Annotated in this window: 201 protein-coding genes, 2 tRNA genes and 5 pseudogenes (2 of these 208 only partly in view); 126 read left to right on the plus strand and 82 right to left on the minus strand. The window is 69.2% G+C overall.

Going from position 1 to position 230686, the window contains the following annotated elements:
• The 3 genes in view from JDV09_RS00240 to JDV09_RS00250 are tightly spaced (at most 7 nt apart) and all read right to left on the minus strand, a layout consistent with a single transcriptional unit that may run on beyond the window.
• A protein-coding gene (locus JDV09_RS00240; RefSeq protein WP_221367100.1) for a putative bifunctional diguanylate cyclase/phosphodiesterase crosses the window boundary here: on the minus strand, positions 1–1348 show its 5' portion. It extends 515 nt beyond the left edge of the window; 1348 of the gene's 1863 nt are visible here — the first part of the coding sequence; the start codon lies at positions 1346–1348; its stop codon lies off the left edge, out of view.
• Positions 1349–1355: 7 nt separating this feature from the next.
• Complete coding sequence (locus JDV09_RS00245) at positions 1356–3530, minus strand: Rv1355c family protein (protein WP_221367101.1); 2175 nt, start codon at positions 3528–3530, stop codon at positions 1356–1358.
• Positions 3527–4276, minus strand: coding sequence for a hypothetical protein (locus JDV09_RS00250; protein ID WP_221367102.1), 750 nt, complete (start codon positions 4274–4276; stop codon positions 3527–3529). The genes JDV09_RS00245 and JDV09_RS00250 overlap by 4 nt, the downstream gene beginning before the upstream one ends.
• Before the next feature lie 578 nt (positions 4277–4854).
• On the opposite strand from JDV09_RS00250, the gene JDV09_RS00255 reads away from it, so the two are divergent.
• The 3 genes from JDV09_RS00255 (at position 4855) to JDV09_RS00265 (ending at position 7646) form a co-directional block, all read left to right on the plus strand.
• Positions 4855–5307 (plus strand): MaoC family dehydratase, encoded by a 453-nt coding sequence (locus JDV09_RS00255; RefSeq protein ID WP_221367103.1) that lies wholly within the window; start codon positions 4855–4857, stop codon positions 5305–5307.
• Positions 5308–5412: 105 nt separating this feature from the next.
• Complete coding sequence (locus JDV09_RS00260; protein ID WP_221367104.1) at positions 5413–6753, plus strand: flavin-containing monooxygenase; 1341 nt, start codon at positions 5413–5415, stop codon at positions 6751–6753.
• Positions 6750–7646, plus strand: coding sequence for an alpha/beta hydrolase (locus tag JDV09_RS00265; protein WP_221367105.1), 897 nt, complete (start codon positions 6750–6752; stop codon positions 7644–7646). Before JDV09_RS00260 ends, JDV09_RS00265 begins: the two co-directional genes overlap by 4 nt.
• On the opposite strand, the gene JDV09_RS00270 is transcribed toward JDV09_RS00265, so the two are convergent.
• Positions 7640–8461, minus strand: coding sequence for a mycofactocin-coupled SDR family oxidoreductase (locus JDV09_RS00270; RefSeq protein ID WP_221367106.1), 822 nt, complete (start codon positions 8459–8461; stop codon positions 7640–7642). The two genes, JDV09_RS00265 and JDV09_RS00270, sit on opposite strands and share 7 nt — an antisense overlap.
• Positions 8462–8489: 28 nt before the next feature.
• Positions 8490–9668: an acyl-CoA dehydrogenase family protein gene (locus JDV09_RS00275; protein WP_221367107.1), complete on the minus strand. Its 1179-nt coding sequence runs from the start codon at positions 9666–9668 to the stop codon at positions 8490–8492.
• Positions 9669–9764: 96 nt separating this feature from the next.
• Here JDV09_RS00275 and fabG point away from each other — a divergent pair, with 96 nt between their 5' ends.
• The 5 genes from fabG to JDV09_RS00300 all read left to right on the plus strand — a co-directional run bounded on the left by fabG (position 9765) and on the right by JDV09_RS00300 (position 14851).
• On the plus strand, positions 9765–10505 hold the full coding sequence (gene fabG / locus JDV09_RS00280; RefSeq protein ID WP_308123958.1) for a 3-oxoacyl-ACP reductase FabG: 741 nt from the start codon (positions 9765–9767) through the stop codon (positions 10503–10505).
• Positions 10502–11734 carry an acetyl-CoA C-acetyltransferase gene (locus tag JDV09_RS00285; RefSeq protein WP_221367109.1) on the plus strand — a complete coding sequence of 411 codons (1233 nt, stop codon included), beginning with the start codon at positions 10502–10504 and terminating at the stop codon, positions 11732–11734. Before fabG ends, JDV09_RS00285 begins: the two co-directional genes overlap by 4 nt.
• Complete coding sequence (locus JDV09_RS00290; RefSeq protein WP_221367110.1) at positions 11731–12927, plus strand: acyl-CoA dehydrogenase family protein; 1197 nt, start codon at positions 11731–11733, stop codon at positions 12925–12927. The genes JDV09_RS00285 and JDV09_RS00290 overlap by 4 nt, the downstream gene beginning before the upstream one ends.
• 4 nt (positions 12928–12931) lie before the next feature.
• Entirely contained in the window at positions 12932–13600 is a 669-nt protein-coding gene (locus JDV09_RS00295; protein WP_221367111.1) for a GntR family transcriptional regulator, read from the plus strand.
• A 66-nt stretch (positions 13601–13666) separates the two neighbouring features.
• Positions 13667–14851, plus strand: a complete 1185-nt coding sequence (locus JDV09_RS00300; protein ID WP_221367112.1) for a CaiB/BaiF CoA transferase family protein — start codon at positions 13667–13669, stop codon at positions 14849–14851.
• A gap of 3 nt (positions 14852–14854) precedes the next feature.
• Here the strand turns inward: JDV09_RS00300 and JDV09_RS00305 are convergent, their stop codons facing one another.
• From JDV09_RS00305 to JDV09_RS00330, 6 genes are read right to left on the minus strand one after another with little or no spacing between them, the layout of a single operon-like run.
• On the minus strand, positions 14855–16357 hold the full coding sequence (locus tag JDV09_RS00305; RefSeq protein ID WP_221367113.1) for a class I adenylate-forming enzyme family protein: 1503 nt from the start codon (positions 16355–16357) through the stop codon (positions 14855–14857).
• The gene (locus JDV09_RS00310) at positions 16350–17918 is read right to left on the minus strand and encodes a class I adenylate-forming enzyme family protein (protein ID WP_221367114.1); all 1569 of its coding nucleotides are present in this window, start codon (positions 17916–17918) and stop codon (positions 16350–16352) included. Before JDV09_RS00310 ends, JDV09_RS00305 begins: the two co-directional genes overlap by 8 nt.
• Positions 17915–19354 (minus strand): class I adenylate-forming enzyme family protein, encoded by a 1440-nt coding sequence (locus tag JDV09_RS00315; RefSeq protein ID WP_221367115.1) that lies wholly within the window; start codon positions 19352–19354, stop codon positions 17915–17917. Before JDV09_RS00315 ends, JDV09_RS00310 begins: the two co-directional genes overlap by 4 nt.
• Positions 19354–20139: an enoyl-CoA hydratase/isomerase family protein gene (locus JDV09_RS00320; RefSeq protein ID WP_221367116.1), complete on the minus strand. Its 786-nt coding sequence runs from the start codon at positions 20137–20139 to the stop codon at positions 19354–19356. Before JDV09_RS00320 ends, JDV09_RS00315 begins: the two co-directional genes overlap by 1 nt.
• Positions 20136–20951: an enoyl-CoA hydratase/isomerase family protein gene (locus JDV09_RS00325; protein ID WP_221367117.1), complete on the minus strand. Its 816-nt coding sequence runs from the start codon at positions 20949–20951 to the stop codon at positions 20136–20138. The genes JDV09_RS00320 and JDV09_RS00325 overlap by 4 nt, the downstream gene beginning before the upstream one ends.
• Before the next feature lie 14 nt (positions 20952–20965).
• Positions 20966–21781: an enoyl-CoA hydratase/isomerase family protein gene (locus tag JDV09_RS00330; RefSeq protein WP_308123959.1), complete on the minus strand. Its 816-nt coding sequence runs from the start codon at positions 21779–21781 to the stop codon at positions 20966–20968.
• Positions 21782–21888: 107 nt separating this feature from the next.
• On the opposite strand from JDV09_RS00330, the gene JDV09_RS00335 reads away from it, so the two are divergent.
• The 3 genes from JDV09_RS00335 (at position 21889) to JDV09_RS00345 (ending at position 24805) form a co-directional block, all read left to right on the plus strand.
• Entirely contained in the window at positions 21889–22656 is a 768-nt protein-coding gene (locus JDV09_RS00335; protein ID WP_221367118.1) for a FadR/GntR family transcriptional regulator, read from the plus strand.
• 12 nt (positions 22657–22668) lie between these two features.
• Entirely contained in the window at positions 22669–23550 is an 882-nt protein-coding gene (locus JDV09_RS00340; RefSeq protein ID WP_221367119.1) for an enoyl-CoA hydratase/isomerase family protein, read from the plus strand.
• A gap of 79 nt (positions 23551–23629) precedes the next feature.
• The gene (locus JDV09_RS00345) at positions 23630–24805 is read left to right on the plus strand and encodes a thiolase family protein (RefSeq protein WP_221367120.1); all 1176 of its coding nucleotides are present in this window, start codon (positions 23630–23632) and stop codon (positions 24803–24805) included.
• Positions 24806–24927: 122 nt separating this feature from the next.
• Here JDV09_RS00345 and JDV09_RS00350 read toward each other — a convergent pair whose 3' ends face one another.
• Positions 24928–25692, minus strand: coding sequence for a TetR/AcrR family transcriptional regulator (locus tag JDV09_RS00350; protein WP_221367121.1), 765 nt, complete (start codon positions 25690–25692; stop codon positions 24928–24930).
• A 267-nt stretch (positions 25693–25959) separates the two neighbouring features.
• On the opposite strand from JDV09_RS00350, the gene JDV09_RS00355 reads away from it, so the two are divergent.
• From JDV09_RS00355 to JDV09_RS00395, 9 genes are all read left to right on the plus strand, one after another.
• Positions 25960–26721, plus strand: a complete 762-nt coding sequence (locus tag JDV09_RS00355; protein ID WP_221367122.1) for a crotonase/enoyl-CoA hydratase family protein — start codon at positions 25960–25962, stop codon at positions 26719–26721.
• Positions 26722–26739: 18 nt separating this feature from the next.
• Positions 26740–27537: an SDR family NAD(P)-dependent oxidoreductase gene (locus JDV09_RS00360; RefSeq protein ID WP_221367123.1), complete on the plus strand. Its 798-nt coding sequence runs from the start codon at positions 26740–26742 to the stop codon at positions 27535–27537.
• Positions 27538–27564: 27 nt separating this feature from the next.
• The gene (locus JDV09_RS00365) at positions 27565–28572 is read left to right on the plus strand and encodes a dihydrodipicolinate synthase family protein (protein WP_221367124.1); all 1008 of its coding nucleotides are present in this window, start codon (positions 27565–27567) and stop codon (positions 28570–28572) included.
• Positions 28573–28649: 77 nt separating this feature from the next.
• Positions 28650–29555, plus strand: coding sequence for an enoyl-CoA hydratase (locus JDV09_RS00370; RefSeq protein WP_308123960.1), 906 nt, complete (start codon positions 28650–28652; stop codon positions 29553–29555).
• On the plus strand, positions 29552–30772 hold the full coding sequence (locus JDV09_RS00375) for an amidohydrolase family protein (RefSeq protein WP_221367126.1): 1221 nt from the start codon (positions 29552–29554) through the stop codon (positions 30770–30772). The genes JDV09_RS00370 and JDV09_RS00375 overlap by 4 nt, the downstream gene beginning before the upstream one ends.
• Positions 30773–30788: 16 nt before the next feature.
• Positions 30789–32417 carry an acyl-CoA synthetase gene (locus JDV09_RS00380; protein WP_221367127.1) on the plus strand — a complete coding sequence of 543 codons (1629 nt, stop codon included), beginning with the start codon at positions 30789–30791 and terminating at the stop codon, positions 32415–32417.
• Positions 32414–33277, plus strand: coding sequence for an amidohydrolase family protein (locus JDV09_RS00385; protein WP_221367128.1), 864 nt, complete (start codon positions 32414–32416; stop codon positions 33275–33277). Before JDV09_RS00380 ends, JDV09_RS00385 begins: the two co-directional genes overlap by 4 nt.
• The gene (locus JDV09_RS00390) at positions 33277–34320 is read left to right on the plus strand and encodes an acyl-CoA dehydrogenase family protein (protein ID WP_221367129.1); all 1044 of its coding nucleotides are present in this window, start codon (positions 33277–33279) and stop codon (positions 34318–34320) included. Before JDV09_RS00385 ends, JDV09_RS00390 begins: the two co-directional genes overlap by 1 nt.
• 3 nt (positions 34321–34323) lie before the next feature.
• On the plus strand, positions 34324–35508 hold the full coding sequence (locus JDV09_RS00395; protein WP_221367130.1) for an acyl-CoA dehydrogenase family protein: 1185 nt from the start codon (positions 34324–34326) through the stop codon (positions 35506–35508).
• Positions 35509–35559: 51 nt separating this feature from the next.
• On the opposite strand, the gene JDV09_RS00400 is transcribed toward JDV09_RS00395, so the two are convergent.
• The 5 genes from JDV09_RS00400 to JDV09_RS00420 form a co-directional block, all read right to left on the minus strand.
• A complete protein-coding gene (locus JDV09_RS00400) occupies positions 35560–36705 on the minus strand; it encodes a thiolase family protein (RefSeq protein WP_221367131.1) in 1146 nt (381 codons plus the stop codon).
• Positions 36706–36772: 67 nt separating this feature from the next.
• A complete protein-coding gene (locus JDV09_RS00405; protein ID WP_221367132.1) occupies positions 36773–37237 on the minus strand; it encodes a type II toxin-antitoxin system VapC family toxin in 465 nt (154 codons plus the stop codon).
• Positions 37234–37530, minus strand: coding sequence for an Arc family DNA-binding protein (locus JDV09_RS00410; RefSeq protein WP_221367133.1), 297 nt, complete (start codon positions 37528–37530; stop codon positions 37234–37236). The genes JDV09_RS00405 and JDV09_RS00410 overlap by 4 nt, the downstream gene beginning before the upstream one ends.
• A 236-nt stretch (positions 37531–37766) precedes the next feature.
• On the minus strand, positions 37767–39071 hold the full coding sequence (locus tag JDV09_RS00415) for an acyltransferase family protein (RefSeq protein WP_221367134.1): 1305 nt from the start codon (positions 39069–39071) through the stop codon (positions 37767–37769).
• A 9-nt stretch (positions 39072–39080) separates the two neighbouring features.
• Positions 39081–39914 (minus strand): thioesterase family protein, encoded by an 834-nt coding sequence (locus JDV09_RS00420; RefSeq protein WP_221367135.1) that lies wholly within the window; start codon positions 39912–39914, stop codon positions 39081–39083.
• 71 nt (positions 39915–39985) lie between these two features.
• Between JDV09_RS00420 and JDV09_RS00425 the strand changes: the two genes are divergently transcribed.
• Positions 39986–41218 carry a cytochrome P450 gene (locus JDV09_RS00425; RefSeq protein ID WP_221367136.1) on the plus strand — a complete coding sequence of 411 codons (1233 nt, stop codon included), beginning with the start codon at positions 39986–39988 and terminating at the stop codon, positions 41216–41218.
• 3 nt (positions 41219–41221) lie between these two features.
• On the opposite strand, the gene JDV09_RS00430 is transcribed toward JDV09_RS00425, so the two are convergent.
• A complete protein-coding gene (locus tag JDV09_RS00430) occupies positions 41222–41596 on the minus strand; it encodes an NYN domain-containing protein (protein WP_221367450.1) in 375 nt (124 codons plus the stop codon).
• A 46-nt stretch (positions 41597–41642) separates the two neighbouring features.
• On the opposite strand from JDV09_RS00430, the gene JDV09_RS00435 reads away from it, so the two are divergent.
• Positions 41643–43856, plus strand: a complete 2214-nt coding sequence (locus JDV09_RS00435; RefSeq protein ID WP_221367137.1) for a molybdopterin-containing oxidoreductase family protein — start codon at positions 41643–41645, stop codon at positions 43854–43856.
• 70 nt (positions 43857–43926) lie between these two features.
• On the opposite strand, the gene JDV09_RS00440 is transcribed toward JDV09_RS00435, so the two are convergent.
• Positions 43927–45135 carry a CaiB/BaiF CoA transferase family protein gene (locus tag JDV09_RS00440; protein WP_221367451.1) on the minus strand — a complete coding sequence of 403 codons (1209 nt, stop codon included), beginning with the start codon at positions 45133–45135 and terminating at the stop codon, positions 43927–43929.
• A 227-nt stretch (positions 45136–45362) separates the two neighbouring features.
• Between JDV09_RS00440 and JDV09_RS00445 the strand changes: the two genes are divergently transcribed.
• Positions 45363–46826, plus strand: coding sequence for an aldehyde dehydrogenase family protein (locus JDV09_RS00445; RefSeq protein ID WP_221367452.1), 1464 nt, complete (start codon positions 45363–45365; stop codon positions 46824–46826).
• Between the two features lie 61 nt (positions 46827–46887).
• On the opposite strand, the gene JDV09_RS00450 is transcribed toward JDV09_RS00445, so the two are convergent.
• Positions 46888–48096 (minus strand): cytochrome P450, encoded by a 1209-nt coding sequence (locus tag JDV09_RS00450; protein ID WP_221367138.1) that lies wholly within the window; start codon positions 48094–48096, stop codon positions 46888–46890.
• 133 nt (positions 48097–48229) lie between these two features.
• On the opposite strand from JDV09_RS00450, the gene JDV09_RS00455 reads away from it, so the two are divergent.
• Complete coding sequence (locus tag JDV09_RS00455; RefSeq protein ID WP_255604619.1) at positions 48230–49711, plus strand: coniferyl aldehyde dehydrogenase; 1482 nt, start codon at positions 48230–48232, stop codon at positions 49709–49711.
• A 90-nt stretch (positions 49712–49801) separates the two neighbouring features.
• Here JDV09_RS00455 and JDV09_RS00460 read toward each other — a convergent pair whose 3' ends face one another.
• The 3 genes from JDV09_RS00460 to JDV09_RS00470 form a co-directional block, all read right to left on the minus strand.
• Positions 49802–51454 (minus strand): medium-chain acyl-CoA ligase Mig, encoded by a 1653-nt coding sequence (locus tag JDV09_RS00460; protein WP_221367139.1) that lies wholly within the window; start codon positions 51452–51454, stop codon positions 49802–49804.
• A gap of 82 nt (positions 51455–51536) precedes the next feature.
• A complete protein-coding gene (locus JDV09_RS00465; protein ID WP_221367140.1) occupies positions 51537–52157 on the minus strand; it encodes a cysteine hydrolase family protein in 621 nt (206 codons plus the stop codon).
• A complete protein-coding gene (locus tag JDV09_RS00470; protein WP_221367141.1) occupies positions 52154–53203 on the minus strand; it encodes an aromatic ring-hydroxylating oxygenase subunit alpha in 1050 nt (349 codons plus the stop codon). The genes JDV09_RS00465 and JDV09_RS00470 overlap by 4 nt, the downstream gene beginning before the upstream one ends.
• Positions 53204–53416: 213 nt before the next feature.
• Between JDV09_RS00470 and JDV09_RS00475 the strand changes: the two genes are divergently transcribed.
• From JDV09_RS00475 to JDV09_RS00495, 5 genes are read left to right on the plus strand one after another with little or no spacing between them, the layout of a single operon-like run.
• Positions 53417–55054 carry a flavin-containing monooxygenase gene (locus tag JDV09_RS00475; protein ID WP_221367142.1) on the plus strand — a complete coding sequence of 546 codons (1638 nt, stop codon included), beginning with the start codon at positions 53417–53419 and terminating at the stop codon, positions 55052–55054.
• Positions 55051–56172 carry an alpha/beta hydrolase gene (locus JDV09_RS00480; RefSeq protein ID WP_221367143.1) on the plus strand — a complete coding sequence of 374 codons (1122 nt, stop codon included), beginning with the start codon at positions 55051–55053 and terminating at the stop codon, positions 56170–56172. The genes JDV09_RS00475 and JDV09_RS00480 overlap by 4 nt, the downstream gene beginning before the upstream one ends.
• Positions 56169–57260 (plus strand): phosphotransferase, encoded by a 1092-nt coding sequence (locus JDV09_RS00485; protein ID WP_221367144.1) that lies wholly within the window; start codon positions 56169–56171, stop codon positions 57258–57260. Before JDV09_RS00480 ends, JDV09_RS00485 begins: the two co-directional genes overlap by 4 nt.
• The gene (locus tag JDV09_RS00490; RefSeq protein WP_221367145.1) at positions 57257–57631 is read left to right on the plus strand and encodes a nuclear transport factor 2 family protein; all 375 of its coding nucleotides are present in this window, start codon (positions 57257–57259) and stop codon (positions 57629–57631) included. Before JDV09_RS00485 ends, JDV09_RS00490 begins: the two co-directional genes overlap by 4 nt.
• Positions 57628–58674: a TIGR03857 family LLM class F420-dependent oxidoreductase gene (locus JDV09_RS00495; protein WP_221367146.1), complete on the plus strand. Its 1047-nt coding sequence runs from the start codon at positions 57628–57630 to the stop codon at positions 58672–58674. Before JDV09_RS00490 ends, JDV09_RS00495 begins: the two co-directional genes overlap by 4 nt.
• Before the next feature lie 56 nt (positions 58675–58730).
• Here the strand turns inward: JDV09_RS00495 and JDV09_RS00500 are convergent, their stop codons facing one another.
• Positions 58731–60227 (minus strand): acyl-CoA carboxylase subunit beta, encoded by a 1497-nt coding sequence (locus JDV09_RS00500; protein ID WP_221367147.1) that lies wholly within the window; start codon positions 60225–60227, stop codon positions 58731–58733.
• A 71-nt stretch (positions 60228–60298) separates the two neighbouring features.
• On the opposite strand from JDV09_RS00500, the gene JDV09_RS00505 reads away from it, so the two are divergent.
• Positions 60299–61330, plus strand: a complete 1032-nt coding sequence (locus JDV09_RS00505; protein WP_221367148.1) for an LLM class F420-dependent oxidoreductase — start codon at positions 60299–60301, stop codon at positions 61328–61330.
• A gap of 16 nt (positions 61331–61346) precedes the next feature.
• Positions 61347–62585 carry a cytochrome P450 gene (locus JDV09_RS00510; protein WP_221367149.1) on the plus strand — a complete coding sequence of 413 codons (1239 nt, stop codon included), beginning with the start codon at positions 61347–61349 and terminating at the stop codon, positions 62583–62585.
• Here the strand turns inward: JDV09_RS00510 and JDV09_RS00515 are convergent.
• The 4 genes from JDV09_RS00515 to JDV09_RS00530 all read right to left on the minus strand — a co-directional run bounded on the left by JDV09_RS00515 (position 62582) and on the right by JDV09_RS00530 (position 68601).
• Positions 62582–63868, minus strand: coding sequence for an amidohydrolase family protein (locus tag JDV09_RS00515; protein WP_221367150.1), 1287 nt, complete (start codon positions 63866–63868; stop codon positions 62582–62584). The genes JDV09_RS00510 and JDV09_RS00515 overlap by 4 nt on opposite strands.
• 114 nt (positions 63869–63982) lie before the next feature.
• Positions 63983–65374, minus strand: coding sequence for an MFS transporter (locus JDV09_RS00520; protein ID WP_221367151.1), 1392 nt, complete (start codon positions 65372–65374; stop codon positions 63983–63985).
• A gap of 85 nt (positions 65375–65459) precedes the next feature.
• Positions 65460–67010: an ATP-dependent DNA ligase gene (locus tag JDV09_RS00525; RefSeq protein ID WP_221367152.1), complete on the minus strand. Its 1551-nt coding sequence runs from the start codon at positions 67008–67010 to the stop codon at positions 65460–65462.
• A gap of 37 nt (positions 67011–67047) precedes the next feature.
• The gene (locus JDV09_RS00530) at positions 67048–68601 is read right to left on the minus strand and encodes a molybdopterin-dependent oxidoreductase (RefSeq protein WP_221367153.1); all 1554 of its coding nucleotides are present in this window, start codon (positions 68599–68601) and stop codon (positions 67048–67050) included.
• Between the two features lie 109 nt (positions 68602–68710).
• On the opposite strand from JDV09_RS00530, the gene JDV09_RS00535 reads away from it, so the two are divergent.
• Complete coding sequence (locus tag JDV09_RS00535) at positions 68711–69478, plus strand: SDR family NAD(P)-dependent oxidoreductase (protein ID WP_221367454.1); 768 nt, start codon at positions 68711–68713, stop codon at positions 69476–69478.
• A 71-nt stretch (positions 69479–69549) separates the two neighbouring features.
• Positions 69550–70602: a phosphotransferase family protein gene (locus JDV09_RS00540; RefSeq protein ID WP_221367154.1), complete on the plus strand. Its 1053-nt coding sequence runs from the start codon at positions 69550–69552 to the stop codon at positions 70600–70602.
• Positions 70603–70617: 15 nt separating this feature from the next.
• On the opposite strand, the gene JDV09_RS00545 is transcribed toward JDV09_RS00540, so the two are convergent.
• The gene (locus JDV09_RS00545) at positions 70618–71406 is read right to left on the minus strand and encodes a sulfite exporter TauE/SafE family protein (protein WP_221367155.1); all 789 of its coding nucleotides are present in this window, start codon (positions 71404–71406) and stop codon (positions 70618–70620) included.
• A 178-nt stretch (positions 71407–71584) separates the two neighbouring features.
• Between JDV09_RS00545 and JDV09_RS00550 the strand changes: the two genes are divergently transcribed.
• Entirely contained in the window at positions 71585–72082 is a 498-nt protein-coding gene (locus JDV09_RS00550) for a 2-isopropylmalate synthase (RefSeq protein ID WP_221367156.1), read from the plus strand.
• Positions 72083–72193: 111 nt separating this feature from the next.
• Here JDV09_RS00550 and JDV09_RS00555 read toward each other — a convergent pair whose 3' ends face one another.
• Positions 72194–73675: a cytochrome P450 gene (locus JDV09_RS00555; RefSeq protein WP_221367157.1), complete on the minus strand. Its 1482-nt coding sequence runs from the start codon at positions 73673–73675 to the stop codon at positions 72194–72196.
• A 116-nt stretch (positions 73676–73791) separates the two neighbouring features.
• Here JDV09_RS00555 and JDV09_RS00560 point away from each other — a divergent pair, with 116 nt between their 5' ends.
• A complete protein-coding gene (locus JDV09_RS00560; RefSeq protein ID WP_221367158.1) occupies positions 73792–74418 on the plus strand; it encodes a TetR/AcrR family transcriptional regulator in 627 nt (208 codons plus the stop codon).
• A 76-nt stretch (positions 74419–74494) separates the two neighbouring features.
• Positions 74495–75361: an SDR family oxidoreductase gene (locus tag JDV09_RS00565; protein WP_221367455.1), complete on the plus strand. Its 867-nt coding sequence runs from the start codon at positions 74495–74497 to the stop codon at positions 75359–75361.
• A 3-nt stretch (positions 75362–75364) separates the two neighbouring features.
• Here the strand turns inward: JDV09_RS00565 and JDV09_RS00570 are convergent, their stop codons facing one another.
• From JDV09_RS00570 to JDV09_RS00580, 3 genes are read right to left on the minus strand one after another with little or no spacing between them, the layout of a single operon-like run.
• On the minus strand, positions 75365–76531 hold the full coding sequence (locus JDV09_RS00570; RefSeq protein WP_221367159.1) for an AAA family ATPase: 1167 nt from the start codon (positions 76529–76531) through the stop codon (positions 75365–75367).
• A gap of 10 nt (positions 76532–76541) precedes the next feature.
• Positions 76542–77618, minus strand: a complete 1077-nt coding sequence (locus JDV09_RS00575; RefSeq protein ID WP_221367160.1) for a DNA polymerase IV — start codon at positions 77616–77618, stop codon at positions 76542–76544.
• The gene (locus JDV09_RS00580) at positions 77615–78223 is read right to left on the minus strand and encodes a TetR/AcrR family transcriptional regulator (protein ID WP_221367161.1); all 609 of its coding nucleotides are present in this window, start codon (positions 78221–78223) and stop codon (positions 77615–77617) included. Before JDV09_RS00580 ends, JDV09_RS00575 begins: the two co-directional genes overlap by 4 nt.
• An 89-nt stretch (positions 78224–78312) precedes the next feature.
• Between JDV09_RS00580 and JDV09_RS00585 the strand changes: the two genes are divergently transcribed.
• From JDV09_RS00585 to nrdE, 6 genes and pseudogenes are all read left to right on the plus strand, one after another.
• A complete protein-coding gene (locus JDV09_RS00585; protein WP_221367162.1) occupies positions 78313–78864 on the plus strand; it encodes an NAD(P)H-dependent oxidoreductase in 552 nt (183 codons plus the stop codon).
• Between the two features lie 540 nt (positions 78865–79404).
• Positions 79405–79659, plus strand: a complete 255-nt coding sequence (gene nrdH, locus JDV09_RS00590) for a glutaredoxin-like protein NrdH (RefSeq protein WP_221367163.1) — start codon at positions 79405–79407, stop codon at positions 79657–79659.
• Positions 79660–79712: 53 nt separating this feature from the next.
• A complete protein-coding gene (gene nrdI, locus JDV09_RS00595) occupies positions 79713–80165 on the plus strand; it encodes a class Ib ribonucleoside-diphosphate reductase assembly flavoprotein NrdI (RefSeq protein ID WP_221367164.1) in 453 nt (150 codons plus the stop codon).
• A pseudogene (locus tag JDV09_RS27365) lies at positions 80132–80692 on the plus strand (ribonucleotide reductase N-terminal alpha domain-containing protein); the annotation flags it as partial. The gene nrdI and the pseudogene JDV09_RS27365, both read left to right, overlap by 34 nt.
• Positions 80681–81889, plus strand: a pseudogene (locus tag JDV09_RS27370) (LAGLIDADG family homing endonuclease); the annotation flags it as partial. The pseudogenes JDV09_RS27365 and JDV09_RS27370, both read left to right, overlap by 12 nt.
• Before the next feature lie 24 nt (positions 81890–81913).
• A pseudogene (gene nrdE, locus JDV09_RS27375) lies at positions 81914–83530 on the plus strand (class 1b ribonucleoside-diphosphate reductase subunit alpha); the annotation flags it as partial.
• Between the two features lie 81 nt (positions 83531–83611).
• Here nrdE and JDV09_RS00605 read toward each other — a convergent pair.
• Positions 83612–83998, minus strand: a complete 387-nt coding sequence (locus tag JDV09_RS00605) for a DUF5997 family protein (RefSeq protein WP_221367166.1) — start codon at positions 83996–83998, stop codon at positions 83612–83614.
• 41 nt (positions 83999–84039) lie between these two features.
• On the opposite strand from JDV09_RS00605, the gene JDV09_RS00610 reads away from it, so the two are divergent.
• Positions 84040–84753, plus strand: coding sequence for a LysR family substrate-binding domain-containing protein (locus JDV09_RS00610; RefSeq protein ID WP_221367167.1), 714 nt, complete (start codon positions 84040–84042; stop codon positions 84751–84753).
• Positions 84754–84799: 46 nt separating this feature from the next.
• On the opposite strand, the gene JDV09_RS00615 is transcribed toward JDV09_RS00610, so the two are convergent.
• Together JDV09_RS00615 and JDV09_RS00620 are read right to left on the minus strand one after the other, a co-directional pair.
• Entirely contained in the window at positions 84800–85216 is a 417-nt protein-coding gene (locus JDV09_RS00615) for a VOC family protein (RefSeq protein WP_221367168.1), read from the minus strand.
• Positions 85217–85372: 156 nt separating this feature from the next.
• Positions 85373–86554 carry a geranylgeranyl reductase family protein gene (locus JDV09_RS00620; protein ID WP_221367169.1) on the minus strand — a complete coding sequence of 394 codons (1182 nt, stop codon included), beginning with the start codon at positions 86552–86554 and terminating at the stop codon, positions 85373–85375.
• A gap of 154 nt (positions 86555–86708) precedes the next feature.
• On the opposite strand from JDV09_RS00620, the gene JDV09_RS00625 reads away from it, so the two are divergent.
• From JDV09_RS00625 to JDV09_RS00645, 5 genes are all read left to right on the plus strand, one after another.
• On the plus strand, positions 86709–87452 hold the full coding sequence (locus JDV09_RS00625; protein WP_221367170.1) for a TetR/AcrR family transcriptional regulator: 744 nt from the start codon (positions 86709–86711) through the stop codon (positions 87450–87452).
• A gap of 60 nt (positions 87453–87512) precedes the next feature.
• Positions 87513–88259, plus strand: a complete 747-nt coding sequence (locus JDV09_RS00630; RefSeq protein WP_221367171.1) for a hypothetical protein — start codon at positions 87513–87515, stop codon at positions 88257–88259.
• Positions 88260–88291: 32 nt separating this feature from the next.
• The gene (locus JDV09_RS00635) at positions 88292–89857 is read left to right on the plus strand and encodes an HD domain-containing phosphohydrolase (RefSeq protein ID WP_221367456.1); all 1566 of its coding nucleotides are present in this window, start codon (positions 88292–88294) and stop codon (positions 89855–89857) included.
• A 231-nt stretch (positions 89858–90088) separates the two neighbouring features.
• Positions 90089–91051 carry a class 1b ribonucleoside-diphosphate reductase subunit beta gene (gene nrdF / locus JDV09_RS00640; protein ID WP_255604652.1) on the plus strand — a complete coding sequence of 321 codons (963 nt, stop codon included), beginning with the start codon at positions 90089–90091 and terminating at the stop codon, positions 91049–91051.
• A 245-nt stretch (positions 91052–91296) separates the two neighbouring features.
• On the plus strand, positions 91297–91689 hold the full coding sequence (locus tag JDV09_RS00645) for a nuclear transport factor 2 family protein (protein ID WP_221367173.1): 393 nt from the start codon (positions 91297–91299) through the stop codon (positions 91687–91689).
• Between the two features lie 25 nt (positions 91690–91714).
• Here the strand turns inward: JDV09_RS00645 and JDV09_RS00650 are convergent, their stop codons facing one another.
• A complete protein-coding gene (locus JDV09_RS00650; protein WP_221367174.1) occupies positions 91715–93433 on the minus strand; it encodes a thiamine pyrophosphate-binding protein in 1719 nt (572 codons plus the stop codon).
• 191 nt (positions 93434–93624) lie between these two features.
• Here JDV09_RS00650 and JDV09_RS00655 point away from each other — a divergent pair, with 191 nt between their 5' ends.
• From JDV09_RS00655 to JDV09_RS00665, 3 genes are all read left to right on the plus strand, one after another.
• Positions 93625–93873, plus strand: a complete 249-nt coding sequence (locus tag JDV09_RS00655; protein WP_221367175.1) for a hypothetical protein — start codon at positions 93625–93627, stop codon at positions 93871–93873.
• A gap of 134 nt (positions 93874–94007) precedes the next feature.
• Positions 94008–94487 (plus strand): MPT63 family protein, encoded by a 480-nt coding sequence (locus JDV09_RS00660; protein ID WP_221367176.1) that lies wholly within the window; start codon positions 94008–94010, stop codon positions 94485–94487.
• A 598-nt stretch (positions 94488–95085) separates the two neighbouring features.
• Positions 95086–98682 carry a hydantoinase B/oxoprolinase family protein gene (locus JDV09_RS00665; protein WP_221367177.1) on the plus strand — a complete coding sequence of 1199 codons (3597 nt, stop codon included), beginning with the start codon at positions 95086–95088 and terminating at the stop codon, positions 98680–98682.
• A 38-nt stretch (positions 98683–98720) separates the two neighbouring features.
• On the opposite strand, the pseudogene JDV09_RS26505 reads toward JDV09_RS00665, so the two are convergent.
• Together JDV09_RS26505 and JDV09_RS00670 are read right to left on the minus strand one after the other, a co-directional pair.
• Positions 98721–98828, minus strand: a pseudogene (locus tag JDV09_RS26505) (type II toxin-antitoxin system VapC family toxin); the annotation flags it as partial.
• Between the two features lie 123 nt (positions 98829–98951).
• Positions 98952–99182: a DUF167 domain-containing protein gene (locus tag JDV09_RS00670; RefSeq protein WP_221367178.1), complete on the minus strand. Its 231-nt coding sequence runs from the start codon at positions 99180–99182 to the stop codon at positions 98952–98954.
• Positions 99183–99636: 454 nt separating this feature from the next.
• Here JDV09_RS00670 and JDV09_RS00675 point away from each other — a divergent pair, with 454 nt between their 5' ends.
• Positions 99637–100803, plus strand: coding sequence for a hypothetical protein (locus JDV09_RS00675; RefSeq protein WP_221367179.1), 1167 nt, complete (start codon positions 99637–99639; stop codon positions 100801–100803).
• A 9-nt stretch (positions 100804–100812) separates the two neighbouring features.
• Here JDV09_RS00675 and JDV09_RS00680 read toward each other — a convergent pair whose 3' ends face one another.
• The 4 genes from JDV09_RS00680 to JDV09_RS00695 form a co-directional block, all read right to left on the minus strand.
• Complete coding sequence (locus JDV09_RS00680; protein WP_255604621.1) at positions 100813–101259, minus strand: tail fiber domain-containing protein; 447 nt, start codon at positions 101257–101259, stop codon at positions 100813–100815.
• A 91-nt stretch (positions 101260–101350) separates the two neighbouring features.
• Complete coding sequence (locus JDV09_RS00685; RefSeq protein WP_221367180.1) at positions 101351–101551, minus strand: hypothetical protein; 201 nt, start codon at positions 101549–101551, stop codon at positions 101351–101353.
• Between the two features lie 137 nt (positions 101552–101688).
• Complete coding sequence (locus JDV09_RS00690) at positions 101689–104481, minus strand: AAA family ATPase (protein ID WP_221367181.1); 2793 nt, start codon at positions 104479–104481, stop codon at positions 101689–101691.
• Positions 104482–104595: 114 nt separating this feature from the next.
• Positions 104596–105852, minus strand: coding sequence for a hypothetical protein (locus tag JDV09_RS00695; RefSeq protein WP_221367182.1), 1257 nt, complete (start codon positions 105850–105852; stop codon positions 104596–104598).
• 316 nt (positions 105853–106168) lie between these two features.
• On the opposite strand from JDV09_RS00695, the gene JDV09_RS00700 reads away from it, so the two are divergent.
• Positions 106169–107125 carry a DUF1214 domain-containing protein gene (locus tag JDV09_RS00700; protein WP_221367183.1) on the plus strand — a complete coding sequence of 319 codons (957 nt, stop codon included), beginning with the start codon at positions 106169–106171 and terminating at the stop codon, positions 107123–107125.
• A 199-nt stretch (positions 107126–107324) separates the two neighbouring features.
• Here the strand turns inward: JDV09_RS00700 and JDV09_RS00705 are convergent, their stop codons facing one another.
• Together JDV09_RS00705 and JDV09_RS00710 are read right to left on the minus strand one after the other, a co-directional pair.
• On the minus strand, positions 107325–108371 hold the full coding sequence (locus tag JDV09_RS00705) for an NAD(P)-dependent alcohol dehydrogenase (protein ID WP_221367184.1): 1047 nt from the start codon (positions 108369–108371) through the stop codon (positions 107325–107327).
• 192 nt (positions 108372–108563) lie between these two features.
• Complete coding sequence (locus tag JDV09_RS00710) at positions 108564–109706, minus strand: iron-siderophore ABC transporter substrate-binding protein (RefSeq protein WP_221367185.1); 1143 nt, start codon at positions 109704–109706, stop codon at positions 108564–108566.
• Between the two features lie 206 nt (positions 109707–109912).
• Here JDV09_RS00710 and ctaD point away from each other — a divergent pair, with 206 nt between their 5' ends.
• Together ctaD and serB are read left to right on the plus strand one after the other, a co-directional pair.
• On the plus strand, positions 109913–111628 hold the full coding sequence (ctaD, locus tag JDV09_RS00715) for an aa3-type cytochrome oxidase subunit I (protein ID WP_221367458.1): 1716 nt from the start codon (positions 109913–109915) through the stop codon (positions 111626–111628).
• Positions 111629–111678: 50 nt separating this feature from the next.
• Positions 111679–112926 (plus strand): phosphoserine phosphatase SerB, encoded by a 1248-nt coding sequence (gene serB / locus JDV09_RS00720; RefSeq protein WP_255604655.1) that lies wholly within the window; start codon positions 111679–111681, stop codon positions 112924–112926.
• A gap of 94 nt (positions 112927–113020) precedes the next feature.
• On the opposite strand, the pseudogene JDV09_RS00725 reads toward serB, so the two are convergent.
• Positions 113021–113910 (minus strand): annotated as a pseudogene (locus tag JDV09_RS00725) (aminotransferase class I/II-fold pyridoxal phosphate-dependent enzyme); the annotation flags it as partial.
• Positions 113911–113973: 63 nt separating this feature from the next.
• On the opposite strand from JDV09_RS00725, the gene JDV09_RS00730 reads away from it, so the two are divergent.
• The 7 genes from JDV09_RS00730 (at position 113974) to JDV09_RS00760 (ending at position 119665) form a co-directional block, all read left to right on the plus strand.
• Complete coding sequence (locus JDV09_RS00730; RefSeq protein WP_221367187.1) at positions 113974–114126, plus strand: hypothetical protein; 153 nt, start codon at positions 113974–113976, stop codon at positions 114124–114126.
• A gap of 205 nt (positions 114127–114331) precedes the next feature.
• Positions 114332–115198, plus strand: a complete 867-nt coding sequence (locus JDV09_RS00735) for an ABC transporter ATP-binding protein (RefSeq protein WP_308123961.1) — start codon at positions 114332–114334, stop codon at positions 115196–115198.
• The gene (locus JDV09_RS00740) at positions 115195–116025 is read left to right on the plus strand and encodes an NUDIX hydrolase (RefSeq protein WP_221367188.1); all 831 of its coding nucleotides are present in this window, start codon (positions 115195–115197) and stop codon (positions 116023–116025) included. Before JDV09_RS00735 ends, JDV09_RS00740 begins: the two co-directional genes overlap by 4 nt.
• On the plus strand, positions 116022–116723 hold the full coding sequence (locus tag JDV09_RS00745) for an enoyl-CoA hydratase (protein WP_221367189.1): 702 nt from the start codon (positions 116022–116024) through the stop codon (positions 116721–116723). Before JDV09_RS00740 ends, JDV09_RS00745 begins: the two co-directional genes overlap by 4 nt.
• 10 nt (positions 116724–116733) lie before the next feature.
• Positions 116734–117732: a class I SAM-dependent methyltransferase gene (locus JDV09_RS00750; RefSeq protein ID WP_221367190.1), complete on the plus strand. Its 999-nt coding sequence runs from the start codon at positions 116734–116736 to the stop codon at positions 117730–117732.
• On the plus strand, positions 117690–118904 hold the full coding sequence (locus JDV09_RS00755) for a THUMP-like domain-containing protein (protein WP_255604657.1): 1215 nt from the start codon (positions 117690–117692) through the stop codon (positions 118902–118904). Before JDV09_RS00750 ends, JDV09_RS00755 begins: the two co-directional genes overlap by 43 nt.
• 68 nt (positions 118905–118972) lie before the next feature.
• Entirely contained in the window at positions 118973–119665 is a 693-nt protein-coding gene (locus JDV09_RS00760; RefSeq protein ID WP_221367192.1) for an esterase, read from the plus strand.
• 10 nt (positions 119666–119675) lie between these two features.
• Here the strand turns inward: JDV09_RS00760 and JDV09_RS00765 are convergent, their stop codons facing one another.
• Positions 119676–121223, minus strand: a complete 1548-nt coding sequence (locus tag JDV09_RS00765; protein ID WP_221367193.1) for an alanine/glycine:cation symporter family protein — start codon at positions 121221–121223, stop codon at positions 119676–119678.
• A gap of 148 nt (positions 121224–121371) precedes the next feature.
• Complete coding sequence (locus JDV09_RS00770) at positions 121372–122661, minus strand: BamB-related PQQ repeat family beta-propellar protein (RefSeq protein WP_221367194.1); 1290 nt, start codon at positions 122659–122661, stop codon at positions 121372–121374.
• A gap of 164 nt (positions 122662–122825) precedes the next feature.
• Here JDV09_RS00770 and JDV09_RS00775 point away from each other — a divergent pair, with 164 nt between their 5' ends.
• Together JDV09_RS00775 and zwf are read left to right on the plus strand one after the other, a co-directional pair.
• The gene (locus tag JDV09_RS00775; protein ID WP_221367195.1) at positions 122826–123563 is read left to right on the plus strand and encodes an acyltransferase; all 738 of its coding nucleotides are present in this window, start codon (positions 122826–122828) and stop codon (positions 123561–123563) included.
• 37 nt (positions 123564–123600) lie between these two features.
• Positions 123601–125103 carry a glucose-6-phosphate dehydrogenase gene (gene zwf, locus JDV09_RS00780; RefSeq protein ID WP_221367196.1) on the plus strand — a complete coding sequence of 501 codons (1503 nt, stop codon included), beginning with the start codon at positions 123601–123603 and terminating at the stop codon, positions 125101–125103.
• A gap of 9 nt (positions 125104–125112) precedes the next feature.
• Here zwf and JDV09_RS00785 read toward each other — a convergent pair whose 3' ends face one another.
• From JDV09_RS00785 to JDV09_RS00795, 3 genes are read right to left on the minus strand one after another with little or no spacing between them, the layout of a single operon-like run.
• A complete protein-coding gene (locus JDV09_RS00785; protein ID WP_221367460.1) occupies positions 125113–126339 on the minus strand; it encodes a glycosyltransferase family 4 protein in 1227 nt (408 codons plus the stop codon).
• Positions 126340–126373: 34 nt separating this feature from the next.
• A complete protein-coding gene (locus tag JDV09_RS00790) occupies positions 126374–127948 on the minus strand; it encodes a 1,4-alpha-glucan branching protein domain-containing protein (RefSeq protein WP_221367197.1) in 1575 nt (524 codons plus the stop codon).
• The gene (locus JDV09_RS00795; protein WP_221367198.1) at positions 127945–128739 is read right to left on the minus strand and encodes a class I SAM-dependent methyltransferase; all 795 of its coding nucleotides are present in this window, start codon (positions 128737–128739) and stop codon (positions 127945–127947) included. Before JDV09_RS00795 ends, JDV09_RS00790 begins: the two co-directional genes overlap by 4 nt.
• Before the next feature lie 208 nt (positions 128740–128947).
• On the opposite strand from JDV09_RS00795, the gene JDV09_RS00800 reads away from it, so the two are divergent.
• From JDV09_RS00800 to mnmA, 6 genes are all read left to right on the plus strand, one after another.
• Positions 128948–129739, plus strand: coding sequence for an electron transfer flavoprotein subunit beta/FixA family protein (locus JDV09_RS00800; protein ID WP_221367199.1), 792 nt, complete (start codon positions 128948–128950; stop codon positions 129737–129739).
• Positions 129740–129796: 57 nt separating this feature from the next.
• On the plus strand, positions 129797–130753 hold the full coding sequence (locus JDV09_RS00805) for an electron transfer flavoprotein subunit alpha/FixB family protein (RefSeq protein ID WP_221367200.1): 957 nt from the start codon (positions 129797–129799) through the stop codon (positions 130751–130753).
• A gap of 209 nt (positions 130754–130962) precedes the next feature.
• The gene (locus tag JDV09_RS00810; protein WP_221367201.1) at positions 130963–131811 is read left to right on the plus strand and encodes a GNAT family N-acetyltransferase; all 849 of its coding nucleotides are present in this window, start codon (positions 130963–130965) and stop codon (positions 131809–131811) included.
• A complete protein-coding gene (locus JDV09_RS00815) occupies positions 131805–132662 on the plus strand; it encodes a lysophospholipid acyltransferase family protein (protein WP_221367461.1) in 858 nt (285 codons plus the stop codon). The genes JDV09_RS00810 and JDV09_RS00815 overlap by 7 nt, the downstream gene beginning before the upstream one ends.
• Positions 132663–132713: 51 nt before the next feature.
• The gene (locus tag JDV09_RS00820) at positions 132714–133910 is read left to right on the plus strand and encodes a cysteine desulfurase family protein (RefSeq protein ID WP_372452819.1); all 1197 of its coding nucleotides are present in this window, start codon (positions 132714–132716) and stop codon (positions 133908–133910) included.
• 1 nt (position 133911) lies between these two features.
• Complete coding sequence (mnmA, locus tag JDV09_RS00825; protein ID WP_221367203.1) at positions 133912–134985, plus strand: tRNA 2-thiouridine(34) synthase MnmA; 1074 nt, start codon at positions 133912–133914, stop codon at positions 134983–134985.
• Here the strand turns inward: mnmA and JDV09_RS00830 are convergent.
• Positions 134982–135620 carry a sensor domain-containing protein gene (locus tag JDV09_RS00830; protein WP_221367204.1) on the minus strand — a complete coding sequence of 213 codons (639 nt, stop codon included), beginning with the start codon at positions 135618–135620 and terminating at the stop codon, positions 134982–134984. The two genes, mnmA and JDV09_RS00830, sit on opposite strands and share 4 nt — an antisense overlap.
• Positions 135621–135656: 36 nt before the next feature.
• On the opposite strand from JDV09_RS00830, the gene JDV09_RS00835 reads away from it, so the two are divergent.
• Positions 135657–136667 (plus strand): uroporphyrinogen decarboxylase/cobalamine-independent methonine synthase family protein, encoded by a 1011-nt coding sequence (locus JDV09_RS00835; RefSeq protein ID WP_221367205.1) that lies wholly within the window; start codon positions 135657–135659, stop codon positions 136665–136667.
• 209 nt (positions 136668–136876) lie between these two features.
• Here JDV09_RS00835 and JDV09_RS00840 read toward each other — a convergent pair whose 3' ends face one another.
• Entirely contained in the window at positions 136877–137278 is a 402-nt protein-coding gene (locus tag JDV09_RS00840) for an MmcQ/YjbR family DNA-binding protein (RefSeq protein WP_221367206.1), read from the minus strand.
• 86 nt (positions 137279–137364) lie between these two features.
• On the opposite strand from JDV09_RS00840, the gene ligA reads away from it, so the two are divergent.
• Positions 137365–139431, plus strand: coding sequence for an NAD-dependent DNA ligase LigA (gene ligA, locus JDV09_RS00845; RefSeq protein WP_221367462.1), 2067 nt, complete (start codon positions 137365–137367; stop codon positions 139429–139431).
• Positions 139432–139438: 7 nt separating this feature from the next.
• On the opposite strand, the gene JDV09_RS00850 is transcribed toward ligA, so the two are convergent.
• A complete protein-coding gene (locus JDV09_RS00850; protein WP_255604622.1) occupies positions 139439–140104 on the minus strand; it encodes an ACT domain-containing protein in 666 nt (221 codons plus the stop codon).
• Positions 140105–140204: 100 nt separating this feature from the next.
• Between JDV09_RS00850 and gatC the strand changes: the two genes are divergently transcribed.
• The 3 genes from gatC (at position 140205) to JDV09_RS00865 (ending at position 143116) form a co-directional block, all read left to right on the plus strand.
• Positions 140205–140504, plus strand: a complete 300-nt coding sequence (gatC, locus tag JDV09_RS00855) for an Asp-tRNA(Asn)/Glu-tRNA(Gln) amidotransferase subunit GatC (protein WP_221367208.1) — start codon at positions 140205–140207, stop codon at positions 140502–140504.
• Positions 140501–141985, plus strand: coding sequence for an Asp-tRNA(Asn)/Glu-tRNA(Gln) amidotransferase subunit GatA (gene gatA / locus JDV09_RS00860; protein WP_221367209.1), 1485 nt, complete (start codon positions 140501–140503; stop codon positions 141983–141985). Before gatC ends, gatA begins: the two co-directional genes overlap by 4 nt.
• 99 nt (positions 141986–142084) lie before the next feature.
• Positions 142085–143116, plus strand: coding sequence for an ATP-dependent 6-phosphofructokinase (locus JDV09_RS00865; RefSeq protein ID WP_221367210.1), 1032 nt, complete (start codon positions 142085–142087; stop codon positions 143114–143116).
• Positions 143117–143192: 76 nt separating this feature from the next.
• Here JDV09_RS00865 and JDV09_RS00870 read toward each other — a convergent pair whose 3' ends face one another.
• Positions 143193–144629: a multicopper oxidase family protein gene (locus JDV09_RS00870; protein ID WP_221367211.1), complete on the minus strand. Its 1437-nt coding sequence runs from the start codon at positions 144627–144629 to the stop codon at positions 143193–143195.
• A gap of 19 nt (positions 144630–144648) precedes the next feature.
• On the opposite strand from JDV09_RS00870, the gene gatB reads away from it, so the two are divergent.
• Complete coding sequence (gene gatB, locus JDV09_RS00875) at positions 144649–146154, plus strand: Asp-tRNA(Asn)/Glu-tRNA(Gln) amidotransferase subunit GatB (RefSeq protein WP_221367212.1); 1506 nt, start codon at positions 144649–144651, stop codon at positions 146152–146154.
• An 11-nt stretch (positions 146155–146165) separates the two neighbouring features.
• Positions 146166–147545 (plus strand): sensor histidine kinase, encoded by a 1380-nt coding sequence (locus JDV09_RS00880; protein WP_221367213.1) that lies wholly within the window; start codon positions 146166–146168, stop codon positions 147543–147545.
• A 9-nt stretch (positions 147546–147554) separates the two neighbouring features.
• Here JDV09_RS00880 and JDV09_RS00885 read toward each other — a convergent pair whose 3' ends face one another.
• Positions 147555–148688: a PQQ-dependent sugar dehydrogenase gene (locus JDV09_RS00885; RefSeq protein WP_221367214.1), complete on the minus strand. Its 1134-nt coding sequence runs from the start codon at positions 148686–148688 to the stop codon at positions 147555–147557.
• Positions 148689–148815: 127 nt separating this feature from the next.
• On the opposite strand from JDV09_RS00885, the gene JDV09_RS00890 reads away from it, so the two are divergent.
• Complete coding sequence (locus tag JDV09_RS00890) at positions 148816–149652, plus strand: DoxX family protein (RefSeq protein WP_221367215.1); 837 nt, start codon at positions 148816–148818, stop codon at positions 149650–149652.
• Between the two features lie 82 nt (positions 149653–149734).
• On the opposite strand, the gene JDV09_RS00895 is transcribed toward JDV09_RS00890, so the two are convergent.
• Positions 149735–150130, minus strand: coding sequence for a PH domain-containing protein (locus JDV09_RS00895; protein ID WP_221367216.1), 396 nt, complete (start codon positions 150128–150130; stop codon positions 149735–149737).
• A 304-nt stretch (positions 150131–150434) separates the two neighbouring features.
• Here JDV09_RS00895 and JDV09_RS00900 point away from each other — a divergent pair, with 304 nt between their 5' ends.
• The 4 genes from JDV09_RS00900 (at position 150435) to JDV09_RS00915 (ending at position 154650) form a co-directional block, all read left to right on the plus strand.
• Positions 150435–152330, plus strand: coding sequence for an acetolactate synthase large subunit (locus JDV09_RS00900; protein WP_221367217.1), 1896 nt, complete (start codon positions 150435–150437; stop codon positions 152328–152330).
• Positions 152327–152839, plus strand: coding sequence for an acetolactate synthase small subunit (gene ilvN / locus JDV09_RS00905; RefSeq protein WP_221367218.1), 513 nt, complete (start codon positions 152327–152329; stop codon positions 152837–152839). Before JDV09_RS00900 ends, ilvN begins: the two co-directional genes overlap by 4 nt.
• 69 nt (positions 152840–152908) lie before the next feature.
• On the plus strand, positions 152909–153910 hold the full coding sequence (gene ilvC, locus JDV09_RS00910) for a ketol-acid reductoisomerase (RefSeq protein ID WP_221367463.1): 1002 nt from the start codon (positions 152909–152911) through the stop codon (positions 153908–153910).
• A gap of 104 nt (positions 153911–154014) precedes the next feature.
• Positions 154015–154650: a DUF3159 domain-containing protein gene (locus tag JDV09_RS00915; protein WP_221367219.1), complete on the plus strand. Its 636-nt coding sequence runs from the start codon at positions 154015–154017 to the stop codon at positions 154648–154650.
• Between the two features lies 1 nt (position 154651).
• Here JDV09_RS00915 and wrbA read toward each other — a convergent pair whose 3' ends face one another.
• Complete coding sequence (gene wrbA, locus JDV09_RS00920; RefSeq protein ID WP_221367220.1) at positions 154652–155248, minus strand: NAD(P)H:quinone oxidoreductase; 597 nt, start codon at positions 155246–155248, stop codon at positions 154652–154654.
• 13 nt (positions 155249–155261) lie between these two features.
• Entirely contained in the window at positions 155262–156698 is a 1437-nt protein-coding gene (locus tag JDV09_RS00925) for a phytoene desaturase family protein (RefSeq protein WP_221367221.1), read from the minus strand.
• Positions 156699–156781: 83 nt separating this feature from the next.
• Between JDV09_RS00925 and serA the strand changes: the two genes are divergently transcribed.
• Together serA and JDV09_RS00935 are read left to right on the plus strand one after the other, a co-directional pair.
• A complete protein-coding gene (serA, locus tag JDV09_RS00930; RefSeq protein WP_221367222.1) occupies positions 156782–158377 on the plus strand; it encodes a phosphoglycerate dehydrogenase in 1596 nt (531 codons plus the stop codon).
• A gap of 8 nt (positions 158378–158385) precedes the next feature.
• On the plus strand, positions 158386–159396 hold the full coding sequence (locus JDV09_RS00935; RefSeq protein WP_221367464.1) for a 3-isopropylmalate dehydrogenase: 1011 nt from the start codon (positions 158386–158388) through the stop codon (positions 159394–159396).
• A gap of 385 nt (positions 159397–159781) precedes the next feature.
• On the opposite strand, the gene JDV09_RS00940 is transcribed toward JDV09_RS00935, so the two are convergent.
• Positions 159782–160954 carry an MFS transporter gene (locus tag JDV09_RS00940; RefSeq protein WP_255604668.1) on the minus strand — a complete coding sequence of 391 codons (1173 nt, stop codon included), beginning with the start codon at positions 160952–160954 and terminating at the stop codon, positions 159782–159784.
• Between the two features lie 156 nt (positions 160955–161110).
• Between JDV09_RS00940 and JDV09_RS00945 the strand changes: the two genes are divergently transcribed.
• The 5 genes from JDV09_RS00945 to JDV09_RS00965 all read left to right on the plus strand — a co-directional run bounded on the left by JDV09_RS00945 (position 161111) and on the right by JDV09_RS00965 (position 165846).
• Entirely contained in the window at positions 161111–161899 is a 789-nt protein-coding gene (locus JDV09_RS00945) for a fumarylacetoacetate hydrolase family protein (RefSeq protein WP_221367224.1), read from the plus strand.
• A 25-nt stretch (positions 161900–161924) separates the two neighbouring features.
• A complete protein-coding gene (gene gltX, locus JDV09_RS00950; RefSeq protein ID WP_221367225.1) occupies positions 161925–163412 on the plus strand; it encodes a glutamate--tRNA ligase in 1488 nt (495 codons plus the stop codon).
• Between the two features lie 118 nt (positions 163413–163530).
• Positions 163531–163605: transfer RNA gene (locus tag JDV09_RS00955), tRNA-Gln, on the plus strand.
• A 61-nt stretch (positions 163606–163666) separates the two neighbouring features.
• Positions 163667–163742, plus strand: a tRNA-Glu gene (locus JDV09_RS00960).
• 478 nt (positions 163743–164220) lie between these two features.
• Positions 164221–165846, plus strand: coding sequence for a PE-PPE domain-containing protein (locus tag JDV09_RS00965; RefSeq protein ID WP_221367226.1), 1626 nt, complete (start codon positions 164221–164223; stop codon positions 165844–165846).
• 51 nt (positions 165847–165897) lie between these two features.
• Here the strand turns inward: JDV09_RS00965 and JDV09_RS00970 are convergent, their stop codons facing one another.
• Positions 165898–166599 carry an IclR family transcriptional regulator gene (locus tag JDV09_RS00970; RefSeq protein ID WP_221367227.1) on the minus strand — a complete coding sequence of 234 codons (702 nt, stop codon included), beginning with the start codon at positions 166597–166599 and terminating at the stop codon, positions 165898–165900.
• Positions 166600–166637: 38 nt separating this feature from the next.
• Between JDV09_RS00970 and leuC the strand changes: the two genes are divergently transcribed.
• The 3 genes from leuC to JDV09_RS00985 all read left to right on the plus strand — a co-directional run bounded on the left by leuC (position 166638) and on the right by JDV09_RS00985 (position 169567).
• Positions 166638–168083 (plus strand): 3-isopropylmalate dehydratase large subunit, encoded by a 1446-nt coding sequence (leuC, locus tag JDV09_RS00975; RefSeq protein ID WP_221367228.1) that lies wholly within the window; start codon positions 166638–166640, stop codon positions 168081–168083.
• Between the two features lie 21 nt (positions 168084–168104).
• The gene (gene leuD / locus JDV09_RS00980; RefSeq protein ID WP_221367229.1) at positions 168105–168698 is read left to right on the plus strand and encodes a 3-isopropylmalate dehydratase small subunit; all 594 of its coding nucleotides are present in this window, start codon (positions 168105–168107) and stop codon (positions 168696–168698) included.
• A 200-nt stretch (positions 168699–168898) separates the two neighbouring features.
• Positions 168899–169567: an HU family DNA-binding protein gene (locus JDV09_RS00985; RefSeq protein WP_221367230.1), complete on the plus strand. Its 669-nt coding sequence runs from the start codon at positions 168899–168901 to the stop codon at positions 169565–169567.
• A gap of 100 nt (positions 169568–169667) precedes the next feature.
• On the opposite strand, the gene mutT1 is transcribed toward JDV09_RS00985, so the two are convergent.
• Genes mutT1 through cofC form a run of 3 tightly spaced genes read right to left on the minus strand, consistent with a single transcriptional unit; the run spans position 169668 to position 173550 of the window.
• Complete coding sequence (gene mutT1 / locus JDV09_RS00990) at positions 169668–170597, minus strand: 8-oxo-(d)GTP phosphatase MutT1 (protein ID WP_221367231.1); 930 nt, start codon at positions 170595–170597, stop codon at positions 169668–169670.
• Positions 170598–170639: 42 nt separating this feature from the next.
• The gene (locus JDV09_RS00995) at positions 170640–172823 is read right to left on the minus strand and encodes an RNA degradosome polyphosphate kinase (RefSeq protein ID WP_221367232.1); all 2184 of its coding nucleotides are present in this window, start codon (positions 172821–172823) and stop codon (positions 170640–170642) included.
• A gap of 34 nt (positions 172824–172857) precedes the next feature.
• The gene (cofC, locus tag JDV09_RS01000) at positions 172858–173550 is read right to left on the minus strand and encodes a 2-phospho-L-lactate guanylyltransferase (protein ID WP_255604671.1); all 693 of its coding nucleotides are present in this window, start codon (positions 173548–173550) and stop codon (positions 172858–172860) included.
• 53 nt (positions 173551–173603) lie between these two features.
• On the opposite strand from cofC, the gene JDV09_RS01005 reads away from it, so the two are divergent.
• From JDV09_RS01005 to JDV09_RS01015, 3 genes are all read left to right on the plus strand, one after another.
• On the plus strand, positions 173604–174599 hold the full coding sequence (locus JDV09_RS01005) for an NAD(P)H-dependent glycerol-3-phosphate dehydrogenase (protein WP_308123963.1): 996 nt from the start codon (positions 173604–173606) through the stop codon (positions 174597–174599).
• A 2-nt stretch (positions 174600–174601) separates the two neighbouring features.
• Positions 174602–175711, plus strand: coding sequence for a cystathionine gamma-lyase (locus tag JDV09_RS01010; protein WP_221367234.1), 1110 nt, complete (start codon positions 174602–174604; stop codon positions 175709–175711).
• A 64-nt stretch (positions 175712–175775) separates the two neighbouring features.
• Positions 175776–176879, plus strand: a complete 1104-nt coding sequence (locus JDV09_RS01015) for a D-alanine--D-alanine ligase family protein (protein WP_221367235.1) — start codon at positions 175776–175778, stop codon at positions 176877–176879.
• Positions 176880–177030: 151 nt separating this feature from the next.
• Here JDV09_RS01015 and JDV09_RS01020 read toward each other — a convergent pair whose 3' ends face one another.
• Together JDV09_RS01020 and JDV09_RS01025 are read right to left on the minus strand one after the other, a co-directional pair.
• Complete coding sequence (locus tag JDV09_RS01020; protein WP_221367236.1) at positions 177031–177642, minus strand: DUF3515 domain-containing protein; 612 nt, start codon at positions 177640–177642, stop codon at positions 177031–177033.
• Between the two features lie 10 nt (positions 177643–177652).
• A complete protein-coding gene (locus JDV09_RS01025) occupies positions 177653–177895 on the minus strand; it encodes an Lrp/AsnC ligand binding domain-containing protein (protein WP_221367237.1) in 243 nt (80 codons plus the stop codon).
• Between the two features lie 104 nt (positions 177896–177999).
• Between JDV09_RS01025 and JDV09_RS01030 the strand changes: the two genes are divergently transcribed.
• Together JDV09_RS01030 and JDV09_RS01035 are read left to right on the plus strand one after the other, a co-directional pair.
• Positions 178000–178959, plus strand: coding sequence for a thiamine-phosphate kinase (locus JDV09_RS01030; protein WP_221367238.1), 960 nt, complete (start codon positions 178000–178002; stop codon positions 178957–178959).
• A 26-nt stretch (positions 178960–178985) separates the two neighbouring features.
• A complete protein-coding gene (locus JDV09_RS01035) occupies positions 178986–179663 on the plus strand; it encodes a uracil-DNA glycosylase (RefSeq protein ID WP_221367239.1) in 678 nt (225 codons plus the stop codon).
• A 41-nt stretch (positions 179664–179704) separates the two neighbouring features.
• On the opposite strand, the gene rpmB is transcribed toward JDV09_RS01035, so the two are convergent.
• Positions 179705–179899, minus strand: coding sequence for a 50S ribosomal protein L28 (gene rpmB / locus JDV09_RS01040; RefSeq protein ID WP_221367240.1), 195 nt, complete (start codon positions 179897–179899; stop codon positions 179705–179707).
• A 210-nt stretch (positions 179900–180109) separates the two neighbouring features.
• On the opposite strand from rpmB, the gene JDV09_RS01045 reads away from it, so the two are divergent.
• The 3 genes from JDV09_RS01045 to JDV09_RS01055 are packed head-to-tail and all read left to right on the plus strand — an operon-like array spanning position 180110 to position 184720.
• Positions 180110–181759 carry a fatty acid kinase ATP-binding subunit FakA gene (locus JDV09_RS01045; protein WP_221367241.1) on the plus strand — a complete coding sequence of 550 codons (1650 nt, stop codon included), beginning with the start codon at positions 180110–180112 and terminating at the stop codon, positions 181757–181759.
• A 1-nt stretch (position 181760) separates the two neighbouring features.
• Complete coding sequence (recG, locus tag JDV09_RS01050) at positions 181761–184016, plus strand: ATP-dependent DNA helicase RecG (protein WP_221367242.1); 2256 nt, start codon at positions 181761–181763, stop codon at positions 184014–184016.
• Complete coding sequence (locus JDV09_RS01055) at positions 184013–184720, plus strand: HNH endonuclease family protein (RefSeq protein WP_221367243.1); 708 nt, start codon at positions 184013–184015, stop codon at positions 184718–184720. Before recG ends, JDV09_RS01055 begins: the two co-directional genes overlap by 4 nt.
• Positions 184721–184729: 9 nt before the next feature.
• On the opposite strand, the gene JDV09_RS01060 is transcribed toward JDV09_RS01055, so the two are convergent.
• Together JDV09_RS01060 and JDV09_RS01065 are read right to left on the minus strand one after the other, a co-directional pair.
• Positions 184730–186076, minus strand: a complete 1347-nt coding sequence (locus tag JDV09_RS01060) for an MBL fold metallo-hydrolase (RefSeq protein WP_221367244.1) — start codon at positions 186074–186076, stop codon at positions 184730–184732.
• A gap of 108 nt (positions 186077–186184) precedes the next feature.
• Positions 186185–186814, minus strand: coding sequence for a TetR/AcrR family transcriptional regulator (locus JDV09_RS01065; RefSeq protein WP_221367245.1), 630 nt, complete (start codon positions 186812–186814; stop codon positions 186185–186187).
• A 135-nt stretch (positions 186815–186949) separates the two neighbouring features.
• Between JDV09_RS01065 and JDV09_RS01070 the strand changes: the two genes are divergently transcribed.
• Together JDV09_RS01070 and JDV09_RS01075 are read left to right on the plus strand one after the other, a co-directional pair.
• Entirely contained in the window at positions 186950–187609 is a 660-nt protein-coding gene (locus tag JDV09_RS01070; RefSeq protein ID WP_221367246.1) for a class I SAM-dependent methyltransferase, read from the plus strand.
• 52 nt (positions 187610–187661) lie between these two features.
• Positions 187662–188372 carry an NAD(P)-dependent oxidoreductase gene (locus JDV09_RS01075; protein WP_221367247.1) on the plus strand — a complete coding sequence of 237 codons (711 nt, stop codon included), beginning with the start codon at positions 187662–187664 and terminating at the stop codon, positions 188370–188372.
• A gap of 37 nt (positions 188373–188409) precedes the next feature.
• Here JDV09_RS01075 and JDV09_RS01080 read toward each other — a convergent pair whose 3' ends face one another.
• Complete coding sequence (locus tag JDV09_RS01080; RefSeq protein ID WP_221367248.1) at positions 188410–188964, minus strand: cyclophilin-like fold protein; 555 nt, start codon at positions 188962–188964, stop codon at positions 188410–188412.
• 357 nt (positions 188965–189321) lie between these two features.
• Between JDV09_RS01080 and JDV09_RS01085 the strand changes: the two genes are divergently transcribed.
• Entirely contained in the window at positions 189322–190182 is an 861-nt protein-coding gene (locus tag JDV09_RS01085; RefSeq protein ID WP_308123964.1) for an aldo/keto reductase, read from the plus strand.
• Between the two features lie 19 nt (positions 190183–190201).
• On the opposite strand, the gene catC is transcribed toward JDV09_RS01085, so the two are convergent.
• The 4 genes from catC to JDV09_RS01105 are packed head-to-tail and all read right to left on the minus strand — an operon-like array spanning position 190202 to position 193425.
• A complete protein-coding gene (gene catC, locus JDV09_RS01090) occupies positions 190202–190483 on the minus strand; it encodes a muconolactone Delta-isomerase (protein WP_221367250.1) in 282 nt (93 codons plus the stop codon).
• A 7-nt stretch (positions 190484–190490) separates the two neighbouring features.
• Positions 190491–191357, minus strand: coding sequence for a catechol 1,2-dioxygenase (gene catA, locus JDV09_RS01095; RefSeq protein WP_221367251.1), 867 nt, complete (start codon positions 191355–191357; stop codon positions 190491–190493).
• 56 nt (positions 191358–191413) lie between these two features.
• Entirely contained in the window at positions 191414–192517 is a 1104-nt protein-coding gene (locus JDV09_RS01100) for a mandelate racemase/muconate lactonizing enzyme family protein (RefSeq protein WP_221367252.1), read from the minus strand.
• The gene (locus JDV09_RS01105; RefSeq protein WP_221367253.1) at positions 192514–193425 is read right to left on the minus strand and encodes a LysR family transcriptional regulator; all 912 of its coding nucleotides are present in this window, start codon (positions 193423–193425) and stop codon (positions 192514–192516) included. The genes JDV09_RS01100 and JDV09_RS01105 overlap by 4 nt, the downstream gene beginning before the upstream one ends.
• Before the next feature lie 252 nt (positions 193426–193677).
• Between JDV09_RS01105 and benA the strand changes: the two genes are divergently transcribed.
• The 5 genes from benA to JDV09_RS01130 all read left to right on the plus strand — a co-directional run bounded on the left by benA (position 193678) and on the right by JDV09_RS01130 (position 202363).
• On the plus strand, positions 193678–195045 hold the full coding sequence (gene benA, locus JDV09_RS01110; protein WP_221367254.1) for a benzoate 1,2-dioxygenase large subunit: 1368 nt from the start codon (positions 193678–193680) through the stop codon (positions 195043–195045).
• A 2-nt stretch (positions 195046–195047) separates the two neighbouring features.
• Positions 195048–195572: a benzoate 1,2-dioxygenase small subunit gene (benB, locus tag JDV09_RS01115; RefSeq protein ID WP_221367255.1), complete on the plus strand. Its 525-nt coding sequence runs from the start codon at positions 195048–195050 to the stop codon at positions 195570–195572.
• Complete coding sequence (gene benC / locus JDV09_RS01120) at positions 195556–198306, plus strand: benzoate 1,2-dioxygenase electron transfer component BenC (RefSeq protein WP_221367256.1); 2751 nt, start codon at positions 195556–195558, stop codon at positions 198304–198306. The genes benB and benC overlap by 17 nt, the downstream gene beginning before the upstream one ends.
• A gap of 69 nt (positions 198307–198375) precedes the next feature.
• Complete coding sequence (locus JDV09_RS01125) at positions 198376–199671, plus strand: MFS transporter (protein ID WP_221367257.1); 1296 nt, start codon at positions 198376–198378, stop codon at positions 199669–199671.
• Positions 199672–199735: 64 nt separating this feature from the next.
• The gene (locus JDV09_RS01130) at positions 199736–202363 is read left to right on the plus strand and encodes a helix-turn-helix transcriptional regulator (protein WP_221367466.1); all 2628 of its coding nucleotides are present in this window, start codon (positions 199736–199738) and stop codon (positions 202361–202363) included.
• A 62-nt stretch (positions 202364–202425) separates the two neighbouring features.
• Here the strand turns inward: JDV09_RS01130 and JDV09_RS01135 are convergent, their stop codons facing one another.
• The 7 genes from JDV09_RS01135 to JDV09_RS01165 form a co-directional block, all read right to left on the minus strand.
• The gene (locus JDV09_RS01135) at positions 202426–203316 is read right to left on the minus strand and encodes a helix-turn-helix transcriptional regulator (protein ID WP_221367258.1); all 891 of its coding nucleotides are present in this window, start codon (positions 203314–203316) and stop codon (positions 202426–202428) included.
• Between the two features lie 183 nt (positions 203317–203499).
• A complete protein-coding gene (locus JDV09_RS01140; RefSeq protein ID WP_221367259.1) occupies positions 203500–204201 on the minus strand; it encodes a carboxylesterase family protein in 702 nt (233 codons plus the stop codon).
• Positions 204174–205130: a carboxylesterase/lipase family protein gene (locus tag JDV09_RS01145; protein ID WP_221367260.1), complete on the minus strand. Its 957-nt coding sequence runs from the start codon at positions 205128–205130 to the stop codon at positions 204174–204176. The genes JDV09_RS01140 and JDV09_RS01145 overlap by 28 nt, the downstream gene beginning before the upstream one ends.
• Positions 205131–205239: 109 nt before the next feature.
• Positions 205240–205560 (minus strand): DUF2255 family protein, encoded by a 321-nt coding sequence (locus tag JDV09_RS01150; RefSeq protein ID WP_221367467.1) that lies wholly within the window; start codon positions 205558–205560, stop codon positions 205240–205242.
• 206 nt (positions 205561–205766) lie between these two features.
• Positions 205767–206561, minus strand: a complete 795-nt coding sequence (locus JDV09_RS01155) for a carboxymuconolactone decarboxylase family protein (protein ID WP_255604623.1) — start codon at positions 206559–206561, stop codon at positions 205767–205769.
• A 45-nt stretch (positions 206562–206606) separates the two neighbouring features.
• Positions 206607–207101 carry a (R)-mandelonitrile lyase gene (locus tag JDV09_RS01160; protein WP_221367261.1) on the minus strand — a complete coding sequence of 165 codons (495 nt, stop codon included), beginning with the start codon at positions 207099–207101 and terminating at the stop codon, positions 206607–206609.
• Between the two features lie 293 nt (positions 207102–207394).
• Positions 207395–208234 (minus strand): aldo/keto reductase, encoded by an 840-nt coding sequence (locus JDV09_RS01165; protein WP_221367262.1) that lies wholly within the window; start codon positions 208232–208234, stop codon positions 207395–207397.
• A 119-nt stretch (positions 208235–208353) separates the two neighbouring features.
• Between JDV09_RS01165 and JDV09_RS01170 the strand changes: the two genes are divergently transcribed.
• The 13 genes from JDV09_RS01170 (at position 208354) to smc (ending at position 223087) form a co-directional block, all read left to right on the plus strand.
• Positions 208354–209514: an alpha/beta hydrolase gene (locus JDV09_RS01170; RefSeq protein WP_255604624.1), complete on the plus strand. Its 1161-nt coding sequence runs from the start codon at positions 208354–208356 to the stop codon at positions 209512–209514.
• 31 nt (positions 209515–209545) lie between these two features.
• Positions 209546–210313, plus strand: a complete 768-nt coding sequence (locus JDV09_RS01175) for a DsbA family protein (RefSeq protein ID WP_221367263.1) — start codon at positions 209546–209548, stop codon at positions 210311–210313.
• Positions 210310–210945, plus strand: a complete 636-nt coding sequence (locus JDV09_RS01180) for a vitamin K epoxide reductase family protein (RefSeq protein ID WP_221367264.1) — start codon at positions 210310–210312, stop codon at positions 210943–210945. The genes JDV09_RS01175 and JDV09_RS01180 overlap by 4 nt, the downstream gene beginning before the upstream one ends.
• Positions 210946–210973: 28 nt before the next feature.
• Positions 210974–214384 carry a pyruvate carboxylase gene (locus JDV09_RS01185; protein ID WP_308123965.1) on the plus strand — a complete coding sequence of 1137 codons (3411 nt, stop codon included), beginning with the start codon at positions 210974–210976 and terminating at the stop codon, positions 214382–214384.
• A complete protein-coding gene (gene rsmD / locus JDV09_RS01190; protein ID WP_221367471.1) occupies positions 214381–214950 on the plus strand; it encodes a 16S rRNA (guanine(966)-N(2))-methyltransferase RsmD in 570 nt (189 codons plus the stop codon). The genes JDV09_RS01185 and rsmD overlap by 4 nt, the downstream gene beginning before the upstream one ends.
• A 195-nt stretch (positions 214951–215145) precedes the next feature.
• Entirely contained in the window at positions 215146–215628 is a 483-nt protein-coding gene (gene coaD / locus JDV09_RS01195) for a pantetheine-phosphate adenylyltransferase (protein WP_221367265.1), read from the plus strand.
• 151 nt (positions 215629–215779) lie between these two features.
• Complete coding sequence (gene sepIVA / locus JDV09_RS01200) at positions 215780–216517, plus strand: cell division protein SepIVA (RefSeq protein WP_221367266.1); 738 nt, start codon at positions 215780–215782, stop codon at positions 216515–216517.
• A 64-nt stretch (positions 216518–216581) separates the two neighbouring features.
• Positions 216582–217160, plus strand: coding sequence for a YceD family protein (locus tag JDV09_RS01205; RefSeq protein ID WP_221367267.1), 579 nt, complete (start codon positions 216582–216584; stop codon positions 217158–217160).
• Positions 217157–217852: a ribonuclease III gene (rnc, locus tag JDV09_RS01210; RefSeq protein ID WP_221367268.1), complete on the plus strand. Its 696-nt coding sequence runs from the start codon at positions 217157–217159 to the stop codon at positions 217850–217852. The genes JDV09_RS01205 and rnc overlap by 4 nt, the downstream gene beginning before the upstream one ends.
• Entirely contained in the window at positions 217845–218702 is an 858-nt protein-coding gene (gene mutM, locus JDV09_RS01215; protein ID WP_221367269.1) for a bifunctional DNA-formamidopyrimidine glycosylase/DNA-(apurinic or apyrimidinic site) lyase, read from the plus strand. Before rnc ends, mutM begins: the two co-directional genes overlap by 8 nt.
• 86 nt (positions 218703–218788) lie before the next feature.
• Positions 218789–219205: an OsmC family protein gene (locus JDV09_RS01220; protein ID WP_221367270.1), complete on the plus strand. Its 417-nt coding sequence runs from the start codon at positions 218789–218791 to the stop codon at positions 219203–219205.
• Positions 219189–219473, plus strand: a complete 285-nt coding sequence (locus JDV09_RS01225; RefSeq protein WP_221367271.1) for an acylphosphatase — start codon at positions 219189–219191, stop codon at positions 219471–219473. The genes JDV09_RS01220 and JDV09_RS01225 overlap by 17 nt, the downstream gene beginning before the upstream one ends.
• Before the next feature lie 26 nt (positions 219474–219499).
• Positions 219500–223087 (plus strand): chromosome segregation protein SMC, encoded by a 3588-nt coding sequence (gene smc, locus JDV09_RS01230; protein ID WP_221367272.1) that lies wholly within the window; start codon positions 219500–219502, stop codon positions 223085–223087.
• A gap of 14 nt (positions 223088–223101) precedes the next feature.
• Here smc and fni read toward each other — a convergent pair whose 3' ends face one another.
• The gene (fni, locus tag JDV09_RS01235) at positions 223102–224151 is read right to left on the minus strand and encodes a type 2 isopentenyl-diphosphate Delta-isomerase (RefSeq protein WP_221367273.1); all 1050 of its coding nucleotides are present in this window, start codon (positions 224149–224151) and stop codon (positions 223102–223104) included.
• A gap of 39 nt (positions 224152–224190) precedes the next feature.
• Here fni and ftsY point away from each other — a divergent pair, with 39 nt between their 5' ends.
• From ftsY to ffh, 5 genes are all read left to right on the plus strand, one after another.
• Positions 224191–225690 carry a signal recognition particle-docking protein FtsY gene (gene ftsY / locus JDV09_RS01240; protein WP_221367274.1) on the plus strand — a complete coding sequence of 500 codons (1500 nt, stop codon included), beginning with the start codon at positions 224191–224193 and terminating at the stop codon, positions 225688–225690.
• A 228-nt stretch (positions 225691–225918) separates the two neighbouring features.
• Positions 225919–227286, plus strand: coding sequence for an ammonium transporter (locus JDV09_RS01245; protein WP_221367275.1), 1368 nt, complete (start codon positions 225919–225921; stop codon positions 227284–227286).
• Positions 227287–227319: 33 nt separating this feature from the next.
• Positions 227320–227658: a P-II family nitrogen regulator gene (locus JDV09_RS01250; RefSeq protein WP_099025406.1), complete on the plus strand. Its 339-nt coding sequence runs from the start codon at positions 227320–227322 to the stop codon at positions 227656–227658.
• An 85-nt stretch (positions 227659–227743) separates the two neighbouring features.
• Positions 227744–230215 (plus strand): [protein-PII] uridylyltransferase, encoded by a 2472-nt coding sequence (locus JDV09_RS01255; protein ID WP_221367276.1) that lies wholly within the window; start codon positions 227744–227746, stop codon positions 230213–230215.
• A 49-nt stretch (positions 230216–230264) separates the two neighbouring features.
• Positions 230265–230686 carry the 5' portion of a signal recognition particle protein gene (gene ffh, locus JDV09_RS01260; RefSeq protein WP_221367277.1) on the plus strand. 1144 nt of this gene lie beyond the right edge of the window, so the window shows 422 of its 1566 coding nt (coding positions 1–422); the start codon lies at positions 230265–230267; its stop codon lies off the right edge, out of view.

Below are 230686 nucleotides of genomic sequence, written 5' to 3' on the forward strand. Positions count from 1 at the left end.
CGTTGATGCGCAACACGATGTTGTTGCCGAGTGCGTGCGAGCGCCAGTCGGCGAACTCGGAGCAGGCGGTCCGCAGCACCCACCGCCCCAACTCGCCCGCCAGGTTGATCGACTCGGCCACGCCGATGAACGCGTCGGGCGCCAGCAGCCCGCGGGTCGGGTGCTGCCAGCGCACCAGGGCCTCGGCGGCCAGGATCTCGCCGGTCCGCATGTCCACCTCGGGCAGGTAGTGCAGCAGCAGCGCGCCGTTCTCGATCACGCTTTGTAGATGAAGCTCGATATCGTTGCGCAAGTCGCTCTTCATCGACATGTCGTCGGTGAACATCGCGACCTTGTTTCCGCCGGAGTTCTTCGCGGTAAGCACCGCCTGGTCGGCCCGGCGCAGCAGATCCGACGTGGTGTCCACCCCGGGTATCCCGAGTGCCACACCGATGCTCACGGTCCGGGTCAGCATCTCCCCGTCGATGGACACCCGCTCGCGCAGGTCCGACTGCAGGTGATGGGCCAACACCTCGGCGGCGTCGGCCTGCATCGGTTCTTCCGGCACCACCACGAACTCGTCACCGCCCAGTCGCGCGATCAGGGGGGACCCCTCGGCGCCGCGGCGGAGACGTTCGGCCAGGACCCGGATGAACGAGTCGCCCGCGGTGTGGCCGAGATAGTCGTTGATCGCCTTGAGTCGGTCGAGGTCGAAGAACAGCGCCGACACCGGACCCGGCTGACCGTCGGCCAGTCGCTCATCGAGATGCGCGAGCAGGGCGCGCCGGTTGGACAATCCGGTGAGGTCGTCGTGTTCGGCCAGGTAGCGCAGTTGCTCCTCGGCTGCGACGCGGGCCTGTACCTGCGCGAACAACGACGCGATCGCCTCGAGCGCGTTGAGCTCCTCCGGAGTCCATTCCCGGTCGCCGAACTTGATGAAACCCAGCGCGCCGGTGGTCACGTCGCCGGAGATCAACGGCGTGGCCGCCATCGAGGTCGCGGGCACGGCGCGGCTCTGCTCGATGCGCTTCTGGTAGTCGCCGGTGGCCGGCTCCGGGCGCAGCAGCACCGGCTTCTTCGCGTGTTCGGAGACGGCGAACACCGGGTCGGCATCGGCGAAGTACACCAACGCGAGCGGATCCGGGTCGGGGATGTTCGGTCGGACCGGCCATTCGGCGATCAGCCTCGAGGCGTGGATGGAGTGGTCGTTGTAGCGCAGGAAGCTCACGTCGACGCCGAGGTAGGAGACCAGGTCGGCCAGCACGTGTTGGCTGACCTGCACCGAGGTGGTCGCGGTCGCCGCCATCAGCTGCGTGGCCACCGACTTGACCATCTGGTCGAGGGTGCGCGGAACGGGGTTGTTCGACATCGTGGAGTCAGAATAAGGCCGGGCCGGCGTCGTCGAGCGGACGCCGGCGGCTGCGGACCGAAGCGGGTGGGGCGGAGGTGAGCCGTAGCGTCAGGATCTGCGACTCGCCGCTTCTCGTCGCCGTCAGGTGACGAAACCGTTGCTGTAGCTCGGTAAGCGACTGTGCGAATGCCGTTGAGAGTTGCCGCATTTCGGCCGCGTCGTGGCCGTAGAGGAAGACCGGCGAGATGGGCTGAACGGCAAGCCCGTGCCGTTGTGCCGTCAGCCACACGGCCTCGGCGGCCGCACCGCCGCGCGCATACCCGGTGAGCGAGGGGTCCGTTCCCACGACAACCGCGAGCGCCGAGCTGGTGGATATCCGCGTGCCGGTGTCGATGCCCAGCCCCGCGCCTGCGTTCCAGGATGCCAGCAAGGACATGACCTCGGTGCGCTTGAGGATGTCGAGGATGACGATCTCGCTCTGGCTCAACTCGAGGCTGCGTACGTCGATGCCGGTGTCGGGGCAGTCGTCACCGGGCCACCGCAGCTCTGAGGTCATCTCCGCGTGTAGCCGTTCCGTCAGGTATCTGATCCGGTCGGAGTCGGCGAGTACGGCGCCGGCCCGGTCGAGGGTTGAGCGGTCGGTGATCAGCTGGAGTCGGGCCCCCTCACGGCGGGCTGCGGCATGCAGCGCGGCCGCGGTGTCGGCCGGCACCGCGGTCGGGGCGCCGCGGCGCCGGTTGGTCTCCCGCGCAGCCAGTTCCGGCTGCAGCCGGGCCAGTTCGGCATCGCCGCCCGGCGCGGTCAGATCGACGGTGGCGGTGAGCGGTGAAGCACCACCGTCCTGCACGATCTCGACGGCGGCGTCGATGCCCTGCGCGGCGGCCGCCACCCGCGCATTGAAGACCGCGGCACCCACCGCGACGGCGCTGCCGCGGAACTCGACGTCCATCAGCGACGTGCGCTCCGGTGCCAGCCGGATCACGACCGCGTTCGGGGTCTGCTCGATGTGCCATGGCTGGGAATTGCCCCCGGATGGGGCCCGATTGGCGGCAAGGGCGACCGCCCGCACCGCGGTGGGTGGCGACGTCGCGGGTGAATCGGCGGGCGCCACCGGTTCGGTTCGTGGCGCCTCTGCGAAGCCGGCGGTCGGATCGGCCAGCCTGTTCAGCACGGCCGACATGTCGGTGCGGATCCGCCCGGACGGAAGGGGCTCGCCCAGACCGATTCGGCGTACCGCCTCGGCTACCGCGGAGGCTCCGATCAGAACGTCTCCGATCACCTGGGGCCAGGTCGCCAGCGTGTGGCCGACTTCGACCAGAGATGCTGCGGCGCGGGGGGACAGGCTTGCGCCCTCGAGGATCCTCAGAACATGCGGAACCTTGTCCTTGTTGTCCAGGCCGGCCAGTGCGGCAGCGTCCAGTCCGCCCAGCAGGCCGTGGAACACGGGCCGGTCGGGTTCCAGGTCGAACCGTTCCACGTCGACGAGGCCGCGGTCGCTGGTTGCCATCAGGACCGGTTGTCCGCGCCGGCGGGCCGCCTCGCGCACCAGTGCCTTGACGTCGAGAGAGTCGCATTCCTCGATGACGATGTCGAGGCCGTCGAGGAAGCCGTCGATTGTCCCGGCGGTCAGGGCGGAATCGTGCACCAGCACAGGGAGATACGGATCGATCTCGGCGATCCTGCGGGCCGCTGCGGTGGCCTTGTTCACCCCGATGTCGAAAACCGTTGCCGGAACCCGGTTGAGGTTCGACAGCTCGAGTTCGTCGAAATCGGCCAACTGCAGCTCACCGCACAGAGCCTGCATCGCGAGTGTGTGGGCGATCGCGTGACCGACGCTGAGCCCGATGATGCCCACGCGGAGCGACGCGAGCTTCTGGTGTTCCTCGGTCGTGATCAGATGGCGGTTGCGGTCGGTGCGCACCCGTGCGTAGGCGCGTGGACCGAGGATTCCGACGAGGGCGCGTCGCCACGGGTAATACGCCCAGCGGCGGGGCTCTTCGGTGAACTCGGGTCCGGGCGCGGGAAGCAGACCGGCGAGGGTGGCCGCCTGCTCGGCGGTCCGGTCGAGGACCGTGACGGCGGGGTCGCCGCGTAACGCCTCGACGGCGTGCGCGCCGTCCGGCGTGCTGGGATCGAGCACGATGGCGGCCGCGGCATCCCCGGTGCCGGTCGCATACCTATCAACTTGCTCCGACGTCACAGGGCGTTGTTGCGAAGCAAATCGGCCTCGTCGGAGTCGGGCCGGGCCCGGTCGATCACCAGGAGCTCGGTGAAGATCTTCGACACCTGGTCGGGTTCGGCGTGGCGGATGAAGGCTCGACGGTCCCACCACATCATCTTGGTGCGGTAGCGGGGGTCGGGATACGGCGTTGCCGGAATCGGTGCGACCACGCCGCCGGAGGAGCGCCACTTGTCGAGCACATGAACCGCGGAGGTGGCCATGCAGAACTGCAGGTCCAATGCCGCCATCGCGTGAAACGCAGTACGTGCCAGTACTCGGGTGAGCCCCTTGCTGCGATCGGCATCGTCGGTGACGAACCCGGTCTTCATCTCCAGCACGCCGAACGGCACCCGGTCGTCGATCATCTTCCGCACCGCCGCCAGGCCCGGCCGGCCGTCCCATTCGACGACGGCATGGGAATTGTCGGCGCAACGCAGCGGCCCCTTGGCGCGAACCCCACCGATCACCAGGCCGGATGTGTCGAGGATGGCCCAGAAGATCGCGGTGTCGTGACCGTCGCGGATGGCATCGATGTCGAGCGCCCGCTGCACCCCGTGCTTGCGGTAGCTGCGATCAGCGCCCCGCAGGTAGTCCAGCCACAGGTCGCGATCCAGCGCCGGCCGCGACATCACCAAAGTGCACTCGGCGTCGGCGTCCCACCAGCTGTGTCGGCGCGTGAGTCGGAAATCGCGGCGTTCCGCGAATTCCAGCGTTGCAGCGGACATCGTTTTCCCATCGTTTCGACCGCCGTACCTGGGCGGCCGAACTGTCTGTACCCGGCATTGTTTGAACGCGACATGATCAGTATGTCGCGTGATGGCGTCAATTCCAGCTAGCCGGCGAAAATTTTCCTGGGCACGCATTGCTCTTTGTCGTGTGTAGTAGCCGGATGGCGACTGTTCGCGCCACAAGGCAATCTCGAATTTCCGGCAACGTACTGCCTCAGGCCAGTATATCGGGGCATGGCGAACGTTGAAACTGGAGTCGTTTGCCCTTTTATCTGGGTGATCTGCATTTCACTGTGAGATCCCGCTAACTTACGTCAACCTACCGGCGGCTTGTGGATCGGGGCGCAGCGCGGGGCCGGTGCGATACGGTCGCTTCGCCGGCAGGTCTTTGCTGACCTTGCCGAACGGCTTCGCTGTGCGGCGATGCGCAACCGCCGCATCCACGCAATCGTGGCGGGGCTGCCGAGTTCACGGGTGGTCGACCATGCTGTGATCGGCGACACGACCCTGTGGCAACGTGGACCGGCATGGTCAAATCGGTGCCGGAGAACCGCCCGACGTCAAAGGAGACAACTGTGAAGAAGTTCGACGGCCTGGCCGAATTCGTCGCCGCCGAAGGCACCGAACTCGGTCCCACCGAATGGCTGGAAATCACCCAGGAACGGGTCAATCTGTTCGCTGACGCCACCGATGATCACCAGTGGATTCACGTCGACCCCGAGCGTGCGGCCAGTGGCCCGTTCGGCGGAACCATCGCCCACGGATTGCTGACGTTGTCGCTGCTGCCGCACTTCACCCACCAGCTCTACACCGTCGACAACGTCGCGATGGCGATCAACTACGGCTACAACAAGGTCCGCTTCATCACCCCGGTCCGCGTCGGGGCCATGTTGCGGGCACGCGCGCGGATCGCGTCGGTCGCCCAGCTCGACAACGCGGTGCAGGCGACGCTGGCCACCACGGTCGAGATCGAGGGCACCGAGAAGCCGGCCGCCATCGCCGAGTCGATCGTGCGCTTCATCGGCTGACGCGGCGGCCGCCGGCCCGCCCACCCCGGCTCGCTTCACGGGTGTCAGGAACCGTTGACGTACGTCAAAAACGTTCGTAGATTGCGTGACGGCGGGAGGAGCGACGTGGACCACAGACACCCGCAGGTTGCGGTGATCGGCGCCGGCATCAGCGGCCTGACGGCCGGCAAGATGCTCAAGGACTACGGCGTCGACTACACCACCTTCGAGAGTTCGGACCGCATCGGCGGCAACTGGGCGTTCGCCAATCCCAACGGGCACAGCAGCGCCTACCGCTCGTTGCACATCGACACCTCGAAGGATCGGCTGTCCTTCAAGGACTATCCGATGCCCGAACATTTCCCGTCGTTCCCGCACCACAGCCAGATCAAGTCCTATCTCGACGACTACGCGGCGGCATTCGGGCTCCTGGAACACATCGAGTTCGGCAACGCCGTGATGCAGGCGGGGCGGGAGGATGCCGGCGGCTGGCGCATCCTCGATCAGTCGGGAGCCGAGCGGCGCTTCGACCTGTTGGTGGTGGCCAACGGCCACCACTGGGATCCCCGGCTGCCGGACTTTCCCGGATCGTTCTCCGGGGAGTCGATCCACTCCCACGCCTACATCGATCCACAGACCCCGCTGGAGCTGACCGGCAAGCGCATCCTCGTCGTCGGCATCGGGAACAGCGCCGCCGACATCACCGTCGAGCTGTCGTCGAAGGCGTTGCGCAATCAGGTCACGTTGTCGACGCGGTCCAGCGCGTGGATCGTGCCGAAGTACATCGCGGGACGTCCCGGCGACACCCTGTTCCGGACCTCGCCCCACCTCCCACTGTCGTGGCAACGCAAGGCCGTTCAGCTGATCGCACCGATGCTGGGCACCGACCCGACGATGTACGGCCTGCCGCCCGCCGACCACAAGTTGTTCGAGGCGCACCCCACCCAGTCGGTCGAGCTTCCGCTGCGGCTCGGATCCGGGGACGTGGTCCCGAAGCCGAACGTCGCCCGCCTCGACGGGGACACCGTGCATTTCGTCGACGGGACCAGTGACGGGTTCGACGTCATCGTCTACGCCACCGGGTACAACATCACCTTTCCGTTCTTCGATCCGGGATTCCTCAGCGCCCCGGACAACCAGTTGCGGCTCTACAAGCGGATGTTCAAACCGGGCATCGACGACCTGGTCTTCATCGGCTTCGCCCAGTCGGTGCCGACGCTGTTCCCGTTCGTGGAATGCCAGTCCCGGTTGCTGGCCGCCTACGCCATCGGGCGCTATGCGCTTCCGCCGGTCGAGGAGATGGAACGGGTGATCGACGCCGATCAGCAGCTGCACGCCGGGCATTGCACCGACCGGCCACGCCACACCCAGCAGGTCGACTACTTCGTCTACGAACACGACCTGCGCAAACGCGAACTGCCGGCGGGTGCCCGACGCGCCGGGCGCGCTCCGGGGGTGCCGCGATGACGCCCGCCGAGGTCACCTTCCGCGTCGATGGCGTCGCTTGCAGAGCCTGGCATTTCGTGGGAGAGGACGCCGGCCGCGAGCGCCCGGTGGTGGTGATGGCACACGGTTTCGGCGGCACCAAGGACTCCGGGCTCGAACCGTTCGCCAAGCGGCTCGGCGCAGCGGGCGTGGATGTGCTGGCGTTCGACTACCGCTGCTTCGGTGCATCCGAAGGCGAACCACGGCAATCGCTTTCGGTGCGCCGGCAGATCGAGGACTACCACGGCGCGGTCGCGGCGGCCAAGCGGCTGGACGGCGTCGACCCGGCCGGCATCGTGCTGTGGGGGGTGTCGTTCTCCGGCGGTCACGTGCTGCGGGTCGGCGGCGAACGCGACGACATCGCCGCGGTGATCTCGCTGACCCCACTCACCAGTGGAGCGGCGGTCGGCCGGGCCGCGATGGCCTCGCGCGAGACGCTGACCGCGCTGCGCTGGTCGCTGGCCGGTGTCAAGAGCAGGCTCGCGGTGGCACGCGGCCGGGCGCCCACGCTGATGCCGCTGGTCTCACCGGTCGGCGAGCCGGGTGCGCTGGCCCTCGACGGCGCCTACGAGAGCTATCTGTCGCTGGCCGGACCGACCTGGCGCAACGAGATCGACTGTTCGGTCGGCCTGGAGGTCCTCGGTGTGCGGACCGCCCCGGCGGTCAAGCGGCTGGGCTGCCCGCTGCTGGTCCAGATCGCCGACTTCGACCAGTACGTCCCCGCCGACGCGGTGGCCGCGACGGCGGCCAAGGGCCGGGCCCAGGTGCACCACTATCCCTGCGACCACTTCGACGTTTGGCCGGGCCACGACTGGTTCGACAAGACCGTCGCCGACCAGATCGCGTTCCTGGGCCGGGTGTTCGGCGCTCAGTAGACGCTGGAGCCCTGGTCGACGGGCAGCGCGCACGCGGTTACGTACTTCGACTCGTCGCCGGCCAGCCAGCAGACCGCGTCGGCGATGTCCTCGGCCTGCACGGCCCAGGTCGGCAGGAACGGCGTCATCATGTGCGACAGCGCGGGGTTGGTCTCCATCGCCTTGCCCAGTTGGGTGACCATGTCGCCGGTGCCCATGTCGGTCAGCACCGGCCCGGGGTGGACGCTGTTCACCCGGATCGAGTGCCTGCCCAACTCGGCGGCGAACGCCCGGGCCATGCCGGTGACCGCGTGCTTGCTGGCGGTGTAGTGGATCATGAACGGCTGCAGCTTGATTCCGGCAGCCGAGCTGATCAGGATGATCGAGCCGCCGCGTCCACCGTCGATGATCGCCGGTGCCCCGGCCATCACGGTGTTCCAGGTCCCGGTGACGTTGATGTCCATCACGTCGCGAAAGTCTTCGGGACGGATCTGGTCCCACACCTGCGGCGCGGACACCCCGGCATTGGCGACGATGACGTCGAGGCGGCCGAATTCGGACACCCCCGTGTCGACGGCGGCGCGGAGACCTTCGATGTCGCGGGTGTCGACCACCGAGGCCCGGATCCGCCGGCCGGTCTTCTCCACCAGCCGGACGGTCTCGGCAAGGTCCTCGGGTGTGGCGGGCTGGTAGGGCACACACGGCGGCAGGGGCCCGGCGATGTCGACGGCGATGATGTCGGCGCCTTCGCCGGCCATCCGGACCGCATGTGCGCGACCCTGCCCGCGAGCCGCCCCGGTGATGAACGCGACCCGCCCGGTCAGCTTGCCGCTCATACGTGCCCTCTGCTCTTCGCGTAAGCGCTCATCGGTTGGCGGCCTTCTTGGCGGACCTCACCAACCCGCCGCCGATGATCAACCGCTGGATCTCGCTGGTGCCCTCGTAGAGGCGCAGCAGCCGCACATCCCGGTAGATCCGTTCCACCGGGACCTCGCGCATGTATCCGCTGCCGCCGTGGATCTGCACCGCGAGATCGGCCACCCGGCCGGCCATCTCGGTGCAGAACAGCTTGGCCGCCGATGGTGCGATCCGGCGGTCCTGCCCGGTGACCCACTGCTGTGCGGTCTCCCGGACCAGGGCGCGGCCGGCCAGTACGCCGGTCTGCTGGTCGGCGATCATCGCCTGCACCAGCTGGAAGTCGCCGATCGGCGTGCCGCCCTGGGTCGCGGTGGCGGCGTAGTCCACCGACTCGTCGAGCGCGCGCTGGGCGGTGCCGACCGCGAGCGCCGCGATGTGCACCCGGCCGCGGGCCAGCGACGTCATCGCCGCCCGGTATCCGATGTCCTCGTTGCCGCCGACCAGTGCGCCGTCGGGGACCGTGACGTCGGTGAAGCTCACGTCGGCCGTCCAGGCGCCTTCCTGGCCCATCTTCTTGTCCTTGGCCCCGACCTCGACGCCGGGGGTGTCCGCGGGCACCAGGAAGACGGCGATGCCGGCGCCCTCGTCGTCGGCGGGTCGGCTCCTGGCGAAGGTCACGAACAGATCGGCGGTCGGCGCGTTGGTGATGAAGCGCTTCTGGCCGTTGATGATCCAGTTCCCGGCGGCGTCGCGCACAGCCTTGGTGCGCAGGCCGGACGGGTTGGAACCGGCACCGGGCTCGGTCAGGGCGAAGGACGCGACCACGTCGCCGGACGCGATTCGCTCGAGCCACGTCGCCTTCTGTTCGTCGGTGCCGTACCCGACCAGCACCTGACCGGCGATGCCGTTGTTGGTGCCGAACATGGAACGGAGCGCCAGCGACGTGTAGCCCAGCTCCATCGCGAGCTCGACGTCCTGCGCGAGGTCGAGACCGAGTCCGCCCCACTCCTGCGGGATCGCATAGCCGAACAGGCCCATCTTCTTGGCCTGATCGCGCAGGTCGTCGGGAACCCGGTCGTCGGCGAGGATCTCCTGTTCGCGGGGCACGACCGCGGTTCGGACGAAGTGGCGCGTCTGCGTCAGGATCTCCCGGAAATCGTCGTCGCTGACGTCGGTTGTGCCCATCGGTGCGCTCCTCCGAGTTATGCTTTTCAAATATCCTATATGAAATACGATAGGCCCCGAAGGAGTGCCTACACGACACGAGGATGGGTGGAACGGGTGTCACTGCTGACAGGTCAGACCGCCGTGGTCACCGGGGGAGCCCAGGGGCTGGGGCTGGCGATCGCGCAACGGTTCGTCGACGAAGGAGCGCGGGTGGTGCTCGGCGACCTCAACGCCGAGGCGACCGAGGCGGCCGCGGAGAAACTCGGTGGCCCCGAGGTGGCCCGCGCGGTGCGCTGCGACGTCACCAGCGCCGCCGACGTCGAGGCGCTGGTCGCCGCCGCGGTGGACGGTTTCGGCGGGCTGGACATCATGGTCAACAATGCGGGGATCACGCGCGACGCCACGATGCGCAAGATGAGCGAGGACGATTTCGACACGGTGATCGCGGTCCACCTCAGGGGCACCTGGAACGGGTTGCGGGCCGCCGCTGCGGTGATGCGGGAGAACAAGCGCGGAGCCATCGTCAACATGTCCTCGATCTCCGGCAAGGTCGGCATGATCGGGCAGACCAACTACTCGGCCGCCAAGGCCGGCATCGTCGGGATGACGAAAGCCGCCGCCAAGGAACTCGCCTACCTGGGGGTGCGGGTCAACGCCATCCAACCCGGGCTGATCCGTTCGGCGATGACCGAGGCCATGCCACAACGCATCTGGGACTCGAAGGTGGCCGAGGTGCCGATGGGCCGCGCCGGTGAGCCGGACGAGGTGGCCAAGGTGGCGCTGTTCCTGGCCTCCGACCTGTCGTCCTACATGACGGGAACCATCCTCGAGGTCACCGGGGGACGGCACCTGTGACGCGCGACGTCGTCGTCTGCGAGCCGGTGCGCACGCCGATCGGGCGCTACAACGGCATGTTCAAGTCGCTGACGGCCGTCGATCTCGGGGTCGCGGCGCTCACCGGACTGCTGCAGCGCACCGGCGTGGCGCCCGACGCCGTGGAAGACGTGATCGTCGGCCACTGCTATCCCAGCATGGAGGCGCCGGCGATCGGGCGGGTGATCGCGCTGGACGCCGGTCTGCCGGTCACCGTGCCGGGGATGCAGATCGACCGGCGGTGCGGATCGGGGCTGCAGGCCGTGATCCAGGCGTGCATGCAGGTCGCCGCTGGTGCCAACGATCTCGTGGTGGCCGGCGGCGCCGAGTCGATGAGCAACGTCGTGTTCCACTCGACCGACATGCGCTGGGGCGGGGCCCGAGGTGGCATCACGGTGCACGATGCGCTGACGCGCGGACGGACCACGGCCGGGGGCAAGAACCACCCGGTCCCCGGCGGCATGCTCGAGACCGCCGAGAACCTGCGCAGGCAGTACGGCATTGGCCGGGAAGAGCAGGACGAACTGGCGGTGCTGTCGCATCAGCGGGCCGTCGCGGCCCGCAAGGACGGCCTGCTGGCCGAGACGATCATCCCGGTGACCGTGCGCACCCGCACCGGCGACGACGTGATCGACACCGACGAGCATCCCCGCGCCGACACCTCGATGGAATCGCTGGCCAAGCTCAAACCCGTTCTCGGCAAGGACGATCCGGATGCGACCGTGACCGCGGGCAACTCCAGCGGCCAGAACGACGCCGCATCGATGTGCGTGGTGACCACGGCCGAGAAGGCCGCCGAGCTCGGATTGACCCCGCTGGTCCGGATGGTGTCGTGGGCGGTGGCCGGGGTGGCCCCCAACGTGATGGGCATCGGGCCGGTGCCGGCCACCGGGGCCGCGCTCGGCAGGGCCGGGCTTTCGCTGGCCGACATGGACCTCATCGAGCTCAACGAGGCCTTCGCCGCCCAGGCCCTGGCCTGTATGCGCGAGTGGGGTTTCTCGGCAACGGATCTGGACCGCACCAACGTGCACGGATCCGGTATCTCGATCGGGCATCCGGTCGGCGCGACCGGTGGCCGCATGCTGGCCACCCTGGCGCGCGAACTGCACCGCCGCGGCGGCCGATACGGCCTGGAGACCATGTGCATCGGCGGCGGCCAAGGGTTGGCCGCGGTCTTCGAAAACGTCTCGGGGAAAGGCAACGCCGCGTGACCAGACTCGCCCAGACCCTCGGGCTCACCGAGTTCCAGACCGAGATCGTCGCGACGGTGCGGCAATTCGTCGACAAGGAGATCATTCCCAGCGCCCAGGAGCTCGAACACGCCGACACCTATCCGCAGGCCATCGTCGACGCGATGCGGGAGATGGGCCTGTTCGGGTTGATGATCCCCGAGGAATACGGCGGGTTGGGCGAGTCGCTGCTGACCTACGCGCTGTGCGTCGAGGAACTGGCCCGCGGTTGGATGAGCGTGTCCGGGGTGATCAACACCCATTTCATCGTCGCCTACATGATCCGCCAGCACGGCACCGACGATCAGAAGCGCTACTACCTGCCGAAGATGGCCACCGGGGAGACCAGGGGCGCGTTCTCGATGTCCGAACCCGAGCTCGGCTCCGATGTCGCGGCCATCCGCACCCGGGCCGTCAAACAGCCCGGCAGCGGTGACTATGTGATCGACGGTCAGAAGATGTGGCTGACCAACGGCGGCAGTTCCACCCTGGTCGCGGCCCTGGTCCGCACCGACGAGGGCGCCGACAGGCCGCACCGCAACCTCACCGCGTTCCTGATCGAGAAGCCCTCGGGTTTCGGCGAGGTGTTGCCCGGCCTGACCATCCCGGGCAAGCTCGACAAGCTCGGGTACAAGGGCATCGACACCACCGAGCTGATCTTCGACGGGTATCGGGCCGAGGCGACCGACATCCTCGGTGCGGCGCCCGGGCAGGGCTTCTTCCAGATGATGGACGGTGTCGAGGTCGGGCGGGTCAACGTGTCCGCGCGGGCCTGCGGTGTGGGTGTCCGCGCGTTCGAGTTGGCGGTGCGCTATTCCCAGCAGCGCAGCACGTTCGGCAAGCCGATCGCCGAGCATCAGGCGATTGCGTTCCAGTTGGCCGAGATGGCCACCAAGGTGGAGGCCGCGCATCTGATGATGGTCAACGCGGCGCGGCTGAAGGACTCCGGCGAGCGCAACGACGTCGCCGCAGGCATGGCGAAGTACTTCGCCAGCGAGGTGTGTGCCGAGGTCACCCAGCAGAGCTTCCGGATCCACGGCGGGTACGGGTATTCCAAGGAGTACGAGATCGAACGCCTGATGCGGGATGCGCCTTTCCTGCTGATCGGTGAGGGCACCAGCGAGATCCAGAAGAACATCATCAGCAAGCGGCTGCTCGCGGACTACCGGGTGTAGCGCCGTGAGCGTTCCCGGCTTCGCCGCGCGGCCCCAGCTCGCCGAGGATGTCGCGCGGTTCGTGCGCGGGCGGATCTTCGACGGAACCTATTCTGCGGGAACGTATGTGCGTCTCGACCAGCTGGCCGTCGAGCTGGGTGTCAGCGTGACCCCGGTTCGGGAGGCGCTGTTCGAGCTCAAGGCCGAGGGGCTGCTCGACCAGCAGCCGAGGCGCGGGTTCGTGGTGCGGCCGGTGACGCTGCGCGACGTCACCGATGTCTCGGACGTCCAGGCCTACATCGGTGGGGAGTTGACGGCCAGGGCCGCGGCCGCCATCAGCGATGCCCAGCTGCGCGAGCTGGAGCGGATCCAGGCCGAGCTCGAGCAGGCCTACGGCACCGGCGACGGGGAGCGCGCGGCCCGGCTCAACCACGAGTTCCACCGGGCCATCAACGTCGCCGCTGACTCCCCGAAGCTGGCGCAGCTGATGTCGCAGATCACCAGGTACGCCCCGGAGTCGGTGTTTCCGACCATCGACGGATGGCCGGGCGAGTCCAACGCGCACCACCGGCGCATCCTGGACGCGCTGCAGCGCCGCGACCGGGATGCGGCGCGAACGGCGATGTCCGAGCACCTCGCCGCGGGGGCGGCCCCGCTGATCGACCACCTCACCCGCCGCGGCGTCATCGAGTGATTCCGGTGCCCGCCGTCGCGCTGGGCGTGACCAACTACACCCAAATCGCAGAGGGATAGGGGGGACATGGGCGTCCTCGACGGCATCCGCGTGCTCGACTACGGCCGGTTCATCGCCGCGCCCTGGTGCTCGGCGCTGCTGGCGGACATGGGCGCCGACGTGATCCGGGTGGAGAAGCGCGAAGGCGGCGAGGACCGGTGGGTGCAGTCGGTCACCGACACCGGGGAGGGCGCAACCTTTCTTCAGTGCAACCGCAACAAGCGGTCGCTGACCCTGGACACCACCACCGACGAGGGCAGGGCGATCAGCCGGCGGCTGGTCGAGCGTTCCGACATCGTGGTGGCCAACATGCCGGCCACGGGCATGCGGGCCAGCGGCCTGGACTACCCGACGCTTCGGGCGATCAGGGCCGACATCATCCTGGCCAGTGCGACCGCCTACGGCGAGGGCGGGCCGTACAGCGACCGGATCGGCTTCGACGGTGCCGGCCAGGTGATGTCGGGCGCGGTCTACCGCCAGGGACTGCCCGATCAGCCGATCCGAACCGTGGTGCCCTATGCCGACTTCGGCACCGCGCTGACGCTGACCATCGGCGTCATGATGGCGCTGTTCCACCGCGACCGCACCGGTGCGGGCCAGCATGTGGAGGGTGCGCTGCTGCCCACGGCGATGATGCTGTCCAACGCGTTCCTGATCGAGCGTGACCTGCTGGGCACCGACAAGCCGCGGATGGGCAACCGGGGCACATCGGTGGCGCCGTGCGATCTGTATCGCACCGCAGAAGGGGGCTGGGTCCTGCTGCAGATCGCCGGGCAGCCGATGTTCCGGCGCTGGTGCCGGCTGGTGGGCCGACCCGACCTGATCGACGATCCGCGTTTCGCCGACGACGACCTGCGCTGGCAGAACGGGGACCTGCTCAACGACATCATGGCGAGCTGGTGTGCCGAGCGGACCAAGGCGGACGTACTCGGGTTGCTGGAGGATGCGAAACTCCCTGCCGCACCGATGCATTCGACCCAGGATGTGCTCGACGACCCGCAGGTTGCCGCGATGGGGTACCTGCGGCGCGTCGCGTTCCCCGGAGCAGCGCACGATGTGCCGATCATCGAGACGCCGTTCCGGCTGTCGGCCACGCCGGGCGAGATCCGCCGGCGCGCGCCGCTGCTCGGCGAGCACACCGATGAGATCCTCGACGAGATCGGCTTCACCGCTTCCGAGATCGTCGACCTGCGCCGGCGCGACGTGGTCTGAGGCTCATCCGCGTTCGAGTAGCGCCCGCAACGCGACCTTGTCGATCTTGCCGGTCGCCCCGCGCGGAACCGCATCTGCATCGTCGAGCAGCGCCCACACCGTGGGCACCTTGAAGCCGCTGAGCACGCCCCTGGCCGCGGCCCGTAGTCGCTCGCGGGTGGTGGCCGGGGTGCAGACCACCGCGGCGCCCACCCGATCGTGCTCGCCGTCGGGGACATTCGTCACGAACGCCGCAGTCACGCCGGGCAGGCTGCACAACGCCCGCTCGACCTCGGTGGGGTAGACGGAGGCCCCGCTGATCTTGAACATGTCGTCGGAGCGGCCGTGGTAGAACAGGAAGCCGTCGGCGTCGAGCCTGCCGAGGTCGCCGGTGGGGTAGTGGCCATCGGCGGTGAAGACGTCCTCCCGGCTGCGCCCGCAGATTCCACGCAGGGTGTGCGGTCCGCGGATGTGGATCATTCCGACCTCGCCGGTGGTCACCGGTTCGCCGGAGTCGGGGTCGACCACCCGGACCGTCATCCCGTCGAACGGGCGCCCACAGCTACCCCAGGCCGATTCCGGCATGTCGGTGTCCGCCGGGAAACCGCAGTAGGGACCGAAGGATTCGGTCATTCCGAACAGCCGCGCCCGCGCGCCGGGCCGGGAGCGCAGTTGTGCGGGCAGCAACGCCTCCAGGCTGCCCGGCCGCAGCGCCGACAGGTCGGCCCCGACCTCGTCCACATGCCGGGCCAGGGCTTCGGCCTGATCCGGCCAGCCGCGGAACAGCGTGACCCGCTCCTGTGCGAGCAGCCGAAGCGTGGACTCCGGGTGCGGCACCGCCTCGGTGACCAGTGTCGCACCGGCCACCAGGGCCGACATCAGGCCGCCGCCGAATCCGCCCACCCAGAAGAACGGCATCGGCAGATACAACCGGGTGTCGGCGTCGATGCAGCGCGCGGCCAGACCCGACCGCACCGCACCGATGGCGTTGCCGTGAGAGTGCCTGACGCCCTTGGGCGCACCGCTGCTGCCGGAGGTGAACATGATCGCCAGCGGATCGGCCGGGCGCACTCCCCGGCAGATGGCGTCGACGACCGGGCGTGCGGGCGCTCCGCCGGTGGGCGGGCTGCGCAGCACCGACCGCAGTGCGGGCAGCACCCCGGATGGCGGCGCTGGATCCGGGTAACGCCTGCCCCGGAACTCAGGCACGGCGATCAGGTGCTGCACGGCCGCGGTACGCAGCTGTGCGGTCAGCTCCGCCGGAGCGAGCAGCGTGCTGAGCGGGACGAGCACCGCGCCGATCCTGGTCAGTGCGAGCGCGGTTCGGGCCCATTGCACCGAGTTGGGCCAGAGCAGGCCGACCCGGGAGCCCTTGTCGATCCCGGCTTCCAGAAAGGCCGCGCCCAGCTCCCGGGTGGCGGAATCGAGCTCGGCGTAGGTGATCCGCTCGTCGCGGTCGATCACCGCGGGCTTGTCGGGGTGGCGGGCGGCCTGTTCGCGGAGCAGGGCGTCGACGGTGTCAACCATCGAACAGCTTCCGCAGCGCCGGGAAGTCGACCTTGCCGCTGGAGAGCACCGGGACCTGCGCGTGGCGCACCGTGACGAACCGGCGGGGGATCTTGTAGCTCGACAGCGTGGAGCGCAGCGCGGTGACGAGCGCCGACGGGTCCGGTGCCGGGACGGCGTCGGTGGCGATGACCGCGCCGACGATCTGGCCGCGGTCCGGGTCGGGCAGCCCGACGACGTGGGCGGCGGCGCCGGCGTCGATCGACTGCAGCGCGGCGGTCAGGGCCTTCTGCACCTCGGCCGGCGACACATTGGCACCCGCGGTCTTGATCATCGACCCGGCCCGGCCGACGAAATAGAAGAACCCGTCGGCGTCGCGGTGGACCAGGTCGCCGGTGTGGAACCAACCGTCGGCGTCGAAACACTCCTCGCGGCTGCGGCCGTAATAGCCCTGCATGACGTGCGGCCCGCGGATCAGCAGTTCCCCGATCGAACGTCCCGCATCGGTCCCGTCATCGGGATCGATCACCCGGGCCTGGAATCCCGGGGCCAACCGGCCGTACGAGCCGCGCCGGGCCTCGGGCTGATCGGTCTCGTCGCCGCTGATCAGCAGGACGCTTCCGGCCTCGGTCATGCCGAGCATGTTGTGCCGCAGTTCGGGGTCGGCGGGCCGTGCATCGGGGGCCATGATCGGGTACAGGTTGCCGTGGCGCATCGATGACAGGTCGCGGTGACCGAAGCTCGGGTGGCGGGTCAGGTGTGCGATGCCCGCGATGAAACCGTTGGTGAGCGTGGGCTTCTCGGCTTCGAGCAGGTCGAGTGTCTCAGCCGCGTCGGTGGCGTTCGAGCAGATCAGGGTCGCGCCGGCGAGCAGGGTCGCCAGCAGGCCGAACGCAAACCCGCCGATCCAGAAGAACGGCGAGTTGCAGAACAGCCGGTCGTCGGCACTCAGCCCGCGAATCTCGTTGAGTCCGAGTTGGTGTGCCAACAGCCCCGCATGGGTGTGCACGACGCCCTTGGGAGCGCTGGTCGAACCGGAGGTGTAGATGATCGCCAGGATGTCGGATCCATCGACGTCGTCCTCCCACGCCGACAGTCGCCCGTCACCGTCACCGTCGGGGGGTGGCGCGCCGTCGTCGAACACGATGCGGCGCAGCACCGGTGCGGCGGGGCTGAAGATCCGCCGGGGCGCGGCGACCGACGTGCCCAGCGCCTGGCCGAGGTCCGAGACGTAGTCGTGAGAGCGGTAGCCGCGGGCCGACACCAACACCTCGACGTCGGCGTCGACGAGTTGGTCGCGCAGTTCGGGGGGTGTGCTGAAGGTCGAGAACGGCACCAGCACGGCCCCGATGCGTGCGACTGCGAGCATCACGACGACGAACTGCGCACCGTTGGGGAACAGCAGGCCCACGTGGGTGCCCTTCCCGGCACCGGCGTCGATCAGCCGTCGCGCCCATGCCGCCGAGCATGCGAACGCCTCTGCGTAGCCGAGTCGTTCGCCGTCGCAGACCAGCAGGGCCTTGTCGCCCAGGCTCTGCCGGTCCTGCAGCACCGCGGCGACGGTCAGCTCCTCGGTGGTCATGCCGGGGCGAAGTGGGACCGCACCGCGGTCAGGTCGGGTTTACCCGAGGCGGTTCGCGGTATCGCCTCGGTGATCGCGATCTCGGTCGGGATCTCGTAGCGGGCCAGCCGGGACCGCAGGAAGGTGACGAGTTCGGCCTCGTCGGCCGAGGTGCCCGGCCGCAGTTCGACCAGGGCGACGGGCGTTTCGCCCAGGCGCGGGTCGGGCCGGGCGACGACCGCGGCGCCCTGCACCGCCGGGTGGTTCTCCAGGGCCGCGCGTACGTCGTCGGGCATCACCTTGAAACCGCCGCGGATGATGGCCTGGTCGGCCCGCCCGAGGATCCACACGAATCCGTCCGAATCGATTCGGGCCAGGTCGGTGGTGCGCAACCACTCCGAGGACCCGGCCAGCTGTGCCGGGATGACCTCGAGCAGGCCCTGCTGTCCGGGTGGCTGCGGGATGCCGTTGTGGTCGACGACGCGCAGTTGCGCCCCGGGGTTGGCCCGGCCGACGCTGCCGCGCTTGTCCTTCCAGTGCTTCCGGTGGTCGGTCAGCGTCCAGCCGGCCACCCCGCCGCCGAATTCCGTTGCCGCGTAGGAGGTCAGCACCGGGATGCCGAACTTCTCGGTGAATGCGTCGGCGTCGTCGGCCGACAGTGGGGCGGTTCCGGAGGTCACCACGCGGATACCGGCGAGGTCCTCGCGGGTGAGATCGGAGTGCAGCACCGTCCGCAGCGCGGCGGGGACGAGTGACACCGCGCCCGGCCGGTGTCTGCGCACCGCCGCGGCCCACAACTGCAGATCGAATTTCGGCAGCAGCACGAACGGACGGGCCTCGGCGACACACAGCAGCACCCGGAACACGCCGCCGACGTGCACCAGCGGCGAGTTCACGATGGCCACGCCGGGCCGGATCTCGGTGGGCGGCGTGTGTGGCTCCTGGCCGAGCACGCTGCGCGCCAGCATGTCGTAGGTGAGGTCGACGCGCTTGGGCGGTCCGGTGGTGCCGCTGGTGAGCATCCGCACCGCGACACCGGGGCGCCCGGGGTCGGCGGGCGGGTGGCCCGCGGTGACCACCGGCGGGGTGTCGAGATCGCCGATCGCCACCGTGGTGGCGTCGGTGCTCGGCGCCAGCGCGGCGAGGTCGGCCGGCAGACCCACGATCACTGGTAGCTTCAGTGCCGCGACGTCGGCGCGGGTGCGCTCGTCGCCACGGGACGGATTGATCACGACGACGGTGCCGCCGGCGGCCAGCACCCCGAGCAGCGCGGCCACATGCACCGGCTGATTGCGCAGCATGATGCCGACCCGGCCGGTGCCGGCCAGCGTGCCGATCCGCCGCGCCGCCGCCGCGAGCCGGCCCCAGCTGCACCACTGTCCGTCGTACTCGATCGCGCCGGCCGACGGATCCAGGTCCAGGACGTGGTCGATGCGCTGGGAAAGCGGGTGCGCCATCAGCGGATCCGCGGCGGCGTCTTCGGCACCGCCCGGGCCGCGAGTTCGGCCTTGGCGAGCGGATTGCCCAACCGGGTGTAGATCAGGCCCTGATCCATCGCGGCCCGGTACGGCTTGTCCAGCGACTCCCAGATGGCCTTCACGGTGCCCTGCGTCGCCGTCGGCGGTTTGGCGGCGATCGTCGCCGCGATCTGGTGCGCGCGGGACCACAGGTCCTCCTCGGCGACCACCTCGGTCACCAGACCGATCCGCAGTGCGGTCTGCGCGCAGACCCGTTCGTCGTTGCCCATCAGCGCCATCCGCAGCGTTTCGCCGAGACCGATCCGGCGCATCAGGCCCACGGGTTCCAGCGCCGACACCAGCCCGGCGCTGACGTGCGAATCGAAGAACGTGGCACCTTGCGCGCAGATCACCACGTCGGCCTCGTTGACGAAGTACAGCGCGCCCGCGGTGCACATGCCCTGCACGGCGCAGACCAACGGCTTCCACATCTTCTGCCATTTCGGGCTGAGCAGCTCACCGGGATCTTCGTGGTTCCAGACGATTTCGGGTTGTCCATAGCTGGATTTGACGTCCAGTCCGGCGGAGAAGGCGCGCTCGCCGGCGGCCCGCAGCACCACGGCGTTGATGTCCTCGTCGGCTTTGACGAGGTGCCAGACCTGTCTCATCTCCTCGCACATCGTGCGGTTGAACGCGTTGAGAGCCTCCGGCCGGTTCAGCGTCACGGTGGCGACGCGCGCCTCGTGGTCCAGATCCAGCAGGACGGTGTCGAACCGGGTCGTCATCGGCACTGCCAGTTCGGGGTGCGCTTCTCGACGAACGCCAGCGGCCCCTCCTGGGCGTCCTCGGTGCGCACCACGCGCTCGCGGAACGTCTCGGCCAGGATCTCGCCCTCGAGCAGGGGCAGGTCCAGCGTCTTGTGGATGGCCAGCCGGGTACCCCGTACGGCCAGTGGGGCGTTGGAGTTGACGATCCCGGCGATCTCGTGGGCCCGTTCGAGGAGTCGCTCGTGCTCGACGACCTCGGTGACCATGCCCAGCTCGTAGGCCCGCTGGGCGGACATCCGCTCGTACTTGCCCATCAGGGCCATCCGCAGCGCGACCGTGCGGGGCAGGACGCGCGCCAGCCGCACCATCTCCCGCGCGGCGACCAGGCCGATGCTGACGTGCGGATCGAAGAACGTGGCTTTGTCCGAGGCGATGACGATGTCGCCGGTGGTCACCCAGTCCAGGCCGGCGCCGCAACAGATCCCGTTGATCGCGGCCAGCACGGGTTTGGCCATCCGGCGGAACGGGGGAGTGCCCTCCTGCGGGGCCTCCCACTGGTCGTATGTCGACAGGTAGGGCCGTTCGTAGATGACCTTCCCGTCCTCCGGTATCGCCTTGACGTCGGCGCCGGTGCAGAACGCCCGGCCGGTGCCGGTCACGATGATCAGCCAGATCTGATCGTCGGCCTCGGCTTGATCATAGGCGGCTCGCAACTCGGTGATCATGTGCGGGGACAGCGCGTTGAGCGCCTCCGGCCGGTTCAGCGTGATGGTCGCGGTGTGCCCGTCGACGTCGTAGCCGATGGTGTCGTAGCTGCTGGGGGTTCCCACATGTGTCCCTTCGTCTATCTGCCCTGGAAGTCCGGGGTGCGCCGGTCCCGGAAGGCGGCCAGCCCCTCTTTGAAATCCGCTGTCCGGCAGGAGAGCTCGAGGCCGGCGAGCTCGTGGGCCATCGACTGCTGCAGCGAGGCGTGCAGGCCGTAGCCGATGGCCTGCTTGGCCAGGCCGATGGCGACGGTCGGGCCCGACGCCAGCCGGGTCAGCAGCGCATCGGTGCTTGCGGTGAGGTCCTCGGACCGGACGGCCTGATGGATCATTCCCCACTGTTCGGCGTCGGTGCCGGAGACCTTCTCGCCGAGCAGCAGCATGCGCCTGGCCCGCGCCACCCCGGCCAGCCGGGGGAGCAGCCAGGTCGCCCCGGAATCCGGGCTGAAGCCGCGGTCGATGAACGGCTGCCAGAGCGTCGCGTCGTCGGCGGCCACGGTGAAGTCGGCTGCCAGCGCCAGGTTGCAGCCCAGCCCCACCGCCCAGCCCGACACGCTGCACACCACGGGCAGCTGGATCGACGCGATCAGCTCGACCAGCCGGTTGGCGGTGTGCGGGATGCGCCGGGTGAGGTCGCCGGTCCGCGGTCTGCGACCCTCGCTGTTGGTGGCCACCCAATCGGCGCCCGAGCAGAAGTCACCGCCGCCGCCGGTCAGATGGATCGCGCGCAGTGAATCATCGGTGGCCGCGTCGGTGAAGATCTGTACGAGTTCACCGATCATGCTGTGACTCAGTGAGTTACGTCGATCGGGACGATCCATCGTGATGTGCAGGACGGCGTCGCCCCTGATCTGCCGCACCGCGCCGGCGTCCGTATCGTCGCGGTCCTCGTGCACCGGCCCCGTCCTCTCCGGCAGGCCTCGGGACTTTACAGATAGCCATACCGTTGGTAATACCGTTACTATCCTATACAACTTAGCAAGGAAAGGCCGTCCGGGGAACAGTGTCAGCACAGCGCATTCGCCAGCCGCGGGTCGCAGAGCTCGTGGCCTCCCGGCTGCGCGAGGACATCCTGACCGGGCGCCTCAAGGAGGGTGACGTCCTTCCGTCGCAGGAGAGCCTGTTCGCCGAGTTCGGGGTCAGCCCGCCCGCGGTGCGCGAGGCGATTCACATCCTGGAGGCCGACGGCCTGATCTCGGTTCGGCGCGGCAACGTCGGCGGGGCCGTCGTGCACCTGCCGTCGGCCGAGCGCACCGCGCAGATGATCGGCATGGTTCTGCAGACCCGCGCCGCCACCCCCGCAGACGTCAGTGAGGCGCTGCTGCACCTGGAACCCATCTGTGCGGGGATGTGTGCCGCGCGCGCCGACCGGATGACCGAGGTGGTGCCGCATCTGCGCGCGGCGATCGATGCCCAGGCCGAGCAGTTCGACACCCCGGCCTCCTACGTGCCCAATGCCCGCAGGTTCCACGAGGCGATCGTGTCGCGATGCGGCAACGAGTCGATGATCCTGCTGATCGGCGCGTTGGAGGTGATCTGGTCGGCACACGAATCCGCGGTGTGGAGCGACGAGCGCCACCCCGGCGACTCGATGGAGCCCAAGACGATGCGGGCCGCCCTTCGTGATCATCACCGGCTGCTGGAAGCCATCGTCGACGGAAACCAGGCGCGTGCGGTGCGGCTGGCCGCCGATCACCTGGGCGCCGCGCGACGCAACACCCTCGCCGCCGGCACGGACAAGACCATCGACGCCAAGCTGATCTCGAGTTGAACAGGAACCGACATGACCACGACCGCCGACGACCGGGTGCTGTTCGAGGTGGACCGCGACAAGCGGATCGCGACCATCACGCTGAACAATCCCGCCCAACGCAACTCCTATGACGCCGCGATGCGCGATCTGCTCGCGCGCTACCTCGACGAGGTGGCCGAGGACGACGACCTGACCGTGGTGCTGTTGCGCGGGGCCGGTGGCGTGTTCAGTACGGGCGCCGACATGAACAACGCCTACGGCTGGTATGGCGAGAGGGGCGCCACCGGGAAGCCGGCCAAGAGCCGGCCGAGCCAGCGCCGCCGGCTCACGGTGGACCGGCGGACGTTCGGCTTCTATCACAACCTGATGGGGTTTCCGAAGGTCACCGTCGGCGAGATCAACGGCTACGCGCTCGGCGGCGGGTTCGAGATGGCGCTGATGACCGACATCTCGGTGATCGGGCGGGCCACCCGGATCGGGATGCCGGCCACCCGCTTCCTCGGGCCCGCGCTGGGCAGCCTGCACATGTTCTTCCACCGGCTCGGTCCGGTGCTGGCGCGACGGCTGCTGCTGACCGGCGACATCATCGAGGCCGGCACGATCGAACACCTGGGCGTCTTCACCGACACCTGCGCCGACGAGTCGGTGCAGGCGCGGGCCCGCTACTGGGCCGAGAAGGCCGCGAAGATGCCCGCCGACGGGGTCGTCATCGCCAAGGAGGCGTTCCGGCTGGTCGAACAGAGTCAGGCCTACCAGGGCGAGGAGGTGGCCAGCTACATGTTCCACGCCTACGGGACGAACCTGCAGTTCGCGCCCGGCGAGTTCAACTTCGTCAAGACCCGCGCGCAGCACGGCACCAAGGAGGCCTTCCGGCTGCGCGACGAGCATTTCCACGTGTCGGAACCGGAGTGACCCGGCTCACCCTACTGCCGGCGCAACACTATCTGCTACTTTTGTAATGTTCGTTCACGCTGAAACCGAGGTCGAGATCATGCCAACACCCGTCATCGTCGGTGCCGCCAGGACGGCCATCGGCCGGTCGTTCAAGGGAACTCTGGTCAACACGACACCGGAGACCCTGATCACCAGCATCCTGCCCGAGGTGATCCGCCGCTCCGGTGTCGACCCGGCCGATATCGACGACATCATCTTCGCCGAATCCCATTACGGGGGTGGCGATCTGGCCCGGTACGCCGCCGACGCCACCGGTCTGAAGCACGTCCCGGGTCAGTCGGTCAACCGGCACTGCGCGGGCAGCCTGACCGCGATCGGCAACGCGTCCGCGCAGATCGGCTCCGGCATGGAGCGGGTACTCATCGCCGGCGGTGTGCAGTCGCTGTCGATGACCCCGCTGGTCAGCTGGCGCATCCCCGGTCCCGAACTGAAGTTCGAGGAGAAGTGGATGCCGCCGACGCACGTCGAGACACCGGACGCGCCGGGCCGCGACATGTCGATCACCGTCGGCTGGAACACCGCGCAGGCGTACGGCATCACCCGTGAGGAGATGGACGCCTGGGCGGCCCGCTCGCACCAGCGTGCGATCGCCGCGATGGACGCGGGCAAGTTCGTCGACGAGATCCTGCCGCTGAAGATCACCCAGTTCGACGGATCGGTCGTCGACTTCAGCGTCGACGAGCATCCGCGCCGCGACACCACGGCCGAGAAGCTGGCCGGGCTGAAGGTGCTGCATCCCGAGATCGAGGGATTCTCGATCACCGCGGGCAACGCCAGCGGCACCAACGACGCCTGCGCCGGTGTGGCGGTGGTGGAGGGCGATTACGCCGCGGCCAACGGGCTCAACGTGATGGCGACCGTCAAGGCCTGGGGCGCCGCGGGGGTGCCGCCGCGCGACACCGGTCTGGGTGCGGTGAAGGTCATCGGCAAGGTGCTCGACCGGGCCGGGCTCAAGCCGTCCGACATCGCGCTGTGGGAGATCAACGAGGCGTTCGCGTCGGTGCCGATCGCGGCCTGCAAGGAGTTCGGCCTCGACGAGGAACTGGTGAACTTCTCCGGAAGCGGTTGCAGCCTCGGGCACCCGATCGCGGCCTCCGGCGCGCGGATGGTCACCACGCTGGTTTACGAGTTGCAGCGTCGCGGTGGCGGCATCGGTATGGCGGCCATGTGTGCGGGTGGCGGCCAGGGCGGCGCCGTCATCGTCGAGGTCTGACTCGGTCGCTCGTCCCGCCGAGCCCGCCGACCTCGCCGATCTCCCCGGCCGAAATGGCATTCCGGCAGCGAAAGTGCGAGAGCGGGCCTGCTGGAATGCGAGTTCGGCGGGGGGTGGCGCGGTTAGCGCGCGGCGGCCCTGCTGCGCGGGCGCGTCGCAGTCTTGGCGGCAGCCTTGCGGGCGGGCGTGCCGTCGGCGATGAGCCGCTCGGCGTGGTCGAGGATGCACTGCAGGCCGAACTCGAAGTTGCGATCGTCGGGTGCGCTGATGTGATGGCCCTGATGGACGATGGTCGCCAGCAGCGGGGTGCTGTCCGGGTCGACCGACATGGAGTCGTCGATGTCGCCGTGGCCGTCCTCGCCGGCCAGGTTCTTCTCCCGCAGCCGTTGCAGGACGACCGATCCGCGCACGTGCACCGACATCGCCGAGTAGGTATCGAAGGCCGCCTCCGGAGACAGCCCCGCCTCGACGAGGCTGTTGATCGCCTTCTCCACCTCCTGCACCCCGAGTTTGGCCGCCCGCGGGCTCAGCGCCGATCGGATCAGGATCAAATCGCACAGGATCGGGTTGCCCATGAACGTCTCCCGCATCGACCGGGCATGGTTGGCCAGCGTCTCGCGCCAGTCCTTGGCTTCCACATACGGGGTGGCGAACGCGTACTGACGCAGCGCGCGGTCGGTCATCGCGTTGAGTAGATCGTCCTTCTTGCGGAAGTACCAATAGATGCTGGTGACGCCGACACCCAAGTGCTTGCCCAGCAGCGGCATGCTCAAGTTGTCGATGCCGACGTCCTCGGCGAGTTCGAACGCGCCCTTGATGATGTCGTCGGGATTGATGGAACCGCGTTCGCGCCGTTGACGCTTCTCCGCGGTCGCCTGCTTCGCCACTCAGGGCACCTCCGTCATGTCGATGCTGCGCGGGCAGCTCCCGTGAGCGGGATGGTGGTCGTGAATGTACCGGGCAGCGAGTAGTCTGAACTGCGCCTTTGCGTCCGTGTCGCTGCGTGGGCGTGTGCGCGACCTTACCGCCCCAGGCCGGTTCGGTAGCGCCCAACGTTCTTCCACTCTTTTACTGTAAGTCCTATAGTAAGCTTTTCCAGCGTTAGCCGACGACATCCACCCGAATGGTCTTGGGCGGCAGGTGAAAGGGGCGCAGTGTCAGACGAGGTTCTCCGGGAACGGCAGGGGCGGGCCCTGATCATCACGATCAACCGACCCGAAGCGCGCAACGCGTTCAATTTCGCGGTCGCGCAGGGACTCGCCGACGCGATGGACGAACTCGACGACTCGCCGGAGTTGTCGGTCGCGATCATCACGGGCGCGGGCGGAAACTTCTGCGCAGGCATGGACCTCAAGGCGTTCATGGCCGGTGAGGTTCCGGCCATCGAGGGGCGTGGCATCGGGTTCACCGAGCGCCCGCCGCGTAAGCCCGTCATCGCGGCCGTCGAAGGCTACGCGCTGGCCGGCGGAACCGAGATCGTGCTCGCCACCGATCTGATCGTGGCGGCCAAGAACGCGAAGTTCGGCATCCCCGAGGTCAAACGCGGCCTGGTCGCGGCCGGCGGCGGCCTGCTGCGGCTGCAGAAGCGGATCCCGTACCAGAAGGCGCTGGAGTTGGCACTGACCGGCGACAGCTTCACCGCCGAGGAAGCCTCGGCGTGGGGTTTCGTCAACGTGCTGACCGAACCCGGCGAGGCGCTGGCCGGCGCGCTGGCCCTGGCCGAGCGCATCACCGCCAACGGGCCGCTGGCCGTCGCGGCGACCAAGGAGGTCATGACCAAGTCCGCCGACTGGACCGAAGCCGAGATGTGGAAGAAGCAGGGCGAACTGGTGATGCCCGTCTTCACATCCAAGGATGCGATGGAGGGCGCGACCGCCTTCGCCGAGAAGCGCAAGCCGAACTGGACGGGGACCTGACGGTCCGGGCGTACTCGGATGGACCTGGGCTTCGCCGATGCGACCGCCGTCGTCGTCGGCGGCGGCCGCGGCATGGGACTGGCCACAGCACGCTGCCTGGCCCAGGACGGGGCGCGGGTGGCGATCGTCGGGCGGTCCCGGGATGTGCTGGAGGAATCGGCCATCGCGCTGACCGAGTGCGGCAGTCCCGAGGCCGTCGCGCTGGTCGCCGACACCGGTGACCCGGCGCAGGTGGACGAGTTGTTCGCCGGGGTAGCCGAACGCTGGGACGGCAAGCTCAACGTGTTGATCAACACCGTCGGCCCCGGCGCCGCAGGCACGTTCGAGCAACTCACCGACGACCAGTGGCTGGCGGCGGTCGACGACGGCGCGATGGGCATGGTGCGTTGCGTGCGCGCGGCACTGCCCTTGCTGCGCAACGCGGATTGGGCCCGCATCGTGAACTTCTCGGCGCATTCGACCCAGCGGCAGAGTGTCATGCTGCCCGCCTACACGGCGGCCAAGTCGATGGTCAACAGCATCTCGAAGAACCTCTCCCTTTTGCTGGCCCCCGACGAGATCATGGTGAACGTGGTCTCTCCCGGCAGCATCGCCTCCGAGGCGCTGATCGGTTGGGCCGAGTCCGTCGGCGTCGACGGCACCGATCCGTATGCGCTGATGTCGGCCATCGACGAACACTTCGGGCACCCCGCGCACCTGCCGCGAGCCGGCCTGCCCGACGAGATCGGACCGGTGGCGGCGTTCCTGGCCTCGCGGCGCAACTCGTACATGACGGGTGCGAACGTCAACGTCGACGGCGGTAGCGACTTCACCTGACATCCCTCCGATACGAAGGAGTGCGTGATGACGGCAGCGGCGGACGCCCGGGAATGGGCGCGAGAAGCCCTGCGCGGCATCGGAGATTCCCTCTACACCCCGTTCTGCGGGCGCGACGGCGACGACATCGACTGGGACGCCTACCGGGCGCTGGTGCGTCACTGCGTGGCCGAGCTGCACCATCCGATGCTGTGGTGCACCAGCGGTGTCGGCGAGTTCTGGTCGCTGACCCTCGACGAGCGAAAGCGGTTGCTGGAGGTCGCCATCGAGGAGGGCCGGGCAGCCAATCCGGACCTGGTGGTGCAGGCCTGCACCGCGGCGATGTCGGCCAGGGACTGCCTGGAGCTCACCCGGCACGCGCAGCAGGCGGGTGCGGACATCGTCTACATCCAGACGCCGATGATGGAGGCCCACGGCGGGGAGGGGGTGCTGCGGTTCTTCCGCTACATCGCCGACCGCACCGACATCGCGCTGGGCATGTTCAACTCGCCGTCGTCGGGATACGTGCTGACCCCGGCCGAGGGGGCGCGCATCTATGCCGAGATCGACGCGGTGTGCGCGACCAAGGAGGGTGCTTTCCGGCCGTCCGCGAGCCGCCGACTGCACGAGCTGGCCCCCGGCCTGACCATCTGGGAGTGCGACAAGACCGTCTACCGGGCCGGCTGGCTGCGCGACGGCATCGTGTGTCCCGCCCAACTGGGGACCGTCGGCTATCTCTACGAAACCCCCGAGCGCCCAATACTTTCCGAGTACTGGCAGCTGATCGCCACCGACCGGCTGATCGAGGCGATGGACTACGCGCGGGAGTGCGGGATGGATCGCTTCGAGCTCGAGTTGGGTTCGTGGTTCACCTGCTATCCCGCACGGGCCGACTACTTCACCCACTGGGGTGGAGCGTTCAAGTTCGCGGCCTCGGTGCTGGGCCTGCCGATCGGCGCTTTTCCGCACTCCAGACCGCCTCAGGCGGTACTGCCCGAACCGGCCGAAACGCAGATCCGGGCGGCTTACAAGAACCTCGGCCTGGTCGACGGCTAGGGGTCCGCCGGCATTGCGGAAGGCGCTACCGATAGGTGTACAGTATGAGCATCTATCGAGCTTGGGAGGTCCGCAGGGTGAGCGCTGTGGAACGCGCCGCGGAACCTGTCGCCGCCGGGGCTGACAGCGCGGTTCTGTACCGGAAGCACGACAGCGGCGTCGCGGTGCTGACGCTGAACCGGCCCGACCGGATGAACGCCTGGGGCGGTGGGCTCGCGGGTGCGTTCTACCGGTGCATCGACCGGGCCGAGGCCGACCCGGACGTCCGCGTCATCCTGCTCACCGGCACCGGCCGGGCGTTCTGCGCCGGCGCGGACATGGGTGACCTGGACACGATCGGCGGGGCCGTCGAGTCGGCCGGCGGCGGGCAGGAGCGAAGCGACCGGGGAAGAGGTCTTTCAGACACCGATGTCACACAGCTCGTCGGGGAACGTCACCCGCACTTCGTCACCCGGCTGCGCAAGCCGGTCATCGCCGCGATCAACGGCGCGTGCGCCGGGATCGGCCTGACCCAGGCCCTGATGTGCGACGTGCGGTTCGCCGCCGCCGGCGCCAAGTTCACCACCGCCTTCGCCCGGCGGGGTCTGATCGCCGAGTACGGAATCTCGTGGATTCTGCCGCGGGTGGTGGGCTGGGGCGCCGCGCTGGACCTGCTGCTGAGTGGGCGGACCTTCTATGCCGAAGAGGCCCACGAACTCGGTCTGGTGAAGGAGGTCGTCGCGCCGGAGCAGCTGATCGAGCGGGCGCTGGCCTACGCCGAGGACATCGCGCGCAACTGCGCTCCCAGCGCGCTGGCGGTGATCAAGAGGCAGGTTTACGACCAGGACGGCCAGACTCCGCGAAACCTGGCGGACACCAGCGCGCAGGCAGAGAAACTGATGCACGAGTCGATGCTGCGGCCCGACTTCATCGAGGGCATCACCGCCTTCTTCGAGAAGCGGCAACCCAGCTTTCCGCCCATGAAACCGGAGGACATGCCATGACCGAAGTCCAGCCGCTGGACTACCGGGCCGTCGATGTCGACAACCACTACTACGAGCCGCTGGATTCGTTCACCCGGCATCTGCCCAAGCAGTTCAAACGCCGCGGCGTCCAGATGGTCCAGGACGGCAAGCGCACCCTGGCCGTGATGGGGGAGACGGTCAACCACTTCATCCCCAATCCCACGTTCGACCCGATCATCGAGCCGGGCTGTCTGGATCTGCTGTTCCGCGGCGAGATTCCCGAGGGCGTGGATCCGGCGTCGCTGATGAAGGTGGACCGGCTCGCCGACCACCCCGAGTACCAGAACCGCGACGCCCGGGTGAAGATCCTCGACACGCAGAACCTCGAGACCGTGTTCATGTTGCCGACGTTCGCCTGCGGCGTCGAGGAGGCGCTCAAGCACGACGTCGAGGCGACCATGGCCTCGGTGCACGCCTTCAACCTGTGGCTGGACGAGGATTGGGGCTTCGACCGCCCGGACCACCGGATCCTGTCGGCGCCGATCGTCTCGCTCGCCGACCCCGACAAGGCGGTCGAGGAGGTCGAGTTCGTGCTCGGCCGCGGCGCCAAGATCGTGTGTGTGCGCCCGGCGCCGGTGCCGGGTGTGGTCAAACCGCGGTCCCTGGGCGACCCCGTGCACGATCCGGTGTGGGCGCGACTGGCCGAAGCCGGTGTCCCGGTGGTCTTCCATCTCTCCGACAGCGGCTACCTTGCGATCGCCGCACTGTGGGGCGGCAAGGCGACGTTCGAGGGGTTCGGCAAGAAGGACCCGCTCGACCAGGTGCTGCTCGACGACCGGGCCATCCACGACGCGATGGCCTCGATGATCGTCCACCAGGTGTTCACCCGTCATCCCACGCTGAAGGTGGCCAGCATCGAGAACGGTTCCTACTTCGTCTACCGCCTGATCAAGCGGTTGAAGAAATCCGCCAACACCGCGCCGTATCACTACAGGGCCGACCCCGTCGAGCAGCTGAGGAACAACGTCTGGATCGCGCCGTACTACGAGGACGACGTCAAGCTGCTCGCCGAGACCATCGGCGTGGACAAGATCCTGTTCGGCTCGGACTGGCCGCACGGCGAGGGCCTGGCCGATCCGATGACGTTCACCGCCGACATCCCGCAGTTCCCGGAGTTCAGCGCCGAGGACACCCGAAAGGTCATGCGTGACAACGCACTGCACCTGCTCGGGGTGGACTCCCTGGTCACCGCGTAGCGCCGGGAGGACACCTATGCCGGAGTGGACCATCGGCGACGTCGTCGACGCCATCGCCGACGCGGTCGGAGATCGCACGATGACGGTGTGCGGTGATCGCCGCACCACCTACGCGGAGATGGCGCAGCGCACCCGCCGGTTCGCCAACTTCCTGGCCGACCGTGGCTTCGGCGTGCACCGGGAACGCGACGAGCTGCAGAACTGGGAGTGCGGGCAGGACCGCATCGCCCTGATCATGTACAACGACCGCTACCCGGAGCTGGTGCTGGGCTGCCTGAAGGCACGCACCGTCCCGGTCAACGTCAACCACCACTACACGCCGCACGAAGTCGCCGACCTGCTCGACTACGTCAAACCGCGCGCGGTCGTCTACCACCGCGCACTCGGTGCGAAGTTCGCCGACGTGTTGCCGCCCGAGGGCGCGGAGCTGCTCATCGCGGTCGACGACGGCAGCGGCGCCGCCCCGCTGCCGGGATCGGTGGATCTGGATGACGCAGTGGCACAAGGCGATCCCGAGCGGCGGATCGTCGGATCGCCGGACGACCTGATCATGTACTGCACCGGCGGCACCACCGGCCGCCCCAAGGGCGTGCTGTGGCGGCAAAGCGACACCTACGTCTCGTCGATGGTGGGCGCCGACCACGACTCGGCCGCCGACATCCATGACAAGGTGGCCCGCAACCAGGGTGCGCCGTGGTTCGCGGTGTCGCCGCTGATGCACGCCGCCGGGCTGTGGACGGTGTTCTCCGGGGCGCTGGCGGGCCTGCCGGTGGTGCTCTACGACGACCGGGGCCGGCTCGATCCGCAGCTCGTGTGGCAGACCGCCGAGCGGGAGAAGGTCGGCCTGATGACGATGGTCGGCGACGCCTACGCCGCCCCGCTGATCGAGGAGCTGCACCGTGCGGACTACGACCTGTCCTCGCTGTATGCGATCGGAACGGGCGGCGCGGCAACCAATCCCAAACACGTCGGCGCGCTGTTGGAGAAGTTGCCGCAGCTGACGATCATCAACGGCTACGGGTCCTCGGAGACCGGGAACATGGGTTTCGGACACAACCAGCGCGGGTCGCACCGCGACACCTTCGACCTGCGCGAAGGTGGAACCGTGTTGTCCGCGGACATGACGAGGTTCGTCACGCCCGGCGAGCCCGAGGTCGGCTGGGTGGTGCGCCGGGGCCGGATCCCGTTGGGTTACTTCGACGATGCCGAGGCCACCCGCACCACCTTCCCGGTCATCGACGGTGAGCGGGTGGTGGTCTCCGGGGACCGGGCCGCACTCGAGGCCGACGGCACGTTGCGGCTGTTCGGGCGGGACTCGCTGGTGGTCAACACCGGTGGTGAGAAGGTGTTCGTGGAGGAGGTCGAGGCCGTGCTGCGTGCGTACCCCGGTGTCGCCGACGCGCTGGTCGTCGGGCGCGACAGCGACCGGTGGGGCCAGGAACTGGTGGCGCTGGTCGAACTGCAGCACGGTGCGGAGGTGACGGCCGACGCCCTGCACGCCGCGTGTACCGAGGAGCTGGCGCGGTTCAAGGCGCCCAAGGAGTTCATCGTCGTCGACAAGGTCCGCCGGCTCGGCAACGGCAAGGCCGACTACCGCTGGGCGAAGACCCGGGCGACGCGGAGCCCGGCGGAGAGCCGGTCATGACCGCGACCCAGCGCCCCGGGGTGATTGATTGTCTGGTCAACGTCCATTTCGGCGAGACCGCCAAGCAGCCCGAGTTCATGCTCAAGGTGCGCGACGACTACTTCAAGGGTCCGCGGTCGCTCTACGACCCGGTCGAACTGCCCGCCCTGCTCGACGAGATGGACGAACACGGGGTGGCGCGCGCGATCCTGATGGACAACCTGGCCAAGCCGTCGGTCACCGCGCGCAAGTTCGTCGCCGCGCGGCCGGACCGGTTCTCGCTGGCGATGGGCGGGATCAACCTGCTGCGGCCGGTGCCGGCGCTGCGCGAGCTGGCCGCGCTGAGCGTCGACCTGCCCGTCACGTATGCCGTTGTCGGACCGAGCTTCTGGGGTGACGGTATGTACCCGCCCAGCGACGCCGTGTACTACCCGCTGTACGCCAAGTGCGCCGAACTGGAACTGCCGCTGTGCGTCAACACCGGCCTGCCCGGCCCGCCGATACCCGGCGAGGTGCAGAACCCGATCCACCTCGACCGGGTGTGCGTGCGGTTCCCCGAGCTCAAGCTGTGCATGATCCACGGCGCCGACCCGTGGTGGGACGTCGCGATCCGGCTGATGATCAAGTACGCCAACCTGCGGCTGATGACGTCGGCGTGGTCACCCAAGCGACTGCCCGAGAGCCTGCTGCACTACATGCGCACCCGCGGCAAGAACAAGATCATCTTCGCGTCTGACTGGCCGGTGCTACGGCAGAGCCGGGTCGTTCCCGAGGCGCAGGCCCTGGATCTGCCCGTCGACATGCTGGACAACTACCTCTACAACAACGCGGACGAGTTCTTCTTCGGCGGCGGCCGGCAGCAGAAAGGATCAGCCCTCTGATGGACCGGTATGAACTACGCAGGCTCGACTACAGCCTGTCCGAGGACCACCAGGCCCTGCAGGCGGCCTGCCGGGACTTCTTCTCGACCCACTGTTCGATCGAGACGGTGCGGGCCGCCGAGGAGTCCGGGTTCGACAAGAACCTGTGGGAACGCCTGTGCGCGATGGGCGCCACCACGATGGCTCTGCCGGAGTCGGCCGGCGGCGACGGCGCGACGCTGGTCGATCTCACGCTGGTGGCCGAGGAGATCGGCCGGTCCCTGGCTCCCGTTCCGTGGATCGACCATGTGTGCGCCGCGCGACTGCTAGCCCGCCTCGGTGGAATCGAGCCGGATGTGGTCAACGGGACCAAGGTCGTCGCGCTCGATCCGCAACAGGGCATGGCGTCGTCGGGCGCACGGCTCATCCCCGCCGGATCCATCGCAGACCAGGTGATCGTCCGCGACGGCGACCAGGTGGTCGAGCTGACGTTCGCCACCAGGCCCGCGCGGGTGGACAACATCGGCAAGCTCCCGATGGCGTGGGTCGACCCGGCCGGCGCCGACACCCGTACCGTGCTGGCCGAGGGTCCGGGTGCGCTCGCCGAATACCAACGGGCACTGGATGAATGGCGATTGCTCACCGGCGCGGCCCTGGTCGGCCTCGTCGAGGAGACGATGACCATCGCGGCCGAGTTCGCCAAGACGCGTTATACCCTCGGCGTGCCGATCTCCACGCTCCAGGCCATCTCGCACCCGCTGGCCAACATCGCGATCACCGTGCAGGGCGGGCGAAACCTGGCCCGGCGGGCGGCGTGGTTCCTGGACAACGAACCCGACGAGCGGCCCGAGCTGGCGCCGTCGGTGTTCGTGTTCATGGCCGAGGAGGCGGCGCGGGCGGCGACCATGGCCGTGCACGTGCAGGGCGGGCTGGGTGTATCTGCAGAGGCCGCCGCCACCGCCTACCTGGTGCGCGCGCGGGGGTGGGCGATCGCCGGCGGTGACCCGGGGGCGACCGCCACACACATCGCCGAACTCGTCGCCGCGCGGGAAGGACGGAGCTGAGCCATGGACTTCTCCCGGGTCGAACTGTCCGACGACGACCAGAAGTTCCTCGACGAGGTGCGTGGCTTCCTCGGCGAGTTGGTGACCGACGAGGTGATTCAACGTGACCGGGAGACCGGTGACAACTTCGACGAGGGCGTGCATCTCGCGCTGGGCGCGGCCGGATACCTCGAGCGCGAGTGGAGGCCCGGCTCCGCACAGGCGTTCACCCGGGTGCAGCGCCGGATCTGGGAGCTGGAAAAACGCCGCGCCCACGTGCCGTGGGTGACGTCGGGAACCACGGCGATGATCGCCCGGTCGGTGGAGAAGTTCGCCAGCCCGGAGCTGCGCGACGAGGTGCTGCCGGGGGTGTACAGCGGCCACGTCCGGTTGTGCCTGGGCTACACCGAGCCCGAGGGCGGCTCCGACGTCGCCACCTGCAAGACCCGCGCGGTGCGGGACGGCGACGGCTGGGTGATCAATGGCTCGAAGATGTTCACCACCGGCGCGCACAACTGCCAGTACGTCTTCCTGATCACCAACACCGATCCGACCGCCCGGAAACACAAGAGCCTGACCATGTTCCTGGTCCCGCTCGATTCGCCGGGCGTGGAGATCCAGGGCATTCGCACGGTGGACGGTGACCGCACCAACATCGTGTACTACAGCGACGTGCGGGTCGACGACCGATACCGGTTGGGCGAGGTCAACGACGGATGGACGGTGGTGCGCGAACCCCTCAACGCCGAACACGGAGCGGTCGACTCCGCCGACGACGGTCTGCAGGACGTGGCGATCATGATGCACCAGGCCGGCTTCATGGCGACCGCGGTGGACAAGGCCGCGGAACGGTCGACGATCCCGGATCCCAACGGGCGCAGGCTCATCGATGACGGTTCGGTCGCCTACCGGCTGGGTCGCAGCGTCGCACGGCTGGAGGCGTCGCTGTCGGCGCCGAACATCTTCGGCCGGGTCGCGATCGCGCAGACCATGCGTGACATCTCTCCGGACCTGATGGACCTGCTCGGCGCCGCGTCCGCGCTGCCGGTGGGCGCCGACGGAGCCGCCGACGACGGGGCCACGGAGTACGTCTACCGATTCGCTCCGCTGGTCGGCATCTACGGCGGAACCCTGGAGGTGTTCCGCAACATGATCGCCCAGTACGTGCTCGGTCTGGGCAAGCCCAGCTACTCACCCGCCAAGAGGTAGCGATTTCGGTGTAGTTCGTCACGCGGAAGGTGACGAACTACACCGAAATCGCTAGGTGGTGAGGACCGTGGCGCCCGCGGTCCCCGGCGCACCGTAGAGCTGGGCGAAGCCCACCTTCGGCTCGCCGGGGATCTGCCGATCGCCGGCCTGACCACGCAGTTGCCGGACGATCTCGTGGACCTGCCGCAGCCCGGAGGCGCCGATCGGTTCGCCGTTGGCCAGCAGCCCGCCGTCGGTGTTGACCGGCATCGACCCGCCGATCTCGGTGGCTCCGTCGGCGATCAGCTTCTCCTGGTCGCCGTCGGCGCAGAAGCCGGCCTCGGCCATGTGGATGATCTCGGCGCCGGCGTCGGTGTCCTGCAGCTGGATCACATCGACGTCCGACGGCTCGACACCGGCCTTCTCGAACGCCGCCCGCGACGCGTAGACGGTGGGAGAGACGTCCTCATCGACCGGTGCGAACGTCGTGTTGACCTCGTAGGCACCGTATCTGCGGGTGCGCACCTCCACCGCGCGCACGAACACGGGCTTGTCGGTGTAACGGTGGGCCAGGTCGGCGCGGCACATCACCACCGCCGCGGCGCCCTCGTCCGGCGAGCAGAACATGTACTGCGTCAACGGGTAGTTCAGCATCGGCGAGTCGAGAACGGCCTCCTCGCTCATCGGCTTGCGCCGGAACGCATTCGGGTTCAATGCACCGTTGCGCAGGTTCTTCGTCACCACCCTGGCCAGGGTCTGGTGGCTGATGCCGTGCTCGTGCAGGTACCGGTTGGCCTTCATGCCGAAGAACTGGGTGGTCAGGTACTGGCCGTTCTCGGCGTACCAACTCGGCATCCCGACCAGACCGGGATCCTCGGTGAACGCCCCGCGGGGATGCTTGTCCATGCCGACGGCGATGCCGATGTCGTAGTCACCCAACCGGATTCCGTCCGCACACGCCTTGGTGGCGCTGGCCGCGGTGGCGCACGCGTTGAACACGTTGGTGAACGGGATGCCGGACAGGCCGACCATGCCGACGATGGCGTCCGGGTTGGCGACCGTCCAGCTGCCGCCGACGCCGAACTGGATGTCGGTCCAACTCACCCCGGCATCGGCGACGGCGGCGGTGATGGCGTCCACGCCCATCTGCATCGCCGTCTTGCCCTCGAACCTGCCGAACGGGTGCAGGCCCACACCGATGATCGCGACGTCGTGCATGGTGGAAGGTCCTTTCGGGTCACACCGCCGTCCGGTCCGATCACCGACGACGAACCAACCGTAAATCTTACGGTAAAGGCTGCGGTGGGGGAATCTGCGGGGCGGTCAATCCTTCCGCTGCGGCGGCGGTGTTGAGCGCACGGTCGAACGCGAGGAATTGGACACCGTCAGGCACCGCGTCGGCGACTGCCAGCGCACTCGCGAGCTGAACTGCATCGAATGCTCGAAGCCCGTGAACACCCACCAGGTGGGCGGCAGCATCGATGAGCCCGGCAGTGACCGCGATGACAGAGAATCGTGGCGGTGTTCCGATGTCGCCGAAGTAGTCCGCTTCGAATTCGGCAACGAGGATCGCGACGTGTGATGCGGCGATTTCATCGGCGCGATGCTTGCGCCACAGCGCCGCGGGCACCTCGACTCGGGCCAGCTGACTTACCAGCAGAGGCGACAGCGTTCTGACACCGTCCGCATCCTGCTCGTCGGCGTAGAGCTTGACCAGCGCGGAAGAGTCGGCAAAAACGCCGGCGCTCAACCTCTTTCACGTACGACGAGGTCGGACAACGGGGTGCCCTGCCCGGCGGCTTTCCGCGCACGTGCCACGGCAGCGCGATCCGGCCGGGAGCGCCGGCGCCCGGGTTCGGCCAGCAGCCCGGCCAGCGCGAGGCGCTCACGGAGCCGGTCGACATCATCCCCGGCGAATGCGGGGTCCGTCGCAGCCTGAGCCAATCGGGTGAGGTACTCGTTCACGCTGCAGCCATGTCGTGATGCCACCTGGCGTATCCGCTCGACAAGCTCGTCGGGAGCACGCCATGTCACCTGAGTCATGCATGCATGCTAGCAGGCATGCTACGAGACGAGCCGCACGGTCGGCCGCCGCACAGAGGGGCCTTGCACGGCCGCGAGCGTCGGCATCTCCCAGAAGGTTCCACCGGGATTGTGTGTTCACGGTCGACGACGTTGGCGCCGGCCCCGGTCGGTGGCCGGGGTCGAGCGCCCCGATCCGCAGGGCACAAGGTCCGCGTGCCGGCCGGGGGCCTGACATACCCGAAGACGGCAGCGGGTCAGTCAGTGGCGGCCGGAAGGCGCGGGCGGACGGTCACCAGGACCGCGCCGACGCCGAACAGCACGGCCGCGGTCACCGGGAACCGTCCGCCCGGGGCGAATCCGTTGGCCGAGACCAGCCCGAGCGCCAGCGCGCAGGACGCCGTTCCGACGTACAGCAGCGTCTCGGCAAGAACCGGCGGCACCGGCACGGTGAACGTCGGCAGCGGAGCGGCGAACACCCGGCGCTGCCAGAACAGCAGGCTCAACAATGCCGCGGCCACCACCATCAGCACCACTTCCCACTCCAGGCGGGCCAGCCACCACGCTCCCGACCCCATCGAGGGCTGCGGCAACAACCCGGTCGGATACCCGACCAGCGTCACGACGATGACGGGCAGCATGTGCCACAGGTACAGCGCCATCACGTTGTCGTTGGCCACCGAGACCACCCGCGGCCACACCCCGCGCGCGAGCACCCGGTTCACCGCGGGCACGATCGCGAACAGCACCCCGATCTGTACCAGCGCCAGCGCGAGCAGAGCCACCGACGGCGGAGCGCTGTTCTCCACCTGGACACCGGGAACCCCGATCATCGCGACCGGATAGGGGCCCCAGGTCACCAGCACGGGCAGCGCCGCGGCGCCGACGGCGGCCATCGTCAGCAGCAGCCGCCTGCCCAGCAGCCCGCCGTGCCAGGCGATCCCGAGTTGGTAGATCGCCGCCCAACAGAACAGGTAGTTGAGCATCCGGATCTCGGCGAACCCAGTGGCGATGCCCACCACGTCCACCACGACGACGCCCGCCCCCAGTACCGCGGGCACCGCGAGCCCGAAGCGCCGGTGCGCGGCCAGTGCGATCGGTGTCAGCGCGACCACCATCAGGTAGACGCCCAGGAACCACAGGTGCATCGCGACCGCCCAGCCGCCCAGCTCCAACACCTGCCCCTCGATGCCGGCCAGCACCAGCACGCCCAAAACGGTGAGTACGAACACCGCATACACCGCGGTCGGTCCCAGCGTGCGCGTCACCCGGTGCCGGATCCGGTCCTGGCGTGAGGACCGGCCCTCGGCGTCGCGGCGGGTCCAGGACACTGCGCCGGCATAGCCGGCCACCGCGAAGAACACCGGGACCACCTGGAAGAACCAGGTGATCCACTGTGTCCACGGCATCAGCACCAGGGGGTTGTCCCGGCCGAACGCGCCGTCGCGGTAGGTCATAACCGACAGCAGCCAGTGCCCGATGACGACGATCACCACCGCCGCAGACCGGTAGAGGTCCAGCGCGCGTTCGCGCTGCGGTGCCGGGGCCGGCCTGTCGTTCATGTCGTTGCCTCAGTCCGGTCGGGGCCCGGTCGGACGCGGCGCGCGCCGGACCAGCTGGGCCTGTTGGATCGCCGCGACCGGGCCGTGCTCGTCGAACAGCGTCCCGGTCGAGACGCCGACTCCGTCACGGCCGTAGTGGTTTTGGGCGCGCACCCCGATCCAGTCACCGTCGGGTGGCCGGTGGATGTGCACCGCGAGGTCGGTGTTGAGGAACGTCCACCCGGCCGGGTCGAGTCGGCTGCCCATGCCGTTGGCGATGTCGGCGACGGCGAACAGGCGCTGGACCGGTGTCATCGGCTCTCCGGCGACCAGGTCGACCAGCGGGCGGGCCCAGCACTCGGCCTGCACGCTGTGGAGGATGTCGTTGAGCCAGCGCCAGTCCAGGCTCTGGATATAGGTCTGTTCGGCCGATTCGTCGGGCAGTCGCCGCCGGCCGTCGCGCACCGGGCGCATCGGGGCGGTCGGGGTGTCGGGCAGCTCGTCGGCGTCGATGCGGCGGAACCGCCAGGCCGTCGCGGTGGCGACCGGACGTGGTGTGCCGTCGGGGCCGGGGGCGAGCATCTCGGCACCGACCAACTCGATCTGCGTTCCCGGGCGAGCGACACGGGCGCGCACCCACAGTCGATCGGAAACCGGTACCGGCCCGAGCAGGTCGACGATCACCCGGCTGATCCGGGTGTCGTCGCGTGCGGCGCAGCGTTCGGCCGCGCGCACCAGCAGCGCCGATACCGGCGCGGCGTTCTGCATCGCCGAGCCCCAGGTGCTGATCACGTGGCTGGAGGCGGCGAACCGTTCGCCGAGGGGATCGTCGGGGTCGACGAGTTCGTAGTAGGCGTCGGTCACTCCGGGTCCTCGCTTGTGCTCGGCGGCGGTGGGTCGCAGGATATGGTGGGACTTATCGAAAGTACAACCGGATGGCTTTCAGGAGGCAAGTCGTGGCCGTCGTCGACGACGAGATCGTCTTCGATCCGTTCTCTGCGGAGTTCTACGACGATCCGCACGCGATCTACCCACGGCTGCGTGCGCACGCTCCCGTCTACTACAGCACCGAACACGATTTCTACGCGCTGAGCCGGCATGCCGACGTCGCCGCCGGGCTGAAGGACTTCGCCACCTACTCGTCGGCCTACGGGGTCGATCTGGCGATGGTGCGAACCGGGCAGAAGGCGCCGGCCAAGATGATCATCTCGATCGACCCGCCGGAGCACCGGGTGATGCGCAGCCTGGTCAACAAGGTGTTCACTCCGCGCGCGATCGGCGCGCTGCGCGGGATGGTCGCCGACACCGTCGAGCAGTTCCTGACCGCTGTCGGCGACGACGAGTTCGACGTCGTGCACGACTTCTCAGTGTATTTCCCGGTGGACGTGATCAGCCGGATGCTCGGCGTGCCACCCGACATGCGTCAGCAGGTGCGGCTGTGGATCGACGAGTCGCTGCATCGCGAACCCGGTCAGATCGAGATGTCCGAACCGGGTATGCAGGCGATGACCGAGATGTGGCTGATGTACTACCAGCTCATCCAGGAGCGCCGAAACCAACCGCGCGACGACATGATCAGTGCGCTGATCGCCGCGGAGGTGCCGCGCGAGGACGGATCCACCGAGCGGTTGCGGGATTCCGAAATCGCCGGATTCGCGACGCTTCTCGGTGGTGCGGGCGCCGAGACGGTCACCAAGCTGGTGGGCGGCGCGGTGGTGACGTTCGCACGTCACCCCGAACAGTGGCAGCAGCTGCTCGACGATCGCACGATGATCCCCGCCGCGATCGAGGAGCTGCTGCGCTATGACGCGCCGGTGCAGTACAACGTGCGGCGGTCGAACCGCGAGGTGACCCTGCACGGCGTGACGATCCCGGCGGGTGCGCCGGTGTTCCTGCTCGGTGCGTCGGCCAACCGCGATCCGGACGCCTGGACCGCGCCCGACGTGTTCGACATCAACCGCGACCGTGCCGAGGCGCAGAACCTCGGCTTCGGCTACGGCATCCACAGTTGCCTCGGCGCCGCACTGGCCCGGATGGAGAGCGCCATCGCACTGGAGAAGCTGCTCGAGATGATGCCGCGCTACGAGGTCCGGTGGGACGGCTGCCGCCGGGTGAGCATGCAGAACGTGGCCGGCTGGTCCCATGTGCCGGTGCGGATCGCGCGATGAGCATCAGCGCGGGTCGATGAGGTCGCGCAGCCGTTCGGCCGGGAACACCGTCGCGTGCGCCGATCGCACCCGCTCGGACAGGGCACGGTCGGAGGTGGCCACCCGGATCTGCCCGGGGTGGGGATCGGCGGTGATCATCCGGACGATCTCGTCGTCCGCGGAGTTCGGCGCCGCTGCGGGTGCATGCGCGACGGTGACGACGGTCGAGGTGATCGGCGGCGACGGCGGGCGCTCGAAGACCACCGTCACGTGCGCGTCCTCGCGCAGCGCCCACTGCTCGAGACGCTCGACCAGGGTGGCCATCGCGCGGTGGCGATCGTGCCACCACCCGTCGGGGCGCGAGCCGATCACGTTCATCCCATCGACAATCCAGCGCACCGGATTCACACTATCTCGGTAGGGGATCGGGGAAAGGGTGGGTTTCATGGCCGAAGCTTCAGCGCAGAGCCCGGGGACCACGAACGGCGCCGAGCAGAAGAAGACGTTCTGCCGGATCTGCGAGCCGTTGTGCGGCATGGTCGCCACCGTCGAGGACGGCCGGCTGGTCGCGCTGCGGCCGGACAAGGACCACCCGCTGTCGGCGGGCTTCGCCTGTCAGAAGGGCATCGCGTTCACCGAGGTGATCAACGATCCCGATCGGGTGACCACCCCGTTGCGCCGCACCGCGGCCGGATTCGAACCGGTGACGTGGGATGAGGCGATGTCCGACATCGCCGCCCGGCTGTCGTCGATTCTGCGCAACCACGGATCGGACGCGCTGGGCTGGTATTTCGGCAACCCCGGGGCGTTCAGCTACTCGCACGTGCTGTCGGTGCTCGCGTTCGTCAAGGGTGTCGGACGGCGCGCGCACCTGTTCACCGCGTCGTCGCAGGACACCAACAGCCGGCTGATGGCCAGCCAATTGCTGTACGGGACACCTACATCGGTGCCGATCCCGGATCTCAACCGCACCGATCTGCTGGTGGTGATCGGCGCCAACCCGGTCGTGTCACACGGCAGCTTCCTGACCGCGCCGCGGATCAGGGACCGCATGCACGACATCGTCAAACGCGGCGGGCGGGTGCTGGTCATCGACCCGCGCAGGACCGAGACGGCCGCCCAGTTCGAGTGGTGCGGCGTCGTCCCGGACACCGACGCCTACCTGCTGTTGTCGCTGCTGCAGGTGCTGTTCGCCGAGGGACTGGCCGACGAGGCCGCCGTCGCCGCACATGCCGACGGGCTGGACTGGCTGCGTGCGCAGGTGGCGCCGTTCACCCCGGAGGCCACCGAGGCGCACACCGGGGTGGACCCCGACGTCGTGCGCGGCCTGGCCCGCGACCTGGCCACCACCCCGCGCGCGGCGGTCTACGGCCGGCTGGGCACCTGCGTGGGCCGCCACGGAACCCTGACGTCCTACCTGATCGACGTGGTCAACCTGGCCGCGGGCAACCTCGACGTTCCGGGCGGATCGGTGTTCAACAGCCTGGGCTTGCCGGGTGAGCACTGGGTGAACGTCGCCGTGGGCGCGCTGCTGCGACGCACCTACCGGCGCAGGCGATCCCGGATCGGCGGGTTCCGCTCGACCATCGGCTCCGAGCCGGCCGCGCTGATGGCCAAGGAGATCCTCACCCCGGGCCGGCGCCAGATCCGGGCGCTGTTCGTCAGCGCGGGCAACCCGGTGCTGTCGGTACCCAACGGAGACGAGCTGGAGTCGGCGCTGGACTCGCTGGAACTGTCGGTGGCGCTGGACTTCTACGTCACCGAGACGACGTCGCACTGCGACTACATCCTGCCCGTCACCACGATGTACGAGCGCGAAGACTTCCCGCTGACCTTCCAGCCGTTCCAGGCCACCCCGTTCCGGCAGGCCACCGAGGCGGTCGTCGCCCCGGTCGGGCAGGCCCGCCCGGAGTGGCAGATCGTCGGGGAGCTGATGCGCCGGCTGTCGGGCCGCTCACCGGTGTTCTCGGTGCTGAGCGGCGCGAACCGGCTGCTCGGGCGGGTGGGCGTGCACTTCACGCCGCGGATGCTGGCCGACGGGATCATCCGGATGTGCGCCGGCGGTGACCGGTTCGGGCTGCGCCGTCGCGGTCTGACGTTCGACCGGCTCACCGGCGAGCATCCGCACGGAACGGTGATCGACCCGCACGTCCCCACCGGCGTGCTGCGCGACGCGATCGGCTACCGGCAGCGCCGAATCCGGTTGCGCCACGACGACATCGCCGACGAGATCAAAACGCTGTCGCGCCGCGAACACCCCGCGGACTATCCGTTGCGGATGGTCGGGATGCGCGAGACGCGCTCGGAGAACTCGTGGATGCACAACGCTCCGCTGTTGATGCGCGGCGAGTGTATCCATAAGGGGCTGATGAACGCCGACGACGCCGCCGAGCTGGACATCAGCGACGGCGGCCAGGTGCGGGTGAGTTCGCCCTACGGACAGATCACCGTGCCGGTCGGGGTCACCAAGGACATCGTGCCCGGCGTCATCGCGCTGCCGCACGGCTGGGGGCACAAAGGCACCGGCGGCTGGCGGGTGGCCAATCGGGCCGGCGGCGCCAACGTCAACCAGCTGACCTCGAGCGATCCCGCCGACGTGGAGGGGCTGTCCGGGATGGCCTGGCTGACCGGGGTGCCGGTGCGGGTCGACAAGGCCTGATCTCTGCCGAAATGGCATTCCGGCAGGGCTCTACTCGACATTTCGCTGCCGGAATGCCATTTCGGCGAAGTCAGGCGATGGCGCCGCTGTCCTTGAGCTCTTCGATGCGGTCCCAGTCCAGGCCGATCTCCATCAGCACCAGCTCGGTGTGCTCGGAGGCCTGCGGCGCGCGGGTGGTCTCCAGCGGCTCGTGGTTGAACTGCACCGGACCGCGGACCACCTTGAACGGCTTGCCGTCGGATCCCTCCACCTCGACGATCATGTCGTTGGCGATGGCCTGCTCGTCGGTCGTGAGGTCGACGAGGCTCTGGAACGGCGCCCACTGGCCCCTCATCGTCTTGAGGTGCTGGCGCCAGTACTCGAACGGCTTGCCGGCGATCGCCGCGGCGATGAGTTCCACACCGGCTTCGGCATTCTGGATCAACGGCATGACCTCGCTGAACCGCGGGTCGTCGGCCAGTTCGGGCAGCCCGAGGTGCTCGAATGTGTCCCGGATGTAGCCGGTCGGGCTGACGATGCACAGGTTGATGGTGCCGCCGTCGGAGGTCTGGTAGTTGGCCATGAACGGGTTGACCGACGTGGTGGTGCCGGGCATCAGTGAACGCATGGTCTCGCCGGTCTCCATGCCCTGTGTCACGCTGGCGCCGGCCGCCCACCACGCGGTGCTCAGCAGCGACACGTCGAGCTCGACGGCCTCGCCGGTGCGCTCCCGGTGGAACAGCGCCGCGGAGATGCCGCCCGCGATGTTCATGCCACCGATCGAGTCGCCGAACGCCGGAATGCCCTGCGGCAGAGCCCCCCCGATCTCCTCGGGGGTCAGTGCGTGGCCGACGCCGCTGCGCGTCCAGAACGCGGTCCCGTCGAAGCCGCCGACAAGGCGCTCGGGACCCTTGTCGCCGTAGGCGCTGCCCCGGGCGTAGATGATGTCTGGGTTGACCGCGCGGATGTGCTCGATGTCGAACTTGTTCTTCTGCCGCACCTGGGGCATGTAGTTGGTCAGGAAGACGTCGGCGGTCTTGGCGATCTCGTAGAGCACCTCCTGACCCTCGGGGGTGGAGACGTCGATGCCGACGCTGCGCTTGCCGCGGTTGGGGTGCTCCATCAGCGGGTGCCGGTTCGGGTCGAGCTGGAAGCCGCCCATGTTGATGAAGCCGCGCTGGGTGTCCCCGCGCACGGGGTGCTCGACCTTGATGACGTCGGCTCCCCAGTCGGCGAGGATCGCGCCCGCAGCGGGCACGAACGTGAACTGAGCCACCTCGAGGACGCGCACGCCCTCCATCACCTTGATCACGTCAACAACACCTTCCGACGACGTCCAACGACAGATTCGCGGGGAAGTCTACCGGAGTTGCACTACTGTAATGTTTACCGTTGACCGTCCGAGAATCCGATCGCGATTTCCTCGTCAGGGGGTGCCAGGTGAGCGACGTCACCGCCGAAGCGGATCGGCGCACCGAGACCAGCGTCGATCTGGGCCGGCGCGCTGCGCAGGGTGCCGAGCGGCGGATGCTGATCGACGGTGAACTCGTCGAGGCCCGGTCGGGTGCGGAGTTCGACAACCTCAGCCCGGCCACCGGTGCCGTGCTCGGGGTGACCGCGGCCGCGGACGCACACGACATGGAGCGGGCCGTCGCCGCGGCGCGACGCGCATTCGACGGCAGCGACTGGTCGACGAACCGGGCGCTGCGCAAACGCTGTCTGGAACAGTTGCAGGACGCGCTGGAGGACGAGAAGGACGAACTGCGAACCGAACTCGTCGCCGAAGTGGGTTGTCCGGTGATGACCACCGATTCGGCACAGCTGGACTGGCCGCTGGCCGAATCGCTGAACTACCCGGCACAGCTGATCGACACCTTCGAGTGGGAGCGCGTGCTCGAGGGTGGCGGCCTGTTCGGCGAGCGCAACGTGCGGATGGTGGTCAAGGAGCCGGTCGGTGTCGCCGCGGCGGTGACCCCGTCGAACTTCCCGATCGAGGTCGTGCTCAACAAGCTCGGGCCGGCGCTGGCGGCCGGAAACACCGTGGTGCTCAAGCCGGACCCGCACACGCCGTGGAACGCCACCCGGATCGGGCGGCTGGTCGCCGAACGCACGGACTTCCCACCTGGTGTGCTCAACGTGATCACCACGCCGTCCAACGAGGTCGCTGCCCTGCTGGGGACCGACCCACGGGTGGACCTGGTGTCGTTCACCGGCTCGACCGCGGTGGGCAAGTCGTTGATGCGCAGTGGTGCCGAGACGATGAAGCGGATGTTCCTCGAGCTGGGCGGGAAGTCCGCGGCGATCGTGCTCGACGATGCCAATCCTGCGGTCATCGTGCCGACCGCGGTCGGGGTCTGCGTGCACGCCGGTCAGGCCTGCGCGGCGACCAGCCGGATGCTCGTCCACCGCTCGCTCTACGATCAGGCGGTCGCCGACATCACCATGGCGTATCAGGCTGTGCCGGTGGGTGATCCGGCCGACCCGGGCACCTTCGTGGGCCCGGTCATCAGCGCTGCCCAGCAGCGGCGGGTGCTCGACGCGATCGCCGGGGCACGCCACGACGGTGCCGAGATCACCGCCGGGGGAGGCCCGGTGGAGAACCTGCCCGACCATCTGCGCGGCGGGCACTTCATCGCGCCCACCGTCGTCATCGGGGTCGACAACAGAGCGGCTATCGCCCAACAGGAAGTGTTCGGCCCCGTGCTGGTGCTGCTGCCGTTCGACGACGATGACGAGGCCGTCGCCATCGCCAACGACAGCCCGTTCGGCCTTGCCGGGGCGGTGATGTCGAGATCGGCGGAGCGCGGCATGGACATCGCGCGGCGGGTGCGCACCGGGTCGTTCGGTGTCAACGGCGGGATGTTCTACGGTGCCGACGCCCCGTTCGGAGGCTACAAGAGCAGCGGCGTGGGCCGGCAGTGCGGCCTGGAAGGGTTCGCACAGTATCTGGAGACCAAGACCATCGCCCGCCGGGAGCGCCGCACGCACTGAAGCGGTCTGTCGCCAGGGCGAAGCCAGGGCTGTGATTCCGCCGTGTCAACGGCCGGGAATGTTATTCCGCCGAAGGGGCGAACGTCACCGGCAGCACGGTCGGCGATCGGAACGGCTGGCCGTGGATGTGCGGGTCGTCATCGGTGTGCAGCCGGATGTCGGTGAGCCGGTCGAGCAGGCACTCGGTGGCCACGCGGGTCTCCATCCGGGCCAGGTGCAGCCCCATGCAGGTGTGCTCGCCGGCGGCGAACGAGATGTGCGGCACCCGCTTTCGGAAGATGTCGAACTGCTCGGAGCGTTCCCAGCGGTGCTCGTCGCGGTTGGCCGAGCCGATGCACACGTCGATCACCGATCCCGCCGGGATCGGCACCCCTTCGACCTCGGTGTCCTCGCTCGCGTAGCGCTGCACCGTGGTCAGTGGCGTCTCGTAGCGCAGGCCCTCCTCGATCGCCGGGCCGATCAGCTCACGGTCAGCCACCACCGCGTCGAACTGATCGCGGTGGGTGAGGAGCAGGTAGAGCAGATTGCCCGAGGATCGGTAGGTGGTCTCCAGCCCGGCCGGTAGCAGCAGTCGCAGGAACGAGTAGATCGCCTCGTCGGTGAGCCTCTCCCCGTCGACCTCGGCGGATACCAGATCCCCGATGATGTCCTCGGTTGGCGCCGAGCGCCGCTGCTCGATCTGGGTCAGGAAGTATTCCTTCAGCGCGGCGGACGCCTCGAATGCGCGCTTGTAGTTCACCGCATAGCTGATCAGCTCCACCGCGCGCCTGCGGAACCACGGCAGGTCCTCCTCGGGGAGCCCGAGCAGGCGGGTTATGACGCGGGTGGGGAACTCGAAGGTGAAGTCGCGCACCAGATCCGCTTCGCCGCGGTCGACGAACTCGTCGATCAGGCCGGTCACCACCGGGCGGACGATCTCGGGCTCCCACCGGGCCAGCGAGCGGGACTTGAACGCCGCGGACACCAGGTTGCGGTGCTGCCAGTGGGGTTTGCCCTCCATCGCCAGGATGGTCGGACCGATGAACAGACCGATGGTGGAGTCGTAGATGTGCGAGTTGAATGCGTTGCCGTCCCGGAACACCCGGTTCACCGCATCGAACGACACCGCCGCGTAGAGGTTCTCGGGACGCAGTGAATCCGGGGTTCTGCTCCAGTCCATCACCGACCCGCGGAACACCCCACCCTCGGCGCGGCGCCGCGCGAACATGGGGTAGGGGTCGCGCAGGTCGATGGGTTCGTCCATCGCGACGTCCTGTACCGGCGTCTCCACGTGTGGCCTCCCGTCGGTATCGGGCGGACGGCCCGCCCCAGGGAGTTACTGTAACTCTTACAGTAAACCGTGTACAGGCCTGGTTGGTGTTACCGTTAGCCTTACCGGAGGGTTGCCCAGGTGGAGGATTCAGATGGCAGTGCTGCCCGACAGCGCGATCGACCGTCAGCAGGAACCGATGTCGGCCATTCTCGAGCGGCAACGGGCCGCCTACGCCGCCGACGGGCCGCCGACGGCGGCGCTGCGCCGCAACCGCATCGACCGGCTGCTGGCGCTCGTGCTCGACAACGCCGACGCCTTCGTCGACGCGATGGCCGCCGACTTCGGCACCAGGCCGCGGGCGGGCTCGTTGTTCACCGAGATCATGGGCATGATCTCGGTGATCGAGCACACCAGATCCCATGTGCCGCAGTGGATGCGCTCGGCCAAACTGATGCGTGGGGCGCGGATGTTCGGTCTGCGCGCCGAGGTCGAGCCGTCGCCGCTCGGTATGGTCGGCATCATCGGGCCGTGGAACTTCCCGCTCAACCTGGTGGTGCTGCCGGCGGCCGCGGCGTTCGCGGCCGGCAACCGGGTGATGATCAAGATGTCCGAGATCACCCCGCGGACCGCCGCGCTGATGGCCGGCCTGGCGCCCGACCACTTCGACCCGGCCGAACTGCACGTGGTGACCGGTGATGCCGAGGTCGCCGCGGAGTTCGCCGCATTGCCGTTCGACCACCTGTTCTTCACCGGTTCGCCCGCCGTCGGCGCGCTGGTCCAGCGGGCGGCAGCCGCCAACCTGGTGCCGGTGACCCTGGAACTCGGTGGGAAGAACCCGGTGGTGGTCGCCCCGGGGGCAGACGTCGCCCGAGCCGCGGAGCGAATCGCGCAGGGCCGCATGATCAATGGCGGGCAGGTCTGCGTCTGCCCGGACTACGTCTTCGTGCCGTCCGATCGGGCCGAGGTGTTCGCGGACGCCGCCCGCCGCACCTGGACTTCGATGTTTCCGTCGATCGTGGCCAACGACGACTACTGCTCGTCGGTGAACCGGGCGAACTTCGACCGGGTCGTCGGCCTGATCGAGGACGCGCGGAGCAAGGGGGCGGCGGTCGAGCCGGTGGCACCGCCGGGTGAGGTACTGCCCGACCCGGTCAGCCGTAAGATCGCGCCCACGCTGGTGCGCGGCGTGGACGACACCATGGCCCTGGCATCGGAGGAGACCTTCGGACCCGTGTTGACGGTGCGCCCGTATGAAAGCCTCGACGACGTCGTGGAGTACGTCAACGCGCGCCCGGCGCCGCTGGTGGCGTACTGGTTCGGGCCCGACGACGCGGATTTCCGATCCTTCGTGCGGCGCACCCGCAGCGGCGGGGTGGCGCGAAACGACTTCGCCGCCCAGATGATTCCGTCGGCGGCGCCGTTCGGCGGGGTCGGCCGCAGTGGGATGGGCGCCTACCACGGCAAGGCCGGCTTCGACGCGTTCAGTCACTACCGCACCGTGGTGGGCAGCGACCTTCCGTTCACGATCACCGGACGCGCGGCGCCGCCGTTCACCCGGTCGACGCGGGCCACCACGGCGCTGACCCTGCGGATGGCGCGTTACCGCACCCGCCGCCGGCTCCGTAGCGGTTGATTCGCCCTCCGGCTCGGTGCGGTGGATTCGTCTGCGGCTCGCTGCCGGTTGATTCGCCTCCGGCTCAGTGCCGGTTGATTCGCCTCCGGCTCAGACGTCCGCGATGGCCTGCTCGCGCGCCCACCGGTAGTCGGCCTTGCCGGCCGGGCTGCGCTCGATGACCGGCCGGAACACCACGGCCTTGGGCAGCTTGTAGCGCGCGATCGACTTCGACGCATGGTCGATGAGCTCGGCGTCGGTGGCGTGCGCACGGTCGGCCAGTGCGACGACGGCCACCACCTCCTGGCCCCATCGTTCGCTGGGCCGCCCCGCCACCACGACGTCGGCGACGGAGGGATGCGACGCGATCGCCGACTCGACCTCCTCGGCGAAGATCTTCTCGCCGCCGGAGTTGATCGTCACCGAGTCGCGGCCCAGCAGTTCGATCGAGCCGTCGGCGAGGTGGCGGGCCCGGTCGCCGGGCACCGAGTAGCGCACGCCGTCGATGACCGGGAACGTGGCCGCGGTCTTGGCCGCATCGCCCTTGTAGCCCAGCGGCACATAGCCACGCTGAGCCAGCCAGCCGATTCCCTCATGCCCGTGCGACAGGATCGAGTCGAGGTCCTCGGCGGCGACGAAGGTGTCCGGGCCCGCGGTGAACCGGCCCGTCGACACCGCGCCGGGCGCCGACATGTGCGTCATCTGCGCGCCGGTCTCCGACGACCCGACGCCGTCGACGACCATCAGGTTCTCCTTGGCGTCGATGAGACATTGCTTGGCGCTCGGGGTGAGCTGTGCTCCGCCGTTGGCGACCACCGCCAGCGAGGACAGATCCGCCGTGCTGCGCTCGAACGCGTGGGCCAGCGGGCGGGCCATCGCGTCGCCGACGACGGTGACCGCGAGGATCTTCTCCCGTTCGATGCTGGCGACCACGTCGTCGACGTCGAGGTGGCTGGTGAACGGTGAGAACACCACGGACTGGCCGGTGTTCATCGCGGTGAACACCGCCCACTGCGCCGCGCCGTGCATCAGCGGCGGCAACACCATCAGCTTGGTGCCGGGTGCCTGGGCGCACCGGTCGGCGATGTCGGCATAGGACGTCGCCAGCTCGCCGGTGTAGAGGCTGCGGCCGCCGAAGGAGGCGACGAAGATGTCGTGTTGGCGCCACAGCACGCCCTTGGGCATGCCCGTCGTGCCGCCGGTGTAGAGCACGTAGAGGTCGTCGGGCGACGGTTCGACCGGCGGGGCGACGGCCGGGCCGTCGGCGACGATCGACTCGTAGTCGACCGCGCCAGGCAGCAGGTCGTTGCCCGAGTCGTCGGCGATCTGGATGAGCACCCGCAGCTCGGGCAGGTCGGGCAGCACCTCGGCCAGCCGGGGGGCGAACGCCGCGTGGTAGAGCAGCGCGGTGGCCCCGGAGTCGGAGAGCAGGTACTGCAGTTCGCTCTTGACGTAGCGGTAGTTGACGTTGAACGGGGCGACCCTGGCCCGCCACGCGCCCAGCATGCCCTCGACGTACTCCGGACCGTTGTGGGCGTAGATGCCCAGCAGGTCCTGGCCGACCTCATGGCCGGGCAGATCCGCGCGTTCGGTGTGGCAGCCCAGCCCGTTGGCGTGCAGGAACGCGGCAAACCGGGTGGACCGCTCGACGATCTGGGCGTAGGTGTACCGGCGATCACCCTGGATGATGAACTCGCGGTCGCCGATGACCGCGGCGACGGCGTCGGCGGCGGCCGGGACGGTGAACTGGATCGAGGATGACATGCTGCCTCTCATCGCTGGTGGGGGAGCAGGTGGATCATCGGGGCTTCCGCCCATCGCCGGACTCTATCCGGCTGCAGGTCGGTCACCGGGGCCGCCACGCGTCGATCAGGTCGTCGGTGGTGGTGATCGTCGCCAGCAGCGACAGCGTGTTGTCGATGACGGCATCGGCGTAGGCCGTCGGGATGCCCGCGACCGCGTCCCGCGGGACGACCACGTGATAGGCCGCGTTGACCGCGTCCATCACCAGGTTGGTGATCGCGACGTTGACCGACACCCCGACTGCGACGATGGTGCGCACCCCCAGGTTGCGCAGCACCGCGTCCAGATCGGTTCCGCCCATCGGGCCGATGCCGTGCCAGCGGTGCAGCACCAGATCACTTGGTTGCACGTCGAGTTCGGGCACCAGCTCGGTGCCGGGGCTACCGGGCGTGATGTCCACCCCGGTAGCGCCGACGGCGAACAGCCGGGCATTGTGGTTGGCGCCCCGGCCGTCCTGGCGGCGCTGCACCACGCAGTGCACCACCGCGGTGCCCGCGGCGCGCGCCGCGGGCAGCAGCCGGGCGATGCCGGGCAGCGCGACCCGGCGGGCCTCGGCCGCGAGCACCCCCAGGCCGGCGTTCGGTCCGACGATCGCGCCCTGACACTCCTGGGTGACCACCGCGGTGTGCGCCGGCGCGACCAGCTCGGCGAGGTCGGGTCTCATGCGCTCGTCACGGGCGCGTCGGCGGTCGGGTTGGCGGGAACTTCGGCGGGCGGGGTGGCGGGAACGTCGTAGAACCGTTGCGCCCACTTCCGCATCGCCATATAGGGTTTCGCGTCCACCTTCGCCAGCGGCGGATGCTCGACGTAGCGCTGGTAGCGCCAGATCTCGCAGTCCTCCCACACGGTCTTGAGGTACTGCCGCTCGACCTTCTCGATCACCGACGGCGGCGGTACGTCGGACGTCTCGCCGGGTAGTTTCGGCCACCAGATCGAATAGAACATGTCGGACACCTCGTCGTCGACGGGTGTGCACGCGAAGATCAGCCGGTGGTTTGACGACCCCTCGAACGCGCTCATCGCGAAGCCCAGTCCGGAGAAATGGCTGTGGATCTTCAAGGCCATCTTGTCCGGGTCGTCGCTTCGGGTGTCCGGCCATCCGGTCAGGAATCGCCACTCCTCGTCGACGTGTTCCCAGTGCAGGCACACCGGTGTCACGGTCGCACCGTGCACGTAGCGGAAGTGGGAGCTGTCGGGGCCGTTCTCGGCAACGATCTGCGGATGCACCGGGATGGCGTCGGCGCGGCTGGAGAACTCGGGATACGGCCGGTAGTAGGCGTTCGCATCGGTCTCGAACTGCGGGAACTTGTGGAAGATGTCCGGCAGCTCCCACTGCGGTTCCCCGCCCTGGGGTTGGTACCACATGAAAATGCATCCGTACTGCTCCCGGACCGGATAGGAGCGCAGCCGCAGGCCCCGGTTGGGCCGGTCCGGTTGGTAGGGGATGTAGGTGTTGGAGCCGTCCGGTCCCCACCGCCAGCCGTGGAACGGGCACTCGACGCAGTCGCCGACGACCTTGCCGCCGTGGCCGATGTGCGCCCCGAGGTGCTTGCAGTGGGCTTCCAGGACATGCAGTGCGCCCGATTCGTCGCGGTAGGCGGCCAGATCCTCGCCGAAGTACTTCACCGCCTTCACGTCGCCGACGGCGAACTCGGCCGACCAGCCGATCATGAACCAGCCGGTGACCTTCCAGGTGAACGGGACTTTCACGACGCCTCCCTCGATGGCCCTACCGAGTTATGGAGCAGCTTACAGTAGTGCTTTCGACACCAACTGTGCGGTGATCGGACATTCCGGGGTGAACCTCATCGGTGCGACTCTCGGGTCGCGATCGCGGTGACGGCCGTCGCCGAAAGCGCGACAGGGCGGTGCTACTACTGTAGTAGTTACAGTAACGATTCCCCATGACCTCCGCGAGGACCTGTGACAGCTCCTGCGACCACCCCGGCCGCCACCGACACATTCGACGTGATCGTCATCGGCGCCGGGTTCTCCGGTCTCTACGCCCTGCACCGGCTGCGGGAACTGGGCTTCCGGGTGCGCGTGCTGGAGAAGGCCGACGAGGTCGGCGGCACCTGGCTGTTCAACCGCTATCCCGGCGCGCGGTGCGACATCGAGAGCATCGAGTACTCGTATTCGTTCTCCGAGCAGATCCAGCAGGAGTGGGTGTGGACCGAGACGATGCCGGCCCAACCCGAGATCGAGGCCTATCTCAACTTCGTCGCCGACCGGCTGGACCTGCGACGCGACATCAGCTTCGGCGCCGAGGTGGTCGCGATGCGATTCGTCGAGGCCGACGCGCGGTGGACCGTCGAGCTGGCCTCGGGTGAGACGCTGCATGCCGGCCACGTGGTGGCCGCCACCGGCATCCTGTCGGTGCCGCTGGAGCCCACCATCCAAGGCATGGACAGCTTCGAAGGCGCCTCGCTGTTGACCAGCCGGTGGCCCGACGGTGTCGACCTGAGTGGGCGGCGGGTCGGGGTGATCGGGACCGGATCCACCGGAGTCCAGCTCATCCCGGTGGTGGCCCGGCAAGCCGCTCACCTCACCGTCTTCCAGCGCTCACCCGCCTACACGCTGCCGTGGCAGGTCCGGGCGTTCGAACCGGGTGAGCTCGACGAGCTGAAGGCGCGCTATCCCGAGATCCGCGCCGCCCAGCGCGAACACCCGGTGGGTGCGGCGCGGCTGAGCGCGTTCTCGGTGTTGCTGGACATGCTGGTCAAGCCGCCGCTGAAGTCCGCCTCGCGCGAAGAGCAATGTCGCGCAATCGAGGAGCACGGCGTGCTGGGTGCGCTGAACTGGGGTGACATCTTCTTCGACATGGAGGCCAACCAGATGGCCGCCCGGCTCTACGGCGAGGCGGTGGCGCGCCTCGTCACCGATCCGGACACCGCGGCGGCGTTGATTCCCAGCCACCCGTTCGGCTGCAAACGCCCGATCATCGACCAGGGCTACTACGAGACGTTCAACCGCGACAACGTCACCCTGGTCGACCTTCGTGCCGATCCGATCGTCACGGTGTGTCCGGAGGGCATCCGCACCGAACGCGGCGTGCACGAGCTCGACGTGATCATCTATGCGACCGGGTTCGACGCCATGACGGGCGCGATGAGCCGCATCGACGTCCGTGGCCGCGGCGGGTTGTCGCTGCGCGACTTCTGGGCCGATGAGGGACCCTTGACCTACCTCGGCCTGGCGGTCGCCGGATTCCCGAACCTGTTCATCGTGCAGGCTCCGGGAAGCCCCTCGGCGGCCTCCAATTTCGTCACCGCGCTGGAGCAGCACGTGGAGTGGATCGGCGACTGCCTGGTCTACCTGCGCGATCACGGATACCGCACGATCGAGGCGCAGCCGCAGGCGCAACGCGAATGGATCGACCACGCCACGTCCCTGGTCGAACCGACCGTGGTGGCGCACCCGTCGTGCAGTTCCTGGTACAACGGCGGCAACGTGCCCGGCAAGAAGAGGATGTACATGGGTTACAACGCGGGCATTCCCGAGTACCGGCGGCGCTGCGACGAGGTCGCCGATGCCGGCTATCAGGGCTTCAGCCTCGGATGAGGGCATCCGAGCGGCTGTGGCGGATCGGCAGCGACTTCGCCGGTGTCCTGCCGCGTACGCACCGTGCGGTCTCGGAATCGAAGGACTGGAATCCGCTCTCGCTGAAAGGTATTCGTGAGTTCGGCGAGGTCGCCCTCGACGAGTTGGCGTTGACCAGCATGACCTTGACCGCGCCCCCGCCCAAGCTCGAGCGTACGGTTGAGTCCTGTGCGGCCACCGGGGCGCAGCTGTCGGCGCTCGGCGTCGCAGGAGCTCATGCCGAGCCGGAACCATTGCAGGTCAAGGATGTTCGTCGGCTTCGAATGGGTCCGCAGACCTACGAGCGGTTGACCTTCGAGCACGAGCCCGCGCTGCCCGACACGCTGATGGTGGAGGGCCTCGGCGGCCCGGCGACCGCCGTCGTGCACCTGTGTCGCGCCGGTTCGGAACCGCGGCCGTGGCTGGTATGGGTGCACGGTGCGGGCCAGGGCCAGCCGATCGACCTGATGGTCGCGCGGGCGCGATGGTTGCAGCAAGTGCTGGGTTACAACATCGCACTGCCGGTCCAGCCGGGCTGCGGGGTGCGTCGCGACCGCTGGCCGCAGTACCCGACCATGGACCCGCTGGCCAACGTCGCGGGCATGATGCGCGCCGTGTCGGAGGTGCGTGCGCTGGTGCGTTGGTTGCGGCCGCAGGCGGGCACGGTCGCGGTGGCCGGGGTGTCGATGGGAAGCCCGGTGGCGGGGCTGGTGTCGCACCTCGAGCCGGTCGATGCGGTCGCGGTGTACACGCCGATCGCGGGCCTGAACGCGATGATCGCCGCTCACCTGGGCCGCTGGGGCCCGTCCGTGCACGACACCATCGAGCTGCTGGGCTCGGATGCCGCGGCGCAGGTGATGGCGGCGGTGGACTACCAGTCCGTCGAGCCCACCGCGCCGGAGCGCAACCGGCTGATCGTCGGGGCGTGGCATGACCAGATGGCGGGCCGCGACACCGCGCTCGAACTGCACGGGCGCTGGGGTGGGCAACTGCATTGGCATCGGGGCAGCCACGTGGGTCATGTGTTCGCCGGCGGCGTGCACGGGGTCACCGAGCGGTTCCTCAGGCCGATCGGGCGCCGGGACCGGAGCGGTCGGTGACATCGGCGGGATCGCTCGGCGACACGACCGCCGCGGTGCCGCGCACCATCGACGACGTCACACGCGAATGGTTGGCCGCGGTGTTGCGCGCCGACGACACGTTGCCCGACGACGCCGTCGTCGGCAACGTGCGGGCCGAACAGATCGCGTTGGACAGCGGGTTCTCGTCGCGGCTCTACCGTGTGCAGCTGTCCGGGAACGGAATCCCGCCGAGCGTGATCGTCAAGCTGCCAGCCGAATCCGAGGCCGGTGCGGCGATGCGGATGCTGGGTGGATACGCCCGCGAGGTGGCGTTCTACCGCGACGTCGCCGGTTCGGCGCCGCTGGGCACCCCACACGTGTTCGCCGCCCGGATGGCCGGTGACCAGGGTGATTTCGTTCTCGTGCTGGAGGACCTGCAGGGCTGGCACAACGTGGACCACCTCGCCGGGTTGTCGGTCGAGCAGGCGCGCAGCTGCATCGACCGGCTCGCCGGGCTGCACGCCTGGTCCACCCGGCACGCCGACAAGCTCGGCGGGTTCGAATCGTTCGACTCGCCGTTCAGTCGCGAGTTGCTGCCCGCCGCGTTCCCGGCGGCCTGGCAGGTCTACCGGGACCTGGTCCCGATAACGATCCCGCCCGAGGTGGACGCCTACGCCGAGCGGTTCACCGAGCTGGCCCCGACGGCGGTGGCCGCACTGGGCGAACGGTCGATGCTGATCCACGGCGACATCCGGGCCGACAACATGTTCTTCGCCGGCGGTGAGCTCAAGGTGGTGGACTTCCAGCTGGCCGCCAAGGGCTGCGGCGCAACCGACATCGGCTACCTGGTCAGTCAGGGGCTGCCCACCGAGGCGCGCTCGGGTCGCGACGAGGAGTTCGTCCGCGACTACGTCTGCCGGTTGGCCGAGCACGGGGTCGCCGACTACCCGTTCGACGAGGCGTGGCGGCACTACCGGTTCGCGGTGGCCTACTACATCGTGCTGCCCGCGCTGCCGCTGCTGGGCTGGGATGCCCTGCCGGAGCGGTCCCGGCAGCTGTGCCTGCGCCTGCTGGAGCGGGCCGCGGCGGCCATCGACGAGATCGGCGCCTTGGAGGTGTTCGGATGACCCGATCGGCCCGCGAAGTGGTCGAACTGTACAACCTCGTGGTGTGGAACGAGCGGGACTTCGCGCTCGCCGAGGAGTTGATGGGCGACACGGTGATCCGCCACGAGGTCGGCGAGGCGATCACCCTGACCCACGAGCAGGCGGTCGCCCGCATCGTCGACCACTGGGCGATGTTCGAGACGATCCGGTTCGATCTCAACCTGGTCGTCGCGGGTGACGACGGTGAACACGTGGCGATCGTCTACCAGTCGCCGATGACGGGGAAGGACGGCGCGTCGATCACGATCGGCAGCATGGAGATCTTCCGGGTGGTGGACGGCAGGATCGTCGAGGTGTGGAACTGCGGCTACAAGCAAGGAGAGTGGGCATGACGACCGACCGGGTGCTCGACGAGTTGGGCTACTACCTGCTGGCCGGGGCCGGGGGTGAGGGGCCCGCGTCGCTGATGGACGAGGCGCGCCGCGGCGAGGAACTCGGCTTCGGCACCGGGTTCATCTCCGAGCGCTGGAACGTCAAGGAGGCCTCGTCGTTGACCGGCGCGGCGCTGGCGGTGACCACGCGGATGCAGATCGCCACGGCCGCAACCAATCACAACACCCGTCACCCGTTGATCACCAGTTCGTGGGCCACCACGATGCACCGGCTCTCGGGTGGCCGCTTCACCCTCGGCCTGGGCCGCGGGATCGCGGCCATCTACCGGGCGTTCGGGGTGCCGGCCGTGACCACCGCACAGATGGAGGACTTCGCGCAGGTGATGCGCAAGCTCTGGCACGGCGGGCTGATCTTCAACCACGACGGGCCCATCGGCAAGTACCCGGTGCTGTTCCTGGACCCGGATTTCGACGAGGACATCCGGCTGGCGATCGTGGCGTTCGGGCCGCAGACCCTGGCGCTGGGCGGGCGCGAGTTCGACGACGTCATCCTGCACACCTACTTCACGCCGGAGACCCTGCAACGCGCGGTCAAGACCGTCAAGGACGCCGCCGAGCAGGCCGGTCGCGACCCGGCCTCAGTGCGGGTGTGGTCGTGCTTCGCCACCGTCGGCGACCATCTGCCCGAGGAACTGCGGCTGAAGAAGACCGTGGCCCGGCTGGCCACCTACCTGCAGGGCTACGGTGATCTGCTGGTCAGCACGAACGGCTGGGATCCCGCCGTGCTGACGAGGTTTCGCGACGATCCGGTCGTGCAGTCGATACCCGGCGGCATCGACCACAAGGCCAGCGCCGAGCAGATCGAACACATCGCCACGCTGATTCCCGACGAGTGGCTCGAGCCGGCGGCGACCGGTTCGGCGCAGCAGTGCGTGGACCGGGTGCGCAAGGAGTTCGACTACGGCGCCGATGCGGTCATCATGCACGGCGCGACTCCCGACGAGCTCGAACCGATCGTCGCCGCCTACCGCGCCTCCGGGTGATTTCGGTGTAGTTTGTCGCCTTCGGCGTGACAAACTACACCGAAATCCCAAGGGGGTCAGGGGGTGATCGCCGTGCGGCTGACGGGTTCGGCGGCCGCCTGGCGCCGGTGCAGGCCGCGTTCGAGCGCGTCCAGCAGCGCGTCGCGGGTCTCCTCGGGATGGATGAGGTCGTCGAAGCCGAGGTGGCCCGCCGAGCGGAACGACGCGTCCACCTCGGCCTGGCGCAGCCGGGCCTCGAGATCCTCGGTGGCGTGCGATGCGCGGCTCAGCGCGGCGGCGCTCATCGCGCCCATGGTCGCGCCCGGATAGGCGAAGGTCGCGCTCTGGTTGTCGAATCCGAGCAACGACATCACCATGGACCCGAACCCGTAGGCCTTGCGCAGCGTCACGTGCAGCTTGAGGGTGGTCGCGGCGGTCTGGGCGGCGAACATCCGGGCGCCGCTGCGCAGCACGCCCTGGCGTTCGGACCGGCTGCCCGGCAGCATCCCGGGATTGTCGGCCAGGAACACGATCGGCAGGTGGAACGAGTCGGCCACGGTGATGAAATGCGCGGCCTTGTCCGCGGCGTCGGCGTCGATCGAGCCTGCCAGTACCCGGGGTTGGTTGGCCACCACCGCGACCGGATGGCCACCGAGATGCGCGAGGGCGCAAAGGATCGCGGGCCCGAACTTCGGCTGCACCTCGAACCAGTCCGGGCCGTCGAACACCACGTCGAGCACCGCGCGCATGTCGTAGATCTGGCGGTTGCCCCGCGGGACGATGTCGACCAGTTCGGGAGTGGGCCGGCGCCCGGTCGACTCGTCCTTGGTAAGCGACGCGGGATAGGACCACGCGCTGGACGGGAAATAGGACAGGTAACGGCGGATGTCGTCGAGCACGGCGGCGTCGTCGGCGCCGAGGTTGTGGATCACCCCGCTGGCCAGCGCCACCCCCGGGCCACCCAGGTCTTCCTTCGAGATCTCCTCTCCGGTGGACTCTTTGACCACCGGCGGGCCGGCGGTGAAGATCGCGCCCTGGCTGGTCATGATGGTCCAGTCGCAGACCGGCGCGACCAGCGCGCCGTGGCCGGCGGACGGGCCGAACAACCCGCCGACGGTCGGCACCTTGCCCGAGCATGCGGCCTGAGCCAGCAGATCGGTGGGGGTCCGGCCGTAGTGCTCCCCGCTGGGCCGAAAGCCCGCGCCCTCCAGCAGCATCACCAGCGGGACCCGGTCACCCAGCGCGATCTCGGCCAGCCGGTAGCGCTTCGCGTTCCCGCCGGGGCCGATGCTGCCCGCCAGCGTGGTGAAGTCCTCGGCGCCGATCATCACCGGCCTGCCGTCGATCAGGCCGCTGCCCGCGACGATCCCGTCCGCGGCGATATCGCCGCCGACCAGCGTGCCGAACTCGCGGAACGACCCCTTGTCCAGCAGGTGGTCGATGCGGCCGCGGGCGTCGAGCTTGCCCTTGCCGTGGTGTTTGTCCAGCCGATCCGGTCCGCCCATCGCGCGCGAGTGATCCCGTCGGCGGGCGAGTTCGTCGAGGGTGTCCTTCCAGTCCTCGGCCCTGGCCATGGCATCTCCCGTTCTACGCGGCGGCGTGCAACGTTGACCTTACTGAATTGCTTACTGTAGCGTCGTTCGCCATGGGTGCTGGAGGCGGCCTCAGGGTAGACGCGGCCGTCGTCAGTCAGCTGGCCACGATGCCCGACGGCGCCCGGACGCTGGAGCGCCGGGGCTATGACGGCTGCTGGACCGCCGAGATCAACCACGACCCGTTCCTGCCGCTGACCCTGGCCGCCGAGCACACCGAGCGCATCGAGCTGGGTACCAGCATCGCGGTCGCGTTCGCCCGCACCCCGATGACCGTCGCCCAGATCGGCTGGGACCTCCAGGACTACTCGCACGGGCGGCTCATCATCGGGCTGGGCAGCCAGATCAAGCCGCACATCGAGAAGCGCTTCAGCATGCCGTGGAGCAGGCCGGTGGACCGGATGCGCGAGTTCGTGCTGGCGATGCGGGCCATCTGGTCCTGCTGGCGTGGTGAGCAGCCCCTCGAGTTTGACGGCGAGTTCTACACCCACAAGCTCATGACACCGATGTTCGTCCCGCCCATGCACGACTACGGCGACCCCCGGGTGTTCGTCGCCGCCGTGGGGGACCGGATGACCGAGATGGTCGGCGAGGTCGCCGACGGCCTGCTCGCACATGGGTTCTCGACCGCGCGCTACATGCGGGAGGTGACGATTCCGACGCTGTCGCGCGGGCTGGCGCGGGCCGGCCGCACCCGTGCCGACGTCCAGGTGTCCAGCCCGCTGTTCGTCGTGACGGGGCGCGATGAGGCTGAGATCGCCGAGACTGCGGCCCGTGCCCGCAAGCAGATCGCGTTCTACGCATCCACCCCGGCGTACCGCAACGTGCTCGAGTTGCACGGCTGGGGCGAGCTGCAGACCGAACTGCACCGGCTGTCCCGAGAGGGCGGCTGGGACACCATGGGCACGCTGATCGACGACACCATGTTGGACACGTTCGCCGTGGTGGCCCCGATCGAGGACGTGGTGAAGAAGATCCGGGCCCGGTGCGAGGGCCTGATCGACCGGGTGCTTATCGGATTTCCACCCGGCGTCGACGAGGCCACCGTGATCGACCTGGTATCCGAGTTGCGCAGCGGCGCATGACCGAAGAGGAGACCTGATGAGCGTTCCCGTCGTCGACGACGCGGCCAGGGTGTTCGCCGATCCGTCGGCCTACGCCGACGAGGCGCGACTGCATGCGGCGTTGCGCCATCTGCGGGCCAACGCGCCGGTGTGCTGGGTGGACGTGGAGGGCTACCGCCCGTTCTGGGCGATCACCAGGCACGCCGACATCATGGCGGTCGAGCGCGACAACGCGGTGTTCACCAACTCGCCACGACCGGTGCTGACCACCGCCGCGGGCGACGCCCAGCAGGAGGCGATGGGCGTGCGCACGCTGATCCATCTGGACGACCCGCAGCACCGCAAGGTCAGGGCCATCGGGGCGGACTGGTTCCGCCCGAAGGCGATGCGCGCGTTGAAGGTCCGCGTCGACGAGCTGGCGAAGTCGTTCGTCGACCAGATGCAGGAGCGGGGAGGGGAGTGCGACTTCGTCAGCGAGGTCGCGGTCAACTTCCCGCTGTACGTGATCATGTCGCTGCTCGGGATCCCCGAGTCCGACTTCCCCCGGATGCTGACCTACACCCAGGAGTTGTTCGGCAGCGACGACGAGGAATTGCAGCGGGGCGCGACCCTCGAGGAACGCGGCATGGCGCTGTTCGAGATGTTCACCTACTTCAACGAGATCACCGCATCGCGGCGGGCACACCCCACCGAGGATCTCGCCTCGGCGATCGCCAACGCGCACATCGACGGCGAACCGCTGTCCGATATCGACACGGTGTCCTACTACCTCATCGTCGCGACCGCCGGACACGACACCACCAGCGCGACCATCTCGGGCGGCCTGCAGGCCCTGGCCGAGAACCAGGATCAGTTGCGGCGCCTGCAGAACCACCCCGAGTTGCTGCCGCTGGCGACCGAGGAGATGATCCGGTGGGTCACGCCGGTCAAGGAGTTCATGCGAACCGCGCAGCAGGACACCGAGATTCGGGGAGTGCCGATCGCCGCGGGGGACTCGCTGCTGCTGTCCTATCCGTCCGGCAACCGCGACGAAGAGGTGTTCACCGACCCGTTCACGTTCGACGTCGGGCGCGATCCCAACAAGCACGTGGCGTTCGGCTACGGCGTGCACTTCTGCCTGGGCGCGGCGCTGGCCCGGATGGAGATCAACAGCTTCTACTCCGAACTGCTGCCCAGGCTGAAGTCCGTCGAACTGGCGGGCGCGCCGAAGCACACCGCGACGGTGTTCGTGGGCGGGCTCAAGCACCTGCCCATCCGCTACACGCTGTCGGGCTAGCTGCTGCCGGAGTTCGCCCGCGCCGCGGCGTGCAGGGCTTCGCCGCGGGTGCCCTTCTCATGGTGGGAGAGGGCCTGGATCGACACGTCGTGACCCTCGGCAGCCTTACGCAACGCGCCGACGGTGGCCTGCTCCTTGGGGATCTGGCTGAACGGATCCCAGTGATACCAGCGCATCGCGTTCTCGTAGGTCATCTTGTTGATCTCGTCGTCGGGCACGCTGTTGGCCTTGAGCACCTTGTCCAGCTCTTCGGGGGCCTCGGGCCACATCGAGTCGCTGTGCGGGTAGTCGGCTTCCCAGCAGATGTTGTCGATGCCGATCTCGTTTCGCAGCGCCACCCCGATCGGATCGGCGATGAAACAGGTCAGGAAGTGCTCCCGGAACACCTCGCTGGGCAGTTTGCCCTTGAAGTCCTGCCCGGTCCACGTGGAGTGCATCTCGTAGGTGCGGTCGGCGCGCTCCAGGAAGTAGGGGATCCAGCCGGTGCCGCCCTCGGACAGCGCGATCTTGAGGTCCTTGTACTTCTTGATCGGCGCCGACCACAGCAGGTCGGCGGCGGCCTGCACGATGTTCATCGGCTGCAGTGTGATCATCACGTCCATCGGCGCGTCCGGGGCGGTGATGGCCAGCTTCCCCGAGGAACCGATGTGGACGTTCATCACGGTGTCGGTGTCCACCAGCGCCTTCCACACCGGATCCCAGTACTCGTCGTGGAAACTCGGATAGCCCATCGCGGCCGGGTTCTCGCTGAACGTCAGCGCATGCACCCCGCGCGCGGCGTTGCGCCGGATCTCGGCCGCGCACGCCTCGGCGTCCCAGATCACCGGCAGGGTCATCGGGATGAACCGGGCCGGATAGGCTCCGCACCATTCCTCGACGTGCCAGTCGTTGTAGGCCTGCAGCAGCGCCAGGGAGAACTCCGGATCCTCGGTGGCGAACAGGCGGCCCGCGAAGCCGGGGAACGACGGGAAGCACACCGAACCCAGGATGCCGCCGGCGTTCATGTCCTTGACCCGTTCGTCGACCTGCCAGCAGCCCGGCCGGATCTCGTCGAGCCCCTGCGGCTCCAGGCCGTACTCCTCCTTGGGCCGGCCCGCGACGGCATTCAACGCCACGTTCGGGATCACCACGTCACGGAACTGCCAGGTGTCGCTGCCGTCCTCGTTGTGCACCAGCCGCGGCGCCTCGTCCAGGTACTTCTTGGCCAGGTGGTTCTTGAACATGTCCGGCGGTTCCACCACATGGTCGTCAACGCTGATCAGGATCATGTCGTTCTGGTGCATCGCCGTCCCGTTCTATGGGTGCTTACCGTATGGACGACAGTTTAGCGTGGCCGTCGGTCCGCCTCAATGACGCCTTCGGGCCGGCCGGCCGACGAGCGCCGGCCCGGGGCGGGGTCACAGCTCCGGCGGCGGGAGTTCCGCGGAGTCCAGCGAGGTGTCCCTGGTCTCGTGCATGATCAGGATCGCGATGAAGGTCAGGGTGGCCGCGATGAACAGATACAGGCCGACCCAGGCCACCCCGTAGCTGGTGGCCAGCCAGGTGGCGATGAACGGTGCCACCGCGGCGCCGAGGATGCTGGACACGTTGTAGGAGATGCCCGATCCGGTGTAGCGCACGTTGGTCGGGAACAACTCCGGCAGCACCGCGCTCATCGGCGCAAAGGTGAAGCCCATCAAGGTCATTCCGATGATCAGGAAGACCAGCGTCATCCCCGACGAGGTGGTGCCCGAGCCGAGGATCGGGGCGAACAGCGCCCCGTAGACCATGATCGCGGCCGTCACGACCAGCAGCGTGCGTCGCCGGCCGTAGCGGTCTGCCAGCAGGCCCGATACCGGCAACGTCGCCGCGAAGAACAGCACGGCGATCAGCTGCATCTGCAGGAAGTCCACATACGGGAAGCCGAGCCCCTTGCCGTCCGGGGGCTTCTTCGAGGTGCCGAAGCTGAGCGCCCACGTTGTCACGATGTAGAACAGCGTGTAGGTCGCCAACATGACGAACGTGCCGATGATCAACTGGCGCCAGCTGGTTCGGAACACCTCGGTCAGTGGCGCCTTGACCTTCTCGCCGCGGGCCACGGCGCGGGTGAACACCGGGGTCTCGAGAATCCGCAGGCGTACGTACAGCCCGATCGCGACCATCACCGCACTGAACAGGAACGGCAACCGCCAGCCCCAGGTCAGGAATGCGCCGTCGGGATCGGGGGTGGCGTTGCTGTGACCGAGCAGCAGGATCAGCACGATGAACAGGCCGTTGGCGAGCAGGAAGCCCAGCGGTGCGCCCAACTGCGGCCACATCGCCGCCCAGCCGCGTTTGCCGGGCCGGGCGGTCTCGGTGGCCAGCAGCGCCGCGCCGCTCCATTCCCCGCCCAACGCCAGTCCCTGGGAGAACCGCATGACCGCCAGCAGCGCGGGGGCGATGAGACCGACCTGGGAGTAGGTCGGCAACAGCCCGATCGCGAAGGTCGCGATGCCCATCAGCAGCAGGGAGGCCACCAGCGTGGTCTTGCGGCCCGCGCGGTCGCCGAAGTGGCCGAACAGGACCGAGCCGACCGGTCGGGCGACGAACGCGAGGCCGAAGGTGGCCAGTGACGCCAGCAACGCGGTCGTCGAATCGCCCTTGGGGAAGAACAGGAACGGGAACACCGACACCGCCGCGGTGGCGTAGATGTAGAAGTCGTAGAACTCGATGGTGGTGCCGATCATCGACGCCAGCACTATGCGCCGACGGGGCACCCCGTCGACGGCGTCGTCCGTACCGTCGATCTCGTCCGCAACGTCGCTGCTCATCCACACCTCCGTGCCCGGGCCTGGCAGAACATCATGCCAGCGCGCGCGCCGTGGAGAACGGCGTATGCAGAGATGGCCGAGCGGCTCAGCCGGTGTGCTCGTACAGCCGCCGCACCGTGTCGATCGTGTCGGCCTCGGCGGCGGTCTTGTCGTCGCGGTAGCGCAGCACCCGGGCGAATCGCAGCGCCATTCCGCCGGGGTAGCGCGACGACGTCTGGATGCCGTCGAACGCGATCTCGACCACCTGCTCGGGCCGTAGCGGGACCACGTACGAATCGGTCTCGCCGTCGGCCAGCGCAAAGAATCGTTGCGTCTGCCAGGCCAGCATCTCGTCGGTCATACCCTTGAATGTCTTGCCCAGCATCACGTATTCGCCCGTTGCGGGGTCACGGGCGCCCAGGTGAATGTTGGACAGCTTGCCGGTGCGGCGCCCGGAGCCCCACTCGACGGCGAGGACGACCAGGTCGAGGGTGTGCACGGGTTTGACCTTCAGCCAGCCCGCCCCGCGCCTGCCCGCCTCGTACGGGGCGGCCGGCGATTTCGCCATGATCCCCTCGTGGCCGGCGGCCAGGGTGGCGGCCAGGAACTCCCCGGCGGCATCGGCATCGGCCGTCAGCAGGCGGTCGACCCGCTGCTGCGCGGGCGTGACCGCGTCCAGCGTGGCGATCCGTTCGGTGGCGGGACGGTCCAGCAGATCGGTGCCGTCGGCGTGCAGCACGTCGAAGAAGAACACGGACAGGTGCGGGACATCGGAGCCGGTCCCGTCCGGCCGGCCGCGCCTCCCGAAACGTGACGCGGTGATCTGGAAGCGGTGCGGGCGACCGTCGGGTCTCAGCGCGATCGCCTCCGCGTCGGCGATCAGCTCGGTGACCGGCAGGGCGAGCGCGGCGTCCACGACCTCGGGCAGGCGCGCGGTCACGTCGTCGAGGCTGCGGGTGAAGATCGAGACCGCATCGCCGCTGCGGTGGATCTGCACCCGGGCACCGTCCAGCTTGGCTTCGAACAGCGCGGGCCCGCCCAGCCGGTCGAGGGCATCGGCGACGCCGGTCGCGGTCTGCGCGAGCATCGGGCCCACGGGTGTGCCGACCCGCAGGGTGATCCGGTCCAGCGCGGCGGCGCCGCCCGTCATCGCCGCGGCAGCCACCGCAGGCAGGTCGCCGCTGAGCATCGCCGCCCGGCGCACCGCGGGCGCCGACGCGTCGAAGGCCCTGCCGACGGCATCGGCCATCACGCCGACCAGCGCGCCCTGGCGCAGCTCACCGGTGAGCAGCCGGCTGAGGAAGGTCTGCTCCGGTTCGGTCGCCGCGCCGAACAACTCGCCCACCAGCCGGGCCCGGTGCGCCCGCGATCCCTTGCCCGTCGTGGCGCCGATCGCGGTGAACGCGTCGTCCACGCCGAGCACCGTCAGGCCCGGCTGCGCCGCCGGCCGGGGCAGGGCACGCAACGCCGCCCAACCGACGCCGATCTGACGCTGGGTGAGCTCGCCGGACAACCAGGACACCACGACCGCCACCTCTCGCGGGTCTCCGGCGGCCGCGGCGAGCCGCAGCAGGTCGGCGAGGCGCGCGATCTTGGCCAGCCGCGCCGATGACGCCGCGACCACAGCGGACGCGTCCGCGACCTCTACCAGCAGCACCTCACCAGCCTGGCACGGGGCACCGACAGGGCGGCCGTCACGTCACCGCGAACGTGACCGAGTGCCAGCCGGTGGCGCCGTCGGGTGCAGGATCGGCCCGTTCCTCGGTCTGGGTGTAGCCGCTGTTGTCGGTGGCGCGCACGGTGATGGTGTGCAGCCCGGTGGTCTCGGCGGTCCAGTCCAGGCTCCACAGCCGCCAGGTGTCGTTGGAATGGTGGTCGCCCAATGTGGCCTTCTGCCAACGGCCGTCGCCGCCCGGGCCGTCGATACGCACCTCGACGTCGCGCACGCCGCGGTTCTGGGCCCAGGCCACACCGCCGAACGTCACCGGGCCGACGGGTACGTCCTGGCCGCTGCGCGGGACGTCGACGCGCGACTCGGTCTTGATCGGGCCCCGCGCCGACCAGCCCAGCCGCGTCCAGTAGGCCTCGGCCCGGTCGAAGCGGGTCAGCTCGAGGTCGACCACCCATTTGGTGGCCGACACGTAGCCGTAGAGGCCGGGCACGACGAGGCGGGCCGGATAACCGTGCTCGACGGGCAACGGTTCGCCGTTCATCCCCACCGCCAGCATTGCATCGCCCTCGGTGAGCGCCTCGACGGGGGTGCCCGCGGTCCAGCCGTCGATCGACATGGACAGCACCATGTCGGCATCGGGCCGCACGCCGGCGTCGGCGAGCAGGTCGCGGACCCGGTAGCCGGTCCACACTGCGTTCGAAATCAGTTCGCCACCAACGGGATTGGACACACAGGTCAGCGTCACCGCCTGCTCCACCACCTCGAAGCGATCCAGATCCTCCCAACGGTAGGTGATCTCGCGGTCCACCATTCCGTGGATGCGCAACTCCCACTCCGTCCGGCTGAGCTGCGGGACCACCAACGCGGTGTCGATCCGGTAGAAGTCGGCGTTGGCGGTCACGAACGACGGCAGATCAACACCGTTGGGCTGCACCGACTCCGCGATCGGCGGAGCGGCGATGTCGACCTCCGGCAGCGCGAAGCCCCGGCGTTCTCCGGCCACCGATGACGTCAGCCTGGTGATCACCACGCCGGCCACGCCGCTGGCCACGCCCGCGGCGAGCAGGCCCAGCGTGATCAGGGAGCGGCGCCTGCCACGGTCGGTGCCGTCACCTGAGTCGGTGGAGTCGCCGGTCGGCTCCGTAGGCTCGTCGAGGCGATCCGGCACCAGCCGGCGCAGCACGGCGACCCCGCACCCGGCGCCCACGATCGTGGGCACGATGTCGAGCAGCGACGTCTCGGCCCGGGCCAGCACCGCGGCGCAGCCCAGGGCGCCGGCGGCGACGATCATGGCGCTGCCGACCGGCCTGCGCCGGGTCTCGGCGATTCCCGCGACCGCCGCCAACACCGCGATCACCACCAGCACGAGCAGCGTGAGCACCATTTTGTCGGCCGTGCCGAACAGCTGGATCGCCCACTCCTTGACCGGTCCGGGCGTCAGATCGATGACCGCGGAGCCGACCGCCGTGCGGACGTCGGCCTGCGGTCCGAACGCCGCGCCGACCAGCTGCGCCACCCCGACGGCGACCGCGGCCGCCGCGACGCCCGCCATCGCCCGCATGCCCGTCGAGGTCATGATCACAAATTACCGCCGGAGTGAACCCGAAACCCTTACCGAAATATGTCATCGGCTAGGTTGCTTTACAGATCGACCACTCTTTGCAACGTTGTCGGAAGGGAGCCAGATGGAGATCGAGGGCAAGAAGGCGATAGTCGTCGGCGGAGCGTCCGGGTTCGGGCGCGCGACGGCCGAGGCGCTGGCCAAGCGCGGCGCGAGCGTCGCGGTGCTGGACCGTCCGCAGTCCAACGGCAAGGAGGTGGCCGATCAGATCGGCGGCACCTTCTACGAGGTCGACGTCACCGACTTCGACGGCACCGAGGCCGTGCTCAACAAGGTGGTCGAGGACCTGGGCGGTCTGCACATCGCCGTGACCACCGCCGGCGGCGGCATCGCAGAGCGCACCGTGAAGAAGGACGGCCCGCACAGCCTGGAGTCCTTCCGCAAGAGCATCGATCTCAACCTGATCGGGACGTTCAACATCAGCCGGCTGGCCGCCTGGCACATGTCCAAGAACGAGCCCGTCGACGACGACGCCGAGGAACGCGGTGTCATTATCAACACCGCCTCGATCGCGGCGTTCGAGGGCCAGATCGGGCAGGTGGCCTACACCGCATCCAAGGCCGCGATCGCCGGCATGTGCCTGACGATGGCGCGTGACCTGGGCAGCCTGGGCATCCGGACCCTGGCGATCGCCCCGAGCCTGTTCGCCACCGGCCTGACGCAGGGCATCCCCGACGAGTACGCCGCCGTGCTCACCAAGGACGCCGCGTTTCCCAAGCGGCTCGGCAAGCCCGAGGAGTACGCCAAGCTCGCGGTGGCGATCGTGGAGAACCCGATGCTCAACGGGCAGTGCCTGCGGCTGGACGCCGGCCAGCGTTTCGCCCCCAAGTAGCCGGTGATTCGGATGTAGTTGGTCATCCTCAGCGTGACCAACTACACCGAAATCACTGGCAGGATGGCCGCATGCTAGTCGACGTGATGCTCAGCGACGCCGACCGGGACGCAGTGCAGGGCTGGGTCCGGCGCACCGGCATCGGGTCGACGGTGACCGACGTGCAACCCCTGACCGGCGGGACGCAGAACATCGTCGTGCGGCTGTGTGTCGACGGCCGCCCGATGGTGCTGCGCCGCCCGCCCGAGCATCCCCGGCCGACCAGCGACAACACGATGCGCCGAGAGATCGCGGTGCTGCAGACGCTGGCCGGCACCGACGTGCCGCACCCCGAGCTGATCGCCGGATGTGCGGACCTCGACGTGCTCGGGGTGGTGTTCTACCTGATGCAGGCCGTCGACGGGTTCAACCCCGGCAACGAGATCGACGAGGCCTATGTGGCAGACGCCGGCATGCGCCACCGCGTCGGGTTGTCGTATGCCGCCAGCCTGGCCCGGCTGGGGTGGGTGCCCTGGCGGGGCAGCGCGCTGGCCGACCTGAAACGGCCGGGATCCTTTCTGGCGCGCCAGGTTCCGCAGTTCATGCGGCTTCTGGAGAGCTATCGGCATGAGCACTATGCTCCGGAGTCCTTCCCGTCGGTGCGGCCGTTGGCCGAGTGGCTGGAATCCCAGCGGCCGCCCGACGGCGAACCCGGCATCATGCACGGCGACGCGCACCTGAACAACGTGCTGCTGCGCCGGGACGTCCCGGAGCTGGCCGCGTTCATCGACTGGGAGATGTGCACCGTCGGCGACCCGCTGCTGGACCTCGGCTGGATTCTGATCTGCTGGCCGGACGGGCCCAACCCGATCAACGCGGGCGCGGAGCTGGCCGCGCTGGGTGGGCTGGCCACCCGCGCCGAGCTGCTCGAGGCCTACCGCGATGCCGGGGGACGGCCGACCGACCGGCTGTACTGGTACCTGGCGATGGCCTGCTTCAAGCTCGCGATCGTCATCGAGGGCACCTGGTCGCGTTTCCTGGCCGGGCAGGCCTCCTCGGAGGCGGGGGAGCGGCTGCACGCGTCGGCGTTGAACCTCGTCGAACTGGGCTCCCGGGTGACCCGCGGTGACAACCCGTTCATGTGACCGCCGTCGGTCGGATCAGCGATACGCGTCGGCGCCCAGCTTGACCGCAAGTGCCAGGCCGGCGACGCCGATCGCCAGCCGCAGCGGACGCGCGGGTGCGTGCCGGACCACCACGGGCCCCAGTCGGGCGCCGAGCAGACAGCCCGCGCCCAGCACGGCGGCCGCCGGCCACTGCACCGGCGCGACGATCGCGAAGATCACCGCCGCCACACCGTTGGCGGCCCCGAGGATGACGTTCTTTCCCGCGTTGGCGTGCGCGAGCGTCGCGCCCCCGGCCCGCAGCAGCAGCGCGAGCAGCAGTACACCGGCCGCGGCGCCGAAATAGCCGCCATAGACACAGATCGCGAAGATGGCTGCGCCCTCGAGGACCAGCCGGGTGGTGTGGCGGCGATGGCTGGCCACCCGCGCCGCGCGGGCCGGGCGGGTGGGCAGCAGGATGGCCAACGAGGCGAACCCGAGCAGCAGCGGCACGATCTTCTCGAAGCCCTCCGCCGGTGTGGACAACAGCAGCACCGCGCCGAGGATGCCGCCCAGCACGGCGAACGGCAGGATCCGCCGCAGCCAGGCGCCCTGTCCGGCCAACTCGGGCCGGGATCCCCACACCGAGCCGATGCCGTTGAAGACCAGCGCCACGGTGTTGGTGACGTTGGCGGTCACCGGTGGCAGCCCGACCACCAGCAGGGCGGGGTAGGTGGCCACCGAGGCCAGCCCGGCAATGCTGCCGGTCAGCCCGCCGAGCACGCCCGCCGCGAACAGCAGCGCCACGTGCGACCAACCCACCGGCACATTGTGCCAACGGGTCATCGCCGGCCCGGTGACCGCGATATGTGTTTGCGCTCATCGAGCGACCGGGTCTAGAGTCGCCCTCGTGCCGAGGCGATTCGTAGTAGCAGCCCGCAGCGGGGTCTGATCCTGACCGACCCCTCGCTGTGGGTCGTCGCTACTCGTCGGTCGCTTCCTCGAAGTTCTGAAGGCCCGGCACATGAACCCCTCTTTCGCCTCCCCCCACGGCGCGTCGCTGATGCCGTTCGCCGCCCATGTGGACGCCCCGATGCCGCGCGCACTGCGCGAGCACGCCGACACCAAGTCGTTCGAGGAGTTCGTCGACGAGTTCGCCACCGCGGGGCCGTTGCGGCTGGGCCACTGGTCGTGCACCGACTCCGAGCGTCCGTCCGGCCGGCTGGGCCCGCAGGCCCGTAACTACCAGGCGACGCTGGCGCTCGGCGACACCATCAGCACATCGAATGCGGCGGCGTGTGGCCCGGTCGCCGCGCTGACCGCGATGCTCCATGACCGTGGGATCGCCGTCGAGATGACCGCCTTTCACCAGCTGCCGGCCGGCGAGCACACCGCCACCTTCGTCCGCGGCTGCGCCGGCACCAACACCGAGTGGGCGATGGGGTGGTCCGACGACCCGACCCATTCGGCGCTGCGGGCCGTGATCGCCTGCGCCAACCGGCTGCTCGCGCCGCCGAACTGATACTGGCCTGGCGCCGCCGAACTCGCACTGGCCTGGCGCCGCCGAACTGGCATTCCGGCAGGGAAGTGCGAGAACTTCCCGGCCGGAATGCCAGTTCGGCGGAACGGGGGATCAGCGCAGCGGGCGGAGCATGATCGGCATGCCGTCCAGCGGCACGGGCATCCCGCCGTAGTCGTAGCGCGGTGTGTAGCCCGGCCGCGGCAGTTCCAGCCGGTAGTTGCGCAGCAGCCGGTGCATCACGGTCTTGATCTCCAGCTGACCGAACACCATGCCGATGCATTTGTGCGCGCCGCCGCCGAACGGGGCGAAAGCGTAGCGGTGCCCCTTGTGTTCGTTGCGCGGCTCGGCGAAGCGCTCGGGGTCGAACTTGTCCGGATCGGTCCACAGCTCGGGCAACCGGTGGTTGATCGACGGCCAGGTCACCACGTTGGTGCCCGCCGGGATGTAGTAACCCAGCAGGTCGGTGTCGCGGATGGCCTGGCGGAAGTTGAACGGTAGCGGCGTCTGCATTCGCAGCGACTCGTTGACCACCAGGTCGTAGGTCTCCAGCTTGTCCAGCGCCTCGATGTCCAGCGGGGCGTCGCCGATGCGCTCGGACTCCTCGCGCAGCCGGTCCTGCCATTCGGGGTTCGCCGCCAGGTGGTAGGCCATCGTCGTCATCGTCGAGGTCGACGTGTCGTGGGCGGCCATCATCAGGAAGATCATGTGGCTGACGATCTGGTCGTCGGTGAAGCTCTGGCCGTCCTCGTCGGCGGTGTGGCACAGCACGCTGAACATGTCGGTGCTCTCCGAGCGGCGCTTCTCGCCGATCCGGCTGGAGAAGTAGTCCTCGAGCGTCTTGCGCGCCTTGATGCCGCGCCACCAGGTCAGTGGCGGCACCGGCTTGCGGACGATCGCGTTGCCGGCGCGGGTGGTCGTGGTGAACGCGTGGTTGATCGTGGTGACCAGTTCGCGGTCGGTGCCCGCCGGGTGCCCCATGAACACCTCGGAGGCGATGTCGAGGGTGAGTTCCTTGATGGCGGGGTGGAACAGGAACCGCGGGTCGTCGGCGACCCAGTCGTGGGCCAGCACGCGGGTGGCGACCGAGTCGATGTGGGAGACGTAGCCGGCCAGTCGGCCGCGGGTGAAGGCCTCCTGCATGATCCGCCGGTGGAACAGGTGCTCGTCGAAGTCCAGCAGCATCAGGCCGCCCTCGAAGAACGGTCCGATCACCGGGTCCCAGGCGCGCTGGGAGAAGTCCTTGTTGCGGTTGGAGAACACCGCCTGGGTGGCGTCGGGACCCAGCGCCATCACCGACGACAGCGCCGGCGACTCGGCGAAGTACACCGGTCCGTGCTTGCGGTAGAGCTCGAGGACGAAGTCCGGGCCGCCGCGGAAGATCTCGATCATGTGGCCGATGATCGGCAGCCCGGCGTCGCCCCGGACGGCCTTCAGGTCGCTGCCGGCGGGCGGCTCGGCGAGCACGAACTGATCCCATTCCCGTTCCTTGAGGCGTTTCTCCACCGCGCCCATCCCCGGAATCGTCACCGGTGTCGGCTTGAGGTGCCGTTTGGCCTGGTCAAGCCAGTAGTCAGTAGTGCTGATCGTCGCCATCGAACGCTCCTGAGAGGACAAGCTGTGGTGGATGTCACCCGGCAACCATCCTTGCGGGGCAACTTGACGCATGTCAAGTTTGGAGGGAGGCGAGTCCTGGTGCGATGGTCTAGGCCATGACTGCCGAACTCAACGAAACCCGTCGCAGCCGCGGTGACCGGCAGCGGGAGGCGATCGTCACGGCGGTTCGTGAGCTGCTCGAGGAGTGCTCGTTCGCCGAGATGTCGGTGAGCACCATCAGCGAGCGTGCCGGGGTCGCGCGGTCGGGCTTCTACTTCTACTTCGAGTCGAAGTACGCCGTGCTCGCGGTCATCGTCGGCGAGATGATGGCCGAACTCGACAAGCTCACCCACGACTTCGCCCCACGGGAGGCGGGGGAGTCACCGCTGGAGTTCGCCAGGCGGATGGTCGGGTACGCGGCAGCGCTGTTCGCGTCCAACGATCCGGTCATGGCCGCGTGCAACCTGGCCCGCACCAGCGACACGCAGATCCGCGAGATCATGGACGACTTCCAGGACACCGTGATCGACAAGATCGTCGGGCTGGTCGAGCAGGATGCCGGCGCCCGGCCGGTCACCGATGATCTCCGTTCGCTGGTGCGCACGCTGACCGCGATCACCTCGATGACGCTGGCGCACGACAGTGCCTTCGTGGGACGCGGCCAGGACCCCGCGACCGCGATCGAGGTCGTCGAACAGCTGTGGGTGCACGGGTTATGGCGGGGCGGCGACCCGGCGGCGTGATCCCGCTCGACCGCCCACCGGGCGAGCCGTGCCTGACGGTGCGGGGGCGCCGGTAGGGTCGGCTCCCATGGTCCAGATGAGCCGCCTCGACGACGGGTTCGCCGGGAAGCGTTGCCTTCTCACCGGTGCTGCCAGCGGTATCGGACGCGCGACCGCGCTGCGGTTGGCCACGCACGGCGCGGAACTGTATCTGATGGACTGCGACGCCGACGGCCTGGCCGCGACGGTGGCCGACGCGCGCGCGCTGGGCGGCGTGGTGGCCGCGCACCGGGCGCTCGACATCGCCGACTACGACGCGGTCGCGGCGTTCGCCGCCGACATCCACACCCGCCACCAGGCGATGGACGTCGTGATGAACATCGCCGGGGTGTCGGCATGGGGCACCGTCGACCAGCTCACCCACCAGCACTGGAAGTCGATGATCGACGTCAACCTGATGGGGCCCATCCATGTCATCGAGACCTTCCTGCCCCCGATGGTCGCCGCGGGCCGCGGCGGGCAGCTGGTCAACGTCTCCTCTGCCGCCGGGCTGGTCGCGCTGCCCTGGCATGCCGCCTACTCGGCGAGCAAGTACGGGCTGCGCGGGCTGTCGGAGGTGTTGCGTTTCGACCTGGCCCGGCACCGGATCGGGGTGTCGGTGGTGGTGCCCGGTGCGGTGAAAACCCCTCTGGTGCACTCGGCTCAGATCGTCGGGGTGGACCGCGAGGATCCCCGGGTGCAGTGGTGGATACGCCGCTTCGGCGGTCACGCGGTGGCTCCGGAGTCCGCGGCGAAGAAGATCCTGCGCGGCGTCGCAGGTAACCGCTTCCTGATCTACACCTCGCCCGACATCCGTGCGCTGTACCTGTTCAAGCGCACGATGTGGTGGCCCTACAGCAAGGTGATGGAGCGGGTGAACGTGGTGTTCACCCGGATGCTGCGACCGAATCCGCGGCGGGGCTGAGCCTCACCGGGTGCCCCAGTCCCACGCCGGGGTGGTCAGCAGATCCTGATCGACGACCTTGGTCTCGCCCCAGTCCTTGTACAGCTCGACCTCCCAGACGTCACCGTCGGCGCCGATCGGCTCGGCGCCCAGGCGCTCGCGCAGCGTCGGCGAGTGCGTCACGACGACGACCTGGGTGCGGGTGGCGGCCGCGGCGATCAGTTCGGCGAGCGGTCCGACCAGGTCGGGGTGCAGCGAGGTCTCGGGTTCGTTGAGCACCATCAGCGACGGCGGCCGCGGGCTCAGCAGCGCCGCCGCCCACAACAGGAAGCGCAAGGTGCCGTCGGAGATTTCGGCACTTCGCAGCGGCCGCAGCATGCCCCGCTGGTGCAGGTGCAGGTCGAAGAGCCCGTCGGTGACCGCGACCGACACAGATGCTCCGTCGAAGGCGGCGTCGACCGCGCGGGCCAGGTCCCCGGTTCCCGTCTCGATGATGGTCTGCACGGCGGCGGCCAGGTCGGCGCCGTCGTCGGCGAGCACCGGGGTGCGGGTGCCGACCTGCGGCCGGCGCGCCGGAGCGTGGCCGTCCACCCGGAAACCGTCGTAGAACCGCCAGTCCCGCAGCCGCTCCCGGACCATCGCCAGCTCGGGCACCGCACCCGCCCAGTCGGCCAGCACGCTGTGGTGCGCGGGCAGGTTGCGCGCGAGTTCGTCGAACCCGCGGCCGGTGTCGTCGGCGACCTCGACGAACCCGCGCACCCGTCGCACCAGCGTCGTCGTGGGCCGGGCCACCGGGCCGGCGAAGACCAGTTCGCGCTTGACCTCGGGATCGCGCGCGAAGGCCGTCTGTGAGTCCTGGGGTAGGCCGAGATCGATGAGGTAGCCGAAATCGTCAGAGGCATAGCCCATTTCGATGGACACCGTGCGGGTGCGGGGGCCACCCTGGGCGGTACCGGTGCGGCGCGCACCGGCGAGGTGTTCCGGGCCGGCCCACAGTGCCGACTCGACGCCACCCTCGCGGGCGAAGGAGCCGACGACCTCGCCGCGGCCGCAGTCGGCCAGCAGCCGCAGTGCCCGGTACAGCGACGACTTGCCGGTTCCGTTCGCGCCGGTGACCAGGGTGAGCCGGCGCAGGGGCAGCACGACCTCGCGCAGCGAGCGGTAGCCGCGGATCGCGACGGTCGACAGCACGGTCCCGACGTTAGCCGCCGACGGTGACAGCGGGCGCCGGCTGCTCGGGCATCGCCAACTCCAGGCGCACGCCGAGCAGACGGACCGGCCGGTCCAGCGGGAAGAGTCCGAGCAGTTCCTGCGCCGTCGCGACGACGAGGTCGGCGTCGGTGGTCGGCGACGGCAGGGTGCGGATCTTGGTGCGGGTGAAGAACGCGGCGGTGCGCACGGTCACCGCGACCCTGGTGACGATGCGCTGTTGGTCGGTCACCTCGGTCAGCGTGCGTCGCGCCAGTTCGTCGACCGCCGAGTCCATGGCGACCCGGTCGGTGAGGTCCTGCGGGAACGTCACCACGTGGCTGCGGGAGCGCGGGATCCACGGCTGGGCGCTGACGGTCTCGTCACCGCCGCCCTTGGCCAGCAGCAGGATCCACAGGCCGGTGGCCGGACCGAATGTCGCCGTCAGAACGGCGGCGTCGGTGCCCGCCAGGTCGGCGACGGTGCGGATGCCCGCCAGCTTTTTCGCGGTCTTGGGCCCCACGCCCCACAGGGCGTCGACGGGCCGGTCGCCCATCGTGGTCATCCAGTTCTCGTCGGTGAGGACGTGGATTCCGGCGGGCTTGCCGAACCCGGTGGCCACCTTGGCGCGCTGCTTGTTGTCGCTGATCCCGACCGAGCAGGACAGCCCGGTCTCGGCTGCGACGATCTGCTGGATCCGGCGGGCCAGGTCGACGGCCTCGCCGAGGCCGGCGACCCGGGCACCGAGATAGGCCTCGTCCCAGCCCCACACCTCGACGGGATGGCCGAGATCGCGCAGCAGTCCCATCACCCGGTCGGACGCCTCGTCGTAGGCGGCGGGGTCCGACGGCAGGAAGGTGGCGTCCGGGCAGCGCCGCGCCGCCACCCGCAGCGGCATGCCGGCATGCACTCCGAACGCCCGCGCCTCGTAGGACGCGCAGGTCACCACCTTGCGCGGCTCGGTCGGGTCACCGCTGCCGCCGACGATCACCGGCCGGCCGACCAGCTCCGGCCGGCGTCGCAGCTCGACCGAGGCCAGGAACTGATCCAGGTCGATGTGCAGGATCCAGGGTTTCCCGGGACCGGTCATGTCCCGCAGATCTTGCGGGCCACCGCCTCCCATGCGTCGCCCAGCTCGTCGAGCGTGCGGTGACGTTCGGTGACCTGGTGGTGCACATAGTCGGCGTCCAGCAGCGCCAACAACGCAGCCGCCTGGGTGTCCAGGTCCCCGGTGGTGCCCGCGGCATCGAGGAGCAGGCGGACGTGGCTGTGGTGCAGCGTCATCGGTGCGTTGAACCGCATCTGCGGGTCCCGGCCGACGTCGGAGAGCAGGGCATGGTGGGTGTCGACGAACTTCAGCCGCTCCCGCCCGTAGGCCAGCAGCCGGTCCAGCGGCGGGGCGCCGGGTCCCAGCGGCGGCGGCCCGAACAGGAAGGCCTGCTGCTGGGCCTTCTCGTCCTCGTCGAGGAGCACGATCATCAGGCCGGCGCGGCTGCCGAACCTGCGGAACAGGGTGCCTTTACCGACACCGGCCGCCGCGGCGATGTCGTCGGTGGTGACCGCATCGGCACCGCGCTCGTCGACCAGGCGACGAGCAGCCTCCAGCAGCAGGGCGCGGTTGCGTGCGGCGTCGCCGCGCTCGGTCGGCCCGGAATCGCTCACCGGCAGGGCGGAAGCCCGGTCAGACACGGTCACCTCGCAACTCTAACCCAAGCCGGAATAACTCGGACTGCAGTCCGGTTAGTCCCCTGCGTAGGCAGGTTCAGCCATGGAGGAGAAACAGAATGTCGGACGGTCTCAACAGCACGGTGCTGGTTCTGGTGGGCAGCCTGCGGGCGGCGTCGATCAACCGCCAACTCGCCGAACTGGCGGTGGAGTCGGCCCCGTTGGGCGTGACGCTGCAGCTCTTCGACCGGCTGGGTGAGCTGCCGTTCTACAACGAGGACATCGACAACGATTCGGCGCCCGAGCCCGTCGTCGCGCTGCGGGACGCCGCTGCGGCCGCCGATGCGGTGCTGGTCGTCACCCCCGAGTACAACGGCAGCATCCCGGGTGTGCTCAAGAACGCGATCGACTGGGTGTCGCGCCCCTACGGGTCCGGTGCGCTGAAGGGCACGCCGCTGGCGGTGATCGGGACGTCGCTCGGGCAGTACGGCGGGGTGTGGGCGCACGACGAGACCCGCAAGTCCTTCGGCGTCGCCGGCGCCCGGGTCGTCGACGACCTGGAGCTGGCATTGCCCAGCAAGGTGTTCGACGGCAGGCATCCGCGGGAGAACGCCGAGGTCGCGGCCCGTCTGCGCGACGCCGTCGGCAAGCTCGCCGCCGAGATCGGCTGAGTCCGGGCTCACAGCGCGCCGGGAACCGGGTTGAGCCCGGGTTCCCGGCGCGCTTTGCCGTGATGGCCCAGGCGGTGGGCGCGTCCGAGGTCGGGGCACTGCGGAAGCCGCCGGCTGCGGACGTTGAGAGTTTGCTGGCGCCTGTAGGGGCCGCCGCCGTGGCGCCCCGGTCTGTCGGTGGCCGCTGGTAGACCTGTCCGGTGGGGTGCGACATGCCCCGATGTGACACGCGACACGCCGGAGGAAAACCTGTGCAGATGCTTACGACCTGGGAATTTCAAAAATGTTATTCAGAACATCTTGTATCTCTTCTGATTGTCGGACACTAGGTGTAGTGTTTCGAACACCGACGGACCCCCAAGATGTAGAGGTCGGCCGGAGCCGCCAGACCCGGAGACGTCGGTTTTTCCGACGGACCGGAACGCGGTCCCGGTGGCCCGGAATTCTGGAGACCCGCGGGCCGCTGAAACTCAGCGGGAAGCACCGTCCGACCAGTTGCCAGTGCCAGCTTTTCGACCTCGCAGAGGAGCCGTACCGCAGATGACTCAGCCCGCACCCGTCACCGTGTACACCAAGCCTGCTTGCGTTCAGTGCAACGCCACCTACAAAGCCCTCGACAAGCAGGGCATCGCCTACGACGTGGTCGACATCAGCCTCGACAGCGACGCCCGCGATTACGTGATGGCCCTGGGGTACCTGCAGGCGCCCGTCGTGGTGGCGGGTGGCGATCACTGGTCCGGTTTCCGGCCCGACCGGATCAAGGCGCTGGCGGGCGCGGTCGCGGCATCTGCCTGAGCACCTGCCGAGGCAGCGGACCACCAACGACCGAGGGGACACAGGGGCATCAGATGGGCAATCTCGTCTACTTCTCCAGCGTGTCCGAGAACACCCACCGCTTCGTCGAGAAGTTGGGGTTGCCCGAGGGCCGTGTCATCCGCATTCCGCTGCACGGGCGCATCGAGGTCGATGAGCCCTACGTGCTGGTGCTGCCCACCTACGGCGGTGGCAAGGCCACACCCGACATCAACAGCGGGGGCTATGTCCCCAAGCAGGTCATCGCCTTCCTCAACGACGAGCACAACCGGTCGTTGATCCGCGGCGTCATCGCCGGGGGGAACAACAACTTCGGCGAGGAATTCGCCTACGCGGGCAATGTCATCTCCCGCAAGTGCAACGTGCCGTATCTCTACCGATTCGAACTCATGGGTACTCCCGACGACGTGGAAGCCGTCCGTGCGGGGCTGGAAGAATTCTGGAAGGAACAGACGTGCCACCAACCGTCACAGCTGCAGAGCCTGTAACCACCGGCGCGCACGCGCTGCCCGGGGAGACGGATTACCACGCGCTCAACGCGATGCTGAATCTGTACGACGCCGACGGCAAGATTCAGTTCGACAAGGACGTGCTTGCCGCGCGTGAGTACTTCCTGCAGCACGTCAACCAGAACACGGTGTTCTTCCACAACCAGGACGAGAAGCTCGACTACCTGATCCAGAAGAACTACTACGAGCGCGAGGTGCTCGACCAGTACTCCCGCAACTTCGTCAAGACGCTGCTGGATCGCGCCTACGCCAAGAAGTTCCGCTTCCCGACGTTCCTCGGCGCATTCAAGTACTACACGTCCTACACGCTGAAGACCTTCGACGGGAAGCGCTACCTCGAGCGCTTCGAGGACCGCGTGGTCATGGTGTCGCTGACGCTGGCCGCCGGGGACACCTCGCTGGCCGAGAAGCTGGTCGACGAGATCATCGACGGGCGGTTCCAGCCGGCGACGCCGACCTTCCTCAACTCCGGCAAGAAGCAGCGCGGCGAGCCGGTGAGCTGTTTCCCGGCTGGAACTCCGATCGACACCCCCGAAGGGCCCAGGGCAATCGATGCGCTGCAGCCGGGTGATCGTGTGCTGTCGCACGACGGGTCCTTCGCGCTGGTGGAATCGGTCATCGAAAATACCAATGATCAAGCACTGGTGTCGATCTCGCACTTCGGCCACAAAGAGCCGATGCTGTGCACGCCGGAGCATCCGGTCCTGGTGTGGACCACGCGCGATGTGAAGACGCTGATCGACGGTGACGGGGCCGATCCGTTCAATGGGTTCGTGTGGCTGGCCGCCAAGGACGTTCACGCGTCGGATTTCATCGTCACCACGGCACCGCTGGAGCGGCGTGGGCGGCGGATTCACGACTTAATGGAACACGTCGGCTCAGGGACCTACGAGGAGGTCGATGGGCTGATTCGTAAGGTCAATTGCGACCTGAAGCATCGCAACAAGCAGCGCCACAGCATGACGTTCGTGTCGGTGAATCGCTACGTCGAGGAGTCGTACGATCTTGGGTTGATTCTAGGTTGGTATGTCGCCGAAGGGCACGTCTCCAAGCGTTTGGGGCCAGACGGCCGGAAGTTGCCGAATGGTATCCACTTCACGGTCGGTTCACACGAACTCGAGTATCAGCAGGAGTTGGCGGCCGCATTCAAGCGGGTGTTCGCGGCTGATCTGTCGGTCAACCAAAGTGTGTCGGACCATTCGGTGCGCATGATCTGCAACAGCAAGGTCATCGCTGAGCTGTTCCTGTCGATGGTCGGCACGGGGTACCACCACAAGCGGTTGTCCCATGACGTCCTCACAGCCGACGAGGAGTTCCAGCGCGGTCTGCTCGCCGGGCTTTTCCGCGGCGACGGCTGCAGCGCCACCGGCGGGATGGTGCTCGACCTGGTGAACCCGGAGCTCATTGACCAGGTCCAGCTCCTCCTGCGCCGAATCGGGATCATGTCCCGGGTCCGGCAGTACGTCAATCAAGCTGGCAACCTGACCGGTCAGGTGTTCGTGCCCGGACTTCCGGGCGCCAACGAGGACTTCATCTTCGATATCGGCAAGAACCTGCACAACTACGTCGGCCAGAAGGGGACGTCACGTGCGACCTACCAGGTCGTTCATGGCCGCCACGTGTACGGGGTGCGTGAACTGAAGCGCACCCAGGACGTGCCGAAGAAGGTGTACAACCTGCACGTCGAGGGCACACACACCTACACGATTCGTGGCACGGTCGTGCACAACTGCTTCCTGCTGCGCATCGAGGACAACATGGAGTCCATCGGACGCTCCATCAACTCCGCGCTGCAGCTGTCCAAACGCGGCGGCGGAGTTGCGTTGCTGCTGAGCAACATCCGCGAGCACGGCGCACCGATCAAGAACATCGAGAACCAGAGCTCGGGCGTCATCCCGATCATGAAGCTGCTCGAGGATTCGTTCTCCTACGCCAACCAGCTCGGCGCCCGGCAGGGCGCCGGTGCGGTGTACCTGCACGCGCACCACCCCGACATCTACCGGTTCCTGGACACCAAGCGGGAGAACGCCGACGAGAAGATCCGGATCAAGACGCTGAGTCTCGGCGTGGTGATCCCGGACATCACCTTCGAGCTGGCCAAGAGGAACGAGGACATGTACCTGTTCTCGCCCTACGACGTCGAGCGGGTCTACGGCCTTCCGTTCGCCGACATCTCGGTGACCGAGAAGTACTACGAGATGGTCGACGACAGCCGGATCCGCAAGACCAAGATCAAGGCCCGCGAGTTCTTCCAGACGCTGGCCGAGCTGCAGTTCGAGTCGGGCTACCCGTACATCATGTACGAGGACACCGTGAACCGGGCCAATCCCATCGACGGCAAGATCACCCACTCCAACCTGTGCTCGGAGATCCTGCAGGTGTCCACGCCCTCGCTGTTCAACGAGGATCTGTCGTACGCCAAGGTGGGCAAGGACATCTCGTGCAACCTCGGGTCGCTCAACATCGCCAAGGCGATGGACTCGCCGGACTTCGCGCAGACCATCGAGGTGGCCATCCGGGCGCTGACCGCGGTTTCGGACCAGACCCACATCTGGTCGGTGCCGTCGATCGAGCAGGGCAACAACGAATCGCACGCCATCGGCCTGGGGCAGATGAACCTGCACGGCTACCTGGCCCGCGAGCGGATCTTCTACGGCTCCGAAGAGGGTGTCGATTTCACCAACATCTACTTCTACTGCGTGCTCTACCATGCGCTGCGGGCCTCGAATCGCATTGCGATCGAACGAGGTACGGCATTCGGCGGGTTCGAGAAGTCGAAGTACGCCTCAGGTGAGTTCTTCGACAAGTACACCGAGCAGGTGTGGGAACCCAAGACCGACAAGGTGCGTAACCTGTTCGTCGACGCCGGCATCCGGATCCCGAACCAGGACGATTGGTGCCGGCTCAAGGAGTCGGTGCAGGCGCACGGCATCTACAACCAGAACCTGCAGGCGGTGCCCCCGACCGGCTCGATCAGCTACATCAACCACTCGACCAGCTCGATCCACCCGATCGCCAGCAAGGTGGAGATCCGCAAGGAAGGCAAGATCGGGCGGGTCTACTACCCGGCGCCGTACATGACCAACGACAACCTGGACTACTTCCAGGACGCCTACGAGATCGGCTACGAGAAGGTCATCGACACCTACGCCGCGGCCACCCAGCACGTCGACCAGGGGCTGAGCCTGACGCTGTTCTTCAAGGACACCGCCACCACGCGGGATGTGAACAAGGCGCAGATCTACGCCTGGCGCCAGGGCATCAAGACGCTGTACTACATCCGGCTGCGGCAGATGGCGCTGGCAGGCACTGAGGTGGAAAATTGCGTCAGCTGCATGTTGTGACCGCCGCCGTTCTCGCGGGCGTGCATCCACGGTAGTCGCGAGACTGTCCTCACCACCGTCAGGGCACGTTCGCGGTGAGGCTCAGTCCTCGCGGGCCCGTTCCACCCGCAGCGCCTTGAGGCGTCGCTGCTCGCTCAGCACCGTCTGGTAGCTCTCGCGTTCTGCGATCAGCCATTCGGGTTTCTCCTCGAGCAGCGCGTCGATCTGCTCGGTGGTCAGCGCTTCGGTGACGCCGCCGCGCGCGAGACCGGCGATGGAGACGCCCAGCCTGGCGGCCACCAAGTTCTTGGGGTGCGGCCCGTCCTTGCGGAGGTCCTTGAGCCACTGCGGCGGGTCGGCCTGCAGGGCGGCGAGGTCGCTGCGGGTGATCGGGTTCTGCTGGAACTCCGCAGGGGTGGCGGGCAAGTACACGTCCAGCTTTTTGGCCGCCGTGGCCGGTTTCATGGACTGCGCGTTCGGCCTGCTCATGGTGTCAGCCTATCGATGGGGCACAACGGTAGCCTGATGCGGTGACCCGGTCCTCGCTCACGCTCGGATACGTCCCCGGAGCGACGCCGGCGAAGTGGGCGCGGATCTGGGCGGAGCGCCACCCGGATGTGCCGCTGCAGTTGCGCACCGTCACGGCGGCGGGCGCGGTCACCGAACTGCGGACCGGCGCCGTCGACGTCGCTATCCTGCGGCCGCCCGCCGACACGGCGGGGATTGCGGTCATCCCTCTCTACGACGAGACGACGGTGGTCGTGGTGCCCACCGATCACGTTTTCAGCGCCGTCGACGAGATCGCCGCCGCGGACCTCGACGGCGAGCCGATCCTGCTCCCACTCGACGATGTCGTCGCCTGGGCAGACGCCCACGGCGTCCTGGTCGATCACCGGCCCGAGACCACCGCGGACGCAACAGAACTCGTCGCAGCGGGGATGGGCGCGCTGATCGTCCCGCAGTCGCTGGCGCGACTGCATCACCGTAAGGACCTCACGTATCGTCCCATCGCCGACGCCCCGACCTGTCCGGTGGCGCTCGCCGTCCCGAAGGGTGAGCAGCCGGTATTGGTCGAGGAGTTCATCGGGATCGTGCGGGGCCGCAAGGCCGGTTCGTCGCGGGGACAGGCCGAGTCGGCGCCGAAGCGCACCGCACGGGAGAAAGCCCTCGCACGGCAGGCCGCCCGCGCCGCTGCGGGCAAGGTGGCCCGCACGCCTGGCACGGCCAAGCGCGGTCGGCGCTGACGCCAACTGCGCAGCACGACGAAATGGGGGGCCACGTCTGATGCGCTCAGATGGTCAGCGTCCCGTCGTCGTTGATCGTCCACGCCGGGTTCAGTGCGACCTCCCACACGTGGCCGTCGAGGTCGGCGAAATACCCGGAATAGCCGCCCCAGAAAACCTTCTCGGCGGGTTTGAGGATGGTTGCGCCCGCGGCCGCCGCCTGGATGAGCACGGCGTCCACATCGGCTTCGCTGCGCTGGTTGATCGCGATGGTGATGCCGCTGAACCGGCCGTCGACGGGATGGCGGGCGTCTTCGGCGAGGTCGGCGCGACCGAACAGGGCCAGCGCGATGCCGGGCAGTTGATAGAACGCGACCCCGTCCGGTGCGTCCCGGGGCTCCCAGCCCAGGCCCTGCTCGTAGAAGCGACGGGCCCGGGACAGATCGTCGACGCCTAGCGTGATCAGGCTGATGCGTTGCTCCATGATCGCGACGGTACGCCCGGACGCTGACACGCGGATTCGGGGCGCCGCCGCACCGTGGGCCAAGCTGCTCGGTGACGGCTCGTTCCGCGAGCAGACACAAGAGCGCCCGAAACTGGCCCGAAGTGGGCGACTTTGTGTCTGCTCGCGGTCGATCGGTCAGTAGGTGTGCTGGGGGCCCTGAGCCTTCTTGTACAGGGCCTTGAGCATCCGGTCCCGGAACGCGGCGTTGTCGATCAGCTTGACCCCGGCGGCGGCCAGCCTGGGCTGACCGATGAGCTTGTGCATGTAGCGCCCGCGGCGGTACTCCCGGCCCCAGGCGGCCTCCATCCGCTGCGCGTAGTTGGTGAAGTCGTCCGGACCACCGTTGACCAGCGCCGCGATCGCGCACTCGCCGGCGGCCAGGCCGGATTCGAGCGCCTTGGAGATGCCCGCGCCCGAGGCCGGCTTGCCCGCGCCCAGCGAATCCCCGGTGAACAGCACGCCCGGACGCCACGGCGGCCACGCGGTGAAGCCCATCGGCAACCGCCAGGCCCGCACGCTCTTGTTCTTCTTGAGCTCCTCGATCGGCGGCAGCTCCCACTCGCGCGGCAGCGAGCGCAGGAAATCGCCTAGGAACTGGGTGGCGTTGATCGACTGCCAGTTCTTGTAGCTGTTCACATAGCCCAGCCCGATGTTGAACATCCCGTTGCCCATCGGGAACACCCAGCCGTAGCCCGGCAGCTGGTCGCCCTCGAACACGAGCTTCAGGTAGATGTCCAGGCTGTCGGAGTCCGCGCGGTTGGCCGGCATCTCCGAGCGGATCGCGATCGCCGAGTAGCCGTTGTAGTCCGAGTCGATCTTCAGCGCACGCTTGATGGGGGAGTAGGCGCCGTCGGCGGCGATCACCGCGTCGCCGTACACCTTCTCGCCGCCCTTGAGCACCACACCGATCACCCGGCCGTTGCTGTCGAACTCCGGGCCGGTGACCTCGGCGCCCTGGCGGACCTCGGCACCCGCGGACTCGGCGTGCTTCAGCAGCACCGTATCCAGATGGGTGCGGCTGACGGTGTGACCGTGATCGGGCATGCCGGGCCGCTTCGGGAACGACAGCTCCCACCGGCTCGGGCTGAACACGGTGACCCGGTTCACCCGGTGGAAGGTCGCGACCTCCTCGGCCAGACCCATCTTCTGCAGGTAGCTGACCGCGCGCGCGGTCAGGCCGTCCCCACACGGCTTGTCGCGCGGGAACTGCGCCTTGTCCAGCACCACCACGTTCGCGCCGGTCTGTGCGGCCTGCCACGCGGCGGCCGACCCCGACGGCCCCCCGCCTGCGATGACAAGGTCGTATCGCTGAGTCATAAATCTCGTCTCGTTGAGCGGCTGTCGCTGCAGATAGTACCCAAACTTGCTGGGTACAACGCAGCGGGTGAATTTGCCTGCCAGTCCCGTGCGGGGCGGCGAGGCGGCCCGGTCTGGGCAGGTCAGCGGCATCCCAACGGGTACAGTGATGCGCGTGCGACGAGGGTCGAGGCCGCGTTCGGCCGACGAATCGACGGGCGTCAAGGTGGACGCCCGCAGCGAGCGTTGGCGCGAGCACCGCAAGAAGGTCCGCTCCGAGATCGTCGACGCCGCGTTCCGGGCCATCGACGCACAGGGGCCCGAGGTGTCGCTGCGGGAGATCGCCGAGGAGGCCGGCACCGCCAAGCCGAAGATCTACCGGCATTTCACCGACAAGTCCGACCTCTTCCAGGCCATCGCGCAGCGCATGCGCGACATGCTGTGGGGCGCGATCTTCCCGACGATCAACATCTCCACCGACCCGGCCCGCGCGGTCATCTTCCGGGCCGTCGAGCAGTACGTCCGGCTGGTCGACGAACACCCCAACGTGGTGCGCTTCCTGATGCAGGGCCGGTTCGCCGAGCAGACCGAGTCCACGATGCGAGCGCTCAACGAGGGTCGCGACATCACGCTGGCGATGGCCGACATGTTCAGCAACGAGCTGCACGAGATGGAACTCGACAGCGCCGCGTTCGAGCTGGCCGCATTCGCCACGTTCGGTGCGGCCGCATCGGCGACCGACTGGTGGCTGGGGTCCGACGACGCCACCCCGCGCCGGCTGCCGCGGGAGAAGTTCGTCGACTACCTGACCACGATCATGATGGGCTCGATCAACGGCACCTGCGAGATCCTCGGCGTCCGGATCGACCCGGACCTCCCGTTGCACGAGGGCGTGCAGCGCAGCGAACACGTGGCCTGACTGCAGAAATGGGGCAGATGCCCCATGTTTTGCCCGTGCGCCGCGCGGACGATCAAACGCATGAACACCACACTCACCCCCCGTGACGCCGCCGCGGCGGTCACCGCCAATCCCGTCCTGCCCGCCGGAGACGACGAACGATTCGTCGGTTTCGGGATCATGGGCCTTCCGTTCGCAAACGGCCACTACCTGGCACTGCGCCAGTTCCCGGCCACCACCTTCGCGCCCGCGTACGCGTCGGTGTGGCACCGCGACCCCTCCTGCACGTGGACGTTCTACGCCACGACGCCGGGGCAGCAGAGCTGCGCCCGGTACTTCAGCTCCGCCACCCCGAACGACCCGATCCAGTGCGACATCGAGGTCGGCTGGACCTCGCCGTGGTCGGTGGACGTCGAAATCCCTGGACTGCTGCAGTGGTCGGTGCACATGCAGAGCACCCCGGCCACCCGGTTGATGACCTCGATCGGCCGACGGCTGCCCGGTGCTGCGTGGACCAACCCGACGGCCCTGTCGGTGATCAGCCGGGCGGCCGGTGCCACCCTCGGCGTCGGCGACATCCGGCTGACCGGCACCGCCGCCAACGGTCAGCGATACATGGTGGCGCCGAAGACGATCTGGGCGGTCACCGGCTCCCGGGCGATGCTCGGCGGTCAGAACCTCGGCCCGATCGGGCCGCTGCTGCGCCAGGCCCGGATCGGTGACTTCCGGCTGCCGCAGCGCGGCATCGGGCTGATCGGATCCGGCCACTTCGAGGCCTTCGACGCCGATCGGCATGTAGCGGCCGAGCGCACCTTGGCGTTGACATGACCAACGCCGTCCTGGCCAGGCAGAATCGTGGGATGGCGCCGTCGGCCGGTCACCCGGCCCGATCACCCAGCAGGGCCGAACTGCTGGCGGCGCTGTCCATCGCCATCGACCTCGGGCTGGGCCAGCCGGCCGAACACATGCTGCGCTCGGCGGTCATCGCGACAAGGATCGCCGACCGGCTGGGGCTGGACCGTCCGCAGCGCGACTGCTGTTACTACACCGCGTTGATCATGTGGATCGGGTGCCACGCCGATTCCCACGAGTACGCGCGCTGGTTCGGCGACGACATCGCGGTTCGCCGCGACTCCTATCTGGTCGACTGGTCGGGCCTGCCGTACCTGCGCTTCCTGCTGAGCAATGCCGGGCGGGGAGAACCCCTGCTGCACCGGCTGAGCCTGATCGCCACCCTGATGGCCGACGCGCGGGGCAACATCTCCCAGCTGATCCATTCGCACTGCTCCTCGGCGAGCATGCTGGCCCACCGGCTCGGGCTGAGCGACGACGTGCAGACGGCGCTGGGGTTCACCTTCGAGCGCTACGACGGCGGCGGGCTGCCCAGCGGGGTCGGCGGGGAGCAGATCCCGCTGCCGATGCGGGTGGCACAACTGGCCGACATGCTCGAGGTGCACCACCGGACCTACGGTGTCGCCGGCGCGGTCGCGATGGCGCGTAGCCGCCGGGGCGGTCAGTTCGATCCGGTGGTCGTCGACGCGTTCGTCGCCGGTGCCGACGTGGTGCTGGCCACGCCGGCGACGGGTGACGTGTGGGCGGTCGCGCTGGCCGAGGCGCCCGACGACCGTCGCCCGCTCTCCGCCGCGGAGCTCGACCCGCTGCTGGTGGCCCTCGGCGACTTCGTGGACCTGAAATGTCCCTTCACGCTGGGGCATTCGCGGGCCGTCGCCGAGCTGGCGGCCGGAGCCGCCACCGTGCTGGGCATGGACGCCGACACCGTCACGGTGGTGCGGCGCGCCGGGCACCTGCACGATCTCGGCCGCATCGGTGTGTCCAATCAGGTCTGGTCGAAGCCCGGGGCGCTGACCGGGGCGGAGTTCGAGCGGGTGCGGCTGCATCCGTACCTGACCGTGCGCATACTCAGTCAGGTCGGCGGGCTGGCGGAGGTGGCCCAGGTGGCGGGCAACCACCACGAGCACCTGGACGGGTCGGGTTATCCGCGCGGCCTGTCCGCGGCGGCGTTGAGCCTGCCGGACCGGGTGCTGGCCGCGGCCGTGGCCTACCGGTCGGCCTGCGAGCCGCGTCCCTACCGGCGTGAGCTGTCGGCGTCGGCCGCGGCGGCCCGGCTGCGGGAACGGGTGCGCGCCGGGCAGCTGGACGCGGTGGCCGTCGACGCGGTGCTGCACGCCGCCGGGCACCGCGCGCAGGGGCCGCGTCCCCGGCCCGGCGGGCTGACGCCACGCGAGGTCGAGGTGCTGTGCCTGGTGGCCCGCGGCGCGTCGAACAAGGAGATCGCCGCCGCGTTGGGGATCTCGGGGAAGACGGCGCGCAACCACGTCGAGCGCACCTACGCCAAGATCGGCGCGACCAACCGGATCGGGGCCAGCCTGTATGCGATCCAGCACGGCCTGGTCAGCGCCGGGTAGCGGCCGCGCAGCTGCGCCGACATTGCACCTACGCAGACAAAGTGCGAGAGCGGGCCTGCCGGAATGCGAGTTCGGCCGAAACATCCGCGACACGCCGGACACAAGATGTTGCGGCGTCACACGTTTTGGGCCCCAACAAGTTGTAGTGTCGGTAGCAGCCTGTAGAACTGCTCACACCACTGAAAAGGCCAGTGGACAATCCGGCGAAATGGGGTCCTGGTGTCCGAGGGAATGAAGCTGATCGACCGCGTCTCTGCGATCAACTGGAACCGCCTGCAGGACGACAAGGACGCCGAGGTCTGGGATCGGTTGACCGGAAACTTCTGGCTGCCGGAGAAGGTCCCGGTGTCCAACGACATCCCGTCGTGGAACACCCTGACCGCCAACGAGAAGCAGCTCACCATGCGGGTGTTCACCGGGCTGACGCTGCTGGACACCATCCAGGGCACCGTCGGCGCGGTCAGCCTGATCCCGGATGCGCTGACCCCGCACGAGGAGGCGGTGTACACCAACATCGCGTTCATGGAGTCGGTGCACGCCCGCAGCTACAGCAACATCTTCTCCACGCTGTGCTCCACCGCCGAGATCGACGACGCGTTCCGCTGGTCGGAGGAGAACCCGAACCTGCAGCGCAAGGCCGAGATCGTCATGCAGTACTACAAGGGCGACGAGCCGCTCAAGCGCAAGGTGGCCTCCACGCTGCTGGAGAGCTTCCTGTTCTACTCCGGGTTCTACCTGCCGATGTACTGGAGCAGCCGGGCCAAGCTGACCAACACCGCCGACATGATCCGGCTGATCATCCGCGACGAGGCCGTGCACGGCTACTACATCGGCTACAAGTTCCAGCGCGGCCTGGCGATGAGCGACGAGGTGACCCGCGCCGAGCTCAAGGACTACACCTACGAGCTGCTCTTCGAGCTCTACGACAACGAGGTCGAGTACACCCAGGATCTCTACGACGGGGTGGGCCTGACCGAGGACGTCAAGAAGTTCCTGCGCTACAACGCCAACAAGGCGCTGATGAACCTCGGCTATGAGGCGCTGTTCCCGCGCGACGAGACCGACGTCAACCCTGCGATCCTGTCGGCGCTGAGCCCCAACGCCGACGAGAATCACGACTTCTTCTCGGGATCGGGATCCAGCTACGTGATCGGCAAGGCGGTCAACACGGAGGATGAGGACTGGGACTTCTGAAGCCGGCAGTTTCAGGGGTGGGGCGCGAGTGCGGTCACCCCGATGGCGCTCGACCGGATTGCAGGTCGTCGATGTCGACGGATCGGTCGCTGCCGGAGTTGGGGCGCCCGTCGTCAGCGGTCAATACCGAAGTCAGAACGGAACACCGTCAACGGATTCTCAGAGCCCCGCACACGGTGGCGGCGGAGCCGCAATGACCCGCCACGAGCGCCCAGTTGTGGTGTGATCGACGATCGGTTGCCAAAATGGGGCTGACACCACCGGTTATCCAACGTTGGGTCGACGTCGTCGAGAACCACTCCGGTCAGGGGCTGGGCGAGTTGCTCGCCGAGGACGCGGTCTTTCATCCACCCGCTCGCTTCGCCCCGCAAGAGGGCCGCGATAAGGCGGCCGCCTGTCTCAGCGCAGCTGGAAAACTCTTCGGCGGCAATGACTTCCGCTACGTCGGGCAGTGGTACGCCGAACGGTCCGCGGTGCTGGAGTTCACCGTGTCTCTCGACGGTATCCACATCAACGGCATCGACATGATCGAGTGGAACGACGCCGGTCAGATCACCTCGGTCAAGGTGATGCTGCGGCCGGTCAAGGCGCTGCAGGCGGTCATGCCGAAGATGGCGGAACTACTGCAGTCCCGATGAAGCTGCCGGTCTCCCACGCCAGCGCCTAGAAAGCGGTCGGTTTCGCCGGCCCGGAATACACCTCGAAGAACCGGGCCGTCATCTCGGCGGGGATGGCCAGGTTGGCGGCGTGATCGCTGCGCACACAGACCAGGCTGGGACCCTTGTGGTCGCGGGCGCCGCGCAGCGCCTCGTCGAGGTCCTCGATGCGGTCCACGTACGCACCATGACAGCCGAGACCCTGTGCGACGGTGTCCCAACGGATCTCGCCCTGGGCGGTGCCGAAGGTGGTGCCGTACAACTGCAGCTCATTGAGCTCCTCCATCGTCCAGGACCCCTCGGCGAACACCACCACGGTGATGTCGACGCCCTCGCGCGCCGCGGTCTGCAACTCCATCACGTTGAAGCCCGCGGCTCCGTCGCCGGTGACGCAGACCACGTCGCGATCCGGGGCGCCGAGCTTGGCGCCGATCGCCGACGGGATGCCGGTACCGAGCATGCCGAGCTCGAGTATCGAGTGGTAGGAGTGCGGACGGGTGGGCGGCAGCATGTTGTAGGCCCACAGCGTGGTGTTGCCGCCGTCGACGGTGTACACCGCGTCCCCACCGAACACCGCACCCACGGCGCCGAGGGCATGCGCGGGATGGATTCCCGGGCCCTGCCACTGCAGGATCGGTGTCGCCAGCTCGGTCCGCACCTGCTCGTCGAGCTTGCGGTAGCGCGCCAGGTCCGCGCCGTCCCGGGCGCCCAGGTCCGTCGCGCGCAGCCGCGCGGCGATGCCGTCGAGCGCGGCCTTGGCGTCGGCCACCACCCCCAGGTGCAACGGCCGGGTGACGCCGAAGTTCCGCGGGTCGACGTCGATCTGGACGAGCCGCTTGCCTTCCGGATCGCCCCAGTAGACGTCGTAGGGAACGTCGAGGTTGCCCATTCGCGAGCCGGCGACCAGCAGCACGTCGGCCTCGCTGCGCGCGAGATCGCCGGCGGGACCGAAACCGAAGACGAAGTTGGGGTGATCAGCCGGCACGCTGGCGCGGCCGGCCATCGAGGTGATCGCCGGGCAGCCCAGCAGCTCGACGATTTCCAGCACGGCATCCTGCGCGCCGGCCCGGTCCACCCCGGCTCCCGCGATCACCACCGGGCGCTGCGCGCCGACGAGCAGCGCGGCGGCCTCGTCGAGCTGGCGGTCGGATGGCTGCGGTGCACCGGCACGCGACGCCGCCGGTGGCCACACTGGGGCGGTGTCGGGGTCGCCGGTCTCGTACAGGACCGGGGCGGGCAGTTCGACGTGCACGGGGCCGGGACGGCCGTTGTGCATTTCCCGGAACGCCAACCGCAACACCTCGGGGATCCGTGACCATTCGAAGATCGGGCCGCCCCATTTGACCGCGGGGCGGAACAGTTCGAGTTGATCCTGACCCTGGAACGTCGACGGCGGCGACGGGTAGACGATGCCCAGCCGGTGCTGCGACGTGATGACCAGCACCGGCACCCCCTCGTGGAGCGCCGTGACCGCGCCTGGCACCAGGTTCGCCGAGCCGGGGCCGGGATTGCCCAGCACGGCGGCAACCTTGCCGGTCGTCTTGTAGAGACCTTCGGCCATGTGCACCCCGGCCGCCTCATGGCGAACAGGTACCAGTCGAATGCCGTGCGCATCGAGCTGCGCGAGCAGCGGGTCGACCTCGGGGGACGGCAGACCGAACAAGAACTGGATCCCCTCGGCCTGAAGCGCGCGGGCGAAGAGTTCGCCGCCCGTGATCTCTGTCATCGCTGAACCTCCACCACCAGTCGGGTTCCGTGGTGCAACTATGGATCGCAGGCGATGCCGCAGTCTTGGTATTCGGGCAGATCTTCGGGGCAGTTCAGTTCCGGCCGGGTGCAGCTATACCAATCCCGTTGACCATCGCCCCCGGGAATACTCAGCGGAAACCAGAACATCAGCGGAGAGGAATCCCAGCGATGGTCACGACTCGTGCCGAAGCGGTGCAGTACCTCAAGGACGCCGGCGGTTTGAAGCTCGTCGTTTTCGGAGCAGATGGACGCGAGATCGCGGCGATGTTCGTGCAGGGATCGGTCACCTACGACGCGGAACAAGCCACCTTCATCGCGGTCGCCGACGACGGCCACTCGGTCGGGGAAATGTTCGTGGATGAGACGGTCGGTTACGACCCGAACACAGACTCGTTCGTCGTGCGAACCTCGTACTAGCCACCTGCCCGGCCAGCCCTTTCGATGGACTAAAGTCACAGAAAATGGGGGCTTAGGTGACTTACGACGCCACACTGACAAAGGTATGCACGGGTAGATACAGCAGGTGCGTTCCAAAGATCAGGAGGGGACCAGTGAAGCTCACCGCAACCATACGGACGGCAATAGCGACAGTGCTCATGCTGAGCCTTGCCATCGCCAGTGCATCGATGGCGTCAGCCACCTATCCCGTCGTCGGCAAACTCGGTAGCGAACTGACGATGACCGACAGCGTTGGCCATGTCGTTCTCGGCTGGCAGGTCAGCGACCTCAGACCCAGCGCTGACGTGATGCCCGGCTACCCCGTGGCAGGGGAACTCTGGGAAGCCACCGTCACGGTCAGCGCCATCCGGGGCAGCGTCACCCCGGCCATTTCGCAATTCAATGCAGTCGCCCCCAACGAAGCCGCTTACCGGGTGCTATGGCAAGTCGCCAGCCCGGCCAACATCAGTGGCGCGACCATCCCCGAAGGCGCGCAGTCGACCGGCAAAATCCACTTTGACGTCACCGGCCCACCGCCGACCACCGTCACGATGAACAATGGCATGGAAGACCTGATGATCTGGACGCCGTAGCCGAACACCGTAGTCCAACGTCCTCCAGATCCGACTGACTGGTCGGGTTGGTGACGGCGTGGATGCCCTCAGGGCTCAGCGCACAGACCTCGCTCGGTCGCAGTGCTCGCCCGCCCCGTTCGGCCAGGCCCTGTCTGTCGCGGGTATGGAAGGTGTTGTCCTCACCGCCGGAGTAGAGTGCCGCGACCATGTCGAGAACCGTTTCACTGTCCGGGATTCGGGACAGCAGGACGAGCAGGCCGTAGACCCTTTCCTTGTAGGCGCCTACCCCAGTGACGCTCAGATACGGCGCGGAACTTCACTCGTCATCATCGAGCACCGAGAACGCATCATGCCCGTCCCACGTCCACCACCCAGCGAGTGCCTCTGAGCGTCGTCGGCGGTCCCCTGCTCCCACTGGTCTTCTCTCTTGTTCCATGACCAACCGGGTAATTCTTGTAGCCGGTGTTCACGGTCGGCCTCAAGAGTGCCGTCTTTGCGGAAGCTGCGTTGAGCGGCGCGCGGGGATGTTGATGGCCGAACCGTGGTGAACAGATCGGCGCCTGGGCGCTTTGCCTGCTCGCCGATAGGGTTTGGTGCACGACGAAAGGGAATCCTCGTGACGGATACGAGGTGGCAGTTCTGGGTTGACCGGGGCGGTACGTTCACCGACATCGTGGCACGCCGGCCGGATGGGCGTCTGTCGATGCACAAGCTGCTGTCGGAGAACCCTGCGCAATATCGCGACGCCGCGGTTGCCGGGATCCGCACCCTGCTCGGGACCACCGACGACGCGCCCATGCCGGTCGCGCAAGTAGAGGCGGTGCGGATGGGCACCACCGTGGCGACGAATGCGCTGCTGGAACGCACGGGGGAACGCACACTGCTGGTGATCACCCGCGGCTTCGGGGACGCGCTGCGTATCGGCTACCAGAATCGTCCTCGCATTTTCGATCGACACATCGTGCTGCCGGAACTGCTTTACGAGCGCGTCGTCGAGGTCGACGAGCGGATCACGGCCGAGGGCACGGTGCTGCGCGCACCGGATCTCGAACTGCTCGGCGAACAGCTGCGGCAGGCGCACGCCGACGGGATCCGCGCGGTCGCGGTGGTGTGCATGCACAGTTACCTGTACCCGGCGCACGAGCGGGAGATCGGCAACTTGGCCGAGCAGCACGGCTTCGCTCAAATCTCGCTGTCGTCCGAGGTCAGCCCGCTGATGAAGCTGGTCCCGCGAGGAGATACCACCGTGGTCGACGCCTACTTGTCCCCGGTGCTGCGCCGCTATGTGAACCGTGTGTCAGACCAGATGCCCGACGTGCGGCTGATGTTCATGCAGTCCAACGGTGGGCTGGCCGAGGCAGGGCATTTCCGTGGCAAGGACGCGATCTTGTCGGGTCCGGCCGGGGGCATCGTGGGGATGGTGCGGATGTCGGCGTTGGCCGGGTTCGACCACGTCATCGGTTTCGACATGGGCGGTACCTCCACGGACGTATCGCACTACGCCGGTGAGTACGAGCGGGTGTTCAACACCCAGGTGGCCGGGGTCCGGTTGCGGGCACCGATGCTGGACATCAACACGGTGGCGGCCGGCGGTGGTTCGATCCTGCATTTCGACGGGACCCGTTATCGGGTGGGCCCGGACTCAGCCGGGGCCGCCCCGGGCCCGGCCTGCTATCGCGGCGGCGGTCCGCTCACCGTCACCGACGCAAACGTGATGCTCGGCCGCATCCAGCCCGCGCACTTCCCGGCCGTGTTCGGTCCCGCCGGCGATCAGCCGCTGGATGCCGAGATCGTGCGCCGCCGCTTCACGGAGCTGGCCGCCGCCATCCAGACGTCGACCGGCGATGACCGGTCGCCCGAGCAGGTCGCCGAGGGATTCCTGCGGATCGCAGTGGCGAACATGGCCAACGCGGTCAAGAAGATCTCGGTCCAAAAGGGACACGACGTGACCCGTTACGTGCTGACGACTTTCGGCGGCGCCGGCGGACAGCACGCGTGTGCGGTCGCGGATGCACTCGGTATCCGCACCGTGCTCGTCCCGCCGATGGCGGGCGTGCTCTCCGCGCTTGGGATCGGCCTGGCCGACACCACCGCGATGCGGCAGCAGTCGGTCGAGATCCGACTCGAGACCGCCGCCTTGGCGCGGTTGGCCACCGTCGCGGAGTCCCTCGAGCAGTCCGCGCGCGCCGAACTGCTCGACGAGGGCATCCCGGCCGAACGCATCCGGGTGGTTCGCCGGGTGCATCTTCGCTACGACGGAACCGATACCGCGGTTCCGGTTGAGCTTGCCGGGCTCGAGGCCATGACCGCGGCGTTTGAAGCCACTCACCGCGCGATGTACTCGTTCTTGATGGACCGTGCCCTGATCGCGGGAGCGATCTCGGTGGAGGCGACCGGGCTCACCGTGCAGCCCGATCTGTCCCATCTGAGTGATCAGGCCGCCGACCGTGCCGGCGCGCCGGAAACCATCCAGGTGTACTCGGGCGGATCGTGGCGCGAAGCCCCGTTGTGGCACCGCGAGTGCATGCGGCCGGGGGAGACGGCCACCGGTCCGGCGATCATCGCCGAGGCCAACGCCACCACCGTCGTCGACGAGGGCTGGCAGTCGACGCTGACCCGGTCAGGACATCTGCTCACCGAGCGGGTGGTGGCACCCGCACAGCCCGATGCGGGTACCGAGGCCGATCCGGTGCTCCTGGAGATCTTCAACAACCTGTTCATGTCGATCGCCGAGCAGATGGGCTTCCGGCTGGAGGCGACCGCGCAGTCGGTGAATATCCGTGAACGGCTGGACTTCTCGTGTGCGCTGTTCGATCCGCGCGGCGACCTGGTCGCCAATGCACCGCACATCCCGGTGCATCTGGGCTCGATGGGCACCACCGTCAAGGAAGTGATCCGCCGCAGGGGCGACGCGATGAGGCCGGGTGACGTGTACGCGGTCAACGACCCTTACCACGGCGGTACCCACCTGCCGGATATCACCGTGGTGACCCCGGTGTTCGATGATGCGGGCGAAAACATCCTGTTCTTCGTCGCGTCACGTGGGCACCACGCCGAAATCGGCGGCATCGCCCCCGGATCCATGCCGGCGAACAGCCGCCGTATCGACCAAGAAGGCGTGCTGTTCGACAACTGGCTACTGACCGAGAACGGACGGTTCCGCGAAACCGAAACCCGACGCCTACTCACCGAATCGCCTTTCCCGTCGCGCAATCCCGACACCAACCTCGCCGACCTACGCGCCCAGATCGCCGCCAACCAGAAGGGCGTCGACGAGGTCGGCAAGATGATCGACCACTTCGGCCTCGATGTCGTCCAGGCCTATATGCGCCATGTCCAGGACAATGCCGAGGAATCGGTCCGCCGCGTCATCGACCGGCTCGACGACGGCGAATACCGCTACACGATGGATTCCGGCGCGACGATCGCCGTGCGTATCATCGTCGACCGCGCCGGTCGCAGCGCGACCATCGACTTCACCGGAACCTCACCGCAACTGGACACGAACTTCAACGCGCCATCATCGGTGGTGACCGCCGCGGTGCTCTACGTGTTCCGCACCCTGGTCACCGATGAGATTCCCCTCAACGATGGCTGCCTGCGCCCACTGCACATCGTCATACCGGAAGGAACGATGCTCGCACCGACCTACCCGGTCGCGGTCGTCGCCGGCAACGTCGAAACCTCGCAGGCCATCACCGGCGCGCTGTTCGCCGCGCTGCGCGTGCAGGCCGAGGGCGCCGGAACGATGAACAACGTCACCTTCGGCAACGAGCGGCATCAGTACTACGAAACCCTCGGGTCCGGGTCCGGGGCCGGTGACGGGTTCGACGGGGCGTCCGTGGTGCAGACGCATATGACGAACTCACGGCTCACCGATCCCGAAGTCCTCGAATGGCGTTTCCCGGTGCTGCTGAAGGAATTCGCGATCCGGCGCGGCAGCGGTGGTGCCGGACGATGGCGCGGCGGTGACGGCGGCGTCCGTCGGATCCAGTTCACCGAGCCCATGATTGTCAGCACGTTGTCCGGGCATCGACGAGTGGCGCCCTACGGTCTGGCCGGTGGGTCACCTGGGGCGCTGGGGCGCAACTACGTGGAACGCGCCGACGGTGACACCGTCGAACTCGCAGGATGCGACTCGACCGAAGTCCAACCCGGCGACACACTGGTGATCGAAACCCCCGGCGGCGGCGGATACGGCACACCCCCATAGGTTCGCGTCTCGGTGGCCGAGCCGAAGCGCTGCGATGTTTATGCGACAAGCGCGATATGTGGATCATGGCCATGAGATCGGGTGAGTCGCCCGTCGCGGGTGACAAGCGGTACGCCGAAACCCTCGGCGAGGGCGACGTACACTCCGGGCCATCGGCCGGCGTTTCGGCCAGGAAGGCATAAAGGTGATGCCAGCCGATGTCCTTGCCGAACCACTGGACAAAGGCGCTCAACAGTGAGACGCGGACTGGGACTTCCAAGGCCGGCGGGTCAGAAGCTGACGCGGAAACGTTTGAGCCGCGACGTCGCTCCGGACACCAATTCCACTCGGCTGGTGGGCAACTGAAGGTGAGCTGCGAGCAGCCGGGTGGCTGCCTTGTCGGCTTTGCCGTCGAGCGCCGGCTCGCGCACGTAGATCGTCAGCTCACCGTCGGGGCCGACCTCGACAAGCGGCCCCTTGCGGCTGCCGGGTTTGACCCTGATGACGACGGGATCGGCCATGCCCGGTAACGCTAGCGTGCCGGTGAGTAATCGGGCGACGGTCGCCGAGTATGCATCCAGCCCGAGAAAACGACGCGCGCTCGTAGGTGTCGTTGATTCGTTCCGGCCCGATGAACTCGATTTCGGTGGCCACCTCGTGCTCGGCGCAGAAGTCGCGCATCTCCTGGGCCCCGCCGTTGTCATCGATCAGCAACCCCCGTGATGCTGTGACGCCCGAAGATCAGCGCGCCCCACGGGAACGCCCATCGGATCGGCGCCGCACACTCCGACGCCGAGCCGCGGCCCGGCGTCAATCTTCTCCAGCGACTGAGTCGCCCAGCTGCGTCTGGATCGATCAACCGGGCCGGTCTTCGCCGTCGATCCAGGGAAACCCCTGTTTCGATCGTTACGCCGCGCTCCTAGCGTGAACCGCAGAACCTGCTGGTGGTGGCGTCGACAATGAGGAGTTCGCAAAGTGGTCAGGCTCGATCCGCAGGCTCAGTGGCGACTGAGCAAGCGTGGACTTCTGTTGGCCGGACGGCATGGGGACGTGGTGCTGCTCGAGCACCCCCGGGCGGCTCGTCTGCCCGCGCTGCTCAGCGACGACCCGGACCCCGCCGAGTTGGAGCGCAGGCTCGGCCCGCCGGGCCAGGCCGGCCTGGTCGAGGAGCTTATCGCGCAGGGCGTGTTCACCGACGTGGTCTGCCCCGACGATGTGGCCGGGCAGGCCCCGGCGGTCAAACCGCCGCGGTGCCGGCTGACGCGATCGGGCCTGATGATCTCCGGTGTCGAGCATCCCGCGCGCTGGATCGAAACCCATGTGATGCCGTTCTTCGCCCATCCGGCCGGCCGGCTTCTCACGCTGATACTGGTGGCCGCGGGTGGTGTGGCGCTGCTGTATGGCCGGCCGGATGTGCCGACGGTCAGCAGCACACCGGCGCTGGAGGTGGTGCTGATGGTGGTCATCGGGACCGCTGCGACGGCGTTGCACGAACTCGCTCACGCGGTCGCGATGGTGCACTACGGGCGCACCCCGCGGCTGGCCGGGTTTGGATTCTATTGGGGCGCCGTCTCGTTCTTCGTCGACTCGACACCGGCGCTCACTCTGCCCAGACGCGCCCGGGTGATCCAGGCGCTGGCCGGGCTGGCGGTCGACGTCGTGACCACGGCGGGCTTCGCGATCGCCGCCCACCTCGTCTCGGATACGTTGTGGGCCATAGTGTTCTGGCGGTTGGCCGTGCTGGCCTGCGTGGACATCCTGATCAACCTGGCCCCGGTCCTGCAGGTGGACGGCCACTGGGCGCTGGCGGACTGGCTCGACGAGCCCGACCTGGCCCTACGCGCTCGGCGTGCGCTGGGTGCCGCGCTCGGTGGCTCACTGCCCCGTCGGCATCGGTGGCTGGCCTGCTACGGGGCGTTCAGCCTGCTGGCGGGAATCGGCCTGCTCGCCGCGATGTCGCTGGTCTTCTGGGCCAGCGCGGGCGACCTGGTGGTCAGCCTGTTCGCCGGTAACCCCGCCGAAATAGCCCTCGGTGCCTACTACGTCGCCCCGATCGTGCTGGGGGTGGTGTTCAGCGGTATCGGTCTGTTGGTGGAGATCATGCGCGTCGGCCAGCCCGACGGTCGGGGCGCGGCCGCCTAGTTCGGAAATCTAAACCCGCTCGGCCACAGGCGAATCGGCACTCCGTGGCGTTTCCCCGGTCACGCCGAGGTTCTCCAGACGCCGCTCGAGTTCGGCGACGCGTCGGGTCAGTTCCTGGACTGCGACCATGAGCACCCCGTTGGCGTCGAGCATGTCGATGCGACGGTCGCTGTCGCCCAGACCGAAGGCCGCGGCGAAATCCTGCGCCATCGGGCCCAGATGGCGCACCGAGACGTGGTCATAGCCATAGGTCCACGTGCTGATGGGCAACTCCGACAGCCGGCGCAGGATCTCGGAGGCCGACTGCGGGACCTCGACGGCGGCGGCGACACCCCTTTGGCGGCGAATCAGCCGTGCCGCCCACGCCTGGGGATGGTGGGAGATCGCTCGGAACGTGGCGCGGTGGCGGGTCGTGGGTGAGGCCCAGGTTCGCTTCGCGGCAACGGGTTCGGGCATCGTCGGCCCCTCTCGCTTCATTGGTCTGGTGGTTGAGGTGCAACGCGGTGTGCCGCCGCATGTCTCCGGCGGCACACCGCGCTGGACGGGACTACACGACGGGCAGTACGTCGTGCTTGATTGCCACATCGCTGCGGTACGCGAAGCGTCGGCTCAGTCGCCGCACGTCGTGCTTGATCGCCGCATCGCTGCGGTACGCCAAGCGTCGGCTCAGTCGCCGCACGTCGTGCTTGATCGCCGCATCGCTGCGGTACGCCAAGCGTCGGCTCAGTCGTTTCAGTTTCAGGATCATCGATTTCACCCCCCTCCGTTGGGCAAAGGTGTGTTGCGATTTTCAGGCTAGGAAGCACCCGTGGGTCGCGGATACAGGGAATTCCCTGGACTTCTCGACGAGACCGTCTCACGCGCGTGGCCCGCGGATACGGTGCCTCAGCGGTTTTCCGGGCGCGGCGGATCCGACTGGTCGGCCGCGGACGAATTGAGGCGGGCGAAAAGTTGTGCGCGCGAACGAATCCCGAGCTTGCGGTAGACGGTGCTGAGGTTCATCTCCACGGTCTTCGGTGCGAGGAACAGCTCGGCGGCGATTTCCCGGTTGGACAGGCCGGCCGCGGCCCGCTCGGCGACGCGATGCTCGGCGGCGGTCAACTCGGGGGTGGGGGAGGAGCCCGGTAGCAGCCGTTTCAGCTCGTCGCGAGCGCGCGCCGACCACAGCGGACTGCCCAGGTCATCGAAGGTGCGCAGGGCAGCGGTCAGGGTCGCACGGGCGGCCGCCCGGCGGCGCCGACGACGTTGAATCTGGCCGAGCAGCAGCTGGGTGCGGGCCAGCTCGAAGGGCATCGGCACCCGCAGATGCTGCCGGACAGCCTCTTCGGCGCCCTCCTCGGCGCTGTCGAGTTCACCGCGGGCGGCCAGGATGTGCGCGCGCCCGCGCGCGCCCACGGCCAGCATCCAGGGCCGGTCGAGCCGGGAGCCGCCCGTCTCCAGCGCCGCGACGAGCCGACCCGCCTCGTCGAGGCGGCCCGTCGCAGCCAGCGCTTCCACCGCGTCGGGCAGGTATGCGCCTCCCTCGATCTCGAGACCGTGGTCCGGGTCGAAGGCGTCGATGAGAGGTTGCAGCGTCCTCAGCGCGGCGGCGTACTCGCCCGCCGACACGTCGAGGAACCCCAGCGTGGTCAGCGGCTCGATGGCCAGGCGGCTGCTCCCGATGACCCGGGCGGTGTCGACCGCGGCGGTGGCCACGGCGCGGGCTTCGGCATCGCGCCCCGCGTAGGCCGCCGCGGCGGCCTGGACGGTCCAGGTGGTGATGAGCAGGAGGCGTCCACCCATCTGCTCGGCACGCTGCACCGCCTCGTGAGCCGCTTCGGCCGCATCCCGGTAGCGGCCCATCCACACGTCGATCGCGGCGACATGCACCGCCGCCCAGATGATCTCGACCTCGGTGCCGGCTTCGAACATCTGCTGGCGCACCGCACGTATCTGACTGTGTGCCCGCTCGAGATCACCGGTGTAGGCCGAGATCATCGCCTGCACTGCGCTGGCCCGGAACCATGTCGTGGCGCCGCTGTCGGGATCTTCCAGCTCCAGTGCGGTCTGCAGGGCTTGGTGGTCGGCACCGAGCCCGTAGACGAACGTCACCGCGACCCAGATCGACAGCGCCTGGCTGCGCAGGCCCGGCACGCCGACCCGATCGGCCAGCGTGACCGCCATCCGGGCGCGCTCGACAGCCTCGGCGATGCGGTTGACCATCACCATCGCCAGGGTCAGCCGCAACATGCACAGCAATCGCAGGGCGACGTTGTCACCGGCTTCCTCGACGGCCTTCGCCATTGCCTCGACCCCGGCCGCCGGGTCGTCGTCGTAGCCGCGCACCGCCCCCAGCAGCATCAGCGCCAGGCAGCGCTCGGTGCCAGGGGCGAGATCCTCAATGGTCGACTGCAGATGGGTCCGGGCCGGCACCAGATTGCCTGCGCGGAACTGCAGTTCTGCGGCCCGAATCCGGCGTTGTGCGGTGTCGCCGCCCAGTCTGAGGGCCAACTCGACCAACTCGGCCGCCGCGGCGGGCGCGCCCCGGGCGAAGGTGGCCTCGGCGGCGGCGTCGAGCGCGGCCACGGTGGCCGCGTCGCCGGTCGTCGCCGCCAGGGCAAGATGCCGGGCCTTGAGTTCGGGCTGGTCGACGACGCCCGCCAAGCTGCGGTGCATCGCGCGCCGCCGCGTTCGGCTGGCTTGCGCGTACACACCGGTGGCGAACAGTGGGTGGCAGAACCGCACCTGATTGCCCTCGAGTTCGACGATGCCACGGTCCTCGATGGACTCCAGCAGCTCGGTCGCGCGGGCCACCCCGTGCCCGGTGGCTTGGCCGATCAGTTCGACGGAGGGTTCCGCCGCGCACGCGGCGGCCAGCAGGACGGCGGCGACCTCGTCGTCGTTGCGCCCGACGCGCTCCCGCACGATCTCCGCCAGGCTGGTGGGCAGGTCGATGGCGCCGTGCGTGGGACCGTCCGCGATCGCGCGGGCGAGTTCGATCGCAAACAACGGGTTGCCGTTGGAGATCTCGAAGATCCGCGCGATCGCCGGACGCGGCAGCGTCCGCTCGAGCCGATCCGCCACCAGCCGGTGCACACCGTCCACGGTCAGCGGCTGCATGGTGATGCAGGCGACCGCATCCGGGTGCGCGAACGTCAGCCACCGCTGCACGCTCCCTACGTTGGGCTCGCCGGTGCGCACCGTCGCGATCGCGCCGACCGGCCCGCTCAGACGGCGTGCGGCGAAGCCGAGCACAGCCTGCGTGGACGTGTCCAGCCACTGCGTGTCATCGATGCAGATCAGCACCGCAGCATCCGCCGAAAGGGTTCGCAGCACGGACAGGAACGCCTCTGCGACCAGGCGCTCATCGGTCGCAGGCCCCTCCCCGTATCCCGACACGACCCGGTCCAGCGCCGCGCGCTGCACGGCCGGCAGGTGCCGCCACAACGAGTCGTCGAGTGAGCACAGCAAATCGGCCATCGCCGCGTAGGCGTACGTCACCTCAGATGGGGCTCCGCGCGCCTTGAGCACCCGGAAGCCGCGCGCCGAGGCGCGGCTCGCGGCTTCCGAGATCAGGGTCGTCTTGCCGATCCCGGGCTCGCCCTCGATCACCAGCCCCGACGGTTCGACGGCGACCCGGTCCAGGAAGTGCGCCACCGCGCGGTCTTCGGCCGCGCGCGCCACGAGCCCCCCGGACATAACCAGCATCCTCGCAGGCAATGACGCGATGCCGGGTTGAATCGCCCTGGAAATCCCGGGGCACATCACCGCCGGAATGCCCGTTTCCCCTGGTGAGGCCGGTTTCGAGTCCTGTCAGGGGTAGTTCCAGAAGTGGTGGGGCACTCCGCTTGACCGGATCGCTGCTCCGAGGCCGTAGGACTGGGCGCCCGACCAGTGATGTTCCAGCAGGTCGATGATGTCGGTGCCGTGTTGTCCGCCGAGCGCGATCACCATGGCCGGCACGTCCTGCGCGGCGATGGTGTAGCCGTACTCGTATTCGCCGTCCGGACTGACCGGTTCCGTCACTGGGCCGAGGTCTTGTCCATCGATTCGTAGCGAACCGTCGGGTTGCAGGGTGGCGTCGAGATTGAGCCAGCTGCCGTCCTCGCGGCGCTCGTCCAGCAAGCTCACGCACCGCCTCGGCCGGCGATCCTGGCTCGCGGGAGACACACCCAGGTATGTCTCTGCCGCGGTGAGCGCGTCGTCGACACGGTTGAAGCCGAGCACTCCGGTCACGAAGGATTCGTCGCGGTCGACGTGAAGTACCCACCCCGTGGGAACCGGGCGGTCATCACCGTCCACCTCGTTGCCGGGGTTGCCCGCGTGGTAGGCCAGAAACGGCTGGCCGTCGGTGTCGGAGAAGCCCAGTTCCCGATCCGAATTCCGATCGACATGGATCGTCGAGTTGATCGACGGCGAGGATCGATACGAATCGTCGTCGTCGAGTACCAGAGGGCTCCACCGGACGGCGGTGCGCCAGCTTGGGTCGTCATTCACCCAGGCCCACATGACGTCGGCGACCAACCCGCAGTCCGCAGTGAAGAACTGGAAGTGGGCATCGGGTCCGCCGTCGCGGTACTCGAATTGATAAGTCCCGTTGGGGTCGCGATAGGCCTGAATATGGTCGTGCTCCCCGCGCGCGAGGATGAGAAACGGATTTTCCGGTGCCGGCCAGGTCGGCCGCAGGACCAGGTCGCGAAGCAGCGTCGGGGTCACATAGGGCAGCAGTGCCAAGCCGCAGAGCTCCACCTCGACATCGACACGGCCACGCGGATCGTAGAGCCGAAAGAGTTCGATGTCGTAGACGGCGAGTCCGCGGGCCGCGGCGGACTGCAGAAGATAACGGAGCAGACCGTCTTCGGGGCGATCGGTGGCAATGACGGCCCCACGTGCATCGGCCGGGCGCACGGCCAGATAGCGACCCAATATGTCGTCCAGCTCGTCGAACAGCTCCCGAACGGCCTTGTGAGGCTGCCCCTCGATTCCGGTGGCCATTGCGCACACCAGATCGTTGGCCTGCTCGACGGAGTCGGCCGCACCGGCCGGAAAGATCGCGAACCGATGGTTCATCGCTTCATGGGCGTATTGCACGACCGAATCGCCTTCCTCGCGGCCTTTCACCAACTGCCGAGCCATCGCCTGGGCCCGCCGTGGAGCCAGTCAATGGACTTTTCAACGACATTCGGCTCAGGTCTCTCTTCCCTTGACGCCGCAGGGCGAATCGCTACAACCGGCGACCCGCCATATCTGAAATCTAATGCGGGCCACCGACAAGCTCTCCTGACTCGATGACCTTCGAACCCGCCCGCACCTGTCCGGAGTGTGTGACCCTCGTAGTAGCCACCATTCGCTTTGCCGACGGTTTCGGGAACCAGAGGAGGGTTCGATGACAGAGTTGGTCAACGTCGACAACTTCGTTCGGGCCGAGACTGCTCGGATGTTCGACGGGACGCTGGCGCATGCGGGCGGGGTGAACCGATTCGTTCATCTGCGCGCGCCGACGCCGGTCGACCGCCAGTCGGTGATCCGGATGAACCGCGACACCCTCTACAGCGCGCTGATCGCCGACATCAGCCAAGGCGCGACGCTGACGATCCCCGACGCCGGCGACCGCTACCTGTCGGCGATGGTGGTCAACGAGGACCACTTCGTCATGCGGGTGTTGCACGAACCCGGCGTCCACCAGCTGACCCTCGACGAGTACGGCACACCTTTTGTCGGCGTTTCGGTCCGCACCTTCGTCGACCCCAACGACCCCGCAGACGTGGCGGCCGTCAACGGCATTCAGGACCGGCTGGCACTCGATGCCCCCGCCTCGGGGCCCTATACCCACCCCGACTACGACACCGCGAGCCTCGACGCCGTCCGGGAGCCGCTGTTGCAGCTCTCTGAGTCGCTGCCCGATAGTGCCCGCACGTTCGGTGCGCCCGACGAGGTCGACCCGGTCCGGCACCTGATCGGCACGGCCTACGGCTGGGGCGGCCTGCCCGAGCGCGAGGCGTTCTATCTGGTGGAGGCGGCACCACATCCGGTCGGGCACTACCGCATCACCTTCCACGACGTGCCCGTCGACGGTTTCTGGTCGCTGACCGTCTACAACCGGGACGGCTTCCTCGAGCCCAACCAGTACGCGGCGTGGAGCATCAACAACGTGACCGCCGTCGCCGACGAGGACGGCTCGGTCACCGTGGATCTGGCCCCGGAACCCGACGGGTTCCGCAACCACCTCTACGTCATGGATGGTTGGAACTATGCCATTCGGCTGTACCGGCCACGGCCCGAGATCCTCGATGGCCGGTGGATCGCCCCCGCGCCGGAGGCGGTCGGCGCGGGGAGCCGTTGAGCCAGAACGAATTCGGGCACCTCAACCCGAACACCACCGCTGATCACGGACGATGAACGCCGGGCGACACCGGGGCGAACAGTGCACCCCTGGCGTAGCGCCCGGATCGGCCCGAGCTCACACCTGGGGCGTGTCCGCGACCTCGTTGTTCCACTCCGGTGTCGAGACCGGCGAGCCGCCGGAACCGACGGCCCCGTCGTCAGCGCAGTGACGCGGTGTCGATGACGAACCGGTAGCGCACGTCGCTGGCCAGCACCCGGGCATAGGCCTCGTTGATGTAGTCCGGTTCGATCACCTCGATCTCGGGGGCCACTCCGTGCTCGGCGCAGAATTCGAGCATCTCCTGGGTCTCGGCGATGCCGCCGATCAGCGACCCGGCGATCCGGCGCCGGCCGAAGATCAGTGCGCCTGCGGGAACACTCATCGGATGTTCGGGCATGCCCAGTTCGACCAGCGTCCCGTCCAGCGTGAGCAGCTTGAGGTACTGCTCGAGGTCGAGATTGGCCGACACGGTGTTCAGGATCAGGTCGAACTTCCCGGCCAGGTCCTTGAACGTGGTGCGGTCGCTGGTGGCGCGGTAGTCGGTGGCGCCGAGCCGCAGACCGTCCTCCATCTTCTTCAACGACTGGCTCAGCACGGTGACCTCGGCGCCCATCGCGGCCGCCAGCTTGACGCCCAGGTGTCCGAGGCCGCCCAGCCCGATGACCGCGACCTTCGTTCCGGGCCCGGCGTGCCAGTGCCGCAGTGGTGAGTACGTGGTGATGCCGGCGCACAGCAGCGGTGCGGCCGCATCCAGCCCGATGCCGTCCGGGATGCGCAGCACGTAGTTCTCGTCGACGACGATCGCACCGCTGTAGCCGCCCTGGGTCGGCTGCCCGTCGCGCCCGACCCCGTTGTAGGTGCCGATCATGCCGGGGTTGTCGCAGTACTGTTCCTCGCCGGCCAGGCAGTTCTCGCATTCGCGGCAGGAGTCGACGAAGCAGCCCACCCCGGCGCGGTCGCCGACCTGGAACAGCGTCACCTCGGATCCGACCCCGGTCACCACACCGGCGATCTCGTGGCCGGGCACCATCGGGTATTCCACCTGGCCCCACTCACCGCGCACGGTGTGGATGTCGGAGTGGCAGATGCCGGCGAAGTGGATGTCGAGGGCCACGTCGTGGGGCCCGAGCTCGCGGCGGGTGATGGTGGCGGGCGTCAGCGGATCGGTGGCCGAGGTGGCCGCATAGGCGGAAACGGTGCTCATTGAGTCCTCTAGGTCTGCACGGGTGCGCGCACCGGGGTACCCGGTGGCGCTGAGGGATTTCTGCCGCGACGTTGCGGCCCGCGAACATCCAACCGTCACGGACGGGTCGATTAGTCCCGGCCGGGCGTGTGAGATGGCACCCACATGTGAGACGGCACCCACATGTGAGACGGCACCCACATCGGTGCGGGCTCAGTTGATCGGAGCGTTGACCCATCGTAGGTCGGCAACGATGCCGCGCGCGGCGACGATGCTCTCGCCGGTCTGCCAGACCTCGTTGTTCACCGCGAACACCCGGTCGTCGCGGTTGGCCGACAGCCGCTTCCACGGGTCGCTGCGCAGCACCTCGGTGGCGTGCTCCCTGGCCTCGGCGCTGGCGAAGGAGAGGTAGACGATGTCGCCGTCGGCGATGGACAGGTCCGGCGACTCGGCCAGGTCCGCGCCGGAGATGCCCACCTCGACGTAGGGCTTGTCGCTGAACCGCTGCGCCGCGGGCCGGTCCACCCCGACGGTGGCGAGGACACTGCCGGCGAAGTTGTCGATGCCGAACACCCGCATGGTGGTGTCGGTGAACTGGACCACCGACGCCTGGAAGTGGGTGGCGTCGTTGTCGGCGCCGGTACGGCGGGCGGCCTCGTCGAACTCGTCGATCAGCGCGTTGGCCGTGTTCAGTCGTCCCGTTGCCGCGCCGACGGTGCGCAGGTTGTCCTGCCACGCCACCCCCGGCGGCCCGCCGAACACCGTCGGGGCGATCTCCGACAACGCGGGATAGTCCTCGGCGGTCAGGGCCGCCGAGCCGAGGATCAGGTCGGGGTGCGCGTCGCGGATCGCATCGAGGTCGGGATCGCTGCGACTGCCCGCCGCGGGCAGATCGTGGATCACCGTGCCGAGGTAGGAGGGCTGGTCGTCGTGCCCGTCCGGCAGCGCCGCGGCGACGATCCGCGATTGCAGGCCCAGCGCGCACAACGCGTCCAGCTGGTCCCCGGACAGCACGACGATGCGCTGGGGGTCGGCGGCCACCAGCGTCGTCTCCGGGATCGGCGGGGTGACGGCATGCGCGGTGGCGTTGCCGACCTCGCGCTCCGGAGGACCCTCGTCGACCGGGGCCGGGTCGGGGGCGCAGGACTCGTCGGGCCTGCGGTCGTTGCCGAGCACGCCGGCGCCGGCGATGCGGGTGGCGCTGGTGATGACGGTGTTGTCGGTGGGGCCTGGCGCCGGGGCGTCGCCGGAGGACCCGCACCCGGTGACGACGGTGATGCCGACGGCGGTGGCGAGTGCGGCCAGTCCCGAGGAGCGCGACACCCAGCGGCGCGCCTGCGCACCCGTGATCGACACGCCGCCGACCGTAACACCCGGGCGTTCCGCGCCTGGTCAGGCGCGTGCGGGCGGAAGGCGCCGAAATGGACGGCCGCGAAATACGACCGTTTGTAGGACCACCCCGACCCGGGGCGGGTTCGAGGGTTAGGATTCACCTCAGACACCTCGTCGTCGGCGTGCCCCGTGCACCGTCCTGCTAGGTACACAGAAGGTTGGAGGATCTGTTGGTAGCCGAAGCGCCCCCAATCGGAGAACTCGAGGCTCGGCGTCCGTTCCCGGCGCGGCTCGGCCCCAAGGGCAACCTGATCTACAAGTTGCTCACCACCACCGATCACAAGCTCATCGGCGTCATGTACTGCGTCGCGTGCTTCGCGTTCTTCCTCATCGGTGGGTTGATGGCGCTGTTCATCCGGACCGAGCTGGCCGTGCCCGGCCTGCAGTTCCTTTCCAACGAGCAGTACAACCAGCTGTTCACCATGCACGGCACCGTGATGCTGCTGTTCTACGCCACCCCGATCGTGTTCGGCTTCGCCAATCTGGTGCTGCCGCTGCAGATCGGCGCCCCCGACGTCGCGTTCCCGCGGCTGAACGCCTTCTCGTTCTGGCTGTTCCTGTTCGGCGCGCTGATCGCGACCGCGGGCTTCATCACCCCCGGCGGGGCCGCCGACTTCGGCTGGACCGCGTACTCGCCGCTGACCGACGCCATCCATTCGCCCGGGGCCGGAGGTGACCTGTGGATCATGGGCCTGGCCGTCGGCGGTCTGGGCACCATCCTCGGCGGCGTCAACATGATCACCACCGTGGTGTGCATGCGGGCGCCCGGCATGACCATGTTCCGGATGCCGATCTTCACCTGGAACATCATGGTGACGTCGATCCTGATCCTGCTGGCGTTCCCGATCCTGACCGCGGCCCTGTTCGGCCTGGCCGCCGACCGGCATCTCGGCGCGCACGTCTACGACCCCGCCAACGGCGGTGTGCTGCTGTGGCAGCACCTGTTCTGGTTCTTCGGGCACCCCGAGGTGTACATCATCGCGCTGCCGTTCTTCGGCATCGTCACCGAGATCTTCCCGGTGTTCTCCCGCAAGCCGATCTTCGGCTACACCACGCTGATCTACGCGACGCTGGGCATCGCTGCGCTGTCGGTCGCGGTGTGGGCGCACCACATGTACGCGACGGGTGCGGTGCTGCTGCCGTTCTTCTCGTTCATGACGTTCCTGATCGCCGTGCCGACGGGCATCAAGTTCTTCAACTGGATAGGCACGATGTGGAAGGGCCAGTTGACGTTCGAGACACCGATGTTGTTCTCGGTGGGCTTCATCGTGACGTTCCTGCTCGGCGGCCTGTCCGGAGTGCTGCTGGCCAGCCCGCCGCTCGACTTCCACGTCACCGACAGCTACTTCGTCATCGCGCACTTCCACTACGTGCTGTTCGGCACCATCGTGTTCGCGACCTACGCCGGTATCTACTTCTGGTTCCCGAAGATGACCGGCCGCCTGCTCGACGAGCGCCTGGGCAAGCTGCACTTCTGGCTGACGTTCATCGGCTTCCACACCACGTTCCTGGTGCAGCACTGGCTGGGTAACGAGGGTATGCCGCGCCGCTACGCGGACTACCTGCCCACCGACGGCTTCACCACGCTGAACATCGTCTCCACGATCGGCGCGTTCATCCTCGGGCTGTCGACGCTGCCGTTCCTGTGGAACATCTTCAAGAGCTGGCGCTACGGCGAGCCGGTCACCGTCGACGATCCGTGGGGCTACGGCAACTCCCTGGAGTGGGCCACCAGTTGCCCGCCGCCGCGGCACAACTTCACCGAGCTGCCCCGCATCCGGTCCGAGCGTCCGGCGTTCGAGCTGCACTATCCGCACATGGTGGAGCGGATGCGTGCCGAGGCGCACGTCGGTCGAGACCACACCAACACCCACACCGGCAGCTGATGGCCGACACCCGATCGCCGGGCGGTCGGGGAGTGAGCGCATCGGAGCCGCTGGCCGACCCCTTCGGTTCCACGCGCAGCCGCTCGTCGCTGCTGATCACGGTCACCGGCCGGGACCGGCCCGGCGTCACGTCGGCGCTGTTCGAGGTGCTGTCCCGGCACCGGGTCGACCTGCTCAACGTCGAACAGGTGGTCATCCGCGGCCAGCTGACGCTGGGGGTGCTGGTCGCCGCCGCGGCCGAGGTCACCGGCGGCCCCGATCTGCCCGCCGAGGTGCGCACGGCGATCCACGGCGTGGGTCTCGAGGTGAGCATCGAGCCCAGCGACAGCCTGCCGGTCATGAGCGAGCCGTCCACCCACACCATCGTGGTGCTGGGCCGGCCGATCTCCGCCCAGGCGTTCGGGGTGGTCGCCCGCGAGGCCGCCGCACTCGGGGTGAACATCGACTTCATCCGTGGCGTGTCGGACTATCCGGTGACCGGGCTGGAGCTGCGGGTCTCGGTCCCGCCGGGCACGTTCGGTGAGCTGCAGGCGGTGCTGGCCCGGGTCGCGGTCGAGGAGAGCATCGACGTCGCGGTGGAGGACTACAGCCTGTCGCGGCGCGCCAAGCGGCTCATCGTCTTCGACGTCGACTCGACGCTGGTCCAGGGCGAGGTGATCGAGATGCTGGCCGCCCGGGCCGGTGCGGAGGCCAAGGTCGCCCAGATCACCGAGGCGGCGATGCGCGGCGAACTGGACTTCGAGCAGTCGCTGCGGGAGCGGGTGGCCACGCTGGCCGGACTTCCCGCCGAGGTGCTCGACGAGGTGGCCGGGGAACTCGAGCTGACCGCCGGGGCGCGCACCACGATCCGCACGTTGCGGCGACTCGGATACCACTGCGGCGTGGTCTCCGGCGGCTTCCGGCAGGTGATCCAGCCGCTGGCCGACGACCTGATGCTGGACTTCGTGGCGGCCAACCAGCTGGAGATCGTCGACGGCAAGCTCACCGGGAAGGTGATCGGCACGGTCGTCGACCGGCCGGGCAAGGCCGAGGCGCTGCGCGACTTCGCCGCGCAGGCCGGGGTGCCGATGGAGCAGACCGTCGCGGTCGGCGACGGCGCCAACGACATCGACATGCTCGCGGCCGCCGGCCTCGGGGTGGCGTTCAACGCCAAGCCGGCGCTGCGGGAGGTCGCCGATGCGTCGCTGAGCCACCCGTACCTGGACACGGTGCTGTTCGTTCTCGGTGTCACCCGCGGCGAGATCGAGGCCGCCGATGCGATCGACGGCGTCATGCGCCGCGTCGAGATCCCGGACTGAGCCGCGCTCACACCACGGTGGTCGTCTCCGGTGCGACGGCACCAGTCACGTTGCGCCACGCGCCTCGAGTTGGGTTCGGCGCGCCCGCAGGATCTTCCCGGCGCCCGGGCGGCAGTTCGTCGGTGTGCACGAGAAGCTCTGCCGCGGAGAGCTGTTCGAGGATCGCGGTGCCCATGTCCACCGACGGCCGCATGGCGGCCGGCATGACGCTGCGCTCGGCCCGGATCCAGCCGATCCGCAGACCACCCCAGAACGACTTCGACACCGAACCGACGGTCAGGTCCAGGTCCCGCCGGCGGGTCAGCTCGGCGGCCGGTGGGGGCGGCACGGGCTGGCCGAGCCAGATGCCGCTGATCGTCTCGTCGACGACCGTGCGGGTCCGGGTGCCGGTGACGATGTGCGCCAGGCGTTTCCGGTCGGCGGCCGGCAACGTGTGGCCGGTGGGATTGCGGTTGTCGGCGATCAGGTAGACCAGGTCGGGGGCCAGTTGATGCATTGCCGCCTCCATCGCGTCGAGGTCCCATCCGTCGTCGGTCATCGAGACCGGCACCGCCCGAGCCCCGGACGCCGTGATCGCGGACAGTGCCCCGTGATAGGTCGGTTGCCCGGCCAGCACCCGATCACCGGGTGGGCGTAGGTCGTCAGGATCAGGCCGAAGGCGTGCAGGGCGCCGGTGGTCACCATGATCTCGTCGGGTTGGTGGGCAGCCCACGCAGGCAATATCTTTCGGCGATGGCCTGACGCAGCGGCAGCGCCCCGACCAGCTCGTGGCCCATGCTCTGCAGGTACGGCGTGACCTCGGCGAACGCCGTCATCACCGCCGACGCCGGCGCCGACCGGTAGGCGCCCGTCGCCGATCAGCAGCCGGATCGCATCGGCGAGACCGTGGTAGGCCGGGCCGCTACGACTGGATGTGCGCCAATTGCCCAGCTCGCGTGCCAGGAGGTCCACATCGAGCGATCTTGCCGCCGTCGCATCGGTCATTGGTAGCCAGTAGTCGCCAACTGGATATTGATGGGCAAGCCAGTCTGTAATGACCATGTCCACATGACGAACTGGATCTCTCGGCTGGCGCAGCGTCTGGCCGATGTGTACTACCTTCCGTCGGTCGACAGCCTGGCCGGCGACCACGATGCCGACGCGCGGCGCATCCGCGGCGAACTCGACGCGATCCGCCTGCATCTCCGGGAACACGGTTGATGGCCGCGCCGGTTCGCGCCGCGCTGCGAGGCGCCGCCCTGCTGGTCCGGCGCTGCGCACCGGGATGACCAGCGGGGTCGCGTCGGCGGGCATCGGCGCGGCGACCAGCCCACGGCGATAGCCGCATGAACGGCAATCGAGACAGCCGGTCGGCACGAGGAATCCCCGCTGTGAACCGAGGCGAGGATGTCAATACGATGGTCGGGTGCCAGCCGACAGATCCAGCAGTGAGGTGGACGACGCGACCGAAGGCTCCGACCCCGACCTGCTGATCGACTTCGCCAGGGTCAGCCTGCGCCGCGGTGGCCGCACCCTGGTCGGCCCGGTCACCTGGCCGGTCGAACTCGACGAACGCTGGGTGGTCATCGGGCCCAACGGGGCCGGCAAGACGTCGCTGCTGCGCATCGCGGCCGCGATGGAGCATCCGTCGTCGGGAACCGCGTATGTGCTCGGCGAGCGGCTGGGTCGCACCGACATGTCCGAGTTGCGCTCCCGGGTCGGGCTCAGCAGCGCCGCGTTGTCGCAGCGGGTGCCCGACGACGAGGTGGTCCGCGACCTGGTGGTCTCCGCGGGCTACGCGGTGATGGGCCGGTGGCGCGAGAAGTACGACGACATGGACTACGCCCAGGCGCTGGACATGCTGGAGAGCGTGGGCGCCGAGCATCTGGCCGACCGCACCTACGGCACGCTGTCGGAGGGCGAGCGCAAGCGGGTGCTGATCGCGCGCTCGCTGATGACCGACCCGGAACTGCTGCTGCTCGACGAACCTGCGGCCGGCCTCGACCTCGGTGGACGCGAGGAGCTCGTGGCCCGGCTCTCCGATCTGGCCGCCGACCCGGACGCCCCGGCGATGGTGCTGGTCACCCACCACGTCGAGGAGATTCCGCCGGGCTTCTCGCACTGCCTGATCCTGTCGGAGGGCAAGGTGGTGGACTCCGGGTTGCTGCCCGACGTGCTGACCTCGGAGAACCTTTCGAAGGCGTTCGGACAGTCGATCGCGCTGGATTACATCGACGGCCGCTATTTCGCGCGCCGCACCCGGAGCCGCGCTGCACACAGGAGGCGGTCATGACCGACCCGTTGGTTCCCCGACCGGCCGCGACGGTGATGCTGATCCGGCAGGATCACCCCGTCGGTCTGGAGGTGTTCCTGATGCGCAGGCACTCGGCGATGGACTTCGTCGCCGGGGTGATGGTGTTTCCGGGCGGGGGAGTCGACGACCGGGACCGCAACGCCGACGTGGCCTGGCACGGGCCGGACCGGCAGTGGTGGGCCGACCGTTTCGGGGTGGACCCGGACCTCGCCGAGGCCCTGGTGTGCGCGGCGGCCCGCGAGACGTTCGAGGAATGCGGCGTGCTGTTCGCCGGCGCCGCCGACGATCCGGACCTGCTGGTCGACGACGCATCGGCGTACCGCGAGCAGCGCGCGGCGCTGGAGAACAAGTCGCTGTCGTTCGGTGAGTTCCTGCGCTCGGAGAAGCTGATGCTGCGCGCCGACCTGCTGCGGCCGTGGGCCAACTGGGTCACCCCGAAAGAGGAACGCACCCGCCGCTACGACACCTACTTCTTCGTCGGTGCGCTCCCGGAGGGCCAGCTGGCCGACGGGGACAACACCGAGACCGACGAGGCCGGCTGGGCGACCCCGCAGTCCGCCCTCGACGACTTCGCCGCCGGGCGCAGCTTCCTGTTACCCCCCACGTGGACGCAGCTGGACGCGCTGAACGGCCGCACGGTGGCCGAGGTGCTGGCGGTGGAGCGCCGGATCGCGGCGATCGAGCCGTCGCTGGCCGCCGAGAAGGGCGGCAACTGGGAGATCGAGTTCTTCAACAGCGACCGCTACAACGCGGCCCGCAACCGCCGCGCTCCGCAGGGCTACAGCGACGGAGTCCCGTTGACGTGAGCGAGTTCGTCCACGTCGTGTGCGCCGAGGGGGAGGGGCGGGCCGGCATCGCCACCCTGCTGCTGTCGAGGCCACCGACCAATGCCCTGACCCGGCAGGTGTACCGGGAGGTCGCCGAGACGGTCGCCGACCTCGGGGCCCGCGACGACGTGTCGGCGGTGATCGTCTTCGGTGGACACGAGATCTTCTCCGCCGGTGAGGACATGCCCGAGTTGCGGACGCTGGACGCCGACGAGGCCCGGGTGGCGGCCCGGGTGTGCGGGGAGGCCGTCGACGCGCTGGCGGCGCTGCCCAAACCCACCGTGGCCGCGATCACCGGGTACGCGCTGGGGGCGGGCCTGACGCTGGCGCTGGCCGCGGACTGGCGGATCAGCGGGGACAACGCCAAGTTCGGCGCCACCGAGATCCTGGCCGGCCTGGTGCCCGCCGGCGGCGGCACGGCCCTGCTGGTGGACGCGGTCGGCACCAGCAAGGCCAAGGACCTGGTCTTCAGCGGGCGCTTCATCGACGCGCGGGAGGCGCGTGACCTCGGCCTGGTCGATGAGCTGGTGATCCCCGACGGGGTCTACGACGCCGCGGTGGCGTGGGCGAGCCGGTTTCTGGACTACCCGCCGGAGGTGCTGGCCGCGGCCAAGGCCGCGTTCGGCGGGGACAGCCTCGAGACGCTCGGCCGAGGGGACCGCACCGGCAACGATTAGGCTGCCCTGCATGACGGAAACGAAGGATCCCGACGCCTACCCTGATGTCGCCGTCCCGGCTCCGACGCCCCGTGCGACGCAGGAGCAGGTCGAGGCGGCCATGCACGATTCCAAGCTCGCCCAGGTCCTCTATCACGACTGGGAGGCCGAGACCTACGACGACAAGTGGTCGATCTCCTATGACCAGCGGTGCGTCGACTACGCCCGGGGCCGTTTCGATGCGGCCGTGCCGGTGGCGGTCCAGCGGGAGCTGCCCTACGACCGGGCGCTGGAGCTGGGCTGCGGGACCGGGTTCTTCCTGTTGAACCTGGTCCAGGCCGGGGTGGCCCGGCGCGGCTCGGTGACCGACCTGTCGCCCGGCATGGTCAAGGTGGCCGCCCGCAACGGGCAGTCGCTGGGACTCGACGTGGACGGCCGGGTCGCCGACGCCGAGGGAATCCCGTACGAGGACAACACGTTCGACCTGGTCGTCGGGCATGCGGTGCTGCATCACATCCCCGATGTCGAGCTGTCGCTGCGCGAGGTCGTGCGGGTGCTCAAGCCGGGCGGCCGGTTCGTCTTCGCCGGGGAGCCCACGACGGTGGGCAACCGCTACGCCCGGGAGCTGTCGACGCTGACGTGGCGGGTGGCGACGAACGTCACGAAGCTGCCGATGCTGGCCGGTTGGCGCCGCCCCCAGGCCGAGCTGGACGAGTCCTCCCGCGCGGCCGCGCTGGAGGCGGTGGTCGACCTGCACACCTTCGAGCCAGGCGATCTGGAGCGGATGGCCGCCAACGCCGGTGCGGTCGAGGTGCACACGGCCAGCGAGGAGTTCAGCGCCGCGATGCTGGGCTGGCCGGTGCGCACCTTCGAGGCCGCGGTGCCGCCCGGCAAGCTCGGTTGGGGCTGGGCGAAATTCGCGTTCGGCAGTTGGACCACGCTGTCGTGGGTGGACGCCAACGTGTGGCGCCGGGTGGTGCCGAAGGGCTGGTTCTACAACGTCATGGTGACCGGGGTGAAGCCGTCGTAGCGTTCGGCCTCGACGATGTGTCCTACCTTCGCAGCGCTGCCGGTGAGCAGGCGCTGCGCTACGTTGCCGGGTACCGCCTGACGGACTCCACGCTCGTCGCCGACATCGCCTCGGCGCGTGCGCATTTCGGTGACCGCTCGGCCGTCCTGGTGGAGACCGTCAGGCTGCGCCGCAGGGCCGCCGCCAAGTTCGCCGACGCGGCCGACTGGTTGTTCACCGACGAGGCGCTGCAACAGGCCACCGCGCAGCCGGTGGCCGCACACCGGGCGCGGCGACTGGCCGGGGCCACCGTGCACGACGTCACCTGCTCGATCGGCACAGAGCTTGCCGCACTGCGGAATCGGGCCGCCTTCGTGATCGGCAGCGACATCGACCCGGTCCGGCTCGCGATGGCCCGGCACAACCTGGAGCGCAGCGGCGCGCCGGTGCCGCTGTGCCGGGCCGACGCACTGCACCCCGTCACCGAGGATGCCGTCGTCGTCGCCGACCCCGCACGGCGCAGCGGGGCGAGACGCCGGTTCGACCCGCGGGCCTATCTGCCGCCGCTCGACGAGCTCTTCGCGGTGTTGCGCAACCGCGACCACGTCGTGAAGTGTGCTCCCGGAATCGATTTCGCTGCAGTGCGTCAGCTCGGGTTCGGCGGGGAGATCGAGGTGGTCTCGCTGGCGGGCGGGGTCCGGGAGGCCTGCCTGTGGTCGGCCGGGCTGGCCGGGGCCGGGGTGCGCCGCCGCGCGACGTTGCTCGACACCGGCGAGCAGATCACCGACGTCGAGCCCGACGACTGCCCGGTCGCCCCGGCGGGCCGCTGGATCGTCGAACCCGACGGGGCCGTGATCAGGGCGGGCCTGGTGCGTCACTACGCCGCCCGGCACGGGCTCTGGCAGCTCGACCCCGAAATCGCCTACCTGTCGGGGGACCGGTTGCCCGCCGGGGTGCGCGGATTCGAGGTGCTCGACGCGCTGGCCTTCCACGAACGGCACCTGCGCCAAGCGCTTTCGGCCCGCGGCGTCGGCGCGGTCGAGATCCTGGTGCGCGGGCTCGACGTCGATCCCGACGCGTTGCGGTCGCGGCTCCGGTTGCGGGGTGATGCCGCGGCCACGGTGGTGCTGGCCAGGCTGGGTTCCGGCCGCGCCGGGCGGGGGACGGCATTCATATGCCGTCCGTCACGCTGAACGGCCACGTACCCTGGCATCAACTGCGCCGGGGCCCGACTCGGCGCCGACCACGAGGACGTTCGACGATGCGCCTTCTCGCCGCCGCCCTGCTGGGTGCCGGACTCGTCACCGGCATTGCCGTCGCCCCGGTCGCGGCCGCCCAGTCGGCGTGTGCCGATCTCGGCGGCACGGTGGATCCCGACCAGGTATGTCGCGTGCACGTGCAGAACCCCACCTACACGCTGGACTACTCATTCCCGGCCGACTACCCCGACCAGCAGGCCGTGGGTGCCTATCTGACCCAGACACGGGACGGTTTCGTCAACGTGTCGGACATGCCGGGGGCCTGGAATCTGCCCTACGTCCTCGATGCGAGGGGCACCGGTTATCGGTCGGGGCCCGATGACGGGGGCACCCGCAGCGTGGTGTTCGAGGTGTACGAGAACGTCGGCGGCGCCCACCCGCAGACCTGGTTCAAGTCGTTCAACTGGGACGTCGCCAAGGAGGCGCCGATCACCTTCGAGACGCTGTTCCGGCCGGACGCCAAGCCGCTGGACGTGATCTTCCCGATCGTGCAGGCAGACGTGTCCCGCCAACTCGGTGTGGTCGCACCCATCTCGCCGGCCGACGGCCTGGACCCGGCCAAGTACCGGGAGTTCGCGCTGACCGACGACTCGCTGATCTTCTTCTTCGGCCAGGGCGAGATGATGGCGGGCGCCGGGGGCGCGCTGCAGGCCACGGTGCCCCGCAGCGCGGTCGCCCCGATGCTCGCCACCTGAGCCGCGGCGCTCACGCCGTGGCGCTGGGGACCTTGTCCTTGCCGGTGGCCGGGTCGTAGTTCTCCCAGAACGTCGCGTTCTTGATGCCGAGGGCGACCGGGTCGAACATCGGGTCCAGTCCTTGTTTCTTCTGCTTCTCGTAGTCCCACAGCGCCTTGTAGGCGGGCTGCTGCAGGATGATGATGCCGATGATGTTGAGCCAGGCCATCAGGCCGACGCCGATGTCACCGAGCGTCCACGCGTCCGACGCGGTGGACACCGCACCGATGGTCACCGACACCAGGATCAGCGCCTGCAGCAGGATGGTGGTGTTCGAGCCGACGGAGCCCCGGATCAGGGGGACGCTGATCGTCGCGGCCTTGCCGAGCAGGAAGCGCAGGTTGGTCTCGGCCATGTAGTAGTACGCGATGATCGTGGTGATGCAGAAGAACGCCAGCGAGAACGCGATGAAGCTGGACCCGGCGCCGTTCCACAGCGTGTCAAAACCGGTCTGCGCGAACGACGGGCCGACCTCGGCGCCGTCGGGCAGGATGCCGCCCTCCGCGATCACCGCGCCGTCGGCGCTCTCGCCCTCGAACACCCGGTAGGCGCCGGTGGACAGGATCAGGAAGCCGGTCGCCGAGCAGATGAACAGCGTGTCGATGTAGACCGCGAAGGCCTGCACCAGGCCCTGCTTGGCCGGGTGGGACACCTCGGCGGCGGCCGCGGCGTGCGGGCCGGTGCCCTGGCCCGCCTCGTTCGAGTAGATACCGCGCTTGACGCCCCACATCACCGCCACGCCGAGGATGGCGCCGAAGGCGGAGTCGAAACCGAATGCGCTGGCGAAGATCATCGAGATGATGCCCGGGATCTCCCCGGCGTTCATCAGCACGATGATCAGGGCCAGCGCGATGTACACGACCGCCATGAACGGCACCACGATCGAGGCGAACACCGCGATCCGCTTGACACCGCCGATGATCACGAACGCCAGCACGATGACGATGCCGACCGCGACCCACCACTTGTTGAAGCCCCACGCGGACTCCATCGCCGAGGCCATCGAGTTGGACTGCACGCTGGGCAGCAGCAGGCCCATCGCCAGCAGCGTGACCGCGGCGAAGACGTAGCCGTAGACCTTCATCGCCCCGGCGCCGGCGGTGTTCTTGAACGCCTGGCTGAAGTAGTAGGCCGGCCCGCCGCGGTACTCACCGGTCAGCTTGTCGCGTTCCTTGTAGATCTGGCCGAGCGTGCACTCGACGAACGACGTCGACGCACCGAGGAACGCGACCGCCCACATCCAGAACAGCGCGCCGGGGCCGCCGAACGCGATGGCCGTCGCGACGCCGGCGATGTTGCCGGTGCCGACGCGACCCGCCAGCGAGATGGTCAGCGCCTGGAAGCTGGACACGCCCGACGGCGACTTCTCGCCCTTCAACATCAGCCGGATCATCTCCGGAATCTGTCTGACCTGCACGAATCTCGATCTGATCGAGAAGTACACCCCGGCCGCCAGGCAGAGGTAGACCAGTGTTTCGTGCCAGACCAGATCGCTGACGCTGCCAAGGAATTCCGACACTCGTGTCCCTTTGTTCGGTTACCGGGTATGTACCTGTGATCTGAGTGTGAATGTTTGCATCGCTACGAAAGATCGGGATTACCTGACTGTGACGTAGGTGTTAGAACGCTGGGATATGCGGGTGTCGGAGACGCCGAGACGACGCGGGTCAGGACGGGGCGAACCCGTACACCCGCCCGTCGCTGGTGGCGGTGACGACCCGGCCGTCGTGACCGATCGACACCCCGACGGGCCAGCCCTGCGCGTGCGGCAGTGGGTAGCTGTTCATCGGGTGGCCGTCGCCGAGGGCGAAGACCGCGAGCGCCATTCCCGCCGTGTCGCCGTCGCCGTCACGCACGACGGCGTAGCCCACCCCGGCGATGCTCGAGGTGGTCAGCGGCGAGACGTCGTCGCGGCTCCAGACCTCGTCGCCCCGATCGGCGGTGTCGCGGATGGCCCGCAGCTTGGCCCCCGGCCCGCCGCCGGCGATGACCAGTCCGCCGGGGGTGACCGAGGGCGGGGTCTGGGCGAGGTAGTCCAGCGGCACCGACCACCTCGCGCTGCCGTCCTCGGTGTTGATCGCCCACAGCCGCTCGTCGCGTCCGTTGACATAGGCGGTCGCGCCGTCCGCCGAGAGCACCGGGCTGGCCAGCGGGCCCCCGCCCACGGCGTCGCTGGTCCACTCCCGGGTGAGCTGGGGGGTCTGACCCTGCCGGTAGCGCAGGCCGACCAGGACGGGCTGCTCGGCGCCGGGCTCCCACAGGCTCGTGACGATGACGCCGGTGGCCGCGGAGTAGGCCGGCGCCGCTGCGACGGGGCACTCCGGCCGGGCCGGCCGGCAGTCCTCCAGCCCGCGCCGGGAGTCGGTCGGGTCCAGGCCCTCGACCAGGTCCAGCGAGTTGCCGGTCACGGTGCCGCGCTGGGCGTCGAACACCAGCACCTGCCCGAGATGGGTGACGACCAGCAGGTTGCCCGGCGCGAGCATGCGCATCGTCATCGGCATCCCGATCACCGGCCGGCGCCAACGGACCCACTGGGTCGGCGGGTAGGACTGCACCGCGCCGGGCTGGCCGATGTAGAGGTTGTCGAAACCGTCGAACAGCGGGCCGGCGAAGCCGCCGCCCTGGACCATCCGCGTGCACCAGCGCTGTCTGGCGCGGTTGTTGGTCTCCCAGACCATCAGCGAGCAGCCCGACTCGGTCTGGCCGTTGACGGCCAGGTAGTTCCCCGACCCCAGGGCCACCTGGGCGGCCAGCTCACCCTTGACCGATCGCACCCACTCGAGCCGCAGTGCGTCGGCGCCGTCGATCGGCGAGTAGCTGGTGTTCGCGGCGTCGGCGTACTGCGCGGCCCAGCCGGTCGCGGAGCGCGCCTGAACCCACGAATCGGTATTGCCGCAGCCGGTGGCGACACCGGCGATCAGCGCCGTCGTGGCCAATGCGATGATCCGCCGCAGCACGGGATCCCTTCTGCTCACTCGGGGCGCGCGGGTCGATTGCGCACCCGGTGCGCCGAAATGGCATTCCGGCAGCAAAAGTGCGAGTGCGACCCTGCCGGAATGCGATTTCGCGCCCAGGTGAGGGTAACCGCTCGGGGTTGCGGGCTCGCGTAGGCTTTGCGGCCATGACGACGATGTGGGGTGCGCCGTTGCACAAGCGCTGGCGTGGTTCGCGCCTGCGGGACCCGCGTCAGGCCCGTTTCCTCACCGCGGCCTCGCTGAAGTGGGTGCTGGCCAATCGCGCGTACACGCCGTGGTATCTCGTGCGCTACTGGCGGCTGCTGAAGTTCAAGCTGGCCAACCCGCACATCATCACCCGCGGCATGGTGTTCCTCGGCAAGGGAGTCGAGATCCAGGCGACCCCGGAGCTATCCCAGATGGAGATCGGCCGATGGGTCCACATCGGGGACAAGAACACCATCCGCTGCCACGAGGGGTCGCTGCGCATCGGCGACAAGGTGGTGCTCGGGCGCGACAACGTCATCAACACCTACCTCGACATCGAGCTCGGTGACTCGGTCCTGATGGCCGACTGGTGCTACATATGCGACTTCGACCACCGGATGGACAGCATCGAGCTGCCGATCAAGGACCAGGGCATCATCAAGGGCCCGGTGTGCATCGGCCCGGACACCTGGGTGGCCACGAAGGTGACGGTGCTGCGCGGCACCAGCATCGGCCGCGGCTGTGTGCTGGGTGCGCACGCGGTGGTCAAGGGCCACATCCCCGACTACTCCATCGCCGTGGGCGCGCCGGCGAAGGTGGTCAAGAACCGCAAGCTGTCGTGGGAGACCTCGGCGGCCCAGCGGGCCGAGCTGGCGGCGGCGCTGGCCGACATCGAACGCAAGAAAGCCTCCCGCTGACACTGCGTCAACGCGGCGTCGGTGACAGCATTTGCGGGTGACCTCCGGCATCTCGCAGAACATCTCGTACCCCGCGCCCGGCTCCCATCCCTACCGGCGCGAGGATCCGGCGGTGGCGCCGTTCGTGATCGTGCTGTTCGGCGCCACCGGTGACCTGGCGCGCCGCAAGCTGCTGCCCGGTATCGCCTACCTCGAACAGTCGTCGTTGACGCCCGACATCCGGCTGGTCGGCACCTCGCTGGAGGATTACAGCGACGACGAGTTCCGGGCCCTGGTCCGGGAGGCCATCGACTCGTTCGGGGCCCACAAGCTCACCGACGAGCAATGGGCGCAGTTCGCCGCCAAGATCTCCTACGTGCCCCAGTCCGACGGGCCGCAGGCGCTGGCCGCCGCGGTGGCCCGCGGCGAGGGCGAACTCGGCCCCGACGTGCAGCGGCTGCACTACCTGTCGGTCCCGCCGAAGGCGGCCCAGGCGGTGATCACCATGCTCAAGCAGGCCGACCTGGTCGAGCGCTCCCGGGTGGTGATGGAGAAGCCGTTCGGCACCGACCTCGCCACCGCGGTGGAGCTCAACGCCTTTGTGCACGAAACCTACGACGAGTCGCAGATCTTCCGGATCGACCACTTCCTGGGCAAGGAGGCCGCGCAGAACATCCTGGCGTTCCGGTTCGCCAACGGCCTGTTCGAGCCGATCTGGAACCGCAACTTCATCGACCACATCCAGATCGACATTCCCGAGACGCTGGGGCTCGACGCGCGGGCCAACTTCTACGAGAGCACCGGCGCGTACAAGGACATGGTCGTCACCCACCTGTTCCAGGTGATGGCGTTCGTGGTGATGGAACCGCCGACCGCGCTGGAGCCGCGCGCGATCAGCGAGGAGAAGAACAAGGTCTTCCGGTCGATGCTGCCCGTCGAGGTCGGCAACGTGGTGCGCGGCCAGTACACCGGCTACCGGGAGGAGGACGGCGTCGCGCGGGATTCCGACACCGAGACCTTCATCGCGCTCAAGGTCGGCATCGACAACTGGCGCTGGGCCGGCGTGCCGATCTACCTGCGTACCGGTAAGCGGATGGCCGAGGGGCAGCGGATCGTGTCGATCGCCTTCAAGGAGGCGCCGCGCACGATGTTCCCGCCGGGCTCGGGAGTGGGGTCGCAGGGCCCGGACCACCTGACGTTCGATCTCGCCGATTCGTCGAAGATCTCGCTGTCGTTCTACGGCAAGCGGCCCGGGCCCGGCATGAAGCTGGAGAAGCTGTCGATGCAGTTCTCCACCCAGGAGACCGACTACGTCGATGACGTGCTGGAGGCCTACGAGCGGCTGATCCTGGATGCGATGCGCGGGGACCACACGCTGTTCACCACGGCCGAGGGCATCGAGTCGCTGTGGGAGCGCTCGGCGCACCTGCTCGTCGACCCGCCGCCGGTGAAGATGTACGCACCGGGGACCTGGGGACCCAACGCGATCCACCAGCTCATCGCGCCGCACGCGTGGCGGTTGCCGTTCGAACGGGTGTGGCGCGAGAAGAAGAAGTCCTGACCCGGGTCCTCAGCGGTCCGGCAGCGCGCGCTCGGCGATCCGCCGACGCGGCTGTGGTCTGCGCTCGGCCCGTTTGGCACCGAGATAGACCTGCGCCGTCGCGGCGGCCACCGTGTGCCAGGCGAAGTCCGACGTGAGTCGTTCCCGGGCCGCGCGCGCCCGGTGCTGGGCGGCCTGCGGTGCGTCGAGCAGCGTGCGGACCGCGGTGACCAGTGCGGCCACGTCACCGGGCGGGTGGGACAGTCCGGTGACACCGTCGATCACGGCCTCGCCGAGCCCGCCGGCGGTCGACGTGACCAGCGGGGCCCCGGCCGCGGCGGCTTCCAGGGCGACGATGCCGAACGGCTCGTAGTGCGACGGCAGCACCGCCGCGTCGGCCCGGTGCAGCAATGCCAGAAGTTGCGAATGGTCAACGCGACCAACGAATTTCGTCGCCTTCAATACCTTGTGGCGGCGCGCCTGCTCGACCAGGAAGCCGTGCTGGGTGCCGTCGCCCGCGACGGTCAGCGTGGTGCCGGGGTGGGTGCGCCGGATCCGCGGCAGCGCGGCGATCGCATCGTGCACCCCCTTCTCGTATTCGAGCCGGCCGAAGTAGAGCAGTTCGGCGGGGCCGGGGTGGCGCCGGCGCGCCGCGAACGGCCAGCCGTCGGTGTCGATCCCGTTGGGGATCACCGACGTCTCGCACAGGCCGGGCCCGAACAGCGCGCCGATCTCCTCGCTCATCGACGCCGAGCAGGCGATCAACGCGTCCGATTCGCGCACCAGCCACGACTCCAACGCGTGCACCTGCCGGCTCACCGTGCCGGAGATCCAGCCCGAATGCCGTCCCGCCTCGGTCGCGTGGATGGTGGAAACCAGTGGTACGTCGAAGAATTGGGCCAGCGCGACGGCCGGGTGGGCGACCAGCCAGTCATGCGCGTGCACCACGTCGGGCCGCCAGTCGGCCAGCGTGAAGCCGGCGCGGATCATCGCGTGGCCCATCGCCAGGACCCACGCCATCATGTCCGATCCGAAGCCGAACTCGTGCGGGTCCTCCGCGGCGGCGAGCACGCGCACACCGTCGCTGACCTCGTCGGTGGTCGGGTGGGTGTCGGGATCGGTGCCGGTGGGCCTGCGGCTGAGCACGACGACGTCGTGGCCGGCGGCGGCCAGTTCGGTGGCCAGATGGTGCACGTGTCGACCGAGTCCGCCGATCACCACCGGCGGGTACTCCCACGACAGCAGCAGGACCCTCATCCGCACCGGCCCGGTGACGCGCGGTGGCCGCCGGTCATGCGCCCGGAAGCCTGCGTGCATCGAGGGATCCGAACAGGCCGTCGGCCCGGTTCCAGCCCTCGGCGAGGCGGCGCGCCTGCTCGTGGCGGCCCGCCGCCAGGGCCGCACAGATCTCACGGGTGGCGTGGGCGTGCAGGTGCGCCCGGTAGCGCGCATAGTCGGCGGCCGAGTCCTTGCTGACCATGAACGGCCAGTCGCTGGACACGGTGAGCAACGTCTCGCGCAGGATCTGGTCGGCCACCACGTCGCGCGGGGCCGGCGCGCCCGGTGATGCCGACTGCGTCAGGGCCTTGTCGACGGTGCTCAACGCGGTGTCGACGACGTCGCTGTTGAGCTGCACCAGGTCGGCGACCTGCTCGCCGGCCCACACCTGCCAGTCCTTGCCCGAACCCCACGAGCCGGGCGGCAGATCGACCGGTGCGCCGACGTAACCCTCGGCGACGGCGTCGGCGAGCGTGCCCACCCGGATTCCGGCCGCCGGCAACGCGCGCAGCACCCGTTCCAGCCACACCGGGCCCTCGTACCACCAGTGCCCGAACAACTCGGTGTCGAACGCCGCGATGACGTGCGCGGGCCGGCCGATCCGGGCCGTCTCGGCGACCAGACGCCGGCGTACCGTGTCGACGAAGTCCGCGACGTGCCGGTCCACCGCGGCATCGGCACGGTCGGGGTCGTAGGGCGCCTTGGCGTCCGAGGGCACGTTGCGTCCGGTCACCCGGGCCGGCTTGAGACCCGTCAGATGGTCGTAGGTGTGGAAATCGCGATAGGCCGAATGCCCGGGATAGCCGGACCGGGGCGACCACACCCGGTAGCTGACCTGCAGGTCGCGCCCGAACGCCACCACGCCGGAGCCGGCCACCGGGCGGCCCAGCGCGGTGTCGCCGTGCAGCGACGGTCCGTCGACCATGAAATGGCCGACCCCGGCCGCGGCGTAGCCGGTCTCCATACCCGGGGCGTACGCGCACTCCGGGGCCCAGATGCCCGCGGGGGTGTGGGCGAACCGCTGCCCGGCATCGGCCAGTCCCTCGCGCAGCGCGAACTCCCGCAGCCGCGGGTTCAGCAGCGGCTGGAACGGATGCGCCAGCGGGCCGCCCAGCAGCTCGATGACCTCGCCGTCGATCAGCTCGCGCAGCACCGGGGCCGCGCCGTGGCGCCACAGGGTCTCGAACTCCGCCAGCTCGCGGTCCGCCTCCCGGTATTCGCGGGACCCGAACGTGCGCAGCGCGTCCGGCGCCGACGCCGGGGACGGCCCGGACGACGTGCGGACGGTGGCGGCCTCCAATGCGCGAAGCTGCCAGTTCGCCAGCCAGTGGTGCATGCCCTGCAGGCAGTACGGGTCGTCGAGCTGGGCGGCGACCACCGGGGTGACGCCGAGGGTCAACAACCGGTGGCGGTCCTCGGCGGCCAGCGCGCGCAGCACCCGCACCAGCGGCAGATAGGCCGCCGACCACGACTGGTAGAGCCACTCCTCGCCGACCGGCCAGCGGCCGTGATGGGCCAGCCAGGGCAGGTGGGTGTGCAGCACCAGCGTGAAGAGCCCGGGGACGGGCTCGGTGGCGGGTTGGGTCACGGCCGTACCGCGATCGCCACCAGGTCCAGGCTGTCGTCGATGTCCCTGCCGGCGCTGTCCAGCAGGTCGAAATCGTCGACGGTGACCGATGCGACATCGGCCAGCAGTTCCGGTGACCACGGTGCGTCGGCGACCGCCCGGGCGATCTGCGCGTCGATGATCGACCCGCCGTGGCGGGCGTCCAGCTCGGCCAACCGGCCGCCGTGGTACACGCCCAGCATCGCCTCCACGGTGAAACCGCCGGTCTTCAGCAGCTCGGTGAGTTCGGCGGCGTCCAGCTCGCGGGTGTGGAACGGGTTGACCGGGGTGTCGCGGCCGGGGGAGAAGGTGATGCGGTTGGGCGTCGACATCAGCAACGCCCCGCCCGGGCGGAGCACCCGGAGGCATTCGGCGACGAACCGCCCCTGGTCCCACAGGTGCTCGATGACCTGGAAGTTGACCACCACGTCGACCGAGGCGTCGTCCAGCGCCAGGTCGGCCAGGTTGCCCTGGCGCACGTCCACCCGGGGATAGCGCGTGCGCACGTGGGCGACCGCCGAATCGTCGTAGTCCAGCCCGATCACCCGGCGGGCGACACCGGCGATCAGGTCGGCGCCGTATCCCTCGCCGCACCCCGCCTCGAGCACGTCGCGGTCCCGGCAGCGCTCGGCCAGCCGTCGGTAGACGACCTCATGGCGGCGGAACCAGTAGTTCTCCTCCGCGATGCCCGGGACGGTCCGTTCGCCGGTCAGCGGCAGGGCCGCCGCACCGGGCCGGTCATCAGGCGGACCGTCGGTAACGAATGCGCTCATCGGAAGGCAGGCTAACCCGTAATCGTCGGTTGGCGAACCGCTCACCGGACCGGGCCAGTTCGCAGCGGCTGACGGAGCACAAACTTCGACCAGCTATGGTGTTCGTGCGAACCGCCTCAAGTTACTCGCGGGTAACATGGTGGTGATTGCTTCAAACGTGGTATTGCAGGCCGGTCTCCGGCCTCTTCGAGGAGGACGAACCAGAGTCATGACGAACATCGTGGTCCTGATCAAACAGGTCCCAGACACATGGTCCGAGCGCAAGCTGACCGACGGTGACTTCACCCTTGACCGGGAAGCCGCCGACGCCGTGCTCGACGAGATCAACGAGCGCGCCGTCGAGGAAGCACTGCTCATCAAGGAGAAGGAGGGCGGCGACAGCACCGTCACCGTGCTGACCGCGGGCCCCGAGCGCGCCACCGAGGCGATCCGCAAGGCCCTGTCGATGGGCGCCGACAAGGCGGTGCATCTGCTCGACGAGGGCATGCACGGATCCGACGTGGTCCAGACCGGATGGGCGCTGGCCCGTGCGCTGGGCACCATCGAGGGCGCCGAGCTGGTCATCGCCGGTAACGAGGCCACCGACGGCGTCGGCGGTGCGGTGCCCGCGATCGTCGCCGAGTACCTGGGCCTGCCACAGCTCACGCACCTGCGCAAGGTCACCGTCGAGGGCGGCAAGGTCACCGGGGAGCGCGAGACCGACGAGGGTGTGTTCACCCTCGAGGCGTCGCTGCCGGCCGTGATCAGCGTCAACGAGAAGATCAACGAGCCACGCTTCCCGTCCTTCAAGGGCATCATGGCCGCCAAGAAGAAGGAAGTGACCACGCTCACCCTCGCCGAGATCGGCGTGGAGTCCGACGAGGTCGGTGTCGCCAACGCCGGCTCCAAGGTGTTGTCGTCGACGCCGAAGCCGCCCAAGACCGCCGGCGAGAAGGTCACCGACGAGGGCGACGGCGGCACCAAGATCGCCGAGTACCTGGTCGCTCAAAAAATCATCTAGGCAGATCGCCCGAACTTTTCCCACATCCCCTGAACAGACATCGAGGCAACGAATCCCATGGCTGAAGTACTCGTGCTCGTGGAGCACGCAGATGGTGCCCTGAAGAAGATCACCGGTGAGCTGATCACCGCCGCGCGCGTGCTGGGCGAACCGGCCGCGGTGGTGGTGGGCAAGCCGGGCACGGCCGACCCGCTGGTCGACGGACTGAAGGCGGCCGGTGCCGCCAAGATCTACGTCGCCGAGTCCGACGCCGCCGAGAGCTTCCTGATCACCCCGTACGTGGACGTGCTGGCCGCGCTGGCCGAGTCCGCCACGCCCGCCGGCGTGCTGGTGGCCGCCACCGCCGACGGCAAGGAGATCGCCGGCCGACTGGCCGCCCGGATCGGCTCCGGCATGCTGGTCGACGTCGTCGACGTCCGAGAAGGGGGAGTAGGCGTTCATTCCATCTTCGGCGGTGCGTTCACCGTCGAGGCCGAGGTCGTCGGCGACACCCCGGTGATCACCGTGCGCCCGGGCGCGATCGAGGCCGAGCCCGCCGCCGGTGCCGGTGAGGTCGTCAAGGTCGACGTGCCCGCCGCGGCGGAGAATGCGACCAAGATCACCTCCCGCGAGCCCGCCGTCGCCGGTGACCGTCCGGAGCTGACCGAGGCGTCCGTCGTCGTGTCGGGTGGCCGCGGCGTCGGCAGCGAGGAGAATTTCAAGATCGTCGAGGAGCTGGCGGACTCGCTCGGCGGCGCGGTCGGCGCGTCGCGCGCCGCGGTGGACTCCGGCTACTACCCGGGCCAGTTCCAGGTCGGCCAGACCGGTAAGACCGTGTCGCCGCAGCTCTACATCGCGCTCGGCATCTCCGGGGCGATCCAGCACCGCGCCGGCATGCAGACCTCCAAGACGATCATCGCGGTGAACAAGGACGAGGAGGCCCCCATCTTCGAGGTCGCCGATCTCGGCATCGTGGGTGACCTGTTCAAGGTGACCCCGCAGCTGACCGAGGCGGTCAAGGCCCGCAAGGGCTAGTTTTCGCTGCGCGAGCAGACGCGAAGGCCCCCACTTCCTGCCGAAATGGGGGCCTCTTGCGTTCCCCCGCACGTGCAGGAGCCCCCAACCCGCCGGTAGCAGGTGCCCCGGGTCCGCGGGAACCGGCACCCCGAACCGTCACCCAGCGCTCACGAACACGTCACGCATCGATTGCCGTCGCGCCCAACGCCTGCGCGACCGTGCTGGCTATGAGCACTGCCTCTGTACTCATCCCTTCGCACGAGTCCGTTCCGGCGGGGTCCGCGCCGCGGTACTCGATGCTGCTGTGCACCGACGCCGAGTCCATCGTCGCCGCGCAGCGCCTGCGCCACGACGTGTTCACCTCCGAGCCGGGGTTCGCGCTGACCGACGACGGTTCGGACGGCCTGGACGCCGACCGCTTCGACGAGTACTGCGACCACCTGCTCGTCCGCGACGACGACACCGGTGAACTGGTCGGCTGCTACCGGATGCTTCCGCCGCCCGGCGCGATCGCCGCGGGCGGTCTCTACACGGCGACGGAATTCGACGTCTCGGCACTCGACGGGCTGCGTCCCTCGCTGGTCGAGATGGGCCGCGCGGTGGTGCGCGACGGACACCGCAACGGTGCGGTGGTGCTGCTGATGTGGGCCGGCATCCTGGCCTATCTGGACCGCAGCGGCTACGACTACGTGACCGGGTGCGTCTCGGTACCGGTGGCCGATCCGGAGGGCCGCTGCGCGCCGGGCAGCCAGCTGCGCGGCGTGCGGGACTTCGTCAGGAAGCGGCACGCGGCGCCCGCCGAGTTCACCGTGCACCCGTACCGCCCCGTGGTGCTCGACGGCCGGGGCCTCGACGACATCGACCCGCCGGCGCGGGTGGCGGTGCCCCCGCTGATGCGGGGCTACCTGCGGCTGGGCGCCCAGGTGTGCGGTGAGCCGGCCCACGACCCCGACTTCGGGGTGGGTGACTTCCCCGCGCTGCTGGACAAACGCCGCGCCGACATCCGCTATCTGCGCCGGCTCCGATCGGTCGGCGCGGCCGCCGACATCGCGGCAGCCGACGGGGTGGCATCGTGACCGCGACCCACCCCTGGCTGCAGGAGGCCTCTTGTGGTCCGGCCTGCATCGCCGCCGGTGACATCCCCTCGGGTCGACGGGCGGTCGTGCTGGCGCGGGCCACCGTGCGCGCGGTCGCCGCGGTGCTGCTGCTGCCGATGTTGCCGCTGCTGGCGGTGCCGCTGCCCGGGCGCTCACACCTGCAGCGCGGCTACTGCCGGCTCATGATGCGTTGTCTGGGAGTGCGAATCACGGTGTCCGGCGGTCCGATTCGCAATCTGCGCGGGGTGCTGGTGGTCAGTGGCCACGTGTCCTGGGTGGACATCTTCGCGATCGGATCGGTGATGCCCGGCTCGTTCGTCGCGAAGGCGGAGATGGTCGGCTGGCCCGGGCTCGGCGCCGTCGCCAAGCTGCTGAAGGTCATCCCGATCGACCGCGGCAACCTGCGCCGCCTCCCCGACGTGGTGGCCGCGGTGGCCGACCGGCTGCGTGCCGGCCAGACCGTGGTGGCCTTCCCGGAGGGCACCACCTGGTGCGGGCTGGGGTTCGGCGCGTTCCGCCCGGCCATGTTCCAGGCTGCCATCGACGCGGGCAGGCCGGTGCAGCCGCTGCGGCTGAGCTACCACCACCGCGACGGCAGCCGGTCCACGGTGGCGGCCTACATCGGCGACGACACGCTGTTGACCTCGCTGCGCCGGATCGTCACCGCCCGGCGCACCGTGATCCATGTCCGGGTGCAGTCGCTGCAACTGCCCGGGGTGGACCGCCGCGATCTGGCGGCCCGTTGCGAGGCCGCGGTGCGCGGGGATGCGGCACGGTCGGAGCTGGTGGCGCGCACCGGCTGCGGACAGGGCCACGCCCTGGTGGCCTGAGCGGAATGGGGTCGGCGGGCCCGCGGCGGCTATTGTGGAACGGTTATGACTGTGTCGCCGCCTTCTCTCAAGCCGGTGTACTGCGACCACGCCGCCACCACCCCGATGCGCCCCGCCGCCATCGAGGCGATGACCGCTGTGCTGGCCACCGTCGGCAACGCGTCCTCGTTGCACGGGTCAGGTCGACTGGCCCGCCGCCGGCTGGAGGAGTCGCGCGAATCGCTGGGCCAGGTGCTCGGCGCGCGCCCCTCGGAGGTGATCTTCACCGCCGGCGGAACCGAGAGCGACAACCTCGCCGTCAAGGGCATCTTCTGGGCCCGGCGGGACGCCGACCCGAACCGCCGCAGGATCATCACCACACCGGTCGAGCACCACGCCGTGCTCGACGCCGTCGAGTGGCTGGTCGAACACGAGGGTGCCGAGGTCACCTGGTTGGCGGTCGACGAGTTCGGAGCGGTCAGCGCGGCAGCGCTGCGGGCCGCGCTGGCCGATCCCGACGACGTCGCCCTGATCTCGGTGATGTGGGCCAACAACGAGGTCGGCACCGTCATGCCGATCGCCGAACTGGCCGCGATCGCATCGGAGTTCGACATCCCGATGCACAGCGACGCGATCCAGGCCGTGGGGCAGATCCCGGTCGACTTCGCCGCCAGCGGCCTGTCCGCGATGAGCGTGGCCGCGCACAAGTTCGGCGGTCCGACCGGGGTGGGCGCGCTGCTGTTGCGTCGCGACACCGCGTGCGTGCCGCTGCTGCACGGCGGTGGTCAGGAACGCGATGTACGTTCGGGCACACAGGATGTGGCCGCAGTGGTGGCGATGGCCGTCGCCGCGCGGGCTGCGGTCGAGACGCTGGACTCCACCGCGTCGCGGGTGCGCGCGCTGCGTGACCGGCTCATCGGCGGCGTGCTGAACAGCATCGACGACGTTCTTCTCAACGGTGCTCCGGGCGCCGACCGGCTGCCCGGCAACGCACACTTCACGTTCCGTGGCTGTGAGGGTGATTCGCTGCTGATGCTGTTGGACGCCAAGGGGATCGAGTGTTCGACCGGATCGGCGTGCACGGCGGGGGTGGCGCAGCCGTCGCACGTGCTCATCGCGATGGGCGCCGATCCCGCCAGTGCGCGCGGATCGATTCGGTTGTCGCTCGGCCACACCAGCACCGAAGACGACATCGACGCCGCGCTTGCGGTGCTGCCCGCCGCGGTCCAGCGGGCACGGCAGGCCGCGCTGGCCAGTTCGGGGCGCTGACATGCGTGTGCTGGTCGCCATGAGCGGCGGCGTGGACTCATCGGTGGCCGCCGCCCGGATGGTCGACGCCGGACACGAGGTCGTCGGCGTCCATCTGGCGCTCTCGGCGTCACCGGGGACGTTGCGCACCGGTTCCCGGGGGTGCTGTTCGAAGGAGGACGCCGGCGACGCCCGCCGGGTCGCCGACGTCCTCGACATTCCTTTCTACGTCTGGGATTTCGCGGACCGCTTCAAGGAAGACGTGATCGACGACTTCGTCGATGCGTACGCCCGCGGTGAGACGCCGAACCCCTGTGTGCGCTGCAACGAGCGGATCAAGTTCTCCGCGTTGGCGGCCCGTGCGCTGGCGCTGGGCTTCGATGCGCTGGCGACGGGGCACTACGCGCGACTGGCCGACGGCCGGCTGCGGCGCGCGGTGGACCCGGACAAGGATCAGTCCTACGTGCTGGCGGTGCTGACCGCACAGCAGTTGCAGCATGCACTGTTCCCGATCGGGGACACCCCGAAGGCGCAGATCCGCCACGAGGCCGCCCGCCGCGGGCTGGCGGTGGCCGACAAGGCGGACAGCCACGACATCTGCTTCATCCCGTCGGGCGACACCCGTGCGTTTCTCGGCGCCCGGATCGGGGTGCGGCGCGGCAGCGTCGTCGACGCGGCCGGAAGGGTGCTCGCCGAACACGACGGGGTGCACGGCTTCACCATCGGGCAGCGCAAGGGACTCGGTATTCCCGGCCCGGGCCCGGACGGCCGCCCCCGGTACGTGACCGGCATCGACGCCGACACCGCCACCGTGCACGTCGGTGAACTGGCGGATCTGGACGTGACCACCCTGATCGGTGACTCGCCGGTGTTCACCGCGGGCGTCGCACCGCGCGGCCCGGTCGAGTGCGCGGTGCAGGTGCGTGCGCACGGCGGTGTGGCCGAGGCGGTCGCCGAACTCGCCGACGGGTCGCTGGTGGTGGACCTGCGCACCCCGCTGCGCGGGGTGGCTCCCGGTCAGACGGTGGTGCTCTACCGCCCCGATCCCGAGGGCGACGAGGTGCTCGGCAGCGCCACCATCCGGGTTGCCCGTTAGTCGGGCACGTTGGCCAGGATGTTGGTCATCAGGATGTCGGGCACCGAGGGCGGAAGGGCGCAGAACGTGACCTCCACCAGCACGGCGGACTTCACCCGGTAGTCCCGGCCGCAGTCGCCCGGCCTGGTGTGCACGGAGTCGGCGGTGGTCAGCACCTCGCCGACGATCTGCGGGCCGGAGAACGTCGCGTCGCAACCGTCGATCCGGTGGGCCAGGCTGTCGAACGCGCGCAGCGCGGTGGCGTGGTCGCGGTATCCGGCCACGGCCTGCGAGACGATGCCGCCGCGCGGTGGACTCTGGTAGGCGGTCTTGCGGAACTCCTCGATGTCGGGACCGAACACCTGGGTTTCGGCGAATACCCACTGGCATTGCAGCGGAACGGTTTCCAGCATGAAGTCGATATCGACGGGCGCCTTGCTGTCCATCCCGGGAATCGCGGTGAGGTTCTCGCCGGCACCGGTGATCGCCGCCAACTCGGCCCGGTCGAGAAGCACCGCGTCGACATCCACCGGGGACAGCGAGTCCTCGTCGATGGCCGGCACGGTGCGCACCGCCGTGCCGGCCACGGTCTGCGCGCAGCCGGCGAGCACCAGTGCCGCCGCGGCCAGGACCGACGCGCAGATGCGGGCCGTCATGCGCACGACCCTATCCGGTCGCATATCGTCGGGCGAGTGAGCGCTTTCGCCGCCGCGACCGGCATCGGGTCGTGGCCCGGGACATCCGCCCGCACTGCCGCCGAGGTGGTCGTCGGCGAACTGCACCGCCTTCCGCACCTGGTGGAGTTGCCCGGTCGCGGGGTGGGTGCCGACATGATCGGTCGCGCCGCCGCGCTGCTGGTCGACATCAACCTCGACACCGTCGCGCGCGGGTACCGCGTCTCGGCGGGGCGCAGCGCGGCGACCCGACGGGCCGCCAGCCTGCTGGACGAGGACATCGACGCCCTCGAGGAGGCCTGGGAGACGGCGGGCCTGCACGGGAGCGACCGCGTGGTCAAGGTCCAGGCACCCGGACCGGTCACGCTGGCCGCGCACGTCGAACTGCCCGGCGGGCATCGGGCCATCACCGATGCCGGGGCGGTGCGCGACCTGACCACGTCGCTGGCCGAGGGCATGGCTGCGCACCGGGGGCAGCTGATGCGCAGGCTGCAGACACCGGTGGTGGTGCAGTTCGACGAGCCGGCGTTGCCCGCCGCGCTGGCCGGCAGGCTCACCGGCGTGACGAGCCTGTCGCCCGTGCACCCGGTGGATGAGGGGGTGGTGGTGGCGTTGCTCGACGAGTGTGCCGCCGCCGTGGACGGCGCTCTGGCCGTCCACAGCTGCTCGGTGGATCTGCCCTGGAAACTGTTGCAGCGCAGTGCCGTCGCTGCGATGTCGGTCGACGTCCAGGCGCTCAGCGCGGCCGATCTCGACGGGATCGGTGAGTTCATCGAGTCCGGCCGGACCGTGCTGTTGGGCGCGGTGCCGGCAACCGCGCCCGCGACCAGGCCGTCGGTCGAGCAGATCGCCGCCGCGGTCGCGGCAGTGACCGACCGGCTCGGTTTCGCCAGGACGGTGCTGGCCGATCGGGTCGGGATCACCCCGTCGTGCGGGCTGGCCGGTGCGACGCCGGCGTGGGCGCGGACGGCGGTCGAGTTGGTGCAGCGGGCCGCCGACGCCTTCGCCGAGGATCCCGAGGCCGTCTGAGAATTCGGCCGCACCCCGCGGCACCGAACAGAACGGGATCGTCGTCTCGCCTCGTATCGGGATTCGCCTGGTCGTCGATGTCGTGGGGCGAAGATGCGATACCGCGCATTGATGGGGGCGCTGCCTGCCGTTCGGGCAGACCTGCTCGATCGGCTACACCGTGCGGGTCAGGGGTGAGGCGTTGACCGACACCGGCGGGCGCGGCGCGCTCACCGTTCGTCGAGTTGCCGGATCGACTTCTTCGGCGCTGCCATCCGGAACGACGCGTCCATCAGCTCAGCGATCTCGTCCCAGTCCACCGGGGCCGACTCGAAGTCCAGGCCCAGCCAGCCGAACGGGCCCAGATAGGCAGGAAAGAAGAACCGGGGATCCTGCTCGAGGGCCCTGCGGTCGGAGTCGTCGACCTTGACCAGAACCGAGTGCGGGTGCTGGACATGGACGCCCTTGACCGTGCTCTTCGTGGAGCCGCCGTAGATCACGAACATCTTCGGCGCGCAGAACACCGGCCTGCCCCAGGCGACTTTCTCGAACGCTCCGGGGAAACCCAGGGCCAGCCCTCGAACCTCGGCCAACCCCATGTCGTCGGCACCGAACATGATCGGGTGGTTCACGTGCGCAAGCGTACGCACGGTGAGATGTCGGGGCGCTCCGATAGCCTGCCAGGGTGAGTCCCGAGGCGAGCCCGGATCCCGAGGTGATGCCGGCCGAGCAGGCCGGCGACGCCGCGCTGCGCAGGCAATGGCAGGAGCTCGCCGAAGAGGTGCGCGAGCACCAGTTCCGCTACTACGTGCGCGACGCGCCGGTCATCTCCGACGCCGAGTTCGACGCGCTGCTGCGCCGGCTGCAGGCCCTCGAGGACGACCATCCCGAGCTGCGCACCCCGGACTCGCCCACCCAGCTGGTCGGCGGCGCCGGCTTCGCCACCGACTTCACCCCGGCCGCGCACCTCGAACCGATGCTGAGCCTTGACAACGCGTTCACCCCCGACGAACTGGCCGCCTGGGCGGAGCGGATCAAGGGCGAGATCGGCGCCGACGTGAACTACCTGTGCGAGCTGAAGATCGACGGCGTGGCGCTGGCCCTGGTGTACCGCGGCGGCCGGCTGGTCCGGGCGGCGACCCGCGGTGACGGGCGCACCGGCGAGGACGTCACGCTCAATGCCCGTACCATCTCCGATGTTCCCGAAAGGCTTAGCGGTACAGAGGAATTCCCACTTCCCGAGGTCCTCGAGGTGCGCGGAGAGGTGTTCTTCCGGGTGGCCGACTTCGAGGAACTCAACGCCGGGCTGGTGGCCGAGGGCAAGCCGCCGTTCGCCAACCCGCGCAACAGCGCGGCGGGCTCGCTGCGGCAGAAGAACCCCGCGGTCACCGCGCGGCGCAACCTGCGGATGATCTGCCACGGTCTGGGCCACGCCGAGGGGTTCAGCCCGGTGACCCTGCACGACGCGTACCGGGCGCTGCGGGCGTGGGGCCTGCCGGTGTCGGACCACACCACCCAGGTCAACGGGCTGGACGCGGTCACCGAACGCATCGCGTACTGGGGTGAGCACCGCCACGACGTCGAGCACGAGATCGACGGCGTGGTGGTCAAGGTCGACGAGGTGGCGCTGCAGCGCCGGCTGGGCGCGACGTCGCGCGCCCCGCGCTGGGCGGTGGCCTACAAGTACCCGCCCGAGGAGGCCACCACCAAGCTGCTCGACATCCGGGTCAATGTCGGGCGCACCGGGCGGGTCACCCCGTTCGCCTACATGGAACCGGTCAAGATCGCGGGCTCGACGGTCGGGCTGGCCACGTTGCACAACGCGTCGGAGGTCAAACGCAAGGGCGTGCTGATCGGCGACACCGTGGTGATCCGCAAGGCCGGCGACGTCATCCCGGAGGTGCTCGGGCCGGTCGTCGACCTGCGCGACGGCACCGAGCGGGAGTTCGTGATGCCCACCCACTGCCCGGAATGCGGGACCATGCTCGCGCCGGCGAAGGAGGGTGACGCCGACATCCGCTGCCCGAACTCGCGCTCCTGCCCGGCGCAGTTGCGCGAGCGCGTGTTTCACGTCGCCGGCCGCGGCGCGTTCGACATCGAGGGACTCGGCTACGAGGCCGCGGCCGCGCTGCTGGCGGCCGGGGTCATCTCCGACGAGGGTGACCTGTTCGGCCTGACCGCCGAGGATCTGCTGCGCACCGATTTGTTCACCACCAAGGCCGGCGAGGTCTCGGCCAACGGGAAGCGGCTGCTGGTCAACCTCGGCAGGGCCAAGGCGCAGCCGTTGTGGCGGGTGCTGGTCGCGCTGTCGATCCGTCACGTCGGCCCGACCGCGGCCCGGGCGCTGGCCACCGAGTTCGGCAGCCTGCGGGCCGTCGAGTCCGCCTCCGAGGAGGAACTCGCCGCGATCGAGGGGGTCGGCCCGACGATCGCTGCGGCGGTCACCGACTGGTTCACCGTCGACTGGCACCGGGCGATCGTCGACAAGTGGCGCGCGGCGGGGGTCCGGATGGCCGACGAGCGGGACACCAGCGTCAAGCGCACGCTGGAGGGGCTCACGGTCGTCGTCACCGGATCGCTGGCGGGCTTCTCCCGCGACGGCGCCAAGGAGGCGATCATCGCGCGCGGTGGCAAGGCCGCCGGGTCGGTGTCGAAGAAGACCGACTACGTGGTGGCCGGTGACTCGCCGGGATCCAAGTACGACAAGGCCGTCGAGTTGGGGGTGCCGGTGCTCGACGAGGACGGGTTCGCGCGGCTGCTGGAATTCGGGCCGGGCGGGGACTGAGGCCCCCTCATCCGGTGATGGTGGCGACGATCCCGGCCAGGTAGCCCAGCCGCCCGACCTCACTGGGCCGGAAATCCGGCCCGCCCGGGCGGCCCAGCATCAGCGCGGTGTTCGCATCGCCGAGCGGCGCGGCCGCCAGCGTGGTGTCCATGTCCCGCCACACCTGCGGTATCCAGTCGGCGGTGGCATCCAGCACGCAGGCGCGCTCGATCGGCAGCCACGGGGTGGCGGCGGCCTGCGTCTCCGGCGCCCCCGGGCTGCCCACCACACGTTCGGGCCCGGCCCCGGTCAGCTGGACCACCGTGCACCATCCGACGCGCAGCACCTTCGGTGCCCCGTCGACGAGCACCTGCAGCTGTTTGAGCTTGCCCTCCGCGGCGGCGACGTGGTCGATCAGCTCGAGCTCGCGGTGCGCCTCGAGCAGCCCGGTATGCGGGCGGATGCTGTCCACGTAGACGCCGTTGAGGTTTTCGGCGGCCGTGATGAGCATGTCGGGCATGGCGCCGGGCGGCAGATCGACGACGAGGTCGTCGATCGCATAGCCGGCGCCGCGCTCGACGACGTCGAGGGACAGGATGTCGGCGCCCACCGAACCCAGGGCCACGGCCAGGGAGCCGAGGCTGCCGGGCCTGTCCTCCAGCTGGACCCGCAGCAGATAGGAAGGCACGCGCATCACTGTGTCACGGACTGCCGCGAACCGGCGACTCGGAGGGCCCGGGCGGCGGTGACCGGGGCGGCGGGTCCGCCGTCACCGTCAACTAGGCTTTCTGGTCGTGTCCCAGATCTCCCGAGACGAGGTTGCGCACCTGGCACGCCTCGCCCGGCTCGCCCTGACCGACGGCGAGCTGGACCATTACGCCGGCCAACTCGATGCCATCCTCGGCCATGTCAGCCAGATCCAGGCGGTCGACGTCACCGGCGTGGAAGCCACCGACAACCCGTTGAAGGACGTCAACGTGTTCCGCCCCGATGACCCGCAGCCGTGCCTGACGCAGGAGCAGGCGCTCGCGCAGGCGCCCAGCGCCGAGGAGGGCAGGTTCGCGGTGCCGCGGATCCTGGGGGAGGCAGAGTGAGCGATCTCATCCGCCTCGACGCGGCGACGCTGGGCGCCAAGATCGCGGCCAAGGAGGTGTCCTCCACCGAGGTCACCCAGGCCCACCTGGACCAGATCGCGGCGAGCGATGGCGACTACCACGCGTTCTTGCACGTCGCGGCGGAGCGGGCGCTGGAGTCCGCTGCGGCCGTCGACGCCGCCGTCGCCGCCGGGGAGGAGCCGGCTTCGCCGCTGGCCGGGGTTCCGCTGGCGCTCAAGGACGTGTTCACCGCCACCGACATGCCGACCACCTGCGGGTCGAAGATCCTCGAGGGCTGGACCTCGCCGTACGACGCGACGGTGACCGCGCGGCTGCGTGCCGCGGGCATCCCGATCCTGGGTAAGACCAACATGGACGAGTTCGCGATGGGCAGCTCGACCGAGAATTCCGCATACGGGCCCACCCGCAACCCGTGGAACGTCGACCGGGTGCCCGGCGGCTCCGGCGGAGGCAGCGCCGCCGCCCTGGCCGCGTTCCAGGCCCCGCTGGCCATCGGATCCGACACCGGCGGCTCGATCCGCCAGCCGGCGGCGCTGACCGCGACGGTCGGCGTGAAGCCGACTTACGGGACGGTGTCGCGGTATGGCCTGATCGCCTGTGCGTCGTCGCTGGACCAGGGCGGCCCCTGCGCGCGGACGGTGCTCGACACCGCGCTGCTGCACGCCGTCATCGCCGGGCACGACCCGCACGACTCGACGTCGCTGGACGCCGCGGTGCCCGACGTCGTGGCCGCGGCCCGCGCCGGTGCCGGCGGTGACCTGTCCGGGGTCCGCGTCGGGGTGGTCAAGCAGCTGCGCAGCGGCGCCGGTTACCAGCCGGGTGTGCAGGCCTCCTTCGACGCCGCGGTCGAGCAGCTCAGCGCGCTCGGCGCGGAGGTCAGCGAGGTGGACTGCCCGCACTTCGACTACGCGCTGCCGGCCTACTACCTGATCCTGCCGTCGGAGGTGTCCTCGAACCTGGCGAAGTTCGACGGGATGCGCTACGGCCTGCGGGTCGGCGACGACGGCACCCACAGCGCCGAAGAGGTGATGGCGATGACCCGGGCCGAGGGATTCGGCCCCGAGGTCAAGCGCCGGATCATGATCGGCGCCTACGCGCTGTCGGCCGGCTACTACGACGCCTACTACAACCAGGCGCAGAAGGTGCGCACCCTGATCGCGCGGGACCTGGACGCGGCCTACCGCAGCGTCGACGTGCTGGTGTCCCCGGCGACACCCACCACGGCGTTCCCGCTCGGCGAGAAGGTCGACGACCCGCTGTCGATGTACCTGTTCGACCTGTGCACGCTGCCGCTGAACCTGGCCGGGCACTGCGGCATGTCGGTGCCGTCGGGGCTGTCCGCCGACGACAACCTTCCGGTCGGCCTGCAGATCATGGCGCCGGCGCTGGCCGACGACCGCCTCTACCGCGTGGGGGCCGCCTACGAGGCGGCCCGCGGTGCCCTGCCGACCGCCGTGTAACAGGGCAAGATAGGCCGCATGCGCACGCGAGGAGCGAAATAGATCACGCGCACGCGAGGAGCGAAATAGATCATGCGCACGCGAGGAGCAAGATAGATCATGCGGATCGGAGTGCTGACCGGTGGTGGCGACTGTCCTGGGCTGAACGCGGTGATCCGGGCGGTGGTGCGGACCTGCGACGCCCGCTACGGGTCGACCGTGGTGGGCTTTCAGGACGGCTGGCGCGGACTGCTCGAGGACCGTCGGGTCCAGCTGAAGAACGACGACCGCAACGACCGGCTGCTCGCCAAGGGCGGCACCATGCTGGGCACCGCGCGGACCAATCCGGACAAGCTGCGTGCCGGCCTCGACGACATCAAGCAGACCCTCGACGACAACGGGATCGACGTGCTGATCCCGATCGGCGGGGAGGGCACGCTGACCGCCGCCAACTGGTTGTCCGAGGAGGGGGTGCCGGTCGTCGGCGTGCCCAAGACCATCGACAACGACATCGACTGCACCGACGTGACGTTCGGTCACGACACCGCGCTGAGCATCGCCACCGAGGCGATCGACCGGCTGCACAGCACCGCGGAGTCCCATCAGCGGGTGATGCTCGTCGAGGTGATGGGCCGGCACGCCGGCTGGATCGCGCTGAACGCCGGTCTGGCGTCGGGCGCCCACATGACGCTGATTCCCGAGCAGCCGTTCGACGTCGAAGAGGTCTGCCGCTCGGTCAAGACCCGATTCGTGCGCGGTGACGCACATTTCATCTGCGTGGTCGCCGAGGGCGCCAAGCCGGCCGAGGGGTCGATGCAGCTCGCCAAGGGCGGCATCGACGAGTTCGGCCACGAGCGGTTCACCGGGGTCGCCCAGCAGCTGGCCGTCGAGATCGAGAAGCGCATCAACAAGGAGGTGCGCACGACCGTGCTCGGGCATGTGCAGCGCGGCGGCAAACCGACACCGTACGACCGGGTGCTGGCCACCCGGTTCGGGGTCAACGCCGCCGATGCCGCGCACGCCGGCGAGTACGGGATGATGGTGTCGCTGCGCGGGCAGGACATCGGCCGGGTCTCGCTGGCCGACGCCACCCGGAGCCTCAAGCTGGTGCCGCAGAGCCGCTACGACGACGCGGCCGCGTTCTTCGGCTGAGACTGCGCCCGCGCGAGCAGACACCAGATTTTCCGCGCCTGCGCGGGCGAGTTCGCGTCTGCTCGGGCAGGAGCGGTCAGCCGGTGTACTCGAGGTACGTGGCCATCCCGCTTTCCAGGTGATACTCGTTGTGGCAGTGGGTGATCCACTTGCCCGGGTTGTCGGCGTCGAGGTCCACCGCGACGGTGGCCATCGGCGCGACGAGCACGGTGTCCTTACGGGCCCGCGGCCCGTCGGCGCCCACCACCTGGAAGGTGTGCCCGTGTAGATGCATCGGGTGGAACATCATCGACTTGCTGACATAGCGGACCCGGACGCGCTGCCCGCGGCTCACCGGCAGGCCGGGGGCCGACGGGTCGTAGGCGCGCCCGTTGATCAGCCAGTTGTACCCGTCCACCGGTCCGGTCAGCTCTAGGTCCAGCACCCGGTCGGGTTCGCGGGCGGGCAGCGTGACCGCCTCGGTGGGGACCAGCGTGGCCGTGTCGAGGGGCACCTGGCCGGCCAGCGCGGTGGCGAACGCCGCGGCGTCGGCGTTCGCGCCGGTCGGTCCCGCATCGCCGACGCGCAGGTTCAGCTGCGCGTACCCGTCCTTGCCGTACGCCGCGGCCACCAGCGGCACCGAGGTGTCGGGGACGGTGATCACGGCGTCGGCGCGTTCTCCCATGCCCAGCAGCACCGAGCCGGTCTGCACCGGCACCACCGGATAGCCGTCGGTGTGGGTGACGGACAGCACCGTGCCGGGGACACCGACCCGGAACGTGGTATCGCCGCCGGCGTTGATGATGCGCAGTCGCACCCGCTGGCCCGGCCGGTACCGCGCGACCTGCGGGTCGGCCGGCACCCGGCCGTTGATCAGGAAGTAGGGGTAGGTGACGTCGCCGCCGTCGGTGCCCATCGGCGTCGTGGGTGAGACACCGGGCCCGCCGGGATCCATCTTCATACCGTTCTTGCGCAGGTCCTCCAGCACCTTGTCGGGATTGGTGCCGGTACCGTCCAGCCAATCGTCGAGGACCACGACGAGTTCGTCGTCGTAGTCGCCGCCGTCGCCGGGATCCTCGATGATGAGCGGTGCGTAGAGGCCGCGGTCGAGCTGTGACCCGTAGTGCGGGTGCGCCCAATAGGTGCCCGACTGGGACACGTCGAAGTGGTAGTCGAACGTCTCGCCCGGCGGTACGGCTTTCTGGGTGAGCACCGGCACGCCGTCCATCGGGTTGGGCACCGCCAGGCCGTGCCAGTGGATGCTCGAGGGCTCCGGAAGGTTGTTGACCAGGGTGCGCTGCAGCGACTGGCCGCGGGTCAGCCGGATCTCCTTGCCCGGCACCTGCCCGTCCCACGCCCAGGTCTGTACGACGACGCCGCCCAGGTCGATCTCGGTCTCCGCCGCGGTCATCGTGGTAGGTGACGGAGGTGCGGCCTGCCGGGAACACCCGGCGAGCAGGGCGCCGCCCGCCAGGGTGCCCAGAGCGCCCGCCCTGAGGAAGGCGCGCCGATCCAACGCCATCTGAGGATTCAAGCACGAATAGGATTCAGGCATGACTGTTGCGGCGAACGTTGACCTGTTGGGCTACGACGAGGTCATCGCCACCTACGACCCGGTGCTGGGCCTGGAGGTCCACGTCGAGCTGTCGACGCAGACCAAGATGTTCTGCAGCTGCACCAACCGGTTCGGCGGCGAACCCAACACCCACGTCTGCCCGGTCTGCCTGGGGCTGCCGGGCTCGCTGCCGGTGCTCAACCAGGTCGCCGTCGAGTCCGCGATCCGGATCGGGCTGGCGCTGAACTGCGAGATCGTGCCCTGGTGCCGGTTCGCCCGGAAGAACTACTTCTATCCGGACATGCCGAAGAACTATCAGATCTCCCAGTACGACGAGCCCATCGCCGTCAACGGCCACCTCGACGTGCCGCTCGACGACGGCAGCACCTGGCGCATCGACATCGAGCGGGCCCACATGGAGGAGGACACCGGCAAGCTGACCCACCTGGGCAGCGAGACCGGACGCATCGCCGGCGCCACGACGTCGCTGATCGACTACAACCGGGCCGGCGTGCCGCTGATCGAGATCGTCACCAAACCGGTCGAGGGTGCCGGCGAGCGCGCCCCGGAGATCGCCAGGGCATACGTGACGGCGCTGCGAGATCTGCTCCGCGCGTTGGGTGTCTCCGACGTCCGGATGGACCAGGGGTCGATGCGCTGTGACTCCAACGTCTCGCTCAAGCCGAAGGGGCAGGCCGAGTTCGGCACGCGTACCGAGACCAAGAACGTCAACTCGCTCAAGAGCGTCGAGGTTGCGGTCCGCTACGAGATGCGCAGGCAGGCAGCGGTTCTGAAGTCCGGTGGCACGGTGCTGCAGGAGACGAGGCACTTCCACGAGGACGGCTACACCTCGCCGGGCCGCAGCAAGGAGACCGCGCAGGACTACCGGTACTTTCCCGAGCCGGATCTGGAGCCGGTGGCGCCCAGCGCCGAGCTCGTCGAGCGGCTGCGCGCCGGCATCCCCGAGCTGCCGTGGCTGGCGCGCAAGCGTATTCAGCAGGACTGGGGCATCTCCGACGAGGTGATGCGCGACCTGGTCAACATCGGCGCCATCGAGCTGATCGCCGCCACCGTCGAGCACGGCGCATCCAGTGACCAGGCGCGCGCCTGGTGGGGCAACTTCCTGGTGCAGAAGGCCAACGAGGTGGGGGTGGAACTGGAGGCGCTGGCGATCACGCCGGCCCAGGTCGCCACGGTGGTCAAGCTCGTCGACGACGGCAAGCTGTCCAACAAGCTGGCCCGCCAGGTCGTCGAGGGGGTGCTCGCCGGAGAGGGCGAGCCCGAACAGGTGATGACCGGCCGCGGCCTGGCCGTGGTGCGCGACGATTCGCTGATCCAGGCCGCCGTCGACGAGGCACTGGCCGCCAACCCCGACATCGCCGACAAGATCCGTGGCGGAAAGGTGCAGGCTGCCGGCGCGATCGTGGGCGCGGTGATGAAGGCGACGAAGGGGCAGGCCGACGCCGCCCGGGTGCGCGAACTGGTGATGGCCGCCTGCAGCTGAGGCCTGTGGTGATGACGAAACGCCCCCAGGATCTGGTGTTCCGTGTGCTGGCGCACCCGCTGCGGCTGCTGTCGCTGCGCTCGATCGTCATCCTCGCCCAGCTGGGCGTGATCATCCTGGTGCTCACCCTCGGTGTGTGGGTGTGGCTCGGGGTCACCAACGACCAGTACGACCAGCTGGATCGGCGGCTGGACTCGCTGTCCAGCCTCGGTGACGTCAACACGCTGCTGCGCAGCGCGCAGGAGGGGGTCGGGCCCGAGCCCAGCGAGGGCGGCCTGGTCCGCACCGTCCGGCTGGGCGCCGCCACGGTGTCCATCCCCGCCGACATCGTGCTGCCCGAGCTGGCCAGCGGCTACGCCGACGCGACCATCGACGGTGTCGAGTACCGCGTGCGGACCATCACCACCGGCAGTGCCTCCATCGCGCTGGGTGCGCCGCTGGCCGACACCCAGGCCCGGATCGACTCGCTGCACTGGCGGGTGTTCTGGATCTGTGCGGGCGTGATCGTCGGCACGCTGCTGGTCGGTTGGGTGATCTCGCTGATCATGGTCAATCCGTTCCGCCTGCTGGCCCAGCAGGCGCGCGCCATCAACGCCCAGTCCAACCCCGACGAGGTACAGGTACGCGGGGTCTGGGAGGCGGTCGAGATCTCCGAGGCCGTCGAGGGCATGCTCGCGCGCATCGGCGACGAGCAGCAGCGGACCCGGGCGGCGCTGGAGTCCGCGCGCGACTTCGCCGCGGTGGCGTCCCACGAGCTGCGCACGCCGCTGACGGCGATGCGCACCAACCTCGAGGTGCTGCTCACCCTCGATCTCGGTGCCGAACAGCGCAAGGAGGTCATCGGCGACGTGATGCGCACCCAGTCACGGATCGAGGCGACGCTGGCCGCGCTGGAGCGGCTCGCGCAGGGCGAGCTGACCACCGTCGACGACTTCGTCCCGGTCGACGTGGCCGAACTGCTCGACCGCGCGGCCCACGACGCGATGCACAACTATCCCGGGCTCGACGTGTCGCTGGCGTCCTCGACGACGGTGCTGATGCTGGGGATGCCCGCGGGGCTACGGCTGGTGATCGACAACGCCATCGCCAACGCGGTCAAACACGGTGGCGCGACCCAGGTGCGGCTGAGCGTGGTCAGTTCGTCGGCCGGCGTGGAGATCGCGGTGGACGACAACGGATCCGGGGTGCCCGAGGAGGAGCGCGCCGCGGTCTTCGAGCGCTTCCACCGCGGCACCACCGCGTCGAGTTCGGGGTCCGGCCTCGGGCTGGCGCTGGTCGCACAGCAGGCCGAGATCCACGGCGGCACCGCGTCGCTGGAGGTCAGTCCGCTCGGCGGTACGCGGCTGATGCTGCGCCTGCCGGGCCCGGGGCCGGGTCCCGACCAGCGCTGACCGCGCCGATCAGGTCTTCTCGTCGTTGGCCCGCGGGAAACCGCCGCCCTGCGGGAACAGCGGGAATACCACGTCGTCGAGTTTCTCGGCGTCGCCGGAGGTCTTGTTGACCGTGGCGCCCCAGACGTTGCCGTCGGGGGAGACCTGCAGCGCCCAGGCGTGGCCGTGCTGGTCCTCGCGGACCACCTCGGGCTCGCCGGTCACCGCGCCGGTGTCCGTCGACATCCGCACCGCGACGGTCTGCTTGGTGTTGACCAGATTGACCAACACCGTGCCGTCGAGCGCGGCGCAGCCCGCCACACCGGGCCGGTCCGGCCAGGTCCACACGGTGGTGACCGTCGAGTCCTTGCTGATCCGCTGCAACCGGTCGGCGGTCGGTGTCCGGTCGGTGACGTAGAGGGCGTCGTCGGCGGGGTCGATGCACATGCCGCCACCGGAGCCCAGACCCGACAGTGCGGTCGTGGTGGGGGCCTGGTTGACCGTGGTCGGCTGTTCGATGCGCAGCAGCTTTCCCGCCATCGAGCCGGGGTCGGCGGCCTGGGCCGGGTCGCCGGCGTCGCCGGTCTGCACCATCAGCGTGGTCGGGCTGGTGAAGATCAGCGAGCCGGTGTTGCCGGTGGCGCCCTTGGGGATGCCGGTCAGGATCGGCTTGGGGATGTCACCGTCGGCGATGCGGATCACCTGGTTGTCGGTGGGCGTGCTGACGTAGGCGTACATCAGCCGGTCCTGCGAATAGGTGGGCGACAGCACGATGTCCATCAAGCCGCCGTCGCCGCTGGCGTCGACCGGCAGGACGGTCTTGACGGTCGGTTCGGCACGCACCGAGACCTGCTTGACCGCGCCGGTGGTGCGCTCGGCGACCAGCGCCGACTGGCTGTCGGGCAGCATGATCAACCCGCTGGTGCTCTCCAGGCAGCCCTGCATGACGCCGGGGGCGGGGCACTCCTTCGGGAACGGCTTGGCCGGCAGCGGCGGGGGCGGTGGCGGTGTGGAGGTGGGCCCGGGCGCCAGCTCGGGCTCGGTGGTGAACGGCTGCGACTGCGCCGAATCGAAGCGGGCGCAGCCGGCACCGGCCAGCAGCGCCGCGCTCAGCAGGGCGCACACCACGGCATTGGCTGCCCGCGACGACCGGCGCTGACTCATGCAGGCCAGGTTACGGATCGTTCGGCAGTGCGCGCCACGCGCTCCCCGCTCGCGCTGCGCAAACAGGGTGTGGGGCACGCCGCGCCAATACCCGATTCCGGGGTGATCTGCACTTACCCTGGCAGGCGTGACGAGTCCGCAAGACCCAACCGCCTGGCAGCGGCCGGACGACCCGGGTGGCCGGCCCGCGTCGGCACGGCTGGTGGACCCCGAGGACGATCTGCACTCGCCCCACTTCGGTGGCGACCTGGAGACGACCGCGATTCCGCGCTACGACACCCCGAAGGCCACCACCGAGTCGACCTTCGGCCTGATGAACGACCCCGAGCCGCTGCCCTACGTGCAGCCGGGTGCGGGGCTGACCCCCGGCGCGTACGGGTCGAGCGCCGTGCCCACCGAGGTCGGGGCCGCCGATCCGGCCGACCGCTTCGACGGCGACCGCCGGGGCACCCAGGATCTCGGCCTGCTGGTGCTGCGCGTCGCGGTCGGTGCACTGCTGATCGGGCACGGGTTGCAGAACCTGTTCGGCCTGTGGGGCGGTCCCGGGCTCGACGGCTTCCGCGACTATCTGTCCGACATGGGCTTCCGGTACGCCGACATCCTGGCCTACGTCGCCTCCGGTGGTCAGATCGCGGCCGGAGCGCTGCTGGTGCTCGGGCTGTTCACCCCGGTCGCGGCGGCGGGAGCGCTCGCCTACCTGGTCACCGGCCTGCTGGCCGAGGTGGCCGAGGCCAACGCCGACGCCAGGCTCTCGGCGTTTCTCACCGACGGCCACGAATACGAGGTCATCCTGCTGTGCGCGGTGGTCGCGATCATCCTGGTCGGGCCGGGACGCTACGGCCTGGACGCCGGCCGCGGCTGGACCCGCCGCCCGTTCATCGGGTCGTTCGCCGCACTGGTGCTGGGCGTGGGTGCGGGGGTCGCGATCTGGGTCCTGCTCAACGGCGCCAACCCCTTGGGGTAGCCGCACGAGCCAACCCGTTGGCGTAACGGCCGGCGCCAACCCGTTGGCGTAGCCGCTCGAGCCAATCCCTTGGCGTGACGGCCTACTCGTAGGGGTTGGGCACCCGGCCGTCGCTGGCGGCGGTCAGCAACGGCAGTGTCGAGAACGTCACGGCCGGCAGCGTCGCCTCGGTCCCGTCGCGGCGGTGTGCGACCGCCCAGGAGCCACGACCGAACCGCAGCCCGTCGATGTCGTCCCACCGGGTCGTCTCGCTGCGCAGCAGCGTGCGCGCGGTGACGCCGTCGTGGTCGGCGATGGTCCGGTAGCGGAACACCATCGTCGACAGGGCGACGGGGATGAGCAGCAGCAACGCCGACCAACCGGGCGCGGCGAGCACGATGCTGAGCAGGCCGATCGTCAGCAGCAGGACGGCGAAATGCGCCACCGGCGAGATCTTGACGACAACCGGGGCCGACTCCGATGCGGAGGGGGTGGGCATGTCGCCATCATCGCACCGGCGCCCGACCGCTCGCCGGTGCAGGACCCCGGTAGGCGAATTTGACCTTTGGCCTGTTCGGACGCTAGCGTCGTCTGCTATGCAGACCTCGGGCTTGCTCGCCGCTGTAGTAATCGGGTTGCGCGTCGATGCCGCGCTGGCCCCGGCCCGGGCATAGCACCAAGCACCGACGCGCAACCCTCGTTCAGCCCACGGCTGACGGGGGTTTTTTGTTGCCTGACCACTGTTTTGAGATCCTAGATACCGAATCAACGACGATTCACCGACACAAGAGACCGAGGACATCGTGAGCGCACCCACCACGCGACCACCCGAGCAGTCCGAGCGGCCCGCCGACGGCGGGCCCGCCGACGGCGGGCCCGCCGCACCGGCCGCCGGCACCGCACCAGCGTCCAATCCGGCCACCGCGCAGCCGAAACGGATTGCCCCCCAACAGCTCACCGGCGCTCAGGCGGTGATCCGGTCGCTCGAGGAGCTCGACGTCGACGTGATCTTCGGGATCCCCGGCGGTGCGGTCCTGCCGGTCTACGACCCGCTCTACGACTCACAGAAGCTGCGCCACGTCCTGGTCCGCCACGAGCAGGGCGGCGGGCACGCCGCCAGCGGCTATGCGCACGCGACCGGCCGCGTCGGGGTCTGCATGGCCACCTCCGGTCCCGGGGCGACGAACCTGGTCACCCCGCTGGCCGATGCCTACATGGACTCGATCCCGATGGTGGCGATCACCGGACAGGTCGGGCGCGGCCTGATCGGCACCGACGCGTTCCAGGAGGCCGACATCTCCGGCATCACGATGCCGGTGACCAAGCACAACTTCCTGGTGCGCAACGGCGACGACATCGCCCGGGTGATCGCCGAGGCGTTCCACATCGCCGCCAGTGGCCGGCCGGGCCCGGTGCTGGTGGACATCCCCAAGGACGTGCTGCAGGGGCAGTGCACCTTCAGTTGGCCGCCGCAGTTCGAGCTGCCCGGCTACAAGCCGAACACCAAGCCGCACAGCCGCCAGATCCGCGAGGCCGCCAAGCTGATCGCGGCCGCCCGCAAGCCGGTGCTCTACGTCGGCGGCGGCGTGATCCGCGGTGAGGCCACCGACCAGCTGCTCGATCTGGCCGAGCTGACCGGCATCCCGGTGGTGACCACGCTGATGGCGCGCGGCGCCTTCCCGGACAGCCACCCGCAGCACATGGGCATGCCCGGCATGCACGGCGCGGTCTCCGCGGTGGCGGCGCTGCAGCGTGCCGATCTGCTGATCGCGCTGGGCACCCGCTTCGACGACCGGGTCACCGGGAAGCTGGACTCGTTCGCGCCCGAGGCCAAGGTGATCCACGCCGACATCGACCCCGCCGAGATCGGCAAGAACCGGCACGCCGATGTGCCGATCGTGGGGGACGTCAAAGCCGTCATCACCGATCTGATCGAGGCGCTGCGCCGCGACGGCGCGCTCGGGTCGATCAAGATCGACAACTGGTGGGAGTACCTGCGCGGGGTGCAGTCGACCTACCCGCTGAGCTACGGCCCGCAGAGCGACGGCAGCCTGTCGCCGGAGTTCGTCATCGAAAGCCTGGGCAAGATCGCCGGTTCCGATGCGGTGTACGTCGCGGGGGTGGGCCAGCACCAGATGTGGGCGGCCCAGTTCATCTCCTACGAGAACCCCAAGACCTGGATCAACTCCGGCGGGCTGGGCACCATGGGCTTCGCGGTGCCGGCGGCGATGGGCGCCAAGATGGGCCGCCCGGAGGCCGAGGTGTGGGCCATCGACGGTGACGGCTGCTTCCAGATGACCAACCAGGAACTGGCCACCTGTGCGATCGAGGGCGTGCCGATCAAGGTCGCGGTGATCAACAACGGCAACCTGGGCATGGTGCGGCAGTGGCAGACGCTGTTCTACGAGGAGCGCTACAGCCAGACCGATCTGGCCACCCACTCGCATCGGATCCCGGACTTCGTCAAGCTCGCCGAGGCGCTGGGCTGCGTCGGCCTGCGCTGCGAGCGCGAAGAGGATGTGGCCGAGGTCATCGCGCAGGCCCGGGCGATCAACGACCGCCCGGTGGTGATCGACTTCATCGTGGGCGCCGACGCCCAGGTGTGGCCGATGGTGGCCGCGGGCACCAGCAACGACGAAATCCAGGCGGCGCGCGGCATCCGCCCGCTGTTCGACGATCCGGAAGAGGGACACGCATGAGCAACGGATCTGGCCACACGCACACGTTGTCGGTGCTCGTCGAGGACAAGCCCGGCGTCCTGGCCCGGGTCGCCTCGCTGTTCTCCCGGCGCGGCTACAACATCCAGTCCCTGGCGGTCGGGGCCACCGAGACCAAGGAGCTGTCCCGGATGACCATCGTGGTCGACGTCGAGGACTCGCCGCTGGAGCAGATCACCAAGCAGCTCAACAAGCTGGTCAACGTGATCAAGATCGTCGAGCAGGACGACGACAACTCGGTGTCGCGCGAGCTCGCGCTGATCAAGGTGCGCGCCGAGGCGCAGACCCGCAGCCAGGTGATCGAGGCGGTGAACCTGTTCCGCGCCAAGGTCGTCGACGTCTCCAACGAGTCGCTGACCATCGAGGCGACCGGAACCCCCGAGAAGATCGAGGCGCTGCTGCGCGTGCTCGAACCCTACGGGATCCGCGAGATCGTCCAGTCCGGCGTCGTGTCGCTGTCTCGCGGCCCCCGCGGGATCAGCACCAAGTAGCCCTTTCGACCACCCCATATTTTCGAAAACGAAAGAACAGAAAGAAGATTCAGGACAATGGCAGTTGAGATGTTCTATGACGACGACGCGGACCTGTCGATCATCCAGGGCCGCAAGGTCGGCGTCATCGGTTACGGCAGCCAGGGCCACGCGCACTCGCTGAGCCTGCGCGACTCCGGCGTGCAGGTGAAGGTGGGCCTCAAGGAGGGCTCGAAGTCGCGGGAGAAGGTGACCGAGCAGGGCCTGGAGGTCGACACCCCGGCCGAGGTGGCCAAGTGGGCCGACGTGATCATGCTGCTGGCCCCCGACACCGCGCAGGCCGAGATCTTCGCCAACGACATCGAGCCCAACCTCGAGGACGGCAACGCGTTGTTCTTCGGGCACGGCCTGAACATCCACTTCGGCCTGATCAAGCCGCCGGCCAACGTGACCATCGGGATGGTCGCTCCGAAGGGCCCGGGTCACCTGGTGCGCCGCCAGTTCGTCGACGGCAAGGGTGTGCCGTGTCTGGTCGCCGTCGAGCAGGACCCCAAGGGTGAAGGCCTGGCGCTGGCGCTGTCCTACGCCAAGGCCATCGGCGGTGCGCGCGCCGGCGTGATCAAGACCACCTTCAAGGATGAGACCGAGACCGACCTGTTCGGTGAGCAGGCCGTGCTGTGCGGCGGCACCGAGGAGCTCGTCAAGGCGGGCTTCGACACCATGGTCGAGGCCGGTTATGCGCCGGAGCTGGCGTACTTCGAGGTGCTGCACGAGCTCAAGCTGATCGTCGACCTGATGTACGAGGGTGGCATCGCCCGGATGAACTACTCGGTGTCCGACACCGCGGAGTTCGGCGGCTACCTGTCCGGGCCGCGCATCATCGACGCCGGCACCAAGGAGCGGATGCGCCAGATCCTCAAGGAGATCCAGGACGGCACCTTCGTCAAGCGGCTGGTCGCCAACGTCGAGGGCGGCAACAAGGAGCTCGAGGCGCTGCGCAAGGAGAACGCCGAGCACCCGATCGAGGTGACCGGCAAGAAGCTGCGTGACCTGATGAGCTGGGTGGACCGGCCGATCACCGAGACCGCCTAGCCACAAGCGATTTGGGTGTAGTTCGTCAACTGTTGCGTGACGAACTACACCCAAATCGCGTACTCAGGGGGCCGGCGGCATCGCGATCGGTACGCTCGGTGGGCATGACGGGTGCACAGACGCCGGGTGAGCGATTCCTGGCGCGGGTGGGCGGATTCCTCGGTCTGGTGTACACCGCTCTGCCGGTACTGACCTTCGCGGCGACCAACGCGTTCGCGGGTCTGCTGCCCGCCCTGATCGCCGCGCCGGCGGCCGCTGCGGTGGTGATGACCTGGCAGCTGCTGCGCCGCGAATCGGCCCGGCCGGCGCTGCTCGGGTTCGCCGGGGTGGCGCTGGGTGCGGCGTTCGCGCTCGTCACCGGGCAGGCCAAGGACTTCTACCTCCCGGGCATCTGGATGTACCTGGGCACCGCGCTGCTGTTCACCGCGTCGGTGCTCGTCGGCCGGCCCCTCGTCGGCGTGGTGTGGGCGTGGGTCACCGGACGCGACGACAGCTGGCGCCGGGTCCGCCGGGTGCGGCTCGCCTTCGACCTGGTCACGCTGGGCATGGCGGCGATCTCCGCCACCCGATTCGCGGTGCAGTACCACCTCTACGAGACCAACCAGGACGGCCTGCTCGCGCTGGCGCGTATCGCGATGGGCTGGCCGGTGCTGCTGGTCACCTCGCCGGTGCTCTACCTCGTGATCCGCTCGGCCATCAGGACGTTGCCCCGCGGCCCGGCCGCTGACGAGATCGCCTGAGTCAGTTCAGCCGGTCGGCGACGCCGACCACCCGGCGCGCGAGGTGATCCAGCGCGTCCAGGGTGGCGTCCTCGAGGCCGTTCTGATTGTGCGGTCCGGTGATGTGGCTGACGCCGTAGGGGTTGCCGTCGGCGAACTTCACGCCGTCGGTGTAGCCGGGCGGGACGATGATGCCGCCGAAGTGCATCAGCGATATGTAGAGCGTGATCAGCGTCGTCTCCTGACCGCCGTGCGCGGTCTGCGACGACGTGAACGCGGCGTAGACCTTGTCGGCCAGCTGGCCCTTTGCCCACAATCCGCCCAGCGAGTCGATGAACGCGCGGAACTGCGCGGCGGTGTTGCCGAACCGGGTCGGTGAGCCGAAGATCACCGCGTCGGCCCAGACGATGTCGTCGCCGGTGGCGGCCGGGAGGTCCCGGGTGGCTTCGTAGTTGGCCGTCCAGGCCGGATTGCCGGCGAACGACTCCGGGTCGCGGGTCTCGGCGATGTGGCGCACCCGCACGTCTGCGCCGGCCGACTCCGCCGTTGCGGCGACGCGCCGGGCCATCGCCGTGCCGTGGCCGGTCGCCGAGTAGTAGATGACCGCCAGCTTCGTCATAGCGGAAGCGTACTCAGCCGGCGGGCGTCAGGGAGGGCATCGCGGTGATGCCGAACTCGCGCCGCAGTACCGTTCGGGCGGCATACCAGCCCGCCATCCCGTGCACACCGCCGCCGGGCGGGGTCGCCGACGAGCACAGGTAGGCCTTCGGGATGGGCGTCTCCCACGGATTCCAGCGCAGCGCAGGCCCGGTCAGCGCACTGACCATGTTGTTGCCGCCCACCCCGATGTCGCCGCCGACCAGGTTGGCATTGTGGCGGGAGAGCAGGGCCGCGGGCACGCTGCGCACGCCGAGCACCAGGTCGCGGAAACCCGGGGCGAACCCCTCGATCACGTCGGTGACGGCATCGGCCATGTCGACGGTGGACCCGGCGGGCACATGCGCATACGTCCACATCGGCCGGCGGCCCTGCCCGTCGATCCGACCGGGGTCGGCCAGGTGCGGCAGCGCGCCCAGCACCATCGGCCACTCGGCATGCCTGCCATCGGCGACGGCCCGCTCGGCGGCCGCCATCGTCGGCCGGTCACCGCCCAGATGAAGTGTCGGAGCGGCCGCCAAACGTGTTTCGCACCAGGGGATCTCACCGGAGAGGACGAAGTCGACCTTGGCGACGCCGGGGCCGTAGCGGTAGCGGCGCAGCGTCCGGGCGTAGCGGCCGGGCAACCGGTCGCCGTAGATGCGCAGCAGTGCCGTCGGTGCGACGTCGTAGAGCACCACACCCGTCGGCGGGCCGGTCACCTCCTCGCCGAGCACCAGCTCGGCGCCGTGGGCGCGCAGGTCGGCCAGCAGCGCGTCGGTGATCGCCTGCGACCCGCCGACCGGGATGGGCCAGCCCACGGCGTGGCCGAGGGTGGCCAGCATCAGGCCCGCGCCGGCGGACACCAGCGACGGCATCTGCGAGATCGTGTGCGCCGCAACGCCGGTGAACAACGCCCGGGCGTCCTCCCCGGCGAGCGCGCGCCATGCCGGGGTGCCCTGGGCCAGCAGCCGCGGAGCGACCCGCAGGGCGGCCGGCAGGCTGGGCGGGACCGAGCGTTTGTCCCCGAGCAGCAGCCCGACCACGCCGTCGCAGTCCGCCGCCAGCGGCCCGAGCAGGCGTCGCCAGGAGTCTCCGTCGAGCAGCTCGGCGCAGGTCCGATCGAGGTCGCGGTAGCCGATCGCGGCGCGGCCGCCGGGCAGGGGATTGCCGTAGGACACCTCCGGCACGGCCAGCGTCACCCCGCGGGCCCGCAGGTCGAACTCGGCGAAGAACGGGGACGCCAGCGCCAGTGGGTGCACCGCGGAGCAGATGTCGTGCAGCACGCCCGGAAACTCCGGATCGGGCAGGGTGCGGGCACCGCCGCCGAACGTGGACTGCGCCTCGACGACCCGCACCGCCAGCCCGGCTCTGGCGCAGGTCACCGCGGCGGCCAGACCGTTCGGCCCGCTCCCCACGACCGTGACGTCCACATCCACCTCCGGTCACATCGGTGCTGCGCGCGGCAGGTCCGGCCCGCTGCAATATCGAAGTTACCGCCCATTAGGCTGGCCGGGTGAGTCTGCCTGTTGTACTGATCGCCGACAAGCTGGCCCCATCGACCGTGGAAGCCCTGGGAGACCAGGTGGACGTCCGATGGGTCGACGGCCCCGACCGGCCCAAGCTGTTGGCTGCGGTGGCCGACGCCGATGCGCTGCTGGTGCGCTCGGCGACCACCGTCGATGCCGAGGTGCTGGCCGCCGGCCCGAAACTGAAGATCGTCGCCCGCGCAGGTGTCGGTCTGGACAACGTCGACGTGGACGCGGCCACCGCGCGCGGCGTGCTGGTGGTCAACGCCCCGACGTCGAACATCCACAGCGCCGCCGAGCATGCGCTGGCGCTGATGCTGTCCGCCGCGCGCCAGATTCCCGCCGCCGATGCCACGCTGCGGGAGCGCACGTGGAAGCGGTCGTCGTTCTCCGGCACCGAGATCTTCGGCAAGACCGTCGGCGTGGTCGGCATGGGCCGGATCGGCCAGCTGGTGGCCACCCGGCTGGCCGCCTTCGGCGCGCACATCGTGGCCTACGACCCGTATGTGTCGCACGCGCTCGCCGCGCAGCTCGGGATCGAGCTGCTGACCCTCGACGAGCTGCTGGGCCGTGCCGATTTCATCTCGGTGCACCTGCCCAAGACCAAGGAGACCGCGGGTCTGATCGGCAAGGAGGCGCTGGCCAAGACCAAGCCCGGCGTGATCATCGTCAACGCCGCTCGTGGCGGACTGATCGACGAGCAGGCGCTGGCCGACGCCATTGCCAGCGGTCATGTCCGCGGCGCCGGCCTGGATGTCTTCGCCACCGAACCGTGCACCGACAGCCCGCTGTTCGACCTGCCGGAGGTCGTGGTCACCCCGCACCTGGGCGCGTCCACGGCCGAGGCGCAGGACCGTGCCGGCACCGATGTCGCCGTCAGCGTGAAGCTCGCCCTGGCGGGGGAGTTCGTGCCGGATGCGGTCAACGTGGGTGGTGGCGCGGTCAGCGAGGATGTGGAGCCGTGGCTGGACCTGGTCCGCAAGCTCGGGCTGCTCGTCGGTGTGCTCTCGCCCGAGCTGCCGGTGTCGCTGTCGGTGGTGGTCCGCGGCGAGCTGGCCAGTGACGGCCCGGAAGAGGTTGGCGTACTCCGGCTTTCGGCTCTGCGCGGACTGTTCTCGGCCGTGATCGAGGATCCGGTGACGTTCGTCAACGCACCGGCCCTGGCCGCCGAGCGTGGTGTGGAGGCGTCGATTTCGATCGAGTCGGAGAGCCCGAACCACCGCAGCGTCGTCGACGTGCGTGCGGTCGGTGCCGACGGATCCACCGTCAACGTCGCGGGCGCGCTGTCCGGGCCGCAGCTGGTCGAGAAGATCGTCCAGATCAACGGCCGCAACCTCGATCTGCGCGCCGAGGGCGTGAACCTGATCATCCACTACGACGACCAGCCGGGTGCGCTCGGCAAGATCGGCACCCTGCTCGGTGGCGCCGAGGTGAACATCCTGGCCGCCCAGCTCAGCCAGGACACCGACGGCCGGGCCGCGACCATCATGCTGCGGCTGGACCGCAACGTTCCCGACGACGTGCTGGCCGAAATCGGTCGCGAGGTCGCCGCGGTGACGCTGGAACTGGTCGACCTGTCATGACGGAGACGATGAGGCTGGCCGTCATCGACGGCGACGGCATCGGCCCGGAGGTCGTGGGCGAGGCGCTCAAGGTGCTCGACGCGGTGCTGCCCGGTGTGGAGACGACCCGCTACGACCTCGGCGCCCGGCAATATCACGCCACCGGTGAGGTCCTGCCCGATTCGGTGCTGGGCGAACTCAAGGGCCACGACGCGATCCTGCTGGGTGCGATCGGCGACCCCTCGGTGCCCAGCGGACTGCTCGAACGCGGTCTGTTGCTGCGGATCCGGTTCGAGCTCGACCATCACGTCAACCTGCGCCCGGGCCGGCTCTACCCGGGAGTGACGAGCCCGCTGGCCGGTGCCCCGGAGATCGACTTCGTCGTGGTGCGGGAGGGCACCGAAGGTCCCTACACCGGTAACGGCGGCGCCATCCGCGTCGGCACGCCGCACGAGATCGCCACCGAGGTCAGCGTCAACACCGCCTACGGGGTACGTCGGGTCGTGCGGGACGCGTTCGGGCGGGCGCAGCAGCGGCGCAAGCATCTGACGCTGGTGCACAAGAACAACGTGCTGACCAACGCCGGATCGTTGTGGTGGCGCACCGTGCAGTCGGTGGCCGCCGAGTACCCGGACGTCGAGGTGGCCTACCAACACGTCGATGCCGCGACGATCTTCCTGGTCACCGATCCGGGCCGGTTCGACGTCATTGTCACCGACAACCTGTTCGGCGACATCATCACCGATCTGGCCGCCGCGGTCTGCGGCGGCATCGGCCTGGCCGCCAGCGGCAACATCGACGCCACCAGGGTCAACCCGTCGATGTTCGAGCCGGTGCACGGCAGTGCGCCCGACATCGCGGGCAAGGGCATCGCGGACCCGACGGCGGCGATCATGTCGGTGGCGCTGCTGTTGGCCCATGTCGGTGAGCTGGAGGCGGCCGCGCGGGTCGACAAGGCCGTCGAGGACCATCTGGCCACCCGCGGCGCCCTCACGCTGTCGACCACCGAGGTCGGCGAGCGCATCCTCGGAAAGCTGTAGACATCGGCGGGGTCGCGACCCTGGATGCAGCCGGCACTGTCCGCCACGGCCAACCGATATGGCCGACTGCACCGAATAGTGTTCCGCGGCAAACGAGTTCGTGTGGACGCCGCCGTTTGACCGGCTCGCTGACGTTCCCGCTCGCTGTCGCCCTCGGGATGCAGCGTTCCCTGCGGTAGCCGGGCCGACCAGGTTTCGCTCCCGCGACCGGGTACCTGAATCGGCGCGCTTGCTTCCTGATCGCCGCATCGGTGATGCTGCCGAGGCAGTCGCGAAAAACGTCCCGACGTGCGGGAGTCGGCTCCGGCGGAGGAACTCCAGGTCCGCGTCGGCGGACGCCGACATCCGTTCTCGGGCAGCGGGATCGAGGGAGTGCCCGGGGGCGTCAGTCGCGTCCGGCGGCGGGCACCGGCACGGCGGGGATCGCCAGCAGCGGAAACGCCGCGCACACCGCGAACGTGATCGGATAGCCGGCGATCCCGATCAGCGCCCCGAACAGGGGCGGCGCGATCCCTGCGGTCAGTAGCTGACTGGTGTTCTGGGTGCCGAGCGCCCGCCCGCTCCAGAACGGCCCGGCGGTCTCGGCGATTGCGGTGAACGCCAATCCGTTGTCGGACACGGTGATCACGGATGCGGCGATGATCACCGGCACGCTCAACGGCGAATGCAGCCAGTCGGTGAGTGCGAGCAGGGCCATCGACGCCGCCGCCGCCAGCGCGATTGTGCGGATGGGCCGAAGCCGGGCCGCCAGGGTGTCGCCACAGCGCCGCAGGACGGCATCCGACCACCGGCCCGCGCCGATCCGGCCGCCGGCGCCCAGGACCTGGGCCGCCATCACCAACGCACCGGCCGAACCCGGCGACCAGCCGCGATCGCTGATGAGCCACACCAGCGTGAACGTCCACACCAGGACCTGGGGGACGACCAGAAGCACCGAGGCGGCGTGGATGCGCCACAGCACCGGGGACCCGCGGTACGGATTGGCCAGGTGGGCGTCCTCGGCCTCTGCGCGTGGCGGCCGCGGCGGGTCGATCACCGCGAGCACGCACACCAGTGCGGCCGCAGCGCAGACGACGCCGGGGAAGGTCAGCGCCACCGACACCCCGTGGGATTCCGCCAGGCGCGGGATGACCAGGGCGCCGAGGCCGACACCGAGTGGCTGCGCGGTCTGGCGGATCCCCATGACCAGCCCGCGCCGCTCGGCGTCGAACCAGCCCACGACCAGGCGGCCGCTTGCGCTGTTGCTGCTGGCCGCGGCCATGCCTCCCAGGAACAGGAACAACCCGACGACGATCAGCGACGGTGCCACCGCCGCGGCGAATGCGGCGGCAGCGGTGAGGGCCGATCCCAGGGTGAGCACCATCCGCTCGCCGAAGCGGTCGACGGCGTAACCCCACGCGATCAACGTGAGCACCATGCCGAGGCTCGGCAGCGACGACATCAGGGCGGCCCCGGCCAGATCCAGGCCGCGCTCGTCGTGCAACTTAGGTATGAGGAAGGCCACACCGTTGATGAACACGTTGGCGCACAGCGTGGCCAGCAGGGCAACGAACAGCATCGACCAGCGTCGCAGCGAGCTGATCACCGGACTGGACACCCGGCCATGCTCCCACAGCGATCCCACTATTCTGAACAGTTATCTCAGAATATGAGATCCACGGTGTTCGCTCGCCGTCCCGGTGGGGGCGGACCGGCCGGGCACTAGGCTGAGCGCATGCGCCTCGGTCGAATCGCCAGCCCCGACGGTGTGGCCTTCGTGGCCATCGAGGGACCGCCCGACGATCTGAACGCCGCCGTCGCCAGGGAGATCGCCGAGCACCCGTTCGGAACGCCCACCTTCACCGGCCGCCAGTGGCCGCTGGCCGACGTACGCCTGCTGGCGCCGATCCTGGCCAGCAAGGTGGTGTGCATGGGCAAGAACTACGCCGCACACATCGAGGAGATGGGCGGCGGCACCTTCGAGGATCCGATCATCTTCCTCAAGCCCAACACGTCGATCATCGGGCCGAACACCCCGATACAGCTGCCCGCCGACGCGCACCCGGTGCATTTCGAGGGGGAGTTGGCCGCGGTCATCGGTCGCCCGTGCAAGGACGTGCCGGCGGCCCGCGCCGCCGAGAACATCCTCGGCTACACGATCGCCAACGACGTGTCCGCCCGCGATCAGCAGGCCAAGGACGGCCAGTGGATGCGGGCCAAGGGGCACGACACGTTCTGTCCCGTCGGTCCGTGGATCGTCACCGACGTCGATCCCGCCGACCTCGAGCTGCGCACCGAGGTCAACGGTGTGCTCAAGCAGCACAGCCGGACCTCGCTGATGCTGCACGACATCGGCGCCATCATCGAGTGGATCTCGGCGGTGATGACCTTGTTGCCCGGTGATCTGATCCTGACCGGCACCCCGGAGGGGGTCGGCCCGATCGAGGACGGCGATACCGTGGCCATCACCATCGAGGGAATCGGCACTCTCACCAATCCCGTTGTGCGCAAAGAAAAGCCGTGACTTTCACGGTGGTGAGGAGCGCTAGATGACCGTCCGAGTCAGGTTCTGTCCCTCGCCGACGGGCACCCCGCACGTCGGCCTGATCCGCACCGCCCTGTTCAACTGGGCCTATGCGAGGCACACCGGCGGAAAGTTCGTCTTCCGCATCGAGGACACCGATGCCGCCCGGGACAGCGAGGACAGCTATCTGGCGCTGCTCGATGCGCTGCGCTGGTTGGGGCTCGATTGGGACGAGGGGCCCGAGGTGGGTGGTCCCTACGCCCCCTACCGGCAGTCGCAGCGCGGCGAGATCTATCGCGACGTGATCGGGCGCCTGCTCGCCGCCGGGGAGGCCTACGAAGCGTTCTCGACCGCCGAGGAGGTCGAGGCCAGACATCTGGCGGCGGGACGCAACCCCAAACTCGGCTACGACAACCATGATCGCGGTCTCACCGACGAGCAGCGTGCCGCGTTTCGCGCCGAGGGGCGTTCGCCGGTGGTGCGGTTGCGGATGCCCGACACCGACCTGACGTGGCAGGACCTGGTGCGTGGCGAGACGACCTTCCCCGCCGGCTCGGTGCCCGATTTCACGCTGACCCGGGGCACCGGAGAACCCTTGTACACGTTGGTCAATCCGGTCGACGACGCGCTGATGAAGATCACCCACGTACTCCGCGGCGAGGATCTGCTGCCGTCCACGCCGCGTCAGCTGGCGCTGTACGCCGCGCTGATCAGGATCGGCGTGACCGATATGACCCCACAGTTCGCGCACCTGCCGCCGGTGCTCGGCGACGGCAACAAGAAGCTGTCCAAGCGCGACCCGCAATCCAACCTGTTCCTGCACCGCGATCGCGGGTCCGTCCCGGAGGGTCTGCTGAATTACCTTGCTCTGCTGGGCTGGTCGATCGCCGACGACCGGGACGTGTTCAGCCTGGACGAGATGGTCGCCGCGTTCGAGGTGGCCGACGTCAACTCCAACCCGGCGCGGTTCGATCAGAAGAAGGCCGACGCGCTCAACGCCGAACACATCCGGATGCTCGGCGAGGAGGAGTTCGCCGACCGGTTGGGTGCCTATCTGCATGCGCAGGGGCACCGGCTGGAGATGCCGTCGGCGGTGTTCGCCGAGGCCGCCCGGCTCGTCCAGACCCGCATCGTGGTGCTCTCCGACGCGTGGGATCTGCTGAAGTTCCTCAGCGATGCCGAGTTCGCCCTCGACGAGAAGGCGGCGGCCAAGGAGCTGCGGCCGGACACCGTGGTGGTCCTGAGCGCGGCCCTGGCCGCGCTGGAGGCAGTCGGGCAGTGGCGGTCCGCCGAGATCGAGGACGCGCTGCGGGCGGCGCTGATCGACGGACTGGAGCTCAAGCCGCGTAAGGCGTTCGGCCCGGTCCGGGTCGCGGTGACCGGTTCTTCGATCAGCCCCCCGCTCTACGAGTCGCTCGAACTGCTCGGACGCGAGCGCAGCCTGCAGCGGCTGCAGGCCGGCCGAGACCGGGCCGGCGCGGCGGCCTCCCCAGCCGCCTCGGCGGAGGCGTGAAAAACCACGCCGAAATCTTTGGTAGTCTGCTCGTCGGCCCGACAACAGGCGCCCCGCGTCCGCGATGCGGTGCACCGGGTCGAAAAACAGCTTGTGACCAGCGGTGACAGGCGGCCAATGGGGTATGGTGTAATTGGCAACACAGCTGATTCTGGTTCAGCCATTCTAGGTTCGAGTCCTGGTACCCCAGCCAAAGCAACGGATTAGGTCCGCATTCTCACCTGAGCTATGCTGGCCCTCCGGAACAAGTTCTAGCCCCCGTCGTCTAGCGGCCTAGGACGCCGCCCTCTCACGGCGGTAGCGTGGGTTCGAATCCCATCGGGGGTACCAGCACGGCAAGTCGTAGGACACCGGAACGGCCCGAACTCTCACTGCAGGGTTCGGGCCCTTTTCTTTGGGATCCGCGCGTTCTCTGGGGACCCGCGCGTCGGTTTTTCTCTGGGGACCCACGCGTCGGTTTTTCTCTGGGAACCTGCGTGTCGGTGGTCGCCGGCCGGGTTCGCCCGGCAGGCGTACGAGTTTGCCGGCGGCCACAGTCGAATTTGCTGACTCTTGCCGGCATCGGCGGTGAATCTGGTTACATGGGAGTCCGGTCGGGGAAGGCGAGGGCCGGCACTGTGTGGGTGAAGTTGCGAGCCCATTCGCGGCAGTGGGCGCACCGAATGTCGCCGACGGCGTCGACCTCGGCCCCGATCCGGGTCGGCGGCGACCCGTCCTATCCTGATCTGTCTGGAGGGCGGGTCGGGTGTGCGATCCCGGCGCCCGGGGGCGGCGCCGCGTTGACACCGATGGAAGAGGGGTGGGGTAGATGAGCATCGTCGGCATGGCGGCCAAAGCGACGTCGGTCGGCTGCGCGCTGGCTCTCGTCGTGGCAGGCCCGACCGCGGCCGAAGCGGCGACACTGGTTCAGCAGCCGACGACCAATGAGGTTCTCGCCGCCCTCATGGCGGGTGACGACCCCGCTCTGAGCGCCGCCGAGCCCAGCACCAGCAGCACGGGCTGGCTGACCGGCCCGCCGTTCAACGTGCCGGACGACCCGCCGGACGCCGCGCTGGTGGTCAACACCCCGGGCACCGACGACACGACCCTGTACAAGCGGATCGATCCGATGCGGGGCGACCTCAGGACCGTGAATGTCGTGTATCCGGAATCGCTCTGGCCGATCATCTCGGGAAAATCCGGTCACCTCCTACCGATCTTCGCCCCTACCTACGATCAGTCCGTCGCCATTGCCGTCGACCACAATCTCGAGACCATGGCAGGGCTCAAGGATGCTTCAGACAAGCCCTATGTCGTGTACACGGGTTACTCCCAGGGCGCCGATGCCCTCGGCGATGCGGCGGTCCAGGGCCTCGCCGACGGTTACCTCGACCCCGCCACCGACCAGATCGTTCTGGTGTCCGATCCGCGCGGTCCATGGGGCGTGAAGCAGTTCGCCGCCGACCATCCGCTGGTGGGACTGGTGTTCTGCCTGGTCGGCGCAACACCCGACGGGGCACGTGATCCCGCCGACACCGGGGACGAACTGCAGGTGACCTCGGTGATCATCGACGGTGACCCGGTGGCCAATTTGCAGTGGGACGGGCGCCGGCCGATCTCCTCGCTGGTCGTCGACGCAGCCGGTTTCCTGATGATCCACGGGGCCCGCGGCCCGGAGAGTTACGCCACCCTGGACGAGATTCAGGATGTCGACACGCTCTACAGCGAGGACGGCAGGACGACCTATCTGATCTATCACGCCGATCATCCGTTGACCCAACTCACCGAGTTCGTCTTGGGTGTCGTCGGCATTCACCTCAGCGATGACCAGGTGGACAAGCTCAACACGTTCAACGACTGGTTCTATCCGCTGCAGCAGCCCACCCCGGAGCGCGCCGCGCCGGTCGCCCCGGTGACGACGGCGCCGCCCCCATCGCCTCCCGCCGAGGAAGAAGCGTCGATCTCCCCGACATCGGCCGACGGGGTGGACGCCGCAACGTCACTCGTGAGTCCCGTGCGCGGTCGCGCATCGATCACACCAGCGCCGGCGGACGCCGTGGAAACACCCGACCTGGATACGGTTCCCGGCCCGCAGGACGACCCGGCCACCGACGAGGAGATCGTCTCCGACGCAGGGTCGCCGACCCCCGAGGGCGCCGAGAGCACCGAGTCACTGGACGAGGGCGCCGAGAGCACCGAGTCACTGGACGAGGGCACCGAGTCGCCGGACGGGAGCACCGAGTCGCTGGACGAGAGCACCGAGTCGCTGGACGGCGGGAACTTCTCGACCGATACCGACGCCGATTCGGTCGAGCACAGCGACGATGCGGATTCGGTGGGTGACAACGGGCACGAGTCGTCCGGCGCCACCGAGGACGCGAAGCGGGTCACCTCTCCCGCTCAGCAGCGCGCCGAGAAGGCCGCCCCGCCCGCCGCCGAGGCTGCCGCGGCCTGAACTGCGGCGGGGCCTTCGTTCCGGGAAAGCGAGACAGGCGGGACGGCGGCGCTACAGCCGCCGGGCGAGCGCGTCGGCGGCGGCCACCAGGTCGGCCGCCCAGCGGGCGCCGGGACGGCGGCCCATCCTGTCGATCGGGCCCGACACCGAGATTGCGGCGATCACCGCGCCCCGTCCGTCTCGTACCGGAGCCGACACGCTGGCCACGCCCGGTTCCCGTTCGGCGGCGCTCTGCGCCCACCCCCGCTTGCGGACCTCGGCCAGCGTCCGATCGGTGAACTTCGCCGACGGCAGGACCGCCTGCTGGGTGGCGGCATCGGCGTAGGCCAGCAGCACCTTGGCGCCGGAACCCGCCGTCATCGGCAGCCGGGTGCCGACGGGCACGGTATCGCGAAGGCCGGCAGGTGGTTCCAGGGCGGCGATGCAGATCCGGGAGTTGCCCTCCCGGCGGTAGATCTGCACGCTCTCGCCGGTCAGTTCACGCAACCGCGGCAACACCACCGCACCGGCCGACAGCAGGGGGTCCCTGACGTGGCGGGCCAGTTCCGCGGTGGCCGGACCGATGCGCCACAGGCCGTCGGCGTCGCGGGCCAGCAGGCGGTGCACCTCCAGCCCGACGGCGAGCCGGTGTGCGGTGGCCCGGGGCAGATCGGTGCGCTCGCACAGATCCGCCAGACCGCAGGGTGACTCGGCGACCGCGAGCAGCACACTCATGGCTTTGTCCAGCACGCCGATACCGCTATCCTGTCTCACGAGGAGATACTTTCGTCCCAGAATGTGAGATAGTCAAGATGGCCAACGAGCACCGGCCCCGCACGCTCGCCGAGAAGGTGTGGAGCGATCACGTGGTCGTTCCCGGAACCGGCGAGGGGGCGGCGCGCGAACCGGACCTGATCTACATCGATCTGCACCTCGTGCACGAGGTGACCAGTCCACAGGCATTCGACGGACTGCGGCTGGCCGGCCGGCCGGTGCGCAGGCCGGATCTCACGATCGCCACCGAGGACCACAACGTGCCGACGGTCGACATCGACAAGCCGATCGTCGATCCCGTCTCGCGCACCCAGGTGGAGACGCTGCGCCACAACTGCGCGGAGTTCGGGATCCGGCTGCACCCGATGGGCGATGCCGAACAGGGCATCGTGCACATCATCGGTCCGCAGTTGGGACTGACCCAGCCCGGCATGACGGTGGTGTGCGGCGACAGCCACACCTCGACCCACGGCGCCTTCGGCGCGCTGGCGATGGGCATCGGCACCTCGGAGGTCGAGCACGTGCTGGCCACCCAGACGCTTCCGCTGCAGCCGTTCAAGACGATGGCCGTCAACGTCGACGGACGGCTGCCGGCCGGCGTGAGCGCCAAGGACATCATCCTCGCGGTGATCGCCAAGATCGGCACCGGCGGTGGGCAGGGCCATGTCATCGAGTACCGCGGCTCGGCCATCGAATCGCTGTCGATGGAAGGCCGGATGACGATCTGCAACATGAGCATCGAAGCGGGCGCCCGGGCCGGGATGGTCGCCCCCGACGAGACGACCTTCGAGTTCCTGCGCGGCCGGCCGCACGCGCCGACGGGCGCCGACTGGGATGCCGCGGTCGCGGCGTGGAGCGAGCTGCGCACCGACGAGGGGGCCGAGTTCGACACCGAGGTCTACATCGACGCGGCCACGTTGAGCCCCTTCGTGACCTGGGGGACCAACCCGGGCCAGGGGGTCCCGCTGTCGGGCGAGGTGCCCGACCCCGAGCTGATGCTGGACGACGCCGAGCGGCAGGCCGCGGAAAAGGCTTTGGCTTACATGGACCTTCGCGCCGGCACCGCCATGCGCGAGATCCCGGTCGACACCGTGTTCGTCGGTTCCTGCACCAACGGCCGGATCGAGGACCTGCGGGTGGTCGCCGACGTCCTTCGGGGCCGCACGGTGGCCGACGGCGTGCGGATGCTGGTGGTCCCCGGTTCGATGCGGGTGCGCGCCCAGGCCGAAAGTGAGGGATTGGGCGAGATCTTCGTCGCCGCAGGCGCGGAGTGGCGGCAGGCCGGCTGCTCGATGTGCCTGGGAATGAACCCCGACCAGCTCGAGCCCGGGCAGCGCTGCGCGTCGACATCCAACCGCAACTTCGAGGGCAGGCAGGGCAAGGGCGGCCGCACCCACCTGGTCTCACCCGCCGTCGCCGCCGCGACCGCGGTCCGCGGCACCCTTTCCTCGCCGGCGGATCTTCCCGCCGCCCCCGCCCACTGAGAACCCGACAGGAGAATCTCGATGGAAGCCTTCCACTCCCACACCGGCATCGGTGTGCCCCTGCGCCGCTCGAACGTCGACACCGACCAGATCATCCCTGCGGTGTATTTGAAGCGGGTCACCCGAACGGGATTCGAGGACGGTCTCTTCGCCGCGTGGCGCACCGACCCGTCCTTCGTGTTGAACCAGGCGCCCTTCGACCGCGGATCGGTATTGGTCGCCGGGCCCGACTTCGGCACCGGGTCCTCCCGCGAGCATGCCGTCTGGGCACTGATGGACTTCGGCTTCCGGGTGGTCATCTCGTCCCGGTTCGCCGACATCTTCCGCGGCAATGCCGGAAAGGCCGGTCTGTTGGCGGCCGAAGTCGCGCAGGACGATGTGGAATTGTTGTGGAAACTCATCGAGCAGCAGCCCGGGTTGGAAATTACTGTAAATCTTCAAGATCGAACCATCGCGGCGGGAACGGTCATGGTGCCGTTCAACATTGACGACTACACCGCATGGCGGTTGCTCGAAGGCCTCGACGATATCGGCCTTACGCTGCGGAAACTCGACGAAATCGAGGCTTACGAAGCCAGTCGGCCGAGCTACAAACCACGCACTCTGCCGGCCTGAGTGGCCCGGTTTCGGGGCGGATTCACCCCTTCGCGAACGCCATTTCCGGGGGCGCGGCAGGACAGCAAGGGCGGCAAGCGGATTGAAAAAGTTCGCTAGCACGGCCTGAAATTGCGCGTGGCTCTTGGAAATCAGCGGGCAATGGGTTTACCGTGTGGTCTAGTCGGTCCAGGTAGGGCCACTGGCATCGGAGGTTTTGCATGAACAAAGCAGAGCTCATCGACGTACTCACGGAGAAAATGAACGCGGATCGCCGGCAGGCAACTGCGGCGGTGGAGAACGTCGTTGACACCATCGTGCGCGCAGTGCACAAGGGCGACAGCGTCACCATCACCGGCTTCGGGGTGTTCGAGCAGCGCCGCCGCGCCGCCCGGGTCGCGCGCAACCCGCGCACCGGCGAGACGGTGAAGGTCAAGCCCACGTCTGTGCCGGCGTTCCGTCCCGGCGCTCAGTTCAAGGCCGTTGTCTCTGGCGCGCAGAAGCTTCCGGCCGATGGTCCGGCGGTCAAGCGCGGGGTCGTGGCGGCGAGCACCGCTCGCAAGGCCGCCAAGAAGGCGCCGGCCAAGAAGGCGGCGGTGAAGAAGGCCGCGCCCGCCAAGAAGGCCCCGGCCAAGAAGGCCCCGGCCAAGAAGGCCGTGGTGAAGAAGGCCGCGCCCGCCAAGAAGGCCCCGGCCAAGAAGGCTCCGGTCAAGAAGGCCGCCACCAAGGCGCCGGCCAAGAAGGCCGTCGTGAAGAAGGCCGCGCCCGCCAAGAAGGCCCCGGCCAAGAAGGCCCCGGTCAAGAAGGCCGCCACCAAGGCGCCGGCCAAGAAGGCGCCCGTCAAGAAGGCCCCCGCCAAGAAGGCTCCGGCCAAGCGCGGACGCAAGTAGATTCACCGACGAACACGCCGCGGGTCGACACGACCCGCGGCGTGTTCGTGTCAGCCGGCCGGCGGGGACGCTGGGGCGGTGGTTGAATCCATGTGCGGCGTCACTTCTTCGGCGCCAGCGGGCTGCCCATGTGGTCGGCGGCCACCAACCGCCCGCCGGCCATCGACATCACCCACGTGCTGCCCTTGCGATTGCGGGACTTGTCCGGTCGTACCCCGTCGCGCTCGCACCACCAGCTGATCATGTCGGGAATCACCTTCCCCTGACTGCAGATCACCGGGTTCGACGCCGCCGCAGCGATCTCGAGGATGCGCTGCCGCGCGGCCTTGCGGTCGTCGGCGTAGGCCTCCTCGGTCAAGGTCGGCTCGTTCCGGATCGACGCATCGAGTTCCTCGGCCAGCGGACCCAGCGTCTGGTGACACCGCTCCCGGTCGGCGGCGAACAGTTCGCCGGCGCCGAAGGCCAGCAGTTGCCCGACCAGAGACTCGGCCTGGGCCCGGCCGTTCTTGTCCAGCGGGCGCTTTCGGTCATCGCCGCGGTATCGCGATTTGCTGCCTGCGGTGCCGTGACGGACGATCAGCACCGTCTGGGTATCGGGCGGGAGCGCGAGGAAGCTGCGCAGGATCTTGCGATCGTGCGGATAGTGCAGCATGTCCACCGCCTGTGCGGCCGGCAGCCATTTCAGTTCGTCGACTTCGTCGTTGGCGGTGAACTGGCCGCCGGCGCAGCGTGCCGACCAATAGCGCACCCGTTTCGGGAACCCGTCCACCGGGTAGCTCACGGTGGCCAGCCGCCGCCCCAGGTGTGCGCGATAGCCGGTCTCCTCAGCGATTTCGCGCACCGCGGTCACCGGCTCGGTCTCTCCCGCATCGACCTTGCCCTTGGGCAGCGACCAGTCGTCGTAGCGTGGGCGGTGGATCACGGCGACCTCAGGGTCGCCGGCCCCCTCGTGCGGTCGCCACAGCACGGCCCCCGCCGCCAGGATCGGTTTCTTCTTCCCCCCCGCATCCGTTGGGATGTCTTTCGGCACCTCAGCTCCTGCGGGTCGAGTCGGGCCTCGGGATCGTCGTCGTCACGGGAACCGGTGGCGGTCCATCATCGACATCTGGTGGTCGCGCACGGTCTCTCCTTCCTGGGGTGAGGCCGTCCAGTGTCCGTCCTGGCCGAGTTCCCAACAGCGGGTGCGTGCGTCGGTCGCCGACTCGAAGATGTCGTTGAGTTGTGCCGTGAGCCGAGGGTCCTTGACCTGCGCCATCACTTCCACCCGCCGGTCGAGATTGCGATGCATCATGTCGGCACTGCCGATCCAGTACTCATCGATGGCGCGGAAGTGGATGACCCGCGAATGCTCCAGGAACCGCCCGAGAATCGACCGGACCGTGATGTTCTCGGAGAACTCGGGCGCCCCGGGCCGCAACGCGCAGATCCCGCGGACCACCACCTCGATACGGACACCTGCCTGCGACGCCCGGTACAGCGCGTCGATGACCTGCTCGTCGACCAACGCATTGGCCTTCAAGCGGATCCGCCCCTCGGCGCCGTCCCGGGTCGCGGCGATCTCGCGCTCGATGCGGTCGATGATGCCCCGGCGCACGCCGTAGGGGGCGACCAGCAGGTTGCGGTAGGAGTCCTTGCGTGAGTAGCCGGTCAGCGAGTTGAACAGGTCGGTGAGGTCGGCGCCGATATCGGGAGCGGCGGTCAGCAGGCCGATGTCCTCGTAGAGCCGGGCGGTCTTCGGGTTGTAGTTGCCGGTCCCCACATGGCAGTACCGGCGGATCATCGAACCTTCGCGGCGCACCACCAGACAGGTCTTGCAGTGCGTCTTCAACCCGATCAGCCCGTACACGACATGCACACCGGCCTGCTCCAGTGCCCTGGCCCATTTGATGTTGGCCTGCTCGTCGAAGCGGGCCTTGATCTCCACCAGCGCGACGACCTGCTTGCCGGCCTCGGCGGCGTCGATGAGGGCGTTGATGATCGGGGAATCGCCGGAGGTACGGTACAGCGTCTGCTTGATCGCCAGCACATTGGGATCGGCCGCGGCCTGCTCGATGAATCGCTGAACCGTGGTGGAGAACGAGTCGTAGGGGTGGTGCACGAGCACGTCGCCGTCGCGCAGCGCCGAGAAGATGCTCTTGGGGGTTTCCCGCTCACCGAAGGCCGGCGGAGTGGCGGGCACGAACGGTGGATCCTTCAGTGCGGGCCGGTCCACGCCGTAGATCTGCCACAGCGAGGACAGGTCGAGCAGCCCGGGGACCTCCACGACATCGCCGGGGGCGACGTCGAGTTCGCGCAGCAGCAACTCGAGCATGCCCTCGGTCATGTCGCCGGAGACCTCCAGTCGCACCGGGGAACCGAACCGTCGCCGTGCCAGCTCACGTTCCAGCGCCTGCAGCAGATCCTCGTCGCGGTCCTCTTCGACCTCGAAGTCCGCGTTGCGGGTGATACGGAATGCGTGATGCTCGACGATCTCCAACCCCGGGAACAGCACCGGAAGGAACGCCGCGATCAGCTCCTCCATCGGCAGGAAGCGCACCACGTCCGGGGTTTCGGTGTCGTCGGAGCGGACCGGCAGCTCGACGAACCGGTCGACGTTGTCGGGCACCTTGATTCGGGCGAAGTGCTGGCCGCCGTCGTCGGGGTGCTTCACCGTGATGGCGAGGTTGAGGCTCAGGCCACTGACGAACGGGAACGGGTGCGCGGGATCCACCGCCAGCGGTGTCAGCACCGGGAACACCTGCTCGTGAAAATACGTGGACAGCTGCCCGCGCTCGGCGTCGTCGAGTTCGGCCCAGGTCACGATGAAGATGCCCTCGTGGGCGAGCGCCGGACCGACGGCGTCGGAGTACACGTGCGCGTGGCGGCTGGCGATCTGCTGGGTGCGTTCGCTGATCCGGCGCAGTTGCTCACGCGGCGACAGCCCGTCGGCCGACCGCACCGACAGCCCCATCTCGTCGCGCCGTTTGAGCCCCGCCACGCGCACCATGTAGAACTCGTCGAGGTTGGAGGCGAAGATGGCCAGGAACTTCAGCCGTTCCAGCAGCGGCATCGACGGGTCGGCGGCCAGCGCCAGCACTCGGGCGTTGAAGTCCAGCCAGCTCAGCTCCCGGTTGAGGTAGCGGTCCTCCGGCAACGGATTCTCGACCGGAGGCGGGGTCGCCGCCGGAGGCGCCTCGGGTGCGCCGCCGTCGCCCGCGATCACCGGCAAGCCATCCGCCGTGTCCGAGTCCTCCGGTCGGGTCTGCGCTTCGGTCATGGTCTAGATGATCCCCTATCGGCCGTCGGCCCTGCTACCGAGACGGGTCAACCCGTTGGGCGGCACCGGCCATCGAACCGATGGCCAGCGCCGTCTGTGGCCCCACGCCGAGCCGGCGTGCGGCGACCAGGTCGTCGAGGGTGTCGATGTCGCACCGCAGACCGGGCCAGGCGCCGCCGAGTTCCACGGCGCCCGACCGGCGATGCCGTTGCGCGGAGTCGGAGCCGAAGCGCGGGCCCAGCGGCACGCCGAAGGAGAACAGGGCCGACGTACCGGTGCCCTGCCGGTCGGCCACGAAGCTGCGTGGACGGCCCCGTGCCGCCCCGATCGCCTCGGCCAGCTCCTGCGTCTGCAGCGCGGGGAGATCGCCCTGCAGTGCAACGACGTTCGCCATGTCCCGCCGGGCCAGCGCATCCGCCGCGGTCAACGCGTTGTTCAGCGGGTCCCGGTGGCCCTCGGGCGTGGGATCGCGCAGCACGCGCGCGCCGAGGCGGTCCGCCGCGGCGGCCGCCTCTTCGTCCGGGGTGACCACGATGACCGAACGGACCGACGGCACCGCCGAAGCCGCGACGATGGTGTCGACGAGCATGGCCAGGACCACGTTCTCGCGGTCGGCCGCCGAAAACGCGGGAGCCAGCCGTGTCTTGGCCGCTGCAAGCCGCTTCACCGCGATCACCAGACCGACGTCGGAATCCGGGGCGGGCGCGGCGGCTACCGTCGTGTCCATGCCGCTCACGAGCGCCATCCTGCCAGTCGAATATTCCCCGCTAGTCTGAAGCCGTGGTCGAAGCGGCGGTGATGGGTGCCGGGGCATGGGGAACCGCGTTGGCCAAGGTGCTGGCCGATGCGGGCAACGCCGTCACGATCTGGGCCCGCAGGCCCGAGCTAGCGGAGGAGATCAACCGCACCCACCGCAACCCCGGCTATCTCGACGTGGTGCTTCCGGAGTCCATCCGGGCGACCAGCGACCCCGCCGACGCGTTGACCGGCGCGTGCACGGTGCTGCTGGCGGTCCCGTCGCAGACGCTGCGGGCCAATCTCACCGACTGGACCGGCCACATCAGCGCCGACGCCACGCTGGTCAGCCTCGCCAAGGGCATCGAGTTGGGCACCCTGATGCGGATGAGCCAGGTCATCGTTGCGGTCACCGGTGCCGACGCTGCCCGGGTGGCGGTGGTCACCGGGCCGAATCTGGCCAGTGAGATCGCCGAGGAGCAGCCTGCGGCCACCGTGATCGCGTGCAGCGACTCCGGGCGCGCGGTGGCCGTGCAGCGGGCGCTGTCCACGGGCTACTTCCGCCCCTACACGAACTCCGACGTGATCGGCGCCGAGGTGGGCGGGGCGTGCAAGAACGTCATCGCGCTCGCGTCCGGGATGGCCGCGGGGTCCGGGTTGGGCGAGAACACCGCCGCCGCGATCATCACCCGCGGGCTGGCCGAGATCATGCGGCTGGGAATCGCGTTGGGCGCCAAGCCCGCCACCCTGGCCGGGCTGGCAGGCATCGGCGATCTCGTCGCGACCTGCATGTCACCGCACTCGCGCAACCGCTCGTTCGGGGAACGACTGGGTCGCGGCGGGACCATGCAGGCCGCGCTGGCGGCCACCGGCGGCCACGTCGCCGAGGGAGTGACGTCGTGCGAGTCGGTGCTGGCGCTGGCCTCCAGCTACGACGTCGAGATGCCGTTGACCGAGGCCGTGCACCGGGTCTGCCACCGGGGTCTGTCCGTCCACGAGGCGGTGGCGCTGCTGCTGGGCCGCACCACCAAACCGGAGTAGCCGTGTCGGCCCCGTACGGCGACTCCACCCGCAGCGTCAAAGCCGTTGATTCGGAAGCCATTCCAGGCGCCCCGATCGCCCCGTCGCCGACACCCGCTGCGGCGTACCACATTCCCGCCGACGAAGACGACACGCTGGACAGCTACGGGCGTCGGCACAACCCGACCTGGCGCCGTCTGGAGTCGGGTCTGGCTCAGCTCGAGGGCGCATCCGCCGTCGTGACGTTCGCCTCCGGCATGGCCGCGGTGACCTCGCTGCTGCGCGCGGTGGCCGAGCCCGGCTGCACGCTGGTCGTCCCCTCGGACGGGTACTACCAGGTCCGGGCCTATGCACACGAGTACCTGGCGCCCCGCGGGGTGACGGTCGTCGAGGCCGGGTGCGCCCAGATGTGCGACGCCGCCCGCGACGCGGACGTGGTGTTCGCCGAGACGCCCGCCAACCCGGCCCTCGACGTCGTCGACCTGCACCGCCTGGCGATGATCTGCCGGCCGCGGGGAGCGCTGCTGATCGTGGACAACACCACGGCCACGCCGCTCGGGCAGCAGCCCCTGGCGCTGGGAGCCGATCTGGTGGTGGCCAGCGCGACCAAGACGCTCGCCGGCCACCACGACCTGCTGGCCGGCTATGTGGCGGGCAGCCGCCCCGAGGTGATCGAGCGCCTCCAGCGGGAACGGCTGCTCGGCGGGTCGATCCTGGGCGCGTTCGACGCGTGGCTGGTGCTGCGCAGCCTGCCGACCCTGGGTCTGCGGTTCGAGCGGCAGTGTCAGAACGCGGCGGCGGTCGCCCTGATGCTGCGTTCGCATCCCCGGGTCCGTTCGGTGCGCTATCCCGGCCTGCCCGACGACCCGTCGCACCCGATCGCGTCCCGGCAGATGCGCAGGTTCGGCGGAATCGTCTCCGTCGAGCTGGACGGTGCGCAGGCGGTGCACGACCTGGTGCGCAACAGCGACCTGCTCGTCGGGGCGACCAGCTTCGGCGGGATCCACAGCTCGGTGGACCGCAGGGCCCGGTGGGGGGATCCGGTGCCGGCCGGATTCGCGCGTCTGTCGATGGGGATCGAGGACACCGAGGACCTGCTCAGCGATATCGACCGGGCCCTCGGTCCGGTGTGAGATTCGCCGGACCGGCCGCTCCGCGAACTGCGGATTCATCTCGGGGCGGTACCCTCTCTAGGTTGTGACTGCCCGCACCCGCGTTGCCGTCGTCTACGGCGGACGGAGTTCCGAACACGCGATCTCGTGTGTTTCCGCCGGCAGCATCCTGCGCAACCTCGACCCGGAGCGTTTCGAGGTGGTGGCCGTCGGCATCACCCCGGAGGGCTCCTGGGTGCTCACCGACGGGCGGCCGGAGACCCTGGCCATCACCGACGGCACGCTGCCCGGGGTGGCCGCCACCTCCGGGACCGAGCTCGCATTGGCCGCCGATCCGGCGCGGCGCGGCCAGCTGGTCTCGTTGGGTGAGGCGGCCGGCAGCATGCTCGCCGCGGTGGACGTGGTGTTCCCGGTCCTGCACGGCCCCTACGGCGAGGACGGCACCATCCAGGGGCTGCTCGAATTGGCCGGGGTGCCGTACGTGGGCGCCGGGGTGCTGGCCAGCTCGACCGGCATGGACAAGGAGTTCACCAAGAAGCTGTGGGCGGCCCAGGGCCTGCCGGTCGGCGACCACGTCGTGCTGCGGCCCCGCGAGAGCACGCTGTCGGTGGAGGAAAGCGAGCGCCTCGGCCTGCCGGTGTTCGTCAAGCCCGCCCGCGGCGGCTCGTCGATCGGTGTCAGCCGGGTCACCGCCTGGGACCGGCTGCCCGCGGCGATCGAGATGGCCCGCCGCCACGACCCGAAGGTCATCGTCGAGGCCGCCATCCCCGGCCGGGAGCTGGAGTGCGGGGTGCTGGAGTTCCCCGACGGCCGGGTCGAGGCCAGCACCGTCGGCGAGATCCGGGTGGCCGGGGTACGCGGCCGCGAGGACGGGTTCTACGACTTCGAGACCAAGTACCTCGACGACGCGGCCGAACTGGACGTCCCGGCGAAGGTCGACGACGACGTGGCCGAGGAGATCCGGGGGATGGCGATCCGGGCCTTCCACGCGATCGACTGCCAGGGCCTGGCCCGCGTCGACTTCTTCCTCACCGAGGACGGACCCGTCATCAACGAGATCAACACGATGCCGGGGTTCACCACGATCTCGATGTATCCGCGGATGTGGGCGGCCAGCGGCGTGGACTATCCGACACTGCTCGCCACCATGGTCGATACCGCCGTCGCCCGGGGCACTGGTCTGCGTTAGCCCGACCGGGGCGCCGGCCCGTCACTGCGCCTGTGCCGGCTCGCCACTGGGTCCGTGCCGGCCCGTCAAGCGCCGAGCGTGAGGTGGCTGCGAAAAATCGGCCGTTGCGTCGCAGTGAGTTCACGCTCGGCGGGCTACCGGGCCGGCGGGGCTACCGGGCCGGCGCCGGGTCCACCGGGGTGGCCGGCAGCGACCGGGCGATCGCCGCGGACAACCCCTGGATGGGGCTGGGACCCGACCCGGGCGGCAGCGTGAGCGCGACGTACACGGGGCGGTCCACGGCGAACCAGGTGCTGCGGACGTCTCCCACCCCCGCTTCGCCCACCCGGCCGTCTCCCACCCCCGCTTCGCCCGCTGTGCTGGTTCCCACCCCTGCTTCGCCCACCCGGAACCACTGAACCGCGTCGACCACCTGGATCGGGGCCCCGACGACGAACTCGGCGGGGCGCTCCAGCCCGCACCGCAGGATCGTCGGCTCACCGCCGTCATCGGTCCGCCACGCCGCCGTGCCGGCCGGCGCGGGTTCGGCCAGCGGCGCGCGGTGGAAGTCGCCGAGGTGGTCGGGCAGCGCGGCGATCAGGGCCCGGCAGTCCGGGCCGTCCGCCTCGGGCGCCGGCACAGCGGCGATGGCCACCGGAGCCGCCTCGGGAGCGCGCTGTCGCAGCGCGGCGACGACGAGGATCGCGACGACCGCACCCACCGCGACGACCAGCGCCGCGATCAGCACACCCCGGGGCGGGCCGTCACCGTCCTGGCTGTTCACCAGCCAAACTCTAGGGCTGCACCCCGTTGGCGATCGGGCAGGTCAGCGTCCGGGTGATCCCGGGCACCTGCTGGACGGTGGGGACCACCGATGACTGCAGGTCGGCAAGCGTGTCCGCGCCCACGCGAATGACGACGTCGTAGGGGCCGGTCACGTATTCCGAGGACAGCACCCCGCTCAGGGCGGCGAGCTGCTTGGCGACGACTTCGGCGCGACCGACCTCGGTCTGGATGAGAACGAAAGCCTCGACCACGCCGCAATACCTCCATCTGGCTGCATAGACTCCACGCCGCAGGGACCAAACGTACCGCAGGTGCGCCGAGCGTTCAGGCCAGGAAACCGACTCGAGGAGCTGACATGGCGGCCGAACAGCCCGACCGGACCCTGTCCGAGTCGGGAGAATTCGCCGTCATCGACCGGCTCGTTGCGGGGCGCCGCCTGCCCGCATCGGTGCTGCTGGGACCCGGCGACGACGCCGCCGTGGTGGCCAGCCCGGACGGCAGAACCGTGGTGTGCACCGACATGCTGGTCGAACACCGGCACTTCCGGCTGGACTGGTCCACCCCGCACGACGTGGGGCGCAAGTCGATCGCGCAGAACGCGGCCGACATCGAGGCGATGGGCGCGCGGACCACCGCGTTCGTGGTGGGGTTCGGCGCGCCGGGCGACACCGTGACCGAGCACGCGGTCGAGCTGGCCGACGGGATGTGGCACGAGGCGGGGCTGCTGGGCGCGGCCATCGTCGGCGGCGACCTGGTGGCCGCCCCCCAGTGGGTGATCTCGGTCGCAGCGCTCGGCGACCTCGACGGGCGGGATCCGGTGCGCCGCGCCGGGGCCCGGCCGGGTGACATCGTCGCGGTGGCCGGCGACCTCGGCCGCTCCGAGGCGGGATACCAGGTGCGCCTGCACGGGGCCGGCGGGTTCGAGGCGCTGCGTCGACGCCACCTCGTGCCGGAGCCGCCCTATGGGCAGGGCGCGGCCGCCGCCCGTGCCGGCGCGACCTCGATGACCGACGTCTCCGACGGTCTGCTGGCCGACCTCGGCCACGTCGCGGCGGCGTCGGGGGTGGGCATCGACGTGTCGCTCGCCGGGCTGGCCGTCGACGTCGACGCGGTCGCCGCCGCGGCCGCCGCCGTCGGGGCCGATCCCCGGCAATGGGTGCTCGGCGGTGGCGAAGATCACGCGCTGGTCGCGACGTTCCCGGTGGCGCCGCCGCCGGGCTGGCGGGTGATCGGCACCGTCCTCGAGCGGGCGCCGGCATCGGTCACCGTCGACGGCGCCGCGTGGGCCGGAAAGCCGGGCTGGGAGTCGTTCTGACCGGCCGCACGCTAGGTTGGCGTGCTGTGACAGCACGTCCGCTCAGCGAGTTGGTCGATCCGGCCTGGGCCCACGCACTCGCACCCGTCGAACCCCAGGTCGCGAAGATGGGCGAGTTCCTGCGCGACGAGCTCGCCGCCGGGCACCGGTACCTGCCCGCCGGTCCGAACGTGTTGCGCGCGTTCACGTTCCCGTTCGGGGAGGTGCGGGTGCTGATCGTCGGCCAGGATCCCTATCCGACCCCCGGGCACGCGGTCGGGCTGAGTTTCTCGGTCGCGCCCGAGGTGCGTCCGCTGCCGCGCAGTCTGGACAACATCTTCACCGAGTACCGCGCCGACCTCGGCTACGACGCACCCGCCAACGGCGATCTGACGCCGTGGTCCGCACAGGGGGTGATGCTGCTCAACAGGGTGCTCACCGTGCGGCCGGGGACACCGGCGTCCCACCGGGGCAAGGGCTGGGAGGCGGTCACCGAGTGCGCGATCCGGGCGCTGGTGGCGCGGCAGCAGCCGCTGGTCGCGGTGTTGTGGGGACGTGACGCAGGCACGCTGAAGCCGATGCTGGGCGACACGGTGACCATCGAATCGGCGCACCCGTCCCCGCTGTCGGCGTCGCGTGGATTCTTCGGGTCGCGCCCGTTCAGCCGGGCCAACGACCTGCTGGCGCAGATGGGCGCCCAACCGGTGGACTGGCGGCTGCCGTGAGGCCGGCCGCGGGGCCCCACCCGGGACGGCGAAGGCGGGAACTAGCCGCGGGTGACCTTGCCGGCCTTCAGGCAGGACGTGCAGACGTTCATCCGCTGCTTGTTACCGCCGGGGCGCGTCACGGCGCGCACCGACTGGATGTTCGGGTCCCACCGACGGCTGGTCCGGCGATGGGAGTGTGACACCGACTTGCCGAAGCCGGGGCCCTTCCCGCAGATATCGCACACGGCAGCCATATGTAGAACTCCTTGAATCAGTACGTGGGGGTCTGGGTCCTCCGGCCACAGCAGGCTGCGGCTCGACCCGACAACCTGATCAGGATACCGGCCGTCGCTGCTATCGCCAAAAACCCGGCGTGGCCGATGCCGTGCCGCGGTGTCGGGCGCACTGGCTAGGCTGGCGCCGACGGCGGCAGCGGTGTGCTGGGCCGCCGGTCTGGAGGTGGGATGTCGGCTCGGCCGCTGGACGCGTCGTCGCTGCGACGCTGGGCGCACAGGGCGGTCGCCGACCTGATCAGCCACACCGACGAGATCAACCGGCTCAACGTGTTCCCGGTCGCCGACGCCGACACCGGAACGAACATGCTGTTCACCATGCGCGCCGCCTGGGCGCAGGCCGACGCGCACGCCGACATCGACGACGTCGCGGCGCTGACCGCCCGGATGGCCGACGGTGCGCTGCGCGGCGCCCGCGGCAACTCCGGGGTGATCCTGTCGCAGATCCTGCGCGGTGTCGCCGACGTGACGGCCGCCGCCGCCGAGGACCGCGGTGGCTGGCTCCCCGACGTCGACGGCGCATTGTTCGCCGCCGCGCTGCGACATGCCGTGAGCCTGGTGGTCATGTCGATGGGGCACGAGGTGCCGGGCACGATCGTCTCCGTCCTGCAGGCGGCCGCGGCCGCAGCGGAGGATGCGGTCGCCGAGGGTGCCGACCTGGCCGACGTGGTCGACGCGGCCGCCGGATCGGCCGCCCGGGCCCTGGATCGCACCCCGACCCAGCTCGACGTGCTGGCCGCCGCCGGGGTGGTGGATGCCGGCGGCCGTGGCCTGCTGGTGCTGCTGGACGCGCTTAGCGCGACGTTGACCGGTCGCGTCCCGATGCGGCCGGCGTACCTGCCGGCCCCGGCGGAGCCGCCCGCCGCGTCCTCGACGACGACGGCACCCCAATTCGAGGTGATGTACCTGCTGAGCGGCTGCGACGCCGCCGGGGCCGAGATACTGCGGACCCGCCTCGACGAGCTCGGCGACTCCGTCGCGATCGCCGCGTCGGGTTTCGGCGCAGCCGCGGCCACCCCCGGCCACTACTCCGTGCACGTCCACACCGACGACGCCGGGGCCGCGGTCGAGGCGGCGCTGCCGCTGGGCACTCCCAGCCGTATCCAGATCACCTCGCTGGGCGGGGCCCCCGAGCGGCATCCGGCCGGCGGCTGGAGCCGGGGGCGCGCGGTGCTCGCCGTCGTCGACGGTGACGGCGCGGAAAGCCTGTTCAGCGCCGAGGGCGCCCAGACGTTGCGGCCCGAGCCCGGAGTGCCGGTCAGTGCGCAGCAGTTGCTGCACGCGCTGGTCAACACCGGCGCAGCACAGGTGATGGTGCTGCCCAACGGCTACGTGGCGGCCGAGGAACTGCTCGCCGGGTGGGCCGTCGCCTCGGACTGGGGCATCGAGATGGCGCCGATCCCGGCGGGCTCGATGGTGCAGGGGCTGGCCGCGCTGGCGGTCCACGACCCCGAGAGCCGCCTCGTCGACGACGGTTTCACGATGGCCCGAGCCGCGGCCGGCGCCCGCTACGGCTCGGTGCGGGTGGCCGCCGAGGAGGCGCTGACCTGGGCGGGCACCTGCAAACCGGGCGACGGGCTCGGCATCGCCGGCGACGAGGTGGTCATCGTCGGGGGCGACATCGTGGCCGCCGGGGCCGGGCTCATCGACGTGCTGCTGGCCGCCGGCGGCGAGCTGGTCACGGTGCTGACCGGTGACGGCGTGGGCGAGGAGGTCGCCGAGGCACTGGCCGAGCACGTCCGGCGCCGCCATCCCGGCACCGAGATGGTGTCCTTCCACACCGGCCACCGCGGCGATGCGCTGCTGATCGGGGTCGAGTGACATGGCCACGCTGAGCGACCGGCTGGACTTCGTGCTCGGCAAGAAGGCCGCCGATCGACTCGAGCAGCATTTCGGGATCCGCACGGTCGGCGAGCTCGTTCGGTACTTCCCCCGCAAGTACAGCGACGCGATGACGGTCCGCGGCGAGGGCGAGGACCTCGACCTGGAGGAGGGTGAGCACGTCACGTTCGTCGACACGATCGCCAAGGCCGAGTCGAAGTGGACCAAGCGCACCCCGGCACGGGAATTCCTGGTCGTCACCCTCGAGCACCGCCGCCCCGCGGTCACCGCGACGTTCTTCAACCCGAAGTATCTGAAGAAGACCCTCGTCGAGGGCGCGCGGGTGATGTTGTCGGGAGAGGTCGGCTATTTCCGCGACACCATGCAGCTGACCCATCCGGCGTTCATGGTGCTGCGCGACGGCGGCAAGAACGTCGGCACCAAATCGCTGACGTCCCTCGCCGAGGCGACCGGCGCCTCGGGCGAGGACCTGCTCGCCGAGCTGGACAAGGACTTCTTCCCGATCTACCCGGCCAACTCCAAGATGCAGACGTGGGAGATCTACGCCTGCATCCGCCAGGTGCTCGCCGTGCTCGATCCTGTCGCCGAAACGCTACCGAAAGCGTATGTCCGCCAACACGGTCTGATGTCCGAGGATGAGGCGCTGCGCGCTATCCACCTCGCCGAGAACGCCGCCGACCGGGCCCGCGCCGCGGAGCGGCTCACCCACGACGAGGCCGTCGGCCTGCAGTGGGGCCTGGTGGTGCGGCGGCACAGCGAACTCGGCGAATCCGGGCCACCGGCACCATCCCGGTCCGATGGTCTGGCGGCGGCGATGGCCGCCCAGCTGCCGTTCGAGCTGACCGCGGGGCAGCAGAAGGTGCTTGACGTGATCTCGGGAGAGCTCGCGGCGCCGCGGCCGATGAACCGGATGCTGCAGGGTGAAGTCGGGTCGGGCAAGACGGTCGTCTCGCTGCTGGCGATGCTGCAGGTGATCGACGCCGGCTACCAGTGCGCGGTACTCACTCCCACCGAAGTCCTTGCCGCCCAACACTATTTGTCGATCCGGGCCATGCTCGGACCGCTGGGGATGGCCGGCCAGCTCGGCGGCGCCGACCAGGCGACCCGGGTGGCGCTGCTGACCGGCTCGATGTCGGCACAGCAGAAGCGCGAGGTTCGCGACGAGGTGGCCACTGGGGCGGCCGGCATCGTCATCGGCACCCACGCGCTGCTGCAGGACGCCGTGGAATTCCACCGCCTCGGCATGGTGGTGGTCGACGAGCAGCACCGGTTCGGTGTCGAGCAGCGGGACCGGTTGCGCGCCAAGGCTCCTGCCGGACTCACGCCGCACCTGCTGGTGATGACCGCGACGCCGATCCCGAGGACGGTGGCGCTGACCGTGTACGGGGATCTGGAGACCTCCACGCTGCGCGAACTGCCCAGGGGCCGGCAGGAGATCACCACCAACACGATCTTCGCCAGACAGAAGCCGGCCTGGCTGGAACGCGCCTGGGCGCGTATCGCCGAGGAGGTGCGCGCCGGCCGGCAGGCCTACGTGGTGGCGTCCCGCATTGACGAGGACGACAGGCCGCCCGCTGCCGAGAAGCCCAACAAATCCACAAGGGGAGACGCTCAGGAAAAGGAGCCCGGCCCACCGCCGGTGACTGTCGTCGATCTGTTCGCCCGGTTGCAGCGCGGGCCGCTGTCCGGTGTCCGGCTGGGATTGATGCACGGCCGGCTCTCCGGCGACGAGAAGGATGCGGTGATGTCGGCGTTCCGGGCAGGCGACATCGATGTGCTGGTGTGCACCACTGTCATCGAGGTCGGCGTCGACGTACCCAACGCCACCGTCATGGTGGTGATGGACGCCGACCGGTTCGGCATCAGCCAGCTGCACCAGCTGCGGGGCCGGATCGGCCGCGGCGAGCACGCCGGCCTGTGCCTGCTGGCCACCAACCTCCCCGCGGAATCCAAAGCGGGGCAACGGCTCAAGGCGGTGGCAGCCACCCAGGACGGGTTCGAGCTGACCAAGCTCGACCTGCGCGAGCGTAGTGAAGGCGACGTGTTGGGGCTGACCCAGCACGGCCGGCCCGTCACGTTGAGGTTCCTGTCGCTCTTCGAGCACGAGGACATCATCGTCGCGGCCAGACAGCTGTGCGAGGCGGTCTATGAATCGGATCCGGCCGACCCCGGCATGGCGGTGCTGTCGGCGCCGTTCACCGACACCGACCGGGTCGAGTACCTGGACAAGTCGTGAGCCGCCGCCAGATCCTGTGGCTGACCGTCGCGACGGTGCTCGCCGTTGTGGTGGCCTACCAGGTGATCGCATCGGCGAACCGGCCGTCGGAGTTCATCGCGCAGGCCGACATACCCACCGTGGCGCCGGGTGTCGACGTCCTGGCCGACGTCGCCGAGATCCCCGACCGGGTGCGGGGATACGACTACCGCCGTGCCGCATTCGGTGACGCCTGGACCGACGACACCACCGCGCCGGGCGGCCACAACGGCTGCGACACCCGCAACGACATCCTCAACCGGGACCTCATCGACAAGACCTACGTCGCGATAGCCCGTTGTCCCAACGCCGTGGCCACCGGGGTGCTGCGGGACCCGTACACCAACGCCACGGTGGCGTTCACCCGCGGCGAGGGGACCGGCGCCGCGGTGCAGATCGACCACATCGTGCCGCTGGCGCTGGCGTGGGATCTGGGCGCCCGCGACTGGACCGAGCAGATGCGCATCCGGTTCGCCAACGACCCGGCCAATTTGATCGCCGTCGCCGGGCAGGCCAACCAGGACAAGGGCGACAGTCAGCCGGCCGTGTGGATGCCCCCCAACGAGGCGTTCCGGTGTCAGTACGCGATGCAGTACATCGCGGTGCTGCGCGGCTACCGGCTTCCGGTGGACGCGCCGTCGGCGCGGGTGTTGCGTGACGCGGCGCATACCTGCCCCCCCGGGTGACGGGGCGCGCTACCCGACGATCAGTTTCTGTGCGGCGCTGTCGAATTCGTCGTCGATGAGGACCACCGTGAGGTCGTCGCGTTCGATGATCGAGGCGGCGATGGACGCGCGGTAGCCCGTCCCGCAGTGCACCCACACCTCGCCGGCGGGAACCTCGTCGCGGCGGGCGAGCAGTTCGGGCAGCGCGATGTTCATCGCACCCCTGATGTGGCCGCTCGCGTACTCCTCGCGCTGCCGCACGTCCAGCACGGTGAGCTGGGCGTGGTCGATCTCGTTGGCCAGGTCGGTGAACGACGCCACCCGGTAGGAGTTCAGCGGTGTCCCGCCGGCCAGCGCCGCCAGGTCGCCGGTAGCCGAACCGGTGAGGTCGTCGACACCGATTCGGGCCAGCTCGCGGCGCGCCTCGAGAACCTGGCCGGAGTCCTCGCCGATCAGCGTCATCGGTGCGCCCCACGTGTAGAGCCAACCCAGATAGGTGACGAACTGGGTGGACAGCTCGAAGCCCAGGGCCCCGCACAGATGCCCGGCCGCGAACGCCTTGCGGTCGCGCAGGTCGACCACCCACTCGCCGGCGTCGATGCGGCGGCGCAGCTCGACCGGATCGACGGGCTCGGGCATGGACAGGTCGACGGGTGCCGGTCCGGCGGCGTTGATGACCCCCATGTGCGCGTAGTACGCCGGGTAGGCGCCCAGTCCGGCGATGAGCTCGTCGACGTAGGTGGCCTCGTCGCCGGTCAGCGCCGGATTGGTGTGGCGCTGCTCGCCGATGGTCGACGAGTCCCCGCTGGCCGGGCTGGCCGAGCAGAAGCTGCCGAAACCGTGGGTCGGATAGACCTCGACCCCGTCGGGCAGCTCGGCGGCCAGCCGGCGCACCGAATGGAACTGCGCGTGCGACAGCTCGCGGGTGTGCTCATCGCCCAGCAGATCGGTACGCCCGGTGGTGCCGTGCAGCATGGAACCACCGGTGAAGACTCCGACCGCGGCCCCCTCGACGGTGCGCAGCACATAGCTCAGGTGGGTGTGGGTGTGCCCCGGAGTGTGCATCGCCTGCAGCCGGAACGGTCCCACGTCGACGACGTCTCCGTCGGACACCGCGCGCCGGGCAAACCCGACATCGTCGGCGGCGGCGACGATGTACTCGGCGCCCACCGTGCGTGCCAGCTCGAGCCCGCCGGTGACGTAGTCGTTGTGGATGTGGGTCTCCAGCACGTGGGTGATCGACGCGTCCCGTGCCGCGGCGGCGTCGAGCACCCGGTCGATGTCGCGCTGGGGGTCGATCACCGCCGCGAGGCCCGCGTCGCTGACCAGGTAGCTTCGGTCGCCCAGGCCGGAGGTCTCGATGACGGTCACGTCCATGCGTTCTCCTTCCGTGCGGTGTCGGCTGCTCGCCCGCCCGCCGGGGCGCGACACCCTGCCGGGTATAGCCCGGACGGTGTGCGCCCAAACGCTGCAGGAGGCTTCTCGTCACACGGGCGGACCGGCGTACTGCCGGTCGGCCGGATCGATCAACGACTTCAGCAACGGCGTGATCAGGCGCAGGATGTCCTCGATGTCCGCGTCGACGAGGTCGGGCATCTGCAGGATGAAGCGCTGGCTGGCGATGCCCATCAGCAGGGCTCCGGCCAGAGCGGCGCGCAGCCTGGCGTCGGGGGCGTCGATGGTGGCCGCCACGGCGTCCACCGCTTGGCCGGTGATGTGCCTGCGCAGGATGTCGGCGGCGTCCTCGCTGGTCATGCTGGTGCGCAGCAGTACCGCCATCGGGCTGTCGGGGTCCGCGGCCCACGCGGTCAGCATCGCGCGCGCATAGTCCTGTGCGGTCTGCGCCGCGTCGTCGCTGGTCAGCTGAGCTATCGGGATCTCCCAGTGGACGGTTTCGCGGAACAGCGCCTGCTTGGTGCCGAAGTATTTGATGACCGAGGATTTGTCCACCGCGGCGGCGGCGGCGATACCGCGAATGGTGGCGCGTTCGTAGCCGGTTTCGGCGAAGACCGCGCGGGCGGCCTCGAGGATGCGGCGGCGGGTCCGCCGCCCCTTGCGTTCCTCCGCAAGGGTGGCCTCCTGCGCCCGCCCGGGTGCCGGTTCTGCTGCGGTCACCGGTGCCTCCGATCGCTGATTCGTCAGGCGGCGATGCTACCGAAAAAAGTAGACAAGCGGTGCGAAAAAGGGGACAGTGGTCTGTGGCGCGACCGCAGGCGCCGCCGACCGCCCAGCCAGGAGGAGGACCCACAGGTGACCGAGCAGCGGATGGATTGGGACAGCGCATATCAGCAGGGCAGCCCGCCGCCGTGGAGTATCGGAGCGCCCCAGCCCGAACTTGCCGCGCTGATCGAACAGGGCAAGGTGCGCGGTCGGGTGCTCGACGCCGGATGCGGGGAGGCCGAGCTGTCGCTCGCGCTCGCCGCGCAGGGCTTCTCGGTGGTCGGGCTCGACGGAAGCGCCATCGCGGTGGCCGCGGCCCGATCGGCCGCCGCTGCACGGGGATTGACCTCCACAAGCTTCGAGGTCGCCGACGTGACCGACTTCGACGGGTATGACGGACAATTCGACACGGTGATGGACAGCGGCCTGCTCCACGCCCTGCCCGTGGAGCGCCGGCAGGCCTACGTGCGGGCGATCCGCCGGGCCGCCGCACCCGGAGCGGGCCTGTTCATCCTGGCGTTCGCCCAGCGGCCGTTCGGCGGCGGCGGGCCCGGACCGGCCGGGTTCACCGCCGAGGAACTGCGCGACACCGTCGCCACCCTGTGGACTGTCGACGAGGTGCGTTCAGCCTCGCTGTATGCCAACGATGTTCAGGTACCGGGCGGGCCGGGCCCGGCCCGGGAGGCGCAGCGCGACGACCAGGGCCGGCTGATGATGCCGGGCTTCCTACTGCTGGCCCACAAGGAGTGACGCCCTACCGCGAGGCCCGCGAAGATCACCGTGTGTTCGGAGGTGACTCCGCATGAGGGTGGCTGTCTTCGGCGCCAACGGGCCGACGGGTCGGCTCCTGGTGCGGCTGTTGGCCGATCGTGGTCATGAGGTGCTCGCTTCCACCCGGCACCCCGGGGACTTTCCGCTGGACACCGAGGCGGACACGGCGCGGCGGGTCAGTGTCGTCGAAGTCGATGTCTTCCAGCGCCAATCCATCATCACCGCGGTCGATCGCGCCGACGCCGTGCTGTCGGTGCTCGGCGTGCCGTTCACCCGTCGACCAGTCGACACGTTCTCCGCCGGGGCGGCCAACATCGTGGCGGCCATGCGTGATGCAGGGGTGCGCCGGTTGGCTGTGGTCAGTTCAACCGGCGCGCACCACTACCGCAACCGCCGCAACGCCTCGCTGAGCCTGCGGATCGCCGAGCCGATCATCAGCCGCACCATCGGCAGGACGGTCTACGCGGACATGCGCCGCATGGAGGAGGTCGTCACGGACAGCGGTCTGGATTGGACGATCGTGCGCCCGTCCACTCTGTTCGACGCCGATCGCGTCAGCGATTATGTTGCGGGAGAGGTTCCTCCGGTTGGCGCGTTCACCGCAAGGATCGACCTCGCGCACTACCTCAGCACGCTGATCGACGACACCGCCGGGATCGGCACGATCCCCATCGTGTCCACCGTGCAAGGCGCACCGAGCTTCTGGCAGAACGTGAAACGCGAAGCGTTCCAGGCCCGCTGAGGCCCCCGCCCGGTCCGAGATGCGAGGGCCGTGGTGCTCAGGAAACAGCCGGGGCCACCTCGAAAACGACTGCCCCGTCCAGCGTTTCCAGTTGGTCCACGCCGGAGTCGATGCTGCCCAGCTTGACCAGGCCCCGCGAGTAGTCGAAGTCCCGGTAGAAGATCGCCAGGTTGCCCCACGGCGCGTAGTAGGTCAGATCACCGATCTCCGGGTCGACACCGTCGGGTGCATCCGCGGTGGACAGCGGGCCGGGCAGGTCGCCGATCTTCTCGGTGCCGGCGTAGTCGCGCAGGGTCAGGGTCAGCGGTAGCAGCGCAACGAAGTCGCGGCTGGTCGCGCTGTCCAGCAGCGTGGCGGTCAGAACCGTGTCCGGTGTGGACAATCGGATTCCCATCAGGCCCTCCTCGGGGTTTGTCGGTGGGCGGGGAACGGGCGCTTCGTTCGCACTACCCCTCGCCGCGGGCGACTCCAGGTTGACCGCGGGCGTCGACTCGGGTTTGCCGCAACAGCCGGCCGCCAGCATGCCCGCGGCGAGCAGTGTTGGGATCCGGACCGTGGCCGGCCACCGGCAGCGGAGCGGTAGCTGCGTCATAGGGCCCACATTAGGAACCGGTTGGCCGCCGAGACAGGTTCTGGCGATACCTGGGTAGGCGTGACCAACACGGGGCGGAAGGGGTGTATTGCCAGTACATGGATCACCGGATACTGTCGCGGCCCCGAGCCGCGGTGTTCAGTAGTGGTAGAGCGACGGTGCCGGTGCCGCCCTCGAGACACGGAGGACGCGGAGGAACCGATGAAAGCGTACGGCCTCACCAGCTACGGCGGCCCTGGGGTCGTACCTTCCCGGAGACCCGGAAAGACGCCGTCATTCCAACGACGCAGGCCATTTCGGGTACCCGACCCGGTGAACCGGCGTCCACTGGTTGATAGATCAACGAAAGGAGATGCAGTGATACTGCAAGAGAACTACACCCTGTCCAACGGGCTGGAGATCCCCAAGCTGGGCCTGGGCACCTGGATGATCGCCAACGACGCTGTCGTGCAGGCGGTGAAGGACGCCATCGACATCGGCTACCGCCACATCGACACCGCGCAGGCCTACGGAAACGAGCAGGGCGTCGGTGCGGGGCTTCGGGCCAGCGGGGTCGGACGCGAGGACATCTTCGTCACGACAAAGGTCGACGCCGGCGCGAAGTCGTATCAGGACGCCGCTGCCAGCATCGACGGCTCCCTGGCGGCGCTGGGGCTGGACCACATCGACCTGATGATCATCCACAGCCCGCAGCCCTGGGGTGCCTTCGGCGGCGACAACCGTTACTTCGCCGAGAACCGCGAGGTGTGGCGGGCACTCGAGGAGGCCTATCAGGCCGGCAAGCTCAAGGCGATCGGTCTGTCGAACTTCCAGAAGGCCGACGTCGACAACATCCTCGAGACCGCCACGGTACGGCCGATGGTCAACCAGATCCTCGCGCACATCAGCAACACCCCGCATGAGTTGATCACCTACGCCCAGGATCTGGGCCTCCTGGTCGAGGCGTATTCGCCGGTGGCGCACGGCGAGCTGCTGAAGAACGCCGAAGTGGCCGCGCTGGCCGAGAAGTACGGTGTCTCGGTGCCGCAGCTGTCGATCCGCTACTGCCTGCAACTCGGCACGCTTCCGCTGCCCAAGACCGCGAACCCGGATCACATGCGCAACAACGCCGACGTCGACTTCGAGATCTCCGGGGAGGACATGGAGACGCTCAAGCACATCGATGAGATCAAGGATTACGGGGACGCCAGCGTGATGCCCGTCTTCGCGAAGCGATAGAGCTCCCCGGCGCCGAACGCTACCGCTGGATGGCGGAGGGGTGGACCGCCAGCGGGGTGACCTGGATGTCCATGTAGGGGAACAGCGGTAGGCCCGAAAGGAGCTGATGCAGTTCGTCGTTCGACTCGACATCGAAAATGGAGTAGTTCGCGTACTCGCCGACGACGCGCCAGATGTGCGGCCACTTGCCGACGCGCTGCAGCTCCTGGGAGTAGTTCTTCTCCCGCTCCACGATCTCGGCCCGTTGCTGCGGGTCGAGATCGTGGGGCAGGTGAACGTCCATGCGTACGTGGAACAGCATCCCCTGGTCAGGCCTTCACGGGATCGAGGACGAAGTTGTACACGACGCTCTCGGACCCGTCGGCCCCGGTTTGCGGGTCCAACATCAACTCCGGCTTGACCGCGTCGGCGATGTCGTCGTCGTTGTGCGGATCGCCGGGGAAATACAGCTGGGCGGTCAGCAGCTCGTGGCCGGGGGCCGACACCTTCACGTGCAGGTGGGCGGGCCGCCAGGCGTGCCAGCCCGCTGCCGCGATGAGCTTGCCGCAGGAGCCGTCGGTCGGGATCTGGTAGGGCGCGGGGCGGATCGTGTTGATCTCGAAGGAACCGTCGGCGCCGGTGCTGAAGGTGCCGCGCAGATTCCACTCGGGGATGTTCGGGGCGAACTGGGAGTAGAAGCCTTCGGAGTCGGCATGCCAGAGTTCGACTTTGCCTTCCAGCGGGCTTCCGTCGGTGGAGGTGATGGTGCCCTGCCAGACCAACGGGGTTCCCGGCTCGCCGTCACGCATCGGAATGGTCCCGCGTGCGCCGCATTCCGGTGACCCGGGTACGTAGTACGGGCCCTCGATGGTGCCCTTGCTGCCCGCGCGGTGGTCGGTGGCGACATCCTCGACGACATGCTCGACCCAGACGTCCAGGAACAGCGGCCACTCACCATCGGCTCCGACCTCGATCAGCCACGCCTTGAGCGCGTTGTATTCGTCATAGCTGACGCGGTGGCGCCGGATCGTGTCGTGCACCGCGGAGAGCACCTCGCCGGCCAGCTGGCTGACCCGTTCCTTCGGGGTGTCTTTGACCGCGGCGAAGGGCGACTTGTCGGTGTGGAAGCGCTCGGTGGCCGAGGCTCCGGATGCGGCCGCGGTGGCGCTGTCGATCGGGTTCTCGATGGTGGTCATACTCGTGATCTCCTTTTACTACATTGTTTTTCGTGTCCGGGGCGGTACGGACGCTGTCACCTGTCGGTGCGGTAGCGGGTGAGCTTGTCGGGGTCGATGTCGATGCCGAGTCCGGGGCCGGGCGGCACGTGTAGTTCTCCGTCATGGATGCGAAGCGGTGTGGTCAGCAGGTCATCGGCCATGTCGAGGAAGTTCGACAGTTCGCCGGCCCGTCGGGACGTGAGTTCGTACGCCGAGCCGAAGGCGACCGCGCAGGCGGTGCCGATCTGGCCGTCGATCTGATTGCCGATGACCACCTCCAAGCCCAGCCCTTCGGCGAGGTGATGGACCCGCCGGGAGCCGGTGAACCCGGTGCGCGCGGTCTTGATGCTGATGGCGGTCGCCGATCCCGCGAGCACCTCGCGGGTGACATCGGCCGGCGACGGAACCGATTCATCGGCGATGAAGGGGACATCGCAGTGTGCCACCAACCATCGGCGGCCCATGACGTCGTCGGCGGGGCAGAGTTCCTCGGCGAACAGCAGGTCGAGGTCGCTCATGTCCTTCATGGCACGCAGGGACTCCGCTGCGGTCCAGCCGCGATTGCCGTCGACGTAGAGGTCGACGGCGTCGCCGAAGTGGCTGCGCAGCGCCCGCACCACCGTGGTGTCCAGGCTCACCGGGCGCCGGCCGACCTTGACCTTGAACGTCGTGATGCCGTACTCGTCGCGGATCCGCTGCGCCTCGGCGACCATCCTGTCCGGGGCGTCGAAGCCGAGCATGTGGCAGACCTTCATCCGGGTCGTGTAGCCGCCCAGCAACGCGCTGACGGAGAGGCCGAGGCTGCGTCCCAACGCGTCCCACAGCGCCATGTCGATCGCCGCCTTGGCGGTGGGGTTGCCGACGGTGCGGGCCAGTCGGGCGGTGACCACCTCGCGCTCGGTCAGGGTCAGGCCGACGATCTGCGGCGCGAATATCTGCCGGATCACCGCGATGATCCCGTCCTGGGTCTCACCGTAGGTGAACGGGCGGGGCGGCGCCTCGGCGGTCCCGACCACCCCTTCGTCGGTGTGGATGCGCACCAGCACGTGTTCGGCGGCCTGCACCTCCCCGGAGGCGAACTTCAGCGGCTTGGCATAGGGGATGGCGAACGGGATCGCCTCGACCGCAGTGATTTTCACAATGACTCCCGGGTGAGTGCCGGACCGCCGAGCGGCAGCGCCGCGGACAGCACCGCGACGACCGCATCGACGACCGGATTGTCGGCGCCGTGCCGCCAGGCCAGCGCCAGCTCGATGGTCGCGCTGTCCGCCAGGTCGCGGAACACCACACCGTTCAGCGGCAGCGCGCGCACCGACGCGGGGACGACTGCCACCCCGAGCCCGGCGGCGACCAGCGCCAGCAGGACGGCGGTACCCGGTGCGGTGTGCTCGCGGTGCGGCACGAAGCCCGCCGCCCGGCAGCTGCGCATCACCGCGTCGTTGACCGCGGAGTCGCGGCTGGAGTATCCGATGAAGGGCTCGCTGCGCAGGTCGGTCAGGGAGACCACCGGTTCGGCCACCAGGCGGTGGTCGGCCGACACCGCCAGCACCAGCGGCTCGACATCGATGGTGTGCAGTTCGATGTCGTCACCGACCGCCGGCGGCCGCAGCACCCCGATGTCGAGCGCGCCTCCGCGCAGGCCGTCGCACTGGGCCGGAGTGAGCAGGTCGGCGTGGATGTCCAACGCGACGGCGGGTAGTTCCTGGCGGAGGATGCGCGCGATCCCGGGCAGGTGGGAGAACGCTGCCGTTCCGGTCAGGCCCAGTCTGAGCAGTCCGCTGCGTCCGGCCGCGATGCGGCGCACTCCACGCTCCGCCTCGCCGACGCCGTCGAGGATCCGTGCGGCCTCACCCTGGAGGAACTCGCCGGCGGGGGTCAGCGACACATGCCGGGTGGTCCGGGTGAACAGCGTCGCGTCCAACTCGCTCTCGAGTTGCCGGATGGCATACGACAGCGCCGGCTGGGCGACGTGCAGTTGCTCGGCCGCCTGTCCGAAATGGCAGGTGTCGGCCACCGCGAGGAAATAGCGCAGATGCCTCAGCTCCATGCCCCGCTCCTTTCTGGCCGTGCGGCGGGTCTGGCTGTGCGGCGGGCCCGGAATCGAACCCACTGTGACCACCGACACCCTGACGGTAGACCCGAGATACATATAAGACAAAGACCTAGATCGGCATGATTGATAATCAGCAGTGATCAATTGGGGTCCTAGGCACGACTAGGGCTTTGCCTAGTGTGACCGGGGCCACCTGGTGTCAGTGTGCTGGTGAGCACCACATTGACTACTCGCCGGAGGCCCTCGATGACCGCATCAGTGTCACAACCCTCGTCCCACCTGGCTGCCGTCCTCGCCGACGCGGTCATCGACGATCCCGACGCCGGGATCTTCCGCGCCAATCGGCGCATCTTCACCGACGACGAGATCTTCGAACTAGAGATGAAGCGCATCTTCGAGGGCAACTGGATCTACCTGGCCCACGAAAGCCAGGTGGCCAACCCGGGTGACTACTTCACCACCTTCATCGGTCGCCAACCGGTCGTGATCACCCGTGACAAGGCCGGCCAGTTGCACTGCCTGATCAACGCCTGCGCCCACCGCGGTGCGATGATCTGCCGGCGCAAGACCGACAACCGGATGACGCTGACGTGCCCGTTCCACGGCTGGACCTTCCGAAACGACGGTTCGCTGTTGAAGGTCAAGGACCCCGACGGCGCCGGCTATCCGGACACGTTCGACGTCGATGGTTCGCACAACATGACCAAGGTCGCCCGGTTCGACAGTTACCGCGGCTTCCTGTTCGGCAGTCTCAACGCCGACGTGCTACCCCTCGCCGAGCACCTCGGTGACACCACCAAGGTGCTCGACATGCTCGTCGACCAGTCCCCGGACGGTCTGGAGGTGTTGCGCGGTTCATCGACCTACACCTTCGACGGCAACTGGAAGGTGCAGGCCGAGAACGGCGCCGACGGCTATCACGTCACGGCGACCCACTGGAACTACGCCGCCACCACCGGCCGGCGAGCCACCGGGGAGTCGAGGAACGACACCAAGGCGCTGGACGCGGGCAGCTGGGGGAAATCCGGCGGCGGGTACTGGTCGTTCCCGCACGGGCACCTGTGCCTGTGGACGTGGGCGGCCAACCCGCAGGACAGACCGCTGTGGAACAAGCTCGACGAACTCAAGGAGACGTTCGGCGACGCCAAGGGCGAGTTCATGGTCAAGGGTTCGCGCAACCTGTGCCTGTATCCGAATGTGTATGTGATGGACCAGTTCTCGACCCAGATCCGGCACTTCCGCCCGATCGCGCCGGACAAGACCGAGGTGACCATCTACTGCATCGCGCCGAAGGGGGAGAGCGCGGCGGCCCGGGCTCATCGGATCCGGCAATACGAGGACTTCTTCAATGCCTCGGGCATGGCGACGCCCGACGACCTCGAAGAGTTCAGGTCCTGCCAGTTGACCTTCCGTGCCGAAGCCGCCCCGTGGAACGACATGAGTCGCGGAGCGCAGCACTGGCTCAGCGGTCCCGATCCGGTCGCGTCGTCCCTCGGTCTGGACGGCGTCATCTCGGCCGGGGTCAAGAACGAAGACGAAGGCCTCTATCCCGTGCAGCATGGCTTCTGGCTGCAGACCATGCGTGCGGCCCTGCAGTCGGAATCGGAGAAGTGAGCATGACCACCATCGAAAACCCCAGTACCACAAGCACACTGATCACCCAGAACGCGATCGAGCAGTTCCTCTACCGGGAGGCCCGGTACCTGGATGACCGCGAGTTCGAGAAGTGGCTGGACTGCTACGCCGACGACGTCGTCTACTGGATGCCGGCCTGGACCGACGACGACCGGCTGGTCGAAGATCCGCAGCGCGACATCTCCCTGATCTACTACCCCAACAAGGGCGGATTGGAGGACCGGGTGTTCCGCATCCGCACCGAACGCTCGTCGGCGACGTCGCTGCCCGAACCCCGCACGAGCCACAACATCTCCAACGTCGAGGTGATCGAACGTCGCGGAGACATCGTCGATGTCCGTTTCAACTGGCACACCATGTACTTCCGGTACAAGACCATCGACCCGTACTACGGCACTTCCTTCTACACGATCGATTTCGGCGGCGCGCAACCGCTGATCCGGCGCAAGACCGTGGTGCTGAAGAACGACTACATCCACCACGTGGTGGATGTCTACCACTTCTGAGGTGACTGCCGTGTCCGCCCCATCCGCAACCCCGGCCGAATCCACCGTGGCCGAAGTTCATTCGGTCGCACTGTCCTTCGAAGACGGTGTCACCCGATTCATCACCTGCCGCAGCGATCAGACCGTGGCCGATGCCGCCTACCGCCAGCGCGTCAACATCCCGTTGGACTGCCGTGACGGCGCCTGCGGCACCTGCAAGGCGCTGTGTGAGTCAGGCGGTTACGACGGTGGAACCTACATCGAGGACGCCCTGCCCGCCGACGAGGCGGCAGCCGGCTATGTCCTGCCGTGCAGCATGCGGCCCCGATCGGATCTGGTGCTCCAGATCGCGGCCACCTCCGACTCGGCCAAGACCCAGGCCGCCGGCTACACCGGCACCGTGAGCCGGCTGGAGCGGCTGTCGGCCACCACCGTCGAGATCGGGGTCACCATCGCGAACCGCGGCGCGCTGGCCTTCCTGCCCGGTCAGTACGTCAACATCACCGTTCCAGGCACCGATCAGACCCGCTCGTATTCCTTCGCCAACGCCCCGGACGAGGAAGTCCTGAAATTCCTGGTGAAACTGACCCCCGGCGGGGTGATGTCCGATTATCTGACGCAACGCGCCGCTGTCGGCGACACCCTCACGTTCACCGGGCCCAACGGTTCGTTCTTCCTGCGCGAAGCCCAGCGTCCGGTGCTGCTGCTGGCCGGCGGCACCGGGGTGGCGCCGATCCTGTCGATGCTGCGCACGCTGCGTGCATCCGGCAGCACCCGCACGGCGCACCTGATCTACGGCGTGAGCACCGACGAGGACCTCACCGCATTGGACGAGATCGCCGAGATCGCCTCCGCGTTGCCCGGTTTCACCTGGGACTACTGCGTATCCGACCCGGGCAGCGCAGCGCCCAACAAGGGCCCGGACCGCGCCTACGTGACCAGCCTGATCGAGCCCGGGCATCTGCACGCCGGCGACCTGGCCATCTACCTCTGCGGTCCGCCGCCGATGGTCGAGTCGGTGCGCTCCCACCTCGGCGCGGCCGGAATCGAGCCCACCGGCTTCTACTACGAGAAGTTCGGTCTGGCCACACCGGGCGCCGCCGTGAGGTCGGCGCCAACCGCGGACGCCGTATCCGGGGCGTCCCCGGTGCCGGTCGAAGAGATCATGCCCGCGCCCGACGCCCGCGCGGTGGCCGGACAGATCGTCCTGCCCGCTCGTGAATTCGCCCCGGCCGCAGCGACCACGGCCCCGGCCGACGAGCGCGACGTGATCGGCAGCATCGCCGGCCAGCGGGTGTGGCGGCCGGGCGGCGGCGGTGAGCCGACCCGTCTGCTCGACGGCAGTGGCGGCCGCCTGCACGAGACTGGGGCGCGCAGCCTGGCCGGTCAGCCGGTGTTCGCGGCGCCGGCCGGCCCAGGCCCCGCGACGGACTCCGGGTCACCGGTGGCGTCGGCCGACGACGGCCCCGTCGTCAGCGAGGACGGCTACCAGATCGGCGAAGAGCACCCCGCGGTGCGCGAATCCGACGCCCTGTTCGAAGCCAGATCGGCGTTGGAACTCGGTGCGCTCGAACTGACGATGGGCCGGCTGACGAGCCGGCAGCTGGCCGGGTACCGGCTGCTCGCCGAATCGACGCTGCCCTACGTCGAGGGCGACCGGTTCGTCGACGCCGAGCAGTACACCGAAACCAACGCCGCGTTCCACGACTATCTGTTCACGCTGACCGGAAACGAGCACCTGCTGCACGCCTACCAGGCACTCGGTGTCAAAGGCCGGATGGAAGAGGTGCTTCGGAACGCCACCTGGTGTCACCCGCGGTGCGCCCAGGACCACGTCGACATCGTCGCGGGGTTCGAGTCCGGCGACCGGGATGCGGTACGGGCCCTGATCGCCGCGCACGCCGAGCGGTCCAAGCAGACGATGCGCCGTGCCATGGCCGATGCCGCGGCCGCGTCCACCCCGGTCTTCGTGACGCCGGGCCGGTTCGCCGGCAAGGTCGTCGTCGTCACCGGATCCGCGCAGGGCATCGGGGAACGGACCGCCCGCCGTATCCACGCCGAAGGCGGCACCCTGGTGCTGGCCGACCGGTCGGAGCTGGTCAAGGAACTCGCCGACGAGCTGGCCGCCCGGGGATCGTCGGCGGTGGCGGTCACCGCCGACCTCGAACACAGCGAAGGCGCCGAAACGGTGGTCCACCAAGCACTGTCGGCGTTCGGCCGGATCGACGTGTTGATCAACAACGTGGGCGGTGCGATCAACTTCAAGCCCTTCACGCAGTTCGGCGCGGCCGAGATCCGCGCCGAGATCGAACGCTCGCTGATGACCACGCTCTACGCCTGCCACGCGGCACTGCCCGCGATGGTGCGCCACGGCGGCGGTGTCATCGTCAACGTTTCCTCGGCGGCCACCCGTGGCATTCACCGGATCCCTTACTCGGCGGCCAAGGGCGGCATCAACGCCCTCACCGCATCGCTGGCCATGGAGTACGCAGACAGCGGGATCCGGGTGGTCGCGACCGCGCCGGGCGGCACCGCGGCACCGCCGCGTCGGGTCTCCCGTGGCACCCCGACGCCCAAGGACGCCACCGAACAGGCCTGGTTCGACGCCCATATCGAACAGACCATCGGATCCTCGCTACTCAAGAGGTACGGGACGCTCGACGAGCAGGCCGCCGCGATCTGCTTTCTGGCCTCCGACGAGGCCTCCTACATCACCGGCACGGTGTTGCCCGTCGCCGGCGGCGATCTGGGCTGACCGCCACCCATCACCCCCAGGCTCGGCCGTTCGCGCGGCCCGAGCCGGCATCTCACCGGAGGATCTACCATGTCCGAATCCCGCAGCAGCCGTGCGTTGGCGTGGGTGGTCGCACTGTCGACCCTCGCGTTGATCTTCGACGGCTACGACCTGGTCGTGTACGGCACGGTCGTTCCCGTCCTGCTCGCCGACCCCGGGCAGATCGGGGCGCTGTCACCCGAGCAGGCCGGCGCGCTGGGCAGTTACGCGCTCATCGGGGTGATGGTCGGCGCGCTGACCGCCGGTGCGGTCGGTGACCGGATCGGCCGGCGGCGGGTCATTCTCGTCAACCTCGCGTGGTTCTCGGCCGGCATGGGGTTCACCGCGGTGGCGAATTCGACGGCGACCTTCGGGCTGTGCCGCTTCCTCACCGGCATCGGTGTCGGCGCCCTGGTCGCCACGGTGGGTGCGCTGGTCGCCGAGTTCGCCGAACCGCACCAACGCAACCGGCTCAACGCCGTCGTCTACAGCGGCGTGCCCGCGGGCGGGGTGATGGCCGCGCTGCTGGCGCTGCTGTTCGCCGACGGTGCGCAGTGGCGGGTGCTGTTCGCCATCGGTGCGCTGCCGTTCTTCGTGCTGCTGCCCTTGGCGATCTGGAAGCTTCCCGAGTCGCCGCAATGGCTGCAGACCCGCGGCGCCGCGGCGGCAACACCCACCCCCGCCGCGGCGGCGCCGATCGCCGACGTGCGCGACAGCCATATCGGCTACGCCGCACTGGTCCGGCGCCCGCTCGCGTGGCCCACCGCGCTGCTGGGCATCATGAGCTTCGTCGGACTGCTGCTGACCTACGGCCTGAACACCTGGCTCCCACAGATCATGCAGGACAACGGCTACGGCAAGGCGTACTCGCTGATGTTCCTGCTGGTGCTCAACCTCGGCGCCATCGTCGGCGGCCTGGTCGCCTCCTACGTCGCCGACCGCCGCGGCGGGGCGCAACAGGTGATCGCCACCACGTTCGTCCTCGCGGCGGTCATGCTGATCCTGCTGCCGCTGGGGCTGGCATTGCCGGTGCTGCTGGTCGCGGTCGCCGTCGCCGGGGTCGGCACCATCGGCACCCAGGTGCTGATCTACGGCATGGTGTCCAACTACTACCCGACCCGCGCGCGTGCCGCGGGGGTGGCGTGGTGCGCCGGGTTCGGCCGACTGGGCGGCATCATCGGCCCGATCATCGGCGGCCTGCTCGTCGGCGCCGGCATCGGCGGCACCGCCGCATTCCTGATCTTTGCCGGCCTCGCCGTCCTCGGGGCCGCCGTCACCGCGACCGTGCCGCGCGCACCCCGGCGCTCCGCGAGCGCTGACCGGGTCGCCGTGACGGCGGCGGCGTAGCGGCAGACCGGGCCGGTAACCGCCGACGACCGTGCCGCCGGCTCCTACCATGGGGACCGTGCCCATGGCGCCCGTCACCTTCGTCGGCCGCGTCGGTGAACTCGACGAGCTGGACCGGCGACTCGCTGCGACACCGGTGGCCGGGCTGACCGTCATCACCGTCAGCGGAGAGCCCGGGTTCGGCAAGACCGCGCTGCTTCGGCGTCTGGCCGCACAGCACCCGGGCACCCGATGGGCGACGGCGACCCCGTGGGAGGCCGCAACCGCGGGTGCCGTGGTGTCGCAGCTGCTCCAGGCCGCCGCGGCGACCGATCCGTTGGCCGCCGCCGAGGAGTTGGCGACGGCGCTGCGCGGTGAGGATCCCAGCCTGGTCATCGTCGACGACGCCCAGCACACGGATCTGTTGTCCTGGCAGGCGCTGTCCACGTTGGCCCGGCACCATCGCGCGGTGCCGGCCCTGGTGGTCCTGGCCACCGACGGATCACGGTTGGCCGTGCAGGATCTCGTCGGCGGTGAACTCCGCCTGCCGGGGCTCGGCCCCGCGGAGGTCGCAGAGCTGGCCTCCGCCCGGGGTCGCATCCTGCACCCGTCGATGGCCGACCGGCTCACCCAGCACATTCACGGCAGTCCGAGCCACCTGCTCGCGCTGCTCGACGAGGTACCACCACAGACGTGGAGCCGGTTCGATGCGCGGTTGCCCGCACCGGCCGCGGTGACGCGTGATGTCGCCGTCGCGTTGAACGATGCCGGCGCGGCCGGGCATGCGCTGGTCTTCGCGCTGGCCGTCCTCGGCGAGGGCGCAACGCTGGCCGACGCCGCCCGGCTGGCCGAGCTCGAGGAACCGCTGGCGGCGGTCGAAGCAGCCGCCCGGGCCGGATTGCTGATTGCGGTGGACCCGCTGGAGCCCCGACTGAGCGACGCGCTGACCTGTGCCGCGGTCATCGACCTGGCAGGTGCGCAGGCCACCGCGGCGGCACATCGGCGCGCAGCCGACATCCTCGCCGATCCGGTCGCGCGGTTGGGACACCGCGTCGCCGCCACCCCGGTGCCGGACGCCGCGCTGGCCGACGAGGTGGATGCCCGGGCCCGGGCGTGCGGTATGCAGGGCGCCTGGAACCGGGCAGCCACGCTGTTCCGCGACGCCAGTCGGCTCACCGCCGAACCGCTGCTGCGCGACGAGCGCCTGACCCGTTCGGTGGACGCCCTGGTCGCCGCCGGCGACTGCGTCGGAGCGGCGGTTCTGGTGCCCGCGGTGGAGAATCTGCGCGAAACTCCACTGCGCAACGCGGTTCTGGCATACCTGGCCATCCTGCGGGGACGAGCCACCGAGGCCGACCTGAGATTGCGTCGTGCCTGGGAGATCGTCAACGCCGACCGGGACCCCGACACCGCCGCGTTCATCGCCCAACGGCATGTCCTGCACGCATTGGTCCAGTGCCAGGGTGCGCAGCTGGTGACATGGGCGGACCGCGCGCTGCAACTCGCTGACCGGGATTCGCCGGCCGGTGTGGAAGCCGCGGCGATCCGGGGTCTCGGACTACTCGCCGCCGGTCAGCCCAAACGCGCCGTGAACGCTTACGAGGACCTGAGCCGTCGGGTGCGCTACGGCGCGCAGGCGCAGCGTGTCGTGATGGGCCGCGGATGGGTTCAGCTCGTGTGCGACGACATCGACGCCGCCCGTGCCAGCCTGGAAAGCGCGGTCGCCGCAGCCGCGCTCGGTGGTTCCACCCGCATCACCCTGTGGGCGTACGGCTGGCTGGCTCGCGCCCAGTTCGTGATGGGGGAGTGGGACAGCGCGCTGGACAGCGTCGAGCAGGGACGCCGACTGGCGACGTCGAGCGGAATCGTTCTGGTCACACCACTTCTGGAATGGTCCGCCGGACAGATCGCCGCGTTACGGGGCGACTGGGCCGCCGCAGAAGCCGCGGTCCGGGCAGCGTCGCAGGGCGGCGACTACGCCATCATGCGAATACCGTTGTCGCTGTTGCGCGCCGCGATCGCCGAAGCGAAGGCCGACTACGGTGCGGTTCGCCGAATCCTCGAACCGCTTTCGAAGATCGCCGCCGGCACCTCGTTGCAGGAGCCCGGATACTGGCCGTGGGTCGACACCCTGGCCAACGCGATGGTGCTCGACGGTGACCCGGCCGCGGCGGACGCTCTGCTGCAACCGCACGAACAGCGCGCGGCGGCCCGAGGCCACCGCAGTGCGCAGGCCCGGTTGGGTTACGCCCGCGGCCGGCTCTACGGCGCAACCGGTGATATCGATTCGGCACAGCGGGTTTTCGATGACTCGCTGGCGCTCCTCGACGGTCTGCCGCTGCGCTACGACACCGCGCGGGTCAACTTCGCCTACGGGCAGACGCTGCGGCGAGCCGGCAAACGCCGCGCCGCCGACGCGGTGATCGGTACGGCACGTGAGCTCTACGCTGCGCTCGGCGCCGACACCTACGTGGCGCGGTGCGATCGCGAACTCAAAGCCGGTGGCTTCAACCAGAGCCGGGACACCCGTGCCGGGATCGAGCTGACCCCGCAGGAGGAAGCGGTGACGACGTTGGTCACCCAGGGTCTGTCCAACCGTGAGGTCGCCGCCGAGCTGTACGTTTCACACAAGACCGTGCAGTATCACCTGACCCGCATCTACGCCAAGCTGGGTGTGCGCTCGAGGTCGGAGCTGGTGGCGTTGCGGCGCTGACGGCCGGCCGCCGGGGCTTGCTGAGTCGGGAACCGGCAGTACACCCCTGGGCCTGCGGACCGCTACTGGTTGGCGGCGTCGCTTTCTGCCGTCGCGGCCTGCGGTCCGAAAGTGGTTGCTGCCCAACTGGATAACAGCTGCAGTCCATCGGCGGACCTGGATGGCTGCTCGGCGGTGTAAGCGGTCAGCCGCAGGCCGGTGTCGCCGGGCAGATCCATGGTGTCGTAGCCGAGGGTGAGTTCGCCGACGGCAGGATGCATGAAAGTCTTCGTGCCGTTGTAGTGGGTGCGCACGTTGTGGGCGGCCCAGCGGGTGCGGAACTCGGTGCAGCAGGTGGACAGCTCGCCGACGAGTGCGGTCAGGCCCGGATCGTGCGGGTTGCGGCCGGCCTCGGTGCGCAGCAGTGCCACCGCGACGTTGGCCGCACCGTCCCAGTCCGGATAGAACTCGCCGGCCGCCGGGGCCAGGAAGGCGAATCTCGCCAGGTTCGGCGTGGGAGATTCGAACTCGTACGCCGGCCAGTACAGGGCCCGGCCCAGCGTGCTGGCCGCGAGGAGGTCCATCCGGCTGTTGCACAAGATCGCCGCGACCCCGGTCATGCCGTCGAGGACACGCTGCAGGCTGGGGCTCAGCTGCGGGCGGCGGACGCCGCTGCGCCGGGCGCGCGGTGTGGTGTTGGCGGCTTGCGCGAGCCGGAAGAGGTGCAACCGTTCGGCCTCGTCGAGTTGCAGCGCGCTGGCGATCGACTCCAGCACGGAATCCGACACCCCGGTGAGATTGCCGCGCTCCAGGCGGTTGTAGTAGTCCACGCTCACGCCCGCCAATGCCGCGACCTCTTCGCGCCGTAACCCGGGGACGCGCCGTTTGCCGTAAGACGGCAGATTGACCTGCTGGGGGGTGACCTTGGCCCGCCGGGTAGTCAAGAAGTCACGGATGTCGCTCTTGCTGTCCACAGTCCCAGGCTAGGTCGTGTCCAGCGGCAATGGGATGTACTACCAATACCTGGGTCACCGGATCCTGCCGGGCGCCGCTCACCTCGGATGCGCGAAGCCCAGAGCTGCCGGTCCGCCGGCAACCTTGGCCGGGACGGGTTTCGGAGGTGATTCGGGTCGGCCGTGACCGCTGGGGGCATCGGCTCACATCGCCGGAATCCGCAGCGATGGCGGCAGGTCGACGAGTGCGTCGAGCTGGTCGCGGCGGAAGTGCTCGACCACCCGGGGGCCGACCGGGCCGAACTGCAGGAAGGTGTCGTCGGGCGCGAAGGTCGGCCACTTCACCCCCGCAACGCTGCCGGGCGCACCCGTCTTGGCGAAGTTGCTCCAGTAGGTGATCGCCGCGTCGGCCATCCGGCGGTCTTCGTCGGTGGCCGGCGGATGGTCGCGGCCGCCGGTACGGAACGGCCGGTTCTGCAGGGTGTCGAAGACGTAGACGATCTCACCCGCGTGCGGGGTGCCGGGCTGGCTGTCCCGCAGTGCCGCAGGCACATAGTCGAAGTTGTAGGCATAGGTCGGCTGGCCGTGCGCAGAGTGCAGCCGGGCAGCGTCGCGCACCGGCTCGGTGACCAACATGTCGGTCGTGATGTCCTGGGCCTGTGCAGCGGCATCGCCGGGGTAGCGACCGGTGATGTCGTCGCGTTGCGATCCGAGCCGGGCAAGGGTGCCTTCGGGATCGGTCTGCGACGACTCGACCAGCGAGGCCTCCCAGCTGGTGCCCCCGACGATGAAGGGCACCTTGGCCTCCCGCCCCGCGGCGAACACCTCGTAGGGGTTGCCGACCAGGAATGTGCCGTCGAGCATCGGCATCGTCGGTGTCAGCCGGTCGGCGTCGCCCCCGCCCACACGGTGTCGGCGGGCAGGTCGCGCAGCGCCCGGGCGGTGTCGGGTCCGGCGCCGGTGATGCCCAGCGACTCGGCGAAAGCCGTGCCCTGCTGTTCGCCGGAGGCCGGGCCGCCATCCCGGATGGGCGGCATCGGCAGCCGGTTGAACCCGCTCTGAGAGATCGCTTTGTCGAACAGGCCCTGGCTGCGCGGGCTCGACATCAGGTAGTTGACGGTCATCCCGCCGGCGCTTTCGCCGAAGATGGTCACGTTGTCCGGATCGCCGCCTAACGCGCCGATGTTGGCCTGTACCCATTGCAGCGCGGCGATGGCGTCCATCAGGCCGTAGTTGCCGAGTTCGCCGTCGGGGTCCTCGGCGGTCAGAGCGGGGTGGGCGAAATAGCCGAGCCTGCCGAGGCGGTAGTTGAAGCTCACCAGCACGACCCCGCGCTCGGCGAAGTTCGTCCCGTCGTAGTCGGGCAGCGCGCTGGAACCGATCGAGAAACCGCCGCCGTAGATCCACACCATCACCGGCAGATTCGCGCCGGGGGCCGTCCCGTCCGGTGTCCACACGTTGGCGGTCAGGCAGTCCTCGGACTGCGCGACCGGCTGTTGACCCGAATAGCGACCCTGAATGCAGGACGGACCGAACTCGGTGGCGTCCAGGGTCCCGTTCCAGGAAGCCGGTGGCGCCGGCGGACGCCACCGCAGCTCGCCGGTCGGCGGCGCGGCGAACGGGATTCCGCGGAAACTGGTGACCCCGCCTTCGGTGACGCCGCGCACCGACCCCTGGGCGATCTCGACGGTGCTGGCAGCGTGTGCCACCGGAGCGATCCCGCCGATGACGGCCGCGGCTGCCGCCGCGCAGGCCAGCAGACGGGCGATGATCGGCGACCTGCGTGCTGCGGTGGTTGTTGCCGCCCGGGGTGCTCCGGCGCTGTTGGTAGGCAAGGAAATTCAGCTCCGTTCATGAGGCGGCCTGGACCGCGGTGTGCTGCCGGGCAGGCGGATTCGCGGTCGGGAACCTACCCGTGTCTCCGACCATCGACGACCGGCGGGCTCACGACTCCGGGGTGAGCGTCAGCGTGGTCGACGCGGCGCCGTCACGGATCATCGCGTCGACGTAGCCGCCTGCGCCGTACTTGTCGCGGTAAGCCCGGTCGACTACATCGGTCGAGATGGCGGCGGCCTCGGCGAAGGAGACGTCATGCTCGGTTCCGCGTACCTTGATCCTGCCGTGCGGGTACTGCCGGGCGTGGCGGTACCAGCCGCCGTCGGCGCCGCGATAGGAGCGGACGAGCAGATCGTCGCCGCAGCGGACCACCCAGATCGGCCGGTAGGTGCGGGCCGACCCGTCGCGGCGCAGCGTGGTGATCTGGATTGGTCTGCCTCGGCGATGGTGTCGAGGTCGTCAGGGGCCCACTCGGTCATGGCCCTTTCCTTCCGTTCGGTGGGACGTCATTGTGACCGGCGTCAGCAACACCCTCAGCGCACCCACCGACAGCGTGGCGGCGGGACGCCGCACGGCGCTGCGCGCAGCAGGCGGGTGCGACGGGGCCCGGCACGCAGCCTCGTGCGGGTGGGCCGTCAATTGCCCCGGCTTTCGAAGACGCCGCGGAACACCGGCAGCGCGGAGAACACGTTGGGCCAGCCGGCGTAGAAGGCCAGCTGGGTCAGCGCCTCGCCCGCCTGTTCCCGGGTCAGTCCGTTGTCCATGGCCCGGCCGAGGTGGTAGGTCACCTGAGCCACCTGGCCGTTGGCGACCAGGGCGCTGACCGTCACCAGGCTGCGATCGCGCGGGGCCAGGTCCGGCCGCAGCCACAGGTCGGTGAACAGCACATCGGTGGTGTACTGCTCCACCCCGGGAGAGACCCCGCCGTAGTTCTGTTCGACGTTCGCCCGCCGCTGCGCCTCGGCCTGCTGGTCGAGCGGCAACAATTCGGGCTCGGCGGCCGGCAGCTCGGCGTTGTCGACGCCGCGACCGGCGAACACCGGTTCGGCGGCGGCCACGGCCGACTTCGCGTTGGGCCAGCCGGCGTAGAACGCGAGGTGGGTGATGATCTCGGACAGTTCGGCCGGGGTCACGCCGTTGTCCAGCGCGGCGGCGAACTGCTCACGCATGTCGATGCTCTGATTGCGCGCGATGAGTGCGGCCACCGTCACCACGCTCCGGTCGCGGGCCGAAAGCCCGGGCCGCTGCCACAGTTCGGCTTCGACGATCCGGTCGCGGTAGCCGGCCAGGGCGGGGGACACCGCTTCGAGGTTGACCGACGGCGATTCGTTCGGACTCGCGTTGCGGCCGTCGTCCTGGCCGCACGCGGCGGTCCACATCGATGCCGTGGTGAGCGCGGCGGCCAGCATGGTCCAGCGGGGCAACTTCATTTCAGTCCTTTCCTCGGGCTCTTCCCGGACGCACGACACCGTCGGCTAGCTGAGGTACTGGTCCTCGGTGACCTGCTCCATCCACTCCACGACAACGCCGTCCACCGGCTCCTGAATCGCGATGTGGGTCATCGAATCCGTGTCGGTTGCGCCGTGCCAGTGCTTGACGCCCGGCGGGGTCCAGATCACGTCACCCAGATTGATCTGGTATTTCTGGCCGCCCCATTCCTGCACCCAGCCGGTGCCCGACGTCACGATCAACGTCTGACCGGCGGGGTGGGTGTGCCAGGCGCTTCGCGCGCACGGCGTGAACGACACCTCACCGGCCCCGCTCGACCGCACGTCGTTGGGGTTGAACAGCGGCTTCACGCTCACCTCGCCGGTGAACGTCTCCGCGGGCCCGACCGAGGCCGGCCGGCTGTCGGCTCGAGAGACGTCCATGTGCCCGGGCTGGTCCTCCGCCCCGGCGGCAGTGGCCTTCCACATCCCCAGCGGGATGGTTGCCGCCGCCAGCGCGGTCATAGTCGCGATTCGCCTCATGTGTCCTCCTCGAGTCTTCGACGGTGCTCTGCACAAAGAATCGCCTCTCGTGGAGTGCCCAGCCAGTGCCCACTTATCCGTGTACTGGCAGAACACCCCTGGACCGTGGGGCGTGCCCGGTTGCCGTCGGCGACCAGGCCCGAGGCGGCAACGGTTGAGGCCCAAGAGAAGGCCTGCTCAACAGGGCCGTCGAAGGCCGGCCGCCACTTTCCGACAGTTCAGCCGCCGGATTGCTGCGACGTCGATCCGGAGTCCGGGATCGTGCGAGATGGTGACCGGGTGGCGGGTCGCGGTCAGGTGCCGGTGTAGGTTTCCGGGTCCGGCCGGAACCGGGTGCCGCTGTCCAGGCCGTTCAGCGCGGCCATCTGCTCGTCGGAGAGCTCGAAACCGAATACGTCGAGGTTGGCGGCGATGCGCTCGGGTGATGACGATCGCGGGATCACCACGTTGCCCAGCTGCACGCTCCACCGGATGAGCACCTGCGCCGGTGTCCTGCCGTGCTCCTCGGCGATCGCCGCGATCGCCGGGTTGGTCAGCAGGTTGCCGATTCCGAGCGGCCCGTAGGCCTCGGTGGTGATGCCGTGCTCGGCGTTGACCGCGCGCAGTTCGGACTGGTTGAGCAGCGGGTGCAGTTCGATCTGGTTCACCGCGGGGGTGAAGAAGGACAGGTGGATGATGTCCTCGAGGTGCTGGGCGTGGAAGTTGCACACACCGATCGAGCGGGTGTCGCCGACCTCCTTGGACTTCATCAGGCCGCCCCAGCTGTCGATGTACTTGCCCTGCTCACCGGCGGGCCAGTGGATGAGGTAGAGGTCGACGTAGTCCAGGCCGAGGCGCTCGAGGCTGCGCTTGAGGGCGTCCTGGGCGGACTGGAAGCCCTGGTCGTCGGTGGCCAGCTTGGTCGTGACGAACAACTCCTCGCGCGGCACCCCCGACGTGGCGATGGCGCGTCCCACCGCGGCCTCGTTGCCGTACGCGGCGGCGGTGTCGATCATCCGGTAGCCGGCTTCCAGTGCGGCCAGCACGGCCTGCTCGGTCTCGGGCTCGGACAGCTCGCCCACACCGAGGCCGACGACCGGCATCGTGTTGTCGTCGTTGAGTATGACGGTGGGGATCGCGGCCGCCGAGGTCATGTCACCTGCCCTGCTGAAGTGGAATGCGCGTTCTCGCCGCTGACTATATTGCCGCGGTCGATAACGCACCTAATCGCAGGGGCGGCCGAAGGTAGGGTCGGCCCAGACGAGGAGACGACATGACGCAGAGCACCATGGGTCGGCCGAGCAGGCCGGGGTCGAGCGAGGTGCAGCCGCCGACCCGGCGGAAGACCCGGATCGTCGACGCGGTCGCCAACAGGGTGGCCGGTCTGACACTGCGGTCGCTGCCACACATCCCAGACCCGGTCAAGCGACTGCTGCTGGGCGGACGCTCGATCACGATCGACGGCAACACCCTCGATTCGACGTTGCAGCTGATGCTGGCAGGTCAGCATGCGATGGGGACCGACGGTCTGGTCGCCGATGAGGACCACGTCATCGCGCGTGCCCAGCTGGAGACGCTGTCGGCCAGTTTCCGTCGTGCGGTCCCGGTGGCCGCGGTGACCGACCTCACCGTGGCAGGTGCGGATGGGCCGATCCCGGCCCGCCACTACCGCACCGACGAGCCCGACGCGGCGCTGCTGGTCTTCTACCACGGTGGCGGGCAGGTGATCGGCAGCATCGACAGCCACGATGATCTGTGCCGGGAGATCTGCCGGGCCGGGAAGGTGCACGTGCTGTCGGTCGGCTACCGGCTGGCCCCCGAACACAAGGCGCCGACGGGCTCCGAGGACGCCTACGCGGCCTATCTGTGGGCGTGCGAACACGCCGCCGAGCTCGGTGCCGATCCGAACCGGGTCGCCGTCGGCGGGGACAGTGCGGGCGGCAACCTCACCGCGCTGGTGGCCCTGCGGGCCCGCGACGAGGCGCGCGCACGGGGGCCGCAGGATCCGCCGGTGCCGCGGCCGGCGCTGCAGCTGCTGCTCTACCCGCTAACCAACTATGCCGGGCAGACCCGCTCGCAGACCCTGTTCGCCAGGGGCTTCTTCCTCACCCGTCACGACCTGGACTGGTTCAGCGCCCACTTCCTGGGCGGCGCCGCGATCGACCGCGCCGACCCCCGGGTGTCCCCACTGCTCGCCGACGATCTGTCCGGGCTGGCCCCGGCACTGGTGGCCACCGCGGGGTTCGACCCGCTGCGTGACGAGGGCAGGCAGTACGCCGACGCCATGCGGGCGGCGGGCACCCCCGTCGACTACCGGGAGTACGGGACGGTGGTGCACGGCTTCGCCAATTTCTTCCCGTTGGGCGGAGCCAGCGCGACCGCCACGGAAGACGTCGTCTCGGCGATGCGCGCGCATCTGACCCGCGCCGGGTAAGGCGGCGATACGGCGCCGGTACGCTGTCTGCGTGGCCACCAACCCCAAGAAGAATGCGCGCTACGACCTGAAGGCAGCCGACCGGCGGCGCAACCTGATGATCCAGATCGGTCTCACCGCGATCGTCATCGTGTTCGCGGCCGTGCTGGTGCTCTACATCGTGTTGTCGGCCGACGACAAGCCAACCGCCGGTGAGACGCGGTTCGTCCGGGTGGAATCCACCAGCGTGATCAAGAAGGACGGCACCGAAGAGCCCAAGGCCGTCGTGTCGATCTACGAGGACTTCCTGTGCCCCCACTGCGCCGCGCTCGAGCAGCAGTTCGGGCCGACCATCAACAAGCTGATCGACGCCGGGGCCATCGCCGCCGACTACTACATGGTCGGCATCCTCGACCGCCCGCAGAACGACGACTACTCGTCGCGGGCCGGCGGGGCGGCCTACTGCGTGGCCGATGAGTCGGTCGACGCGTTCCGCCGGTTCCACGCCGCGTTGTTCGCCCAGCAGCCCAGCGAGATCGGCTCGACCTTCCCGGACAACGCCCAGCTGGTCGAGACCGCCCGCCAGGCCGGTGCCACCGGAAAGGTGCCGGAGTGCATCGACAAGGGCGTGTACAACGACATGGTCAGCGGTATGGCCGAGGCAGCGGGCATCAAGGCCACCCCGACCATCCGGATCAACGGCGAGGACTACCAGTACAGCACCCCCCAGGCGCTCGTCGACAAGATCAGGGAGATCGTCGGCGACGTGCCCGGCCTGGAGGTCGCGCCGCCCGCAACCGCCCCGGCGCCGGCGTCATGACCGTGACCGCGACCGGCCCGGTGGAGGAGACCGACCCGTCCGGCGACGAGCCGACGGGCCTGGTGGTCCGGCGCAGCAGCGCGGTGTGGGTGCTGATCGCCGGCATCCTCGGGCTGGCCGCGTCGCTGACGTTGACGATCGAGAAGATCGAGCTGCTGATCAACCCCGATTACGTGCCGACCTGCAGCATCAACCCGGTGCTGTCCTGCGGTTCGGTGATGATCACCCCGCAGGCGTCGGTGTTCGGCTTCCCCAACCCGCTGATCGGGATCGTGGCGTTCGCCGTGGTGCTGGTCACCGGTGTGCTGGCCGTCGCTAAGGTGGCGCTGCCGCGCTGGTACTGGGCGGGCCTGGCGGTGGGCACGCTGCTGGGTGCGGGGTTCGTGCACTGGCTGATCTTTCAGAGCCTGTACCGCATCGGCGCGCTGTGCCCGTACTGCATGGTCGTGTGGGCGGTGACGATCCCGCTGCTGGTCGTCGTGGCGGGCATCGTGCTGCAGCCGCAACGCAGCGGGTCCGCGGTGGTCCGGGCGATCTACGCCTGGCGCTGGTCGGTGGTCGCGCTGTGGTATGCGGCGGTGCTGCTGCTGATCCTCGAACGATTCTGGAATTACTGGTCGACGCTCATCTGACAGGGCGGTGGCCGGGTTAGGGTGAACCGTGGTCGCTCAGAACTCGCGGATCTCCAAGGTCCTGGTGGCAAATCGTGGTGAGATCGCGATCCGCGCGTTTCGCGCGGCTTACGAGATGGGCATCGCGACGGTCGCGGTATACCCCTACGAGGACCGCAACTCGCTGCACCGGCTGAAGGCAGACGAGTCGTATCAGATCGGCGAGACGGGTCATCCGGTACGGGCCTATCTGTCGGTCGGCGAGATCATGCGGGTCGCCGAGGCGGCAGGCGCCGACGCGGTGTATCCGGGTTACGGGTTCCTGTCGGAGAACCCGGAGCTGGCCTCGGCGTGCGCGGCGGCCGGCATCACCTTCGTGGGCCCGTCGTCCGATGTGCTGGAGCTGACCGGCAACAAGTCGAGGGCGATCGAGGCGGCACGCGCGGCGGGCCTGCCGGTGCTGCGGTCCTCGGCACCGTCGGCGTCGGCCGACGAGCTCGTCGAGGCCGCGCGCGACATGGAGTTCCCGCTGTTCGTCAAGGCGGTCTCCGGCGGTGGCGGCCGGGGCATGCGCAGGGTGTCCGAGCCCGCCGGGCTGGTCGAGGCGGTCGAGGCGGCCAGCCGGGAGGCCGAGTCGGCGTTCGGCGATCCGACGGTGTACCTCGAGCAGGCGGTGCTCAACCCGCGCCACATCGAAGTACAGATCCTCGCCGACACCGCGGGCAGCGTGATGCACCTGTTCGAGCGGGACTGCAGTGTGCAGCGCCGCCACCAGAAGGTGATCGAGCTCGCACCGGCGCCGAACCTGCCAGATGAGTTGCGCCAGAAAATGTGTGCCGATGCGGTCGCATTCGCCCGCGGGATCGGCTACACGTGTGCGGGCACGGTGGAGTTCCTGCTCGACGAGCGTGGGCACCACGTGTTCATCGAGTGCAACCCGAGAATCCAGGTGGAGCACACGGTGACCGAGGAGATCACCGACGTCGACCTGGTCGCCAGCCAGTTGCGCATCGCCGCCGGGGAGACGCTGGCCGACCTCGGGTTGAGCCAGGAGGCGCTGGCGATCCGCGGTGCGGCGCTGCAGTGCCGGATCACCACCGAGGATCCGACCAACGGATTCCGGCCGGACATCGGGCGGATCACGGCGTACCGGTCCCCGGGCGGCGCGGGAATCCGGCTCGACGGCGGTGCCGTGCTCGGCGGTGAGATCGGTGCGCATTTCGACTCGATGCTGGTCAAACTCACCTGCCGGGGCCGGGACTTCGGCGCCGCGGTCGCCCGCGCGCACCGCGCGCTGGCCGAGTTCCGCATCCGTGGCGTGTCGACGAACATCCCTTTCCTGCAGGCGGTCATCGATGATCCGGACTTCCGGGCCGGCCGGATCAACACGTCGTTCATCGACGACCGCCCCTACCTGCTGACGGCGCGTTCGCCGGCCGACCGCGGCACCAAGATCCTGAACTACCTGGCCGACGTCACGGTCAACCAGCCGCACGGGCCGCGGCCGTCGACGGTCTATCCGCAGGACAAGCTGCCGACCGTCGATCTGAACGCGATGCCACCACGCGGTAGCAAGCACCTGCTGACCGAGGTCGGGCCCGAGGCTTTCGCCCGGTGGATGCGGGAGTCCAAGGCGGTCGGGGTAACCGACACCACGTTCCGTGATGCGCATCAGTCGCTGCTGGCGACCAGGATTCGCACGTCCAGCCTGCTGATGGCGGCTCCCTATATCGCGCGGCTGACCCCGCAGCTGTTGTCCATCGAATGCTGGGGCGGGGCGACCTACGATGTGGCGCTGCGGTTCCTGAAGGAGGACCCGTGGGAACGGCTCGCCGCGCTGCGGGAGGCGATTCCCAACATCTGCCTGCAGATGTTGCTGCGCGGCCGCAACACCGTCGGCTACACCCCTTATCCGGTGTCGGTGACCAACGCGTTCGTCGACGAGGCCACCAGCACCGGGATCGACATCTTCCGCATCTTCGACGCGTTGAACAACGTCGAGTCGATGCGGCCGGCGATCGACGCGGTGCGCAATACCGGTACGGCGGTCGCCGAGGTGGCGATGTCCTACACCGGGGACCTGTCGGATCCGGGCGAGAACCTCTACACGCTGGACTACTACCTCAAGCTGGCCGAGCAGATCGTCGACGCCGGCGCACACGTGCTGGCCATCAAGGACATGGCCGGCCTGTTGCGCGCCCCGGCGGCCGCCACGCTGGTGGGTGCGCTGCGCAGCCGGTTCGACCTGCCGGTGCACGTGCACACCCACGACACGCCCGGTGGTCAGCTGGCCACCTACGTGGCGGCCTGGCAGGCCGGCGCCAACGCCGTCGACGGTGCGGCGGCGTCGATGGCCGGTACGACGAGCCAGCCCGCGCTGTCCTCGATCGTGGCGGCGGCCGCGCACACCGAGTACGACAGCGGGCTGTCGCTGTCGGCGGTGTGCGACCTCGAACCGTACTGGGAGGCGCTGCGGAAGGTCTACGCACCCTTCGATGTTTCAGCATCTGGTCTTACTTCCCCGACGGGACGGGTGTATCGCCACGAGATCCCTGGCGGTCAGCTGTCCAACCTGCGCCAGCAGGCGATCGCTTTGGGCCTCGGCGACCGCTTCGAGGAGATCGAGGCCGCCTACGCCGGCGCCGACCGGATCCTCGGCCGGCTGGTCAAGGTGACGCCGTCGAGCAAGGTCGTCGGCGACCTGGCACTGGCGCTGGTCGGGGCCGGGGTGACCGCCGACGAGTTCGCCGCCGATCCGGCCCGCTATGACATCCCCGACTCGGTGATCGGGTTCCTGCGCGGCGAGCTGGGCGATCCGCCGGGTGGCTGGCCCGAGCCGCTGCGCACCAAGGCGCTGGCCGGCCGGGCCCCGGCCAAGGCGCAGGCCGAGCTGAGCCCCGAGGACCAGGACGTGTTGCACGAGCCCGGCGTCAAGCGCCAGGCCACGCTCAACCGGTTGTTGTTCCCGGGCCCGACGAAGGAGTTCGAGGCCCACCGCGACCTTTACGGCGACACCTCGAGCCTGTCGGCCAACCAGTTCTTCTATGGGTTGCGGCACGGCGACGAGCACCGGGTCACCCTCGAGAAGGGGGTGGAGCTGCTCATCGGTCTGGAGGCGATCTCGGATCCCGACGAACGCGGCATGCGTACGGTGATGTGCATCCTCAACGGACAACTGCGCCCCGTGGTGGTCCGCGACCGCAACATCGCCACCGAGGTGCCGGCCGCGGAGAAGGCCGACCGTACCAACCCCGACCACGTCGCGGCGCCGTTCGCCGGTGTGGTCACGGTCATCGTTGCCGAGGGCGACGCGGTGCAGGCCGGCCAGACCATCGCCACCATCGAGGCGATGAAGATGGAGGCCGCGATCACCGCGCCCAAGGGCGGCACCGTCACCCGGGTCGCGGTGGCCGCCACCGCGCACGTCGAGGGCGGTGACCTGCTGGTGGTCGTGACCTGACGCGCATCGTCGCCGGAGCGTTCGGCGGTCGGCGAATCGCGGTGCCGCAGCACAAGTCCGGGTCGGGTACCCGGCCGACGACCGACCGGGTGCGCGAGTCGCTGTTCAACATGCTCGCGGCGCGCATCGACTTCGCCGGCATCGCCGTGCTCGACCTGTACGCCGGGTCGGGGGCACTCGGGTTGGAGGCGCTGTCCCGTGGCGCCGGATCGGTGCTGTTCGTCGAGTCCGATGCGCGCGCCTGTGCGGTGATCGAGCGCAACATCGCCTCGCTCGGGGTGCGCGGGGCGACGGTGCGGCGCGGTCCGGTCGCCGCCGTGCTGGCCTCCGGCGCGACCCGCCCGGTCGACCTGGTGCTCGCCGACCCGCCCTACGAGGTGACCGCCGGCGAGGTGGGGGAGGTGGTGGCGGCGCTGGCCGCGCAGCGCTGGGTAGCCGACGGTACCGTGGTGGTCGTCGAACGACCCGGATCGTCACCGGAGATCGGCTGGCCGACGGGCTGGTCGGTATCCAAGCCCCGTCGCTACGGGGACACCCGGCTGGAGATGGCCTCGGTCGCGCGCTGACCTCCGGGCGGGTGTGTCACCGGATCCCAGCCGTTCGGCCGAGAGCGGTGGTCTGGGTTCTCGAAATCGATTCCACTGCAGCGGTTTTCCGGGAGTCTGTTGCCTTCAGGACGGCGGTGGCGGCCCCGCTTGCCGCCGCCACGCGTACGCCTTGGTCGACCGCTCGGCGGCGGGGGCCTGCTACGGTCACACCTCATGAGCGGCGCGGTATGCCCGGGATCTTTCGACCCGGTGACCCTCGGTCACATCGACATCTTCGAGCGGGCGGCCGCGCAGTTCGACGAGGTCGTCGTCGCGGTGCTGGTCAACCCCAACAAGAGTGGGATGTTCAGCCCCGACGAGCGCATTGCGCTGATCGAGGAGTCGACCACCCATCTGGCGAACCTGCGGGTGGAGGCGGGGCAGGGGCTGGTGGTCGACTTCGTCAAGGCCAGGGGTCTGACCGCCATCGTCAAGGGTCTGCGGACCGGCACCGACTTCGAGTACGAGCTGCAGATGGCGCAGATGAACAAGCACATCGCCGGCGTCGACACGTTCTTCGTCGCCACCACCCCGCGGTACTCGTTCGTGTCGTCCTCACTGGCCAAGGAGGTCGCCACCCTCGGCGGTGACGTCTCGGAGCTGTTGCCCGAACCGGTCAACGCGCGGCTGCGGGCCAAGTTGTCCGAGCGCGGCTGATTTCTGCCGCCGACATCCGGCCGGGCCGGCCGGGAATTGACATAATGCTGTCGAAAGGCAATTCATAACGACACACCGGCGCCGGTAGCTGAGTCACAGAGGTAACACCAGGCACACTGGTCACTGTCAACTACGCCTGGAGGGTGTCGCCGTGTACCGAGTTTTTGAAGCGCTCGATGAATTGGGTGCGATCGTCGAAGAAGCCCGTGGCGTGCCGATGACGGCCGGCTGCGTGGTGCCGCGCGGCGACGTCCTGGAGTTGATCGATGACATCAAGGACGCCATTCCCGGTGAGCTCGACGACGCCCAGGATGTCCTCGACGCGCGCGACTCGTTGCTGCGGGAGGCCAAGGACCACGCCGAGTCGACCGTGTCGATGGCCAACGCCGAGGCCGATTCGATGGTCAACCACGCCAGGGCGGAAGCCGACCGGCTGCTCGCCGACGCCAAGGCGCAGGCCGACCGGATGGTCGCCGAGGCCCGTCAGCACAGCGAGCGGATGGTCGGTGAGGCCAGGGAAGAGTCCGTCCGTATCGGGGCGACCGCCAAGCGTGAGTACGAGGCCAGCACCGGGCGGGCCAAGTCCGAGGCCGACCGGTTGATCGAAAGCGGCAACCTCGCCTACGAAAAGGCCGTTCAAGAGGGCATCAAGGAACAGCAGCGGCTGGTGTCGCAGACCGAGATCGTGGCCACCGCCACCGCCGAGGCGACCCGGTTGATCGACTCGGCGCATTCCGAGGCCGACCGGCTCCGCGGCGAGTGCGACATCTACGTCGACAGCAAGCTCGCCGAATTCGAAGATTTCCTCAACGGCACGCTGCGGTCGGTGGGTCGCGGACGTCACCAGCTGCGCACCGCGGCCGGGACCCACGACTACGCGGCCCGCTGACGCAGCCGCGCCGGGCGGCGGCACACCCGGCCGTTCGCCGCGTCACTGGCCGTACGATACGAGCATGGCGACGCATCCGAACGCGGGGTCACGGTCGCCGCTCGTGATCGACATCTCCCGCCTGGGTCGCCGGCCCGGATCGATGATGACGATCGACACCACGGTGCAGAGTCCGGCACGCATCGGGCTCGAGCTGATCGCCATCGAAAAGGGCGCCCCGCTGCACCTGGATCTTCGGCTGGAGTCGGTCTCGGAGGGCGTTCTGGTCACCGGCTCGGTGTCGGCGCCGACGGTGGGGGAATGCGCGCGGTGCCTGACCCCGGTTTCCGGCGACGTCGAGATCGAGCTCACCGAGCTGTTCGCCTATCCCGACAGCACGACCGACGAGACCACCGAGGCCGACGAGGTCGCCCGGGTGAGCCGGGTGCGCGGCGTGGACAGCGTCGACCTCGAGCAACCGATCATCGATGCGGTGGGGCTGGCGTTGCCGTTCTCGCCGGTGTGCCGTCCCGACTGTGCCGGCCTGTGCCCGCAGTGCGGGGTGGCGTTGTCCACCGCCGAACCGGGCCACCACCACGAGCAGATCGATCCCCGCTGGGCCAAGCTGGCCGACATGCGCAGGCAGGCCGGAGACGAGGCGTGACGGTGGACCGTGCGCCGTTGCTTGCGGCGCTCGGCGTCGAGTTGCCCGAAGAGCTGCTCACCGTGGCGCTGACCCACCGTAGCTACTCCTACGAGAACGGCGGTCTTCCCACCAACGAGCGGCTCGAGTTCCTCGGGGATTCGGTGCTCGGGTTGACCGTCACCGAAGAGCTCTATCACCGTCATCCCGAGCGGACCGAGGGGGATCTGGCCAAGCTGCGTGCCAGCATCGTGAACACCCAGGCGCTGGCCGACGTCGGCAGGAAGCTGTCCGAGAACGGGCTCGGATCCTATCTGCTGCTGGGTAAGGGCGAGGAGAACTCGGGCGGCGCCGACAAGTCCAGCATCCTCGCCGATGGCGTCGAATCTCTTTTGGGCGCAGTCTATCTCGAGCACGGTCCGGTTGTGGCGCGGCAGGTGATCCTGCGGCTGTTCGGCGAACTGCTCGACACCGCCCCGACGCTGGGCGCGGGTCTGGACTGGAAGAGCAGCCTGCAGGAGCTCACCGCGTCGCTCGGACTGGGTGCGCCGGCCTACATCGTCACCTCGACCGGACCCGACCATGACAAGGAGTTCACCGCGACCGTGGTGATCGCCGGTGCCGAGCACGGCCGAGGTGTCGGGCGGACGAAGAAGGAGGCCGAACTGAGGGCCGCCGCCGGGGCGTGGAGCACGCTGAACAAGGATGCCTGAGCTCCCCGAGGTCGAGGTCGTACGCCGCGGACTGCACGAACACCTCACCGGCCGGACCGTGACCGCGGTGCGGGTGCACCATCCGCGCGCGGTCCGCCGTCACGAAGCGGGCCCGGCGGATCTCACGGCGCGGCTGTTGGGGGCCACCATCACCGGCACCGGCCGGCGCGGCAAGTACCTGTGGCTGACCCTGTCCGACGGGGCGGCGCTGGTGGTGCACCTGGGGATGAGCGGGCAGATGCTGCTGGGGCCCATCCCGAACGAGAAGCACCTGCGGATCGCTGCGCTGCTGGACGACGGCACCGCGCTGAGCTTCGTCGACCAGCGCACGTTCGGCGGCTGGATGGTCATCGACCTGGTCACCGTCGACGGGACCGACGTGCCGGCACCCGTCGCACACATCGCGCGCGATCCGCTGGACCCCGACTTCGACCGAGATGCCGTCGTGAAGGTGTTGCGGCAGAAGCACTCCGAGATCAAGCGTCAGCTGCTGGACCAGACCGTGGTGTCGGGGATCGGCAACATCTACGCCGACGAGGCGCTGTGGCGCGCCAAGGTCAACGGCGCCCGGTTGGCGTCGGGTCTGTCGCGGCGGGTGCTGGCCGAGCTGCTCGACGCCGCCGCCGACGTGATGACCGATGCGCTCGGGCAGGGGGGTACGTCGTTCGACTCGCTGTACGTCAACGTCAACGGCGAGTCCGGCTACTTCGACCGCTCGCTGGACGCCTACGGCCGCGAGGGTGAGCCGTGCCGTCGCTGCGGGGCGGTCATGCGCCGGGAGAAGTTCATGAACCGGTCGTCGTTCTACTGCCCCCGCTGTCAGCCCCGCCCGCGCGTCCGCCGGGCCTGACCCGCGCCGAACTGGCATTCCGGCAGGTCGCTACTCGCACTTCTGCTGCCGGAATGCCAGTTCGGCGGACGCTGTAGAAATAAGCCATGACCGAACTCTGGGTGGAACGCACCGGCGTGCGCCGCTACACCGGCCGTAGTACCCGCGGCGCGGAGGTATTCATCGGCTCCGTGGGCGACGAGGGCGTGTTCACCCCCGGCGAGCTGATGAAGATCGCGCTGGCGGCCTGCAGCGGGCTGTCCAGCGACCAGCCGCTGCGGCGCCGCCTGGGCGACGACTACCGGGCCACCATCCGGGTGTCCGGCGACGCCGACCGCGAGCAGGAACGCTATCCCCTGCTCGAGGAGCTGCTCGAGGTCGATCTGTCCGGCCTGGCCGGCGACGAGGTCGCCCGGCTGCTGACGGTGGTGGAACGCGCCGTCGACCAGGTGTGCACGGTGGGGCGCACGTTAAAGTCTGGTACTGAAGTGACGTTTGGGGTGAAAGATGTTGGGGGAGAGTGACGTCCGGCTGACCGCCTGGGTGCACGGCTACGTCCAGGGGGTGGGTTTCCGCTGGTGGACGCGGTCGCGGGCGCTGGAACTGGGGTTGACCGGCTACGCCGCCAACAAGCCCGACGGCCGGGTGCAGGTGGTCGCACAGGGCCCGCGGGAGTCCTGCCAGCGGCTCCTCGAGCTGCTCAACAGCGGTAAAACCCCTGGTCAAGTGGACAAGGTGATCGCCGACTGGTCGCAACCGGCCGACGCGCTCACCGGCTTCACCGAGCGCTGAGCAACTCGGCGGTAGGGTTTCACGTCATGTATCTGAAGAGTCTGACGCTGAAGGGCTTCAAGTCCTTCGCCTCGCCGACGACTCTGCGCTTCGAACCGGGCATCACCTGTGTCGTCGGCCCCAACGGATCGGGCAAGTCGAACGTCGTCGACGCACTGACCTGGGTGATGGGCGAGCAGGGCGCCAAGACGCTGCGCGGCGGCAAGATGGAGGACGTCATCTTCGCCGGCACCTCATCGCGCGCCCCGCTGGGCCGTGCCGAAGTCACGCTGACCATCGACAACTCCGACAACGCGCTGCCGATCGAGTACTCCGAGGTGTCGATCACCCGGCGGATGTTCCGCGACGGCGCCGGCGAGTACGAGATCAACGGCAGCAGTTGCCGTTTGATGGATGTGCAGGAGTTGCTCAGCGACTCCGGCATCGGCCGCGAGATGCACGTGATCGTCGGTCAGGGCAAGTTGTCGGAGATCCTGGAGTCCCGCCCGGAGGACCGCCGCGCGTTCATCGAGGAGGCCGCGGGCGTCCTCAAGCACCGCAAGCGCAAGGAGAAGGCGGTCCGCAAGCTGGACTCCATGCAGGCCAACCTGGCCCGGCTGACCGACCTGACGACCGAGCTGCGGCGCCAGCTCAAGCCGCTCGGCAGGCAGGCCGAGATGGCGCGGCGGGCGCAGACCATCCAGGCCGACCTGCGCGATGCGCGGCTGCGGTTGGCCGCCGACGACCTGGTCACCCGCAAGGCCGAGTTCGACGACACCAACCAGGCCGAAACTGCGCTGCGCCGTGAGCATTCCGAGCTCAGTGAGCGGCTGGAGGCGCGCTCGCTGGAACTCGACGCCCACGAGTCGGCGGTCGAGGACCTCAGCGAGCGGGCGGAGTCCGCCCAGCAGCGCTGGTTCCGGCTCTCGGCACTGGCCGAGCGGGTCGGCGCGACCGTGCGCATCGCCAGCGAGCGAGCCCAGCATCTCGACGCCGAGCCCGAGCTGTCCGGCGGTCCCGATCCCGACGAGCTCGAGGCGCAGGCCGACGAGATCGCCGAGCAGGAGCGACAGCTGCTCGAGGAGCTCGAGGAATCCCGCGAACGTCTCGAGGCGGCCCGCGCGGAGCTGGCCGAACGCGAGCAGACCGCCGCCGCCGCCGAACGCGCCCACCTGGCGGCGGCCCGGGCCGAGGCCGACCGGCGCGAGGGCCTGGCCCGGTTGTCCGGGCAGGTCGACACCATGCGGACCCGCGTCGAGTCCATCGACGAGACCGTCGCCCGGATGAGCGCCTCGATCGACGAGGCGGCGGCCCGCGCCCAGCAGACCCAGGCGGAATTCGAGACCGTGCAGGGGCGGGTCGGCGAGCTGGACGCCGGCGAGGTGGGTCTGGACGAACACCACGACCGGACCGTGGCCGCGCTGCGGCTGGCCGACGAGCGGGTCGCCGAGCTGCAGTCCGCCGAGCGGGCCGCCGAACGTCAGGTCGCCTCGCTGCAGGCGCGGATCGACGCGCTGTCGGTCGGCCTGGACCGTAAGGACGGCGCCGCGTGGCTGCAGGAAAACCACAGCGGTGCAGGGCTTCTCGGGTCGCTGGCCGACCTGGTCAAGGTGCGCCCCGGTGATGAGGCCGCGGTCGCCGCGGTGCTCGGCGCGGCCGCCGACGCGCTGGCCGCGGAGAACTCCGGCGCCGCGCGTGACGCGATGGCCGCATTGAAGGCCTCCGACGGGGGCCGGGCGGCGATCGTGTTGGGGGACTGGCCGGTTCAGTCGGCTCCGCTGCCGGGCCCGCTGCCCGGTGGGGTGGCGTGGGCCGTCGACGTGGTGGACGCCGCGGCGAGCGTGCGTGCCGCGGTCACCGCGATGCTGGCCGGGGTGGTGGTGGTCGACGACCTGTCGACCGCGCTGGAGCTGGTCGCGCAACGTCCGCAACTGCGCGCGGTCACCGTCGACGGTGACCTGGTCGGCGCCGGCTGGGTCAGCGGCGGCTCGGACCGCAAGCCCTCCACCCTGGAGATCACCTCGGCGGTCGACAAGGCGCGCACCGAGCTCACCGACGCCGAACGGCAGACCGTCGAGCTGTCGGCGGCGCTGGCCGGGGCGCTGGCCGAGCAGGCCGCCCGCCAGGACGCCGCCGAGCAGGCGCTCGCTGCGCTCAACGAGTCCGACGCCGCGATCTCGTCGATCTACGAGCAGCTCGGCCGGCTGGGCCAGGATGCCCGCGCCGCCGACGACGAGTGGCAGCGCCTGATCCGGCAGCGCGACGAGCTCGAGGCCGGCCGCACCCGCACCGTTGAGGAGCTCGGCGAGCTGGAACAGCGGCTGCACAACGCCCAGCAGGAACCGATGTTCGAGGCCGAGCCGGTGGATCGGGAGGTGTGTACCGCAGCGGCGGAGGCGGCCCGGTCGGCCGAGGTGGAGGCGCGGTTGGCGGTGCGCACGGCCGAGGAGCGGGCGAACGCGGTTCGGGGGCGCGCGGACTCGCTGCGGCGCTCGGCGGCCGCCGAACGCGACGCTCGCATCCGGGCCCGGCAGGCCCGGGAGGCCCGCGTCCGGGCGGCCGCGGTGGCGGCGGCGGTGGCCGACTCCGGACGTCTGGTCGCGCAGCGGCTGAGTGCGGCGGTCGCGGTGTCGTCGGGCATCCGCGACGAGGTGGCCGCCGAACGCCAGATCCGCGCCGCCGAGCTGACCCGGGCACGCGAGGAGACCGGTGAGCTCACCACCAGGATCACCGCGCTCACCGACGCCCTGCACCGTGACGAGGTCGCCAAAGCGCAGGCGGCACTGCGTATCGAGCAGCTCGAGCAACAGGTGCTCGAGCAGTTCGGGATGGCGGTGGCCGATCTGATCGCCGAGTACGGCCCGACCGTTCCGTTGCCCCCGTCGGAGCTGGAGATGGCCGAGTACGAGCAGGCCAGGGAGCGCGGCGAGCAGGTGACCGCACCGGCCCCGATGCCCTACGACCGGGACACCCAGGACCGCCGGGCCAAGCGTGCCGAGCGTGAGCTCAAGGAGCTGGGCCGGGTCAACCCGCTGGCGCTCGAGGAGTTCGCCGCGCTGGAGGAACGCTACAACTTCCTGTCCACCCAGCTCGAGGACGTCAAGGCGGCCCGCAAGGACCTGCTCGACGTGATCTCCGATGTCGACGCCCGGATCCTGCAGGTGTTCACCGAGGCCTACGCCGACGTGGAACGCGAGTTCTCCCAGGTGTTCTCGACGTTGTTCCCGGGCGGTGAGGGCAGGCTGCTGCTGACCGACCCGACCGACATGCTGACCACGGGCATCGAGGTGGAGGCCCGGCCGCCGGGCAAGAAGATCAAGCGGTTGTCGCTGCTGTCGGGTGGGGAGAAGTCGCTGACCGCGGTGGCGATGCTGGTCGCGATCTTCCGCGCCAGGCCGTCGCCGTTCTACGTGATGGACGAGGTCGAGGCCGCGCTCGACGACGTCAACCTGCGCCGGCTGATCAGCCTCTTCGAGCAGCTGCGCGAGCGTTCGCAGCTGATCGTGATCACCCACCAGAAGCCCACGATGGAGGTGGCCGACGCGCTGTACGGCGTGACGATGCGCAACGACGGCATCACCACGGTCATCTCGCAGCGCATGCGCGGGCAGGAGCTGGTCACCAGCCCGTCGTGACCGTCCCGGTCGGGCTATCCCGGGGTGCGTTCGGGTGGGTGCGTCTCGGTGACGCCCCGGCGGCGCAGCGCCGCCAGGTTCGCCGCCCCGCAGCCGTGTAGGCACACCAACAGCTCGTCGAGGAAGCGTTGCAGCCAATCTACCACGGCGGCAACGGATTCGATCGCCGGCGCGAGCAGCGGCCGGGCGACGGCCACCGCCTGGGCGCCGAGCGCGAGCGCCTTGGCGGCGTCCATCCCGGTACGGATGCCGCCCGAAGCGACCAGCGGCATGTCCGGGAGGATGCCGCGTACCTCCAGCAGCGCCTGCGCGGTCGGCACGCCCCATTCGGCCAGCGCCGGATAGCGCACCTCGCCGTAGCGGACGAACTGCTCGACCCGCGCCCACGACGTGCCGCCGGCGCCCGCGACGTCGATCGCGGCCAGCGGGCAGTCGGTGAGCTCGGCCGCTGCGGCGGCGCCGATGCCGTGGCCCACCTCCTTGAGCATCACCGGGTAGCCGATCGACGCGGTCACCTCGCGCAGCCGGGTGATCGACCCGGAGAAGTCGGTGTCACCGTGGTGCTGCATGGCCTCCTGCAGCGGGTTGGTGTGCACGGCCAGGCCGTCGGCGCCGACCTCGGCCAGCACCGCGGCCAGCTCCGGCACCGTCGCCGGGTCCAGCTGGGCCAGGCCGATGTTGCCGATCAGCAGGATGTCCGGGGCCACCTCGCGGACGTCGAAGCTGGCCGCGCTGACCGGATCGTCCATCATCACCCGCTGGGAGCCGAGCATCATGCCCAGGCCGAGTTCCTGGGCCGCCGCGGCCAGGTTGCGGTTGATGATGCCGGATAGCTCCGCGCCGCCCGTCATGGCGCCGATCACCACCGGGGCCCGCAACCGGGCGCCGAAGAACTCGGTGCCGAGGTCGACGGTGCCGAGGTCGGTCTGGGTCAGCGCGTTGTAGGGCAGTCGGTAGCGCTCCAGCCCGGTGCTCACCGTCTGGTATTCGACCGGCTCGGTCAGGCAGACGTCGAGGTGCCGACGTTTGCGGTGCTGAAGTGCTGAAACCGGGTCGAACGTCACCGGCTGTGATCCCGTTCGGGCCCCTGAGACAATGGCGTGGTGTCTGAAGGTATTGGGCTGAGTCTCTGGATCGCCATCGCGGTCATCGCTGTCCTGCTGGTCACTGTGCTCGTCGTCGGGCTGGTCAGGTACCGCCGTCGCCGGATCAGCCTGTCTGGTCGAGACACTGCCACTCCCGTCGATCGATCGGGCGGCTATACCGCTTCGTCGGGCATCACGTTCAGCCAGTCGGCACCGCCCGCGGCCCCGATCAGCCCGCCGGAGGCGGCAGGGCCGTCGGGGCGCATCGACACCACCGGGCTGCCGGCCGTCGGCGATGATGCCACCATTCCCCGGGATGCGCCCAAGCGCCCGATCGCCGACGTGCGGCTGCCCGAGCCCCCGACCGTCGTCGCGCCGCCGGACGTAGCACCCGCCGAGGCGCCGCAGGCTCCGGTCGAGCCCGCCGCGCCCGAGACGCCGGTGGCCGAGGCGCCGCAGGCTCCGGTCGAGCCCGCCCCAGCCGAGGTGCCGGTGGCCGAGACGCCGGTGGCCGAGGTGCCGGTGGCCGAGGTGCCGGTGACCGAGGTGCCGGTGGCCGAGACGGCCCCGCCCGTAGCGCCCGAGATCGACACCATCGCGCCCACCGAGGGCAGGCTGGATCGGCTGCGCGGGCGCCTGGCGAAGTCTCAGAGCACGCTGGGGCGCAGCATGCTCGGCCTGCTGGGCGGCGGCGACCTGGACGAGGATTCGTGGGAGGAGGTCGAGGACACCCTGCTGATCGCCGATCTCGGGCCCGTGGTGACCGAGTCGGTGGTGTCCTCGCTGCGGTCCCGGATGGCCAGCAACACCGTGCGCACCGAGGCCGATGCCCGCGCCGTGCTGCGCGACGTGCTCATCTCGGAGCTGCGTCCCGATCTGGACCGCTCCATCAAGGCGCTGCCGCACCAGGACAAGCCCTCGGTGCTGCTGGTGGTGGGCGTCAACGGGACCGGCAAGACCACCACCGTCGGCAAGCTGGCCCGGGTGCTGGTCGCCGACGGCCGGCGCGTCGTGCTCGGCGCCGCCGACACGTTCCGCGCCGCGGCCGCCGATCAGCTGCAGACCTGGGCGTCGCGGGTCGGTGCCGAGGTGGTCCGCGGGGCGGAAGGGGCCGATCCGGCGTCGGTGGCCTTCGATGCCGTGGACACCGGGATCGCCGACGGCGCCGACGTCGTCGTCGTCGACACCGCGGGACGCCTGCACACCAAGACCGGGTTGATGGACGAGCTGGGCAAGGTCAAGCGCGTGGTGGAGAAGCGCGCCGCCGTCGACGAGGTGCTGCTGGTCCTCGACGCCACCATCGGTCAGAACAGCCTGCCGCAGGCCAAGGTCTTCGCCGAGGTCGTCAACATCACCGGCGTGGCGCTGACCAAGCTGGACGGCACCGCGAAGGGCGGCATCGTGTTCCGTGTCCAACAGGAACTCGGGGTGCCGGTCAAACTGGTCGGACTGGGTGAGGGCCCCGACGATCTGGCGCCGTTCGAGCCGGCAGCGTTCGTCGACGCGCTGCTCGGTTGACAGGGGCGCGTAGCGTGGGAAGGGCAGTAATTCTTCCACGCGCCGCGGACTTTCGCTGATCGAAGACGTGGAAATGCGAGCGTAACGCAATGGGCGTGGCCGTTCACGCATCCGAAACACATACGAATCACGGATGAAACCCGCGCCAAAGACCCTCTTTCGGAGGCCGATCATGATCGGCTCACGTCCCAAGGAGGTTCAAACAAAGTGGTTTTTGGCTTGCATGACGTGGCCCTAGCCATACCCGACGATCAATTCCTGCCGTTCGGGCCCGACGGTCTGAGCGCCGGTGACACGGCGTGGGTGATCGCGGCTACCGCCATGGTGCTGTTCATGACACCCGGCCTCGCGTTCTTCTACGGCGGCCTGTCGCGGCAGAAGTCCGTCCTGAACATGATGATGATGTCCTTCAGCTCGCTCGGCCTGATCAGCGTGATCTACGTGCTGTGGGGCTACTCGATGTCGTTCTCGTCGGCGCACACCGGCGAGTCGGACTACTTCGGAGTCTTCGACAACCCGTTCTCGCTCTGGGGTGTCAGCGACCTGCTCAAGACCATGGAACTGCCCGACGGTACGACCGGCTACGTGCTCGGCGGCTTCGGCACCGTGCCCGCGATCATCTGGGTGGCGTTCCAGCTCACCTTCGCGGTCATCACCGTCGCGCTGATCAGCGGCTCGGTGGCCGAGCGGATGAAGTTCGGCACCTGGCTGGTGTTCGGCGGCCTCTGGGCCACCCTGGTGTACTTCCCGCTGTCGCACATGGTGTGGGGCGGCGGCCTGCTGTCCGGCAGCGGAGAGGGCATCGCGGCCAAGCTGTTCGGCGTCGACGACGAGGGCGCGGCCAACGTGGCGCCGATCGACTTCGCCGGTGGCACCGTGGTTCACATCAACGCCGGTATGGCCGGCCTGGTGCTGGCGATCCTGCTCGGCAAGCGGATGGGCTTCGGCAAGACGGCCTACCGGCCGCACAATGTGCCGTTCGTGCTGCTCGGCGCCGCCATCCTGTGGTTCGGTTGGTACGGCTTCAACGTCGGTTCGGAAGGTGCGGCCGACATGATCGCCGGCCAGGTGTTCGTCAACACCACCGCCGCGACCGCCGCCGCGATGCTGGCGTGGCTGGTCGTGGAGAAGATCCGCGACGGACATCCCACCGGCGTCGGCGCAGCCTCGGGCATCGTCGCCGGCCTGGTTGCCATCACCCCCGCCTGCGGTTCGGTGACCCCGGTCGGTTCGCTGGGCCTGGGCGCCGTCGCCGGTGTCCTCGCCGCACTTGCCATCGGGCTGAAGTACAAGCTCGGCTACGACGACTCGCTCGACGTCGTCGGCGTGCACCTGGTTGCCGGTCTGTGGGGCACCATCTCGATCGGCTTCTTCGCATGGTCGGAGGAGGACGCGGCCGGCCTGCTCTACGGCGGTGACTTCAAGCAGCTGGTCGTCCAGCTCGTCATCGCGCTGTGCGCGCTGGTCTTCACCGGTGTCATGACGCTGATCATCGCCTTCATCGTCAAGCCGCTCGGCTGGCGAATCAGCACGGAGGACGAGGACACCGGCATCGATGAAACCGAACACGCCGAAACGGCTTACGAGTTCGCCTGATCGGCGACAATTTCATCGGAAGGGATCGACTACATGAAGCTGATTACTGCGATCGTCAAGCCGTTCACGCTCGAAGATGTCAAGACCGGTCTGGAGCAGACGGGCATTCTGGGAATGACCGTCAGCGAGGTTCAGGGCTACGGCCGCCAGAAGGGCCACACCGAGGTCTACCGCGGTGCGGAGTACTCGGTGGACTTCGTGCCGAAGGTGCGGGTGGAGGTCGTCGTGGACGACTCCGCCGTGGACAAGGTGGTGGACGTGATCGTCCAGGCCGCCCGCACCGGCAAGATCGGTGACGGAAAGGTCTGGGTGTCCCCGGTCGAAACCGTCGTCCGGGTACGCACCGGCGAGCGGGGGACCGACGCCCTGTAGCCCGCATATCATGGAATGACGCGTCGTCTCCCGGCATCGAACCGTGTGAGCGCTGGATGGTTAAGTGCCTGGAGGACAACAACTCATGACAGAGCGGAAACGAGACCCCGCCGCCGGAGCGCCCCGATGGGTGCGCCCGGCGGCGGGCTCGTTACGTCCCGCCACCGACCTCGCCGCCGCCGCAGGGCAGTTGACGTCCGGCGGATCCCGTCCGCTCGACGCCGCGGCGTTGCGCGACGCACTGCTCGACCTCTACGACTTCTGGCTCACCACCAAGGCCACCGAGATCGGGATCACCACCAGCAGTGGTTTCGCCATCGTCGCCACCGGCGGCCTCGGCCGCGGCGAGCTGTTGCCGTACTCCGATCTCGACCTGATGCTGCTGCACGACAACATGCCACCCGAGGTAGTCGGTGAGGTCGCCGAGCTGCTCTGGTATCCGCTGTGGGACGCCAACATCCGCATCGATCACAGTGTGCGTACCGTGCCCGAGGCAGTGCGGGTCGCCGGGGAGGACATGTCGGCGGGTCTGGCGATGCTGGAGGCCCGCCACATCGCCGGTGACGGCGACCTGTCCGCGCTGTTGATCGGCGGTGCCCGCAGCCAGTGGCGCACCGGAATCGCTTCCCGCTTCGACGAACTCGTCGAGCACACCACGGCACGTTGGCGGCGCTGCGGCGAGATCGCCCACCGGGCCGAACCGGATCTCAAGTGCGGCAGGGGCGGCCTGCGCGACGTCCAGCTGCTCAATGCGCTTGCCATCGCCCAGCTGGCCGACGTCTATCCCAGCCGTTCGCTGGCCTCGCCGACCGAAACCCTTGGCGAGGCACATCTTTCCCTGCTCAACGTCCGCACCGAACTGCACCGGGTGGCCGGTCGGGGCCGGGAACTGCTGCTGGCCCAGCACGCCGACGAGATCGGCGCCGCGCTGCGCATCGGTGACCGGTTCGATCTCGCCCGGATGCTCTCCGATTCGGCCCGCACCGTCAGTTACTACGTCGACGCCGGAATCCGCACGGCGGCCAACGCACTGCCGCGGCGCGGGCTCTCCGCGCTGCGCCGGCCCGTGCGCCGTCCGCTCGACGAGGGCGTGATCGAGTTCAACGGCGAGGTCATCCTGGCCCGGGATGCCCGTCCGGAACGCGATCCCGGTCTGATCCTCCGGGTGGCCGCCGCATCGGCGACCACCGGGCTTCCGATGGCGGCGTCCACCCTGGGTCGGCTGGTGGAGACCGCGCCGGAGTTGCGGACCCCCTGGCCGCGCCAGGCGCTCAAGGATCTGCTCGTGATGCTGGGCGCCGGGCCCTCGGCGGTCGGCACCATCGAGGCGCTGGACCGGACCGGCCTGTGGGGACGGCTGTTCCCCGAGTGGGGTGCGGTACGCGACCTGCCACCGCGCGATGTCGTGCACATCTGGACCGTGGACCGGCATCTGGTCGAAACCGTATCCAGGGCAAGTGCTTTCACCACCCGGGTGTCCCGGCCCGACCTGTTGGTGCTCGGCGCCCTCGTGCACGACATCGGCAAGGGCCGTGGAGGCGACCACAGCATCATCGGTGCGGAGCTGGCCACCCAGATCGGCGGTCGGCTCGGGCTGTGGCCGTCCGACATCGAGGTCCTCTCCAAGGTGGTTCGATACCACCTGCTGCTCCCGCACACCGCCACCCGGCGCGACCTGCAGGACCCGAAGACCATCGCCGACGTGGTGGAGACCCTCGGCGGCGATCTGGTGGTGCTCGAACTGCTGCATGCTCTCGCCGAGGCCGACTCGCTGGCCACCGGCCCCGGGGTGTGGGGCGACTGGAAGGCGTCCCTGATCGGCGATCTGGTTCGCCGGTGCCGGCTGGCGATGGCCGGGGAGCCGCTGCCGAAGCCGGATCCGATTGATCCGCGGATCATTTCGCTGGCCGGGAGCGACACGGTGCACGTCGAGCTGACGTTGGGGGACAACTCGCACATCTACAACGTGACGATGATCGCGCCCGACGTCCGTGGGCTGTTGTCCAAGGCCGCCGGGGTGCTGGCGCTGAACGCGTTGCGGGTGCACTCCGCATCGGTCAACGGACACCGGGGGTCGGCCATCAACACCTTCGTGGTGTCACCGCATTTCGGCGCGCCGCCCGCCGCCGAGTTACTGCGTCAGCAGCTGATTCTCGCGATGGACGGCGAGTTGGACGTGGTCAGTGCGCTCGAGCAGAAGGAGGCCGACCTCGCGGGCAAGGCCCGCGCGGGCGAGGTGCACGCCGCGGTGCCGGTCAACTATCCGCCCGCTCCGCCGAAGATCATCTGGTACGACGGCGAGGCTGAGGGCCACCTGGTGGCCGAGATCCGCACCACCGACCGCACCGGGCTGCTGGCGTTTCTCACCGCGGTGTTCGAGCGGGCCGGCGTCGACATCGCGTGGGCGAAGGTGACCACGCTCGGGTCGTCGGTCGTGGACGCGTTCAGCATCGTGCTGCCCGCCGGCGCGAACGAGAAGACGGTGCGCCAGAGCCTCGAACGCGAGCTGTTCACCGTGCTGCCCGCACCGCCGGCCAAGGTCGAGGAAGCCAGCTGACCCGGGGCAGCACCGGAAAGGCGACCCGAAGACAAGTAGTCTTGGCCACGTGTTTGAATCGCTCTCCGACCGACTGACCGGGGCACTCTCAGGTCTGCGCGGCAAGGGTCGGCTCACCGACGCCGACATCGACGCCACCGCCCGTGAGATCCGACTGGCGCTGCTGGAAGCCGACGTGTCGCTGCCGGTGGTGCGCCAGTTCGTCGCCCGCATCAAGGATCGGGCCAAGGGCGCGGAGGTGTCGGGCGCGCTGAACCCGGCGCAGCAGGTCGTCAAGATCGTCAACGAGGAACTCATCGAGATCCTCGGCGGGCAGACCCGCCAGCTTGCCTACGCGCGCAACCCGCCGACCGTGGTCATGCTGGCCGGCCTGCAGGGTTCCGGCAAGACCACGCTGGCCGGAAAGCTCGCGAAATGGCTCAAGGGGCAGGGCCACACCCCGCTGCTAGTGGCCTGCGATCTGCAGCGGCC

The sequence above is a fragment of the Mycolicibacterium xanthum genome (assembly GCF_019710635.1).
Classification (GTDB): Bacteria; Actinomycetota; Actinomycetes; order Mycobacteriales; family Mycobacteriaceae; genus Mycobacterium; species Mycobacterium xanthum.

What these genes read in the sequence shown, in the direction of transcription:
- JDV09_RS00515 (WP_221367150.1), bottom strand. Translation starts at nt 63,868, where the DNA reads ATGCACCAGAACGACATGATCCTGATCAGCGTTGACGACCATGTGGTG.
- nrdI (WP_221367164.1), top strand. Translation starts at nt 79,713, where the DNA reads ATGGGCAATCTCGTCTACTTCTCCAGCGTGTCCGAGAACACCCACCGC.
- JDV09_RS00750 (WP_221367190.1), top strand. Translation starts at nt 116,734, where the DNA reads ATGACGGAAACGAAGGATCCCGACGCCTACCCTGATGTCGCCGTCCCG.
- gatB (WP_221367212.1), top strand. Translation starts at nt 144,649, where the DNA reads ATGACTGTTGCGGCGAACGTTGACCTGTTGGGCTACGACGAGGTCATC.
- JDV09_RS00345 (WP_221367120.1), top strand. Translation starts at nt 23,630, where the DNA reads ATGCCAACACCCGTCATCGTCGGTGCCGCCAGGACGGCCATCGGCCGG.
- JDV09_RS00585 (WP_221367162.1), top strand. Translation starts at nt 78,313, where the DNA reads ATGTCGGACGGTCTCAACAGCACGGTGCTGGTTCTGGTGGGCAGCCTG.
- JDV09_RS00690 (WP_221367181.1), bottom strand. Translation starts at nt 104,481, where the DNA reads ATGTCCGGGGGGCTCGTGGCGCGCGCGGCCGAAGACCGCGCGGTGGCG.
- JDV09_RS00895 (WP_221367216.1), bottom strand. Translation starts at nt 150,130, where the DNA reads ATGCCCACCCCCTCCGCATCGGAGTCGGCCCCGGTTGTCGTCAAGATC.
- nrdH (WP_221367163.1), top strand. Translation starts at nt 79,405, where the DNA reads ATGACTCAGCCCGCACCCGTCACCGTGTACACCAAGCCTGCTTGCGTT.
- JDV09_RS01125 (WP_221367257.1), top strand. Translation starts at nt 198,376, where the DNA reads ATGTCCGAATCCCGCAGCAGCCGTGCGTTGGCGTGGGTGGTCGCACTG.
- JDV09_RS01165 (WP_221367262.1), bottom strand. Translation starts at nt 208,234, where the DNA reads ATGACCTCGGCGGCCGCGATCCCCACCGTCATACTCAACGACGACAAC.
- JDV09_RS00985 (WP_221367230.1), top strand. Translation starts at nt 168,899, where the DNA reads ATGAACAAAGCAGAGCTCATCGACGTACTCACGGAGAAAATGAACGCG.
- JDV09_RS00965 (WP_221367226.1), top strand. Translation starts at nt 164,221, where the DNA reads ATGAGCATCGTCGGCATGGCGGCCAAAGCGACGTCGGTCGGCTGCGCG.
- JDV09_RS00995 (WP_221367232.1), bottom strand. Translation starts at nt 172,823, where the DNA reads ATGACCGAAGCGCAGACCCGACCGGAGGACTCGGACACGGCGGATGGC.
- JDV09_RS00935 (WP_221367464.1), top strand. Translation starts at nt 158,386, where the DNA reads ATGAGGCTGGCCGTCATCGACGGCGACGGCATCGGCCCGGAGGTCGTG.
- smc (WP_221367272.1), top strand. Translation starts at nt 219,500, where the DNA reads ATGTATCTGAAGAGTCTGACGCTGAAGGGCTTCAAGTCCTTCGCCTCG.
- JDV09_RS01205 (WP_221367267.1), top strand. Translation starts at nt 216,582, where the DNA reads ATGGCGACGCATCCGAACGCGGGGTCACGGTCGCCGCTCGTGATCGAC.
- JDV09_RS01255 (WP_221367276.1), top strand. Translation starts at nt 227,744, where the DNA reads ATGACAGAGCGGAAACGAGACCCCGCCGCCGGAGCGCCCCGATGGGTG.
- JDV09_RS00390 (WP_221367129.1), top strand. Translation starts at nt 33,277, where the DNA reads ATGGACCGGTATGAACTACGCAGGCTCGACTACAGCCTGTCCGAGGAC.
- JDV09_RS00365 (WP_221367124.1), top strand. Translation starts at nt 27,565, where the DNA reads ATGACGGCAGCGGCGGACGCCCGGGAATGGGCGCGAGAAGCCCTGCGC.
- JDV09_RS00425 (WP_221367136.1), top strand. Translation starts at nt 39,986, where the DNA reads ATGGCTTTCAGGAGGCAAGTCGTGGCCGTCGTCGACGACGAGATCGTC.
- JDV09_RS00555 (WP_221367157.1), bottom strand. Translation starts at nt 73,675, where the DNA reads ATGGCGACGATCAGCACTACTGACTACTGGCTTGACCAGGCCAAACGG.
- gltX (WP_221367225.1), top strand. Translation starts at nt 161,925, where the DNA reads ATGACCGTCCGAGTCAGGTTCTGTCCCTCGCCGACGGGCACCCCGCAC.
- benA (WP_221367254.1), top strand. Translation starts at nt 193,678, where the DNA reads ATGACCGCATCAGTGTCACAACCCTCGTCCCACCTGGCTGCCGTCCTC.
- JDV09_RS00615 (WP_221367168.1), bottom strand. Translation starts at nt 85,216, where the DNA reads ATGGAGCAACGCATCAGCCTGATCACGCTAGGCGTCGACGATCTGTCC.
- JDV09_RS00465 (WP_221367140.1), bottom strand. Translation starts at nt 52,157, where the DNA reads ATGAGACCCGACCTCGCCGAGCTGGTCGCGCCGGCGCACACCGCGGTG.
- JDV09_RS00395 (WP_221367130.1), top strand. Translation starts at nt 34,324, where the DNA reads ATGGACTTCTCCCGGGTCGAACTGTCCGACGACGACCAGAAGTTCCTC.
- JDV09_RS01250 (WP_099025406.1), top strand. Translation starts at nt 227,320, where the DNA reads ATGAAGCTGATTACTGCGATCGTCAAGCCGTTCACGCTCGAAGATGTC.
- catC (WP_221367250.1), bottom strand. Translation starts at nt 190,483, where the DNA reads ATGCTGTTCCACGTACGCATGGACGTTCACCTGCCCCACGATCTCGAC.
- JDV09_RS00385 (WP_221367128.1), top strand. Translation starts at nt 32,414, where the DNA reads ATGACCGCGACCCAGCGCCCCGGGGTGATTGATTGTCTGGTCAACGTC.
- JDV09_RS01030 (WP_221367238.1), top strand. Translation starts at nt 178,000, where the DNA reads ATGGCGGCCGAACAGCCCGACCGGACCCTGTCCGAGTCGGGAGAATTC.
- leuD (WP_221367229.1), top strand. Translation starts at nt 168,105, where the DNA reads ATGGAAGCCTTCCACTCCCACACCGGCATCGGTGTGCCCCTGCGCCGC.
- JDV09_RS00670 (WP_221367178.1), bottom strand. Translation starts at nt 99,182, where the DNA reads ATGGCCGATCCCGTCGTCATCAGGGTCAAACCCGGCAGCCGCAAGGGG.
- wrbA (WP_221367220.1), bottom strand. Translation starts at nt 155,248, where the DNA reads ATGACGAAGCTGGCGGTCATCTACTACTCGGCGACCGGCCACGGCACG.
- JDV09_RS00685 (WP_221367180.1), bottom strand. Translation starts at nt 101,551, where the DNA reads ATGATCCTGAAACTGAAACGACTGAGCCGACGCTTGGCGTACCGCAGC.
- JDV09_RS00795 (WP_221367198.1), bottom strand. Translation starts at nt 128,739, where the DNA reads ATGAGCGCATTCGTTACCGACGGTCCGCCTGATGACCGGCCCGGTGCG.
- JDV09_RS00940 (WP_255604668.1), bottom strand. Translation starts at nt 160,954, where the DNA reads ATGCTGTTCGTTGCCCTGCTGGCCACGCTGTGCGCCAACGTGTTCATC.
- JDV09_RS00630 (WP_221367171.1), top strand. Translation starts at nt 87,513, where the DNA reads ATGAACACCACACTCACCCCCCGTGACGCCGCCGCGGCGGTCACCGCC.
- JDV09_RS00360 (WP_221367123.1), top strand. Translation starts at nt 26,740, where the DNA reads ATGGACCTGGGCTTCGCCGATGCGACCGCCGTCGTCGTCGGCGGCGGC.
- JDV09_RS00490 (WP_221367145.1), top strand. Translation starts at nt 57,257, where the DNA reads ATGACCCGATCGGCCCGCGAAGTGGTCGAACTGTACAACCTCGTGGTG.
- JDV09_RS00605 (WP_221367166.1), bottom strand. Translation starts at nt 83,998, where the DNA reads ATGAGCAGGCCGAACGCGCAGTCCATGAAACCGGCCACGGCGGCCAAA.
- JDV09_RS01080 (WP_221367248.1), bottom strand. Translation starts at nt 188,964, where the DNA reads ATGACGCAGCTACCGCTCCGCTGCCGGTGGCCGGCCACGGTCCGGATC.
- JDV09_RS00320 (WP_221367116.1), bottom strand. Translation starts at nt 20,139, where the DNA reads ATGACGACCCGGTTCGACACCGTCCTGCTGGATCTGGACCACGAGGCG.
- rpmB (WP_221367240.1), bottom strand. Translation starts at nt 179,899, where the DNA reads ATGGCTGCCGTGTGCGATATCTGCGGGAAGGGCCCCGGCTTCGGCAAG.
- JDV09_RS00415 (WP_221367134.1), bottom strand. Translation starts at nt 39,071, where the DNA reads ATGAACGACAGGCCGGCCCCGGCACCGCAGCGCGAACGCGCGCTGGAC.
- JDV09_RS00315 (WP_221367115.1), bottom strand. Translation starts at nt 19,354, where the DNA reads ATGGCGCACCCGCTTTCCCAGCGCATCGACCACGTCCTGGACCTGGAT.
- JDV09_RS00810 (WP_221367201.1), top strand. Translation starts at nt 130,963, where the DNA reads ATGAGCACTGCCTCTGTACTCATCCCTTCGCACGAGTCCGTTCCGGCG.
- JDV09_RS00310 (WP_221367114.1), bottom strand. Translation starts at nt 17,918, where the DNA reads ATGACCACCGAGGAGCTGACCGTCGCCGCGGTGCTGCAGGACCGGCAG.
- JDV09_RS00270 (WP_221367106.1), bottom strand. Translation starts at nt 8,461, where the DNA reads ATGAGCGGCAAGCTGACCGGGCGGGTCGCGTTCATCACCGGGGCGGCT.
- JDV09_RS00300 (WP_221367112.1), top strand. Translation starts at nt 13,667, where the DNA reads ATGGGCGTCCTCGACGGCATCCGCGTGCTCGACTACGGCCGGTTCATC.
- JDV09_RS00880 (WP_221367213.1), top strand. Translation starts at nt 146,166, where the DNA reads ATGACGAAACGCCCCCAGGATCTGGTGTTCCGTGTGCTGGCGCACCCG.
- JDV09_RS01155 (WP_255604623.1), bottom strand. Translation starts at nt 206,561, where the DNA reads ATGAAGTTGCCCCGCTGGACCATGCTGGCCGCCGCGCTCACCACGGCA.
- nrdF (WP_255604652.1), top strand. Translation starts at nt 90,089, where the DNA reads ATGAAGCTGATCGACCGCGTCTCTGCGATCAACTGGAACCGCCTGCAG.
- JDV09_RS00635 (WP_221367456.1), top strand. Translation starts at nt 88,292, where the DNA reads ATGGCGCCGTCGGCCGGTCACCCGGCCCGATCACCCAGCAGGGCCGAA.
- ilvC (WP_221367463.1), top strand. Translation starts at nt 152,909, where the DNA reads ATGTTCTATGACGACGACGCGGACCTGTCGATCATCCAGGGCCGCAAG.
- JDV09_RS00700 (WP_221367183.1), top strand. Translation starts at nt 106,169, where the DNA reads ATGACAGAGTTGGTCAACGTCGACAACTTCGTTCGGGCCGAGACTGCT.
- JDV09_RS01220 (WP_221367270.1), top strand. Translation starts at nt 218,789, where the DNA reads ATGACCGAACTCTGGGTGGAACGCACCGGCGTGCGCCGCTACACCGGC.
- JDV09_RS00380 (WP_221367127.1), top strand. Translation starts at nt 30,789, where the DNA reads ATGCCGGAGTGGACCATCGGCGACGTCGTCGACGCCATCGCCGACGCG.
- JDV09_RS00915 (WP_221367219.1), top strand. Translation starts at nt 154,015, where the DNA reads ATGACGGGTGCACAGACGCCGGGTGAGCGATTCCTGGCGCGGGTGGGC.
- JDV09_RS01180 (WP_221367264.1), top strand. Translation starts at nt 210,310, where the DNA reads ATGACCGTGACCGCGACCGGCCCGGTGGAGGAGACCGACCCGTCCGGC.
- JDV09_RS00545 (WP_221367155.1), bottom strand. Translation starts at nt 71,406, where the DNA reads ATGACCCGTTGGCACAATGTGCCGGTGGGTTGGTCGCACGTGGCGCTG.
- JDV09_RS00740 (WP_221367188.1), top strand. Translation starts at nt 115,195, where the DNA reads ATGACCGACCCGTTGGTTCCCCGACCGGCCGCGACGGTGATGCTGATC.
- JDV09_RS00705 (WP_221367184.1), bottom strand. Translation starts at nt 108,371, where the DNA reads ATGAGCACCGTTTCCGCCTATGCGGCCACCTCGGCCACCGATCCGCTG.
- JDV09_RS00805 (WP_221367200.1), top strand. Translation starts at nt 129,797, where the DNA reads ATGGCTGAAGTACTCGTGCTCGTGGAGCACGCAGATGGTGCCCTGAAG.
- JDV09_RS00265 (WP_221367105.1), top strand. Translation starts at nt 6,750, where the DNA reads ATGACGCCCGCCGAGGTCACCTTCCGCGTCGATGGCGTCGCTTGCAGA.
- JDV09_RS00620 (WP_221367169.1), bottom strand. Translation starts at nt 86,554, where the DNA reads ATGACTCAGCGATACGACCTTGTCATCGCAGGCGGGGGGCCGTCGGGG.
- JDV09_RS00760 (WP_221367192.1), top strand. Translation starts at nt 118,973, where the DNA reads ATGCGCCTTCTCGCCGCCGCCCTGCTGGGTGCCGGACTCGTCACCGGC.
- JDV09_RS01060 (WP_221367244.1), bottom strand. Translation starts at nt 186,076, where the DNA reads ATGGACGTGACCGTCATCGAGACCTCCGGCCTGGGCGACCGAAGCTAC.
- JDV09_RS00340 (WP_221367119.1), top strand. Translation starts at nt 22,669, where the DNA reads ATGACCACGACCGCCGACGACCGGGTGCTGTTCGAGGTGGACCGCGAC.
- JDV09_RS00375 (WP_221367126.1), top strand. Translation starts at nt 29,552, where the DNA reads ATGACCGAAGTCCAGCCGCTGGACTACCGGGCCGTCGATGTCGACAAC.
- JDV09_RS00645 (WP_221367173.1), top strand. Translation starts at nt 91,297, where the DNA reads ATGGGGCTGACACCACCGGTTATCCAACGTTGGGTCGACGTCGTCGAG.
- JDV09_RS01075 (WP_221367247.1), top strand. Translation starts at nt 187,662, where the DNA reads ATGAGGGTGGCTGTCTTCGGCGCCAACGGGCCGACGGGTCGGCTCCTG.
- JDV09_RS01160 (WP_221367261.1), bottom strand. Translation starts at nt 207,101, where the DNA reads ATGAGGCGAATCGCGACTATGACCGCGCTGGCGGCGGCAACCATCCCG.
- ilvN (WP_221367218.1), top strand. Translation starts at nt 152,327, where the DNA reads ATGAGCAACGGATCTGGCCACACGCACACGTTGTCGGTGCTCGTCGAG.
- JDV09_RS00535 (WP_221367454.1), top strand. Translation starts at nt 68,711, where the DNA reads ATGGAGATCGAGGGCAAGAAGGCGATAGTCGTCGGCGGAGCGTCCGGG.
- JDV09_RS00435 (WP_221367137.1), top strand. Translation starts at nt 41,643, where the DNA reads ATGGCCGAAGCTTCAGCGCAGAGCCCGGGGACCACGAACGGCGCCGAG.
- JDV09_RS00275 (WP_221367107.1), bottom strand. Translation starts at nt 9,668, where the DNA reads ATGGGCACAACCGACGTCAGCGACGACGATTTCCGGGAGATCCTGACG.
- JDV09_RS00730 (WP_221367187.1), top strand. Translation starts at nt 113,974, where the DNA reads ATGACGAACTGGATCTCTCGGCTGGCGCAGCGTCTGGCCGATGTGTAC.
- JDV09_RS00680 (WP_255604621.1), bottom strand. Translation starts at nt 101,259, where the DNA reads ATGCCCGAACCCGTTGCCGCGAAGCGAACCTGGGCCTCACCCACGACC.
- JDV09_RS00830 (WP_221367204.1), bottom strand. Translation starts at nt 135,620, where the DNA reads ATGACGGCCCGCATCTGCGCGTCGGTCCTGGCCGCGGCGGCACTGGTG.
- JDV09_RS01105 (WP_221367253.1), bottom strand. Translation starts at nt 193,425, where the DNA reads ATGGAGCTGAGGCATCTGCGCTATTTCCTCGCGGTGGCCGACACCTGC.
- JDV09_RS00305 (WP_221367113.1), bottom strand. Translation starts at nt 16,357, where the DNA reads ATGGTTGACACCGTCGACGCCCTGCTCCGCGAACAGGCCGCCCGCCAC.
- ligA (WP_221367462.1), top strand. Translation starts at nt 137,365, where the DNA reads ATGCCGGCCGAGCAGGCCGGCGACGCCGCGCTGCGCAGGCAATGGCAG.
- JDV09_RS00695 (WP_221367182.1), bottom strand. Translation starts at nt 105,852, where the DNA reads ATGAACCATCGGTTCGCGATCTTTCCGGCCGGTGCGGCCGACTCCGTC.
- JDV09_RS00530 (WP_221367153.1), bottom strand. Translation starts at nt 68,601, where the DNA reads ATGACCTCGACGGGCATGCGGGCGATGGCGGGCGTCGCGGCGGCCGCG.
- JDV09_RS00560 (WP_221367158.1), top strand. Translation starts at nt 73,792, where the DNA reads ATGACTGCCGAACTCAACGAAACCCGTCGCAGCCGCGGTGACCGGCAG.
- JDV09_RS00400 (WP_221367131.1), bottom strand. Translation starts at nt 36,705, where the DNA reads ATGCACGACGTCGCGATCATCGGTGTGGGCCTGCACCCGTTCGGCAGG.
- JDV09_RS00655 (WP_221367175.1), top strand. Translation starts at nt 93,625, where the DNA reads ATGGTCACGACTCGTGCCGAAGCGGTGCAGTACCTCAAGGACGCCGGC.
- benB (WP_221367255.1), top strand. Translation starts at nt 195,048, where the DNA reads ATGACCACCATCGAAAACCCCAGTACCACAAGCACACTGATCACCCAG.
- JDV09_RS00650 (WP_221367174.1), bottom strand. Translation starts at nt 93,433, where the DNA reads ATGACAGAGATCACGGGCGGCGAACTCTTCGCCCGCGCGCTTCAGGCC.
- JDV09_RS00775 (WP_221367195.1), top strand. Translation starts at nt 122,826, where the DNA reads ATGACGACGATGTGGGGTGCGCCGTTGCACAAGCGCTGGCGTGGTTCG.
- JDV09_RS00445 (WP_221367452.1), top strand. Translation starts at nt 45,363, where the DNA reads ATGCTGATCGACGGTGAACTCGTCGAGGCCCGGTCGGGTGCGGAGTTC.
- JDV09_RS00520 (WP_221367151.1), bottom strand. Translation starts at nt 65,374, where the DNA reads ATGAGCAGCGACGTTGCGGACGAGATCGACGGTACGGACGACGCCGTC.
- JDV09_RS00575 (WP_221367160.1), bottom strand. Translation starts at nt 77,618, where the DNA reads ATGACCGGTCCCGGGAAACCCTGGATCCTGCACATCGACCTGGATCAG.
- JDV09_RS01170 (WP_255604624.1), top strand. Translation starts at nt 208,354, where the DNA reads ATGACGCAGAGCACCATGGGTCGGCCGAGCAGGCCGGGGTCGAGCGAG.
- JDV09_RS00250 (WP_221367102.1), bottom strand. Translation starts at nt 4,276, where the DNA reads ATGTCCGCTGCAACGCTGGAATTCGCGGAACGCCGCGATTTCCGACTC.
- leuC (WP_221367228.1), top strand. Translation starts at nt 166,638, where the DNA reads ATGGCCAACGAGCACCGGCCCCGCACGCTCGCCGAGAAGGTGTGGAGC.
- JDV09_RS00505 (WP_221367148.1), top strand. Translation starts at nt 60,299, where the DNA reads ATGGGTGCTGGAGGCGGCCTCAGGGTAGACGCGGCCGTCGTCAGTCAG.
- JDV09_RS00460 (WP_221367139.1), bottom strand. Translation starts at nt 51,454, where the DNA reads ATGTCATCCTCGATCCAGTTCACCGTCCCGGCCGCCGCCGACGCCGTC.
- cofC (WP_255604671.1), bottom strand. Translation starts at nt 173,550, where the DNA reads ATGGACACGACGGTAGCCGCCGCGCCCGCCCCGGATTCCGACGTCGGT.
- JDV09_RS00550 (WP_221367156.1), top strand. Translation starts at nt 71,585, where the DNA reads ATGAACCCCTCTTTCGCCTCCCCCCACGGCGCGTCGCTGATGCCGTTC.
- JDV09_RS00865 (WP_221367210.1), top strand. Translation starts at nt 142,085, where the DNA reads ATGCGGATCGGAGTGCTGACCGGTGGTGGCGACTGTCCTGGGCTGAAC.
- catA (WP_221367251.1), bottom strand. Translation starts at nt 191,357, where the DNA reads ATGACCACCATCGAGAACCCGATCGACAGCGCCACCGCGGCCGCATCC.
- JDV09_RS00885 (WP_221367214.1), bottom strand. Translation starts at nt 148,688, where the DNA reads ATGAGTCAGCGCCGGTCGTCGCGGGCAGCCAATGCCGTGGTGTGCGCC.
- JDV09_RS01225 (WP_221367271.1), top strand. Translation starts at nt 219,189, where the DNA reads ATGTTGGGGGAGAGTGACGTCCGGCTGACCGCCTGGGTGCACGGCTAC.
- JDV09_RS00540 (WP_221367154.1), top strand. Translation starts at nt 69,550, where the DNA reads ATGCTAGTCGACGTGATGCTCAGCGACGCCGACCGGGACGCAGTGCAG.
- JDV09_RS00500 (WP_221367147.1), bottom strand. Translation starts at nt 60,227, where the DNA reads ATGGCCAGGGCCGAGGACTGGAAGGACACCCTCGACGAACTCGCCCGC.
- mutM (WP_221367269.1), top strand. Translation starts at nt 217,845, where the DNA reads ATGCCTGAGCTCCCCGAGGTCGAGGTCGTACGCCGCGGACTGCACGAA.
- coaD (WP_221367265.1), top strand. Translation starts at nt 215,146, where the DNA reads ATGAGCGGCGCGGTATGCCCGGGATCTTTCGACCCGGTGACCCTCGGT.
- benC (WP_221367256.1), top strand. Translation starts at nt 195,556, where the DNA reads ATGTCTACCACTTCTGAGGTGACTGCCGTGTCCGCCCCATCCGCAACC.
- JDV09_RS01130 (WP_221367466.1), top strand. Translation starts at nt 199,736, where the DNA reads ATGGCGCCCGTCACCTTCGTCGGCCGCGTCGGTGAACTCGACGAGCTG.
- JDV09_RS00455 (WP_255604619.1), top strand. Translation starts at nt 48,230, where the DNA reads ATGGCAGTGCTGCCCGACAGCGCGATCGACCGTCAGCAGGAACCGATG.
- JDV09_RS00800 (WP_221367199.1), top strand. Translation starts at nt 128,948, where the DNA reads ATGACGAACATCGTGGTCCTGATCAAACAGGTCCCAGACACATGGTCC.
- JDV09_RS00785 (WP_221367460.1), bottom strand. Translation starts at nt 126,339, where the DNA reads ATGAGGGTCCTGCTGCTGTCGTGGGAGTACCCGCCGGTGGTGATCGGC.
- JDV09_RS00410 (WP_221367133.1), bottom strand. Translation starts at nt 37,530, where the DNA reads ATGACTCAGGTGACATGGCGTGCTCCCGACGAGCTTGTCGAGCGGATA.
- JDV09_RS01045 (WP_221367241.1), top strand. Translation starts at nt 180,110, where the DNA reads ATGTCGGCTCGGCCGCTGGACGCGTCGTCGCTGCGACGCTGGGCGCAC.
- JDV09_RS00850 (WP_255604622.1), bottom strand. Translation starts at nt 140,104, where the DNA reads ATGCGCGTGCCTTCCTATCTGCTGCGGGTCCAGCTGGAGGACAGGCCC.
- mnmA (WP_221367203.1), top strand. Translation starts at nt 133,912, where the DNA reads ATGCGTGTGCTGGTCGCCATGAGCGGCGGCGTGGACTCATCGGTGGCC.
- JDV09_RS00565 (WP_221367455.1), top strand. Translation starts at nt 74,495, where the DNA reads ATGAGCCGCCTCGACGACGGGTTCGCCGGGAAGCGTTGCCTTCTCACC.
- recG (WP_221367242.1), top strand. Translation starts at nt 181,761, where the DNA reads ATGGCCACGCTGAGCGACCGGCTGGACTTCGTGCTCGGCAAGAAGGCC.
- JDV09_RS00440 (WP_221367451.1), bottom strand. Translation starts at nt 45,135, where the DNA reads ATGGAGGGCGTGCGCGTCCTCGAGGTGGCTCAGTTCACGTTCGTGCCC.
- JDV09_RS00945 (WP_221367224.1), top strand. Translation starts at nt 161,111, where the DNA reads ATGCGCCTCGGTCGAATCGCCAGCCCCGACGGTGTGGCCTTCGTGGCC.
- JDV09_RS00495 (WP_221367146.1), top strand. Translation starts at nt 57,628, where the DNA reads ATGACGACCGACCGGGTGCTCGACGAGTTGGGCTACTACCTGCTGGCC.
- JDV09_RS00510 (WP_221367149.1), top strand. Translation starts at nt 61,347, where the DNA reads ATGAGCGTTCCCGTCGTCGACGACGCGGCCAGGGTGTTCGCCGATCCG.
- JDV09_RS00480 (WP_221367143.1), top strand. Translation starts at nt 55,051, where the DNA reads ATGAGGGCATCCGAGCGGCTGTGGCGGATCGGCAGCGACTTCGCCGGT.